This window comes from Micromonospora sp. NPDC049004, from assembly GCF_040649315.1.
GTDB lineage: Bacteria > Actinomycetota > Actinomycetes > Mycobacteriales > Micromonosporaceae > Micromonospora.
On sequence record NZ_JBEZFG010000010.1, the window covers coordinates 9,672 to 213,423 of the forward strand.

General features: G+C 72.3%; 197 protein-coding genes. 108 read left to right on the top strand and 89 right to left on the bottom strand.

Annotated elements, in window-relative coordinates; all coding sequences use genetic code 11:
* Positions 1–612 precede the first annotated feature (612 nt).
* Genes AB0B97_RS26450 through AB0B97_RS26460 form a run of 3 tightly spaced genes read right to left on the bottom strand, consistent with a single transcriptional unit; the run spans position 613 to position 3,996 of the window.
* Complete coding sequence (locus AB0B97_RS26450; RefSeq protein WP_357497376.1) at positions 613–1,377, bottom strand: succinate dehydrogenase/fumarate reductase iron-sulfur subunit; 765 nt, start codon at positions 1,375–1,377, stop codon at positions 613–615.
* Positions 1,374–3,311 carry a fumarate reductase/succinate dehydrogenase flavoprotein subunit gene (locus AB0B97_RS26455; protein ID WP_357497378.1) on the bottom strand — a complete coding sequence of 646 codons (1,938 nt, stop codon included), beginning with the start codon at positions 3,309–3,311 and terminating at the stop codon, positions 1,374–1,376. The genes AB0B97_RS26450 and AB0B97_RS26455 overlap by 4 nt, the downstream gene beginning before the upstream one ends.
* A gap of 1 nt (position 3,312) precedes the next feature.
* The gene (locus AB0B97_RS26460; RefSeq protein WP_357497380.1) at positions 3,313–3,996 is read right to left on the bottom strand and encodes a succinate dehydrogenase cytochrome b subunit; all 684 of its coding nucleotides are present in this window, start codon (positions 3,994–3,996) and stop codon (positions 3,313–3,315) included.
* Between the two features lie 83 nt (positions 3,997–4,079).
* On the opposite strand from AB0B97_RS26460, the gene AB0B97_RS26465 reads away from it, so the two are divergent.
* Positions 4,080–5,012: a LysR family transcriptional regulator gene (locus tag AB0B97_RS26465; RefSeq protein WP_234587864.1), complete on the top strand. Its 933-nt coding sequence runs from the start codon at positions 4,080–4,082 to the stop codon at positions 5,010–5,012.
* Positions 5,013–5,047: 35 nt separating this feature from the next.
* Here the strand turns inward: AB0B97_RS26465 and hrpA are convergent, their stop codons facing one another.
* Positions 5,048–9,118, bottom strand: coding sequence for an ATP-dependent RNA helicase HrpA (gene hrpA, locus AB0B97_RS26470; RefSeq protein ID WP_357497382.1), 4,071 nt, complete (start codon positions 9,116–9,118; stop codon positions 5,048–5,050).
* Between the two features lie 121 nt (positions 9,119–9,239).
* Here hrpA and AB0B97_RS26475 point away from each other — a divergent pair, with 121 nt between their 5' ends.
* Positions 9,240–9,608, top strand: a complete 369-nt coding sequence (locus AB0B97_RS26475) for a cytidine deaminase (protein ID WP_357497384.1) — start codon at positions 9,240–9,242, stop codon at positions 9,606–9,608.
* Positions 9,609–9,657: 49 nt separating this feature from the next.
* Here the strand turns inward: AB0B97_RS26475 and AB0B97_RS26480 are convergent, their stop codons facing one another.
* Positions 9,658–10,017, bottom strand: a complete 360-nt coding sequence (locus AB0B97_RS26480; protein WP_234587861.1) for a YciI family protein — start codon at positions 10,015–10,017, stop codon at positions 9,658–9,660.
* A 130-nt stretch (positions 10,018–10,147) separates the two neighbouring features.
* On the opposite strand from AB0B97_RS26480, the gene AB0B97_RS26485 reads away from it, so the two are divergent.
* Genes AB0B97_RS26485 through AB0B97_RS26505 form a run of 5 tightly spaced genes read left to right on the top strand, consistent with a single transcriptional unit; the run spans position 10,148 to position 16,234 of the window.
* Positions 10,148–12,079 (top strand): multicopper oxidase, encoded by a 1,932-nt coding sequence (locus AB0B97_RS26485; protein WP_357497387.1) that lies wholly within the window; start codon positions 10,148–10,150, stop codon positions 12,077–12,079.
* 60 nt (positions 12,080–12,139) lie between these two features.
* A complete protein-coding gene (locus tag AB0B97_RS26490) occupies positions 12,140–13,186 on the top strand; it encodes an iron ABC transporter permease (protein WP_357497389.1) in 1,047 nt (348 codons plus the stop codon).
* The gene (locus AB0B97_RS26495; RefSeq protein ID WP_357497391.1) at positions 13,183–14,280 is read left to right on the top strand and encodes an iron ABC transporter permease; all 1,098 of its coding nucleotides are present in this window, start codon (positions 13,183–13,185) and stop codon (positions 14,278–14,280) included. Before AB0B97_RS26490 ends, AB0B97_RS26495 begins: the two co-directional genes overlap by 4 nt.
* 20 nt (positions 14,281–14,300) lie before the next feature.
* Positions 14,301–15,287 carry an ABC transporter ATP-binding protein gene (locus tag AB0B97_RS26500; protein ID WP_357497393.1) on the top strand — a complete coding sequence of 329 codons (987 nt, stop codon included), beginning with the start codon at positions 14,301–14,303 and terminating at the stop codon, positions 15,285–15,287.
* Positions 15,287–16,234, top strand: coding sequence for an iron-siderophore ABC transporter substrate-binding protein (locus AB0B97_RS26505; RefSeq protein ID WP_234587856.1), 948 nt, complete (start codon positions 15,287–15,289; stop codon positions 16,232–16,234). Before AB0B97_RS26500 ends, AB0B97_RS26505 begins: the two co-directional genes overlap by 1 nt.
* A gap of 104 nt (positions 16,235–16,338) precedes the next feature.
* Here the strand turns inward: AB0B97_RS26505 and AB0B97_RS26510 are convergent, their stop codons facing one another.
* From AB0B97_RS26510 to trmB, 4 genes are all read right to left on the bottom strand, one after another.
* Positions 16,339–17,241, bottom strand: a complete 903-nt coding sequence (locus tag AB0B97_RS26510; protein ID WP_357497396.1) for a hypothetical protein — start codon at positions 17,239–17,241, stop codon at positions 16,339–16,341.
* 195 nt (positions 17,242–17,436) lie between these two features.
* Positions 17,437–18,081: a hypothetical protein gene (locus AB0B97_RS26515; RefSeq protein ID WP_357497398.1), complete on the bottom strand. Its 645-nt coding sequence runs from the start codon at positions 18,079–18,081 to the stop codon at positions 17,437–17,439.
* Positions 18,082–18,222: 141 nt separating this feature from the next.
* Positions 18,223–20,736 carry a DUF3516 domain-containing protein gene (locus AB0B97_RS26520; protein ID WP_357497400.1) on the bottom strand — a complete coding sequence of 838 codons (2,514 nt, stop codon included), beginning with the start codon at positions 20,734–20,736 and terminating at the stop codon, positions 18,223–18,225.
* A 76-nt stretch (positions 20,737–20,812) separates the two neighbouring features.
* Positions 20,813–21,514, bottom strand: coding sequence for a tRNA (guanosine(46)-N7)-methyltransferase TrmB (gene trmB / locus AB0B97_RS26525; protein ID WP_357497402.1), 702 nt, complete (start codon positions 21,512–21,514; stop codon positions 20,813–20,815).
* Positions 21,515–21,644: 130 nt separating this feature from the next.
* Between trmB and AB0B97_RS26530 the strand changes: the two genes are divergently transcribed.
* Positions 21,645–22,268, top strand: coding sequence for a hypothetical protein (locus AB0B97_RS26530; protein ID WP_357497798.1), 624 nt, complete (start codon positions 21,645–21,647; stop codon positions 22,266–22,268).
* A 283-nt stretch (positions 22,269–22,551) separates the two neighbouring features.
* A complete protein-coding gene (locus AB0B97_RS26535) occupies positions 22,552–23,148 on the top strand; it encodes a class F sortase (protein WP_357497404.1) in 597 nt (198 codons plus the stop codon).
* Positions 23,149–23,292: 144 nt separating this feature from the next.
* Here the strand turns inward: AB0B97_RS26535 and AB0B97_RS26540 are convergent, their stop codons facing one another.
* The 4 genes from AB0B97_RS26540 to AB0B97_RS26555 form a co-directional block, all read right to left on the bottom strand.
* Positions 23,293–24,168, bottom strand: a complete 876-nt coding sequence (locus tag AB0B97_RS26540; protein ID WP_357497406.1) for an alpha/beta hydrolase — start codon at positions 24,166–24,168, stop codon at positions 23,293–23,295.
* 71 nt (positions 24,169–24,239) lie between these two features.
* The gene (locus AB0B97_RS26545; RefSeq protein ID WP_234587840.1) at positions 24,240–24,557 is read right to left on the bottom strand and encodes an antibiotic biosynthesis monooxygenase; all 318 of its coding nucleotides are present in this window, start codon (positions 24,555–24,557) and stop codon (positions 24,240–24,242) included.
* Positions 24,558–24,605: 48 nt separating this feature from the next.
* On the bottom strand, positions 24,606–25,403 hold the full coding sequence (locus AB0B97_RS26550; protein ID WP_357497408.1) for an exodeoxyribonuclease III: 798 nt from the start codon (positions 25,401–25,403) through the stop codon (positions 24,606–24,608).
* A gap of 37 nt (positions 25,404–25,440) precedes the next feature.
* Positions 25,441–26,361, bottom strand: a complete 921-nt coding sequence (locus tag AB0B97_RS26555) for a PAC2 family protein (RefSeq protein WP_234587836.1) — start codon at positions 26,359–26,361, stop codon at positions 25,441–25,443.
* A 400-nt stretch (positions 26,362–26,761) separates the two neighbouring features.
* On the opposite strand from AB0B97_RS26555, the gene AB0B97_RS26560 reads away from it, so the two are divergent.
* From AB0B97_RS26560 to AB0B97_RS26570, 3 genes are all read left to right on the top strand, one after another.
* A complete protein-coding gene (locus AB0B97_RS26560) occupies positions 26,762–27,607 on the top strand; it encodes a peptidase M23 (protein WP_357497411.1) in 846 nt (281 codons plus the stop codon).
* Between the two features lie 106 nt (positions 27,608–27,713).
* Positions 27,714–27,860, top strand: a complete 147-nt coding sequence (locus tag AB0B97_RS26565; protein WP_007457988.1) for a hypothetical protein — start codon at positions 27,714–27,716, stop codon at positions 27,858–27,860.
* A gap of 46 nt (positions 27,861–27,906) precedes the next feature.
* A complete protein-coding gene (locus AB0B97_RS26570) occupies positions 27,907–28,662 on the top strand; it encodes an EcsC family protein (protein ID WP_357497413.1) in 756 nt (251 codons plus the stop codon).
* A gap of 16 nt (positions 28,663–28,678) precedes the next feature.
* Here AB0B97_RS26570 and AB0B97_RS26575 read toward each other — a convergent pair whose 3' ends face one another.
* Positions 28,679–29,530: a GDSL-type esterase/lipase family protein gene (locus AB0B97_RS26575; protein WP_357497415.1), complete on the bottom strand. Its 852-nt coding sequence runs from the start codon at positions 29,528–29,530 to the stop codon at positions 28,679–28,681.
* Between the two features lie 187 nt (positions 29,531–29,717).
* Between AB0B97_RS26575 and AB0B97_RS26580 the strand changes: the two genes are divergently transcribed.
* Genes AB0B97_RS26580 through AB0B97_RS26600 form a run of 5 tightly spaced genes read left to right on the top strand, consistent with a single transcriptional unit; the run spans position 29,718 to position 34,293 of the window.
* Complete coding sequence (locus AB0B97_RS26580; protein WP_354858297.1) at positions 29,718–29,981, top strand: DUF6343 family protein; 264 nt, start codon at positions 29,718–29,720, stop codon at positions 29,979–29,981.
* A gap of 12 nt (positions 29,982–29,993) precedes the next feature.
* On the top strand, positions 29,994–31,409 hold the full coding sequence (locus AB0B97_RS26585) for an NADP-dependent succinic semialdehyde dehydrogenase (RefSeq protein ID WP_357497417.1): 1,416 nt from the start codon (positions 29,994–29,996) through the stop codon (positions 31,407–31,409).
* Positions 31,410–31,461: 52 nt separating this feature from the next.
* Complete coding sequence (locus AB0B97_RS26590) at positions 31,462–32,427, top strand: TIGR03885 family FMN-dependent LLM class oxidoreductase (RefSeq protein ID WP_234587821.1); 966 nt, start codon at positions 31,462–31,464, stop codon at positions 32,425–32,427.
* Positions 32,428–32,464: 37 nt separating this feature from the next.
* The gene (locus AB0B97_RS26595) at positions 32,465–34,039 is read left to right on the top strand and encodes a Na+/H+ antiporter (RefSeq protein WP_357497419.1); all 1,575 of its coding nucleotides are present in this window, start codon (positions 32,465–32,467) and stop codon (positions 34,037–34,039) included.
* Positions 34,036–34,293 carry a UBP-type zinc finger domain-containing protein gene (locus tag AB0B97_RS26600; protein ID WP_234587817.1) on the top strand — a complete coding sequence of 86 codons (258 nt, stop codon included), beginning with the start codon at positions 34,036–34,038 and terminating at the stop codon, positions 34,291–34,293. Before AB0B97_RS26595 ends, AB0B97_RS26600 begins: the two co-directional genes overlap by 4 nt.
* 60 nt (positions 34,294–34,353) lie before the next feature.
* Here AB0B97_RS26600 and AB0B97_RS26605 read toward each other — a convergent pair whose 3' ends face one another.
* From AB0B97_RS26605 to AB0B97_RS26625, 5 genes are all read right to left on the bottom strand, one after another.
* On the bottom strand, positions 34,354–35,904 hold the full coding sequence (locus AB0B97_RS26605; protein ID WP_357497421.1) for an MFS transporter: 1,551 nt from the start codon (positions 35,902–35,904) through the stop codon (positions 34,354–34,356).
* Positions 35,904–36,044: a hypothetical protein gene (locus AB0B97_RS26610; protein WP_357497423.1), complete on the bottom strand. Its 141-nt coding sequence runs from the start codon at positions 36,042–36,044 to the stop codon at positions 35,904–35,906. The genes AB0B97_RS26605 and AB0B97_RS26610 overlap by 1 nt, the downstream gene beginning before the upstream one ends.
* Before the next feature lie 127 nt (positions 36,045–36,171).
* Positions 36,172–37,422, bottom strand: a complete 1,251-nt coding sequence (locus AB0B97_RS26615; protein WP_357497425.1) for a DUF222 domain-containing protein — start codon at positions 37,420–37,422, stop codon at positions 36,172–36,174.
* 286 nt (positions 37,423–37,708) lie between these two features.
* A complete protein-coding gene (locus AB0B97_RS26620) occupies positions 37,709–37,972 on the bottom strand; it encodes a hypothetical protein (protein ID WP_357497427.1) in 264 nt (87 codons plus the stop codon).
* Between the two features lie 76 nt (positions 37,973–38,048).
* On the bottom strand, positions 38,049–40,658 hold the full coding sequence (locus AB0B97_RS26625; protein ID WP_357497429.1) for a glycoside hydrolase family 9 protein: 2,610 nt from the start codon (positions 40,656–40,658) through the stop codon (positions 38,049–38,051).
* Between the two features lie 273 nt (positions 40,659–40,931).
* Between AB0B97_RS26625 and AB0B97_RS26630 the strand changes: the two genes are divergently transcribed.
* Complete coding sequence (locus AB0B97_RS26630; protein ID WP_234587811.1) at positions 40,932–41,657, top strand: protein phosphatase 2C domain-containing protein; 726 nt, start codon at positions 40,932–40,934, stop codon at positions 41,655–41,657.
* 6 nt (positions 41,658–41,663) lie between these two features.
* Here the strand turns inward: AB0B97_RS26630 and hrpB are convergent, their stop codons facing one another.
* The 3 genes from hrpB to AB0B97_RS26645 are packed head-to-tail and all read right to left on the bottom strand — an operon-like array spanning position 41,664 to position 45,278.
* A complete protein-coding gene (gene hrpB / locus AB0B97_RS26635; RefSeq protein WP_357497431.1) occupies positions 41,664–44,183 on the bottom strand; it encodes an ATP-dependent helicase HrpB in 2,520 nt (839 codons plus the stop codon).
* A 28-nt stretch (positions 44,184–44,211) separates the two neighbouring features.
* On the bottom strand, positions 44,212–44,412 hold the full coding sequence (locus AB0B97_RS26640; protein WP_357497433.1) for a DUF397 domain-containing protein: 201 nt from the start codon (positions 44,410–44,412) through the stop codon (positions 44,212–44,214).
* A gap of 41 nt (positions 44,413–44,453) precedes the next feature.
* A complete protein-coding gene (locus AB0B97_RS26645; protein WP_357497799.1) occupies positions 44,454–45,278 on the bottom strand; it encodes a helix-turn-helix transcriptional regulator in 825 nt (274 codons plus the stop codon).
* Positions 45,279–45,462: 184 nt separating this feature from the next.
* On the opposite strand from AB0B97_RS26645, the gene AB0B97_RS26650 reads away from it, so the two are divergent.
* Genes AB0B97_RS26650 through AB0B97_RS26660 form a run of 3 tightly spaced genes read left to right on the top strand, consistent with a single transcriptional unit; the run spans position 45,463 to position 48,250 of the window.
* Positions 45,463–46,089: a GPP34 family phosphoprotein gene (locus AB0B97_RS26650; RefSeq protein WP_234588405.1), complete on the top strand. Its 627-nt coding sequence runs from the start codon at positions 45,463–45,465 to the stop codon at positions 46,087–46,089.
* Positions 46,090–46,136: 47 nt separating this feature from the next.
* A complete protein-coding gene (locus AB0B97_RS26655; protein ID WP_357497435.1) occupies positions 46,137–47,663 on the top strand; it encodes an APC family permease in 1,527 nt (508 codons plus the stop codon).
* Positions 47,660–48,250, top strand: a complete 591-nt coding sequence (locus AB0B97_RS26660; RefSeq protein ID WP_357497438.1) for a GNAT family N-acetyltransferase — start codon at positions 47,660–47,662, stop codon at positions 48,248–48,250. Before AB0B97_RS26655 ends, AB0B97_RS26660 begins: the two co-directional genes overlap by 4 nt.
* Positions 48,251–48,362: 112 nt before the next feature.
* Here the strand turns inward: AB0B97_RS26660 and AB0B97_RS26665 are convergent, their stop codons facing one another.
* Positions 48,363–49,196, bottom strand: a complete 834-nt coding sequence (locus tag AB0B97_RS26665) for a SigB/SigF/SigG family RNA polymerase sigma factor (protein WP_007458025.1) — start codon at positions 49,194–49,196, stop codon at positions 48,363–48,365.
* Positions 49,197–49,574: 378 nt separating this feature from the next.
* Between AB0B97_RS26665 and AB0B97_RS26670 the strand changes: the two genes are divergently transcribed.
* Entirely contained in the window at positions 49,575–50,330 is a 756-nt protein-coding gene (locus AB0B97_RS26670; protein WP_234588390.1) for a hypothetical protein, read from the top strand.
* On the opposite strand, the gene AB0B97_RS26675 is transcribed toward AB0B97_RS26670, so the two are convergent.
* Positions 50,279–51,868, bottom strand: a complete 1,590-nt coding sequence (locus tag AB0B97_RS26675; protein WP_357497440.1) for a phospholipase D-like domain-containing protein — start codon at positions 51,866–51,868, stop codon at positions 50,279–50,281. The genes AB0B97_RS26670 and AB0B97_RS26675 overlap by 52 nt on opposite strands.
* Positions 51,869–52,001: 133 nt before the next feature.
* Between AB0B97_RS26675 and AB0B97_RS26680 the strand changes: the two genes are divergently transcribed.
* Positions 52,002–52,130 (top strand): hypothetical protein, encoded by a 129-nt coding sequence (locus AB0B97_RS26680; protein ID WP_255787601.1) that lies wholly within the window; start codon positions 52,002–52,004, stop codon positions 52,128–52,130.
* Between the two features lie 60 nt (positions 52,131–52,190).
* Here the strand turns inward: AB0B97_RS26680 and AB0B97_RS26685 are convergent, their stop codons facing one another.
* The gene (locus AB0B97_RS26685; protein ID WP_357497442.1) at positions 52,191–53,177 is read right to left on the bottom strand and encodes a pirin family protein; all 987 of its coding nucleotides are present in this window, start codon (positions 53,175–53,177) and stop codon (positions 52,191–52,193) included.
* Between the two features lie 11 nt (positions 53,178–53,188).
* Entirely contained in the window at positions 53,189–53,671 is a 483-nt protein-coding gene (locus AB0B97_RS26690; protein ID WP_357497444.1) for a MarR family transcriptional regulator, read from the bottom strand.
* A gap of 157 nt (positions 53,672–53,828) precedes the next feature.
* On the opposite strand from AB0B97_RS26690, the gene AB0B97_RS26695 reads away from it, so the two are divergent.
* A complete protein-coding gene (locus AB0B97_RS26695) occupies positions 53,829–54,362 on the top strand; it encodes a GNAT family protein (RefSeq protein ID WP_357497446.1) in 534 nt (177 codons plus the stop codon).
* Positions 54,363–54,648: 286 nt separating this feature from the next.
* On the opposite strand, the gene AB0B97_RS26700 is transcribed toward AB0B97_RS26695, so the two are convergent.
* Positions 54,649–55,140 carry an FBP domain-containing protein gene (locus AB0B97_RS26700; protein WP_234588386.1) on the bottom strand — a complete coding sequence of 164 codons (492 nt, stop codon included), beginning with the start codon at positions 55,138–55,140 and terminating at the stop codon, positions 54,649–54,651.
* Positions 55,141–55,200: 60 nt separating this feature from the next.
* Here AB0B97_RS26700 and AB0B97_RS26705 point away from each other — a divergent pair, with 60 nt between their 5' ends.
* Positions 55,201–55,770: a TetR-like C-terminal domain-containing protein gene (locus AB0B97_RS26705; protein WP_234588385.1), complete on the top strand. Its 570-nt coding sequence runs from the start codon at positions 55,201–55,203 to the stop codon at positions 55,768–55,770.
* 49 nt (positions 55,771–55,819) lie between these two features.
* On the opposite strand, the gene AB0B97_RS26710 is transcribed toward AB0B97_RS26705, so the two are convergent.
* Positions 55,820–56,839: a hypothetical protein gene (locus tag AB0B97_RS26710; protein WP_357497449.1), complete on the bottom strand. Its 1,020-nt coding sequence runs from the start codon at positions 56,837–56,839 to the stop codon at positions 55,820–55,822.
* Positions 56,840–56,867: 28 nt separating this feature from the next.
* Here AB0B97_RS26710 and AB0B97_RS26715 point away from each other — a divergent pair, with 28 nt between their 5' ends.
* Positions 56,868–57,338, top strand: a complete 471-nt coding sequence (locus AB0B97_RS26715; protein ID WP_234588383.1) for a helix-turn-helix domain-containing protein — start codon at positions 56,868–56,870, stop codon at positions 57,336–57,338.
* On the top strand, positions 57,335–57,922 hold the full coding sequence (locus AB0B97_RS26720; RefSeq protein ID WP_357497801.1) for a DUF1684 domain-containing protein: 588 nt from the start codon (positions 57,335–57,337) through the stop codon (positions 57,920–57,922). The genes AB0B97_RS26715 and AB0B97_RS26720 overlap by 4 nt, the downstream gene beginning before the upstream one ends.
* A 47-nt stretch (positions 57,923–57,969) precedes the next feature.
* Here the strand turns inward: AB0B97_RS26720 and AB0B97_RS26725 are convergent, their stop codons facing one another.
* The gene (locus AB0B97_RS26725) at positions 57,970–58,560 is read right to left on the bottom strand and encodes a general stress protein (RefSeq protein ID WP_234588382.1); all 591 of its coding nucleotides are present in this window, start codon (positions 58,558–58,560) and stop codon (positions 57,970–57,972) included.
* Positions 58,561–58,681: 121 nt separating this feature from the next.
* Here AB0B97_RS26725 and AB0B97_RS26730 point away from each other — a divergent pair, with 121 nt between their 5' ends.
* Both AB0B97_RS26730 and AB0B97_RS26735 read left to right on the top strand, forming a co-directional pair.
* Positions 58,682–60,511, top strand: a complete 1,830-nt coding sequence (locus AB0B97_RS26730) for a glycoside hydrolase family 15 protein (protein ID WP_357497452.1) — start codon at positions 58,682–58,684, stop codon at positions 60,509–60,511.
* A gap of 70 nt (positions 60,512–60,581) precedes the next feature.
* The gene (locus AB0B97_RS26735) at positions 60,582–61,082 is read left to right on the top strand and encodes a metallophosphoesterase (RefSeq protein ID WP_357497454.1); all 501 of its coding nucleotides are present in this window, start codon (positions 60,582–60,584) and stop codon (positions 61,080–61,082) included.
* A gap of 8 nt (positions 61,083–61,090) precedes the next feature.
* On the opposite strand, the gene AB0B97_RS26740 is transcribed toward AB0B97_RS26735, so the two are convergent.
* Positions 61,091–61,309, bottom strand: coding sequence for a DUF3072 domain-containing protein (locus AB0B97_RS26740; RefSeq protein ID WP_234588402.1), 219 nt, complete (start codon positions 61,307–61,309; stop codon positions 61,091–61,093).
* 112 nt (positions 61,310–61,421) lie between these two features.
* Here AB0B97_RS26740 and AB0B97_RS26745 point away from each other — a divergent pair, with 112 nt between their 5' ends.
* Positions 61,422–62,360, top strand: coding sequence for an FAD-dependent oxidoreductase (locus AB0B97_RS26745; protein WP_357497803.1), 939 nt, complete (start codon positions 61,422–61,424; stop codon positions 62,358–62,360).
* A gap of 17 nt (positions 62,361–62,377) precedes the next feature.
* Here AB0B97_RS26745 and AB0B97_RS26750 read toward each other — a convergent pair whose 3' ends face one another.
* From AB0B97_RS26750 to AB0B97_RS26760, 3 genes are all read right to left on the bottom strand, one after another.
* Positions 62,378–63,667, bottom strand: coding sequence for a cation:proton antiporter (locus AB0B97_RS26750; RefSeq protein WP_357497456.1), 1,290 nt, complete (start codon positions 63,665–63,667; stop codon positions 62,378–62,380).
* 107 nt (positions 63,668–63,774) lie between these two features.
* Positions 63,775–64,452, bottom strand: coding sequence for an HAD family hydrolase (locus tag AB0B97_RS26755; protein ID WP_234588377.1), 678 nt, complete (start codon positions 64,450–64,452; stop codon positions 63,775–63,777).
* Positions 64,453–64,515: 63 nt separating this feature from the next.
* Complete coding sequence (locus AB0B97_RS26760; RefSeq protein ID WP_357497458.1) at positions 64,516–66,651, bottom strand: SpoIIE family protein phosphatase; 2,136 nt, start codon at positions 66,649–66,651, stop codon at positions 64,516–64,518.
* 198 nt (positions 66,652–66,849) lie between these two features.
* Here AB0B97_RS26760 and AB0B97_RS26765 point away from each other — a divergent pair, with 198 nt between their 5' ends.
* On the top strand, positions 66,850–67,713 hold the full coding sequence (locus AB0B97_RS26765; protein WP_357497460.1) for a hypothetical protein: 864 nt from the start codon (positions 66,850–66,852) through the stop codon (positions 67,711–67,713).
* Between the two features lie 82 nt (positions 67,714–67,795).
* Here AB0B97_RS26765 and AB0B97_RS26770 read toward each other — a convergent pair whose 3' ends face one another.
* Entirely contained in the window at positions 67,796–68,149 is a 354-nt protein-coding gene (locus AB0B97_RS26770; protein ID WP_234588374.1) for a DUF6401 family natural product biosynthesis protein, read from the bottom strand.
* A gap of 193 nt (positions 68,150–68,342) precedes the next feature.
* Between AB0B97_RS26770 and AB0B97_RS26775 the strand changes: the two genes are divergently transcribed.
* Complete coding sequence (locus AB0B97_RS26775; protein WP_234588373.1) at positions 68,343–68,792, top strand: hypothetical protein; 450 nt, start codon at positions 68,343–68,345, stop codon at positions 68,790–68,792.
* Here AB0B97_RS26775 and AB0B97_RS26780 read toward each other — a convergent pair.
* Positions 68,789–68,995 (bottom strand): hypothetical protein, encoded by a 207-nt coding sequence (locus AB0B97_RS26780; protein ID WP_234588372.1) that lies wholly within the window; start codon positions 68,993–68,995, stop codon positions 68,789–68,791. The genes AB0B97_RS26775 and AB0B97_RS26780 overlap by 4 nt on opposite strands.
* A gap of 157 nt (positions 68,996–69,152) precedes the next feature.
* Between AB0B97_RS26780 and AB0B97_RS26785 the strand changes: the two genes are divergently transcribed.
* The gene (locus tag AB0B97_RS26785; protein WP_357497463.1) at positions 69,153–70,523 is read left to right on the top strand and encodes an MFS transporter; all 1,371 of its coding nucleotides are present in this window, start codon (positions 69,153–69,155) and stop codon (positions 70,521–70,523) included.
* On the opposite strand, the gene AB0B97_RS26790 is transcribed toward AB0B97_RS26785, so the two are convergent.
* The 4 genes from AB0B97_RS26790 to AB0B97_RS26805 all read right to left on the bottom strand — a co-directional run bounded on the left by AB0B97_RS26790 (position 70,478) and on the right by AB0B97_RS26805 (position 72,851).
* Positions 70,478–70,735 (bottom strand): hypothetical protein, encoded by a 258-nt coding sequence (locus AB0B97_RS26790; protein WP_357497465.1) that lies wholly within the window; start codon positions 70,733–70,735, stop codon positions 70,478–70,480. The two genes, AB0B97_RS26785 and AB0B97_RS26790, sit on opposite strands and share 46 nt — an antisense overlap.
* 108 nt (positions 70,736–70,843) lie before the next feature.
* A complete protein-coding gene (locus AB0B97_RS26795) occupies positions 70,844–71,305 on the bottom strand; it encodes an SRPBCC family protein (RefSeq protein ID WP_357119737.1) in 462 nt (153 codons plus the stop codon).
* Between the two features lie 52 nt (positions 71,306–71,357).
* Positions 71,358–71,774 (bottom strand): DUF2795 domain-containing protein, encoded by a 417-nt coding sequence (locus tag AB0B97_RS26800; RefSeq protein ID WP_234588369.1) that lies wholly within the window; start codon positions 71,772–71,774, stop codon positions 71,358–71,360.
* A gap of 90 nt (positions 71,775–71,864) precedes the next feature.
* Complete coding sequence (locus tag AB0B97_RS26805) at positions 71,865–72,851, bottom strand: YihY/virulence factor BrkB family protein (protein WP_357497467.1); 987 nt, start codon at positions 72,849–72,851, stop codon at positions 71,865–71,867.
* A gap of 167 nt (positions 72,852–73,018) precedes the next feature.
* Between AB0B97_RS26805 and AB0B97_RS26810 the strand changes: the two genes are divergently transcribed.
* Positions 73,019–73,420: a ChaB family protein gene (locus AB0B97_RS26810; protein ID WP_234588399.1), complete on the top strand. Its 402-nt coding sequence runs from the start codon at positions 73,019–73,021 to the stop codon at positions 73,418–73,420.
* Positions 73,421–73,475: 55 nt separating this feature from the next.
* Here the strand turns inward: AB0B97_RS26810 and AB0B97_RS26815 are convergent, their stop codons facing one another.
* Complete coding sequence (locus tag AB0B97_RS26815; protein ID WP_357497469.1) at positions 73,476–74,909, bottom strand: aldehyde dehydrogenase family protein; 1,434 nt, start codon at positions 74,907–74,909, stop codon at positions 73,476–73,478.
* A gap of 72 nt (positions 74,910–74,981) precedes the next feature.
* On the opposite strand from AB0B97_RS26815, the gene AB0B97_RS26820 reads away from it, so the two are divergent.
* A complete protein-coding gene (locus tag AB0B97_RS26820) occupies positions 74,982–76,592 on the top strand; it encodes an NAD(P)/FAD-dependent oxidoreductase (RefSeq protein WP_234588367.1) in 1,611 nt (536 codons plus the stop codon).
* A gap of 50 nt (positions 76,593–76,642) precedes the next feature.
* Here AB0B97_RS26820 and AB0B97_RS26825 read toward each other — a convergent pair whose 3' ends face one another.
* From AB0B97_RS26825 to AB0B97_RS26835, 3 genes are all read right to left on the bottom strand, one after another.
* Positions 76,643–77,410 carry a polyprenol monophosphomannose synthase gene (locus tag AB0B97_RS26825; protein WP_234588366.1) on the bottom strand — a complete coding sequence of 256 codons (768 nt, stop codon included), beginning with the start codon at positions 77,408–77,410 and terminating at the stop codon, positions 76,643–76,645.
* Between the two features lie 108 nt (positions 77,411–77,518).
* On the bottom strand, positions 77,519–78,520 hold the full coding sequence (locus tag AB0B97_RS26830) for an SDR family oxidoreductase (RefSeq protein ID WP_357497472.1): 1,002 nt from the start codon (positions 78,518–78,520) through the stop codon (positions 77,519–77,521).
* Positions 78,517–78,963, bottom strand: coding sequence for an SRPBCC family protein (locus tag AB0B97_RS26835; protein ID WP_357497474.1), 447 nt, complete (start codon positions 78,961–78,963; stop codon positions 78,517–78,519). The genes AB0B97_RS26830 and AB0B97_RS26835 overlap by 4 nt, the downstream gene beginning before the upstream one ends.
* A gap of 258 nt (positions 78,964–79,221) precedes the next feature.
* Between AB0B97_RS26835 and AB0B97_RS26840 the strand changes: the two genes are divergently transcribed.
* From AB0B97_RS26840 to AB0B97_RS26875, 8 genes are read left to right on the top strand one after another with little or no spacing between them, the layout of a single operon-like run.
* Entirely contained in the window at positions 79,222–80,793 is a 1,572-nt protein-coding gene (locus AB0B97_RS26840) for an HAD-IIIA family hydrolase (protein ID WP_357497805.1), read from the top strand.
* Complete coding sequence (locus tag AB0B97_RS26845; protein WP_234588362.1) at positions 80,790–81,764, top strand: glycosyltransferase; 975 nt, start codon at positions 80,790–80,792, stop codon at positions 81,762–81,764. The genes AB0B97_RS26840 and AB0B97_RS26845 overlap by 4 nt, the downstream gene beginning before the upstream one ends.
* Complete coding sequence (locus AB0B97_RS26850; RefSeq protein ID WP_357497476.1) at positions 81,749–82,966, top strand: glycosyltransferase; 1,218 nt, start codon at positions 81,749–81,751, stop codon at positions 82,964–82,966. Before AB0B97_RS26845 ends, AB0B97_RS26850 begins: the two co-directional genes overlap by 16 nt.
* Positions 82,963–83,670: an SIS domain-containing protein gene (locus AB0B97_RS26855; protein ID WP_357497807.1), complete on the top strand. Its 708-nt coding sequence runs from the start codon at positions 82,963–82,965 to the stop codon at positions 83,668–83,670. Before AB0B97_RS26850 ends, AB0B97_RS26855 begins: the two co-directional genes overlap by 4 nt.
* Positions 83,671–83,686: 16 nt before the next feature.
* Positions 83,687–85,198, top strand: a complete 1,512-nt coding sequence (locus AB0B97_RS26860) for a PfkB family carbohydrate kinase (protein WP_357497478.1) — start codon at positions 83,687–83,689, stop codon at positions 85,196–85,198.
* The gene (locus AB0B97_RS26865) at positions 85,195–85,896 is read left to right on the top strand and encodes an SDR family oxidoreductase (protein ID WP_234589389.1); all 702 of its coding nucleotides are present in this window, start codon (positions 85,195–85,197) and stop codon (positions 85,894–85,896) included. Before AB0B97_RS26860 ends, AB0B97_RS26865 begins: the two co-directional genes overlap by 4 nt.
* Positions 85,893–86,846: a glycosyltransferase family 9 protein gene (locus AB0B97_RS26870; protein WP_357497480.1), complete on the top strand. Its 954-nt coding sequence runs from the start codon at positions 85,893–85,895 to the stop codon at positions 86,844–86,846. The genes AB0B97_RS26865 and AB0B97_RS26870 overlap by 4 nt, the downstream gene beginning before the upstream one ends.
* Positions 86,830–87,813, top strand: a complete 984-nt coding sequence (locus AB0B97_RS26875; protein WP_357497482.1) for a DNA topoisomerase IB — start codon at positions 86,830–86,832, stop codon at positions 87,811–87,813. The genes AB0B97_RS26870 and AB0B97_RS26875 overlap by 17 nt, the downstream gene beginning before the upstream one ends.
* 169 nt (positions 87,814–87,982) lie before the next feature.
* Here AB0B97_RS26875 and AB0B97_RS26880 read toward each other — a convergent pair whose 3' ends face one another.
* Both AB0B97_RS26880 and AB0B97_RS26885 read right to left on the bottom strand, forming a co-directional pair.
* A complete protein-coding gene (locus AB0B97_RS26880) occupies positions 87,983–89,017 on the bottom strand; it encodes a helix-turn-helix domain-containing protein (RefSeq protein WP_357497484.1) in 1,035 nt (344 codons plus the stop codon).
* A 10-nt stretch (positions 89,018–89,027) separates the two neighbouring features.
* Positions 89,028–89,789, bottom strand: coding sequence for a TetR/AcrR family transcriptional regulator (locus AB0B97_RS26885; protein ID WP_357497486.1), 762 nt, complete (start codon positions 89,787–89,789; stop codon positions 89,028–89,030).
* A gap of 81 nt (positions 89,790–89,870) precedes the next feature.
* On the opposite strand from AB0B97_RS26885, the gene AB0B97_RS26890 reads away from it, so the two are divergent.
* Positions 89,871–91,469: an MFS transporter gene (locus AB0B97_RS26890; RefSeq protein ID WP_357497488.1), complete on the top strand. Its 1,599-nt coding sequence runs from the start codon at positions 89,871–89,873 to the stop codon at positions 91,467–91,469.
* Here AB0B97_RS26890 and AB0B97_RS26895 read toward each other — a convergent pair.
* From AB0B97_RS26895 to AB0B97_RS26910, 4 genes are all read right to left on the bottom strand, one after another.
* A complete protein-coding gene (locus AB0B97_RS26895) occupies positions 91,459–91,962 on the bottom strand; it encodes a hypothetical protein (protein WP_234589383.1) in 504 nt (167 codons plus the stop codon). The genes AB0B97_RS26890 and AB0B97_RS26895 overlap by 11 nt on opposite strands.
* Before the next feature lie 67 nt (positions 91,963–92,029).
* Positions 92,030–93,661, bottom strand: coding sequence for an ATP-dependent DNA helicase RecQ (locus AB0B97_RS26900; protein ID WP_357497491.1), 1,632 nt, complete (start codon positions 93,659–93,661; stop codon positions 92,030–92,032).
* Between the two features lie 73 nt (positions 93,662–93,734).
* Complete coding sequence (locus AB0B97_RS26905) at positions 93,735–94,685, bottom strand: TIGR03557 family F420-dependent LLM class oxidoreductase (RefSeq protein ID WP_357497493.1); 951 nt, start codon at positions 94,683–94,685, stop codon at positions 93,735–93,737.
* A 92-nt stretch (positions 94,686–94,777) separates the two neighbouring features.
* The gene (locus AB0B97_RS26910; RefSeq protein WP_255421242.1) at positions 94,778–94,903 is read right to left on the bottom strand and encodes a hypothetical protein; all 126 of its coding nucleotides are present in this window, start codon (positions 94,901–94,903) and stop codon (positions 94,778–94,780) included.
* Between the two features lie 211 nt (positions 94,904–95,114).
* Here AB0B97_RS26910 and AB0B97_RS26915 point away from each other — a divergent pair, with 211 nt between their 5' ends.
* Entirely contained in the window at positions 95,115–96,608 is a 1,494-nt protein-coding gene (locus AB0B97_RS26915; protein ID WP_357497495.1) for a glycoside hydrolase family 3 N-terminal domain-containing protein, read from the top strand.
* Positions 96,609–96,627: 19 nt separating this feature from the next.
* On the opposite strand, the gene AB0B97_RS26920 is transcribed toward AB0B97_RS26915, so the two are convergent.
* Together AB0B97_RS26920 and AB0B97_RS26925 are read right to left on the bottom strand one after the other, a co-directional pair.
* Positions 96,628–96,915 (bottom strand): GNAT family N-acetyltransferase, encoded by a 288-nt coding sequence (locus tag AB0B97_RS26920; RefSeq protein ID WP_357497497.1) that lies wholly within the window; start codon positions 96,913–96,915, stop codon positions 96,628–96,630.
* Positions 96,912–98,138, bottom strand: coding sequence for a cysteine desulfurase-like protein (locus AB0B97_RS26925; protein WP_357497499.1), 1,227 nt, complete (start codon positions 98,136–98,138; stop codon positions 96,912–96,914). The genes AB0B97_RS26920 and AB0B97_RS26925 overlap by 4 nt, the downstream gene beginning before the upstream one ends.
* Positions 98,139–98,213: 75 nt before the next feature.
* Here AB0B97_RS26925 and AB0B97_RS26930 point away from each other — a divergent pair, with 75 nt between their 5' ends.
* The 7 genes from AB0B97_RS26930 (at position 98,214) to AB0B97_RS26960 (ending at position 102,591) form a co-directional block, all read left to right on the top strand.
* A complete protein-coding gene (locus AB0B97_RS26930) occupies positions 98,214–98,579 on the top strand; it encodes a hypothetical protein (RefSeq protein ID WP_234589362.1) in 366 nt (121 codons plus the stop codon).
* Positions 98,580–98,637: 58 nt separating this feature from the next.
* Positions 98,638–99,459, top strand: a complete 822-nt coding sequence (locus tag AB0B97_RS26935) for a DUF1206 domain-containing protein (RefSeq protein ID WP_234589361.1) — start codon at positions 98,638–98,640, stop codon at positions 99,457–99,459.
* Between the two features lie 83 nt (positions 99,460–99,542).
* The gene (locus AB0B97_RS26940; RefSeq protein WP_357497501.1) at positions 99,543–100,760 is read left to right on the top strand and encodes a mechanosensitive ion channel domain-containing protein; all 1,218 of its coding nucleotides are present in this window, start codon (positions 99,543–99,545) and stop codon (positions 100,758–100,760) included.
* Positions 100,761–101,038: 278 nt separating this feature from the next.
* Positions 101,039–101,473: a phage holin family protein gene (locus AB0B97_RS26945; RefSeq protein WP_234589353.1), complete on the top strand. Its 435-nt coding sequence runs from the start codon at positions 101,039–101,041 to the stop codon at positions 101,471–101,473.
* Positions 101,470–101,832 carry a DUF3618 domain-containing protein gene (locus AB0B97_RS26950; protein WP_357497504.1) on the top strand — a complete coding sequence of 121 codons (363 nt, stop codon included), beginning with the start codon at positions 101,470–101,472 and terminating at the stop codon, positions 101,830–101,832. Before AB0B97_RS26945 ends, AB0B97_RS26950 begins: the two co-directional genes overlap by 4 nt.
* A complete protein-coding gene (locus AB0B97_RS26955; RefSeq protein WP_234589348.1) occupies positions 101,829–102,101 on the top strand; it encodes a DUF4235 domain-containing protein in 273 nt (90 codons plus the stop codon). Before AB0B97_RS26950 ends, AB0B97_RS26955 begins: the two co-directional genes overlap by 4 nt.
* A gap of 286 nt (positions 102,102–102,387) precedes the next feature.
* Complete coding sequence (locus AB0B97_RS26960) at positions 102,388–102,591, top strand: cold-shock protein (protein WP_013732668.1); 204 nt, start codon at positions 102,388–102,390, stop codon at positions 102,589–102,591.
* A 103-nt stretch (positions 102,592–102,694) separates the two neighbouring features.
* Here the strand turns inward: AB0B97_RS26960 and AB0B97_RS26965 are convergent, their stop codons facing one another.
* Positions 102,695–102,889, bottom strand: a complete 195-nt coding sequence (locus AB0B97_RS26965; RefSeq protein WP_234589346.1) for a hypothetical protein — start codon at positions 102,887–102,889, stop codon at positions 102,695–102,697.
* 94 nt (positions 102,890–102,983) lie between these two features.
* Complete coding sequence (locus tag AB0B97_RS26970) at positions 102,984–103,967, bottom strand: aldo/keto reductase (RefSeq protein ID WP_357497507.1); 984 nt, start codon at positions 103,965–103,967, stop codon at positions 102,984–102,986.
* Positions 103,968–104,050: 83 nt separating this feature from the next.
* On the opposite strand from AB0B97_RS26970, the gene AB0B97_RS26975 reads away from it, so the two are divergent.
* Entirely contained in the window at positions 104,051–104,845 is a 795-nt protein-coding gene (locus AB0B97_RS26975; RefSeq protein ID WP_357497509.1) for a trans-aconitate 2-methyltransferase, read from the top strand.
* Positions 104,842–105,864: an adenosine deaminase gene (locus AB0B97_RS26980; RefSeq protein WP_357497511.1), complete on the top strand. Its 1,023-nt coding sequence runs from the start codon at positions 104,842–104,844 to the stop codon at positions 105,862–105,864. The genes AB0B97_RS26975 and AB0B97_RS26980 overlap by 4 nt, the downstream gene beginning before the upstream one ends.
* A 300-nt stretch (positions 105,865–106,164) precedes the next feature.
* Here AB0B97_RS26980 and AB0B97_RS26985 read toward each other — a convergent pair whose 3' ends face one another.
* Positions 106,165–107,568 carry a HAMP domain-containing sensor histidine kinase gene (locus tag AB0B97_RS26985; RefSeq protein ID WP_357497513.1) on the bottom strand — a complete coding sequence of 468 codons (1,404 nt, stop codon included), beginning with the start codon at positions 107,566–107,568 and terminating at the stop codon, positions 106,165–106,167.
* A 29-nt stretch (positions 107,569–107,597) separates the two neighbouring features.
* Positions 107,598–108,287: a response regulator transcription factor gene (locus AB0B97_RS26990; protein ID WP_007458139.1), complete on the bottom strand. Its 690-nt coding sequence runs from the start codon at positions 108,285–108,287 to the stop codon at positions 107,598–107,600.
* A 73-nt stretch (positions 108,288–108,360) separates the two neighbouring features.
* On the opposite strand from AB0B97_RS26990, the gene AB0B97_RS26995 reads away from it, so the two are divergent.
* Complete coding sequence (locus AB0B97_RS26995) at positions 108,361–109,278, top strand: ADP-ribosylglycohydrolase family protein (protein ID WP_357497516.1); 918 nt, start codon at positions 108,361–108,363, stop codon at positions 109,276–109,278.
* A gap of 449 nt (positions 109,279–109,727) precedes the next feature.
* On the opposite strand, the gene AB0B97_RS27000 is transcribed toward AB0B97_RS26995, so the two are convergent.
* Entirely contained in the window at positions 109,728–110,618 is an 891-nt protein-coding gene (locus AB0B97_RS27000; RefSeq protein ID WP_357497518.1) for a DUF1775 domain-containing protein, read from the bottom strand.
* 234 nt (positions 110,619–110,852) lie between these two features.
* On the opposite strand from AB0B97_RS27000, the gene thrS reads away from it, so the two are divergent.
* The gene (gene thrS / locus AB0B97_RS27005; RefSeq protein ID WP_357497520.1) at positions 110,853–112,862 is read left to right on the top strand and encodes a threonine--tRNA ligase; all 2,010 of its coding nucleotides are present in this window, start codon (positions 110,853–110,855) and stop codon (positions 112,860–112,862) included.
* Between the two features lie 181 nt (positions 112,863–113,043).
* Here the strand turns inward: thrS and AB0B97_RS27010 are convergent, their stop codons facing one another.
* On the bottom strand, positions 113,044–113,772 hold the full coding sequence (locus tag AB0B97_RS27010) for a D-Ala-D-Ala carboxypeptidase family metallohydrolase (protein WP_357497522.1): 729 nt from the start codon (positions 113,770–113,772) through the stop codon (positions 113,044–113,046).
* A 176-nt stretch (positions 113,773–113,948) separates the two neighbouring features.
* Between AB0B97_RS27010 and AB0B97_RS27015 the strand changes: the two genes are divergently transcribed.
* A complete protein-coding gene (locus AB0B97_RS27015) occupies positions 113,949–114,461 on the top strand; it encodes an HIT domain-containing protein (protein WP_357497809.1) in 513 nt (170 codons plus the stop codon).
* Positions 114,462–114,495: 34 nt separating this feature from the next.
* Here the strand turns inward: AB0B97_RS27015 and AB0B97_RS27020 are convergent, their stop codons facing one another.
* A complete protein-coding gene (locus tag AB0B97_RS27020; protein ID WP_357497524.1) occupies positions 114,496–114,978 on the bottom strand; it encodes a hypothetical protein in 483 nt (160 codons plus the stop codon).
* Positions 114,979–115,075: 97 nt separating this feature from the next.
* Here AB0B97_RS27020 and AB0B97_RS27025 point away from each other — a divergent pair, with 97 nt between their 5' ends.
* Positions 115,076–116,134 carry an aldo/keto reductase gene (locus AB0B97_RS27025; protein WP_357497526.1) on the top strand — a complete coding sequence of 353 codons (1,059 nt, stop codon included), beginning with the start codon at positions 115,076–115,078 and terminating at the stop codon, positions 116,132–116,134.
* 433 nt (positions 116,135–116,567) lie between these two features.
* Here AB0B97_RS27025 and AB0B97_RS27030 read toward each other — a convergent pair whose 3' ends face one another.
* Positions 116,568–118,724, bottom strand: coding sequence for an elongation factor G-like protein EF-G2 (locus tag AB0B97_RS27030; protein WP_357497528.1), 2,157 nt, complete (start codon positions 118,722–118,724; stop codon positions 116,568–116,570).
* A 250-nt stretch (positions 118,725–118,974) separates the two neighbouring features.
* On the opposite strand from AB0B97_RS27030, the gene pgsA reads away from it, so the two are divergent.
* From pgsA to AB0B97_RS27070, 8 genes are all read left to right on the top strand, one after another.
* On the top strand, positions 118,975–119,604 hold the full coding sequence (gene pgsA / locus AB0B97_RS27035) for a phosphatidylinositol phosphate synthase (protein ID WP_234583580.1): 630 nt from the start codon (positions 118,975–118,977) through the stop codon (positions 119,602–119,604).
* A 52-nt stretch (positions 119,605–119,656) separates the two neighbouring features.
* Positions 119,657–120,589 carry a phosphatidylinositol mannoside acyltransferase gene (locus AB0B97_RS27040; protein ID WP_357497530.1) on the top strand — a complete coding sequence of 311 codons (933 nt, stop codon included), beginning with the start codon at positions 119,657–119,659 and terminating at the stop codon, positions 120,587–120,589.
* A 16-nt stretch (positions 120,590–120,605) separates the two neighbouring features.
* A complete protein-coding gene (locus AB0B97_RS27045) occupies positions 120,606–121,766 on the top strand; it encodes a glycosyltransferase family 4 protein (RefSeq protein WP_357497532.1) in 1,161 nt (386 codons plus the stop codon).
* An 82-nt stretch (positions 121,767–121,848) separates the two neighbouring features.
* A complete protein-coding gene (locus AB0B97_RS27050; RefSeq protein WP_357497534.1) occupies positions 121,849–122,352 on the top strand; it encodes a hypothetical protein in 504 nt (167 codons plus the stop codon).
* A gap of 159 nt (positions 122,353–122,511) precedes the next feature.
* A complete protein-coding gene (pdxS, locus tag AB0B97_RS27055; protein WP_308195357.1) occupies positions 122,512–123,429 on the top strand; it encodes a pyridoxal 5'-phosphate synthase lyase subunit PdxS in 918 nt (305 codons plus the stop codon).
* Positions 123,430–123,473: 44 nt separating this feature from the next.
* Positions 123,474–124,076, top strand: coding sequence for a pyridoxal 5'-phosphate synthase glutaminase subunit PdxT (pdxT, locus tag AB0B97_RS27060; RefSeq protein WP_357497537.1), 603 nt, complete (start codon positions 123,474–123,476; stop codon positions 124,074–124,076).
* A 263-nt stretch (positions 124,077–124,339) separates the two neighbouring features.
* Positions 124,340–125,092 carry a YebC/PmpR family DNA-binding transcriptional regulator gene (locus tag AB0B97_RS27065; protein ID WP_139587604.1) on the top strand — a complete coding sequence of 251 codons (753 nt, stop codon included), beginning with the start codon at positions 124,340–124,342 and terminating at the stop codon, positions 125,090–125,092.
* Between the two features lie 143 nt (positions 125,093–125,235).
* Complete coding sequence (locus AB0B97_RS27070) at positions 125,236–125,889, top strand: DUF402 domain-containing protein (protein ID WP_357497539.1); 654 nt, start codon at positions 125,236–125,238, stop codon at positions 125,887–125,889.
* Positions 125,890–125,932: 43 nt separating this feature from the next.
* Here AB0B97_RS27070 and AB0B97_RS27075 read toward each other — a convergent pair whose 3' ends face one another.
* On the bottom strand, positions 125,933–126,943 hold the full coding sequence (locus tag AB0B97_RS27075) for a helix-turn-helix domain-containing protein (RefSeq protein ID WP_357497541.1): 1,011 nt from the start codon (positions 126,941–126,943) through the stop codon (positions 125,933–125,935).
* A 252-nt stretch (positions 126,944–127,195) separates the two neighbouring features.
* Here AB0B97_RS27075 and AB0B97_RS27080 point away from each other — a divergent pair, with 252 nt between their 5' ends.
* Positions 127,196–128,203 carry a peptidoglycan-binding protein gene (locus AB0B97_RS27080; protein WP_357497543.1) on the top strand — a complete coding sequence of 336 codons (1,008 nt, stop codon included), beginning with the start codon at positions 127,196–127,198 and terminating at the stop codon, positions 128,201–128,203.
* Between the two features lie 66 nt (positions 128,204–128,269).
* Here the strand turns inward: AB0B97_RS27080 and AB0B97_RS27085 are convergent, their stop codons facing one another.
* The 8 genes from AB0B97_RS27085 to AB0B97_RS27120 all read right to left on the bottom strand — a co-directional run bounded on the left by AB0B97_RS27085 (position 128,270) and on the right by AB0B97_RS27120 (position 136,653).
* Positions 128,270–130,066, bottom strand: coding sequence for a carbohydrate binding domain-containing protein (locus AB0B97_RS27085; RefSeq protein ID WP_357497545.1), 1,797 nt, complete (start codon positions 130,064–130,066; stop codon positions 128,270–128,272).
* Positions 130,067–130,253: 187 nt separating this feature from the next.
* Positions 130,254–131,315 carry an ABC transporter permease gene (locus tag AB0B97_RS27090; protein WP_234583569.1) on the bottom strand — a complete coding sequence of 354 codons (1,062 nt, stop codon included), beginning with the start codon at positions 131,313–131,315 and terminating at the stop codon, positions 130,254–130,256.
* Entirely contained in the window at positions 131,312–132,205 is an 894-nt protein-coding gene (locus tag AB0B97_RS27095) for an ATP-binding cassette domain-containing protein (RefSeq protein WP_357497547.1), read from the bottom strand. The genes AB0B97_RS27090 and AB0B97_RS27095 overlap by 4 nt, the downstream gene beginning before the upstream one ends.
* Before the next feature lie 81 nt (positions 132,206–132,286).
* Positions 132,287–132,976: a response regulator transcription factor gene (locus tag AB0B97_RS27100; protein ID WP_357497549.1), complete on the bottom strand. Its 690-nt coding sequence runs from the start codon at positions 132,974–132,976 to the stop codon at positions 132,287–132,289.
* Positions 132,973–134,301 carry a sensor histidine kinase gene (locus tag AB0B97_RS27105; protein WP_357497551.1) on the bottom strand — a complete coding sequence of 443 codons (1,329 nt, stop codon included), beginning with the start codon at positions 134,299–134,301 and terminating at the stop codon, positions 132,973–132,975. Before AB0B97_RS27105 ends, AB0B97_RS27100 begins: the two co-directional genes overlap by 4 nt.
* A 117-nt stretch (positions 134,302–134,418) precedes the next feature.
* Entirely contained in the window at positions 134,419–135,366 is a 948-nt protein-coding gene (locus tag AB0B97_RS27110) for a permease prefix domain 1-containing protein (protein ID WP_357497553.1), read from the bottom strand.
* Positions 135,363–135,704 carry a PadR family transcriptional regulator gene (locus AB0B97_RS27115; RefSeq protein WP_357497555.1) on the bottom strand — a complete coding sequence of 114 codons (342 nt, stop codon included), beginning with the start codon at positions 135,702–135,704 and terminating at the stop codon, positions 135,363–135,365. Before AB0B97_RS27115 ends, AB0B97_RS27110 begins: the two co-directional genes overlap by 4 nt.
* Before the next feature lie 349 nt (positions 135,705–136,053).
* Positions 136,054–136,653, bottom strand: a complete 600-nt coding sequence (locus AB0B97_RS27120; protein WP_234583561.1) for a hypothetical protein — start codon at positions 136,651–136,653, stop codon at positions 136,054–136,056.
* Between the two features lie 122 nt (positions 136,654–136,775).
* Here AB0B97_RS27120 and AB0B97_RS27125 point away from each other — a divergent pair, with 122 nt between their 5' ends.
* On the top strand, positions 136,776–138,194 hold the full coding sequence (locus AB0B97_RS27125) for a serine/threonine-protein kinase (RefSeq protein ID WP_357497557.1): 1,419 nt from the start codon (positions 136,776–136,778) through the stop codon (positions 138,192–138,194).
* 50 nt (positions 138,195–138,244) lie between these two features.
* Entirely contained in the window at positions 138,245–139,426 is a 1,182-nt protein-coding gene (locus tag AB0B97_RS27130) for a low temperature requirement protein A (RefSeq protein ID WP_357497559.1), read from the top strand.
* Here AB0B97_RS27130 and AB0B97_RS27135 read toward each other — a convergent pair.
* The 3 genes from AB0B97_RS27135 to AB0B97_RS27145 all read right to left on the bottom strand — a co-directional run bounded on the left by AB0B97_RS27135 (position 139,423) and on the right by AB0B97_RS27145 (position 141,209).
* A complete protein-coding gene (locus tag AB0B97_RS27135) occupies positions 139,423–139,962 on the bottom strand; it encodes a hypothetical protein (RefSeq protein WP_357497561.1) in 540 nt (179 codons plus the stop codon). The two genes, AB0B97_RS27130 and AB0B97_RS27135, sit on opposite strands and share 4 nt — an antisense overlap.
* Entirely contained in the window at positions 139,959–140,498 is a 540-nt protein-coding gene (locus AB0B97_RS27140; RefSeq protein ID WP_357497563.1) for an RNA polymerase sigma factor, read from the bottom strand. Before AB0B97_RS27140 ends, AB0B97_RS27135 begins: the two co-directional genes overlap by 4 nt.
* A 90-nt stretch (positions 140,499–140,588) precedes the next feature.
* Complete coding sequence (locus tag AB0B97_RS27145; protein WP_357497565.1) at positions 140,589–141,209, bottom strand: L-threonylcarbamoyladenylate synthase; 621 nt, start codon at positions 141,207–141,209, stop codon at positions 140,589–140,591.
* A gap of 165 nt (positions 141,210–141,374) precedes the next feature.
* Between AB0B97_RS27145 and dnaE the strand changes: the two genes are divergently transcribed.
* Positions 141,375–144,905 (top strand): DNA polymerase III subunit alpha, encoded by a 3,531-nt coding sequence (gene dnaE / locus AB0B97_RS27150; protein ID WP_357497567.1) that lies wholly within the window; start codon positions 141,375–141,377, stop codon positions 144,903–144,905.
* A gap of 44 nt (positions 144,906–144,949) precedes the next feature.
* Here dnaE and abc-f read toward each other — a convergent pair whose 3' ends face one another.
* Positions 144,950–146,587, bottom strand: a complete 1,638-nt coding sequence (abc-f, locus tag AB0B97_RS27155; protein WP_357497569.1) for a ribosomal protection-like ABC-F family protein — start codon at positions 146,585–146,587, stop codon at positions 144,950–144,952.
* A 299-nt stretch (positions 146,588–146,886) separates the two neighbouring features.
* Between abc-f and AB0B97_RS27160 the strand changes: the two genes are divergently transcribed.
* Positions 146,887–147,255, top strand: a complete 369-nt coding sequence (locus tag AB0B97_RS27160) for a type II toxin-antitoxin system RelE/ParE family toxin (RefSeq protein ID WP_357497811.1) — start codon at positions 146,887–146,889, stop codon at positions 147,253–147,255.
* A complete protein-coding gene (locus AB0B97_RS27165; protein ID WP_357497571.1) occupies positions 147,255–147,569 on the top strand; it encodes a helix-turn-helix transcriptional regulator in 315 nt (104 codons plus the stop codon). Before AB0B97_RS27160 ends, AB0B97_RS27165 begins: the two co-directional genes overlap by 1 nt.
* A 152-nt stretch (positions 147,570–147,721) precedes the next feature.
* Here AB0B97_RS27165 and AB0B97_RS27170 read toward each other — a convergent pair whose 3' ends face one another.
* Both AB0B97_RS27170 and AB0B97_RS27175 read right to left on the bottom strand, forming a co-directional pair.
* On the bottom strand, positions 147,722–148,417 hold the full coding sequence (locus tag AB0B97_RS27170; protein WP_357497573.1) for a response regulator: 696 nt from the start codon (positions 148,415–148,417) through the stop codon (positions 147,722–147,724).
* On the bottom strand, positions 148,414–149,997 hold the full coding sequence (locus AB0B97_RS27175) for a sensor histidine kinase (protein ID WP_357497575.1): 1,584 nt from the start codon (positions 149,995–149,997) through the stop codon (positions 148,414–148,416). Before AB0B97_RS27175 ends, AB0B97_RS27170 begins: the two co-directional genes overlap by 4 nt.
* An 83-nt stretch (positions 149,998–150,080) precedes the next feature.
* On the opposite strand from AB0B97_RS27175, the gene AB0B97_RS27180 reads away from it, so the two are divergent.
* The gene (locus AB0B97_RS27180) at positions 150,081–151,463 is read left to right on the top strand and encodes a cation:dicarboxylase symporter family transporter (protein WP_234583548.1); all 1,383 of its coding nucleotides are present in this window, start codon (positions 150,081–150,083) and stop codon (positions 151,461–151,463) included.
* Between the two features lie 147 nt (positions 151,464–151,610).
* Here the strand turns inward: AB0B97_RS27180 and AB0B97_RS27185 are convergent, their stop codons facing one another.
* From AB0B97_RS27185 to AB0B97_RS27195, 3 genes are all read right to left on the bottom strand, one after another.
* Entirely contained in the window at positions 151,611–151,943 is a 333-nt protein-coding gene (locus tag AB0B97_RS27185; RefSeq protein ID WP_357497577.1) for a hypothetical protein, read from the bottom strand.
* 170 nt (positions 151,944–152,113) lie between these two features.
* On the bottom strand, positions 152,114–152,698 hold the full coding sequence (locus tag AB0B97_RS27190; protein ID WP_357497579.1) for an HD domain-containing protein: 585 nt from the start codon (positions 152,696–152,698) through the stop codon (positions 152,114–152,116).
* The gene (locus AB0B97_RS27195) at positions 152,695–153,825 is read right to left on the bottom strand and encodes a helix-turn-helix transcriptional regulator (protein WP_357497581.1); all 1,131 of its coding nucleotides are present in this window, start codon (positions 153,823–153,825) and stop codon (positions 152,695–152,697) included. The genes AB0B97_RS27190 and AB0B97_RS27195 overlap by 4 nt, the downstream gene beginning before the upstream one ends.
* A gap of 689 nt (positions 153,826–154,514) precedes the next feature.
* Between AB0B97_RS27195 and AB0B97_RS27200 the strand changes: the two genes are divergently transcribed.
* Positions 154,515–154,688, top strand: coding sequence for a hypothetical protein (locus tag AB0B97_RS27200; protein ID WP_357497583.1), 174 nt, complete (start codon positions 154,515–154,517; stop codon positions 154,686–154,688).
* Between the two features lie 12 nt (positions 154,689–154,700).
* Here the strand turns inward: AB0B97_RS27200 and AB0B97_RS27205 are convergent, their stop codons facing one another.
* Positions 154,701–155,123: a hypothetical protein gene (locus AB0B97_RS27205; RefSeq protein ID WP_357497585.1), complete on the bottom strand. Its 423-nt coding sequence runs from the start codon at positions 155,121–155,123 to the stop codon at positions 154,701–154,703.
* 344 nt (positions 155,124–155,467) lie between these two features.
* Here AB0B97_RS27205 and AB0B97_RS27210 point away from each other — a divergent pair, with 344 nt between their 5' ends.
* The 3 genes from AB0B97_RS27210 (at position 155,468) to AB0B97_RS27220 (ending at position 160,746) form a co-directional block, all read left to right on the top strand.
* A complete protein-coding gene (locus AB0B97_RS27210) occupies positions 155,468–157,294 on the top strand; it encodes an alpha-galactosidase (protein ID WP_357497587.1) in 1,827 nt (608 codons plus the stop codon).
* Between the two features lie 118 nt (positions 157,295–157,412).
* Entirely contained in the window at positions 157,413–159,584 is a 2,172-nt protein-coding gene (locus AB0B97_RS27215; protein ID WP_357497589.1) for an FUSC family protein, read from the top strand.
* Positions 159,585–159,708: 124 nt separating this feature from the next.
* Complete coding sequence (locus tag AB0B97_RS27220) at positions 159,709–160,746, top strand: aminotransferase class V-fold PLP-dependent enzyme (RefSeq protein ID WP_357497591.1); 1,038 nt, start codon at positions 159,709–159,711, stop codon at positions 160,744–160,746.
* Positions 160,747–160,752: 6 nt separating this feature from the next.
* Here AB0B97_RS27220 and AB0B97_RS27225 read toward each other — a convergent pair whose 3' ends face one another.
* Positions 160,753–161,925: an acyl-CoA dehydrogenase family protein gene (locus AB0B97_RS27225; RefSeq protein ID WP_357497593.1), complete on the bottom strand. Its 1,173-nt coding sequence runs from the start codon at positions 161,923–161,925 to the stop codon at positions 160,753–160,755.
* A 99-nt stretch (positions 161,926–162,024) separates the two neighbouring features.
* Here AB0B97_RS27225 and AB0B97_RS27230 point away from each other — a divergent pair, with 99 nt between their 5' ends.
* The 3 genes from AB0B97_RS27230 (at position 162,025) to AB0B97_RS27240 (ending at position 165,383) form a co-directional block, all read left to right on the top strand.
* On the top strand, positions 162,025–162,681 hold the full coding sequence (locus tag AB0B97_RS27230) for a TetR/AcrR family transcriptional regulator C-terminal domain-containing protein (protein ID WP_357497595.1): 657 nt from the start codon (positions 162,025–162,027) through the stop codon (positions 162,679–162,681).
* Between the two features lie 81 nt (positions 162,682–162,762).
* Entirely contained in the window at positions 162,763–164,217 is a 1,455-nt protein-coding gene (locus tag AB0B97_RS27235; protein WP_357497597.1) for an aldehyde dehydrogenase family protein, read from the top strand.
* Entirely contained in the window at positions 164,214–165,383 is a 1,170-nt protein-coding gene (locus AB0B97_RS27240) for a zinc-binding dehydrogenase (RefSeq protein ID WP_357497598.1), read from the top strand. Before AB0B97_RS27235 ends, AB0B97_RS27240 begins: the two co-directional genes overlap by 4 nt.
* Before the next feature lie 60 nt (positions 165,384–165,443).
* On the opposite strand, the gene AB0B97_RS27245 is transcribed toward AB0B97_RS27240, so the two are convergent.
* The 3 genes from AB0B97_RS27245 to AB0B97_RS27255 form a co-directional block, all read right to left on the bottom strand.
* Positions 165,444–165,731, bottom strand: a complete 288-nt coding sequence (locus AB0B97_RS27245) for a hypothetical protein (protein ID WP_234583533.1) — start codon at positions 165,729–165,731, stop codon at positions 165,444–165,446.
* Between the two features lie 106 nt (positions 165,732–165,837).
* Positions 165,838–166,830: an aldo/keto reductase gene (locus AB0B97_RS27250; protein WP_357497600.1), complete on the bottom strand. Its 993-nt coding sequence runs from the start codon at positions 166,828–166,830 to the stop codon at positions 165,838–165,840.
* Entirely contained in the window at positions 166,827–166,955 is a 129-nt protein-coding gene (locus tag AB0B97_RS27255; RefSeq protein WP_357497602.1) for a hypothetical protein, read from the bottom strand. Before AB0B97_RS27255 ends, AB0B97_RS27250 begins: the two co-directional genes overlap by 4 nt.
* A gap of 66 nt (positions 166,956–167,021) precedes the next feature.
* Between AB0B97_RS27255 and AB0B97_RS27260 the strand changes: the two genes are divergently transcribed.
* Together AB0B97_RS27260 and AB0B97_RS27265 are read left to right on the top strand one after the other, a co-directional pair.
* The gene (locus tag AB0B97_RS27260; protein ID WP_357497813.1) at positions 167,022–167,636 is read left to right on the top strand and encodes a TetR/AcrR family transcriptional regulator; all 615 of its coding nucleotides are present in this window, start codon (positions 167,022–167,024) and stop codon (positions 167,634–167,636) included.
* 81 nt (positions 167,637–167,717) lie between these two features.
* Positions 167,718–168,254 carry an alpha/beta hydrolase gene (locus tag AB0B97_RS27265; protein ID WP_357497604.1) on the top strand — a complete coding sequence of 179 codons (537 nt, stop codon included), beginning with the start codon at positions 167,718–167,720 and terminating at the stop codon, positions 168,252–168,254.
* A 6-nt stretch (positions 168,255–168,260) separates the two neighbouring features.
* Here the strand turns inward: AB0B97_RS27265 and AB0B97_RS27270 are convergent, their stop codons facing one another.
* On the bottom strand, positions 168,261–168,998 hold the full coding sequence (locus tag AB0B97_RS27270; protein ID WP_357497606.1) for an aminoglycoside phosphotransferase family protein: 738 nt from the start codon (positions 168,996–168,998) through the stop codon (positions 168,261–168,263).
* Positions 168,999–169,135: 137 nt separating this feature from the next.
* Here AB0B97_RS27270 and AB0B97_RS27275 point away from each other — a divergent pair, with 137 nt between their 5' ends.
* Together AB0B97_RS27275 and AB0B97_RS27280 are read left to right on the top strand one after the other, a co-directional pair.
* Entirely contained in the window at positions 169,136–169,501 is a 366-nt protein-coding gene (locus tag AB0B97_RS27275) for a PadR family transcriptional regulator (protein WP_357497608.1), read from the top strand.
* On the top strand, positions 169,498–170,874 hold the full coding sequence (locus tag AB0B97_RS27280) for a permease prefix domain 1-containing protein (RefSeq protein ID WP_357497610.1): 1,377 nt from the start codon (positions 169,498–169,500) through the stop codon (positions 170,872–170,874). The genes AB0B97_RS27275 and AB0B97_RS27280 overlap by 4 nt, the downstream gene beginning before the upstream one ends.
* A 141-nt stretch (positions 170,875–171,015) precedes the next feature.
* On the opposite strand, the gene AB0B97_RS27285 is transcribed toward AB0B97_RS27280, so the two are convergent.
* Complete coding sequence (locus tag AB0B97_RS27285) at positions 171,016–171,507, bottom strand: DUF402 domain-containing protein (protein ID WP_357497612.1); 492 nt, start codon at positions 171,505–171,507, stop codon at positions 171,016–171,018.
* Positions 171,508–171,742: 235 nt separating this feature from the next.
* Here AB0B97_RS27285 and AB0B97_RS27290 point away from each other — a divergent pair, with 235 nt between their 5' ends.
* From AB0B97_RS27290 to AB0B97_RS27300, 3 genes are all read left to right on the top strand, one after another.
* Complete coding sequence (locus tag AB0B97_RS27290) at positions 171,743–172,306, top strand: TetR/AcrR family transcriptional regulator (protein ID WP_357497613.1); 564 nt, start codon at positions 171,743–171,745, stop codon at positions 172,304–172,306.
* Entirely contained in the window at positions 172,299–173,582 is a 1,284-nt protein-coding gene (locus AB0B97_RS27295) for an FAD-dependent monooxygenase (protein ID WP_357497615.1), read from the top strand. Before AB0B97_RS27290 ends, AB0B97_RS27295 begins: the two co-directional genes overlap by 8 nt.
* An 80-nt stretch (positions 173,583–173,662) precedes the next feature.
* Positions 173,663–173,968: a hypothetical protein gene (locus AB0B97_RS27300; RefSeq protein ID WP_357497617.1), complete on the top strand. Its 306-nt coding sequence runs from the start codon at positions 173,663–173,665 to the stop codon at positions 173,966–173,968.
* A gap of 57 nt (positions 173,969–174,025) precedes the next feature.
* Here the strand turns inward: AB0B97_RS27300 and AB0B97_RS27305 are convergent, their stop codons facing one another.
* Positions 174,026–174,883: an SPFH domain-containing protein gene (locus AB0B97_RS27305; RefSeq protein ID WP_234583518.1), complete on the bottom strand. Its 858-nt coding sequence runs from the start codon at positions 174,881–174,883 to the stop codon at positions 174,026–174,028.
* 224 nt (positions 174,884–175,107) lie between these two features.
* On the opposite strand from AB0B97_RS27305, the gene AB0B97_RS27310 reads away from it, so the two are divergent.
* From AB0B97_RS27310 to AB0B97_RS27355, 10 genes are all read left to right on the top strand, one after another.
* Positions 175,108–175,869, top strand: coding sequence for an ABC transporter ATP-binding protein (locus AB0B97_RS27310; RefSeq protein ID WP_234583517.1), 762 nt, complete (start codon positions 175,108–175,110; stop codon positions 175,867–175,869).
* On the top strand, positions 175,856–176,548 hold the full coding sequence (locus tag AB0B97_RS27315) for an ABC transporter ATP-binding protein (RefSeq protein ID WP_357497620.1): 693 nt from the start codon (positions 175,856–175,858) through the stop codon (positions 176,546–176,548). The genes AB0B97_RS27310 and AB0B97_RS27315 overlap by 14 nt, the downstream gene beginning before the upstream one ends.
* Positions 176,549–176,599: 51 nt before the next feature.
* Complete coding sequence (locus AB0B97_RS27320; RefSeq protein WP_357497622.1) at positions 176,600–177,850, top strand: ABC transporter substrate-binding protein; 1,251 nt, start codon at positions 176,600–176,602, stop codon at positions 177,848–177,850.
* A 10-nt stretch (positions 177,851–177,860) separates the two neighbouring features.
* Positions 177,861–178,742: a branched-chain amino acid ABC transporter permease gene (locus AB0B97_RS27325; protein ID WP_357497624.1), complete on the top strand. Its 882-nt coding sequence runs from the start codon at positions 177,861–177,863 to the stop codon at positions 178,740–178,742.
* Positions 178,739–179,755, top strand: coding sequence for a branched-chain amino acid ABC transporter permease (locus AB0B97_RS27330; RefSeq protein WP_357497626.1), 1,017 nt, complete (start codon positions 178,739–178,741; stop codon positions 179,753–179,755). Before AB0B97_RS27325 ends, AB0B97_RS27330 begins: the two co-directional genes overlap by 4 nt.
* A 209-nt stretch (positions 179,756–179,964) precedes the next feature.
* Positions 179,965–181,275, top strand: coding sequence for a glycosyltransferase 87 family protein (locus AB0B97_RS27335; RefSeq protein WP_357497628.1), 1,311 nt, complete (start codon positions 179,965–179,967; stop codon positions 181,273–181,275).
* A gap of 55 nt (positions 181,276–181,330) precedes the next feature.
* A complete protein-coding gene (locus tag AB0B97_RS27340) occupies positions 181,331–182,494 on the top strand; it encodes an acyltransferase (protein WP_234583511.1) in 1,164 nt (387 codons plus the stop codon).
* A gap of 204 nt (positions 182,495–182,698) precedes the next feature.
* Complete coding sequence (locus tag AB0B97_RS27345; RefSeq protein WP_357497630.1) at positions 182,699–183,331, top strand: transcriptional regulator; 633 nt, start codon at positions 182,699–182,701, stop codon at positions 183,329–183,331.
* 184 nt (positions 183,332–183,515) lie between these two features.
* Positions 183,516–185,084, top strand: coding sequence for an MFS transporter (locus tag AB0B97_RS27350; protein ID WP_357497632.1), 1,569 nt, complete (start codon positions 183,516–183,518; stop codon positions 185,082–185,084).
* A gap of 11 nt (positions 185,085–185,095) precedes the next feature.
* On the top strand, positions 185,096–185,704 hold the full coding sequence (locus AB0B97_RS27355) for a TetR/AcrR family transcriptional regulator (protein ID WP_357497634.1): 609 nt from the start codon (positions 185,096–185,098) through the stop codon (positions 185,702–185,704).
* Between the two features lie 24 nt (positions 185,705–185,728).
* Here the strand turns inward: AB0B97_RS27355 and AB0B97_RS27360 are convergent, their stop codons facing one another.
* Both AB0B97_RS27360 and AB0B97_RS27365 read right to left on the bottom strand, forming a co-directional pair.
* Positions 185,729–187,648, bottom strand: a complete 1,920-nt coding sequence (locus tag AB0B97_RS27360; protein WP_357497636.1) for a helix-turn-helix domain-containing protein — start codon at positions 187,646–187,648, stop codon at positions 185,729–185,731.
* 14 nt (positions 187,649–187,662) lie between these two features.
* Positions 187,663–188,445 (bottom strand): 3-hydroxybutyrate dehydrogenase, encoded by a 783-nt coding sequence (locus AB0B97_RS27365; protein WP_357497638.1) that lies wholly within the window; start codon positions 188,443–188,445, stop codon positions 187,663–187,665.
* Between the two features lie 468 nt (positions 188,446–188,913).
* Here AB0B97_RS27365 and ruvC point away from each other — a divergent pair, with 468 nt between their 5' ends.
* The 8 genes from ruvC (at position 188,914) to AB0B97_RS27405 (ending at position 198,366) form a co-directional block, all read left to right on the top strand.
* The gene (gene ruvC / locus AB0B97_RS27370; RefSeq protein WP_234583505.1) at positions 188,914–189,441 is read left to right on the top strand and encodes a crossover junction endodeoxyribonuclease RuvC; all 528 of its coding nucleotides are present in this window, start codon (positions 188,914–188,916) and stop codon (positions 189,439–189,441) included.
* Positions 189,438–190,040: a Holliday junction branch migration protein RuvA gene (gene ruvA, locus AB0B97_RS27375; protein WP_234583504.1), complete on the top strand. Its 603-nt coding sequence runs from the start codon at positions 189,438–189,440 to the stop codon at positions 190,038–190,040. The genes ruvC and ruvA overlap by 4 nt, the downstream gene beginning before the upstream one ends.
* 28 nt (positions 190,041–190,068) lie before the next feature.
* A complete protein-coding gene (gene ruvB, locus AB0B97_RS27380) occupies positions 190,069–191,136 on the top strand; it encodes a Holliday junction branch migration DNA helicase RuvB (RefSeq protein ID WP_234583503.1) in 1,068 nt (355 codons plus the stop codon).
* 139 nt (positions 191,137–191,275) lie between these two features.
* Positions 191,276–191,614 carry a preprotein translocase subunit YajC gene (gene yajC / locus AB0B97_RS27385; RefSeq protein WP_308195356.1) on the top strand — a complete coding sequence of 113 codons (339 nt, stop codon included), beginning with the start codon at positions 191,276–191,278 and terminating at the stop codon, positions 191,612–191,614.
* 278 nt (positions 191,615–191,892) lie between these two features.
* Complete coding sequence (gene secD / locus AB0B97_RS27390; protein ID WP_234583502.1) at positions 191,893–193,803, top strand: protein translocase subunit SecD; 1,911 nt, start codon at positions 191,893–191,895, stop codon at positions 193,801–193,803.
* A 1-nt stretch (position 193,804) separates the two neighbouring features.
* Positions 193,805–194,998: a protein translocase subunit SecF gene (gene secF, locus AB0B97_RS27395; protein ID WP_357497642.1), complete on the top strand. Its 1,194-nt coding sequence runs from the start codon at positions 193,805–193,807 to the stop codon at positions 194,996–194,998.
* 103 nt (positions 194,999–195,101) lie between these two features.
* Positions 195,102–195,668, top strand: a complete 567-nt coding sequence (locus AB0B97_RS27400; RefSeq protein WP_234583500.1) for an adenine phosphoribosyltransferase — start codon at positions 195,102–195,104, stop codon at positions 195,666–195,668.
* 169 nt (positions 195,669–195,837) lie between these two features.
* A complete protein-coding gene (locus AB0B97_RS27405) occupies positions 195,838–198,366 on the top strand; it encodes a RelA/SpoT family protein (protein WP_234583499.1) in 2,529 nt (842 codons plus the stop codon).
* A gap of 69 nt (positions 198,367–198,435) precedes the next feature.
* Here AB0B97_RS27405 and AB0B97_RS27410 read toward each other — a convergent pair whose 3' ends face one another.
* Positions 198,436–199,275 (bottom strand): peptidylprolyl isomerase, encoded by an 840-nt coding sequence (locus AB0B97_RS27410; RefSeq protein WP_357497645.1) that lies wholly within the window; start codon positions 199,273–199,275, stop codon positions 198,436–198,438.
* Positions 199,276–199,335: 60 nt separating this feature from the next.
* Positions 199,336–200,214, bottom strand: coding sequence for a peptidylprolyl isomerase (locus AB0B97_RS27415; RefSeq protein ID WP_234583497.1), 879 nt, complete (start codon positions 200,212–200,214; stop codon positions 199,336–199,338).
* Between the two features lie 267 nt (positions 200,215–200,481).
* On the opposite strand from AB0B97_RS27415, the gene AB0B97_RS27420 reads away from it, so the two are divergent.
* From AB0B97_RS27420 to AB0B97_RS27430, 3 genes are all read left to right on the top strand, one after another.
* Positions 200,482–201,192 (top strand): MBL fold metallo-hydrolase, encoded by a 711-nt coding sequence (locus AB0B97_RS27420; protein ID WP_234583496.1) that lies wholly within the window; start codon positions 200,482–200,484, stop codon positions 201,190–201,192.
* 72 nt (positions 201,193–201,264) lie between these two features.
* Positions 201,265–202,593 (top strand): histidine--tRNA ligase, encoded by a 1,329-nt coding sequence (hisS, locus tag AB0B97_RS27425; protein WP_234583495.1) that lies wholly within the window; start codon positions 201,265–201,267, stop codon positions 202,591–202,593.
* 71 nt (positions 202,594–202,664) lie between these two features.
* The gene (locus AB0B97_RS27430; protein WP_357497648.1) at positions 202,665–203,606 is read left to right on the top strand and encodes an acyl-ACP desaturase; all 942 of its coding nucleotides are present in this window, start codon (positions 202,665–202,667) and stop codon (positions 203,604–203,606) included.
* Positions 203,607–203,752 lie beyond the last annotated feature (146 nt).

The window sequence follows — 203,752 nt, forward strand, 5'->3', positions numbered from 1 at the left end:
GTTGGGGGGTGGGGGCGACGGGGCTGGGGTTGGCGGGGGGTTGGGGGTGGGGCGGGGGGCGCCGGTGCCCGGCTCCGGGCGGTCAGGCTTGATCCCTGCGCCGGGCACGGTCGCCCCCAGCCCGCGATGGTCGCCGTCCGTGCCTTCGGGGGCTGGCGCGGCCGGTTCGTGGCCTGTGCTGGGCGACGGTGGCCCTCCTTGATCGACTCGGGTTTCCGGAAGTCGGGGTGTCATGGGTGCCGGCACAGGCCGACTTCCTGGATGCCGAGTTGATCAGGTCGTGCTTCCCGGTCAAGGCATCCGGAAGCGGCGAGAGTCGCGAGCATTCACCCTTTTTGTCCGCCGTGTTGGGTGAAGCGGCACGTACACCGGGGGTGCACCGGCATGATCGACTCCATTTCGCCGATGCGGCGGTATTCGAGCGCCTCGGACACCGCCACATCGGCGATATCGAGTGGATCATGCGCTCGGGCCAGGCCAAGGTCCCGGCCGGGGGCGGGGCCCGGGCTGGATCGGTCGCTGCGTCGGCGGGCGTCGACCGTACGCCGGACCGCCGTGCCCGAGGTTCGGGGCACGGCGGTCCGGGGTGGCCAGGAGTGGCCGGGGCCGTGGTCAGGAGCCGGGGGTGTTGCCGGCGCCCTTCGTGGTGGCCGCGAGGTAGTCGCGGTTGAGCCGGCCGATCGTGTTCAGCGGGATGCCCTTCGGGCAGGCCACCGTGCACTCGCCGGCGTTCGTGCAGCCACCGAAGCCTGCCTCGTCGTGCGCGTCGACCATGCCGATCACCCGGGTGTAGCGCTCCGGCTGGCCCTGCGGCAGCAGCGAGAGCTGGGTGAGCTTGGCGGCGGTGAAGAGCATGCCCGAGCCGTTCGGGCAGGCCGCCACGCACGCGCCGCAGCCGATGCAGGCCGCCGACTCGAAGGCGGCGTCCGCGTTGGCCTTGGCGACCGGGGTGGAGTGCGCCTCGGGCGCGCTGCCGGTCGGCGCGGTGATGTAGCCGCCGGCGGCGATGATCTTGTCGAAGGCGCCCCGGTTGACCACCAGGTCCTTGATGACCGGGAAGGCGCTGGCCCGCCACGGTTCGATGTCGATCGTCTCGCCGTCGGTGAACTGCCGCATGTGCAGCTGGCAGGCCGTGGTGCCGCGCTGCGGCCCGTGCGCGTCACCGTTGATCATCAGGCCGCACATGCCGCAGATGCCTTCGCGGCAGTCGTGGTCGAACGCCACCGGGTCCTCGCCGTCGAGGATCAGCCGCTCGTTGAGTACGTCGAGCATCTCCAGGAACGACATGTCCGGGGACACGTCGTTGACCGGGTAGGTCACCATCCGACCCTTGTCCTCAGGGCCCTTCTGGCGCCAGATGCGCAGGGTCAGGTTCACTTGTAGCTCCGCTGCGTGGGGTGGACGTATTCGAACTTCAGGTCTTCCTTGTGCAGCACCGAGGGCTCACCGGTGGCGGTGAACTCCCAGGCCGCCACGTACGCGAACCGGTCGTCGTCGCGCTGCGCCTCGCCGTCGGGGGTCTGGTGCTCGGCCCGGAAGTGCCCTCCGCAGGACTCCTCGCGGTGCAGGGCGTCGATGCACATCAGCTCGGCCAGCTCGAAGAAGTCGGCCACCCGGCCGGCCTTCTCCAGCGACTGGTTCAGCTCCTCGCCCGTGCCGGACACCTTGACCCGCTGCCAGAACGCGTCGCGCAGGTCGCGGATCTCGCCGATCGCCTTGCGCAACCCGGCCTCACTGCGCTCCATGCCGCAGTGCTCCCACATGATCTGGCCCAGCTCGCGGTGGAACGAGTCGACGGTCCGGTCGCCGTTGACCGCCAGCAGCCGCTGGATGCGGTCCTCGACGTCGGTACGCGCCTCGACCGCCGCCGGGTGGCTGGCGTCGACCTTGTCGAGGGGGCCCGAGGCCAGGTAGTTGGCGATCGTGGTCGGCAGCACGAAGTAGCCGTCGGCGAGGCCCTGCATCAGCGCCGAGGCGCCGAGGCGGTTCGCGCCGTGGTCGGAGAAGTTCGCCTCGCCGATCACGAACAGGCCCGGGATGCTCGACTGGAGGTCGTAGTCGACCCACAGGCCGCCCATCGTGTAGTGCACGGCGGGGTAGATCCGCATCGGCACCTCGTACGGGTCCTCGCCGGTGATCCGCTCGTACATCTCGAAGAGGTTGCCGTACTTGGCCTCGATGGCCTTGCGGCCCAGCCGGTCGATCGCGTCGGCGAAGTCGAGGTAGACACCGAGCTTGGTGGGCCCGACGCCCCGGCCCTCGTCGCACACGTTCTTCGCGGCGCGGGAGGCGATGTCGCGGGGGACCAGGTTGCCGAAGGAGGGGTAGATCCGCTCCAGGTAGTAGTCCCGCTCGTCCTCGGGAATGTCGCGCGGGTTGCGGTCGTCGCCCTTGTTCTTCGGCACCCAGACCCGGCCGTCGTTGCGCAGCGACTCGCTCATCAGGGTCAGCTTCGACTGGTGGTCGCCGGAGACGGGGATGCAGGTCGGGTGGATCTGCGTGTAGCAGGGGTTGGCGAAGTACGCGCCCTTGCGGTGCGCCCGCCAGGTGGCGGTGACGTTGCAGCCCTTGGCGTTGGTGGAGAGGTAGAAGACGTTGCCGTAGCCGCCGGAGGCGAGCACCACCGCGTCGGCCATCTCCGTGCTGATCTCGCCGGTGACCAGGTCGCGGACGACGATGCCGCGGGCCTTGCCGTCGACGAGGACCAGCTCCAGCATCTCGTGCCGGGCGTTCATCTCGACGTTGCCCAGGCCGATCTGCCGCTCCAGGGCCTGGTACGCGCCGAGCAGCAGCTGCTGGCCCGTCTGCCCCCGGGCGTAGAAGGTGCGCTGCACCTGGGCGCCGCCGAAGGAGCGGGTGTCCAGCAGGCCGCCGTACTCGCGGGCGAACGGCACGCCCTGGGCGACGCACTGGTCGATGATGTTGACCGACACCTCGGCCAGGCGGTGCACGTTCGACTCCCGGGAGCGGAAGTCGCCGCCCTTGACGGTGTCGTAGAACAGCCGGTGCACCGAGTCGCCGTCGTTGCGGTAGTTCTTCGCGGCGTTGATGCCGCCCTGCGCGGCGATCGAGTGCGCCCGGCGCGGGCTGTCCTGGTAGCAGTAGGACTTGACGTGGTAGCCCTGCTCGGCCAGCGTCGCCGCGGCCGAACCGCCGGCCAGGCCGGTGCCGACCACGATCACCGTCATCTTGCGGCGGTTGGCCGGGTTGACCAGCTTGGCCTCGAAGCGCCGGGTCTCCCAGCGCTTCTCGATCGGGCCGGCGGGAGCCTTCGTGTCGGCGATCGGGTCGCCCTCGGTGAAGAGTTCCATGTCAGGACACCAATCCGGTGAGAACGGCGAACGGGACCACCAGGTATCCGGCGCAGAGCACCACGGCGAAGACGAGCGCGGCGTTGCGCGCCCGGCGCTCGCCCCGGGGTGTCTGCTGGCCGAGGCTGCGGAACGCGCTGAACGCGCCGTGGCGCAGGTGGAAGCCGAGCGTGACGATCGCCAGGGTGTAGAAGAGCGTGACGTACCAGCGCTCCGGCGCGAAGTCGGCGACGACGTTGCCGTACGGCTTGCCCTCGGTCCCGACCGGGTTGAGCGTGCCGGTGGTCAGGTCCAGGAGGTGGTAGATCACGAACAGCAGGATGATCACGCCGCCCCAGCGCATGGTGCGGGCCGCGTAGCTGCCCCGAACCTTCTTGCGGTGGGCGTACTTGACCGGGCGGGCGGCGCGGGCGCGCATCGCCAGCACGGTGGCGGCCCAGATGTGGGCGACGACGGCCACCACGAGGACGGTGCGCAGGATCCACAGAAACCAGACACCGGGCAGCAGCGGCTTACCGATGTCGCGCAGCCAGTGCGCGTAGTGGTCGAACGAGGTCTCCCCCGTGAACACCTTCAGGTTCCCGAGCATGTGGGCGATCAGGAACAGCACCAGCAGGATGCCCGTCACCGCCATGACGGCCTTGAGGCCGACGTTCGAGCGGATGGGCGACCGAGTTTTCGTCATTACCACGGGACCGACGCTAGGAGCACTTCGATCAGTCGTCCAATGCATCAAACTCGTAGTGTTAATAGCCTTAGGCTATGTAGATGCAGCTCCATCAGCTCCGGTACTTCGTTGCGGTGGCCGAAGTACGACATTTCACCCAAGCCGCCGACATCGTCGGCATCACTCAGCCTTCTCTCAGTAAGCAAATTCACGCTCTGGAGACCGACCTCGGGGCACCGCTGTTCGAGCGGGTAAGGGGCAACATCGCCCTCACCGCGGCGGGTGAGGTGCTCCTGCCGCTGGCCACCCGGATCCTCGCCGACGTGGAGACCGCGACCCGGGAGGTGCAGGAGCTGGTCGGGCTCCGGCGGGGTCGCGTCCGGCTCGGTGCGACCCCGAGCCTTGCCACCTCGCTCGCACCGCCGGTGCTGCGTCGGTTCCGCGACGCGCATCCCACCGTCGACCTGCGCGTCGAGGAGGGCGGCTCCCAGGATCTCGTGCGGGACCTGCTGCGCGGCGACCTCGACCTGGCCCTGATCATCATGCCGGCCCAGGGCGCGGACCCGGGTCTGCGGGTCGACCCGATCCTGCGGGAGAGCCTGGTGGTGGCCTCGGTGGGGGAGGTGCCCACCGCGTCGACGACCGGCGAGCTGCGCATCACCGACCTGCGCGACCAGCCGATGGTGATGTTCCGGGAGGGCTACGACCTGCGCGACGCCACCATCCAGGCGTGCCGCGAGGCGGGCTTCGAACCGAGCTTCGCGGTGGACGGCGGCGAGATGGACGCGGTGCTCAGCTTCGTCGAGGCAGGACTGGGCATCGCGCTGGTGCCGGGCATCGTGCTGGCCCGCCGCCCCGGGGTGCGGATCACCCCCCTCGCCCCGCCCGGGGTGCGGCGGACCATCGCGGTGGCCCGCCGCCGCGACATCGTGCCGACCCACGCCGGTCGGGAACTGCGGCGGATCCTGCTCGACTACATCCAGTCGGCGATCGACCGTGGCGAGCTGCCGCCCGGCGTGGAACCGCTGACCTGACGGGCCCGGCCAGGGCCAGAGCCGCGCCGGCCGGGTCAGCGGCCCTCGGCCTCGTCCATGGCCCGGTAGATCCGCTGCTCGGAGACGGGATACGGGGTGCCCAGCGCCTGCGCGAACACGTTCACCCGCAACTCCTCGATCATCCAGCGGATCTGCCGGACGGCCGTCTCCTGGCGGCGGGCCGGGGGCAGGTTGGTGAGCAGGTCGTCGTACTCCTTCTGCACCACAGCGATCCGGTCCTGCTGCTGGCGGTCCCGCTGGGGGTTGCCGCCCAGGCGGTCCAGCCGGCGCTCGATGGCGGTCAGGTAGCGCAGCAGGTCGGGCAGGCGGGCGTACCCGGTCTCGGTGATGAAACCGGCGTGCACCAGCCCGGCGAGCTGCTTGCGGATGTCGGCCAGCGCCGCCACCACGGCGAGGTTGCGGGTGGCGCCGAGCCGCTGCTCGACCGCGTAGGCTGCGGCGAGCACCTTGCGCACCCGGTCCATCACCTCGACCACCGTGTCGACCAGGTCGGCGCGGACCTTCTCCCGCAGCGCGGCGAAGCCCTCGGCGTCCCACGCCGGCCCACCGGCTTCGCCGATCAGCCGGTCGATGGCCGCGCCCGCCGCGTCCTCGATCAGTTGCTGCACACCGCCGTGCGGGTTGCGACTCAGCGCCAGCTTCGCCTCGTTGCTCAGCCGGCCCTGCAGGAACCGGGCCGGGGACGGCACGGTGAGCCGCAGCAGTCGACGGGTGCCCGCCCAGTGCGCCGCCTCCGCCTCGGCGGGGGAGTCGAACACCTTCACCCCGACCGTCGCGCCCTCGTCGACGAGCGCCGGGTACGCGGTCACCGCGTAGCCGGCGCGCACCTGCTCGATCGTCCGGGGCAGGGTGCCGACGCTCCACTCGCGCAGCCCCGTCCGGGCGACCTCCGGTGCGGCGGCCGCCACCACCTGGCGGACCTCCTGACGGAGCTGACGTTGCAGGGCCGGCAGGTCCTTGCCCTCGGCGACCGGCTTCTCGTCGGCGTCGAGCACCCGGAAGGTGACCCGCAGGTGGGCCGGCAGCTTGCCCGGCTCCCAGGCGTCGCGGGGCACTGTGACGCCTGTCATCCGCCGCAGTTGGCGGGTGAGCGCGTCCAGCAACGGTTCCTCGCCGGGCCTGATCGCGGCGAGCGCGGCCCGCGCGTAGTCCGGCACCGGGACGAAGTTGCGGCGGATCGCCTTGGGCAGCGTCCGGATCAGCGCGATCACCGTCTCCTCGCGCAGCCCCGGCACCTGCCAGTCGAAGCTCTCGGCCGGCACCTGGTTGAGCAGCGGCAGCGGGATGTCCACGGTGACGCCGTCGGTCGGCGTGCCCGGCTCGAAGCGGTACGTCAGCGGCAGGCTCACCCCCTGGGTCAGCCACTCGTCCGGGTAGTCGTCCTCGTCCACCCCCGCGCGGCCGTCGTTGACCAGCACGTCGCGGGTGAAGGTGAGCAGGTCGGGCTGCTCGCGGCGGGTCTTCTTCCACCAGGTGTCGAAGTGCCGGCCGGAGACCACGTCGGCGGGGATCCGCTGGTCGTAGAAACCGAAGATGGTCTCGTCGTCGACCAGGATGTCGCGGCGTCGGGCGCGGCTCTCCAGCTCCTCGATCTCGGCGAGCAGGCGCTTGTTGTCCGCCCAGAACCGGTGGTGGGTCTGCCAGTCGCCCTCGACGAGGGCGTGCCGGATGAACAGCTCCCGGCTCAGCGCCGGGTCGATCCGCCCGAAGTTGACCTTGCGGGAGGTGACCAGGGGAACGCCGTACAGGGTGACCTTCTCGTAGGCCATCACCGCGGCCTGCTTCTTCTCCCAGTGCGGCTCGCTGTAGCTGCGCTTGACCAGGTGCTGCGCGAGCGGCTCGACCCACTCCGGCTCGACCCGGCCGGCGATGCGGCCCCACAGCCGGGAGGTCTCCACCAGCTCGGCGGCCATCACCCAGCGCGGCGGCTTCTTGAACAACGCCGAGCCGGGAAAGAGCGCGAACTTCGCGCCCCGCGCGCCCAGGTACTCGTGCTTCTGGGCGTCCTTCAGGCCGATGTGCGACAGCAGGCCCGGCAGCAGCGACTGGTGCACCTTCGGGGTGTCGATCTCCTCCGGCAGGTCCGCGCCGCCGCGCCGGCCCGCACCCCGGCCGGCGTCCGCGTCGTCCGAGGTGTCGCGCGCCGGTCGCCCACCCCGCCGGTCGCCTTCGGAAGGGGTACGCAGGACCTGGCGCAACTGGCTGACGATGTCCTGCCACTCGCGGATCCGCAGGTAGTTCAGGTACTCCGCCTTGCACATCCGCCGGAACGCGCTGGAGGACAGTTCACGCTGCTGCTCGCGCAGGTAGCGCCACAGGTTGAGGTACGCGACGAAGTCCGACTCCTTGTCGGCGAACCGCGCGTGCGCCTGGTCGGCCTGGGCCTGCTTCTCCGCCGGCCGCTCGCGCGGGTCCTGGATGGACAGCGCGGCGGCGATCACCAGCACCTCGGTGGCGCAACCGTTTCGTTCGCCCTCGACCACCATCCGGGCCAGCCGCGGGTCGACCGGCAACTGGGCCAGCCGCCGGCCCAGCGCGGTGAGCCGCTTGCCCGGGTCGGCCTCGGTCGGGTCCAGCGCGCCCAGCTCGTGCAGCAGGTTGACGCCGTCGGTGATGTTGCGCCTGTCCGGCGGGTCGATGAACGGGAACGCGGCCAGGTCGCCGAGCCCGATCGCGGTCATCTGGAGGATGACCGACGCCAGGTTGGTGCGCAGGATCTCCGGGTCGGTGAACTCGGGGCGGGACAGGAAGTCCTGCTCGTCGTAGAGGCGGATGCAGATGCCGTCGGACGTACGCCCGCAGCGGCCCTTGCGCTGGTTTGCCGACGCCTGGGAGACCGGCTCGATGGGCAGCCGCTGCACCTTGAGCCGGCTGGAGTAGCGGGAGATCCGGGCGGTGCCCGGGTCCACCACGTACTTGATGCCGGGCACGGTCAGCGAGGTCTCCGCCACGTTGGTGGCGAGCACCACCCGGCGCGAGCTGTGCGCGGCGAAGACCCGGTGCTGCTCGGCGCTGGACAGCCGGGCGTACAGCGGCAGGATCTCGGTGCCGAGCAGGGACCGCTTGGACTGCACCAGCTTGCCCAGCGCGTCGGCGGTGTCCCGGATCTCTCGCTCGCCGCTGAGGAAGACCAGGATGTCGCCGGGCCCCTCGGCGGCCAACTCCTCGACGGCGTCGCCGATCGCCTGGATCTGGTCGCGGACGTTGTCCTCGTCGCCGTCACCGTCCTCGTCGCCCTCGGCCACCTCGACCAGCGGCCGGTAGCGCACCTCCACCGGGTAGGTGCGCCCGGAGACCTCGACCACCGGCGCGGGTACGCCCTGCGGCTCGTCGGCGGTGGGCGGGCCGGCGAAGTGCCGGGCGAAGCGGTCGGTCTCGATGGTCGCCGAGGTGATGATCACCTTGAGGTCGGGTCGGCGGGGCAGCAGCTCCCGCAGATACCCGAGGATGAAGTCGATGTTGAGGCTGCGCTCGTGCGCCTCGTCGATGATCAACGTGTCGTACTGGCGCAGCATCCGGTCGGTCTGCAACTCGGCCAGCAGGATGCCGTCGGTCATCAGCTTGACCAGGCTGCGGTCGCTGACCTGGTCGGTGAAGCGCACCTTGTAGCCGACCACGTCGCCCAGCTCAGTGCCCAGCTCGTCGGCGATCCGGTCGGCCACCGTGCGGGCGGCCAGCCGCCGGGGCTGGGTGTGCCCGATCAGGCCGTTGACGCCGCGCCCCAGCTCCAGGCAGATCTTGGGGATCTGGGTGGTCTTGCCGGAGCCGGTCTCGCCGGCCACGATCACCACCTGATGATCACGGATGGCGGCCGCGATGTCGTCCTTGCGGTCACTGACCGGCAACCCGGCCGGGTACGTGATCACCGGCACCGCCGCCCGCCGGGCGGCCAGCCGTTGCTCGGCCCGGGTCAGCTCGGCGGTGATCTCGGTAAGCGCCGCCTCCCGGCGCTGCGGGTCGCGCAGCTTGCGGGCACCGTCGAGGCGCCGCTGGAGCCGGCGTTGGTCGCGGAACATCAGGGGAGTGAGGCGGCGGTGCAGCTCGCGGACGGGATCGGTCGCGGCGGAGGCGGCTGGATTCTGCATGTCGTGCCCAAGGATAGGCAGCGCGGCGGCGGATCGCCCCTGGGTTACCGCCTCAAGCGGTGCGGCAGCGCGTCCACGGCCGTCTAGAGTTGCGGCCGACGTCGAGCGCTGGGGGGCCGGGATGGAGCTGCGGGACACCGACCGGGCGTTGGTGCAGGCCGCCACGGCGGTCGCCAAGCTGCGGTGCCGCAGCCAGCGCCACACCGGTGCGTCGGCCGCCCGGACCGCCGACGGGCGGGTGTTCTCCGGCGTGAACATCCAGCACGACAGCGGCGACACCTGCGCGGAACTGGTCGTGATCGGCACCGCCGCCACGCAGGGCGTGACCGAGCTGGAGACGATCGTCACGGTCACCGACCGGGGCCGCGCCGTCATCGAGCCGTGCGACAGGTGCGCTCAGGTGCTCGGTGCCTACTTTCCGTCGCTGCGGGTGATCGTCGGCGAGGTGGACGACCTGCGGGTGGTCCCGATCGAGGGCCTGCCCGGCTGACCGTCAAGAGCCCGCTCGGCCGACCGTCGAGGGTTCCGATTCGCCGGCCTCAGTCGCCGGAGGCCGCCTCCAGCATCGACCGGGGCATCGGCACGCTCTCGAACCGCACGTTGCCCTCGGGCACCATCCAACTCGTCACCCGTGCGACGAGCAGGCCGGCGCGGACGGCCGGATCGTCGGCGTAGAGCGCGCGTACCTCCTCCGGCGAGATCGAGAACACGACGAAGCCCCGCAGTTGCCCGTCGTCGGCGTCCAGGAACGGCCCGGCCGCCAGCACCAGCCCCTGCTCCACGAACCCCGCCTGATGGGCGAGGTGGGCGCTCTGCACCCGGTCGATCGCCTCCAGTGGCAGGTCCGGCGGATCCGACGGCCGGATCAGGAGGACGACCGTGTGCCTGTCGAATCGCATGCTCACACCCTATGGCGCGATCGGGGCCGGATGTCCCTCTTACGGGTGGCATCGGTGTTCTGTCGCACTTGTCCCCTTCCGCGAAACTCATTCTCTTATCGGGGAATGGGATGCGAATGGGAGGTGTGGCATGGTCACCAGACGAGGGCTGCTTGCCGCCGGTGCCGCCGGTGGCGCGGCGGTACTGGTCCCGGCGGGCTCCACGGCCGCGGGCCGCGCGCTCGCCGGAGTGGCGTCGTTGGACGCCGCCGACATCCCGAAGTACGTCGCGCCGTTGCGGATCCCACCGGCGATGCCGGCCGTGGCGACCGGTCCGGAGCGGGACACGTACGTCATCGGCGTACGACAGTTCCGCCAGCAGATCCTGCCGCCTTCGTGGCCGCGTACGACGGTGTGGGGTTACGGCTCGACGGCCCACCCCGGCAGCTTCGGCTCTCCGGCGCCCAGCATCGTGGCGCGGGTGAACCACCCGGTGCGCGTGACCTGGGTCAATCAACTCGTCGACGGGCGGGGCGACTTTCTGCCGCACCTGCTGCCGGTCGATCCCACCCTGCACTGGGCCAACCCCGCCGGCGGAAACGCCAACCGGGACCAGCACGGCCGTCGCGACGGCGACCCGCGCGGATACCGCGGGCCGGTGCCCCAGGTGGTGCATCTGCACGGTGCACACAGCCCGCAGGAGAGCGACGGGCACGCCGAGGCGTGGTACCTGCCGGTGGCGCGCGATCTGCCGTCCGACTTCGCCGTCTGCGGAAGCGTGTACGACGAGTTCCGGTCCCGCTTCGCCGAGCGTTCCGGTCTGCGCTGGGCGCCGGGCTCGGCCACCTTCGAGTACGCCAACGACCAGGCGCCGGGCACCCTCTGGTACCACGACCACACGTTGGGGGTGACCGCCCAGAACGTCTACGCCGGACCGGCCGGCTTCTACCTGCTCGGCGGCGACGACCTGCCGGACGGGGTCCTACCCGGCCCGGGGCCGGCCCACGACGACCCTCCGGACGTCCGCTACCGCGATATTCCGCTGATGATCCAGGATCGGAGCTTCACCGCCGACGGCGAGTTGCTCTACCCGGGGGAGCGCTCGTGGCACGGCGCCGGCTCCACAATCGTGGTCAACGGTCGCACCTGGCCCAGCCTCACGGTGCAGCGGCGGCGCTACCGGTTCCGCCTGCTCAACGCCTCGAACAATCGTTTTCTGCTGCTGAGCGTGGCTGCCCACGCCACGGCGCGGCCGGCCCGCCCGGTGCTGCCGATCTGGCAGATCGGCAGCGACGGCGGGTTCCTGCCCGAGCCGGTGTCGCACGAACGCGTGGGCCTCGGCCCCGCCCAGCGGGTCGACGCCATCGTCGACTTCACCGACGTGCCCGCCGGTACCGAGCTGTACCTCGTCAACGAGGGACCCGACTGGGCGTACCGCGGTGGCCGGCCCGGGGTCGACTTCCCGCCGGCCGATCCGCGAACCACCGGGCAGGTGCTGCGCTTCGTGGTCACCGAGGCGACCGGCCCGGACCCGAGCGTGCCGCCGGAGCAGCTGCGGCTGCCGGCACATCCTGGGCTGCCGGCGGCCCAGCGGGTTCGGCGGTTGTCGCTCAACGAGCGCATGTCCGGCTCGTCGGGGTCGATGACGATGCTGCTCGGCACCCTCGACGAGCGGGGCCGTCCTCGGCCCATGCGCTGGAGTGATCCGGCGACCGAGCAGCCGACCCTCGGCGCCACCGAGGTGTGGGAACTGCGCAACTTCACCCGACTGGTCCATCCGATCCACCTGCACCAGGCCCAGTTCGAGGTGCTCGGCCGCGGGCATTCGGGCCGGGTGCCGCCGGCTCCGGGGGAACGGGGGCGGATGGACACGGTGCTCGCGTACCCGTGGGAGGTGACCCGGATCAAGGCGCGCTTCGACCTGCCCGGCCGCTACGCCTGGCACTGTCACCTCCTGGAGCACGAGGACAACGAGATGATGCGGCCACTGGACGTGCTGCCGGGCGGCGGTGCGGCGACCGGGGACGGCAGCACGGCACGCGACCCGGACACGTCCGGGTCGGCATCGACCGACGCCGGTTAGGTCACTTTCTGCAGGTCGGCTAAGGTTAGGCGAACCTAAGCTCGAACGTGCAGGAGACTCGTGACCACCCTCGTCGACCGGCCGACGCCGGCCCGCAACCGGTCCGGTACCCGTACCGGCCGGCGGGTGGCCGTCACCGTCGGGGCGGCACTGGTGCTGCTGCTCGCCGTGCTGGCGAGCTTCGCGCTGGGCAGCCGGCCACTCGGTGTCGGTGCCGTGTGGCACGCCCTCGTCGCGCCGGACGGCAGCGACGCGAGCACGATCGTCCGGGAACTGCGCATTCCGCGTACCGCCCTGGGCCTCGCTGTCGGGCTCGCCCTCGCCGTGGCCGGGGTGCTGTTCCAGGCGCTCACCCGCAACCCCCTCGCCGAGCCCCGCATCCTCGGCATCAGCGCCGGCGCGTCGTTCGGCGTGGTGCTCGCCATCTCCGTCTTCGGCGTCGGCACGCTCGCCGGCTACGTCTGGTTCGGCATCGCCGGGGCGCTGGTCGCCGGGCTGCTGGTCTTCGCCATCGCCAGCCGGGCCCGCGAGGGCGCGAGTCCGGTCACCCTCGCGCTGGTCGGCGCGGCGCTCGACGCCAGCCTCGCCTCCGGGGTGTACGCGCTGCTCAGCATCGACGCCCGCACCTTCGAGGAGTACCGGTTCTGGGTCGTCGGCGGGTTGGCCGGCCGGGACCTCGGCGTCACCGCCCAGGTGCTGCCCTTCGTTCTCGTCGGGTTGCTGCTGGCGGTCCTGGTGGCCCGCGGCCTGGACGCGCTGGCCCTCGGCGACGACGTGGCCCGCGGCCTGGGCCACCGCATCGGGCTGGTCCGCCTCACCGGTGGCCTCGCCGCGGTGCTGCTGACCGGCGCCGCGGTGGCCGCCGCCGGGCCGGTCGCCTTCGTCGGACTGGCCGTGCCGCACCTGGCCCGTGCCCTGGTCGGCGCGGACCACCGCTGGACCCTCGCCGTCTCCGCCCTGCTCGGGCCCGCACTGCTGCTCGGCGCCGACGTCGTCGGCCGGCTCGTCGCCCCGCCCGGCGAGATACCGGCCGGGATCATCACCGCCCTGATCGGTGCGCCGCTGCTGGCCGTGCTGGTCCGCCGCGCCCGGGTGGTGACCGCGTGACGACCGCCCAGCGCCCGGTCCCCGGCCCGGCAGGCCCCGCCGCCTCGCCCGGTGGCGGCTCTGCCCGACTGCCGGGACGGTCGCTGCTGCGGCTCGGCCCGGTCAGCCTGCAGATCCGCCGCCGGGCGGTGCTGGTCGCCGCCGTGCTGACCGTGCTGCTCCTGCTCGCGATGCTGCTCAGCCTGTCCCTCGGCACCCCGTACGTCGCCCCGGCCGACGTGCTGCGGGCGCTCTCCGGCGCGGGCACCCCGTACGACCTCGTCGTCTTTGATCTGCGGTTGCCCCGGATCGTGCTGGCCGCGGTGGCCGGGGCGGCCTTCGGCGTGGCCGGCACGCTGATCCAGAGCGTGGCGCGCAACCCCCTCGCCAGCCCGGACGTCATCGGCATCACCCAGGGCGCCGGCCTCGCCGCGACAGTGGCGCTGACCAGCGGTGCGGCGGCGGTGCTGGTGGCGCCGAGCGCGCTGGTCGGCGGCCTGCTGGCGGCGGTGCTGCTGTTCGCCCTCGGCGCCCGGCACGGACTGGCCGCGCAGCGGTTCGTCCTCGCCGGCGTGGCTGTCGCGTTCGCCTTCCGGGCGCTCACCGAGGTGGTCATGCTCACCGCCGACCCGATCGACGGGCTGCGGGCGCAGATCTGGCTGATCGGCACCCTCGCCGGCAAGGGCTGGACCGAGGCCGCCTGGATCGCCGGCACAATGCTGGTGCTGCTGCCGGTGCTGGCCTGGGCCGGCTGGGCGCTGAACAGCACCGCCCTGGACGACGACACCGCGCGGGGCGTCGGGCTGCGTCCCGTGGCCCGCCGGATCGGGCTCGCCGGCACCGGCGTGCTCGTCGCCGCGATGGTCACCGCCCAGGTCGGCGCCGTCGACTTCGTGGCGCTCGTCGCACCCCAACTGGCCCGCCGGCTGGTCCGCGCCGAACGGCCCCCGCTGGTCTGCGCCGCGCTGCTCGGCGCGCTGCTGCTGGTGCTGGCCGACCTGGCCGGCCGGCGGCTGTTCGCACCCACCCAACTGCCGGCCGGTGTGCTGACCGCCGCGATCGGCGGCCCGTACCTGATCTTCCTGTTGCTTCGTGGACGGCGGCGGTCGTCGTGACGCCCTCAAGGAGTCGTGTGATGCTCTCCACCCGCGACCTGGTCGTCGGCTACGACGAGAGGACCGTGCTCGACGGGCTCACCCTGGACCTGCCGACCGACGCGTTCACCGTCATCGTCGGCCCCAACGCCTGCGGCAAGTCCACCCTGCTGCGCACGATGGCCCGCCTGCTCACCCCGCGACGCGGCACGGTCCTGCTGGACGGCACCGCCATCCGTGACCTGCCCACCCGCGACGTGGCCCGCCGGCTCGGCGTCCTGCCGCAGAGCCCGCTCGTACCCGAGGGCGTCACGGTGGCCGACCTGGTCGGGCGCGGCCGGCAGCCGTACCAGCGGTGGTGGCGGCAGTGGTCGTCCACCGACGCCGCGGCGGTAGACGAGGCGATGAGCCTGGCCGACGTGGCCGACCTGGCCGACCGGCCCGTGGATAGCCTCTCCGGCGGCCAGCGGCAACGCGTGTGGATCGCCATGACCCTCGCCCAGGACACCGACGCCCTGCTGCTGGACGAACCGACCACCTTCCTCGACCTGGCCCACCAGGTGGAGGTGCTGGATCTGCTGCACCGGTTGCGCGTCGAGCGGGGCCGCACCGTGGTCGCCGTGCTGCACGACCTCAACCAGGCTGCCCGCTACGCCGACCACCTGATCGCGATGCGCGCCGGCGCGGTGGTGGCCGCCGGGCCGCCCCGGGAGATCCTCACCGCGGACCTGGTCCGGGATGTCTTCGGGCTGGCCTGCGTCGTCGTCCCCTGCCCGGTGACCGGAGCCCCGCTGGTGGTGCCCGCCCACACCGGCGGCCACGCCGCCCCGGCCGCTGCTCCCGCCGCCGATCCGGCCACGCCTGCTGCCGGCGCGGATTCTCCGGCCGGCGGCTCCGCTAGCCCGGCCACCGGGTCAGCTGCGGTGGGCGACCCCGAATCGTTGACGGCGTCCGTACCGGACGCCCGACCCGCCACCGGCGACGCGGCGACCCCGCTCGCCGGCACCTACCCCTCGAAAGGACTCTGATGCGTCGTCTCGTCGCCGCTCTCGCCGCGGCCGTCGCCCTCGGGGCCGGCCTCACCGCCTGCGGTGAGAGCGACCCGGTCGCCGGCTCCGCCACCGGGGAGACCCGGGAGATCACCCACGCCATGGGCACCACCAAGGTCCCGGCCGACCCCAAGCGCGTCGTCGTGCTCGACACCGACAAGATCGACACGGCGCTCTCGCTGGGCATCACACCCGTCGGCGCGGCCACCGCAGGTGAGGCGAAGAGCTGGCCGACGTACTTCGGTGCGGACAAGCTCACCGGCATCAAGGAGGTCGGGGTGCTCACCGAGCCCGACCTGGAGGCGATCAACGCGCTCAAGCCGGACCTCATCCTCGGCAGCAAGTTCCGCCAGGAGAAGTTCTACGACGAGCTGGCCGCCATCGCGCCCACCGTGTTCACCGACAAGGTGGGCATCACCTGGAAGGACAACTTCCTGCTCGACGGCAAGGCGCTCGGCCGCGAACAGCAGGCCAAGGACCTGCTCGGCGCGTACGAGAAGCGGGCCAAGGACTTCGGCGCCACCCTCGGTGACCCCGCCGCCCGCAAGGTGTCGATCGTGCGCTTCATCCCGGGCAACATCCGGGTGTACGGCCCGGACTCCTTCTCCGGCATCGTCGTCGGCGACACCGGCCTCGGCCGCCCCGAGCGGCAGATGCTGGCCAACAAGGAGGACAAGCGCTTCGACCTGGTCAGCCCCGAGCGGATCAACGAGGTCGACGGCGACGTCATCTTCGTGACCGCGTACGGCGACAAGGCCGCCGCCGAGCAGGCCAAGGTGGCGGGCGGCACCCTCTGGAAGGGCCTCGGCGCGGTCAAGGCCGGCAAGGCGTACCCGGTCTCCGACGAGGTCTGGATGACCGGCATCGGCGTCGGCGCCGCCAACAAGATCCTCGACGACCTGGCCAAGTACCTCCCGGCCGCCTGACCAGCCGCGCACCCCGCGCGCCGGCCATGATCGTGCTCGATCCATGAAGTAGTGGCCTCCCTCGACGGGGAGGCCACTACTTCCATGTTCGAGCGCGATCACCGTCACCGAGGAAAGCGCGAGCGGGTTCGCAACGCGGCTCGGACCTCGGCGAGGAACCCGTCGAAGTCGTCCCGGAGGCGTTTGGCGGTCAGGTGGAGCACGATCCAGTCGCTGCCGAGCAGTCGGTTGAGGCGTCGGCGGTCCCGGTGAAACTGCTCGGGATCGTCGTGCCAGAGTCCGTCGTACTCCACGGCGACCTTGAACTGCGGCCAGGCCAGGTCCAGTCGGGCCACGAACCGGTCCTGCTCGGCCACGACCCACTGCGTCTCCGGTCGCGGCAGGCCGGCGAGCACCAGCCGTACCCGGGTGCGCGACTCCTGAGGGGACTCCGCGCCCGCGTCGGCCAGGTCGACGGCGCGTAGCAGCGACCGCCAGCCGCGTCGTCCGGCCCGGCTCAGCGCGTACTCGCGCAGGGTTGGCGTGGTCGTCAGCCGGCTCGCCAGCATGGCGTCGATGACGACCACCGCCTCGATCACGTCGAGCCAACGGGCCAGGTCCCAGCAGGTACGCGCCGGGCTGGTCACCGTGATCCCGGCCCGGTCCACGGTGTCGCCGGAGTCGATCTCCGCGTGGTGGACCCGGATGCCGGCGCTCGGGCCGATTCGGGTGGCGGCGGGAACGAGGACGTCGACCGGCTCGTTCGCGATCGGCTGTGTGCAGCCGTAGAGGGCGGCGGCAGCACGCCCCGCGATGGCGGCGCCGGGCGGGACCAACCAGCGTCCGACAGCGGCGCATCTGATGGTGTGGGTGACGGTGACCTGGGCATCGGCGTAGACGTCCCGAAAGAGCGGTCGCCACGCCGAGCTGCGGAGGTCGTTGCGGGTCAGCAGGCCTCGCGAGACGGCGGTCGAGCCACGGAAGACCCGACCCCGCAACTGCGGCGGCCGACGAGGAGCTTTCGGCATGGCTTCAGGCTGGTCGAATCCGCGCGCACCACGCTGCCCCTGTGGATAACCACCGTCGCCGGGCCGGCGTCGGTGCGCATCGTTGTCCCCATGATCGCGCTCGAACATGGATGTAGTGGCCTCCCCGTCGGAGGAGGCCACTACATCCTGGATCGAGCGCGATCTTGCGAGGCGGACGCGGGCGTGGGGTGGTGGTTAGGCGGCGGTGGACCAGATGGCGCGGAAGGCGGCGGCTTCGCCGGAGAGCCATCGCTCGATCTGGTCGGGCTTGGCGTCGGCGGGTGTGCGGTGGGCCTGGCCCCGGCGGACGTCGACCAGGACCGGCTCGGCGTGCGGGAGGACCGCGTCCATGTGACGGGCCATCAGGTGCAGGGTGGCGAGCACCGACTCCTCGCTCGGTGGGGCCTCGTCGAAGTGCAGGCGGACCGCTTCGGCGCGGCCGTCGGCGTGGCGTACCCCGAAATGGGGGTTGATCTTGACGGGCAGGTCACCCAGCATGGCCAGGGCGTCGCGGGTCTGGGCGAGGTCGATGGCGGCCGGATCGCCGAGGGAGTGCAGCCAGGCCGTGGCACCGGGCACCAGGGCCTGGTAGAGCGGGCGCCACCGTGGCTTGACGATGTCGGCCACCCCGGCCAGGTGGGTGCCGCCGGTGTGGAAGGCGATGTCGGCCTTGAGCGCCTTGACGAACTGGCCGTGCGGGTTGAAGCCGGACCGGCTGGCGCGCTGCTTGCGCAGCCCGCCCACGAAGGTCGCCTTGGTGGGGCCGGTGCGGTCGACGTAGCGGGTGAAACCGAGCAACGTGGCGTACGGCGTGAGGGGCGTGGAGGCGGGCGCGGTCACGGGCGTCCTCCCAGTTCAGGAGCGGTATTAGTACATACATTCTAATCGACACCCCTGACATCGCCCAGTGAAAACGGAGGTGCGGAAGACGCGACAAAGGGGGCCGCCCGGCGTGCGGACGACCCCCTGTCGAAACGGTGGCTAGAGCTGGCCGACGTCCGTGATCCGGACGACCGCCGCCCCGACCTCGTCCGAGGCGACGAGGTCGATCTCCGCGCTGATACCCCAGTCGTGGTCGCCGTCCGGGTCGTCGAAGATCTGCCGGACGGTCCACCGCTCCCGGCCCTGCTCGATCATCAGCAGCGCCGGGCCGCGGGCGTCCGGCCCGACGCCTATCGAGTCGTACGCCTCGAAGTACGGCGCGAGGGCGTCGGCCCACGCGTCGTAGTCCCAGCCGTCCTCGGCGTCCAGCTCGGCGAGCAGGTCCCAGCGGCGCAGCGCGGCCAGCTCGACGCGGCGGAACAGCGCGTTGCGCACCAGCACCCGGAACGCCCGCGCGTTGCGGGTCACCGCGGGTGGCCGGTCGCTCAGCGAGGCGTGCGCCTGGGCCACCTCGGCCACGTCGGACGGGTTGCGCAGCCGCTCCCACTCGTCGATGAGGCTGGAGTCGACCTGGCGGACCAGCTCGCCCAACCACTCGATGAGGTCGATCAGCTCCTCGGTCTTGGCGTCCTCGGGCACGGTCTGGCGCAGCGTCTTGTACGCGTCGGCCAGATAGCGCAGGACCAGCCCCTCGGAACGGGTCAGCCCGTAGAACTGCACGTACTCGGTGAAGGTCATGGCCCGCTCGTACATGTCGCGGACCACGGCCTTGGGGGAGAGCTGGTGGTCGGCGACCCACGGGTGGCCCTGCCGGTACATCTCGTACGCGGCCTCCAGCAGCTCGGCCAGGGGCTTCGGGTGGGTCACCTCGTCGAGCAGTTCGAGGCGTGCCTCGTACTCGATTCCCTCGGCCTTCATCGCGGCGACGGCCTCGCCGCGGGCCTTGAACTGCTGTGCGGAGAGGATCTGCCGGGGGTCGTCGAGGATCGACTCGATCACGCTGAGCACGTCGAGCGCGTACGACGGGGACTCGGCGTCGAGCAGCTCGATGGTGGCCAGGGCGAGGGGGGAGAGCGGCTGGTTGAGGGCGAAGTCGAGCTGGAGGTCGACGGTGAGGCGGATCCGCCGGCCCGTCTCGTCCGGCTCGGGCAGCTCCTCGACCACCCCGCCGGCGCGCAGCGCCCGGTAGATGGCGATGGCCCGGCGGATGTGCCGGCGCTGGGCGGCCGGCTCCTCGTGGTTGTCGGTGAGCAGGTGCCGCATCGCCGTGAACGCGTCCCCGGGGCGGCCGATGACGTTGAGCAGCATCGAGTGGCTGACCTGGAAACTGGAGGTCAGCGGCTCCGGCTCGGCGTCGACGAGGCGGTCGAAGGTGGGCTGACCCCAGCCGATCGAGCCCTCCGGCGGCTTCTTGCGGACCACCTTGCGGCGCTTCTTGGGGTCGTCGCCGGCCTTGGCGAGGGCCTTCTCGTTGTCGATGACGTGCTCGGGGGCCTGCACCACGACCCGGCCGATGGTGTCGTAGCCGGCCCGGCCGGCCCGCCCGGCGATCTGGTGGAACTCGCGGTTCTTGAGCAGCCGGGTGCGCACCCCGTCGTACTTGGACAGGCCGGTGAAGAGCACGGTGCGGATCGGCACGTTGATGCCGACGCCGAGGGTGTCGGTGCCGCAGATGACCTTGAGCAGGCCGGCCTGGGCGAGGGTCTCCACGAGCCTGCGGTACTTGGGCAGCATGCCGGCGTGGTGCACGCCGATGCCGTGCCGGACCAACCGGGACAGCGTCTTGCCGAAGCCGGAGGTGAACCGGAAGCCGCCGATCGCCTGGGCGATCATGTCCTTCTCGGCGCGGGTGCAGACGTTCACGCTCATCAGCGCCTGGGCGCGTTCCAGCGCGGCGGCCTGGGTGAAGTGCACGACGTACACCGGGGCCTGCTTGGTCTCCAGCAGCTCTTCGAGCGTCTCGTGCAGCGGCGTCATCGCGTACGAGAAGATCAGCGGGACCGGCCGCTCCGCCGAGCGCACGACGGCTGTCGGCCGCCCGGTGCGTCGGGTCAGGTCGTCGACGAACCGGGTGGTGTCCCCGAGGGTGGCGGACATCAGGACGAACTGGGCCTGCGGCAGCTCGATGATCGGTACCTGCCAGGCCCAGCCCCGGTCGGGCTCGGCGTAGAAGTGGAACTCATCCATGATCACCTGGCCGACGTCGGCCTTGGCGCCCTCGCGTAGCGCCAGGTTGGCCAGGATCTCCGCGGTGCAGCAGATGATCGGGGCGTCGGCGTTGACGCTGGCGTCGCCGGTGAGCATGCCGACGTTCTCGGCGCCGAAGACCTCGCAGAGCGCGAAGAACTTCTCCGACACCAGGGCCTTGATCGGCGCGGTGTAGAAGGTCGTCCGGCTGTCCGCGAGCGCCGCGAAGTGCGCCGCGATCGCCACCAGGCTCTTGCCCGAGCCGGTGGGCGTGTTCATGATCAGGTTGGCGCCGGAGACGATCTCGATGACCGCCTCCTCCTGATGGGGGTAGAGGTCGAGGCCGCGCTCCTTCGCCCAACTGGCGAACGCGTCGAAGAGGGTGTCGGGGTCGGCGCTTGTCGGCAGCGCGGCGGTGAGCGTCATATCCCGTCCATGGTGCCTGGATCATGCCCCCGCGCGCCAACCCGACCTCCGGCGGGCACCCGTCCGGGCCGGCTCGTCACCGTCGGCGGTAGATCAGGTCGGCGACCGGCCGCCCCGCGGTGATCGCCCGCCGCTCGAACTTCGTCACCGGGCGGTGCGCCGGACGCGGCGCGAAGCCGCCGTACGCGTCGACCAGCTCCGGGTCGGCGTCCAGGGTCTCCCGCATCGCCTGGGCGTACTCGGCCCAGTCGGTCGCGCAGTGCAGCGTCCCGCCGGGAACCAGCCGGGAGCGCAGCAGCGCCACGTGCGTCGGCTGGATGATCCGCCGCTTGCGGTGGCGGGCCTTGGGCCAGGGGTCGGGAAAGAAGATGTGTACGGCGTCCAGGACACCCTCGGGCAGGCCGCTGACCAGCTCCAACGCGTCGCCCTCGGCCACCCGTACGTTGCCGAGGCCACCGCGGTCCACCAGGTCGAGCAGGTTCGCGATTCCCGGCGTGTGCACCTCGACCGCCAGATAATCTCGATCCGGGTCGGCGGCGGCCATCGCGGCGGTGCTGTCGCCCATCCCCGAGCCGATCTCCAGCACCACCGGGGCCCGGCGGCCGAACAGGGCGGTCAGGTCGACGGGCTCGCCCGACACGTCCCGGCCGTAGGTCGACCAGAGCCGCTCCAGCGCGTCGGTCTGGCGGCCGCTCATCCGGCCCCGTCGGGGGTGGAAGGTGCGGATCGTCCGGCCCGCGGGCGGGGCGGCGGCGGGGTCAGGGTCGGTGGTGGTCACAGCGACCCGAGCGTACGCGACGTCGTCCGCGGATCGGATGTGATGTGCGACAGGTAATGAGAGGATCGATCTGGTACGGCAGGCCGGGCGGTCCGCTGCCCGGCGCGGTCCTACGGCGTCGAGAGGGGGCATCGTGGCAGTGACCGGCGGCGGCGTGACCCTGTCGGTGGTGACCGTGCTCGCCGGCCCCCTGCTGGCCGCCGCCCCCGCACACGCCGCACCCGCTGCCGGCGGTCCCGTGGCCGCCGCGTCGGTGCTCGCCGCGCCGGCGCCCGGGGGTCAGCCCGAGAGTCAACCCGGAGGCGCACCGCAGCCCGGCCCGGTGGACGTCTTCGTCGAGGTGAGCCCCAGCACGGTGCAGCCCGGTTACCTGGTCGGCATCCGGGCCAGCTGTCGGGACAACTCGGTGGGCGCCACAGTCGTCTCCGACGCGTTCGGCGCCGTCGGCGTGCAACCGCAGCGCGGCGTGCTCACCGCCGCGCCGATGGTGCGCGAGCGGACCCGTCCCGGCAACTACCGGGTCAAGTTGGAGTGCCGCGACGGCGAGACCGCGTCGACGATGCTCCAGGTGGTCAAGAAGGTGCCGTCCCCCCAGCCCAGCCGGGGCCCGGCCACCGGCTTCGGCGGCACCTCCGGGGGGATGACCGGCAAGCTGCTGTTGCCCGGCGGTGCGGCGCTCACCATCACCGGGCTGATCCTCGCCGTGGTGGCCCTGCGTCGGCCGCGCACCGTCCGTGGCGTCGCGCGCCACTGAGCCCGCCATGGAGATCTTCCGCCCCACGCCACCCCCCGCCGGCTCCCGCCCGCCCACGGGCTCGGGCCCGCCCGCCGGTTCGTGGGCACCCGACGGCGCGGCGCCGACCGCTGGCTCGCGTCCGCCCGCTGGCTCGCGTCCGGCGCGCGATTCGCGAGTCGCTGCCGAGCGGCCGCCGGTCGCCGAAAGACCACCGGCCTCCGAAAGACCACCGGTCGCGAGCCGGCCGCCGACCGCCGTCGCTCCTCGGCGCAGCCGTCCGTCGGGCCGTAGCCCCTGGTCGGTGCCGCTGGCTGTGGTGCTGGTGCTGGCGGGGGTCTTCGCCACCGGGGCGGGGCTGGGCCGCTCGGTCGGCCCGCTCGACTGGACCCCGGCGGGCGGTGACCGCCCACCGCGCAGCGAGACGGTCGGGTTGTCGGCCAGTCGCCCGGTGCGGCTCACCGTCCCGGCGATCAAGGTGGAGGCGCCGGTGGCGCCCGTCGGGCAGGCGCGAGACGGCACGATCGCCGTACCGCCGTTGGAACGGCACAACGAGACCGGCTGGTACGACCGTGGGCCGACGCCCGGCGAGCCCGGTCCGGCGGTCATCGTCGGGCACGTGGACACCAAGAGCGGCCCGTCGGTCTTCTACGACCTGGGCAAGCTCAAGCCCGGTGACCTGATCGAGGTGGTCCGGGCGGACCGGTCGACTGTGGTGTTCAAGGTCGACACCGTCGAGCACTTCCCGAAGGACCGGCTGCCCGCCGAGCGGATCTACGGCCACGACGGCCCCGCCGGTCTGCGGCTGATCACCTGCGGCGGCCAGTTCATCGGCGGTCGCACCGGCTACGCCGACAACGTGATCGCGTTCGCCACCCTCCAGTCGTCGCGCAAGCCGTGAGACGGACCCGGCCCGCCCGCCCGCCTGCTCGGACGAACCCTGGCGCTTGATCGACTCGGAATCCTTGAAGTCGCGGTGTCCGGCCGACCCGGACAGACCGGTTTCGCCGAACCCGAGTGGATCAAGCAGTACGGCCGGGCCGCGTCAGCGCAGGAAGTCCAGGAGCTGGCGAACCGTCTCGTCGGGGGCCTCCTCCGGGATGAAGTGCCCGACCGGCACCGGCCCGCCGCGTACGTCGTCGGCCCACTCCCGCCAGATCGCGATCGGGTCGTCGTAGAGCTTCGCGACCTGACCCTCCTGGCTCCAGAGAAACAGCAGCGGGCAGAGGATCTTCCGGTTGCCGCGGTCCGCCTCGTCCTGCTGGTAGTCCAGGGTCGCGGCCGCGCGAAACTCCTCGCAGATCGCGTGGACGGTGTCAGGGTCGCTGAACTGCCTGACGTACGCCGCCCGCACCTCGGCCGGGAAGGCGTCCTTCACCTTGGGCCAGGTGCCGAGCATGTAGTCGACGAGCACGGCGGGCGCCGCGCCGATGAACTGCTCGGGCACCGGCGCCGGCGCCGCCAGGAAGGACCAGACCCAGTAGGAGAGGCTGAACGCCTTGTCGGCGCGGTTGTAGACGTCCCCGACCGGCACGACGTCCATGACCGCCAGCCGGGTGACGGCGTCCGGTTCGTCCAGCGCGAGACGGTACGCGCACCGGGCCCCGCGATCATGGCCGACCAGGTGGAACCGGTCATGACCCAGGTGCCGCATCACCTCGATCTGGTCACGGGCGATGGCGCGCATGCTGTACGGCTCGTGATCGGCGGTGCTCGGCGGTGTGCCGCTGTCTCCCCAGCCGCGCAGGTCGGTGGCGACGACCGTGAAGTGCTCGGCGAGCCGGGGCGCCACCGTGTGCCACATGAGGTGCGTCTCCGGGATGCCGTGCAGGAGCAGCACGGGTGGCCCGCTGCCGCCCCGGCGTCCGTGGATCGTCGCGCCGGACGTGGGGATGTCGAACTCTTCGAACCCGTCGAACATGGCCGGACGCTATCAGCGCAGGTCACCGCCCGGGCGGGGTTCCGACGAGCCCAGGATCGTCGGCAGGTGGGTCAGGGCGCAGGGACGTGCAGGGCGACCTCGAATTCCAGGAGGCTGGCGCCGCTGGACACCGGCGGGCGGGGCTTGTCGCCGGGGGCGGCGGCGTGGGCCTCGCGGGAGGGGCCGGAGGCCCAGGCCTGGTACGCCTCCTCGCTCTCCCACCTCGTGTAGACGAAGTAGCGGGTCTCCCCAGCCACCGGGCGGAGCAGTTCGAAGCCGAGGAAGCCGGGGGAGTTCTCCACCGCGCCCGCCCGAGCCGCGAACCGCTTCTCCAACTCGGCGCCCGCGCCCGGCGGAACCTCGATTGCGTTGATCTTCACGACTGCCATCTGCCCACCCTAGCCAGCGCCGGCGCCCTCCCGCGGGAGCGCCGGCGCTCAGAACGCCTCGACGGCGGGGACCAGATCGGCGTCGACCACGATCGGGGCGTGATCGGAGGGGCCCTTACCCTTGCGGGCCTCCCGGTCCACGTACGCCGAGCGGACCGCCCGCGTGAACGGGGCCGAGGCGTACACCAGGTCGATCCGCATGCCCTTGTTCTGGTGGAACATACCGGCGCGGTAGTCCCAGTAGGTGAACGGGTGTGGCCCCTTCATCGGGGTCGGCACCACGTCGCTGAGCCCGAGGTCGCGCAGCGCGGCCAGGGCGGCCCGCTCGGCCGGGGTGACATGCGTGGAGTGGGTGAACACTGCCGGGTCCCAGACGTCGGCGTCGGTCGGTGCGACGTTGAAGTCGCCGCAGACGGCCAGCGGCGGGCCGCCGGCCAGCTCCGCCTCCAACGCGTCGCGCAGCGCCGCGAACCAGGCCAACTTGTACGCGTAGTGCGGGTCGTCCGGCGTGCGGCCGTTGGGCACGTACACCGACCAGACCCGCAGCCCGTCGCAGGTGGCGGAGATCGCGCGGGCCTCCGGTGCGGGAAAGCCCGGCTCACCCGCGAAGCCGACGCGGACGTCGTCCAGGCCGACCCGGGACAGGATCGCCACCCCGTTCCAGCGGCCGTCGCTGTGGCTGGCCACGGTATAGCCCAGCTCGCCCACCTCGGCCACCGGGAAGGCGCCGTCCGGGCACTTCGTCTCCTGCAGGCAGACGACATCGGGCCCGGTGCCGGCCAGCCACTCCAACAGCCGGGGCAGCCGGGCCTTCACCGAGTTCACGTTCCAGGTCGCCAGGCGCATGTCTCCACCCTGCCGCATCCGCTGCCGTGTCGCCGGGTCAGCTGCCCGGGGTGTCGCCGGGACGGGTCTGTTCGGCCAGGAACCGTTCCAGCTCCGCGCCGAGCTCGTCGGCGGTGGGCAGCGGACCGGCGTCGGGGGCGAGCAGGTTCCGCTCGCCGCGACCGCGGGCGAACGCGTCGTACTGCTCCTCCAGGGCCTGGACGAGGGCTGCGGCGTCCTCGGTCTGGGCGACCTGCCGGTCGATCTCCACCCGGACCACCTCGGCGGCCGAGCGCAGCCCGTCGCCGGGCAGCAGCAGCCCCGTGCTGCGCGACACCGCGCTCAGGAGCACCTCGGCAGCGGCCGGGTACTCGGTCTGCGCCACGTAGTGCGGCACGTGCGCGGCGAACCCGAGCGCGTCGCGGCCCTGCTGGCCGAGGCGGAACTCCAGCAGGTGACCGACGCTGCCGGGCACCTGGACCCGTTGCAGCCAGGGCTCGTACCCGCTGATCAACTCCGGACGGGTGGCGTGGGCGGTCACGCCGGTCGGCCGGGTGTGCGGCACCGCCATCGGGATCGAGTTGAGCCCGACGGTGAGGCGTACGTCCAAGCGGGCGGCGAGCCCCGCGACGGCGGCGGTGAACCGCTCCCACTGCAGGTCCGGCTCGGGGCCGGTGAGCAGCAGAAAGGGTGTCTCGTCGTCGTCGTTCAGCAGGTGCAGCTCCAGCTTGGGGGCGTCGAAGCTCTCCCAGTGGTCCTCGACGAAGGTCATCACCGGTCGCCGGGAGCGGTAGTCGAAGAGCTGGTCCACGTCGAAGGTGGCGATCGGCCGGCCCTCGAGCGACGTGAGCAGCTGCTCGCGGGCCAGCCGGCTGGCGTTGCCGGCGTCCACGAACCCGGTCAGGGCCTGGACCAGGACCGGTTGCCCGAGGTCGGGCAGATCGTCGGTGAGCTGATAGAGCTCGTGTGGGTCGAGCACCGGTGCGGACCTCCCTGAAATGTGCCTACGCGGATGCCGACACGGTGGACGGCACCCGATTCGGGCAACGTACCCGCCATCCTGGCGCATTCCTGCGTCGGGCGATCCGTCGACCGTCGGCTGGCGTGATCGGACGAACCACCCGATTACGTCGTTCGGCCGATGGGCGGTTCGGCCCAAAGGCCGAGTTTGTCGATCATGTCGGTCCTCGCGGCCCGATGTCCGTCCCTGTCGCCGTCCGTGCCGGCCCACGTGCCGCGCCGGTTTTCTCCGGTACGCGAGGTCCGTTCCCCGGGCGGGTCGAGCCGCCCCGCTCGTCCACCCGGAGACCCTGATTCTGTGGCGAGGGCCACGTGATCACTGTGCGTGATCGGGGTTTCCGCCTGCCTAGCCTCGGTTGATGCGTGACGACGGCACCCTCGACGACCCGTACGCCCCGAGCAGCCCCACTACCGAAACGGAGGAAGGCACCTCAGCCGAACGGACAACCGCCGCGAGTCGGCTTCGGGCGTACGCCCGCGACCTGACCGGTCGGCGCCGCGCCCAGGTGGCCCTCGCCGCCGGCGTGGTCTGCTGCCTCGGTCTGGCCGCTGTCGCACAGGTCCGCGACGAGACCGCCGGCGCGGCGACGCGTGCCGACAGCAGCACCGAGCTGGCGCAGCGCGCCGAGCAGCAGAGCGCTTCCCGCTCTCTCGACCGTGCCGCCACCCCCTCTGCCACCCCGTCCGCCTCGGCTACCTCCGCCGACCCGGACACCACCGCGCGTGCCCGCAAGGTCGCCTCGGCTCAGCCGACCGACCCGGCGCCGGTCGTCGGCCTGAGCGACGACCAGATGGAGAACGCCGAGGCGATCGTCCGCACCGGACGCAAGATGGGCGTCCCGCGCCGTGGCCTGGTCATCGCGGTGGCGACAGCCATGCAGGAGAGCAACCTCTACAACGTCGCCAGCGGCGTGCTGCCGGAGTCGCAGAACTACCCGCACCAGGGCGTCGGCTGGGACCACGACTCGGTCGGTCTGTTCCAGCAGCGCTCCAGCAGCGGCTGGGGCCCGGTCGGCCGGCTGATGGACCCCGAGTTCGCCACTCGGCAGTTCCTCAGCGCGCTGGAGCAGGTGCCCGGCTGGCAGCAGATGCGGCTCACCGACGCCGCGCAGGCGGTGCAGGTCTCCGCGTACCCCGAGCACTACCAGCAGCACGAGTGGCGGGCCACCCGGGTCGTCGACGCCATCGTGCCGGCCGGGCGGTAGCCTACCGACCACTGTGGACGGTGAGGGTTGAGCCTGTCGCGTCCCGGGTACATCCGTTGCGGGTTCGGGGTACACATGACTGAGGGATCACCGACAGGAGGACGTTATGTCTTTGATGCAGCGGATCAGCACCTTCCTGAGATCGCCCAAGGGTCAGCAGCTGGTGGACCGGGGTCGGCGCGAGCTGGCCAAGCCCGACAACCAGCAGAAGCTCAAGGGGTTGGCGGCGCGACTGTCCAACCGCCGCCGCTGACCGCGCCACCGGCCATCCTGCCCGTACCCACCCCTGGGGAGACCCGGTGACCGACACCCCGCCCGCCGGCGGTCAGCCCGCCGCGTCCACGCCCGAGCCATCGGCCGGCCTGCCGGCCGTGCCGGTGGCCGCGCCCGAGGGGCCGCCGGCCCGACTCTGGGACCGGATGCGCGACGATCCGCAGTACGCCCCGGAGCACCTCGCCCTGGAGGCGGTGCGCCGGCTCGGGCCGGAGGCCGCGCAGTGGGCCGCCCGCGCCCGCAGCGAGCACCCCGGTGTCTCGTCCGACGTCCTTGCCGACCAGGCGGCCCGCAAGTTCGTCAACCTGGCTCGCCTGTCCGGGGCGGTCTCCGGAGCGGCCGGGCTGCCCGGAGCCGTCCTCGACGTCGGCGTGCTGGCCTGGACCCAGGCGCGCATGGTCCTGCACATCGCCGCCGCGTACGACGTCGACCCGCTGCACAGCGACCGGGCCACCGACCTGCTCGTGCTCCAGCGGGTGCACAAGGTCGCCGAGAGCGCCCGCCTGGCGCTCGGGGTGGCCGCCGGCCGCGAACGCGCCGACGCGCTCTTCGGCCTGGGCGGCCAGCGCCCGCTCGGGCGGGTCATGTTGCAGCTCGGCGTCCGGCTGGCCCAGATGGCCGGCGTCCGGGCGGCCAAGCGACTCGTCGCCAAGATCGTCCCGGGTGCGGCGATAGTGCTCGGCACGTGGGCCAACTCGTCCGCCACCAAGGACCTCGCCGAGCGCTCCCGGGCGCTCTACGGCCGGCGCGGCACCGCCGTCCCGGAGCCTCGCCGCTCCTGAACCACCCTCGGGTGGTTCAGTCGGCCAGGCCGGACGAGCGCCACGTCACCTCGGCCAGCCGACCCTGACCGGTGGCGTTGGGGTGGAACCAGTCCAGCGGGTTGAGCAGGTCCAGGGTGAAGCGGACCTTGTGCGCCGCGCCCCCGTCGTGCCGGCAGCGCGAGCCGTACGCCCGGCAGGCCGCCACCAACTGCGCGTTGTACGCGTCGATCCGGGCCCGCACGGCGGCCCGGCGGGCCTTGTCGGCGGGCGCCGTCGACGTCGCGTTGGCCAGCAGCGCCGGGCAGATGCCCCGCCGCCACGCGCGTGCCGCCCGCGCGTCGCCGTGCCCCACCTCCCAGAGCCGGTAGAGGTCGGGGATGCTCACCACCAGCACCCGGGCCTTCGGCCGGCCGGTCCGCAGCACCCGCAGACCCCTGTCGACGTCGGCCCGGAACTGCGTCACCGGGGTCATCGCGTCCACCCCGCCCCGGCAGATGTCGTTGGCGCCGATCAGCACGGTGATGTAGTCGGCCCGGTCGCGTACGGCCGCCTGGGCCTGGCCTTCGAGGGCGTCGGCGCGCGCGCCGGGCCGGGCGTGGTTGTACGCCTTGCCGCGGATCGCGGAATTCTGGTCGAGCAGCCGCCGGTAGTGGCTCTGCACCCGCAGGCCGTCCCCGGTCGACCAGGAGTTGCGCTCGCAGGAGGTGAGCACCAGGCAGGAGGCGAAGCCGGTGCTGATCGAGTCGCCGAGCGCGGCGATGCCGCCAGGCCCGCCGGACGACGGTGCGCTCTTCGTCGGACGGGGGGAGGCCGACGTGCCTCCCTCGCAGGCCAGCGCCACAAGCGCGGCGAGACAGGCCAGGGCGGCAACCCAGCGTCGAGGCATGACATCCCCCGTCTAGCAGCACAGAGCGACAGCGCGGTAACTGTATGCGCTGGACGTGGTCGGGCGGGAAGTTGCTGTCGGGTATGTGGCCGAGTGCCGTCGAACGAGCTGCGGGAGTGCTATAAGCGCCACCAGCGCGGGCGATGGCTGCCGGTTAACGGCGCCGATCGGGGGTAGGTCAGGAGGTATGACGAGATCGCAGCCCCGGCGTGCCCGTGGCACGGTCGGCCACGCGTACAGCGCGCTGAACCTCCGGCTCACCCTCGCCGGCTTCGGGTTGGTGATCATGGTGCTGTTCGCGGTGCTGGCGTTCTGGGCGGGGCTCGCCTGGCTCGGCGTGCTCTGCGCGATCTTCGCAGTCGTCGCCGTGGTCGACCTGGTCGTGATCCAGCGCCGCCGCGCCGCTCGCCGCCGCGAGGAGCCAGGCGTACGACACTCGCTGTTCGAGTGACAGGAGGACGAGATGCCCCACATCGCCACCACCAACCCCGCCACCGGACAGGTGCTCAAGACCTACGAGGCGATGTCCACCGAACAGCTCGACGCCGCCATCGAGCGCACCGACCTCGCGTACCAGCAGCTGCGCGGCACAGGCGTCGACCAGCGCGCCCGGTGGATGAACGCCGCCGCCGACCTGCTGGACGCCGAGCGCGACGAGATCGCCCGGATCATGACCACGGAGATGGGCAAGACGTACGTCGCGGCGCAGGCCGAGGTGACCAAGTGCGCCACCGCCGCCCGCTTCTACGCCGACAAGGCGCCCGCGTTCCTCGCCGACCAGCCGGCCGACGCCGCCGCCGTGAAGGCGACCCGGGCGTTCATCCGTTACCAGCCGATCGGCGTGGTGCTCGCGGTGATGCCGTGGAACTTCCCGCTGTGGCAGGTGATGCGCTTCGCCGCGCCGGCGCTGATGGCCGGCAACACCGGCCTGCTCAAGCACGCCTCGAACGTGCCGCAGACGGCGCTGCTGCTGGAGGACGTGTTCCGTCGCGCCGGCTTTCCCGAGGGGGCGTTCACCACAGTGCTGGTGGGCTCGGACGCCGTCGAGCGGATCCTCGCCGACCCCCGGGTCCGCGCCGCCACCCTCACCGGCAGCGAGGCGGCCGGGCGTTCCATCGCCCAGATCGCCGGCCGGGAGCTGAAGAAGACAGTGCTGGAGCTGGGCGGCAGCGACCCGTTCGTGGTGATGCCCTCGGCCGACATCGACGCTGCCGCCGAGGTGGCCACCACGGCCCGCTGCCAGAACAACGGCCAGTCCTGCATCGCCGCCAAGCGGTTCATCGTGCACACCGACGTCTTCGACGCGTTCGCCGAGAAGTTCGCCGCCAACATGGCCGCGCTGCGCGTCGGCGACCCCATGGAGCCGGGCACCGACGTGGGTCCGCTGGCCAGCGAACGCGGTCGCGACGAGGTGCACGCACAGGTGCGCGACGCGGCGGACAACGGCGCCACGGTGCTCTGCGGCGGCGAGCTGCCCGCCGGCGACGGGTGGTTCTACCCGCCGACGGTGGTCACCGACCTCACCCCGCAGATGCGGATGTGGTCCGAGGAGGTCTTCGGGCCGGTCGCCGGCCTGTACCGGGTGTCCTCGTACGCCGAGGCGATCGAGGTGGCCAACGGCACCAGCTTCGGCCTCGGGTCGAACGCCTGGACGCGGGACGCGGCCGAGCAGGAGCGCTTCGCCACCGACCTGGACGCCGGCAACGTCTTCATCAACGGGATGACCACCTCCTACCCGGAGCTGCCGTTCGGCGGCGTGAAGAACTCCGGCTACGGCCGGGAGCTGTCCGAGCTGGGCATGCGGGAGTTCTGCAACATCAAGACGGTCTGGGTGGGTGAGGGAGCCGCGTCGGCCGGTGCCGGCGCGCACGCCGAGTAGCTTCCCGCGCGGTACGCATCACCTGACGGCGTCATGGGTAGGAAGTGCGCCCATGACGTCGTTCGGATTCCACGCCTCCCACGAGCAGATCCCACCCCGCGCCCTGCTGGAGGCGGTGATGCACGCCGAGCGGGCCGGCTTCGACGCCGCCATGTGCTCCGACCACTTCTCCCCGTGGAGCACCCGGCAGGGTGAGTCCGGCTTCGCCTGGTCCTGGCTGGGCGCCGCGTTGCAGGCCACCGGCATGTCGTTCGGCGTGGTCAACGCCCCCGGTCAGCGCTACCACCCGGCGATCATCGCGCAGGCGATCGGCACCCTCGGCGCGATGTACCCGGGCCGGTTCTGGGCGGCCCTCGGCACCGGCGAGGCCAGCAACGAGCACATCACCGGCGACCCGTGGCCGCGCAAGGATGTCCGCGCCGCCCGGCTGCGCGAGTGCGTGGACGTGATCCGGGCACTGCTGGCCGGCGAGGAGGTCAGCCACGACGGTCTGGTCCGGGTGGACCGGGCCCGCCTGTGGACCCGCCCCGAAGAGCCGCCCGCGCTGGTCGGCGCGGCCGTCAGCGTGGCCACCGCCCGCTGGTGCGCCGAGTGGGCCGACGGACTGATCACCGTGAACGCGCCGGTGGAGCACCTGCGCGAGATGATCGACGCGTACCGGGACGCCGGCGGGCGCGGTCCACTGCACCTGCAGGTGCATGTTTCCTGGGCGCCGGAGCAGGCGCAGGCCGAGGCGCTCGCGTACGACCAGTGGCGCAGCAACGTCTTCACTCCTCCGGTCTGCTGGGACCTGGAGACCGTCGAACACTTCGACGTGGTCTCGGCCGACGTGCCGCCCGAGCGGATCGCCCAGGTGGTGAACATCTCCGCCGACCTGGGCCGGCACGTGGGCTGGCTCCAGGAGTACGCGGCGCTCGGCTTCGACCAGATCGCCCTGCACCACGTGGGGCAGGAGCAGCGCGGGTTCATCGACGCGTTCGGCGCGGAGGTGCTGCCCAAGCTGCGCTCGGCGGGCTGATCGGGCGTCGCTCGCCCGACCCCTAGGCTCGTACCCCATGGAAAGCCTGTTTCCGGTCGTCGTCTTTCTGGCGATCGCCACCCTCGGCGCGGCGCTGGCCCGCCGGCTCGGCCTGCTCGCGCCGATCGTGCTGGTCGTGCTCGGCCTGGCGCTCTCGTTCGTGCCGGGCTTCCCGCACATCGAGCTCGAACCGGAGCTGGTGCTGATCGGCATCCTGCCGCCGCTGCTGTACGTCGCCGCGCTGGACACGTCGGTGCCGGCGTTCAAGAACAACATCCGGCCGATCCTGCTGCTCGCCGTGGGCCTGGTGCTGTTCACCGCGTTCGCGGTGGGCGTCGTGCTGCACCTGCTGCTGCCGCAGGTCCCGTTCGCGATCTGCCTGGCCCTCGGCGCGGTGGTCGCACCGCCGGACGCCGTGGCCGCCACGGCCGTCGCCCGCCGCGTCGGCCTGCCCCGCCGGGTGGTCACGATCCTGGAGGGGGAGAGCCTGGTCAACGACGCCACCGCACTGGTGCTGCTGCGGGTCGCGACAATGGCCTCCATCGGCACGGCCGTCGGCACCGACCGGATCGCCCTCGAAGTGCTGCGGTCCACCGGCGGCGGCATCCTGATCGGGGCGCTCGGGGCGCTGGTGTTCGGCTTCCTGCACCGGCGGATCAGCGACCCGCTGCTGGACAACGCCCTGTCGTTGATCATCCCGTTCGCTGTGGTGTTCACCGCCGAGCACCTGCACGCCTCCGGCGTGGTCGCGGTGGTCGTCACCGGTCTGGTGCTCGGGCACAAACTGCCGCAACTGCTGTCGGCGGCGTCCCGGTTGCAGGTCGGCGCGTTCTGGCGGCTGGTCCGGTTCCTGCTGGAAGGACTGGTCTTCCTCCTGGTCGGGCTGCAACTGCGGGAGGTGCTGCGCGAGCTCGACGAGCCCACCGGCTCACTCGTCCTGATCACCTTCGGGGTGCTCGCCACCGTCTTCCTGACCCGCTTCGTCTGGCTCTTCCCCGCCACCTACCTGGCCCGGTTGGTCCCCCGGATCCGCCGCCGGGACGCGGCCCCGTCACCGAAGGTCCCGATCATCATCGGCTGGGCCGGAATGCGGGGCGTGGTGACGCTCGCCGCCGCCCTGGCCCTCCCGCTGACCCTGGCCGACGACGAGGCGTACCCCCGGGCCCTGTTCATCTGGTTGGCCTTCGCGGTGATCGTGGTCACCCTGGTCGGTCAGGGCGCGACGCTGCCGCTGGTCGCCCGACGGTTGAAGCTCCCCCAGGACGACCCGGTGCAGGACGCGTTGTCGGCAGCCGGAGTGCAGCAGCAGGCCAGCCGGGCCGCACGGGACCGGTTGGAGGAGCTGGCCGAGAGCGCGCCGGGATCCGTGGTGGATCGGCTGCGCCGGGTGCAGGAGGACCGCACCAACATGGCCTGGGAACGGCTCGGCGGCGACGAGCGGGAAACCCCGTCGCAGGCGTACGGTCGGCTGCGACAAGAGATGATCGACGCCGAGCGGGACGTGTTCCGGGCCGCCCGGGACGCCGGTCGAATTCCTGAGGAGGTGCTGGTGCGGGCCTATCGTGACCTGGACCTGGAAGAGTCGTTGCTGCGGCAGGAGGTCGAGCAGTGAGTTGTCAGCACCTGACCGAGGCCGGCACTGCCGAACCGCGCACCCCCGACGAGTGCGCCGACTGCGTCGCCAGCGGCGACACCTACTGGGTGCACCTGCGTACCTGCCTGAGCTGCGGCCAGGTCGGCTGCTGCGACTCGTCGCCGAACCAGCACGCGAGCAAGCACTTCGCGTCCACCGGCCACCCGGTGATCCGCTCGGCGCAGCCGGGCGAGGCCTGGCGCTGGTGCTTCGTCGACGAGGAGATCGGCTGACCGGTCCCGAACGCCGCTGACCGGCCGGTCCTGCCCATCGCAGGATCGGCCGGTCACCGTTCACCGGCCGGTCCGGGGCGGCGTCGCGAGGCGGCCGGCATCGTTCACCGGCTGGTCCGGCACGGCGTCGCGGCGGCCGGGAGGCTGGCCACCGCTTACCCGGCCAGCGCCGCCCGGCGTTGCCGGGGGCGGCGTCGCGAGGCGGCCGGCGAGGGCCCAGCGGGTGAGCGCGGGGCTGGCCAGACCCACCGCGGCGAAGAGCGCACCGACGGCCACCCAGCCGGGCATCCCGCCGTCGAGCACCACGAGCGTCAACAGGGCCGGGCCGACGGCACGGGCCAGACCGGCCAGCATGCCGTCCGCTCCCTGGTAGGCGCCCACCGCGTCCGGCGGAGCGAGATCGTAGGCGAGTCCCGCTCCGCCAGCGGAGTGCCACAGGTCACCGGCGGTGTAGACGACGGTGGCGACCAGCAGCAGTGCGACGGCCGCAGTGGTGGGCAGGCGGGCCGTGGCCGCGTACAGCAGCATCGCGGCGGCCAGCACCAGGCCGGCCCGGCGCATCGTCCGCGCCGCGGGAGCGGCGGTGTCCGCGCCCCGGCTCAACCGCACCGCCAGCAGGACGGTGAGCACCGTGTTCGTCAGCAGTACCGCCGACACGACCGGCGGGGACGCTCCGACCACTGTCACCGCCCAGAGCGGCACCACCAGTGTGAGCATCGTCTGATGCAGGGCGAGCACCGCCGACGCGCCGCTCACCGCGAGGAAGCGGCCGTCACGCAGCGGCCGCCCACGGTGGGCAGCGGCCGTCGGGGCCAGCGCGGTCGGGGCTGGCATGGTCGGGGCCGGCGCGGTCGGGGCTGGCATGGTCGGGGCCGGCGCGGTCGGGGCTGGCATGGTCGGAGCCGGCGCGGTCGATGCCGGCATGGTCGGGGCCGGCACCGAGGGCCGCGCGGACGAGGGTTGCGCGGTGGGGGCCGGCGCGGTCGATGGCTGCTTGGTGGGGGCCGGCGCGGCCCGGCGCTGCGCGGTTGGGGGACAGGCCGGCAGCCGCAACAGCAGCGCCGCCGACACCAGATAGGTGGCCGCGTTGCCGGCCACCAGGATCTGGTACGCCAGGTGCGTGTCGGCGGCCAGCGCGAACCCGGCCAGACCCGCCCCGACCCCGATGCCCAGGTTCGCCACCGCCCGTAGCGTGGCGAAGGCGTGCACCCGGCCCTGCGGGCCGGCGACGGCGGCGACCAGCGCGGCGCGGACCGCGAGGTTGCCCGAGGCCAGCAGCAGGTCGAGCACCGCGACGACCAGGAACACCGCAAACGAGCCGACCAGCAGGTACGTTGCCGCGACGATCGCCTGCAGCACCTGGAGGACGGCCCGCAGCGTACGCGGGTCACGTCGGTCGGCCAGACCGCCGAGTGGCACGCTCGCGGTCAGACCGACCAGCCCCGCGACGCTGAGCCCGACGCCCACCTGCGCGGCCGAGAGCCCCACGTCCCGGGTGAGATAGATGGCGGCGCCGGTCAGCCACAGTCCCGAGCCGACGGTGTTCGCCAACGTCGCGAGGGAGAGCGTGCGCAGCCGCCCGGACGGCGGCAGCGGCGAGACGCCCCGCATCAGCGGGCGATGACCACGGCCGAGGCGAAGTCGATGACCCGGTCGCCGGGGGTGGCGAGATCGCCGTCGGTGACCTGGGCGCGGTGCGTGGCCCGGTTGCTCCCGGTGGCCCGTTCGAACGTGTCGCTGTTGACAGTCACGGTGGCGACGCTAGGCAGGCCGGGCGGAGTTGGCGGTCCCGAACGACGCGACGCCCGTTACACCGCACGCCGCGGTGGCAGGAGCTCCGGGGTCGGGCTCTTCGTGCCTGGTCGGGGTGGGCTCTGGTCACGTCCGCTGGTGGTAGACGTTGCGGCGGGGGATCTGTTCGGGGTCGAGCCAGGCGGGTGGGATGAAGTCGGGGTGGCCGTCGTTGCCGGGGCGGATGGTCCAGTCGCCGTGGTGGATGTGTCGGTGGTGGTGGCCGCAGAGGAGCACGGCGTTGGTCAGGCTGGTGTTGCCGCCGTCGGCCCAGTGGTGGATGTGGTGGGCGTCGCACCAGCGGGGTGGGCGGTCGCAGCCGGGGAAGGCGCAGCCGCGGTCGCGCAGGACGAGTGCTCGGCGGAGTGGGCCGGTGATGAGGCGGCGTTGCCGGCCGACGTCGAGGGTCTGGCTGGTGCTGCTGAGGACGGCGGGCAGGATGGCGGCGTCGCAGGCGAGGCGGCGGACCGTCTCCGGGGTGAGACGGGGGCAGGTGTCGAGGGTGCCGGCGTCGAGCTGCCGGGCCAGCGTGTCGAAGCTGGTGGTGACGACGATCTGTGCGGGCTCGCCGCCGTGTTCGGGTAGCTCGCCGGTGCGCAGGGTGAGGCGGCAGAGGTCGGCGAGCGCGTCGTGGCGGCGTTGCCCGGGAGTGCGCGCGTCGTCCGGGCCGGATGGCGCGGTCAGCGGGTCGATCGCGGCGCGGAGCAGGCCGCCGGCCTCGGCGTCCAGGGTGCCGCTGAGCCGCAGTCGGCCGTCCGACAACTCGGACAGTGTGACGTGCCGGTCCCGGTCGCAGCGGCGGGCCTCGGCCTCCAACGCGGCCCGGGCGGCGGCGTCGGCGACTTCCGGGGCGACGTGGTCGAGGATCCGGGTGCCCAGCTTGCGCAGGACGGTCGGCTCGAACTGCCCGGCCCACCCGACCAGCACGCCGACGGCCTTGTCGGCGGCCTCGGCGCCTGCGGCGTTGTGCACGGTGCGGACCGTGTCGCCGATGACGCGGGCCTGCTCCACGCTGATGTCGCCGCTGGCCAGAGCGGCGCGCACCCCCGGCGCTCCGGCGTCCAGCGCGCCGGCGAGGTCGACCAGCCGGCGGGCGGCGGAGACGGTGAGTCGTAGCCGGTCACGCAACCAGACGGCCGTCGAGGACGCGCCCTGGGCCTGGGCCGTGCCGCGACCGTCCAGCTCACGCACCAGGGCCAGCTGCACGGCCGCCAGGCGCTGCTCGAGCCGGTGGGCGGTGTCGAGTGCCGCGACGAGGTCGGGCTCGGTGAGTGCCCAGGCCGGGGCGTCGACGCACGCGGCGACCGCCGCCTCGGCCTGCGTCAACTCCTCCACCATGGATCGAGAATAGAACAGGTGTACGACAACCTTCGTGCCACGATCCGCAGCGCGTCCGGCAGCTCGACCTGCGCGATCCGCAGCGCCTGGCTGCAGCGCCCCGGTTGTGCCGTGGGTCAGCGCGCCCGTGCCGCGCAGTCGTCTGCGGCCGGGTGGCCGTGAGCACCGACCGCACCGGGCGCGAGACGCAGACCCTGAGGCACGCTGAAACGGCCCGCACCTGCCGGGTGCGGGCCGTTCTGCCGTCCGATGCCGCTGCCCGTCACATCGACTGTGGAAGCGGGTGTCAGGGGGTGCCGCCGGAGTCGCTGGCGACGCCGCTGTTGTAGGCCTGGTTGTCGTCGCCGCCGTACCCCTTGCCGCGCAGACTGCCACGGCGCTGGCGGCGCTGCTCGTACCCGCTGGCCCGGATCGCCTGGCGCGCTCGGCGCATCGTCTCCTCGGGTCCGTCGGTCCGGGCCCGGCGACTGCGCCGCAGTGCGAAGAGCGCCAGGACGGCCAGCACCACGGCTGCCGCCGCCCCGGTCAGGAGCCACGTTCGTCCATCCATGTTCGTGATGGTAGGTACGCGGGGCCAGCCGAGCTGGTGGCCGCCCGGGGGGAGGGCGGCCACCAGCCGTGCCTGCTCAGGACAGCGAGCAGGGGTTTCCGTTGACGGTGACCAGACCCGGCTTGGGGTTGGCGCCGCCGTTGGTCGTGGCGTTGAAGCCGAACGTCACAGTGCCGCCGGGCGCGATCTTGGCGTTGTACGACTCGTTGCGTGCCGTCACCGTCGCCCCGGCCTGGGTGACCTTCGCCAGCCATGCCTCCCGGACGCGCTGGTCACCGGTGAACGCGAACCGTACGGTCCAGCCGTTGACGGCGGTGGCGCCGGTGTTGCGCACGGTCAGCTGCCCCGTGAAGCCGGTGCCACCCTCCCAGGCGCCGTAGTTGGCGTAGCTCACCGAGCAGGTGGAGGCCGGCACCGCGCCGGCCTCGTCCTGGTCGGCCAGGAACGAGGAGATCCAGGCCAACGCCGAGTTCCAGTTGATCGCGACCTCGTTGGTCGAGTACGAGTTGATGTCGTCGACGTAGCAGAACATCGGCTTGCAGCCGGCGAGCAGCTGCGCCGCGAACGGATCCTGCAGGGCCGCGTTCGCGCCACCGGCGAGGGAGCCGTCGGGCGGGCGGGGCAGGTCGGGGTTGAGCTGGTGGCCGAAGATCCGGCTGTGCTGGTTCTGGGCGTTGTGCTCGCCCCAGCCGGTGACGTACGAGATGTTCAGGGCGTTGCGGCCGAGGATGTAGTCCATCGCCTGGACGGCGCCGTCGCGGTAGGTGGCGTTGCGGGTCAGGTCGAAGGCGGTGGCCAGCACGATGGCGTTGTTGATGATGCTGCTGTTGCCGCCCCAGAAGTAGCTGGCGGCGTCACCGGGCATCGGCAGTCCGTACGCCTGCCGGCGCAGCTCGGCCAGGTACGCGTCGGCGGCACCGGTGACCGAGGCGCGGACCCGGGTCAGTTCGGCGGCCGGCAGGCCGTTCGGCACGGTGGCCAGGTCGAGGCGGCCGAGCGCCGCGACGCTCTGCCAACCGAAGCCCCGAGGGTCGAACACGTCGCCGGTGTGGTGCGAGGAGGCGCTCAGGTCGGTCAGGTAGGACTGCTCCCCGGTGCTCAGGTACAGCTCGACGGCTGCCCAGTAGAACTCGTCGGTGACGTTGCCGTCGTCGTACGCGCCGCCGCCGGTGCCGTCGTTGGGGCTGGCGTACACCGCGGGATGGGCCTTGGCAGCGGCGTAGGCCGTCTTCGCGGCAGTGGCGCACCGGCCGGCGAACGCCGCGTCGTAGCTGGCGAACAGCCGCGCGCACTGGGCGGCGGTGGCGGCCAGGTTGAGGGTGGCCGCGGTCGACGGCGGGTGCAGCTCACGTGGCTGCGGGTCGTCCTGCGGGGCGAGCGGCAGGCCGGTCCAGTTCTGGTCGTGGATCTTGTGATGGACCATGCCGGCGAGGGGCTTGCCGGCCGGCACCTGCATGCGCAGCAGGAACTCCAGCTCCCAGCGGGCCTCGTCGAGGATGTCCGGCACGCCGTTGCCGCGCTCGGGCACCCGCAGCGAGCCGTCGGCCAGCCCCGCGCCGCCGTCGGCGGTGGCCGCCGTCTTGGTCCGCTCGAACGTGTTGAGCAGCTGGTAGGTGGCGATGCCGCCGTTGACCACGTACTTGCCGTGGTCGCCGGCGTCGTACCAGCCGCCGCGCACGTCGAGCGAGTAGTCGCAGACGCCGGGCTGGCAGGGCACGTTGGTGTCGCCCTTGTTGGGGGCCACGCCGAGGTGACCGGCGGGGCGGGCGTACTCGTCGCCGATCAGGTCACCGTCGATGGCGATGCCGCTGCGCTGGGCGTAGAAGAACTGCAGCGAGTCGGCGCGCAGCCGGTCGTAGAGGGTGCCGGAGATGTCGAACGGGTGGCTGGTCTCGCCGTCGACGGTCAGGGTCAGCCCGCTGCCGGGCGTGCGGTAGCTGGAGAAGTCGACGGTCTGCACGTTCTGCCCGGAGGCGGCGTCGACGCCGCGCGTGGTGGTCGTGCCGCTGGCCAGGACAGCGCCGGCGGCCGAGCGCAGCTGCCAGGGCAGCGCCGCGGTGGACTCGGTGACCACTGTGGCGTTCTTCGGGCCGCCGGGCAGGTAGCCGACCTGGTTGACCCGCACCCGCGGCCCGGTGTCCGGCTCGTACGGCGCGGGCGGCTCGCCGCCGCGCAGCGAGACGTCGTCCAGGCAGATGGTCTGCGCCTGCGCGCTGCCGCCGACCTGGAAGATCAGCTGGGCGTTCGGGTTGTCGTCCGGGACGGTGAAGGTCTGCTCGACCCGCTGGGCAGTGCCGGTCGCGGTGGCGTCCACGGCGGCGTACGTCGTGTACGGGGCGCTGCCGAGCTGCAGCACGGCCTTGACCGCCGCGCCGGGGGTGGCGGAGACGGCGAAGCCGAGGGTGTATTCGGCGCCCGCGATCAGCGGCACCCCGTCCTGGCCGATGCCGGCGTCCCAGGGGTTGGCCAGCCCGCCGGGGACTGTGGTGCAGAGCCGGCCGTCGGTGACCGCGAGGGCGCCGGTGCCGAAGGAGAACCAGGGGCTCACACCGGCGCTGAAGTCGCCGTTGTCGATCTGCTCGGGGGCGTCCGGTGGAGGGTCGGCGTGGGCCGCGCCGGCGCCCGCGCCGGTGAGGGCCAGGGTGGTCGCCGCGGCCAGGAGGAGGCGGCGTCGGGATGGCGTCACGGGGAGTCCTTCCGGGACGGGAAGAGGAACGGTGATGGTGTGCGGTGGTGCGGCAAAACCTGGGAGCGCTCCCAAGTATCGGCTCGATGTTTCCAGTGGCGGATCGCCGTGTCAATTGATCTGACTGGATGGGTTCTGGCGCGCGACGAGGGCGGCCGGTCCGGTCGCGCACCGTCGTCGCGTCGGCCGGGCAACGTGAGATTGACCGCGCCACGCCCCGTCGTCCTGATCTCCTAGAGACAACTGCGCCCTTCGCCTGGCAGGCTGCCTCCCATGACCCTGAAGCTGCGTTCCGTGGGAACGAGCGACCGTGGGCTGATCCGCAGCGGAAACCAGGACGCCCTGCACGCCGGCACCTGGCTCGTCGCCGTCGCCGACGGCATGGGCGGAATGGCCGCCGGTGACCTGGCCAGCTCGCTCACCATCGACGCGGTCGCTCCGCTGGACGTGGAGACACCCGAGGACGCTCTGGTGGCGGCCCTGCAGGACGGCATCGCGCTGGCCACCGCCCGCATCCGGCAGGCGGTCGCCGACGACCCCGAGCGCCAGGGCATGGGCACCACGCTGACCGCCCTGCTCTTCGCGCGTACCGGCAGCTGCCTGGCCCTCGCCCACGTCGGTGACTCGCGGGCCTACCTGTTCCGCGAGGGTGTGCTCAAGCAGGTCACCCGCGACGACACCTTCGTCCAGATGCTCGTCGACCAGGGCGTCATCACCGCGGACCAGGCGAGCAGCCACCCGCGCCGGGCTGTCGTCACCCAGGCGTTGCAGGGCGAGGACGTCTCACCGTCGTACGCGACGATGGTGCCCCGGGCCGGCGACCGCTGGCTGCTGTGCAGCGACGGCCTCTCCAACGTCGTCCGCCCGGACACCCTGGCGGAGGTGCTCACCGGCTACCCGGACCGGTCCGCCTGCGCCGGCAAGCTGATCGACCTGGCGCTGCACGCCGGCGGGCCGGACAACGTCACAGTGGTGGTGGCCGACGTCGTCGAGGAGTAGCCCTCCTCAGCGCCGACGCGGCGCGGCACGCCGGGTGGGCGTCGCCGTGCCCGGGTCCTCCGGCCACGGATGGCGGGGATAGCGACCGCGCAGCTCCGAGCGGACCTGCGCATAGCCGGTACGCCAGAACGAGGCGAGATCCGCGGTGACCGCCACCGGTCGGCCGGCGGGGGAGAGCAGGTGCAGCAGCACCGGCACCCGGCCGCCTCCGATGCGCGGGGCGGCCGGCCAGCCGAACGTCTCCTGGAGCTTGACCGCCAGCACCGGTGCCGCCGGGTCGGCGTAGTCCACCCGGATCCGCGAGCCGCTGGGCACCTCGATGCGTTCCGGCGCGAGCTCGTCGAGGCGCGCGGCCTGCGCCCATGGCAGCAGCCGGCGTAGCGCCGACGTCACGTCCACCCGGCTCAGGTCGGCGCGTCGGCGGGCGGCGGCCAGTTCCGGCCCCAGCCACGTCGGCGCGGCCGCGAGCAGCGCCTCGTCGCCGACGTCGGGCCACTCGTCGCCGAGGTGGTGCCGGCAGAACGCCATCCGCTCGCGCAGCCCCCGTGCCGCAGGCGTCCACGGCAGCAGCCCCAGCCCCTCCTGGCGCAGGCCGGTCAGCAGCGCCGCCGCCACCTCCGCCCGGTCCGGGCGGTCCAGCCGCCGCGCCACCAGCTCGATCGCGCCCAGCCGGGTCACCTCACGGGCGACCACGTCCCCGTCGGACCAGCCCACCTCGCGGCGCGTGGACAGCAGCGGGCCGGCGGCCTCCCGGGCGGTCGCCTCGTCCAGGGGGGTGGCCCGGCGGATCCGCGCCGACGGCGTGCCGGGGCGGCGGTCCGCGACGGCCACCGCGAGCCAGTCGGACCCGGCCAGCCCCGACCCGACCGCCAGCTCCGCGGCGGTCCCGCCCGTCATGAGGTACGCGGACCCGCCCGCGCTGCGCACCCGGGCCAGCCGCTCCGGGTACGCGAGGCCGACCAGCAGCCCCGCGGCGAGATCGTCGGTGAGTCCGCCCGAGGCGGCCCGCCCACCGGCGGGCAGCGCGGCGCGTAACCGGCGTACCTCGGTGCGCCAGCGGGCTGTGGCGCCCGCGTCGGTCCCGGCGCGTAGCCGACGCCAGCCGGCCACCAGGTCGTCGCCCGGGCCGGCCGCGCTCTCCTCGGCGAGCAGGGCCACCACCTCGGCGGCGCGGTCCGCGCCGACCCGACCGGCGCCGTCGAGCAGCGCACGGGCCAGTCGCGGGTGCGCCCCGGCCGAGGCGATCACCCGGCCCCGCCCGGTGATCCGGCCCGTCGGATCGACCGCGCCCAGCGTCTCGAGGGTGTCCCGGGCCACCGCCATCGCCGCGGCCGGCGGCGGATCGGGCAGCGCCAGCCCGACGCCGTCCGGGCGTCCCCAGGCGGCCAGCTCCAACGCGAACCCGGTCAGGTCCGCCGTCGCGATCTCCGGCTCCGGCCGGGCGGGCAGCCGCTCGTGGGTCGCCTCGGACCAGCAGCGGTAGACGTACCCCGGGGCCTCCCGGCCGGCCCGGCCGGCCCGCTGGGTGGCGGCGGCCCGCGAGACCGGCACGGTGATCAGCGCGCCCAGCCCACGGGCCAGATCGATGCGGGGCACCCGGGAGAGTCCGGCGTCCACCACCACCCGTACGCCCGGCATGGTGAGGCTCGTCTCGGCCAGCGCGGTGGACAGCACCACGCGCCGCCGGCCGTCCGGGCCGCGGGGTCGCAGGGCCGCGTCCTGCTCGGCGGCGCGCTGGCGACCGTGCAACGGCAGGAGGTCGACGGTGTCCCGCAGGTCGCCGAGCCGGCCGGCGACCGCGGCGATCTCACCGGCCCCGGGGAGGAACACCAGCACGTCGCCGTCGTGCTCGCGCAGCGCCCGCCGGACCGTGGCGGCCACGTGGTCGAGCAGGGCACGGTCCACCGGCCCGGCCCCCGACGGCGCGACCGGCCGCGCCGGCGGCGCCCAGATCCGCCGTACCGGGTGCAGCGCCGACTCGGCCCGGACCACCGGTGCGGCGGTGGTCCCGCCCAGCAGCGCGGCGAACCGGTCGGTGTCCGGCGTGGCGGACATCGCGAGCAGCCACAGGTCCGGCCGGAGGGTGGCTCGGGCCTCCACCGTGAACGCCAGTGCGAGATCGGCGTCGAGCTGCCGCTCGTGACACTCGTCGAGCAGCACCGCACCCGTGCCGGGCAGCTCCGGGTCGTGGTGCAGCCGGCGGACCAGCAGGCCGGTGGTGACCACCTCGATCCGGGTGGCCGGACCGACCCGACGCTCGCCGCGTACCGCGTAGCCGACCCGGTCGCCGACGCGCTCGCCGAGCAGTTCGGCCATCCGCCGGGCCGCGGCACGCGCCGCCACCCGTCGGGGTTGGGCGATCACCACCCGGCCGTCGACCCGGTCGGCCACCGCCAACGGCGCGAGAGTGGTCTTGCCGGTGCCCGGCGGGGCCACCAGGACCGCGGCGCCGGCCGCGTCGAGCGCGGTCAGCAGCGCCGGCAACGCCGGACGGACCGGCAGGTCCACTGTTACGTCGGAGAGCACGGCCCAGTCTCGCACCGGTGCCGGAGACTCAGCCCCGGCGGACCTCGCCGAGACCGTGCAGGAACGACCGCCAGGCGGCCGAGCCGAACGCGAGCACCGGGCCGGAGCGGTCCTTGCTGTCCCGGACGGCGATCCGACCGTCGACTGTCGCGACCTCCACGCAGTTGCCGTTGCCACTGCTGCGCGTGCTGGTGCGCCAGTCCGCCCGGGTCAGGTCGAGCGCCGTCATCCGTGGTACCTCTCGTCTGCGTCGGCGTGCCGCAGACGCGGTCACGCAAAGTTACGAGAAGCCTCCTTGAGGTGGGTCAGCGACGCCCCCGGATCGAGTGCCATCCGGCACAGCTCCTCGTGCAGAAGGCTATACCCGAGCACATGATCGGCATCCTCCAGAGCCAGGCCCATCGTCAGGTTATCCAGGTAAACCACTGACGCGTCGGCGGCGTCGGCGAAGTTGAGGATCACGTACGGGGTGGTCATCGCCGGATGCTCGCCGGCCGCGAACGGCAGTACCTGAATTGTCACATTGGGTAACTGTGCGATGTGGCTCATGTGGGCCAGTTGCTCGGCCATCACGGCGGGGCCACCGACCGGGCGCAACAGCACGGCCTCGTTGAGGACCACCGACAATTCGACCGGGTCGTCGCAGTGCAGCACCTCCTGGCGGCGCAGCCGGGCCGCGACCTTGCGCTCCAGGCCGTCCTCGCCGGCGGTGCGGCGAAAGATCGCCCGGGCATACGCCTCGGTCTGCAGCAGCCCGGGCACCGACTCGGCCTCGTACGTGCGCAGCGTCGCCGCCTCGGCCTCCAGTCCGACGTAGAACTCGAACCACTCCGGCAGCACGTCGCTGTAGTTCTGCCACCAGCCGCGTTGCTGCGCGCCCCGGGCGATCTCGATCAGTGCCTCGGCGTCCGCGCCGGTGACCTGGTACAGGGCGAGCGCCGCCCGCACGTCGCGGGGCTTGATGCCGATCTGCGCGTTCTCGATCCGGGACAGGTTGCTCTTGGACATGTCGAGTTGACGGGCCGCCACGTCGAGGGTCATGCCCGCCCGTTCCCGGAGCTGGCGGAGCTCGCGAGCGATGCGCCGACGGCGCACGGTGGGGCTGGCGGTGGGCCGGATGGTGGAAGCGGCGGTCACCGTCCGAGTCTGTCACGACAAGATCCGCAGGTCGCGCCAGCACGGAGTGCAACTTTCAAATCTGGGAGTTGCGTTGCAGTAGCTGTCGGTGCATCCTTTTCCGGGCGCAGACACTGTGGACACAGCTGAGCGGGAGGACCGTTTGCTCATCGCCGACGAGTTCTTCCTCATCGCCCACAACGACACCCGCGGCAAGGCCAAGCTCCACCCCGCGGCGACCGGCCTCGGCCTCGCCGCCGGCCTCCTCGGTGAGCTGACCCTCTACGGGCACATCACCGTCTCCGGTGGACAGGTCACCGTCATCGACCGGCGCCCACCCGCCGACGCGCTGGCGCACACCGTGCTCGACCAGTTGATCGGTGAGTCGCAGCACCGGGAGGTCAACGTCTGGCTCAGCTTTCTGGCGCAGAGCGCGACGACCTCGGTGGGCGAGCGACTCGCCCGCGCCGGGGTGCTGCGCCGCCAGGAGAGCCGGCGGCTGCTGCGCACCTCGGTCAGCTACCTGCCGATCGACCTCAACGCCGTGGCCTGGCCGGCCACCCGGCTGCGGGCCCTGCTGGAACGCCCCGACCCGCCGAGCGTGCCGGACGCGCTGCTGCTCGGCCTGGTCGTGGCCGCCGGACTGACCCGCGAGGTGCTGTGGAGCGCCGGCCCCCGCGCCCACCACCGGCTCAGCGTTCTCATCCCCGCGCTGCCGGCGCCCCTGAAGGAGCTTGTCGGGCACACCGAGGCCGCCGTCGGCGCAGCCGTGCTGCGCGGCATCCCCTGATCCCCCCGGTAACCCCAACCCCTCCCCTCGACAACCGGAGTAGTCGTATGCCATCGACATCGACAGTCGACCGACCCAGCAACGTCTCCGAAGCCCTCGCGAGGGGACGCCTCGGCGTCCCCTCGGTCATCTTCTTCGTCCTGTCCGCAGCCGCGCCGCTGACCGTGGTGGCCGGCGTCGTCACCACCGGCTACGGCGTCATCGGCGTGACCGGCATCCCGCTGGCCTTCCTCGTGGTCGCCGCGGTGCTCGCCCTGTTCTCGGTCGGCTACGTGGCGATGTCCCGCCGGGTCGAGAACGCCGGCGCCTTCTACGCCTACATCTCCCGGGGCCTCGGCCGACCGGCAGGTGTCGGCGCCGCCTGGGTGGCGCTGATCGCGTACAACGCGCTCCAGGTCGGGCTCTACGGCACCATCGGCGTCGCGGCCGAGCCGGTGCTCGACCGGATCTTCGGCGGGCACCCGCACTGGTCGATCGTCGCCCTGGTGGCTTGGGCGCTGGTCGGCCTGCTCGGCCTGCTCCGCGTGGACATCAACGGCCTGGTGCTGGCGGCGCTGCTGGTCGCCGAGATCGTCGTGGTCCTGATCTTCGACCTGGGCCAGCTCGGCAACCCGGCCGGCGGCGAGGTCAGCTTCGCCGGGTTCTCGCCGGACAACCTCTTCGTGCCCGGGGTGGGCGCGGTGCTGGTGCTGGCCATCCTCGGCTTCGTCGGCTTCGAGTCCGCCGTCGTGTTCAGCGAGGAGAGCAAGGACCCGAAGCGGACGGTGCCACTCGCCACCTACCTCTCGGTGGCGATCGTCGCCGCGCTGTACGCGCTCTCCTCCTGGACCATGACCGTCGCGGTCGGCCCGGACAAGATCGTCGCCGAGGCCGGTGAGCAGAGCGTCGGGCTGATCTTCAACCTGGCCGGCGCCCAGCTCGGGGACACCGCCGTCACCATCGGCCAGGTGCTCTTCCTGACCTCGCTGCTGGCCGCGATGATCTCCTTCCACAACACCACGGCCCGCTACACGTTCGCGTTGGGCCGGGAGCGGGTGCTGCCGGCGGTGTTCGGGCAGACCTCGCCGCGGACCGGCTCGCCGCGGGCCGCGTCGCTGGCACAGAGCGCCCTCGGCCTGCTGGTCATCCTGCTCTACACCGTCAACGGCTGGGACCCGGTGGTCAAGCTGTTCTTCTGGGTCGGCACCAGCGGCGGCTTCGGCGTGTTGCTGTTGATCGCCACCACCTCGGTGGCGGTGATCGCCTACTTCGCCCGCTTCGGCGGTGACGAGACGCTCTGGCGGCGGGCCATCGCGCCCGGCCTGGCCACCATCGCGCTCGTCGTGATCATCTGGTTGGCCGTGTCGAACTTCGCCAACCTGCTCGGCGTCGCACCCGACTCCAACCTGCGCTGGGCACTGCCCGCCGTCTACCCGGTGGCGGCCGCGCTGGGCGTCGCCTGGGCGTTGCTGCTGCGTAACAACCGCCCGGACACGTACGCCCGGATCGGTCTCGGCGCGGCGAGCGCCGCGGCGGCCGTGCGGTCGGGGGAGCAGCAGGCGACGACGCCGACCGCCGCGGAGGTGTCCCGATGAGCCTGCCCATCGAACGGCTCGGGCCGCAGGACACGGAGCTGGTCGCCAACCGGATCGCCGAGGCGTTCATCGCCCTGGAGGTGACCTCCTGGCTGGTCCCCGACGCGAGCAAGCGCGAGGCCGTGCTGGCCGGGGACTTCGAGATCCTGGTCGACCACGCGATGCGGCACGGGTTCGTGCACGCCACCGCGGACCGGGCCGGTGTCGCGGTCTGGTTGCCGTCGGTCGGTGAGCCGGCCCCGCCGCCGCCGGACTACGACGCCCGGCTCGCCGCGGCCTGCGGCGAGTGGACCGACCGGTTCCAGCATCTCGACGAGTTGTTCGCGGCGAACCACCCGCACCCGGACCATCACCACATGGCCTTCCTGGCCGTGCAGTTGGGACGGCAGGGACAGGGGTTGGGCACCGCGCTGATGAGGCACCACCACGCCTGGCTGGACGCCAACGCCATGCCGGCCTACCTGGAGGCGAGCAGCCCGCGCAGCCGGGACCTGTACGCGCGGCACGGTTACCGGGCCGGCGAGCCCTTCCGGGTGCCCGACGGCACGCCGTTCTGGCCGATGTGGCGGGAGCCCGCAGGCCGCTGACGGGGCCGGCCGGGCCGCTGCCCCTCGGGGGGAGCGGCCCGGCCGGTGCGCCGGTCCCGACGCACGACGAAGGGCCGGGTCCACGCTGACCCGGCCCTTCGTCGTGTGGTGCCTAGTACGTGCCGTCGAGCTGGCCGCGCAGCTTGGTCAGCGCCCGGGCCAGCAGCCGGGAGACGTGCATCTGCGAAACGCCGATCTGGTCGGCGATCTGCGACTGGGTCAGGTTGCCGTAGAACCGCAGGGTGAGGATCTTCTGCTCACGCTCGTCGAGCGTGGCCAGCGCGGGGCCGAGGGCGACCCGCAGCTCGGCCAGCTCGAACTCGTTGTCCTCGCCGCCGAGCATGTCACCCAGCTCGGTGGCCCGGTCGCCGTCGCCGGTCGGGGTGGACAGCGACACCGCGTTGTACGCGCGGGCGCCCTCCAGGCCTTCCAGGACCTCTTCCTCGGTGAGCTTGAGGTGGGCGGCGATGTCGGCGACCGTCGGCGAGCGGCCGAGGGTCTGCAGCAGCGAGCTGTTGGCGTCGGAGATGGCCAGTCGCAGCTCCTGGAGGCGACGCGGCACCCGGATGTCCCAGGTGCGGTCGCGGAAGTGCCGCTTGAGCTCGCCGATGATGGTGGGGATCGCGTAGCCGGCGAAGTCGACACCGCGGGACGGGTCGAACTTGTCGATGGCCTTGATGAGGCCGACGGCGGCGGTCTGCGCCAGGTCGTCGGTCGGCTCGCCCCGCCCGCTGTAGCGGTGGGCGAGGTGGTTGGCCAGCGGCAGCCAGGCCTCGATCGCGCGGTCCCGCAGAGCGGCGCGCGACGGGTGGTTGGCGGGCAGTGCGGCCATGGCGTTGAGCAGGTCGGCGGCGCTGTCGGTGAGCGCCCGCGGGTCCAGCTTGGTGGTGCTCGTCTGCTCGGCAGCGGTGGTGCTCGCCTGCTCGGTGATCGTTGGCGCGGTCATGGGTGGTCCTCCCTGCACCTCGTCCGCGGACAAAAAGACGTGACGCTTTGGTTTAGCTTCGAATGGGCCGTTCGGGACTCACCTTAGCCTGATCGGCTCCCGGAAATCTAGCCGAAAGGTTGATGTACTTAAGGCGCGTCGGACCACAAAACGCCCAAAAGTGGCGGCTGGCGAAGAGTTTGTGAGGTCTCTTACCCGTTTAACGGGCGATCCTGCGGCACCCGGTCATCCCATCCGGCCCGACCGGTCGGTGTCGCATCCCCCGCCGACCGGTCAACATGAAATCCGACAACTGGGCAGCACTGTCGACTATCCGTCGTTGTCCCGTCGGCGGGACCGGCCGTAGCGTCGCTGGTAGACACCCGGTTCGGAGGCACCATGCTCGATCCAGCCGCTCCCCAGCTCGTCGTGAACAGTCGCACCCTGTACTTCAGCTGGTTGCCGGCGGATCCCGACGCGGTCGCCGCCCTCGTCCCCGCCGGGCTGCGCCCCCGCGCGGATCGGCAGGTGTTCCTCAACCAGTACGTCGTCGAGGACGAGACGCAGACCTCCGGCTTCGGCGCCTACTCGTTGACGTACCTCGGCGTCTCACTCGCGGGCGTGGACGCGCCCGGCGGGCTCAACCCGGGCGGCTGGTGGACCCACTACGTGGCCTCCAGCCGACTGGTCCGCGAGTACGCCGCGGCGCGGGGCGCCCCGGTGCTCGCCGGCCGGACCAGGATCGAGGTGAGCGGCGAGGCGCTGCTCTCCGAGACCGAGGCGGAGGGTGCGCCGCTGATCCGCGCCCGGTGTCGGGTGGGGGAGACCGGCCACGTGATCAGCAGCGGCCACCACCGCTACTTCACGTGCCGCGACGGCCAACTGCTCAGCTCGGTCTACCCGTTCGTGGCCGAGCCGGTCGCGCCGTTCGAGATCGAGTCGGTGGAGTTCCTGCAACCCCGACACCCGATGTACGCGCTGCGCCCCGCCAACCCGCTGACCATCGGCTTCGGCTACTTCTCGCCGCGCTCCTCGTTCGCCTACCCCGGCGGACTGACCGTGCACCCCGGCGCGGCCGGCCCTCCCGAGCCGGCCCGGCAGACTCACCAGGTGCCGGCCAGCCTGGCTCGCAGCGGCCTGCCGTCGGGGTCGTAGACCAGCCGGTACACCGGCAGCGCCCACGTGCGGGTGTACCAGGGCAGCCGCTCGGGGCGGTGCGGGCGCAGCCGGCCGGGTGGACGATCGCCGACCTGGCCGCCGTCGTACCACAGTTGCAGTTCGTCGGCCGCGGCCGTGATGGCCGCCACGGCGTCGGCCGGGTCGAGCAGGTCGGCGTCGTCCGCGCCGTCCGGGTCCCGGTCCAGGTGCTCGCGCCAGAGCCGCAGCCGCAGGTCCCGGGCGTAGACGCGGGCTCCGTCGCCGAGACCCGCCGGGTCGGTGGGGGTCCGCTCGTCGCGCGTGTCGTCGAGCACCGCGCAGGACAACTCGCTGTCGTGCGTCCAGGAACGGCGGTTGAAGTTGTCGCTGCCGACGCTGGCCCAGACGTCGTCGACCACGCAGACCTTCGCGTGCACGTACACCGGGGTGCCGGCGTGGTTCTCCACGTCGAACACGTGCACCCGGTCCGGCGCGGCGCGCTCGCACAGCGACAGCGCCTGCTCCCGGCCGACCATGTTGGGTGGCAGGGCCAGCCGGCCGTCCACGTCCGGGTGCCGGGGCACCACGGCGACCAGGTGCAGCTCGGGATTCTCCCGCAGCGCCTGGGCGAACAGGTTGGCCACCTCGGTCGACCAGAGGTACTGGTCCTCCAGGTAGATGAGCCGTCGCGCGCGGTGGACCGCCTTGGTGTAGCCCCGGGCCACAGTCCGCTCGCCGTCGGGCGCGAAGGAGTAGCGCGGCCGGACGGCGGGGTAGGTGCGCAGCACCTGGATCTGGTGCGGCCCGCACTCGGGCGGGTCGGCGGGCTGCTCCGGCAGCGGGTCCGGTCGCAGGTCCGCGCCGCGCAGCCGGTCCCGCGCGTACGCCATCGGATTCTCCGAGTCCAGCGGCATCGGGTCGGTCCAGCGCTCCCGGAACAGGGTGTCCAGCGCGCCGACCACCGGGCCGCGCACCGCGAGCTGCACGTCGTGCCAGGGCGGGTTCGACCCGTACCGGGAGGACATCTGCACCGCCTGCGGGTCGCCGCCGTGCGCGGCGTCGTCGCGCCGGCTGTGGCACAGGTCGATCCCGCCGGCGAACGCGATGTCCCGCTCCGGGGCGTTCGGGTGCCGCAACACCACCAGCTTCTGGTGGTGCGAGCCGCCGCGGCGGACCCGCTGGTCGAGCAGCACCTCGCCGCCGGCCGCGGAGACCGTCTCACTGAGGTTGCGGTTCTCCGCCTCGCTGTAGGCCATCGCGTCGAGGTGTGAGCGCCAGATCAGCCCCTTGACCACCACGCCGCGCTGCGCGGCCTGGGCGAAGAGCTGGGCCACGGTGGGGCCGTCGGGGCGCAACCGCTGGTCCGGGTCGCCCCGCCAGTCGGTGAAGAAGAGGTGGTCACCGGCGGTCAGCGCCTCCACCTCCTCGACCAGCCGGTCGAAGTACGCCGCGCCGTGAATCAACGGCTCGGCGAGGTTTCCCCTGGTCCAGACGGGTAACCCAGAGACCGGGTTGGCGCGTTCCTGTGCGGTGAGGAACCAGTCCTGTAACGGCAACGTCCAGCCCCCCGGAGGTCGACAACGTCCTCACGGTAGGACCCCCGACGCGGGTCCGCATGCCAGGCCGACCGACCGGTGACCTGGATGACGCCCAACGCGAGCACGTGACAACAGCCGAGGAGGCCACACCATGCCCCGCGAGACGACGAACCCCGTGACCGAGTACCGCGAGCCGGCGGTGGAGAGCGAACGGGGTGCGCTGGTAGCGGTGTTGCTGATGGTGATTCTGGGCGTCGCGGGGATTTTCGCGGTCTCGTGAGGCGGCGCCGGCGCCCCGGGGACCGGGGGCGCCGGCGCCGGGTTCAGCGGTCGGTCCGGGTCAGGGACGCGGGCCCTGGCCGTCGGTGTGCGGCACCCGCTCGGTGGGGATGACGCCGAGCCGGCCGGCCTTGAAGTCCTCGAACGCCTGGAGCAGCTCGTCGCGGGTGTTCATGACGAACGGGCCGTACTGGGCCACCGGCTCCCGGATGGGCTGACCGCCCATGATGTAGAGGTCCAGCGCCGGCGTGTTGCTGTCCTGCGTGGGGTCCGCGCTGATGCGCAGCGCGTCGCCCGGACCGTGCACCGCGAGCTGACCGGTGCGGACCGGCCGGCGCTCGGCGCCGACGGTGCCGCGCCCGCCGAGCACGTACACCAGCGCGTTGAAGTCGGGGTTCCAGGGCAGGTCGACCTGCGCGCCCGGCTGCACGGTGACGTGGGTGATGGTGATCGGCGTGAACGTCGACCCCGGGCCCCGGTGCCCGGCCACCTCACCGGCGATGACCCGGATCAGCGCGCCGCCGTCGGGCGTGGTGAGCAGGGCCGACTCCCGGCCCCGGATGTCCTGGTAGCGGGGCGGGTTCATCTTCGCCGCGCGGGGCAGGTTGACCCAGAGCTGCGTGCCGTGGAAGAGCCCGCCGCTGAGCACCAGGTGCTCCGGCGGCGCCTCGATGTGCAGCAGGCCGCTGCCGGCCGTCATCCACTGGGTGTCGCCGTCGGTGATGGTGCCGCCGCCGCCCTGCGAGTCCTGGTGGTCGAAGACGCCGTCGATGATGTAGGTGACGGTCTCGAAGCCGCGGTGCGGGTGCCACGGGGTGCCCTTGGGCTCGCCCGGCGCGTAGTCCACCTCGCCCATCTGGTCGAGGTGGATGAACGGGTCAAGGTCGGTCGTCGACACCCCGGCGAAGGCCCGGCGGACCGGGAAGCCCTCGCCCTCGAAGCCGCTGGGCGCGGTGGTCACCGTGCGGACCTTGCGGAAGCTGGTGGACTCGTCGAGCTGGGGCAGGCGGGGCAGGACGAGGACGTTGTCAACGGTGATCGCGGGCATCGGGGGGCTCCTTAACGTGTGGCGTGGGTGCTCGACGTGGTCCGGGTCGCCCGCAGGCGGCGGCCGAGCCGGTCGAAGACCCGGGTGAGGCAGGCGACCTCGGCGTCGTCGAGGTCATCCATCAGGTGGGTGCGCACCGACGCCAGGTGGTGGGGTGCGGCTTCGGACAGGGTGAGCAGCCCGGCGGCGGTGAGGACGGCTTCGCTGCCGCGCCGGTCGTCCGGGCAGGCCTCCTTGCTGACCAGGCCGCGCCGCTGCATGGAGGAGATCTGGTACGTCAGTCGGCTGGGGGAGAAGACCAGCCGGCCGGCCAGCTCGCCCATCCGCAGTCGTTGCCCCGGTGCCTCGGAGAGCAGGACCAGCACGTGGTAGTCGGCGAAGGTGAGGTCGCTGTCGGTGCGCAGGTCGTCTTCCAACTGGGTGAACAGGCGCTGGCTGGCCTCGATGTAGGCACGCCAGGCGGCCGCTCGGGTGCTGTCCAGGCTCTCTGTCACGTCCACTACGGTAGCACTAGTTCAAAATTTAACTAGTGGAGTTGAGCGTTGCCTGCGTCACGTCTGTCCGGTTGGTGGCGCCCTTGGTGCAGTTTTGAAGAAAGCGCGGGTCAATCGGGCGGCGGTGCCGGGGCGTTCTGTGCCAGACTCCGGCATCGTGGAACACGTGGAACTCACCGCCGCCGACCTGTTGCTGCGCCCGTGGCGGGAGACGGACGCCCCGGCGGTGCGCGACGCCCTGCGCGACCCCGACATTGCCCAGTGGAACCCGCAGGGCGGCGGCCCGGTCGACGACCACGCCGCCCTGCTCTGGGTGCGTCGCCGGGCCGACTGGTCCGGCGGCGACCACGCCTCCATGGCGGTGACCGACGCCGCCGACGGCCAGCTGCTCGGCTCGGTGTCGCTGCACCACATCCACCACGGCGACGCCTCCGTCGGCTACTGGACGATGCCGGCGGCGCGCGGGCGTCAGGTGGCGACGCGAGCCGTCGTCCGGCTCACCGAGTGGGCGTTCGACGACCTTCGGCTGCACCGGGTCGAGCTGTGCCACGCGGTGGCCAACGCGGCGTCCTGCCGGGTCGCCGAGCGGGCCGGCTATCTCGCCGAGGGGACGCTGCGCGAGTCGTACCAGTACGGCGACGGCCGCCGCTACGACGAGCACCTGCACGCCCGCCTGGCCACCGACCGCTAGCCGGCCGACGCCCGTCGGAAAGCGGCCCAGGTCGGGCGGCGGCCGGGGTCAGGGGGTTGGCACCTTCACCTCGCTGCCTGTCGAGCTGCCCCAGACATGGGGCGGGCATCTCCGGGCGGGGCTGTGCGGCGGCGTCTTCGACGGCCGGCCCAGATATGGGGCAGCTCGACAGGAGCGCACCCACCCGGGCGGCCCCGGCTCGGGACCGGCCGGCCGAGCCAACCCGCTCAGGCAGGCCGGCCGAGCCAACCGGCTCAGGCAGGCAGGCAGGCGGGCCGGCCGGCCGTCACTCGGTGACCCGGCGCAGGAACGCCGTGAGGTGACCGGTGGTGCGGTCGATCTTCTCGGCCAGGGTGATGGTCTCTTCGATCCGCCGCCCGGCGTCCCTCTTCTTGCCGCGCAGGTAGAGCGAGCAGGCCAGGTCGGAGCAGACGTACGCGCCCACGGAGTTGCCCTGCCGGCCGTCCCGGCCGGCCTTGCGGGCCGTCATCAACGACACGCCGTCGCCGGTGTGGGTGGTCAGGCAGAAGGAACACATGCTGCGCCGGACCCGCCCGGCCTGCTGGGGCGCCACCCGCAGCGCGACCCCGACGAGGCCCTCGTCGGCCTCGGCGATCAGGTAGGCCCGCTGCGGCGCGGCGACGTCCCGCCAGCCGAGGAAGTCCAGGTCGTCCCAGGGGCGCATTTCAAGATCGTTCGGTATGGCCAGCCGCTTCGCCTCGCCCTGAGTGCAGTTGACGAAGGAGGCGCGGATGGCGGATTCGGTGAGGGCTAACATAGGTAGTAGCCTAGCTCTCCTAGGCAAGCGATTAACGAGACTAGTTTTGGGGTGTGGTGCGTGGCACGTGCCGGAGTGACCGCCGAGCGGCTGGCCCTGGCGGCGGCCGACCTGGCCGACGAGGTGGGCGTCGAGAACGTGACAGTGGCCGCGCTCGCGCGGCACTTCGGCGTGAAGGACGCGAGCCTGTACTTCCACATCAGGAGCGCACACGACCTGCGGGTCAGGATCGCGCTGCTGGCGCTCGCCGAGCTGGCCGACCGGGTCGCCGACGCGCTCGCCGGCCGGGCCGGCAAGGACGCGCTGGTCGCCTTCGCCAACGCGTACCGGGACTACGCGACGCGGCACCCGGGTCGCTACGCCGCGATGCAGATCGACCTCGACCCCGAGACGGCCGCCGCGAGCGCGGGCGTCCGGCACGCCGAGATGACCCGGGCGATCCTGCGCGGCTACCGGCTCTCCGAGCCGGACCAGACCGACGCCGTCCGGATGATGCACAGCACGTTCCACGGCTTCGTGAGCCTGGAGCGGACCGGCGGGTTCCGCCACACCCCGCGCTCGACGGACGAGTCCTGGGCTCGCGCCCTCGACGCCCTCGACGCCGTCCTGAGCAACTGGCCGCGGGGATGACGATCGGGTGGGCGCACGTCGTCCGCCCACCCGATCGTCTTCAGCCGGATCAGGGTGTCGCGGGCGCGTCCGCACGGGACGCCAGCGGGCGTCGCTGCGCGGTCCGCTGTCGGAGCAGGACGAAGCCCAGGCCGGCCAGGAACCAGGTGGCGAGGACGGCCAGGGGCACCAGCGTGTGCGAGCCGTTGAAGTAACCGAAGTTGTTGACCGCCCGCACTGCCGCGCCCGGGGGGAGCTTCGCCGAGATTGACTGCGCCCATCCCGGCAGCAGGTCGATCCCGATCGTCGCTCCGCTCGTCGCGTTGCCGATGGTGGTCAGGGTGAGCACCGCAAGCGCGATCCCGATCGGGCCGAGCCAGGCCCCGAGAGCCTTGGTCGTGAAGGCGCTGGCGGCCGACAACAGGATGAGCGACAGGGCGAGCAGCGGGAACGGCGCCGTCAGCGACCCGTAGACCGGGCCCGCGACCGTCGCCGCGATCACGCCGATCGCTACGGCGAATCCGCCCATGGCGTAGAGCCGGTGACGCAGGCGCACCTTCGCGGTGGCCGCGGTGAGCCCCTGCGCGAGGACGAACGACGACAGGGTGACCCCGAACACCACGTAGAAGGCGGACAGCCCCCGGCTGTCGTAGCTCGCCAGCGGCACGATGTCGTTCTCCTGGACTGTCGCGCCGGCCTGCCGGGCGAGACCCGCGACGAGTTGCCGGGCCGCGCCGCTCTCACTGAATCCGCTCGCGCCGGCGTAGTCGAGCGTCAGCCTGCCGGGGGCGGTCGCGCCGAGCACCGCGACGGCGTCGCCGTCGCGGACCAGGGCCGTTCCGTCCTCGACGGTGCTCACCGGGGTGACGGCGACGGCGTCGCCGAACCCGGCGTGCGCGGTGGTGGCCAGCTGCTCGCCGACCACCGCGATCGGCAGGTGGCGCGGCTCGGGACCGCGTTGCAGCCCGACGTAGACGGCGATGAAGGCCGTACCGATGATCAGCCCGGTGAGCACGAGGGAGAGCCAGGCTCGGCGGTGGGTGACGACTGGCGTTTCCCGCTCGGTACGTGGTTCGGGTGGCGACGTCATGGGTGCTTCCTCGGGTAGTGTGGTTTGAATGTCCAACCAGACGAACCGTAGCACCACCGGTTTGAATTCCAAACCGGCTCGGGACACGCTCGCTGTGGCGCTCGACGCGGTCAACGACAGGTGGTCGCTGCACATCGTGCGGGCGCTCGCCTTCGGGGCCTCCCGGTACACGGAGATCCTCCGGGCGGTCGGCGCACCCCGGGACGTGCTCGCCGCCCGGCTGCGAAAGCTCGCCGAAACCGGCATCCTGCAGGCGCGATCGACCGAGGACGGCAAGGTCGCGGGGTACGAGCTCACCCAGAAGGGCAAGGACCTCGGGCAGGTCATCCTCGTGCTCAAGCGCTGGGGCGACACCTACAGCGACGCCGAGGTGCCCAAGGTCGACTTCATCCACGACGTGTGCGGTGAGGTGTTCGTCGCCGAGGTCCGCTGCCAGGCGTGCGGCAGGCCCCTGCGGTCCGGCGAGTTGTCCCTCGATCAGGAGTCCGCCGCATGCTGACCGATCTGGAACTGGCCGACTGGCGGGAGCGGGTGGCCCGGCTGTACCTGTCCGACGTCGACCTCGCCGGCTTCCGCGCCGGCCGCGACGAGCTCTTCGCCACCCACCCGCAGAGCCCGATCCCGCCTGCCGAGCGGCAGGGCTTCACCGGTGTGCGCTACTTCGCACCGAACCCGGAGGCCGTGGTGGAAGCGCCCCTTCGGCCGGCCAGCGGCGAGCTGCGGGTGGACACCGGCGGCCCGGACGGGGTCGTCGCGTACCGGCGGGTGGCGGTTGCCGTGACGCCGTGGGGGCCGCTCACGCTGTGGTGGATCGAGGCGTACGGGGGTGGGCTCTTCGTGCCGCTGCGCGACGGCACCTGCGGCCAGGAGACCTACGGCGGAGGGCGGTACCTCACCGACACGGTGAAGGGCACCTTCGGCCGGGGCGTCGAGCTGCTGCCCGGCGACCGGGTCCGGCTGGACGCCAACTACCTCTACAACCCCAGCTGCGCGTACGACGACCGCTGGGCCTGCCCGCTCGCCCCGCCGGAGAACCGCGTCGACGTGCCACTGCGGGCCGGCGAGCTGGCGTACCACGACTGACCGGCCGCCCCGGCGAACTGCCGGGAACGGCCGGTCGTGCCGATGCGTCAGCGGGTGTTCGCCGGCGTCGAGCCGGGCACCTGCATCCGGCCCAGCAGTTGCCGGGCCTGATCGGCGAGCTGTGCGTCGACGGTCACCGCGTACTGGCCGGCGCGCAGTGAGCTGGCCGAGGTGAAGTCGCGCTGCCCGCCGGTCATCGCGTGCGCCACGGCGCCGAACACGGCGCCCCAGATCGCGCCGATGACCAGGCCGACCAGGATCACCGCCAGCCAGTTGCCGACGGTGAAGATGCCGAACAGCAGGCCGATGAAGAGTCCGAACCAGGCGCCGGTGCCGGCGCCGAGCAGCGCCGCGCGACCGGTGGTCATCCGCCCGAGCACCGTCTCCACCAGCGTGAGGTTCGTGCCGACGATGGCGCTGTGCTCCACCGGGAAGCGGTTGTCGGCCAGGTAGTCGACCACCTTCTGGGCGGACGGATAGTCCGGATACGAACCGATCGTCACGGTGGGCGGGCCGCCCTGCGGCCCGTGCCCGTCCCCGGCCGGTGCCGACAGGCGGCCTGCCGGGCCGGACGGAAGCACGTCACCACTGTGTGCGCCGGGCCGCCACGCGGCGGCCGGCCCCGAAGCTGAGGTCATGAGCATCCTCCCTCGTCAGCCGACCGCGTTCCCGCCAGCGCCGGGCGGTAACACCCGCCGCCGGAGTGGGGCCCGTGTCGCCGGTGAGGCATGTGCGGGAACGGTCCGGGTAGGCAGGCGGGTGCAGAGCGGACAGATCAGCGACCACGGGTTCCTCGCCGACGGCCGCACGGCCGCGTTGGTGGACCGCTCGGGCTCGGTGAACTGGTGGTGCCCGGGCCGGTTCGACGCGCCGTCGGTGTTCGCGCGGCTGATCGGCGAGCACGCCGGACACTGGTCGATCCGTCCGGAGGCCGACTTCACCGTCGAACGCTGCTACCTCGACGGCACCCTCGTGCTGCGGACCGTCTTTCGTACCGCGCAGGGCGAGGTGGAGCTGAGCGACGCGCTCGCCCTGGAGCCCGGGGCGCGCGAGCACGACATCGGTCTGCGCTCGCCGCAGGTGCTGGTCCGCAGTGTGCGGGGCCTCTCCGGCGAGGTGCCGATGCGGGTGCACTACCGACCCCGATTCGAGTACGGCCGGACCACGCCGTTCCTCGTCGAGCGCGACGGCGCCCTGGAGGCCGTCGGCGGGGCGAGCCGGCTCGTCCTGGTCACCGATCTGCGGCTGACCTGCGGGGACGGTGAGGCCTCCGGGACGTTCACCGTCCGCCCCGGCACGATCCACAACTTCACCCTCGGGTACGCCCCGACCTACGACGCGCCGCAGCCGCAGGTGCCCGCGGCCGACCGGACCATCGCCGACACGGCCGAAGGATGGCGCTCCTGGGTCCGGCAGCACGAGTACAACGGGATCTACGCCGAGCACGTGCGGCGCAGCGCGTTGGTGGTGCAGGGCATGACGTACCGGCCCAGCGGCGCAGTGGTGGCGTCGGTGACCACGTCGCTGCCGGAGAAGCTCGGCGGGGACCGGAACTACGACTACCGCTACGTGTGGGTGCGCGACTTCAGCCTGACACTGCGGGCGCTGTGGCGGACGGCGTGTTACGACGAGGTGCAGCGGCAGTTCGCCTGGTTGGGCCGCGCCATGGGCCGGATCGACGAGGAGCCGGTGCCCATCATGTACGGGGTGCTGGGGGAGCGGGACCTCACCGAGCACCGCCTCGACCAGCTCGCCGGCTACCGGGACAGCCCGCCGGTGATGATCGGCAACGACGCGTGGCGGCAGCGGCAGACCGACATCTTCGGTGAGGCGTTGGACGCGGCCTGGCTGATGCGCGACCGGCTGGAGCCGTTGGAACCCGACGTCTACCACCTGCTCCGGTCGCTCGCCGACAAGGCGGAGCGGGACTGGAAGCTGCCGGACGCGGGGATGTGGGAGGAGCGCGGAATCGAACGCCACCACGTGTCCTCGAAGGTGCAGTGCTGGTCGGCCCTGGACCGGGCGGTCCGCTTCGGCGCACGGCTCGGTGAGCCGCCGGACGTGGCCCGCTGGGCGGCCGCCCGCGACGAGGTGCGCGCGGAGGTGCTGCACCGGGGGTGGAACGACCGGCTCGGGGCGTACACCGGGAGTTTCGAATCCGACGACCTGGACGCGTCGGTGCTGGTGATGCCGCTGGTGGGTTTCCTCCCGGCCGACGATGAGCGGATGCGCTCGACGATCCGCGCGGTGGAGGAGCAGTTGTCGCACGACGGCCTGCTGCGGCGCTGGAACGGCGACCCGGCGGGGTTCCTCATCTGCTCGTTCTGGCTGGTGTGCTGCCTGGCGCTGGCCGGTGAGCGGGACCGGGCGCACGAGTTGTTCGACGCGCTGGCCGGGCGGCTCAACGACCTGGGACTGTTCGCCGAGCAGATCGACCCGTCGACCGGGGAACAGTTGGGCAACTTTCCCCAGGCGTTCTCGCACATCGGCCTGATCAACGCCGCAGGTGTGCTCAGTGACGTCGAGCAGAACCCGGCGCTGCGCCGGCGTGGCATGCCGGCCGGGTACTTCACACCCACGTCGCGCTGAACGGCCGGGAGCTGACCGCCCCCGTGAGCGTCCCCGGGTGGACGGCGCCCGCACCGGGGATGATGCCGGCATGAGGCTGGTGCTCACGGCGGACACGCATCTCCCCAAGCGGGCCCGGGACCTCCCGGGGCCGCTGTGGACGGCGATCGAGGCGGCGGACGTGGTGCTGCACGCCGGCGACTGGGTCGACGAGTCGCTGCTGGACGCCATGACCGCCCGGGCGCGGCGACTCGTCGGCGTGTACGGCAACAACGACGGCCCCGCGCTGCGCGCCCGGCTGCCGGAGGTGGCCCGCGTCGACCTCGACGGGCTACGGGTCGCCGTGGTGCACGAGACAGGCCCCCGCACCGGCCGGGAACAGCGGTGCGCGGCCCGCTTTCCCGACGTCGACCTGCTGGTCTTCGGGCACTCGCACATCCCCTGGGACACCGTGGCGCCCAACGGGTTGCGCCTGCTCAACCCCGGGTCGCCCACCGACCGCCGATCCCAGCCGCACGCCACCTACCTGGAGGCCGAGACAACCGGAGCCCGCCTGACGCGGGTCCGGCTGCACACCCTGCCCCGACCCTGAGTGTCGAGCTACTGGCCGCGACCCGTCTCGGCCTGCAGCTCGTCGATCCGCTTGGACGCCTCGGCCTTGGTCAGGTCGTCCGGCAGCGTCGCGTCCGCCTCCCGGGCCAGCGTGGCCAGGTACGACTCCTGGGCCGCCGTGGGTGGCTCGTCGCCGGTGACCCACTCGTCCGGGTCCTTGATCGCGCCGCGCGGGTCGGCCTGGTCGTTGCTGCGGTCCGTCATCATCATCACCCTTTCTTCGAACAGGTGTGCCAGTACCCCGATCACCGCCGGTTCATGCCCGTCCACCGCGACAGTCGGCGCCTAGGATCACCGGATGAGCGTGAACTCCTCGGGCGTGGTGGTGGTCGGGGCGGGCATCGCCGGAGTGGCCTGCGCGGTGGAGCTGACCCGGGCCGGGGTGCCGGTGCAGGTCCGGGAACGGGGACACGTCCGCGGCGGCCGGATGGCCAGCAAACGCTTCGACGGCCGCCCCGCCGACATCGGCGCCGCGTACTTCACCGTCAGCGACCCGGACTTCGCCGCCGTGGTCGACGAGTGGCGTGCCGCCGGTCTGGTCCGGGAGTGGACCGACACCTTCTGGTCGTACGACACGAACGGCCGCCACGACGCGCCCGGTCCGCTGCGCTACGCCGCGCCACGCGGGCTGCGGTCGCTCGTCGAACACCTGGCCGGCGCGGTGCCGGTGACCGTCGACCGGCTGGTGCTGGCCGTGGAGCCCGGTCCGACCGTCGACGGCGAGCCGTACGCGGCGGTCGCCCTGGCCATGCCCGGACCGCAGGCCGCCCTGCTGCTCGATCCCGCCCTGGCCGACGCCACCCGGGTCGTGCAGGCGCAGACCTGGTCGCCGACCCTGGCCGCGGTGCTGCGTTTCCCGTCCCGACGCTGGCCGCACTTTCACGGCGCGTTCGTCAACGACCACCCGGTGCTCTCGCTCATCTGCGACGACGGGGACCGGCGCGGTGACGACGCGCCGGTGCTGGTGGCGCACACCGTGCCGGAGTTCGCCGCCGGCCACCTGGCCCAACCCTCCGGCGCCGGACCGGCTATCGAACAGGCCGTCCGGGACGTGCTGGGGCTGGCCGCAGAGGCCACCGACGTGCACGTGCACCGCTGGACGTACGCCAAGCCCGCCGGCGACGGCACCGGGAACACCCACCACCTGGACGCCGACGGGATCGGCCTGGCCGGCGACGCGTTCGGCAAGCCCCGCGTGCAGAGCGCCTGGCGCTCCGGCCGCGACCTCGGCCGCGCGCTGGCCGACCGCCTCGGCTGAGCGCCGCTGCCCGGCGCTCAGCCGTGCCCGGCGGCGGCGACCGGCTGGGCCTCGCGTTCGGACGGGTCCTTCGTCCGCTCGCCCTCGCGGTCCAGCAACTGCATGACCGGGGTCGCCGCGACGCCGTGCACCACCACCGAGACGAGCACCACCAGCCCGACCGTCGCCCACAACAGCTCCGCCTGCGGAAAGTCCGCCTTCGTGGTGGCGTACGCCAGGTAGTAGAACGAGCCCACCCCGCGGATGCCGAACAGCGAGATCACCCAGTGCTCCGCTGGCCGGCCCGGTGCGCCGCGCAGCGACAACCAGCCGACAGCCGGCCGGATCAGGAAGACCAGCGCCAGCCCCACGGCCGCCGCCGGCCAGGTCAGCGGGGCGAGCAGACCGCCCACGATCGCGCCGCCGAGCAGCAGCAGCAACACCAGGGTGAGCAACCGCTCGACCTGCTCGGCGAAGTCGTGCAGCACCGAGTGGAACTCGTGGGTCCGCTCGGCGGCCCGGATGGCCCGCGCGGCCACGAACACCGCCAGGAAGCCGTACCCGCCGGCAACCTCCACCAGCCCGTACGCCAGGAAGGTGGCGGCCAGCGCCAGGAACCCCTCCGCGTGCCGGGCCAGCCGCAGCTCGCTGGGGGCCCGGAAGAACAGCTTGCCGAGCAGCCAGCCGATGAGCAGGCCGCCGCCCACGCCGACGCCCACCTTCCAGAGCACGTCGACGGTGAACCACTCGGCCATCCACTCCCGCGGGGCGAGGCTGGTCGAGGCGATCGCGATGGCCGCGTAGACGAACGGGAACGCCAGCCCGTCGTTGAGGCCCGCCTCCGAGGTCAGAGCGAAACGGACCTCGTCCTCGGAGTCCTCCACATCGGTCGGCTCGCCGACCTGCACGTCGGCGGCGAGCACCGGATCGGTAGGCGCCAGCGCGGCGCCCAGCAGCAGCGCCGCCGCCGGCACCAGGCCGGCCCACCACCACCCGAGCAGCGCCACCGCCGCGATGCACAACGGCATCGCGATGACCAGCAGACGCCACGTGGAGGACCACCGGGACCAGCTCAACGGCCGGTCGATCTTCAACCCGGCGCCCATCAGGGCGACGATCACCCCGATCTCGGTCAGGTGGGTGGTCAGCTCGGGGTGGGCCAGTGGATCCGGTGTCGGCAGCCCGACCGGCAAAAGGAAGACCAGCATGCCGAGGGCGAGGAACGCGATCGGCATGGACAGTGGACGGTGCTCCAACACCCGGGGCAGGATGCCCGCGAGCAGCGCGCCCAGGCCCACCAGCGCGAACGCGACATCTACCGGTTCCACGGACACCACCCTTTCGCCGCACCCGCGCGGTGCGGGCAGGTGGCCACAGACCATGCCCCGCACGATGTGCGGCTATGCGCGTGCGCAGCGGTGAACCGGAGTGAGTCTCACCTCGGCCGGGTGAGCGGGGAATCCGCCAGCTCGGCCAACAGCGCGGCCGGGTCGTCGTACACCGCCACCGCGCCGGCGCCGGCGAGTTCCCCACGGCTGGTGCCGCCGCAGGTCAACCCGACGCAGGGAATGTTGAGCTTGCCGGCCGCGGCGACGTCCCAGACCGAGTCGCCGACGAAGACGACGCGCTCGGCGGTCAGCCCGGACTGCTCCAGCGCCGCCTCGAGAATGTCCGGTGCCGGCTTGCTCTCCTGCGCGTCCGCCGAGGAGGTGACGGTGTCCACCACGTCGTCGGCGTTCAGGGCCCGACGCAGCGCACCCACCTCGTGCTCCGCGGCGGAGGTGGCGAGCACCACCCGCAGCCCCCGCTCGGCGCACGCCCGCAGCAGGTCCGCCGCACCGGGCAGCGGCGTCAGCCGCTCCCAGTACTCGGTATACAGGGTGTTGTGCGCCTCGCGCAGCTTGGGGTCGTCGTCGCGGTCGCGTTCGGGGCCGAGCAGGTGGTCCAGCAGCTTGTCCGAGCCCATGCCGATCGAGCGGTGCACGGTCGCCATCGGGACCGGGTGGTCGGCCTGGCGCAGCGCCTCCCACCAGCTCACGGTGTGCAGGTAAGTGGTGTCGACGAGCGTCCCGTCGATGTCGAAGAGCACCCCGTGGGGTTGTTCGGTGGCCATGGGCGCACTCCTACCCGTTCGGCGGTCGGCTGATTCGTCCGGGAGCGCCGACGCCGGCCGGACTCAGCGCGGCTCGGCCGGCGGGACGAGGATCTCGAACCAGACAGTGGACCCGCGCACCGACGGGTCGGTGCCCCAGGCGTCACTCAGCTCCTCGATCAGGCCCAACCCGCGACCGCGACTGCTCAACGTGTCGGTGCGGGCCCGGGTCACGGTGCCGCGGGTGCCGGAATCGGCGACCGAGACCAACAGCCGCTCCGGACTGAGGTCGATCTCCACGCGGGCGGCCGTGCCGGCGTGCAGCAGCGCGTTGGTGGTCAGTTCGCTGGTGCACAGCACCGCCGCGCCGATCACCGACTCGGGCACCTGCCACTCGGTGAGCTGGCCGGTCATCCAGTGCCGGACCCGGCTGGGCGCGGTCGGCTCGGCCGGCACCTCCATCGCCGCCGACCGGCTCGGCTTGAGCGCGTGCTCGACCGCCAGCACGGCCACGTCGTCCTCCGTGCCGCCGGACACGGCGGCGGTGGCCACCGCGCAGAGGGCGCGAGGGTCACTGGTGCCGGCCTTGGCCACGGCGTCGCCGAGGGTGTCCAGCCCGGCCGTGAGGCTCTGCCGGCGGCGCTCCACCACGCCGTCGCTGAACAACAGCAGGGTGTCGCCGGGAGGGAACGCGACGGTGACGGTGCCCGGGCGCCCACCCAACCCCAGCGGGGGACCGGCCGGCAGGTCCACGTACTCGGCGTGCGACCGGCCGTCCGGGTCGCAGCGGCGGATCAGCGGAGCGGGATGACCGGCGCTGGCCAGGGTCAGCTCCCGGCGCTCGGCGTCGATGACCCCGAACGCCACAGTCACGAACAGCTCATGGGTGCCGGCCTCCACACCGAGGCTGGTCACCAGCCGGTCCAGCCCGGCCAGCACCGCGTCCGGCGCGGGATCGGCCAGGGCTAACGCCCGCAACGCCGCCCGCACCTGACCCATCCGCGCCGCGGCCTGCACGTCGTGCCCGGCGACGTCGCCCAGCACCACACCGAGCGCGCCGGTGGGCAGCAGGAACGCGTCGTAGAAATCACCGCCGGCCGCGTTGCCGTCCACCCCCGGGTCGTAGCGGGCCGCGATCCGCAGCCGGGGCAGGTCGGGAAGGTGCTCCGGCAGCATGCTGCGCTGCAGCAACTGGGCGGTGCCGTGCTGGGTCTCGAACCGCCGGGCCCGCTCCGCCGCCTGCCCGATCAGCTCCGCCGAGGCCGCCAGCAGCGCCCTCTCGGCCGCCGACCACGAATGCGGCACCTGGTAGCCGACCGTCAACCCACCCCGGATCACCGACGTGCCCAGCGGCAGCACGGCCATCGAGCGGATCTTCTGATCGTGGCGGTCCACCGCGGTGTCACGCAGCGGCTGCCCGTCGTGCGTGAACGACGACTCGCCCGAGCGGGCCGCGGTTGCGACCGGGCCCAGCCAGTCCGCAGGCGTCCGCCGCCACAGCGGCGGCAGACGCTCGTCGGCCTCGTCCATCAGCTCACCGCGGACCCGGCGCACCATCCGCCAGCCACCGCCACCCTCGTCCACCACGAAGGCGACCCGGTCGGCGTCGAACGTGGTGATGGTGTGGCGCAGCGCGACCCGGGCCACGTCGTCGAGGGTGAGGGTGCCGGCGAGCGCGGCGGCGACCTCGCTGAGACTCTGCAACTGCTCGGTCACGTGGGTGGTTTCGGCGGCCACCGTCAGGGTTCCCACGATCTGCCCGGCGCTGTCGCGTACGGCCGAGTGACCTCTGGTGAAGACCACCTGCTCGACCACCCCGGAGGTGTCCCGGATCAGGGGGAGCGTGGACTCCTTCTCCAGAAAGGGCACACCCTGCCGGTAGGCGCGCTCGATCACGTCACCGAAGCCGGGCAGCGTCCAGACCTCCGCGTACACCTCGGCGGCCGGTCGACCGAGGGCGGCGGGGTGTTTGCTCCCCAACAACTCGGCGTAGCCGTCGTTGTAGAGCAGGACGAGGTCGTCGCCGTACGCCAGTGCCATCGGCATCGGCGAGGCGAGGACCAGCTCGACCACGGCCCGGACCGCCGGATCCCAGCTCTCGCGCGGGCCGAGGGCGGTGGCGGACCAGTCATGGGCGAGCACGGCGGCCGCACCGGGCCCGGTGGATGCGCCGGGGACCGGAATTGCTGGCGTGGGGACTCGCCCGACCGTTCCTGGCATGTTCGCAGCCTAGCCGGCCGTCGGTCAGCCGCATCCGATCATGTGCGCGGGTCGCGGCTGACCCTGGCGGAGTGACTGTTAGGGCAGGTCAGGGCCCCTGTCTGGCGACTTGTCGGAAAAATGGCAGCGAGCCGCGCGGACTGCCGCACCGGTGGCCGGGTATGCGCCCGGCGCAGTCCATGCGACAGGAGGGACATCATGCTGAAAACCCTCGCGGTTCGGCAGGCCGACATCGGCGATGCCATCGCCGACACCTGGAGGTCGGTGCTGCTCTTCATCCCGAAGGCAGTGGCCTTCATCGTCATCCTCGTGGTCGGCTGGCTCATCGCCAGAGCGGTCCTCAAGATCGTGGATGCGGTGCTGGAACGGGTGCGCTTCGACGAGGCCGTCGAACGCGGAGGCATCAAACGGGCACTGGAGAGAACGAAGTACGACGCCAGCGACATCCTGGCCAGGTTGGCGTACTACGCCGTCCTGCTGTTCACCCTGCAGTTCGCCTTCGGAGTCTGGGGGCCCAACGCGATCAGTGACCTGATCAGCGGTGTGGTGGCCTGGCTGCCGCGCGCGTTCATCGCGATCGTCATCGTCGTGATCGCGGCCGCGATCGCCAACGCCGCCCGTGATCTGGTCACCGGGGCGCTGGGCGGGCTCTCGTACGGCAAGGTTCTGGCCGACCTGACGGCGATCTTCATCATCGCGCTCGGCGTGATCGCCGCGCTGAACCAGGTGGGTATCGCCACCACGGTCACCACTCCGGTGCTGATCGCGGTGCTCGCCACTGTCGCCGGCATCCTGATCGTCGGCGTCGGCGGTGGTCTGGTGAAGCCGATGCAGAACCGCTGGGACGGCTGGCTCGACCGGGCCGCCCAGGAAGCCCGGGCGGTGCAGGAGCACCGGCGGGCCAACACGGCCGGGCGCGGCGACATGGAGCGGCAGATGGCCGACCGTGGCGGCGACCGGACCCAGGCCATGCCCCGGGTCGACGAGCAGTCGACGATGTCCGGTGGGCGCGGCACGTACCAGTCCGGTGCGGCCGACGAGACCCAGCAGTACCGCCCGTAGCGGGGCGATCGTGAGGGGGAGGGCGTCCGCGTCACGCGGGCGCCCTTCCCGCGTCCCGGTGTCGTACGGGTGACCGGGCCGGTCAGGAACGGTCGAGCGAACGGGCCAGCGCGCAGACGGCGACGAGCCGGGTGAGCGGCCACTCCGGCTCGCTCCAGTCCACCGGACCCCGCGGCGGCGTCCACCCGTGCTCCAGGGCGGCCTCGCGTACCCCCTCGGCGTAGCCGGCGAGCGTCGCGGCGGTCAACGGCCGCCGGTCGCCGTCCAGGCTGTCCCGCACGGCGGCGGCGTGCTGGTCGACAAGCGCCAGCAGTCCGGGACGCGCGGCGGCGGCGGCGAGACCGGCGGTGCCCACGGAGACGGTGAGGGCGGCCAGGGAGGACCGCGCCGAATCGACGGCGGTCCGGGAGGCGACCCGGTTGAACGACACACGCATGGTGACCGAGGCTAACCGACCGGTCACCGGGTCGGCCTCGGCCGCTCGGCGGGTGTCGGCTGTGCCACCGGACGAGTCGGTGCTGGCCGCGGGGGTCGATCCGGCACAGACGGGGCAGCAGGAGAGGGACGGCGCAGCGCGGCACAGAGCGCGGGCGGCGCCGGGTCAGGTGGCGGACAGCGTGGAGGCACCAATGGGGAACCCGACGGACGGGCCGGACGAGCGGCACCGGCGGCCGGCAGGGGTGAGCGACGAGACGGTTGCGGCGCTGGGCAAGCTCAGCGAGGCGCTGGAGTGCGTGGAACGGGCCCGTGGCCACCTGTACTCGCTGCACCAGCTGATCGGGCACGCCGACCTGATGCTCGACGACGCGGTGGAGCAGTTCCGCGCCGCCGGACATCCCCACATCGCCGAACGGATCGACGCTGAACTGCTCGGCCGCAACGTGATCGCCGGCCGGTGGACGTTCCAGATCGTCGAGGACTTCGACGACGGCTACCACGCGCTGTTCCGCGAGCTGGACCGGCAGGCCCGTGACGAGTTGGTGGGCGGGCGGCGTCATCTGTACGAGGCGGAGATGAAGGAACGCCGCCGCACCCGGGGTCGACCGGGACACGAGGCCCGGCCGGCCGGCGAGGGCTAGTCGGTCGCGTTGGCCGGCCGACGGCGAGCGGCGTCGTCGGCGATGATCACGGTCGCCACCATGAGCGCGACGCAGAGGCTGAACAGCCAGGACTCGTCCGAGACGAGCCAGGCCGACACGGGCGCCTGCAGCGCGGCGAGCAGGAAGCCGAGCCAGGCGAGGCGGCGCTGACGCGTGGAGAGGATTCCGGAGCCTTGATGCATCCCGAAATTCTTACGCGAACTGACCCGTTTGCCGTCCTCCGATCGGTCGATTCTGACTGAGCTGTCCGCTTTCTCGACCGTCCGGACACGAGTTCTTGTCGCGACGGACGGGCGGCTCCCGCCGCCGGTAAGGTGCGCTGCGGCAGGATGGTGTCCCGTGTCCACCTCGCCCGCGCCGCCCCGCGCCACGCTGCTCCTGCTGGCCTATCTCGCGTTCGTCAGCCTCGGCCTGCCCGACGGCCTGCTCGGCGTGGGCTGGCCGTCGATCCGCGCGGACTTCGGCGTACCCACCGAGGCGGTCGGACTGCTGCTCACCGCCGGCACGGTCGGTTATCTCACCTCCAGCGTGCTGGCCGGGTTCACGCTGGCCCGCCTCGGGGTGGGCGCGCTGCTCGCCGGCAGCACCCTGCTGGCCAGCCTGGCGCTCACCGGCTACGCCGTGAGCCCCGGGCTGGCCGTGCTCGTGGGTTGCGCGCTGGTGCTCGGGCTGGGCTCCGGTGCGATCGACTCCGGGCTCAACGCGTACGCCGCCGGGGCCTTCGGCCCGCGACACATGAACTGGATGCACGCCTTCTTCGGCCTCGGGGTGGCGATCGGTCCACTGATCATGACGGCGGCGCTCAGCGCCGGGCTGGCCTGGCGGTGGGGGTACGGCATCGTGGCCGGCGCCCAACTCGTCCTCGCCACCGCGTTCGCGCTCACCGTCCGCGCGTGGCGGCGCCGCGCTCCCGAGCCGGGCGTGGGGACCACCGACGCCGCGCCGGCGGTCCGGGTGCCGATCCTGACCACACTGCGGCTGCCGGCGGTCTGGTCGGGAACGCTGGCGTTCGCGCTGTACGTGGCCATCGAGGTGTCCGCCGGACTCTGGGCGTTCCTGCTGCTCACCCAGGGGCGCGGCCTGAGCGCCGCCGTGGCGGGCGGCTGCGTCTCCGCGTACTGGGGCAGTCTCTTCGTCGGTCGGGTGGTGCAGGGCGTGGTGGCCGAACGGCTCGGGCCCCGGTTGGTGTTGCGGGCCAGCCTCGCCGGCATGGCCGTCGGTGCGGGACTGATCGCGGTGCCCGGGTCGGCAGCGCTGGCAGTGCTCGGCCTGGTCGTACTCGGGTTCGCCGCCGCGCCGGTGTTTCCGCTGCTCACCCTCACCACCGCCGACCGGGTCGGCGCTGCGCACGCGGACCGGGCCATCGGGTTGCAGATCGGTGCCGCCGGTCTGGGCGCGGCGCTCGTCCCGACGGGCCTCGGCGTGCTGATCAGCACCGTGTCCGTGCAGGTGCTCGGCTCGGCCCTGCTGGGGCTCGCGCTGGCGCTGATCGTGCTCCACGAGCTGGGCACCCGCCGGCCCGCCGCCGGAAGTGGACCGGAGCAGGCCGGGCCCGGCTCCGACGCGTCCGGGCCCGGTCTTGACGCGTCCGGGCCTTCAGTGGCCGGGTCGGTCGCGTCCGGGACGCCGTCCCGGTCCCGGACCGCTCGGCCCGATGACGCGGACTATCCGTTGTCCGGTCCGGTCCGGCCGGTCGTCGACGGGCGGTAGGCGCGCTCCGGGTCGGTCGGCTCCCGCCCCGCGCCCTCGGCCTGTCCGCCCCGGTCGGCCGCCGCGGGCCCGTGCCCGAAGGCGGCCTCCTCACCGGCGTCGTTGCCGGTCACGTCGTCGGCCTGCCCGTCGATGCTGGAGCCCGCCACGGCGCGCTCCAACTCCTCCAGCGGAAGCCGTTCCTCGTCGCGCCACACCCTGTCGTCCGTCATGACCTCAGCCGTACCCGGGCGCGATGATCGCAAACGGGTACCGGCCGGCCCGAGAGACGGCGATGGCCGCCGGGAACTCCGGCGGCCATCCTCGGTCGGTACGCGGGATCACGGCTGGGGGCGGTCCACCGAGCCACGCCAGGCGCCGGTCTCCTGACCGCGCCGCTCGATGAACGTCTTGAAGCGCTCCAGATCGCCCTTGGCCCGACGGTCGACGATGCCGAGCTTGTCGCCGGCCTGCTCGACCACCCCGTGCGGCTCGAACTCGAGCTGGAGGGTGACCCGGGTCTTGCTCTCGTCCAGGCGGTGGAAGGTCACCACGCCGGCCTGCTGGGTGCCGCCGGTGGAGCGCCAGGCGACCCGCTCGTCGGGCAGCTGCTCGGTGATCTCGGCGTCGAACTCGCGCTTCACGCCGGCGATGTCGACGGTCCAGTGGGTCATCGTCTCGGAGAGCTGCCGCACCTCCTGCACGCCCTCCATGAACTGGGGGAACTCCTCGAACTGCGTCCACTGGTCGTACGCGGTGCGAACGGGTACGGAAACCTCGACGTGTTCGGTAACGCCACTCATCAGGAACCCTCCTCTGGTCGCTGGTGATGGCCGGATCGGGGGACGATCCTGCTCACCAGCGCGTTGTCTCGTTCTTGTGGCCGAGCGCGGCCCACACCTCGGAGACCGTCTGGTATTCGGTGCCCTCGGGCAGCCGCTCCAGCGCCGCCACGATGTCGTCGGGCGCCTCGTTCTCCCGGGCGCTGGCGATGAGCACCAGTCGGTCGCCGGGCAGCGCGCTCATGGAGATGAACCGGCCGAGCCGGCTGCGCTGCTCGACGTCGGTGGAACTCATCCCCTGCGGCGTGCCGGTGCGCAGGTCGCCCGCCGGGGCCGTGGTGGTTTCCGGCTGGTCCTCGCCGGCCGGTTCCGGCACCCGGGATTCCTCGACCCGGGAGCCACCGGTCCCCGGCCCCTGCACGAGGCCGCTGACCTCCTGGCTCATCTGGTCGTCGATCCTCGGTCCGTGCTTGCTGTTGCCACGCTCCATGCCTTCTGCGCTACCCGGCACCCCGCCCGGTAAACCGGCACCGCGTCACGAACCGGCTCCCGGGCCGGACATCCGGGCGGACAACAGACCTTAGGAGTCGGCGGCCTTTCGTGGTGGCAGCACGGGATCCTCCGGGTCCTTCTCGCCCGCCTGCAACTGCCGGCCGCGCTGCACCTCGGCGTTGATCTGCACCCCGAGCATGAGGGCGGAGTTGGACAGGTAGAGCCAGACCAGGAACGCGATGGCCGCGCCCAGGCTGCCGTAGGTCGACTTGTACGAGGCGAAGGTCGCCACGTAGAAGCCGAAGCCGAAGGAGACCGCCGCCCAGGAGACCAGGGCCACCGCGCCGCCGGGGGTGAGCCAGCGGAACCGGGGCTGGCGGACGTTCGGGGCGATCCAGAACAGCAGCGACAGCAACGCCATCATGATCATGGCAAGCACCGGCCACTTCGCCACGCTCCACAGCGTGCGGGCGAGGCCACCGGCGTTGATCAGGTCGCCGACCGCGTCGGTGACCGGCCCGCTGACGATCAACCCGAGGGCGACCACCGCGAGCAGCACCAGGGTGATCGCGGCCAGGCCGATCTGCAACGGCCGCAGCTTCCAGACCGGCCGGCCCTCGGTCACCCCGTAGATCGCGTTGGAGGCCCGGGTGAACGCCCCGATGAAGCCCGACGCGGACCACAGCGCGCCGAGCAGACCGAAGCTCAGCAGCAGCTTGGGGTTGCTCTGCTGGAGCACCACGGCCCGGATCACCCCGATCACGCCGTTCTCGTCGTCGGTCAGCACCGCGCCGGCGCCCACCTGCTTGGCGAGGTCGACGACCGTGTCGACGGTCCGCTCGCCGGTCGAGACCAGACCGACCAGAGCCACCACCACGATGGCGGACGGAAAGAGCGCCAGCACCCCGTAGTAGGTCAGCGCGGCGGCCCAGTCCGAGCAGTTGTCGTTGACGAAGTTCCGCACGCTGCGCACCAGCACTCCACGCCACGTCCGCCAGCTCAGCTGCCGCACCCGGCGCGGAACACCTGTGTCGTCCGCGCCGTCGCGCGTCGTACCGGGCTCCGTGGTCGTCATGCCCGCTCCCTGCGCCCCGGCCACCGGATGACCGGTCGTCCGGTCGGGCCTGGCGGGCCGATACCCGGAGTGGGAAATCGACAAACCCGTGCCGACATCGCCGTGTTTGCCGTGCCGCCCGCGGGGAACGGTCATCGATGACCCTGTCGAGGATCCAGGAGGACGAGATGCCCGGGCGCGAGGACATGCCCAGCACGCTGCGACGCTCCCCGGACAAGGCGCAGCGCACCTGGGAGAAGACACACGACTCGGCGGTGGAGACCTACGGCGAGGGCGAGCGGTCGCACCGCACCGCCTTCGCCGCGGTGAAGCACCAGTTCGAGAAGGTGGGCGACCACTGGGAGCCGAAGGGCCGCAAGGGCCCGAGCGACCGCCAGGCCGCCGGCGGCGGCCCGGAGCGGCGCGCACCCACCGCCGGTGGGGTGGACGCCAACGCCAGCAAGGACCACCTCATGTCGGTGGCCCGCAAGCTGGACGTACCCGGCCGGTCGAGCATGACCAAGCCGGAGCTGGTCACGGCCATCGAGAAGGCCAACGACCGGGCCACCCGCAAGGCTCGCGGCGACTGACCCACACACAGCACGGTACGGGCGGACGCGCCACCCCTGCGTCCGCCCGTACCGTTCACCAGTGCCCGCCGCCGGGCGCCTCGATGTGCACCGCCTTCGTGGCGCTGAACTCGTCCAGCAGCTCCGGGCCGTACCCGAAGCCCTGCCCGCTGGCCCGGCGGGGATGCGCGGCACCGCCGGGCGCCCCGCCGAACACCGAATTGATCTTCACGGTGCCCACCGGCAGCTCCCGCCAGGCCCGCTGCGCATTGCTCATCGACGCGGTCAGCACCGTCGCGGCCAACCCGTACTCCGAGTCCGCGGCGCAGGTCAGCGCCTCGTCGAAGGAGTCGACCACCACCACCGGGGCGACCGGCCCGAACGTCTCCTCCCGCACCAGCACCATGTCGTGCCGGCAGTCGGTCACGACCGTCGCCGGGTAGTACGCCCCGGGCCCGTCCGGCACCTCCCCGCCGGTACGCGCCCGCGCGCCGGCCGCCAGCGCCGCGCTCACCTGCCCGTGCACGTGGTCGCGGTGCCGCCGGTCGACGAGCGGGCCCAGCTCGGTGTCCGGGTCCCGACCCGGCCCGACCCGCAGCGCGCCGGCCCGCCGCACCAGCGCCGCCACGAAGTCGTCGGCCACCTCCCGGTGCACGTAGATCCGTTCCACCGCGACGCAGATCTGCCCGGCGTTCGCGAACGCTCCGAGCGCGGCCTGCTCCGCAGCCCATTCGGGGTCGACACCCGCGTCGACGACCAACGGGTCGCTGCCGCCGTTCTCCAGCAGCACCTTCGCGCCCGTGCGGGCCGCGGCGGCGGCGATCTGACGCCCGGTGGCTGTGGAACCGACGTGCGCGACCACGTCCACGTCCTGTGCGGCCAGTGCCGCGCCGACCTCCGGACCACCGGTGAGCAGCGACAGCACCCCGGCGGGCAGCGCCTCGTCCAGGGCCCGCGCCAGCAGCCAGCCGGTGGCCGGCGTCCGCTCGCTGGGTTTGTAGAGCACCACGTTGCCGGTGACCACTGCCGCGCCGAGCAGTCCGCAGGAGACCGCCACCGGGTCGTTCCAGGGGGTGATCGCGGCGACCACGCCCCGCGGCTGGGGCGTCATGAAATCCACCGCGTCCGCCGCGCCGTTCAACGTCCGCCCGCCGCGCAGCGGGGCCAGCTCCGCGTACTGTCGCAGGGTGCCGATGCCCGCCTCGACGCCGCCGCGGGCGTCCGCGAGCGGCTTGCCCATCTCCGCGGTGACCGCCGCCGCCAGCTCGTCGGTGACGGCCGCGACCGCGTCCGCCGCCCGGTGCAGCGCCGCCGCCCGCTCCGCCGGCGCGGTAGCCGCCCACGACGCCGCCGCCTCCCGCGCCGCCTGGGCCGCCTTGCCGACCTCGTCGGCGGTGGCCACCGGCACGGAGCTGACCGGTTCGCCGTCCGCCGGATCGTGGACGACCAGCTCGCCGCCGGCCCCGCCCGCGCCCCACACCCCGCCCACCAGCTGCGCAACCGTGTACATGCGGCGCTGGATGCCCCGGCCCCGGCGAGACAAACGCGTTTCGCCCGGTTGCGCGCCGGGTAGGCGGATCGGGTGACTACCACCGGCGCGCAGAGCGCGGACGCCGTCGTCGTCGGAGCCGGGCACAACGGCCTGGTCGCGGCGAACCTGCTGGCCGACGCCGGGTGGGACGTGGTGGTGCTGGAGGCGACCGCCGTACCGGGCGGCGCGGTCCAGTCCGCCGAGGTGACCGCCCCGGGCTACCTGAGCGACCTCTACAGCTCGTTCTACCCCCTGGGGTACGCCTCGCCCGTGCTCGACGGTCTCGACCTGGGCCGGTACGGGCTGTCCTGGCGGCACGCCCCGGACGTGCTGGCGCACCTGCTGCCCGACGGCCGAGCGGCGGTGATCAACCGGGATCCCGACGTCACGGCCGCCTCGCTGGAGCAGTTCGCCCCCGGCGACGGCAAGCGCTGGCTGAACGCGTACACCGACTGGCTCGACGTGGCCGAGCCGATGCTGACCACCATCACCACGCCGTTCCCGCCGGTGCGCGGTGGCCTGGGCCTGCTGCGCCGGCTACGGGTCGCGGGCGCCCTGCGACTGGCCCGCCGACTCGTGGTGCCCGTGCGCAAGCTCGGCGACGAGCTGTTCGACGGTCCGGGCGGGCCGGCGCTGCTCGCCGGCTGCGCCCTGCACACCGACCTGTCCCCGGAAGAGGCCGGCTCCGGCGTGTACGGCTGGCTGCTGGCCATGCTCGGCCAGCAGGTCGGCTGGCCGGTGCCCGACGGCGGCGCGCGGCAGATCACCAACGCGCTGGTGGCCCGCCTGTCCGAGCGCGGTGGCCGCATCCTCTACGGCGCGCGGGTCGACCGGGTGCTCACCGCGCGCGGCCGGGCGATGGGCGTGCGCACCTCAGGTGGCGCGCTGTGGCGGGCCCGCCGGGCCGTCCTCGCCGACGTGCCGGCCCCGGCCCTCTACCTCGACCTCGTCGGGCCGGCGGCGCTGCCGTCGCGGCTGGTCGAGGACCTGGCGCACTTCCGGTGGGACGGCTCGACGCTGAAGGTGGACTGGGCGCTCTCCGCCCCGGTGCCGTGGACCAACCGGGAGGTCGCCGGCGCCGGCACCGTGCACCTCGGCGCGGACCTGAACGGACTGACCCGCTATGCCGGCGAGCTCGCCCGCGGCGAACTGCCCCGCGACCCGTTCCTGCTGGTCGGGCAGATGTCCGTGGCCGACCCGAGCCACTCGCCGCCGGGCACCGAGTCGCTCTGGTCGTACACCCACCTGCCGTTCCGGCAGGACTGGCGGGCCGAGGAGATCGCCGGGCACGTGCAGCGCATGGAGGACGTGCTGGAGGCGGCGGCCCCGGGCTTCCGGCAGCTCATCGTGGGACGGCACGTGGCCGGGCCCGCCGAGCTGGAAAAGGGCGACCCGAGCCTGGTCGGGGGCGCGCTCGGCGGGGGCACCGCCGCCGCGTACCAGCAGCTGTTCCTACGCCCGATCCCCGGCCTGGGAAGGGCGGACACCCCGGTCGACCGGCTCTTTCTGGCCAGCTCGTCGGCGCACCCGGGCGGCGGGGTGCACGGCGCACCGGGCGCGAACGCGGCCCGCGCGGCCCTGGCCCGCGACCGCGCGCTGACCGGCACCGCCTACGCGGCGGCGATCGCCACCGCGCACCGAGCCGTCTACCCCCCGACCTGATCCGTCGACCGGGAGGTCCGCGACGCGAACCTCCCGGTCGACGAGGTGCGTCAGTTGGTGATGTTGCGGTGCTTGCTGCGGAGGCGGAACGGCATCAGGGCGCTCTCGACCTTGGTCGCAGTGGTCATCTTGGAGACGCCGTCGCGCCGCTCCTCGAAGCGGATCGGCACCTCCAGGATCGTGTGGCCCAGCTTGGTCGCCAGGTAGTGCATCTCGACCTGGAAGCTGTAGCCGTTGGACTGCACGCGGTGCAGACCGATGTCCTTCAGCGCGTCGGCCTGCCAGATCTTGAAGCCGGCGGTCAGGTCACGGATGCGCACCCGCAGCAGCGTGTGCACGTAGAGGTTCGCCCATCCGCTGAGCGCGCGCCGGTACAGCGGCCAGTTCTCGTCCAGCTCGCCACCGGGCACGTACCGGGAGCCGATCACCACGCCGGCCTGGGTGGAGAGCAGCGCGCCCAGCATCCCCGGCAGCGCCTCCGGCGGGTGCGACAGGTCGGCGTCCATCTGTGCCACGAACTCGGCGCCGCCCTCGAGAGCCCGGCTCATCCCGTCCACGTACGCCCGACCCAGGCCCTCCTTGCCGGCCCGGTGCATCACCTCGATCCGCTCCGGATACTCGATGGCCAGCTTGTCGGCCACCTCTCCGGTGCCGTCGGGGGAGTTGTCGTCGGCGACGAGGATGCGCAGGCCCGGCAGCGGCAGCGCGAGCAGCCGCTCGACCAGCGCCGGGAGGTTGCCCGCCTCGTTGTAGGTGGGCACGACGACGGTCAGCTGTGCGTCTCGCCACGGCGACGGCAGTTGGACGGGCTCGATCATGTCGGACATCCTCGGTTTGCGGACTGGGCTACCTCAGAGGGTAGCCAGTTGCCCGACCCGGATTGAAAAGGCTCCCCGTCGATCGGGCGGCCGCAGGTGGCGGCCCGCTCAGCGCAGGCGACGGGCCATCGCCGTGAGGGCCATCGCGACGCCGGCGAGGGCGAGGCCGGACAACGCCGGTTTGTGGGTGCCCACCCAGAGCGCCGCCGAGCGCCGCCGAGCCTGCTCGCCGAAGATGCCCGCCGCGCCCCGGTCCCGGTCGTCGTCGCCGGGGTGGTCCAGGTTGTCCCGCCAGGTCGCCGGGTCGATCTCGTCGCCGGTCTGCTGGCTGTCGTACCCGTCGCGGGCCAGCTTGCGATCCAGCAGGCCGGGGATCAGGATGTCGCCGAGGCGGGCCTGCCACGTCGGGCCGCCCACGTTCAACTCCCGGGTGCCCCGGTCGGCGGCCCAGACGATGGCCCGCGCCGCGACCTCGGGCGCGAAGATCGGCGGCACCGGCTGTGGGTGCCGGGGCAGCCGGGTACGCACCCAGGAGAACTGCGGCGTGTTCACGGCGGGCAGTTGCACCATCGACAGCTTCACGCCCGGGCAGTCGTGCAGCAGCTCGGCCCGCAGCGAGTCGTTGAACCCCTGCACGGCGTGCTTGCTCGCGCAGTACGCCGACTGCAGCGGAATCCCCCGGTAGGCCAGCGCGGAGCCCACCTGCACGATCGCGCCCCGACCACGGGCGCGCATGTGCCGCAGCGCCGCCAGGGTGCCGTGCACCGTGCCCAGGTACGTCACCTCGGTGACCCGGCGGAACTCGCGGGCCGGGATCTCCCAGGCCGGCGCGAACACCGACACCATGGCGTTGTTGATCCACACGTCGATGGCGTCCCAGTGGTGCACCACGTCGTCGGCGGCCTGCTGCACGGCGCCCGCGTCAGCGACGTCCACCTGGTACACCCGTACGTCCGCGGCGCCCAGCGAACGGCACTCCCGCTCGGCGGCGGCCAGCCCGGCCGCGCCCCGGGCCAGCAGCGCCAGCCGGGCGCCCCGGGCCGCGTACGCGCAGGCCACCGCGCGGCCCACGCCGGCGCTCGCGCCGGTCACCACCACCGTCTGCGTCACCGGGCGCCCTTCTGTCGGGTGGCGATGTCCGAGAGCCGGTCCAGCGTCTCCCGGTTACGCAGGTGCAGGACCAGGTCGTTGGCCTTGTTGCGCACCCAGCGCAGCGGACCGGCCGCGAAGTCCTCGCCGAGGCGGACGCGGGTGGCGCCGCCGTCGACCGGTTCCAGGGTGAACGCCACGATCGCCTCGCCGGCCGGCCACAGGCCGGCGCGCAGCACCAGCCGGTGCGGCGGCTCGCAGGCCAGCACCGTCGAGGCGTCCTGCAACGAGAACGGCCACGGCCCGGCCCGGTGGTGCAGTTGGCTGCCCACCCGCGGCCAGGCGTCGTCCACGTCGCGCACGTGCGCGGTCCCGACCACCCAGTCGCTGTACGTCCACCCGTCGGCCAGCACGTCGAACACCTGCTGCGGGGCAGCGTCGATCACTTTCTCCACTATCGCCACTGGGCTCCCATACCCGCCTCCCGGCGGAGGCTAACGGACCTGCGGGTTAGCTTCTCGGAAGTGGCGGGTAAGGCCGACCCGGGGCACCGCCGGCGGCGTTGGCCCACGGCGCCGACGACGACGTTTACTCCTCGGGGCGCCGGGAACCCGCCGGCTGTGCGACAGGACCAGGAGGATCCGTATCAGTGCAGGTCAGCCCGGGTTTACGCCGGTGTTGGCCGGGCTGGTCGCGGGCCTGTCGCACCCACCGGGGGAGTCCTGTACGACGCGGTCCTGCTCGACCGCGACGGCACCCTGATCGAGGATGTGCCGTACAACGGTGACCCGGAGAAGGTCCGTCCGGTCCCCGGGGCGCGGGCCGCGTTGGACCGGCTGCGGGCCGCCGGGTTGCGCCTGGCGGTGGTGACCAACCAGTCGGGCCTGGCCCGGGGCTACTTCAGCGAAGAGCAGATGCGGGCGGTGCACGCCCGCGTGGAGGAGCTGCTGGGCGGCTTCGACGCCTGGCTGGTCTGCCCGCACGACGACTCCGACCGGTGCGACTGCCGTAAGCCCGCGCCCGGTCTGGTGCACGCCGCCGCCCGCGAGCTCGGCACGAGCGCGTCGCGCTGTGTCCTGGTGGGCGACATCGGCCGCGACGTGGGCGCCGCACTGGCCGCCGGGGCGACCGGGGTGCTGGTGCCGACCCCGGTGACCCGACCGGAGGAGATCGCCGCCGCCGGCTGGGTGGCCGCGGACCTGCCCTGCGCGGTCGACGAGATCCTGCGCCGCCAGCGGGCCGTGCAACCCGCCGAGGTCGGCGAACGGGTGGGCACGGCGTTGGTGGTGCGGTCGGACTCGGCCGGGGACGTGCTGGTCACCGGGCCGGCGATCCGCGCCGTCGCGGCCGGCGCGCGGCGGGTGGTGCTGCTGTGCGGCCCCCGGGGACGCGCCGCCGCCGAGCTGCTGCCCGGCATCGACGAGATCATCGAGCACCCGCTGCCGTGGATCGACCCCGCGCCGGCGCCTGTCGACCCGGACGCCATGCGGGACCTGACCGCCCGTCTCGCCGCTGTCGGCGCGGACGAGGCGGTGGTGTTCACGTCGTTCCACCAGTCCGCCCTGCCGCTCGCGTTGCTGTTGCGGATGGCCGGGATCACCCGGATCGCCGCGATCAGCGACGACTACCCGGGCTCCCTGGTGGACATCCGCCACCGGGTGCCGGTGGGCGTCCCCGAACCCGAGCGGGCGCTCTCCCTCGCCGCGGCGGCCGGCTACCGGCTGCCGGTCGGCGACGAACCAGTGCTCCGGCTCCGGGCCGACGCCGTGGCGCCGCGCCCGGCCGCTGCCGGTGACCCCGGTTACGTGGTGCTGCACCCCGGGTCGGCCGCGTCGAGCCGGGCCTGCCCGACCGAGCTGGCGGCGCGGATCGCCGCCGCGTTGACCGCCGCCGGGCACCGGGTGCTGGTCACCGGCGGGCCCGACGAGCGTACGGTCACCGCCCGGGTCGCGGCGGCCGGCGGCACCGACCTGGGCGGCCGGACCGACCTGGCCGCTCTGGCCGCGCTCGTCGCGGACGCCGCCGCCGTGGTGGTCGGCAACACCGGACCCGCGCACCTGGCCGCCGCGGCCGGGGTGCCGGTCGTGAGCCTGTTCGCGCCGACAGTCCCGTTCGGGCAGTGGGGGCCGTACCGGGTGCCCACCGTCCGGCTCGGCGACGCGAGCGCGCCCTGCCGGGACACCCGGGCGGCCACCTGCCCGGTCCCGGGGCACCCGTGCCTGAGCGGCGTCGACCCGGCCGAGGTGGTCGAGGCGGTACGCACGCTCGTGCCCAGCGGTGGTGGCAACCGATGAACATCCTGCTCTGGCACGTGCACGGCTCCTGGACCACGTCCTTCGTGCACGGCAGCCACCGCTACCTGATCCCCACCACACCCGACCGTGGCCCGTACGGCCTCGGCCGGGCCCGCACCTACCCGTGGCCGGACAGCGCCGTCGAGGTCGCCCCCGACGACCTGCCCGGCAGCGACGTCGACCTGGTCATCCTGCAACGTCCGGAGGAGATCGACCTGGCCGAGCAGTGGCTCGGGCGACGCCCCGGGCGCGACGTGCCCGCCATCTACGTCGAGCACAACACCCCCAAGGGCGACGTGCCGAACACCCGCCACCCGATGGCCGACCGCGCCGACCTGCTCGTCGCCCACGTCACCGGGTTCAACCAGATCTTCTGGGACACCGGCGCGACCCGCACCACGGTGGTCGACCACGGCATCGTCGCGCCGGCCGTGTCGTACACGGGTGAACTGGACCGGCTCGCCGTGGTGATCAACGAGCCGGTGCGGCGGGGCCGGGTCACCGGCACGGACCTGCTGCCCGAGTTCGCCGCGATCGCGCCGCTGGACGTGTTCGGCATGGGCGTCGCGGGACTCGCCGACCATCTCGGGCTGCCCGCCGACCGGCTCACCAGCCACGACGACGTGCCCCAGGACCGGATGCACGCCGAGTTGGCCCGTCGGCGGGCGTACCTGCACCTGTGCCGCTGGACCTCCCTCGGGCTCAGCCTCATCGAGGCGATGGCGATCGGCATGCCTGTCGTCGCGCTCGCCACCACCGAGGCCGTGACCGCGGTGCCACCGGAGGCGGGGGCGCTCGCCACCCGGATGGACACCCTGCTCGACGCCGCCCGCCGGTTCATCGCCGAGCCGGCGGCCGCACGTCAGGCCGGCGTGGCGGCACGGGCCGCCGCGCGGGACAGGTACGGCCTCGACCGTTTCCTCGCTGACTGGGACCGGCTGCTGGAGGAGGAAGTATGCGGATCGCGATGATCTCGGAGCACGCCAGCCCGCTCGCCATCCTCGGAGGCGAGGACGCCGGCGGCCAGAACACGCACGTCGCCGAGCTGTCCGCCGCGCTCGTCGCCGCCGGGCACGAGGTGCGGGTCTACACCCGCCGCGACGCCCTCGACCTGCCGGTGACCGTGCGCGCCCCGGACGGGTACGACGTGGTGCACGTGCCGGCCGGTCCGGCCGAGCCGGTAGCGAAGGACGCGCTGCTGCCGCACATGCGGGAGTTCAGCCGCTGGCTGGTCGAGCGGTGGCGCGGCGGGGACTGGACGCCCGAGGTGATCCACGCGCACTTCTGGATGAGTGGCCTGGCCGCGTTGAACGCCGGTCGGCAGACCGGGGTGCCGGTGGTGCAGACGTACCACGCGCTGGGCACGGTCAAGCGCCGCTACCAGGGCGTTCAGGACACCAGCCCGGCCCGGCGCATCTCCTACGAGCGGGAGCTGGGCCGCTCGGTGGACCGGGTGGTCGCCCAGTGCCGCGACGAGGTCGGAGAGCTGGTCCGGATGGGCGTGCCCCGGTCCCGGATGACGGTCGTGCCCTCCGGGGTGAACCTCGCCTCGTTCTCCCCGCTCGGGCCGGTCGCCGACCGTGCGCCGGGCCGGGCCCGGATCCTGACCGTCGGCCGGCTGGTCGAGCGCAAGGGTTTCCAGACGGTGGTCCGTGCGATGGCGCTGGTGCCCGACGCCGAGTGTGTGGTGGTCGGCGGCCCGCCCGAGGGGCTGCTGGAGACCGACCCGTACGCCCGCAGGCTGCGCGCCCTGGCCGAGTCGTGCGGGGTCGCCGACCGGGTGCACCTCGTCGGCGCGGTGCCCCGGGAGGAGATGGGCCGCTGGTACCGCTCGGCGGACCTGCTGGTCGCCGCGCCCTGGTACGAGCCGTTCGGGCTGACCCCGCTGGAGGCGATGGCGTGCGGCGTACCGGTGGTCGGCACCGCCGTGGGCGGCATCCGCGACACAGTCGTCGACGGCACGACCGGCGACCTCGTACCGGCCCGGGACCCCAACGCCCTCGCCGCCGCGATCCAGCGGCTGCTCGACGACCGGATCCGCCGCTTCCGGTACGCCACGGCGGCGCGCGAGCGGGTCCGGTCGCGCTACTCCTGGGCGGTCACCGCGGAACGCCTGGCCGAGGTGTACGGCGAGGTCGTCGCCGTGCGGCGGCCGAGCCGGGTGGTGGCCTGATGCCGGCGGGCAGCCCGCTCGACGTGCACCTGACCAACCTCGCCGCGGCACTGGCGCCGTACCGCAGGTGTGAACCGCAGCTGGCGCGCTGGGGCGCGGCCCTGGCGCACCGGCTGGCCGGCGGCGGACGGCTGCTCGTCGCCGGCAACGGTGGCAGCGCCGCCGAGGCCCAGCACCTCACCGCGGAGCTGGTGGGCAAGCTGCGCGACGACCGCCAGCCCCTGTCGGCCATCGCCCTGCACGCCGAGACCAGCGCGGTCACCGCCATCGCCAACGACTACGGCTACGCCGATGTCTACGCCCGCCAGGTCCGCGCCCACGGCCGGCCCGGCGACGTGCTGTTGCTGCTCAGCACCAGCGGCACCAGCGGCAACCTGCTCGCCGCCGTGCAAGCGGCGCGCGACGCCGGCCTCACCACCTGGGCGCTCACCGGGCCCGCCCCCAACCCGCTCGCCGACGCCTGCGACGAGGTGCTGGCGGTGCCGTCGGCCGACAGTCAGGTCGTCCAGGAGCTGCATCTCGTGACCAGCCATCTGCTCTGCGAGTACCTCGAACAGGAACTGCCCGCAGCGCTTGCCGTGACAGGTGCCGCCGCGGGCGTGCCCGCCGAGCCGGCGCCGGCCGGTCGGCTCGCGTCCGGGCCGGTGCGGACCGGGGTCGAGGTGGTGCTCGACGGCGGGGCCGGACAGCAGGTCGACGCGTGAGGATGAGGAGGAAAGCGTGAGGGGACCCGTGGTGGTGGTCGGGGACACCCTGCTCGATCGGGACGTGGAAGGGGTGGTGAACCGCCTCTGCCCGGACTCCCCGGTCCCGGTGCTCGACGAGACGTCGGCCGTCGACCGGCCCGGCGGCGCCGGCCTCGCGGCGGTCTTCGCGGCCGCGCAGGGCGCCGAGGTGGTGCTGGTCACCGCGCTCGCCGACGACGCCGGTGGCGCGCGGCTCAGCGCGCTGCTCGCCGCGGCCGGCGTGCAGGTGTACCCGCTGAGCCTGGCCGGGGCGACGCCCGAGAAGATCCGGTTGCGGGCCCGGGGCCGGGTGCTGCTGCGTCACGACCGGGGCGGCGCCTCCGGTGAGCCGGGCCAGCCGTCCGACGAGGTGCTGCGGGTGCTCGCTGCCGCGTCGGCGGTGCTGGTCAGCGACTACGGCCGGGGAGTGGCCCGCCAGCCCGCGCTGCGTGCCGCGCTGGCCGCCACCCGCGCGCCGGTGGTGTGGGACCCGCACCCGCGCGGTCCGGCGGCGGTGCCCGGGGTGCACCTGGCCACCCCGAACGAGTCGGAGGTACGCGAGCTGGTCCCCGCGCTGCCCGGCGCGTCCCGGCTGGCCGCCGCGTCCCGGGGCGCGCAGGGGCTGCGGCGGCGGTGGCGGGCCGGCGCGGTCGCGGTGACGTTGGGCGGGGACGGCGCGTTGCTCTGCCACGCCGGATCGACGCCGCTGGTGGTGCCCACCCCGGGCAGCGCCGAGGGCGACACCTGCGGGGCCGGCGACCGGTTCGCCGCCGCCGCCAGTCTCGCCCTGGCCGAGGGCGCGCTGGTCTCCGAGGCGGTGCAGGCGGCGGTCGCCGAGGCGTCCGCGTACGTGGCGGGCGGGGGAGTGGCCACGGCCCTGCCGCCACCGGAACAGCCGCTTTCGCGCATCCTGCGAGCGGGCCGCGCACCGGCGAGCGGGCACGCGATCGCCGGCCCGGGTGGCGAGCGGGTGGGCATCGCTGCGGTCGCCACGCTGCTCGCCGAGGTGCGGGGTGCCGGCGGCACCGTGGTGGCCACCGGAGGCTGCTTCGACCTGCTGCACGCCGGGCACGTGGCCACCCTGCAGGCCGCCCGCCAGCTCGGCGACTGCCTGATCGTCTGCGTGAACTCCGACACCAGCGTGGCCGGCTTGAAGGGGCCGGACCGGCCGGTCATGTCCGAGGGTGACCGTGCCCGGCTGCTGGCCGCGCTGAGCTGCGTCGACGCGGTCCTCGTCTTCGACGAGCCGACGCCCGAGGCGGTGCTGTCCTGGCTGCGCCCCGATGTCTGGGTCAAGGGCGGCGACTACGCCACCGGCGGCGGCGACGAGGCCGGGCTCCCCGAGGCCGAGGTCCTGCGCCGCTGGGGCGGGAACACCGTGGTGGTGCCGTACCTCGACGGTCGTTCCACAAGTGACCTGATCGCCCGTTCGGCCGGCGATCCGGCGCCCGGCCTGGGCGGACGACCGCAGCAGCCGGTGTCGACGACGCGGGAGCGCGCCCGATGACCGCCACGAGGCCCGGCGCCGGGCCCACCGTCCTGGTCACCGGCGGCTCCAGCGGGCTCGGCGCGGCGGTGGTCGCGGCGGTGGCCGCCTCCGGTGGCCGCCCGCTCGTGCTGGACCGGCAGGCGCCGGCCGACGGCGTGTCGTGGACCGAGTGCGACCTCGCCGACACCCGCGCCGCCGAGGTGGCCACCGTGCACCTCGCCGAGCAGGCCGGTGGCCTGGACGCGGTGGTCACGGCGGCCGGCATGGACGTGCCGGGTCGGCTCGCCGACGTGCCGGGGGAGACCTGGGACCGGATCGTCGCCGTGGACCTGCTGGCCACCGCCGCGGTGATCCGGGCCGCGCTGCCGTTCCTGCAGACCTCCCGCGGTCGCATCGTCACCGTCGCCTCGACCCTGGGGGTCAAGGCGGTCAGCGACGCCACCGCGTACTGCGCGGCGAAGTTCGGCGTGGTCGGGTTCACCCGCGCCCTGGCCGCCGAGCTCGCCGGCGAGGTCGGGGTCACCCTGCTCATTCCGGGCGGGATGCGGACCGCGTTCTTCGACGAGCGCGACCCGCAGTACAAGCCGGGGCCGGACGCCATCCTCAACGACCCCGTGGACACCGCCGCGGCGGTCATGTTCGCGCTCAACCAGCCGCCCGGCTGCGCGGTGCGCGAGCTGGTGGTCTGCGCCGAGCAGGAGACGTCGTACCCGTGATCCTCGTGCTGCGCGCCCTCGGCGTCGGCGACCTGGTCACCGCGGTGCCGGCGCTGCGGGCGTTGCGGGCCGCGTACCCCGACCGGGAGCTGGTGCTCGCCGCGCCCGGCGGCCTGGCCCCGCTTGTCGACCTGGTCGGGGGCGTCGACCGGCTGGTGGACACCGCCGGGCTGGACGGGCCGTCCTGGCCCGGCCCCGCCCCGGAGGTCGCGGTGAATCTGCACGGGCGCGGACCACAGTCGCATCGACTGCTGGCCGCCGCCCGTCCGGGGCGGCTGCTCGCCTTCGCGAACGCCGACGCCGGGTTCGGCGACGGGCCGCGGTGGGTCGCCGACGAGCACGAGGTGGACCGCTGGTGCCGGCTGCTGTCCTGGTACGACATTCCGACCGACCGCCGGAATCTCGGCCTGCGCCGGCCCGCGACGGCTGGCCGGCCGACCGGCGCCACAGTCCTGCATCCGGGCAGCAAGGTCCCCGCCAAGCGGTGGCCCGCCGAACGGTTCGCGGCCCTGGCCCGGGCTCTCGACGAACGGGGGCACCGGGTGCTGGTCACCGGTTCGGCCGACGAACGCGCGCTGGCCGCCCGGGTGGCCGACGAGGCCGGCCTGGCGCCGGACGCTGTGCTGGCCGGCCGGACCGATCTCGGCGCGCTGGCCGCGCTGGTCGCCGACGCCCGCCTGGTGGTCAGCGGGGACACCGGCGTGGCCCACCTGGCCACCGCGTACGGGACCGCGTCGGTGGTGCTCTTCGGGCCGGTGCCCCCGGCGGCGTGGGGGCCGCCGCCGGACCGGCCCCGACACCGGGCGCTGTGGGTCGGCGACGGGGATTTGCACCTGTGGGACGGGGTAGGAAGCCACCCGACACTGACGGCCCTGCGCCTCGACGAGGTGCTGGCCGCCGTGGACGAGGTGGAGAGGGCGGTGCGGGTCTCCGGTGCGGTTGCGGCGTAGCGACCCGGGTCGGCCCGGTTACGGGCGACGCCGGCGCGGCAAGGGCTGGAGCTTCGTCGATCCGGGCGGCGCGGTCGTGCGGGATCCCGCCGTCCTGGCGCGGCTGCGGGACCTGGTGATCCCGCCGGCCTGGGAGAACGTGTGGATCGCGCCGCACGCGAACGGGCACATCCAGGCGACCGGCGTCGACGCGGCCGGACGCAAGCAGTACGTCTACCACCCGGTGTGGCGGGAGAAGCAGGACGCGGCGAAGTTCGACCACATGCTGGAGGTGGCCCGGCGGCTGCCGGAGCTGCGGGATCGGGTGGGTCAGGACCTCAGCGGGCGAGGGTTGGGCCGGGACCGGGTGCTGGCGACCGTGGCCCGCCTGCTCGACATGGGGATGTTCCGGGTCGGCAGCGACCAGTACGCGGCCGGCGACGACCCGACGTTCGGGGTGTCCACCCTGCGTCCGGAGCACGCCCGTAGGCGCGGCGACTGCGTGGTCTTCGAGTTTCCCGCCAAGGGCGGCATCGAGCAGGTGCGCCGGATCGAGGACCCGGAGCTGTGCGAGGTGCTGGTCAACCTGCGCCGGCGTCGTCGACGGGCGGAGCGGCTGTTCGGCTACTGGGACGGTCGGGAGTGGCGCGACGTGCGCAGCGACGAGGTCAACGGCTACCTGCGCGATGCCAGCGGCGGCGAGATGACCGCCAAGGACTTCCGCACCTGGCATGCCACGGTGCTCGCCGCCGCGGAGTTGGCCGCGGCCGACCCGGCCCGCTCGACCACCGCCCGGCGCAGGGCGGTGGCGGCGGTGATGCGTGCGGTGGCCGAGCTGCTGGGCAACACCCCGACGGTGGCGCGGACGTCCTACGTGGACCCCCGGGTCGTCGACCTCTACCACGACGGAGTGGTGGCACCTGTGGATCCGGGTGCGCCTCGTGCGGAGATCGAGCGGATCGTGTTGGAGTTGTTGGAGAAGGCCTGACCGGCCCCGCCGACGATCCTGGGGGGGAAGCGACGGGGCCGGAGCCTCGGCCCGGGGGCGGCACCGGGCGGCCGCCCGCCGCATCCCGCGGCGGGCGCCTCGCCACGGCCCCCGTTCGTGGCCGCTGTCGAGCCCGGGTGCGCGGGCATTGCCTCGGCCACGTCGGTCGTCAGTCTGCCCGGGACGAGTTGACTCTGGACGCCAGGCGGTTGACGGGCCGCGCCGGAAGCGCCATGCCGTCGCGACACTCCTGCGGGCTCATCCCGTACTCCGCCCGGAACACGCGACTGAAGTGGGCCTTGTCGCCGAAGCCCCAGTGCGCGGCGATGACCTGCACGGGCTGGGTCCGCAGCGTCGGGTCGGTCAGGTCACGCCGGCACCGGGCCAGCCGAAGGTCCCGGATGTACGACGCGACGGTGGCGTTCTCGGCCTCGAAGAGGCGGTGCAGGGTGCGCAGCGAGATGTGCTGGGCGTCCGCGACGACCTGCGGGCTGAGCGTCGCGTCGCCCAGGTGGCGGTGGATGTACGCCTGCACCTGGGCGACCAGCGCCCGGCGGCGGACCTCCGTCGGCACCGCGTCCTCGGCGACGAGATGCCGGCCGAGCATTGTGGTGACCAGGTCCAGCCCCACCGCGCCGAGCCGGTCGGCGTCGGCGGCGTGGTACTGCTCCCGATGGCCGGTCACCTGGAGCAGGAACTGCGCCAGCAGCGCCCCGAGCCCCTCGCTGCCGGACATCCGGCCGCCGTAGAGGGCGACCATCCGCTGGCGTGGCAGCGGCAGTGCGTCGTGCGGGATCAGCGTGATGATCGAGGTGGCCGGGGTCCGTTGCGGATCGGTCGAGTGGTGACAGACGTCGTGTTCGCGGGAGGCGTCGTAGAAGGTGAACTCGCCGGCCAGGATCTCGCTGCGACGACCGTCCTGACTGGACGTGCCGACGCCTCCGGTGGTGAGGGCGAGCACGTAGAGTTCCGGGTCCGACCGGCGGACCAGCTTGCGGGTGCGGGTGGCGTCCAGCGACGGGTACTGGTACTCGACCAGTTGGATCGCGCCGAGGTCGACGAAGTCGGCCCGGGCGGCGAAGTCGGCCGTGTGTTCGGATCGGATCCGCAGCGGCGCGGAGGTGCGCGCCACCAGGTCCAGCCACATGCCGAACCGTTCACCGGGTGGCAGGACCGTGGTGTCGACGGTCTCGACGGGCAGCATCGGGGCCGCCTCAGGCCGCTCGGCGGGCGATCAGCGCCTCGATGCCGTCGAGGATCCGGTCCAGGCCGAACGTGAACTCGTCGTCCGGGTCGTCGTCCTGGTCGAGGACGCCGGCGTTGAGCACCCGCAGCAGCGCCGGGAAACGGGCCGGGTCGATCAGGCGGCCCACCATCCGGCCGTACGCCGGCATCAGCTCGCCCGGCTCGATGCCGGCGGCCCGGCTGCCCTCGGCGATCTGGTTGGTGAGTGTCGCCTCGTTGCGGACGTACCCGGTGATCAGCAGGATCACCGACATCTTCTCGGCCTCGGCCAGGACGGTGGCGTCCATGCAGCGCAGCCCGTCCTCCATCCAGTCGAGCTGCTGGGGCGTGACAGGTGGGCCGGTGATCGGCACGTGCAGCAGCCAGGGGCGCTGTCGCAGCACGTCGTGTTCGGCCCAGGCCCAGCGGGTCAGGCGGGCACGCCAGTCGTCGTCCGGCGCGGCCGGGCCGGGCGACGGGCCGTAACCGGCGTCCACCATGAGCATCAGCAGCTCGTCCTTGGAGCCGACGTGCCGGTAGAGGGCCATGGTGGCCGCGCCCAACTCCTTGGCCACCCGGCTCATCGAGACGGCCGTCAGCCCGTCGGCGTCGGCGACCCGCACGGCGGCGTCGACGATGGCGGGCACGCTGAGGCCGGGTCGGGGGCCCCGCGGCGGCCGCTCGCGCAGGCCCCAGGCGCTCTCGATGGCCGGCGGGAGCGCCGGGCCGGTGTCGTCTTGCGTCTCCGCCACATTTCCTCCTTGCCCCGCCATCCTAGTTCTGCGTATGGTCTACGCATAACAGCGTACGTCATACGCAGAAGGAGTCCTCCCATGACAGCGACGACCTCACCGGCACCCCGCGCGGGCCGGCGGGAGTGGATCGGGTTCGCGGTGCTGATGCTGCCGCTGCTCCTGGTCTCGATGGACGTGTCGGTGCTCTACTTCGCCGTCCCGTTCATCAGCGAGGAGCTGCGGCCCACCGCCACCCAGCAGCTCTGGATCTTCGACATCTACGGTTTCGTGCTCGCCGGACTGCTGATCACCATGGGCGCGCTCGGCGACCGGATCGGCAGGCGTCGGCTCCTGCTGCTGGGCGCCACCGCGTTCGGCGCCGCGTCCCTGCTGGCCGCGTACGCCGACAGCGCCGCGACGCTGATCGCCGCGCGCGCCGTGCTCGGCGTCGGCGGGGCCACCCTGATGCCGTCCACGCTCGCCCTGGTGCGCAACATGTTCCACGACGCCAAGCAGCGGGGCACCGCGATCGGCATCTGGACCGCCACGCTCACCGGCGGCATCGCCGTCGGTCCGGTGCTCAGCGGCGTCCTGCTGGAGCACTTCTGGTGGGGCTCCATCTTCCTGATCAACATTCCGGCGATGGTGCTGCTGCTCCTGCTCGCCCCGGTCCTGGTGCCCGAGTTCCGCAACCCGGTGCGCGGGCGGTTCGACCTGCTCAGCGCGGCGCTGTCGCTCGGCGCGCTGCTGCCGGTGATCTACGGCATCAAGGAGATGGCCCGCGACGGCGTCAGCGCGGTCCGGGTGCTGGCGGTCGTCGCCGGTCTGCTCGTCGGGGCGCTCTTCCTGCACCGGCAGCGGACCCGGGCTCACCCGATGGTCGACCTGGCGCTGTTTCGCCGCCACGGCTTCGCCGGGTCGCTCGCGGTCAACCTGCTGGCGATGTTCGCCCTCGTCGGGTTCGCCATCTTCACCACCCAGCACCTGCAACTGGTGCTCGGCCTGAGCCCGCTGCGGGCGGCGCTGTGGAGCCTGGTGCCGTCCCTCGCCGTGGGCGGCGTCGCCCCGGCCGCCGCCGCGCTCGCCCAGCGTGTCGAGCGGGCGTACCTGATCGGCGCCGGCTTCGCGATCGCCGTGCTCGGCTTCGCGGTGCTGACCCGGGTCACCCCCGAGACGCCGCTCTGGCTGCTGCTGGTCGGCGCCAGCGTGTACGCGGGCGGCCTGGTGATGGTGATGTCGCTGGTCACCGAGCTGGTCCTCGGTGCGGCGCCGCCGGAGCAGGCAGGTGTCGCCTCCGCGCTGACCGAGTCCAGCAGCGAGCTGGGCGGCGCGCTGGGGATGGCCATCCTGGGCAGCGTGGGCGCCGCGATCTACCGCCGCGAGGTCCTGGACGAGCTGCCGGCCGGGCTGCCGGCCGACGCCCGCGACGCGGCCGGGGAGACGCTGGGCGGCGCTCTCGCCGTGACCCGGGGACTGCCGGCGGAGGTGGGAGACGCGGTGCTGCACGCGGCCCGGTTCGCCTTCACCGACGGGCTGCACCTCGCCGCGATCGCCGCCATGGTGGCGATGGTTCTGGGCGCGGTGGTCGCGCTGGTGACGCTGCGTGGCGTCCGGCCGGCCGACCCGGCGGCACTGGCCGCCGAGCCGACCGAACCGGGCGGTACGCCGCTGTCGGAAACGTCGTCGGTCAGTCGTTGAGCACGTGGGCGAGCCGGTCGCGGAACCGCCGCTCGGAGTCGCTCACCGACTCGCCGCCGAGGCCGAGCAGCCCGCCGCTGGACGCGGCGCCGACCACCTGGTCCGCGATCTTCACGAGCCAGTGCTTGTACGCCCCGGCCTCGCCCTCGTCGACGCGGGCGGCCAGCAACGCGGACGCCTCACCGGCCCGCACCAGCACGTCGTCGATGTACCCCTGCGGGTCGGCGGGCGCGATGACCGGCAGCTCCTCGCCGGCCTCGGGGTCGCCGACCTGGGTCACGATCTCGCCGGCCACGGCGGCGACCAGCGGGCTGGCCGACTCCCGGCCCGCGCCGATGGTCTCCAACCCGGCCGCGTTCTCCGCCATGGTCCGGCGGGTGCCGTCGGACTCGGCGGCGCTCGCCGCGGTCAGCACCGACTGCGGAAGACCGACCAGCAGCCCCCACTCCCCGTCGGAGAAACCGAAACCGGTGTACGCCGGCTGCTCGATCACGGCAATGCCCCTTCCGCCCTGCTCAGTGTGGTCAATCCACGGGCCCCGCACCGGTGCCCGGGTCAGGCTAGTCCAGGGTCAGCAGACCCTGCTCGGACACCACGCGCACCGACAGGGTCTTGTACCCGACCTCATCGAAGAGAACCGTCATCTTGTCGTCCTCGTGGGAGAGCACCAGGCCGTGCCCCCACTCCGCGTGGCGCACCTGGCTGTGCACCGGAAACGGCCCGACCGCGCCCTGGTCGGCCACGCTGGTGCCCCGGTGGCAGTTGTCGCAGTGCGCGCAGACCTCGGTCATCTGCTCGCCGAAGTAGGCCAGGAGGGTCTGCCCGCGACAGGCCGTGGTCTCGGCGAAGGCCCGCATCATGTCGGTGCGGGAGCGGGTCACGGTCTGCTGGCGTTCCGCCTCGGCCAGCGCCGCCGCCGCCGCGTCGGTCGGGGTGGGCGAGTAGCGGGGAGCCCCGATGCGCTGGCGGGCGCGCGGCTCGGCGGCGCCGACCTGCTCCAGCAGCGACAGGTACTGGCCCAGTTTGCGCGGGCCGAGACCGGTGGTCTCGCGCAGCTCGGTCTTGGTGGCCGCCTTGCGGCGCAGCAGCGCGGCCAGGTCCCGCAGCTCCTCGGAGTCCGGCAGGCCGCCGCTGAAGAATCGTTGCAGGCCGACGTCCTCGGCCTGCCAGAGCAGCAGCACCCGGGCCGGCTGCCCGTCGCGCCCGGCGCGGCCGATCTCCTGGAAGTAGCTGTCCGGCGAGTCGGGCAGCGCCATGTGCACCACCCAGGCGATGTTCGGCTTGTCGATACCCATGCCGAACGCCGAGGTGGCCACCATGATCGGCACCTCATCGGCGAGGAACGCCTCGTGCAGCTCGTTGCGCGCGCCGGTCGCCATCCCACCGTGGTAGAACTGCGCCGGGAAGCCAGCCCCGGTCAACCGCTCGGCCAGCTCCTCGGCCGACCGGCGGGTCGGCACGTAGATGATCCCCGGTCGCTCGTCGTCGCGCAGCAGCGCGATCAGCCGCCGCCACCGGTAGTCCTCGGTGGGGCAGTGCGCCACCTCCAGGAACAGGTTGGGCCGGTCCAGCCCGGACACCACCACCTCCGGCTCGCGCAGCCGCAGGCGGGCGATGATGTCGTCGCGTACGGGCGGCGAGGCGGTGGCGGTCAGCGCGACCACCGGCGGCCGGCCGATGCCCTCGATGAGGTGGCCCAGCGCCAGGTAGTCGGGCCGGAAGTCGTGCCCCCAGGCGGAGATGCAGTGCGCCTCGTCGATCGCCACCAGCGCCGGCTTCAGCGCGGCGACCTCGGCCATCCGGTCCGGGTTGCTCAACTGCTCCGGCGTGATGAACAGGAACTCCGCGCGGCCCGACTCGATCTCGGCGATCGCCTCGGCCTGCTGCGCGGCCGACTCGTTCGAACTGATCCGCACCGCCCGCAGCTCCGGACGCTGCCGCTCGTTGAGCGCCGCGATCTGGTCCTGCTGGAGCGCCAGCAGCGGAGAGATCACCACGGTGGGGCCGGGGATCAGGCTGGCCGGGATCTGGTAGATCGCCGACTTGCCGGCGCCGGTGGGCAGCACCACCAGGGCGTCACGGCGCTTCATCACCGCACGCATGGCGGCGAGCTGGTTGGGCCGCAGCGCGTTCCAGCCGAAGAGGCTCCGCGCCGCGCGGCGCAACGTCATCGAGTGCGTGGACAGTTTCATCGAGGGCCGGAGGTACCCGAGCCCATGACCGCCGAAACGCGTTCGGCGATCATGGGCTCGGCGGATCCGTGGCTCAGCGCAGGCGGGGGAGCACCTCGCGCTGATAGAGGTCGAACAGCCCCTGGTAGTGCGGGCCCGTGTTGGCCACGTACACCTCGTCGAAGCCGGCCTTGGCGTACTTGTCGATCATCTCCAGGTGTGCCTCGGCGCTGTTGCCGCAGACGAACGCGTCGCGCACCATCTCCGGCGTGACCAGCTCGGCGGCCTGCTCGAAATGCCGCGGCGAGGGCAGCACCTGGGACAGCTCGCCCGGCACCCCGGCGTTGGGCCAGCGCTCGTACGCGATCCGCGCGCCCTCGGATTCGCTGGCCGCGTACGCCGCCTTGAAGCCGGCCTGGCACGGCTTGTCACCGCCGCCGTTCTCGCGGAAGCGCCGGACCATGTCGCCGTCGGGCATGGTGCTCACGTAGCCGTCGCCGATGCGGGCGGCCAGGTCGATGGCCTTCGGCCCGAACCCGGAGATGTAGATCGGCGGCGGCGTGTCGGGCAGGGTGTAGATCCGGGCGTGCTCGACCGTGTAGTGCTTGCCGTGGTGGTTGACGAAGCCGCCCTCCCACAGCTCGCGCAGCACCTCGACGGCCTCCTCCAACATCTCCAGTCGGACGTCGGCCTGCGGCCAGGCGTCGCCGAAGATGTGCTCGTTGAGCGCCTCGCCGGTGCCGACGCCGAGCATGAACCGCCCGCCGTGCAGCACCGCGCTGGTCGCCGCCGCCTGGGCGATCACGGCCGGGTGGATCCGTACGGTCGGGCACGTCACCGCAGTGGTCACCGGCAGCGAGCAGACCTGGCTGAGCGCGCCGATCATCGACCAGACGAACGGGCTCTGACCCTGCGCGTCCACCCAGGGGTGATAGTGGTCGGAGATCCACAGCGCCTCGAAGCCGGCCCGTTCGGCGCCGCGTGCCTGCTCCACCAGCTCGGCCGGCGTGAACTCCTCACTGGACAGAAAATAACCGATCTTCATCGTGCCCCCTCGGCGCGCGTGTCCTGCTCGATGCCGAAGCCGTACCCCGGCGGCGGCGGGTCACACACCGGTTCGGGCGCGGCGACGCCAGGTCACCGTCGGCCGAACATCGCCCGGATCGCCGCGAGCAGGAGCAGGGCGCCGACCACCAGGCCGAGCAGGCGTACGCCGGGGATGTCGGCCGGGCTCGTGGCGTCGGCCAGCAGGGCGGGATCCATCCCCGCACTCTCCCCGGGAACGGTGCCGCCGGGCAACTGTAAGGTTTATTGACTATTGAATCGCTCGGTGTGACCATGGCAGCACCGCCTGCCGGTGGCGGTGCGCCGAGGGCGCGCGAGAGATGGGGTACGGGGGCCGCATGAGCGAGCGCAACCAGCGGGTCGGCGCCACGGCGTCCGCGACCGACGTCGAGCGTTTCGGGACCACGGCGTGACCGCGCCCGCCGGGCACCTTCCGGCACTGGCCGCCGCCGTCCTGCAACCCGGGTTCGTCGGCACCACGCCGCCACCCTGGGTGTGCCGCTGGCTCGGCGAGGGGCTCGGCTCGGTGGTGCTCTTCGCCCGCAACGTCGTCGACACCGCCCAGGTGGCGGCGCTGACCGCCACGCTGCGCGCCGAGCGGCCGGACGTCATCGTGGCGATCGACGAGGAGGCCGGCGACGTCACCCGCATCGAGTCCGGCCGGGGCAGCTCCCGACCGGGCAACTTCGCCCTCGGCGCGGTCGACGACCCGGCGCTGACCGAGGCGGTCGCCCTCGACCTCGGCATCGAGCTGGCGGCGGCCGGGGTGACCCTCGACTACGCGCCCGACGCCGACGTCAACTCCAACCCGGCCAACCCGGTGATCGGCGTCCGGTCGTTCGGGGCCGACCCGGCGCTCGTCGCCCGGCACACCGCCGCCTGGATCAGCGGGTTGCAGCGCGGTGGCGTGGCCGCCTGCGCCAAGCACTTCCCCGGGCACGGTGACACCCGCGTCGACTCCCACCACGACCTGCCCCGGATCACCGCCGACCGGGCCCGTCTGGACGCCTGCGAGCTGGCGCCGTTCCGCGCCGCCGTGGCGGCCGGCGTGCAGGCGGTGATGACCGGTCACCTGCTGGTGCCCGCGCTCGACGAGCGGCTGCCGGCCACGCTGAGCCAGCGCATCCTGGGCGGGCTGCTCCGCGACGAGATGGGCTTCTCCGGCGTGGTGGTGACCGACGCGGTGGAGATGCGCGCGGTCGCCGACCGGTACGGCTTCGCCGGCGCGGCGGTGCGGGCGCTCGCCGCCGGGGCCGACGCGATCTGCGTCGGTGGTGAGCGGGCCGACGAAGGGGCGGCCCGGGAGCTGCGCGACGCCATCGTGGCCGCCGTCGTCGCCGGTGAACTGCCCGAGGAACGCCTCGCCGAGGCCGCCAAACGGGTCGGTCAGCTCGCCGCCTGGACGGTGGCCGCCCGCGCCGCCCGCTCGGGCGCCGTCCACGGGGCCTCGGATGTCGGGCTGGTCGCGGCCCGTCGTGCCGTGCGGATCACCACCGGCCCGGCCGCGCCGAGCGCGCTGCCGCTGACCCGCGCCGCGTACGTGGTCGAGTTCGAGCCGCCACGCAACATCGCCATCGGCGCGGAGACCCCGTGGGGCATCGGGGAACCGCTGGGCGAGCTGCTGCCCGGCACGACGACGGTCCGCCACGCCGAGCCCGACGTGCCCGCCGACCCGGGCGCCGCAGCCGGGGACCGCCCCCTCGTCCTGGTGGTGCGTGACCTGCACCGGCACGAGTGGATGCGCGCGGCGGTGCGGCGTGCGCTCAGCGCCCGGCCCGACGCGGTGGTGGTCGAGCTGGGCGTGCCCGAGCTGGTCACCGGGGCGGTGCACCTGGCCACCCACGGCGCCACCCGGGCCAGCGGGCAGGCCGCCGCCGAGGCGCTGACCGGCCGGGCCCGCTGACCCCGGGTGACCGGTCGGGTTACGGCTGCTCGGCGACCAGGTCGGCGTACTCGGGGTGCTTGTCGATGAACGCCGCCACGAACGGGCACTGCGGCACCACCCGGCCGCCGCGGGTACGCACCTGATCCAGGGTGCCCCGGATCAACGCGCCGCCGACGCCCTTGCCCTGGAAGGCGCGGTCCACCTCGGTGTGGGTGAAGACCAGCACCTCCCCGCGGGGCACGTACGCGGTGAAGCCGGCCAGCGCGTCGTCGACCAGGATCTCGAAGCGGTTCTTGGCGGGGTTGTCCTCGACGAGGGTGCTCACCGGGCCATTGTCCCCGTCCGGTCGGCCACCGCGTCGAGTTCGGCCAGCAACCGGTCCACCTCGTCCGCCGTGTTGTAGTGGTAGATGCTGGCCCGCACCGCGCCGCCGCTGTCGCGCAGACCCAGCGTCTGGAAGTACTCGTAGGCGTAGTAGTCACCGGACGACAGGCAGAACCCGGCCTCGCCCAGCGCCTGCTGGGTCGCCACCGGCGACATCCCGGCGACCCGGAAGGAGACCGTCGGGCAGCGCCGCGCCGGCGAGCCGTAGACGGTGATCGCGGGCCGCGCGGCGAGACCGGCGAGCAGCCGGTCCAGCAGCGCCTCCTCGTGCGCCTGCGCGGCGGCCAGTCCGGCCCGCAGCCGCGCCCGGCGGTCACCTACCGCGTCCGGGTCCAGCCCGGCGAGGTGGTCCACCGCGGCGGTCACGCCGGCCAGCAGCGCGAAGCTCGGCGTGCCGTACTCGAAGCGGTCCGGCACCGCGTCCGAGGACGGCACCAGCTTCGCCGGGCGCAGCGCCGCCCACCGGGCCGGGTCGGCCACCATCGCGGCCAGGTGCGGCCCGGACCACTTGTACGCGCTGGTGACCAGCACGTCCGCGCCGAGCGACGCCAGGTCGGTCGGCCCGTGCGGCACCGAGTGGACTCCGTCGACGCAGACCAGTGCCCCCACGGAGTGCGCGATCTTGGCGATCGCCGGCACGTCCGGCACGGTGCCGATGGCGTTGCTGCCGGCGGTCACCGCGACCAGCCGGGTCCGCTCGCCGACCAGGTCGGTGTACTGACCGGTGGGCAGCTCGCCGGTGTGCCTGTCGAACTCGGCCCAGCGCACCGTCGCGCCGGCCGCCTCGGCGGCCTGCACCCACGGGCGCACGTTGGCGTCGTGGTCGAGCCGGGACACCACCACCTCGTCGCCGGGCCGCCAACCAGCGCCGAGCGTGCGGGCCAGGGTGTACGTCAGCGCGGTCGCGCTCGGGCCCAGCACCACTCCGTCCGGCTCGGCGCCGAGCAGGTCGGCGACCGCCTGACGGGCCGCCGCCACCACCTCCAGCGAGCGGCGGCCCGGCTCGAACGCGGCGCTGCGGTTGCCGACGGCCGTACGCATCACGTCGGTGACCGCGTCGATCACACCGGCCGCGGTCTGGGTGCCCCCGGCGCCGTCGAAGTGGGTGAAGCCCTCGGTCAGGGCGGGATAGGCGGCCCGGGTACGGGCGATGTCGAAGGCCATGTCGGGACCCTAGCCGGGGTGCGTTGCGCGCTCGCTCCCGGCTGGGCGTCGCAGACGTCTCGTACCCTTGGCGAGGTGACGAACCGACCCACCACCATCGGCCTGCCCCCCGTCCGCCGCGCCGCCGGCCTGTTCGCCGGTCTCGCGCTCGGCCTCGCCGTGCTCGCCGGTTGCAGCTCCCAGGGCGCCTCCACCGACTGTGGGCTGGACGCCTGCACCGTCACCTTCGAGCGGGGTGTCGACGCGAGCGCCACGATCCTGGGCGTCGAGGCCAAGCTCGTCGGGGCCGAGGGCGACCAGGTGACCGTCGAGGTCGCCGGCGAGCAGCTCACCCTCACCACCGGCCAGCAGGCCACCGAGGCCGGCGGCTTCGCGGTCACCGTCGACAGCGTCACCGACCAGCAGGTCAAGATCCGCGTTTCCCGCAACCCGGGCAACTGACCTGGCGGGCGGCGGTGGCCGACGTTTGGGAATCGTCGAAATCGGAGATTGTGGCGGCATGTCACTCACCCGTAGCGCCGAAGCCACCGCCTCCCGCACGGCGGACAGCCGGTGGCTGGAACTCCTCGCCCGGGCCGGCTTCATCGGCTACGGCATCGTTCACCTGCTCTTCGCCTGGTTGGCCCTGCAGATCGCGTTCGGCACGTCGTCCGACGACGGCGACCAGTCCGGCGCGCTGCGGACGCTCGCCGCGCAGCCACTGGGCAAGTTCCTGGTCATCGCCACCGCGGTCGGCCTGCTCGCCATGGCGATCTGGCAGGGGCTGGAGGCGGCGGTCGGGCACCGCGCCGAGCGGGGCCGGGAGCGGGTCACCGAACGGCTCGCCTCGGCCGGCCGGACCATCGTCTACCTCTACTTCGCCTGGACCGCGTTCAAGGTCTTCTCCGACGCCGGCTCCAACAGCGCCGACAGCCAGGAGGCGCTGACCGGCAAGCTGATGACCTCCACCGGGGGCCGCTGGCTGGTCGGCCTGGCCGGACTGGTGGTCGCCGCGATCGGTGTCGGCCTGGTGATCTACGGGCTGAAGAAGACGTTCGAGAAGCACCTGAAGACCGGTGAGATGAGCCCGCAGACCCGCAAGCTGGCCCGTCGCCTCGGGATCGCCGGCTACGTCGCCAAGGGCGTCGCGTACGGTATCGCCGGCCTGCTGGTCATCGTGGCCGCGGTCAACTACGACCCGGAGAAGGCCCGCGGCCTGGACGCTGCCCTGCGCACGCTGCGCGAGCAGTCGTACGGCACGGCCCTGCTGACCCTGGTCGCCCTGGGCATCGCCTGCTTCGGCGTCTACTGCTTCCTCCAGTCCCGGTACCGCAAGGTCTGAGCTGGTCGATACCGGGGACGTGCGGCACTATTGGGCTTTTGCCCGAAGTACCGCCCCCCGGGTCGAAGGGAAGCGCCCCACTCGTGCAGAGCTATCTCGAAACGGCCGTCGCCGCGCTCGCCGCGGCGGCGGTCGCCCTTTTCCTGGTCGAGGTCATCCACCGGCTCACCCGACGGTTCGGTCGGCGCTCGCTGTTGATGACCGAGTTGACCGACCACGCGCACCGCCCGTTCCAGGTCGCCGCCACGGTGCTCGCGGTGCAGTTCGCCGTCCGCTTCAGCACCGGGTACGCCGTCGGTGAGAGCTGGCGGCGGCTGCTGCTGCACCTGCTGGTGCTCTGCGTGATCGCCAGCGCGGCCTGGCTGGTGGCGGCGTTGCTCGTCGTCGTGGAGGACACCGCGCTCGCCCGGTTCCGCGTCGACGTGCCGAACAACCGGCACGCCCGACGGGTGCGGACCCAGGTGGTGATGCTGCGGCGGCTGACCATCGCGGTGATCGTCATCCTGACCGTCGGCGTGATGCTGATGACGTTCCCGAGCGTGCGCGGCATCGGCGCCGGCGTGCTGACCTCCGCCGGTGTGGTCGGTGTGGTGGCCGCGCTGGCCGCCCAGAGCCTGCTCGGCAACGTCTTCGCCGGGCTGCAACTCGCCTTCAGCGACGCGGTCCGCCTCGACGACGTGGTGGTCGTCGAGGGGGAGTGGGGCCGGATCGAGGAGCTGACCCTGAGCTACGTGGTGGTCCAGATCTGGGACGACCGGCGGCTGATCCTGCCCACCTCGTACTTCACCAGCAAGCCCTTCCAGAACTGGACCCGGACCGAGGCGGCAGTGCTCGGCACCGCCGAGTTCGACGTCGACTGGGCCGTGCCGGTGCAGACCATGCGGGAGGAGCTGCGCCGGCTGGTCGAGGGCACCGAGCTGTGGGACGGCCGGGTCTGCGTCCTGCAGGTCACCGACGCCACCGGCGGGACGGTAAGGGTGCGCGCGCTGGTCAGCGCCGCCGACGCGGGCAGCCTGTGGGACCTGCGCTGCCTCGTCCGCGAGCACCTGGTTGCCTGGATCCGGGACAACCGGCCCACCGCGATGCCGCGGATGCGTACCGAGCTGGGCGACGCCAGCAGCAACCTGCCGTGGCAGTGGGTGCAGCCCCGGCGGCCGACCCGACGTCCGGGCGGCACCGAGGCCCCCGACGACGCGCGCGTCTTCGGCGGAAGCGACGACGGCGACGCCCGCAGCGAAGCCTTCGTCGGCCCCGACGAGACCCCCACCCCCAGTCCCACTCCCGCCACCCCGTCCCGCTGACCCCCCACCCGCTGCCCGCCCACCGCTGACCCCTTCCGGTGATCAAGAGGTTTGCGTCAGTAAAGGTGCCACTCCTGACGCAAACCTCTTGATCACCGTCAAAGGGGGGTGGGTGGGGAGGTTTGGGTTGGCGTTGGCGGGGGACCTGCTGCCGGGCATCTCTGTCGGCGATCGGCGCGGCAACCGGACAACAGGAACTGTCGCCGACCCGGGGCGCTCTAGGATTGACGGGCGGCAACTCCGGGCATACAGCGCGGTGATGAGGAAAGGAGGACAGCATGGCTGACGTGGCAAATGCCCGCACATCCCGCAATGGGAGCGAGCCCTCCACCGCCGAGCTGGTGCAGCGGGCCACCGAACAGGTCTCCCGTCTGGTACGGGACGAACTGGCGCTGGCCCGGGCGGAGTTGACCCAGAAGGGCAAGCACGCCGGCATCGGGATCGGCCTGTTCGGCGGCGGCGGCGCGCTGGCGTTCTACGGCCTGGGCGCGCTGGTCGTCACGGCGATCCTGCTGCTCGACCTGGTGCTGCCCGCCTGGGCCGCCGCCCTGATCGTCGCGGTGGCTCTCTTCCTGGTTGCCGGCATTCTCGCGCTGGTGGGAAAGAATCAGGTCAGTCGTGCGGTCCCGCCGATGCCGGCGGCAGCGGTCCGCAGCCTCCGGGCTGATGTGGACACCGTCGCCGCCGCGGTGAAGGACAGGGGTCGGGCATGACGGGCAACGGGACGGGCGACACCGAGGCCCTGCGCGAGGAGATCCGCCGCACCCGGGTCGAGCTGGGCGAGACGATGGAGGCGCTGGCCGCCAAGGCGGACGTCAAGGCCCGCCTGAAGGAGTCCGCCGACCAGGCGCGGGAGCGGATGCGCGAGCAGGCGGCGCAGACCATGGCCCGGGTCCGCGGGCAGGCCGCCCGCGGCGCGGGGATGGCACGCGCCCAGGCGTACGACAAGGGCGGCCTGGTCCGCGAGAAGAGCGAGCTGGTACGACGCAACCCGGTGCCGTGGGCGGCGATCGCCGCCGGCGCGGTGGCCACCGTGGTGGTTCTGATGATCGTGCGGGGGAGGCGTAGGTGAGCAAGAGCATCGGCAGGGTCGCGTACCGGCCGGTCGGCGTGTTGTTGGGTATCGCCGCGGGTACGGTGGCCGGCGCGATCTTCCGGCAGGTCTGGAAGGTCACGGCGGGCGACGGCGAGGCGCCCAACGCCACCGACGAGGACCGCCGTTGGGGCGAGATCCTGGCCGCCGCGGCGTTGCAGGGGGCCATCTTCGCGGTGGTCCGGGCCGCAGTGGACCGGGGTGGAGCGGTTGGCGTCCGCCGGATGACCGGCCACTGGCCGGACTGACCGACATCGACGTCGGGCCCCCTTCCCCATCGACGGGAAGGGGGCCTTTCGCATGGCTCCGCACGCCGCCCAGCGATCTCGGGCATCCGTCAGGTCACATGTCGGAGAAATTCGTCGGACAGGTCGTGCAGACTTTTTGCGTACGTGATTTGCTGTTCCACGCTGTTGCGAGATGGCGTGGGTTGAGAGAAGTTCCCTTCGTGGGGGCCGCCTCAGACGCCGCTGCTCGAAAACGGCCAATCGGCCGCACGGCGTGCACGGCCGCCAGTTTTAGAAGGAGATACACATGGCGCAGGGAACCGTGAAGTGGTTCAACGCTGACAAGGGCTTCGGCTTCATCACCGTCGACGGCGGGGGTGCTGACGTGTTCGTCCACTTCTCGGCCATCCAGTCCAGCGGCTACCGCACGCTGGAGGAGAACCAGCGAGTGGAGTTCGAGATCGCCCAGGGTCAGAAGGGCCCGCAGGCCGAGCAGGTCCGTCCCCTCTGACGAGGGTGGCCGGCCCCCGCCGGTCAGTGGACGACCCGGCCAGGGGTCGTTGCGATGAAGCCCCGTATCCCTTCCGGGATGCGGGGCTTCCCACATTCAGTCGTCAGAGTCGACGGCGCGAGCGCAGGCCCAGCCAGAGCACGACCAACCCGGCCAGGGCCACGATCGGGCCGATCACCGCCCAGAGCCGCTCGTCGGTCATCGCGCTGCCGCCGACGTAGCCGAGGCCCTGCACCGTCCACACCGCACCGATCACCACGGCCAGCAGGCCGAGGGTGAGCGTCAGCCAACCCCTCATCGCGCGCCCTCCTTCGGAGATCGGGCGGCACACCGCCCGAGGCCCCCAGCATCGCCGTCGCGGCGGTGCGACGCGAGCACCAGGGGTGGGCGGTTCACCACCGGTCGTGCACCTGCGGGCGGATCAGCTCGTCGTAGACCTCGCGTACCCCGGCGAGCTGCGCGGCCGTGAGGGGCGGCAGGTCGGCCGCCGCGGCGTTGCGCCGGGCCTGCTCGGCGTCGCGGGCGCCGGGGATGACGACTGTGACACCGGCCTGGTCCAGCACCCACCGCAGCGCGAACTGCGCCATCGTGCGGTCGGCGTCGACGAGCGGCGCGAGCCGGCGCACGGCCGCGAGCCCCTGCGCGTAGTCGACGCCGGAGAACGTCTCGCCGACGTCGAACGCCGCGCCCTGGCGGTTGAAGTTGCGGTGGTCGTCGGCCGGGAACTGGGTGTTCTCGTCGTAGCGGCCGGAGAGCAGACCGCTGGCCAGCGGCACCCGGGCGATGATGCCGACCCCGGCCTGCGCGGCCGCCGGCAGCACCTGCTCCAACGGCTTGTGCCGGACGGCGTTGAGGATGATCTGGACGCTGGCCACGCCGGGCCGGGCGATGGCAGTGAGCGCCTGGTCGCAGGTCTCCACGCTGACCCCGTACCCCGCGATGGCCTTCTCGGCGACGAGGGTGTCCAGGGCGTCGAAGACGGTGTCGTCGGCGAAGACGGCGGTCGGCGGGCAGTGCAGCTGGACCAGGTCCAGGGTGTCCAGGCCGAGGTTGGCCCGGGACCTGTCGGTCCACTGCCGGAAGTTGGCCAGGGTGTACGCCTCCGGCCGCTGCTCGACGCGCCGCCCCATCTTGGTGGCGACGGTCAGGCCGGCGTCGGGCCGGGAGCGCAGGAAGCGGCCGATCAACTGCTCGCTGCGGCCGTCGCCGTACACGTCGGCGGTGTCCAGAAGGGTGACTCCGGCGTCCACGGCGGCGTCGAGCACGCCCATGGCGTCGGCCTCGCTGACCGTGCCCCAGTCGGCGCCGAGCTGCCAGGCGCCCAGGCCAACCACTCCGACGGTCCGGCCGAGCCGGTTGAAGCTGCGCTGTTCCATACCCCCGAGCCTAGTGATCGGGTTGCCGGCCTGCCACGCGAGCCGTACCGTAAACAAGACGGACGTACGGTTTGGAGGCGGAGATGTGGGATCCGACGACGTACCTGCGCTACGGCGACGAGCGCTCCCGGCCGTTCTACGACCTGCTGGCCCGGGTCCCGGCCGTCCGGCCCCGCACGGTGGTCGACCTCGGCTGCGGCCCCGGCCAACTCACCGCGACCCTCGCCGAGCGCTGGCCGGACGCCCGGGTCGTCGGCCTCGACTCCGCGCCGGAGATGATCGACCGGGCGCGGGCCCTGCCGACACCTGTCGAGTTCGCCGTCGCCGACCTGCGGAACTGGCGCCCGGCCGGCGACGAGGACGTGGTGGTCACCAACGCGGCCCTGCAGTGGGTGCCCGGCCACCAGGAGCTGCTGCGCCACTGGGCCGCCGACCTACCCGCCGGCGCCTGGCTCGCCATGCAGGTCCCCGGCAACTTCGACGCCCCGTCGCACCGGGCGCTGCGCGAGGTCGCCGGCCGCCCCGCCTGGCGTGCCGAGCTGGCGTCGCTACTGCGCGCCCACCCGGTCGACGACCCGGCCGACTACGCTGAGCTGCTGACCGCCGCCGGCTGCGCGGTGGACGCCTGGGAGACTACGTACGTGCATCTGCTGCCGGCCGAACCCGCCGCCGACCACCCGGTGCTGGCCTGGATGGAGGGCACCGCGCTGCGCCCCGTCCGGGCCGCCCTGGACGCGGCCGGCTGGTCGGCCTTCCGGGCCGAGCTGGGCGTACGGCTCGCCGCCGCGTACCCGGTGCGGCACGGCCAGGTGTCCTTCCCGTTCCGCCGCGTCTTCGTCGTCGCCCGCACCGGCGCTCATGCCCAGGAGAACTCGTGACCGACCTGACCACCTTCATCGCCGGCCTGCCCAAGGTGGAGCTGCACGTGCACCACGTCGGCTCCGCCTCCCCCCACATCGTCGCCGAGCTGGCCGCCCGGCACGAGGGTCGCTCGCCCGTCCCGGCCGACCCGGCGGCCCTCGCCAGCTACTTCGAGTTCCGCGACTTCGCCCACTTCGTCGAGGTCTACCTGAGCGTCGTCGACCTCATCCGCGACCCGGAGGACGTCTGGCTCCTCACCCACGAGGTGGCCCGGGAGCTGGCCCGCCAGCAGGTCCGCTACGCGGAGCTGACCATCACCCCGTACTCGCACGTACGCCGGGGCATCCCCGCGCCGGCGTTCTGCGAGGCGATCGAGGACGCCCGCAAGCGCGCCGCCGCCGACTTCGGCCTCGAACTGCGCTGGTGTTTCGACATCCCCGGCGAGGCCGGCCTGCCGGCGGCCGAGGAGACGCTGCGCATCGCGCTCGACGAGCGCCCCGACGGGCTCATCAGCTTCGGTCTGGGCGGCCCCGAGATCGGCGTGCCCCGGCCGCAGTTCCGGCCCTTCTTCGACCAGGCCCGCGCCGCCGGGCTCCACTCGGTGCCGCACGCGGGCGAGACCACCGGCCCGCAGACCGTCTGGGACGCGCTGAACGAGCTGGGCGCCGAGCGGATCGGCCACGGCATCTCCGCAGCCCAGGACCCGGAGCTGCTCGCGCACCTGGCCGAGCGGCAGATCGGCATGGAGATCTGCCCGACGTCCAACGTACGGACCCGGGCCGTGGCCAACCTCGACGAGCACCCGCTGCCCCGGCTGGTCGAGGCCGGGCTGCTCGTCACCATCAACTCCGACGACCCGCCGATGTTCGGCACCACACTCAACGACGAGTACGCGGTGGCCGCCCGGCTGCTCGGGGCGGACCCGGGGGAGCTTGCCGCACTGGCCCGCAACGCGGTGACCGCGTCCTTCCTGGACCCGGCCGGCAAGCAGCGGATCACCGCCGAGATCGACGCGTACCTCGCCAGCGCCGGCTGACGCCGATCGGGCCGGGCCGCTCGGGTGAGCGGGGCGCGCGGCGGGAGCGTGGGTGTGGGGGGACCTGAGACTCCCGCCGCGCGCGCGGCTCCACCGGCCGGTGTGGGTGCGCGGTGCGCTGGCCGGTGGAACTGGTGGGTTCGTGCTCTGATCCTGTCAGCCCGCAAGCCTCTGACCGCAGTCGTTAACCGCGATCTAAGGAAGACTTGCGCCACCGCACAGCCCCGGTCCGCTCAGCCGATCGGAGCGCCCCCGTCGGCCGATCGGTCGACGATGGACAGTCGCCCGGCACGGGGGCGCTCAGTCGTCGGTGGGGCGCTGCCGGGGCCAGCGACGGCCGGTCGTCTTCTGGTCCCGGGCGTCCCGCGCCATCCGACCCACGAGGCCGAACCGGTTGACCTGCCGGGGCGTCGCCTCCGGATCGGCGAGCAGCATCACCACGCTGGCGCCGCCCAGCCGGGCCCGGTCGATGCTGACCGAACCGTTGGCCTGCAACGCCACCCGCTTGGCGATGTCCAGGCCGAGCCCGGTGGAGCCCTGGTCGCTGGTGCCCCTCCGCAGCGCCCGGTCCGGGTTGGCAATGCCCGGGCCGGCGTCGTCGATCCGGATCGCGACATACCCGTCGCGGCGGGACACCGCCACCTCGAACGCCGTTCCCTGCGGGGTGTAGCGGAAGACGTTGCCGATCACCGCGTCCAGCGCGGCGGCCAGCTCGGCGCGCGGCACGGGCGCGGGGATGCGCAGCTGGGCGCCGTTGACCCGGTGGGGCCGGTTCTGGTCACCGGCGAGCGCCGCCCAGAACACCATCCGGTCCCGGACGACCTCGCTGACGTCGCACATGGCCGGGCCGGCCTCGTGGGCCACCGCCTTGCGGGTGGTCTTGATCAGCACGTCGATCTCACCTTCGAGGGTGACGATCGCCTGCCGGATCCGCCGGATGCCCCGCAGCCGGTCCAGCTCCGCCGGGCTGAACGAGCCCACGCTGGTGTCGTCGGACTCCAGCGCCTCCGCGTCCAGCCGGAGCACTGTCAACGGCGTCCGCAGCCGGTGTGACAGGTCGGCCACCAGCTCCCGCTCATCGGTGCGCGCCGCGTCCAGCCGGTCCGCCATCCGGTTGAAGGCGTACCCGGCCTCCGCCAGCTCACGGGGGCCGGTCGGCTCCACGCGTACGCCCAAGTCGCCGTCGCCGATCGACAGGGCGGCCTTGACCAGACCTCGGGTGGCGTCCACCGCGCGGGCGGCCACCCGGTCGACCACCAGCACCGCCGCGCCGGCCATCGCCGCGCCCACCCCGAACAGCAACAGCCAGGTGCCGCCGGCGCCCTCGCCCAACGTCGAGTCCGGCACGAACACCTCGACCACTGCCGTCCGGTCGCCGAGGAGCACCGGGTCGAGCCGGACCACCCCGCCGTCGACGTCGGTGACCAGCGAGCGCCGCTCGGCGCGGGCCCGGTCCAGGTCGCTGCCACTCGCGCGGCCGGCGGACTCGTCCAACCCCAGCCCGTGCACCACCGGCCGGGTCGACGCGCCCTCACCGCTGGCCACGACGGCGCGTTCCACCACCGCCGGGTCCGTGCTCACCGCCAGCGCCCCGGTGACCAGCGCGCTGCGTCGAGCCGCGTCGGCGATCGCCTCCTCGCGCGTCTGCCCGCGCAGGCTCAACCCGAGAGGGATCAGGAACGCGAGCGCGACGAGGCTGCACATGCCGGCCGTGAGCAGGGCCAGCGCCGTCCTCAGTCCGGTGCCACCAGCCGGAACCCGACCCCCCGCACGGTGCGCAGGTAGCGCGGCTTCGCCGCGGACTCGCCCATCTTTCGGCGGAGCCAGTACAGGTGTACGTCGATGGTCTGATCCTCGCCGACCGATGGCTGCCGCCATACCTCCTCCAAGAGTTCCCGGCGGGACACTACCCGCCCGGGTCGTGCGGCGAGATACGCCAGCAGGTCGAATTCCTTACGGGTCAGCGCCAGCGGCTCGCCGTCGAGCTGGGCGCTGCGCTCACCGACGTCGACCCGCAGGCCGCCGACTGTGTGCACCGCGGGCTGCACCGTCCGGCTGGCCCGCCCGGCACGCCGCAGCACCGTGGTGATGCGGGCGTCCAGGTGCGCGCCCGTGAACGGCTTGACCATGTAGTCGTCCGCCCCGGCGCGCAGCAGCTTGACCACCGACTGCTCGTCGTCGCGGGCCGTGGCGATGATGATCGGGACGTCGGTGATGCCGCGCAGCATCCGCAGGGCGTCGGAACCGTCCAGATCGGGCAGGCCGAGGTCCAGCACCACCAGATCGGGTGTCTCCGCGGCGACTCGGCGCAACGCGTCCAGGGCGGTGCCCACGGCGTGCACGGCATGCCCCCGGTCAGCGAGGGACCGCAGCATCGCGCCGCGTACGACGTGATCGTCTTCGACCAGGAGCACGGAGGCCACGACAAGACCGTACTTGGCCTGGCAAGTTGATCGCGTTGCGACGTGCCTGGGAACCGGGCAAGCTGGTACGACGATGTCCTTCACCCTGTTCGCCGACGCCCGCCTGGCGCTCGCCCGGGACAGCCTCGCCGGCCTCTCCACCGGCGACGCGCTCGGGGCGCGGTTCTTCCTGCCGGGGCCGCCGGAGGACCTTGCCGACGGCACGCTGCCGCCCGCGCCCTGGGAGTGGACCGACGACACCGAGATGGCCTGTTCGGTGGTCGCGGAGCTGGTCGCGACGGGCGGCATCGACCGCGACCGGCTGGCACTGGCGTTCGCGCAGCGCTGCGACGCCCGGCGCGGGTACGGTCCCGGCGCGATGCTGATCCTGCGGCTGATCCGCACCGGCACCCCGTGGCCGGTGGCCGCCGCCTCCGCATTCGACGGGCAGGGCTCCTGCGGCAACGGCGCGGCGATGCGGGTGGGTCCGCTGGGCGCGTACTTCGCCGACTCCACCGCCCGCGCCGCCGCGCAGGCCCGCGCCTCGGCCGAGGTGACCCACGCGCATCCCGAGGGAATCGCCGGGGCGGTCGCGGTGGCGGTCGCCGCCGGGCTCGCCGCCCGGGCCCGCCTCGACGGACACCGACCGGCGCCGGCCCGACTGCTGGCCGGGATCGCCGCCGCGGTCGACCCGGGCACCGAGGTGCACCGCGGCGTGCACCGCGCCGTCGGGCTGCTCGGCCGGCCACTGTCGCGGGTGGTGGCGGCGCTCGGCAACGGCACCCGCGTCACGGCCCAGGACACCGTCGCGTTCACGCTCTGGGTGGCCGCCACCCACCTCGACGACTACCCGGAGGCCATCCGCGTCTGCGTGCGGGCCGGCGGTGACGTGGACACCACGGCCGCCATCACCGGGGCGGTGGTGGCCGCGTACACGGGCGTCGGCACGCCGGGTGGGGTGCCCGAGGCGTGGCTGGCCGCCCGCGAACCGCTACCCGCCTGGCTGCCCTGACCGCTGCCCGGTCCTGGCCGGGTGTCCTGGCTGCGTGGTGTCCCTGACTGCCCGGGGTCCGGTGTCCTGAGGCTCGGCTGTACTGCCTCACGGGCTGTCCTGCCACGGGCTGTCCTGCCTCACGGGCTGTCCTGCCTCACGGGCTGTCCTGCCTCACGGGCTGTCCTGCCTCACGGGCTGTCCTGCCTCACGGGCTGTCCTGCCTCACGGGCTGCGCTCAGAGCCCGCCGGGAGGGGGTGTCACGTCACCTTTGCTCTGCTTCAACCCACGCAACAGTTCGGGGGCGTGGGTGTTGCGTGGGTTGAAGCAGAGCAAAGGACGCATGGAGGGCCCTGGGCGCGGGCTGGGGCATGGCCCGCCTGCGGGGCAGTGCTGCCGCCCGTGCCCCTGCGATGATCTTGACGTTGGCGAGGACTGACCGCAGCCGGCTGCGGGAGGTGTGGCTGCCTCAGCCGGTGCGGGCCGGAGTCGCTGCCGAGGCCAGTTCCGCGGCGGGTGTCGTCGCCGTGGACGCGTCCGTGCCGTCCGGCGGCGACGCTGGCGTCACCGTCTCGGTCCCCGTCGCGCCGGTCACCTCGGCCAGCGCTGCATCCTCGGCCGGGTCGCGCCGACGTAACCGGCTCACCAGCCAGCCGATCGCCGCGCCGCCGCCCAGCCCCGCCAACAGGCCGGCAGCCAACATGGCGTCGGCGCTGCCGGACTTCTCGCCCGCCCCGTCCGCTCCGGCCACCGCGGCGCCGTCACGACCAGCACCGCCGACGCCGTCCGCACCGGCTCCGGGGTCGGTCGCCGCGCCGGCTGCCGGGGCGCCGTGGCCGCCGTGCCCCGCCGGTCCAGCCGCGCCCGCCGCCGCCGGCAGCAGGTTGAGCACCGGGGCCGGGTGTGCACCGTCGGCGCCCGCCCAGCGGACCACCGTGCCGTCGGCGTAGGTCTGGACGACCTCGAAGGTGAGCCGCTCGGCCTGCGGCAGCGGGCCCATCGACAGGGCCAGTTGTGCCGGGCCGGACGTGCCCGCGCCGACGCGGACCCAGGTCACCGCAGTCGTCACGGTGCTCACTCCGGAGGAGTGGATGCCGGTCACCGGCTTGTCGAGCGTACGGGAGCTGATCTTGGGCGCCCAGCCGTCGACAGACATCGGGTAGACCTCGGCCACCGGCGCGTCGGCCGGCAACCGGACCTCGATCCGGGTGGTCTTCGTGCCGGCGCGCTCCTCGGGCACGCTGAACTCCAGCCGTACGGCGTCGCCCTGCCGTGCCTCGGTCGGGGTGGTCGTCACATCCGCGGCGTGCGCCGCCGTACCGGGCCAGAGCAGCAGCCCCGCGGCGGTCAGCGCGGTCACCGCCGCGATTCGCCGCGGGCGGCCTCCGCCGTGCGTGCTCGCCATCTCGTGCCCCCATCCGTCTCGACGCGACCGGCTCCGGTTTCCGGCCACACCTTCTAGTTCGGCTGGCAGGCGCGAAAGGTTCAACGCTTTACGCGAGGAAGGTGCCCTTCCCGAGCCGGAGGGGGTGGACCGATAGCATCGGCAGGAGCCGAGGACCGGCACCGTTTCGTACTGCTTGGAGGAGTCACCGTGTCCGCACCCCGTACCCCCGCCGTGGCCGACCCTGTCGTCGTCGCCGCCGGGACGACGGCGGCCGACGCGGTGGCCGCGGCCGGACTGCCCGCGAACGGCCCCAAGGCGATCGTCGTGGTCCGCGACCCGCAGGGTCAGCTGCGCGACCTGGACTGGGCGCCAACCGAGGAGACGACGGTCGAGCCGGTCAGCCTGGATTCGCCCGACGGGCTCAACGTGCTGCGCCACTCCACCGCGCACGTGCTCGCCCAGGCCGTGCAGGACGTCTTCCCCGAGGCGAAGCTGGGCATCGGCCCGCCCATCGAGAACGGCTTCTACTACGACTTCGACGTCGCCAAGCCGTTCCAGCCCGATGACCTCAGCAAGCTCGAGAAGCGCATGCAGGAGATCATCAAGTCCGGGCAGCGGTTCCGTCGCCGCCGCTTCGGCAGCCTCGACGAGGCGCGCGCCGAACTGGCCGACGAGCCGTTCAAGCTGGAGTTGATCGAGGTCAAGGGCGAGGGCCTGGACACCGACGAGGTGATGGAGGTCGGCGGCGGCGAGCTGACGATCTACGACAACCTCGACGCCAAGGAGGACAAGGTCTGCTGGTCGGACCTGTGCCGCGGCCCGCACCTGCCGACCACCCGACTGATCGGCGCGTTCAAGCTGATGCGCTCCGCCGCCGCGTACTGGCGCGGGTCGGAGAAGAACCCCCAACTGCAGCGGGTGTACGGCACCGCGTGGCCGACCCGCGACGAGCTCAAGGCGTACCTGAAGCTGTTGGAGGAGGCCGCCCGGCGCGACCACCGCAAGCTCGGTGCGGACCTGGACCTGTTCAGCTTCCCCGACGAGATCGGCTCGGGCCTGGCGGTCTTCCACCCCAAGGGCGGGATCATCCGCCGAGAGATGGAGCAGTACTCGCGGCGGCGGCACGAGGAGGCGGGGTACGAGTTCGTCAACACCCCGCACATCACCAAGGCGCAGCTGTTCCAGACCTCCGGTCACCTGCCGTACTACGCGGACACCATGTTCCCGCCCATGCAGTTGGAGGGCGCGGACTACTACCTCAAGGCGATGAACTGCCCGATGCACAACCTGATCTTCAGGGCGCGCGGGCGGTCGTACCGTGAGCTGCCGCTGCGGATGTTCGAGTTCGGCACCGTCTACCGGTACGAGAAGTCCGGCGTCGTGCACGGCCTGACCCGGGTCCGCGGCCTGACCCAGGACGACTCGCACATCTACTGCACCCGTGAGCAGATGGCCGGCGAGCTGACCACGCTGCTCAGCTTCGTGCTGGACCTGCTGCGCGACTACGGCCTGGACGACTTCTACCTGGAGCTGTCGACCCGGGACGACTCGCCCAAGTTCATCGGAGCCGAGGAGGACTGGGCCGAGGCCACCGAGGCGCTGCGGACCGCCGCCGAGACCTCCGGCCTCGACCTGGTGCCCGACCCGGGTGGCGCGGCGTTCTACGGGCCGAAGATCTCGGTGCAGGCGCGGGACGCGATCGGCCGGACCTGGCAGTTGTCCACCCTCCAGGTCGACTTCAACCAGCCGGAGCGGTTCGGGTTGGAGTACCAGGCCGCCGACGGCACCCGCCAGCGGCCCGTGATGATCCACCGGGCGCTGTTCGGGTCGATCGAGCGGTTCTTCGGGGTGCTCACCGAGCACTACGCGGGCGCGTTCCCGGCCTGGCTGGCGCCGGTGCAGGTGATCGGCATCCCGATCCGTGAGGATCACACCGACTACCTGCACGGCTTCGTCGCCGCGCTGCGGGCCGAGGGCATCCGGGCCCAGGTGGACGCGGGTGACGACCGGATGCAGAAGAAAATCCGGACGGCGCAGCAGCAGAAGATCCCGTTCATGGTGATCGCCGGCGACGACGACGTGGCCGCCGGCACGGTGTCCTTCCGCTACCGCGACGGCTCCCAGCGCAACGGCGTGCCGATCGCCGAGGCGGTCACCCACGTCCTGGACGTGGTGACCTCCCGGACGAACATCGGCCCGTCGGCAGCGGCGGAGTAGCCGCCGCCTGCGCCTGGCGCAGCATGATCGCGCTCGATCCAGGATGTAGTGGCCTCCCCGCAGCAGGGAGGCCACTACATCCATGTTCGAGCACGATCATGAGCGGCGCGGACGCTCGATGCCTCGCCCGCAGGGCGACCTGCGGCACTGGCCGTCAGGCAGAACCGTGGCGCGGTGGCTGTCAGATGCCGCAGGTGGGTGCCGACCAGCCGCCTACCGCCGCGACGTGGGTGTGGTCGTTGTGGTCGGGGTAGCCGGGGCCGAGGATCTGGCCGAAGCCGTGGTTGCGGGCCTGCTGGGCCAGCCGGCAGAACGACGGTGAGCCGACCAGGTCCACCGCGTCGCCGTACAGGTGGCGGCTGTTCGACGCCCCGCCGACCGCGCTGTTGCAGGTGTAGCTGCGAAAGCTGCTGCTGATCGCGATGGGCACATCACCGAGGGCGTGCCGCAGGGCCTGGAGCTTCCACATCGAGACGAGGGCGTTGGCGCGGGCGGTGCTCGCCGCGACCGCACCGCCGGACCAGGTGCTGTTGCAGTTGTTCAGTTCGGCGTAGCTGAAGTTGACGGGTGTGCAGTCGTCGTCCTGGAGGGCGTACAGACGGTTGAAGGTCTGCGGGCCGGCGACCCCGTCCGCGCCCAGCCCGTACGCCTGCTGGAAGCGGATCACCGCGGACCGGGTGGCGGGGCCGTAGGCGCCGTCGATGGTGAGCACGGCGCCGTAGCCGGGGTAGCCGGCGACGCGGATCTGGAGTTGGCGGACGTCCTCGCCGGACATCCCCTGGGACAGGGTGCGACCCCAGGTGTAGCAGCCGTCCGCGTGCGCCGCGCTGGCGGTGAGGGTGACCCCGGTCACCGTGGTGGCGGCGGCCAGCGCGAGCGCAGCGATGATCCTGCCGAGTCGTCGGATCATGAAGCTCTCCATCCATTGATTCAAGTGCCTGAATGCATGGAAGTTTCAGGTCTGGGCGGCAATCCGTCAACAACTTGCAGCAAGGAGTTTCCCGGTGACGGGTGTCGCGGCCCGCCCACGCGGCTCCGTAGGATCGGCTCGTGACAGGGGCGGAGCGGCACACGGACAGCGACGGCATGGCGGACGGCCTGGATCGGCTCTGGACGCCGCACCGGATGACCTACATTTCCGGCGAGGACCGCCCCGCTGAGGGCTACGAGAAGCCGACCGGCTGCCCGTTCTGTCTGGCTCCCGGGCTGCCCACCGAGGAGAGCCTGGTGGTCGCCCGCGGCGAGCGCGTCTTCGTCGTGCTCAACCTCTACCCGTACAACCCGGGGCACCTGCTGGTCTGCCCCTACCGGCACGTCGCCGACTACACCGACCTCGACGAGCCGGAGACTGTCGAGCTGGCCTCGTACACCCAGACCGCGATGCGGGTGATCCGCAAGGTCAGCAACGCGCACGGCTTCAACCTCGGCATGAACCAGGGCGGCGTGGCCGGCGCCGGCATCGCCGCCCACCTGCACCAGCACGTGGTGCCCCGCTGGGGCGGCGACGCGAACTTCATGCCGGTGATCGGCCGCACCAAGGTGCTGCCCCAGCTGCTCGGCGACACCCGCGACCTGCTCGCCCGGGCCTGGCCGTCCTGACCGCGCCGTCCGCGCGGGGTCCGCGCCGGTCCGGCTAGTCGGCGCGCAGCAGCGGGACGAGCTCCGGCCAGCTCTCCACCCGGTGTACGAGCGGCAGCAACGCGGCGTGCGCGGCGACCTCCGCCCGGCGGGGCCGGAACAGGTAGCGGTGCGGCACCGAGTCGAGGTAGCCGAGCACCTCCAGCCTGTCGTCCACGAAGTGGGTCAGTTCGAGCTGCCGGGCGATCGGCGCCTTGTCGGGCCGGGTCCGGCAGAAGTGCACCCGCTCGACGGGGATCCCGGTGCGCGCCGTGAAGTCGTGGTGGGCCAGCCACTCCCAGGTCCGCCGCTCGGTGGACTCGCCGCACTTGGAGACGAGACGCACCTCGTCGAACGCCGGCCCGAGAGCCGCGAGCGCGTCGAACGCCCCGTCGACCATGGGTGTGCGCAGGTAGTGCGCGCCGAAGAAGGAGGTGTCGGCGTCGTCGTCGGCCGGCTCGATGAGCACACCGCCGATGTCCACGCCCAGCCGTCGCATGGCGTCGATCATGCCGTACGGCCCCGACGCGCGCGTAACGCGTTTCCGCGTGCGGAGTTGCTACGCCCCGGCCCGGTGAAGGTGGCACGATCGGCCGATGGCAGTGACGACACGGATGTTGGGGCGCAGCGGCATCGAGGTCAGCGCCCTCGGCATGGGGTGCTGGGCGATCGCCGGTCCCTGGGCGGAGGGCACCCAGCCGCTGGGCTGGGGCGCGGTCGACGACGACGAGTCCGTGCGGGCGGTACGCCGCGCGCTCGACGAGGGCATCACCCTCTTCGACACCGCCGACACGTACGGCGCGGGGCACGGCGAGCGGGTGCTGGGGCGGGCCCTCGCCGGCCGTCGGGACGAGGCCGTGATCGCCACCAAGTGGGGCTACACGTTCGACGAGGCGACCCGGCAGGCGACCGGGGAGGACGCGTCACCGGCATACCTGCGGCGGGCCGTGACCGCGTCGCTGCGCCGGTTGGGCACCGACCGGATCGACCTCTACCAGCTGCACCTGGCCGACCTGTCGGTGCCTCGCGCGCAGGCGCTGATCGGCGTCTGCGAGGACCTGGTCGCCGAGGGCCTGATCCGCGCGTACGGGTGGAGCACCGACCGCCCGGACCGGGCCGCCGCGTTCGGACAGGCGGCCTCCGGCGCCACCGCCGTGCAGCACGCCCTGTCGGTGCTGCGCGACGCACCCGAGCTGCTCGCCGTCTGCGACAAGTACGACCTGGCCAGCGTCAACCAGGGGCCGCTGGGGATGGGCCTGCTCACCGGCAAGTACACGGCCGCGTCGACGTTGCCCCGCGACGACGTGCGCGGGTTGGCGCCGGGCTGGCTGGAGTGGTTCCGGGGCGGCCGTCCCGCCCCCGAGTGGCTGCGCCGGGTCGGGGCGGTCCGCGCCGCGCTGACCGCCGACGGGCGCACCCTCGCCCAGGGCGCGCTGGGCTGGATCTGGGCGCGCAGCGGTCGCACCATCCCGATTCCCGGCTGCCGTACGGTCGCCCAGGTCGAGGAGAACGCCGCCGCGCTGCGCCGGGGGCCGCTGGCGCCGGACCAGTTCGTCGAGGTGGAACGCCAACTCGCCGCCCTGCGCACCGCCGCTCTGCGCGACGCCGACCGCCCGCACTGGCCCCGCCCCGCCCACCCCACGACCCACCCCTGACCCGCGCTCGGCCCGCAGAGGGCACACCGTCCCCGGAGCTGGAGCTGGAGCTGGAGCTGGAGCTGGAGCTGGAGCTGGAGCTGGAGCTGGAGCTGGAGCCGGAGCTGGAGCTGGAGCCGGAGCCGTTCCGAGCGGGGGTCCGTGGCGTTGGTGGGGTGGCCGTGTCGTGGCGTCCCGCGCGGTGTCGTGCGGGGCGGCGGTGCCGCCTCCCGTGCTGCTGTCGCGTCCTGTCGAGCTGCCCCAGATCTGGGGCAGCGTCGGCGCGGATGCGGGATCAAGGCGTATTCGACCCGGGTCCTGCGAGTGGCTGGAGCCGGCCGGCTGGGAACGGTCCGCTCCGGCAGCGGTGCCCCGAATGTGGGGCAGCTCGACAGGACACGACGGGGAGGAACCGCATCGGCGGTTCCTCCCCGTCCCTGCGTAGCAGGCGGGGTTACGGGGTGTGTTCCTTGCGTGCCTGGTCGGCCAGGTGGGTGGGCATCGGGTCGTGGCGGACGAAGTGACGGCGGAAGGTGCCCGTGCCGGCGGTCATCGAGCGCAGCTCGACGGCGTAGCGGAGCAGTTCGGTGGCCGGGACCTCGGCGCGCACGAGGGTACGGCCCTCGGCGTCCTCGTCGGGTTCGGTGCCGAGCACCCGGCCGCGCCGGCTGGACAGGTCGCCCATAACCGCGCCCACCGAGCCGTCGGGCACCCGGATGGTGACCTCGTCGATCGGTTCCAGCAGCGTCGGCTGGGCCCGCTCGGCGGCGTCGCGCAGCGCGAGCGCGCCGGCGGTCTGGAAGGCCGCGTCGGAGGAGTCGACGCTGTGCGCCTTGCCGTCGACGAGGGTGACCCGCAGGTCCACCACCGGGTGACCGGCGACCAGTCCGCGTTCCAGTTGGGCGCGGACGCCCTTCTCGACGGACGGGATGTAGTTGTGCGGCACCGCGCCGCCGACGATCCGGTCGACGAACTCGAAGCCGGCGCCGCGGGGCAGCGGCTCCACCTCGATGTCGCAGACGGCGTACTGGCCGTGGCCGCCGGACTGCTTGACGTGCCGGCCGTGCCCCCGTGCCGGCGCGGTCAGCGTCTCGCGCAGCGACACCTTGACGGGTTCGGTGTCCAGCTCGACGCCTCCGGCGCGCAGCCGGTCCAACACGACGTCGGCGTGCGCCTCGCCCATGCACCAGAGCACCAGCTGGTGGGTCTCCGGGTTGCGCTCCAGCCGCAGGGTGGGGTCGCCGGCGACCAGCCGGGCGAGGTTGCGGGCCAGCGCGTCCTCGTCGGCGCGGCTGCGGGCGACGATCGCCACCGGCAGCAGCGGCTCCGGCATCTCCCACGGCGCGATCAGCAGCGGGTCGTCCTTTGCCGAGACGGTGTCGCCGGTCTCCGCGCTGCCCGACTTGGTGATCGCGCAGATGTCGCCGGCCACGCAGTGCGGCACCTCGCGCAGGGTCGCGCCCAGCGGGGTGTAGATGTGCCCGACCCGCTCGTCGGCGTCGTGGTCGGGGTGCCCGCGCTCGGCCATGCCGTGCCCGCAGATGTGCACGGTCTGCTCGGGGCGCAGCGTGCCGGAGAAGACCCGGACCAGCGAGACCCGACCGACGTGGCGGTCGACTGTGGTCTTGACGACCTCGGCGACCAGCGGGCCGTCCGGGTCGCAGGTCAGCGGCGGGCGGGGCGAGCCGTCCACGCCGGTGACCGCCGGCAGCTCATGCTCCAGCGGCGACGGGAACGCCGCGGTCAGCACCTCCAGCAGGGTGTCCAGACCGACGCCGGTCTCGGCGCAGACCGGCACCACCGGGTAGAAGTGGCCCCGGGCGACGGCCTTCTCCAGGTCCTCGATGAGCACCTCGGTGCTGATCTCCTCGCCGTCGAGGTAGCGGTCCATGAGGGTTTCGTCCTCGCTCTCGGCGATGATCCCCTCGATCAGCTCGTTGCGGGACTCGTCGATGGCCCGCTGGTGCTCCGGGTCCGGGTCGCGTACGTCGGCGGGCAGCCCGGCGGAGTAGTCGAAGACCCGTCGGGTGATCAGCCCGAGCAGGCCCTCGGTGGAGACACCGTCGTCGCCGAGCATCGGCAGGTACAGGGGCATCACGTTGTCGCCGAAGACCCGCTGGCAGAGCGCCACCGCCTCGTCGAAGTCGGCGCGGGGCTGGTCCAGTCGGGCCACCGCGACGGCGCGCGGCATGTCGACCGCCGCGCACTCCTCCCACAGCGCCACGGTTGCGGCGTCCATCCCACCGGCCGCGGAGACGACGAACAGCGCGGCGTCGGCGGCCCGCAGGCCGGCCCGCAGCTCGCCGACGAAGTCGGCGTACCCGGGCGTGTCCAGCAGATTGACCTTGATGCCGTCGTGCAGCAGCGGTGCGCAGGACAGGCTCACCGAGCGCTGCTGGCGTACGGCGGCGGGGTCGTGGTCGCCCACGGTCGTGCCGTCGACGACGCTGCCGGCCCGACCGATGGTGCCGGTAGCGGCGAGCAGCGCCTCGACGAGCGTGGTCTTGCCCGATCCGGAGTGCCCGACGAGCACCACGTTGCGAACCCGCGCGGGGTCGGTCACCACCGGCGTGCCGCCGGTGGCCCCCTTTTCCTGATTTTTCTGCGCCATGGGGCGCACCTCCCTCAGCCGGTGGTGGGTGGCGACCGCCGCGCGACGGGTAGCGGCCCGGGGCGAGTGCGCGGCGATATCCTCCGGTGGTCTGCTGCACAGCGGGAACTCAACGGGCGGGCGGGTGAGCTGGCTCACCCTTTGGCTCGATCTCACACCCGTTGCCGGACAGGCACAAGCCTGCCCCGGGCGGGTCGGAGGGACCGGCCGTATCGCCGGACCTGGGCGGACCGTTATCGTGGGGACCGCCATGGCGAAGATCTTCCAAGTGTCGGCCCGCGCGGGGATGACCCGCGTCGTCGAGCCGATCGCACGTGCCCTCCTGCGCGCGGGCGTCACTCCCAATGCCGTCACCGTCGCGGGCACCGTTGGTGTGCTCATCGGCGCGCTCGGCTTCGGTGCCCGCGGCCACCTGGTCGCGGGCGCGTTGATCGTGACCGTGTTCGCGCTCACCGACCTGCTCGACGGGACGATGGCCCGGATGAGCGGCGGCTCCACCCGCTTCGGCGCGTTCCTCGACTCAAGCATGGACCGGGTCGCCGACAGTGCCGTCTTCGGCGCGGTCGCGTACTGGCTGGCCACCCGGGGCGACCACTCCGGGGTGGCCGCCGCCCTGCTGTGCCTGGCCGCCGGTGGGCTCGTCTCCTACGTGAAGGCGCGCGCCGAAGGGCTGGGCATGACCTGCAACGTGGGCATCGCCGAGCGCACCGAGCGGCTGCTGATCGTCGGGGTCGGCGGCATCCTCACCGGCGTCGGCGTGAAGCCGGCGCTGGAGATAGCGCTCTGGCTGCTCGCCGCCATCTCGATCTTCACGGTGGGGCAGCGGATGGCGCACGTCTACCGCCAGGCCCAGCAGCTCCAGCCGGACGGCCAGGCGTGAGCGCGGCCGGCACGTCGGCGACCCGGCGTCGGACGACCGGCGGCCGAGCCGCGTGAACCTCACCGAGCTGGGCTACGTCGCCGGCTGGCGGCTGGTCCGCGCGCTTCCCCGGCCGGTGGTGGCGGCGGCGTTCCAGGCGGGCGCGGACCGCGCCCATCGCAGCGGCGGCGGGGGTACGGCCCGACTGCGCGCGAACCTGCGCCGGGTGGTCGGCCCGGAGCTGCCCGAGGCCGAGCTGGACGATCTCGTCAAGCGCGGGCTGCGCTCGTACGCCCGCTACTGGATGGAGGCGTTCCGGCTGCCCGCGTTGAGCAGGGCGCAGATCCTGTCCGGGTTCCGCCTCGACGGCGCCGAGCTGTTGGCGGCCGACGTGGCCGCCGGCCGGGGCGCAGTGGTGGCGCTGCCGCACGCCGGCAACTGGGACGCGGCGGGCGCCTGGGTCGCGGCCACCGGCTGGCCGATCAGCACCGTCATGGAGCGGCTCAAACCGGAGAGCGTGTACCGGCGTTTCATGGCCTTCCGGGCTGAGCTGGGCATGGAGATCCTGCCCACCCACGGTGGGCCGCGTCCGGCGTTCGACGTGCTGCTGGACCGCCTCCGCGCCGGCGCGGTGGTGCCGCTGCTGGCCGACCGGGACCTCTCCGCCCGGGGGGTCGAGGTGGACTTCTTCGGTGGGAAGACCCGCATGCCCGCCGGGCCGGCGCTGCTCGCGCTGCACACCGGAGCGCCGCTGTACGTGGCCTCGATGTGGTACGAGCAGGACGCGGCGTGCGCCTCGCTCGCCGGCCCGCTGCCGGTGCCCGGCCCCGAGGCGGGGCCACTGGACCAGCGGGTCCGGTCGCTGACCCAGCTGATCGCCGACGGTCTGGCGGCGGGCATCGCCCGCCATCCGCAAGACTGGCACATGTTGCAGCGGATGTGGCTGGACCAGACGAGGGCGGGGGAGGGCACGGCGCTGCCCTCCTCGGCCCCCGGCCAGGGCTGAGAGGGTGGGCTGACGCATGCGGATCGGCATCGTGTGCCCGTACTCGTTCGACGTCCCCGGCGGGGTGCAGAACCACGTCATGGATCTCGCCGAGGCGCTGATCGTGCTCGGTCACGAGGTGAGCGTGCTCGCTCCGGCGGATGAGGATTCGCCGCTGCCGGCGTACGTGGTGTCCGCCGGCCGGGCGGTGCCGCTGCCGTACAACGGGTCGGTGGCGCGGATCGCGTTCGGTCCGGTCTCCACGGCCCGGGTCCGGCGCTGGCTCACCAACGGTGACTTCGACGTGCTGCACGTGCACGAGCCGCTGACGTTGAGCCTGTCGCTGCTGGCGGTGCTCTCCGCGCGCGGCCCGGTGGTGGCCACGTTCCACACGGCGATGACCCGTTCGCGGGTGCTGGCCGCCGCGCAGGGCGTGCTGCAGATCGTGTTGGAGCGGATCACCGCCCGGATCGCGGTGAGCGCGCTGGCCCGCAAGGTGCAGGTCGAGCACATGGACGGCGGCGCGGTGGAGATCCCCAACGGGGTGGCGGTGGCGAAGTTCGCCGACGCCGAGCCGCTGCCGGGCTGGCCGGGGGAGTGCGGGCCGGGCACCGGCGGCACGGTGGGTTTCCTGGGGCGGTTCACGGAGGCGCGCAAGGGCTTCCCGGTGCTGCGCGACGCTTTCGTGGCGCTGGCGGCGACCCGCCCGGGGTTGCGGCTGCTGGTCGCCGGCCCGGGTGACCCCGACGACCTGTACGACCAGTTCCCGGCCGCGCTGCGGGAGCAGGTGACGTTCCTCGGGCTGGTCTCCGAGGCGGACAAGGCCCGGATGCTGCGCAGCGTGCACCTGTACGTGGCGCCGAACACCGGCGGCGAGTCGTTCGGGATGATCCTCACCGAGGCGCTGGCCGCCGGCACCACTGTGGTGGCGAGTGACCTGGACGCGTTCCGCCGGGTGCTCGACGGTGGGCGGGCGGGACGGCTGTTTCCGACCGGAGACGCGGTGGGGTTGCGCGAGGCCCTGTCCGAGCTGCTCGACGAGCCGGCCGGGCGGGCCACGCTGAGCGCCTGCGGCGATCAGGTAGTGGCGAATTTCGACTGGCCGGTGGTTGCCCGGCGTGTTCTTGAGGTATACGCAGCGGCGATCGAGGCGACGGACGGACGGGTCATCGACCAGGAATGGGTGGGGCTGGGCTGAGCCGTGTGACGGATGGTGCGGCTGGTGACGCCGGTGACCGGCGCGGGCGCGCGCAACGGAGGAGAAACGGAGCAGCACTACGATGCCGCACATGTGGTGGGTGGTGGCCGCGAGCGTGCTCGTGGGGGTGCTTGCGGCGTACCTCATCTGGACCGCCGGCCGGGTCGAGCGGCTGCAGGGCCGCGCGGAGCTGGCGGCGCGGGCCCTCGACGCCCACCTGCTGCGCCGGGCGGCGGCCGCCGCGGTGTTGGCGGAGCGGCGTTTCGGCGTCGAGTTGTACGCGGCGGCCCGGGTCGCGCTGGACGCTCCGCCGCAGGAGCGGGAGGCGGCCGAGAACGACCTGACCCGGCAGTTGCGCGCGGTGCGGCTGGATCCGGCCGATCCGGACTGCACGGCGGTCATCGCGGCGAGCCGCCGTTTGGCGTTGTCCCGGCAGGTGCACACCGACCTGGTTCGCGACGCCCGCTCGGCGCGCAGTCGTCCGCTGGTGCGGTTGTTGCGGATGGGGCGGGGCCACCAGTGGCCGCGCTACTTCGACATCGACGACCCGACGCTCGTGGTGCCGGCGGACGTTCCCGCCGGCTGATCCGGGCGGGCGCGGGCTGATCGGGGCGGCGGCCCGGCGCGGCGGTGAGCAGGGCCACAGTGCAGGCCACCGGGGGTCTGATTGGCTGTCGGCGCGGCGTTGACCAGTGCGTAGCATTTTCGCTGCCACCCCCACCGCACGTCCAAGGAGCGTTGACCCGTGCCCGAAAACACCGCCTCGACCACCGGCACCGCCCCCGTCGTCGGCACGGCCCGCGTGAAGCGGGGCATGGCCGAGATGCTCAAGGGCGGCGTGATCATGGACGTCGTCAACGCCGAGCAGGCCAAGATCGCCGAGGACGCCGGCGCGGTCGCCGTGATGGCCCTGGAGCGGGTCCCCGCCGACATCCGCGCACAGGGCGGGGTCTCCCGGATGAGCGACCCCGACATGATCGACGGGATCATCGAGGCGGTGTCCATCCCGGTGATGGCCAAGGCCCGCATCGGTCACTTCGTCGAGGCGCGGATCCTCCAGTCGCTCGGCGTCGACTACGTCGACGAGTCCGAGGTGCTGACCCCGGCCGACTACGCGAACCACATCGACAAGTGGGCCTTCACGGTTCCGTTCGTGTGCGGGGCGACCAACCTGGGCGAGGCGCTGCGGCGGATCACCGAGGGCGCGGCCATGATCCGCTCCAAGGGTGAGGCCGGCACCGGTGACGTCTCCAACGCCACCACCCACATGCGGAAGATCCGCCAGGAGATCGCCCGGCTGTCCTCGCTGCCGGCCGACGAGCTGTATGTCGCGGCCAAGGAGCTGCAGGCCCCGTACGAGCTGGTCAAGGAGGTCGCCGAGAGCGGCAAGCTGCCGGTGGTGCTGTTCACCGCCGGCGGGATCGCCACGCCGGCCGACGCGGCGATGATGATGCAGCTCGGCGCGGAGGGCGTGTTCGTCGGCTCCGGCATCTTCAAGGCCGGCAACCCGGCCCAGCGGGCCGCCGCGATCGTCAAGGCCACCACCTTCCACGACGACCCGGACGTGCTGGCGAAGGTCTCCCGCGGTCTGGGCGAGGCGATGGTCGGCATCAACGTCGACGAGATCCCGCAGCCGCACCGCCTGGCCGAGCGCGGCTGGTGACGGTCGGCGTCCCATCCGGGCGGCGTGATGCGGGGAGGAACGGTATGACGGCACCCGTGATCGGCGTGCTCGCGCTGCAGGGTGACGTCCGTGAGCACGTCGCGGCGCTGGCCGCGGCGGGCGCGGACGCCCGCCCGGTCCGGCGTCCGGGCGAGTTGGACGCGGTCGACGGGCTGGTGATCCCCGGCGGTGAGTCCACCACCATCAGCAAGCTCGCCGACATCTTCGAGATGCGCGAGCCGATCGACAAGCGGATCGCCGGGGGCATGCCCGTCTACGGCTCCTGCGCCGGCATGATCATGCTGGCCGCCGAGGTGCTGGACGGCCGCGCCGACCAGCGCGGTTTCGCGGGCATCGACATGACGGTACGGCGTAACGCGTTCGGCAGGCAGGTCGACTCGTTCGAGGCGCCGGTGGAGGTCGACGGTGTGCCGGGGGAGCCGTTCCACGCGGTGTTCATCCGCGCGCCGTGGGTCGAGCGGGTCGGCGCGGCCGTCCAGGTGATCGGCAAGGTCACCGGCGGCCCGGCCGCCGAGCGGATCGTGGCGGTGCGGCAGGGCAACCTGCTGGCCACCTCGTTCCACCCTGAGCTGACGGGTGACCTGCGCATACACGCGTACTTCGTCGAGCTGGTGCGGGCCGCCTGAGCGGCCGGCCGGCGCGGGCGCACGGGCATGGATCCCGGCCCCCGGTCGTTGGTCCTGGACGGGCTCGACGCCGTGCCGGCACTCCGGGCAGGTCCCGGGTGTGACATGGCGGGGTGTGACCTCGGTAAGATTGCCGCGGTTCGGCAGGGCCGTCGCCCGGCGCGGCACTTCCCGCGGGGCCGACCGGCCGCCGGATCGCCGAATGCGGCGCGGAGTCGGTGCGGCAGTCGACGCAGGCGTGCAATGACAGACGGAGGTAGAAGATGTCCGGCCACTCAAAGTGGGCGACGACCAAGCACAAGAAGGCCGTCATCGACGCCAAGCGCGGCAAGATGTTCGCCAAGCTGATCAAGAACGTCGAGGTGGCCGCGCGCACCGGCGGTGGCGACCCCTCCGGTAACCCGACGCTCTTCGACGCGATCCAGAAGGCGAAGAAGAGCTCGGTGCCGAACGACAACATCGACCGCGCCGTCAAGCGCGGCTCCGGCCTGGAAGCCGGCGGCGCCGACTGGCAGACGATCATGTACGAGGGGTACGGCCCGAACGGCGTGGCCATGCTCATCGAGTGCCTCACCGACAACCGCAACCGGGCGGCCACCGAGGTGCGCACCGCGCTGACCCGCAACGGCGGCTCGCTCGCCGACGCCGGCTCGGTGTCGTACATGTTCTCCCGCAAGGGCGTGGTGATCGTGCCCAAGGAGGGCACCAGCGAGGACGACGTGATGATGGCCGTCCTCGACGCCGGCGCCGAGGAGGTCAACGACCTCGGTGAGGCGTTCGAGGTGGTCTCCGAGCCGACCGATCTGATCCCGGTACGGACGGCGTTGCAGGACGCCGGCATCGAGTACGAGTCGGCGGAGTCCTCCCTGATCCCCAGCATGAACGTCCCGCTGGACGAAGAGGGCGCTCGCAAGATCTTCAAGCTGATCGACGTCCTGGAGGACTGCGACGACGTGCAGAACGTCTACGCGAACTTCGACGTCAGCGACGACGTGATGGCGGCCGTCGACGCCTGAGGTCCGGCTCGTCCGGCCCGTCCGGCGTTCCCGGCGTGATCCACACCAGGTCGCCGAGGTGGGGGTGTCCGCGCGAGCGGTTGCCCCCACGTCGGCGACCTGACGTGTCTCAGCGCCCCCGCACGTGCGATCGACTCGATGTCGTGGACGTCGGGGCGAACGAGGAGGTTCGCAAGGTGATGGTGGAACGCCGATTCGCGCCGGGTGACGTGGTCGTCCGGCGGGAGATCCTGCGGGGCGAGGTCTGGTTCGGCTGCCCGACGATCTGCGTCGAGGACTCGCCCGACCTGCTCGCCCTCTACCTGCCGTCGGGGGCGGAGTTCGGCTTCCCGACCGACGGCGTCTTCCCCTGCGGCCGGCACCCGTGGGAGACGGCCGGGCACCGCTCCTGGTCGGGGCACGGCAAGCTGATGCTGCACCGGCCGGGCGAGGCGCACTCGGTCGACGTGTTCTGGACGGGCCCGCAGCGCGACTTCGCCGGCTGGTACTTCAACCTGCAGGATCCGCTGCGGCGTACCCCGATCGGGGTGGACACTCTCGACCACGAGCTGGACCTGTGGTGGGGCGCGGACGACGACCGGTACGTCTGGAAGGACGTCGAGATCTTCGCGCAGCGTCTCGTCGAGGGGCGCTACCCGGGCATGGCGGACGCGATCCGCGGCGAGGGCGACCGGATCGCCGCCCTGCTCGACGCGGGTGAGCGTTGGTGGGATCCGGCGTGGGCACGATGGCAACCCGATCCGGCCTGGTTGGTGCCCCGGTTGCCGGCCGGCTGGGCCACGGTGCCCACTCACTGACGACGAACGGCCACCGTGCGGGCGGCGTGGGCCGTGCGGGGCGTCAGCCTTCCGGCACCCGATCGACGAGGAACACCTGGTCGGGTTGGCCGGTGCACGGCTCGGCCACCGCCTCGGCCGGCACCTCGCTGGCGTCGTCCCGGATGCCCACGCACAGGTCGCTGTCCGATGGGCGGAGACGGTACGCGTCCGGTGCCGTCCCGGTCGGTTCGAAGCGGAACAGCTGCGCACCGTTGTCGGAGCTGCACTTGTCATAGGGCTCGATGAGGTTGCGGCCGGGATCGTCGCGCCGGACGGTGAGGCAGCCCAACCCGTTCACCGGATGGTCCCACTTGACGTAGTAGAGGTCGTCGGCGACCGGCACCAGGTAGGTCTCCGGCGGGGTGGCCCCGGCGCAGGGGCGCTGGACCGCGACCGCGTGGTCGTAGGCGCCGCTGCGGTCGCGCCCCTCGCTGATGCAGAGCTGCGGGGCGGAGGCGGGACGGATCCGGCTCCGGCCGCTGGCCGGCGGCGTGCCGTTACCGGCGACCGAGGCGCTGCCGCCCGGCGTGGCCGACGAGGTGGCGGCCGGCTTCTCCGCCGTCCGTTGTTCGTCGTCGTCGGGCCACAGCAACCAGGCGCCGAACGCGGCAAGCACGGCGACGGCGGCGAGCGCCGCCAGCGGCGCGGGTCGCGTGAACCACGACCGCGCCCCGTCGGGGCCGCCGGTCAACACGTCGCCCGGGTCTTCGAGCGACGGCGTCGCCCCGGTAGCCAGCGCAGCGGGCGACGTGAACGCGCCGGCCGCCAGGCGGTCCCGTGCCCGCAGCCACTCGTCCACCTGGTCGCCAGCGCCGCACGCACGCACGAACGCCGCCAGCACCTCGGGTCGCGGCAGCGTGGACCGGCGCAGGACGTCGGCGGCGGTGCTGCGGGCCAGCACGTCGCCGGCCGTGGCCGCGTGCTGTTCCAGTTGCCGGAACGTCAGCCGGGACCGGTCCTTGAGGCGGCGCAGCAGATCGACGAACTCGGCCGGGTCGGCCGCCTCGTCCGGTCGGAGGTCCCCCATGGTCATCGCCTGATTCTCCTGACCCCACGCGCCCCGGGGCAAGGCGCCGTGCGGCGTCTGTCCGAGATGGTCGGACAAGACCCGGACAGAAGGCCCTGAGCTGGTCGGACACCGCCGCGCCCCGACCAGGGCATTGTCTCGGACGACCCGGCTGTCTAGCGTTTTCCCCGACGGCCGCGCCGCTGACCGGCGTACGGACCGACGGCCCCGACCGGCACCGGTCCGGGTCCGACCACATCAACGACGCGGGGAGATCCGATGATTGACGCTGCCCGGGATCCGGTGCCGCAGGTGGCCACGGCGGGGGAGTACGTGGTGGCGCTTCGGGACGTGCGGCGACGCTCCGGCCTGACGTACCGGGAGATCTCGCGCCGGGCCTCGGCGGCCGGGCACTGGCTTCCTCCGAGCACCCTCGCCACGATGCTCGGGCGGAACACTCTGCCCCGCGAGCGGACCGTCGTGGCGTTGCTCGCTGCCTGCGGCACTCCGGCGGCGGACGTCGAGCGGTGGGTCGGCCTGCGCCGCGACATCGAGGCCCGGCTCAGCGAGCCCATGCGCCGGGAGGAGGAGTCGACGCCACCCGACCCGACGTCTCCCGACGCTGACAGCCCTCAGCGGACACCTGGTGACCCGCGTCGGGCCACCGGACCGGCACGTCGGCGGCTGCGGATGGGAGCGCTGGCCCTGGTGGGCGCGCTGACCGTCGGGGCGCTGCTGCCGCGCGGCGAGGGCACCACCACCCCGTCGGCCGCCGTCTGTCCGATCGTCCTCCGCCAGGGCATGTACGGCCCCTGCGTGCTGGATCTACAGGAACGCCTGGTCGCCGTCGGGCTGCGCGTACCCGTGGACGGCTGGTTCGGCCCGGACACCACCAGCCGGGTGATCGCCTTCCAGGCGTTGGCCGGTCTGTCGGTCAGCGGCACTGTGGACCAGCCGCTCCTGGACGCCCTGTCGGGTGATCCGGTGCTGCCGGTCCCCTGGCCGGAGAACCGCGTCAGCACCCACCTGCGGAAGACCTTCGCCCCGGACGCGGCCGAGGCGGTGCGGCTGGCGCGGTGCCTGTCCGGGTTGGACCCGCTGCGGGTGGAGGTGACCGCCGACGGGTCGCGGCGCTGGGGTCTGTTCCAGTTCAGCGACATGGAGCTGTCGCGGCGCGGCGTCGACCGTCGGACGGCCCTGGATCCGGGCTGGAACATCGCCGCCGCGTGGGACGTCTGGTCGCGTACCGGCGATTTCAGCCACTGGCGCTGCCTCCCGACACCCTGATCGACCGCCGCTCCCCGCCCGGTCGACAGACCGGGCGGGGAGCCCCCCGTCACACCGGCGGACGACTCACGGTCGCAGCCGGTTCGCGTAGACGTACGCGCCCACGGAGGTGCCGGTGGCGATCCCCGCGTCCGCGTCGAAGGGGTAGTGCACGCCCAGGTAGATCCGACTGAGCGCGTTCTCCCGGGCGGCCTCGTCGAAGCCGCTCATCCGGCGGACGACTCCGGTGGCGTGCGGGTCGTCGGTGGTGGCGTCGAAGGCGATGGCGTTGGTGCCGAAGAAGCCCTTCAGCACCGCCGCCCACGCCCCGGCGAAGGTGGCGTGACCGGAGATGTACGCCGGGAAGGACGGCGAGAACGAGACACCGTCGCGGTCCTGCGACAGCGGTTGCCAGCCGTTGCCGATGGCGCTCTCCGGTCGCCACAGGTCGATGTCGGTCAGGTACTTGGCGTCCCAGGCGGCGATGGCGGCGTCGGCGAGGGCCAGGGCGACGAGCCCGAACAGGCGGGCGTTGGCCAGGATGCCGAGTTTCCGCTGTTCCGCGACGATCCGGGTGTGGGCGAAGAGCTGGCCCGGCGGCTTGTAGGTGCCCGCCAGGTCGTTGGCCCAGAAGAACGCGATCTGCGTCTGGTCGGCGGTGCGCAGTGCCGACGTCCGGCCACCGAGGTCGCGGACCTCCTGGACCTGGTCGCGGTACTCCTGCCTGCCCAGCAGGTCCGCGTAGTCGGTCGCGCCGGCCGGCGGGCCGGGCCGGAACTGGTCGCCGGAGGTCAGCGCGAACGGGGTGACGTGCCCCCAGTTCGGGCTGACGGCCGGCTTACCGTCGGTCGGTCGCCACGACCCGTCCACCCCGTCCAACCGGTACGCGGTGGTGACGTCGGCGCCGTCGTTGGCGCGGGCCTGGAGGTTGGCGGCGGCGGCCGCGGCGCCGACGGTGTCGCCCCGCGCGGCCTCGGCGGCGTTCACACCGGACGGTCGCCGGGTGACGGCGATGCCGTGGGCGGTCTCGAAGGACGTGCGTCGCGTCGGGTACAGCGCGGTCAGCACGTCCACCGCAGCCCTGTCGATGGCCGCGTGCAGGGACGGCGCCACGACGTTGTCCATGGTGCCCGGATAGCTGACCGGCACCCGCACCCGGTAGGGGTTGCCGACGCCGGTGACCGAGACCGCGGCGTCGTGCATCGCCGCGTGCAGGATGGCCGCCTGCCGGGACGATGCGGTGGGTGGCAGGTCCAACGCCCGGTAGGTGTCCAGCAGGACACCGTTCCAGTACAGGATCGGATCGGTGCTCGGGTCGATGGCCAGCGGCGTGAGCGAGATGTTGTCCAGCCGCACGGTGGAGGCCGCCTGAGCGCCCAGGTGGAACAGGAGCACCGCCTTGGGATCACCGAACGGCGACGTGAAGTCGAACGTGAAGCGGCGCATCGTGGAGGTCAGCGCGACGGTCTGGTCGACGGCGGAGGTGAAGGGCGTGTCCACCCGGGAGACCGAGACGCGCAGGGTGCGGCCGACGTCGGCGTTGGCGTCGAACTGCAACCGGTACGGCTGCCCCGCCGTCACCCCGAACTCAAAGTGACCGACCAGGTCGTCCCAGGTGGGCTTGGTGGCCGGCCCGCTGGTGCGGATGCGCAGCTGGCCGGCGTTGACAGTGGTGCTGGTGGAGGCGAGGCGGGTCCACCAGGGGTCGGTGCTGCCGTTGTCGAAGCTGCCGTTGAGGATCAGGTTGCCCGCCGCGGCGGAGGCCGGCGCGGAACGGACGAGGGCGGGGAGTGTGCTGGCGAGCACGACCGCCAGGACCACGCTGAGCAGACGCCGCAGGCGTGGTGCTGCGCCGGAGCGTCGCGTGTCGATCGGTGGGGTCATGGAGAGCCTTTCCGGTCCGGGATCGGCGACGACCAGGTCGTTGCCGGGAGGATCGGCTCACCGTAGGAACGCCAGTGGCGTTCGCAGCCACCGAACGGGTGTGCGGACCGGTGCCGTACGGGCAGGGGAACGGCGACGGGCGCCGGTGTCCGCTCGGGACACCGACGCCCGTGTGGGCCGTCGCCGGTCAGCCGATGCTCTCGCGCTCCCGCCAGGCGGCGCGCAGCGAGGTCCGGCCGTTGGTCCGCAGCAGCGAACCCTCGTAGACGCGGGCACCGGCGACCAGGAAGGCGCCGGCGGCGACCAGCAGGATGGCCAGCGACACGATCGGCTCCCAGCCGGCAGCGTCGCCGGTGAACAGCCGCAGGGGCATCGCCGTGGGCGACGAGAACGGCAGGTACGACAGCACCCGCATCGCTGTCGCGTTGTCGTTCAGGAAGATCACCGCGAAGAACGGCAGCATGACGGCGAGCTGCACCGGCGTCGACACACCGGCGATGTCCTCCTGGCGGTTGACCAGGGCGCCGGCCGCCGCCCACATCGCGGCCAGCAGCACGAAGCCGAGCAGGAAGAACGGCACGAACCAGCCGATCGCCGGAGCGAGCAGGGTGAGCAGGTCCCCGCTGTCGCCGATCCGCATGCCGAGGACGGCCACGAGACCGATCAGCGCGATCTGCCCGAGCGCCAGGATGCCCCCGGCGATCACCTTGCCGGCCAGCAGCGCCCGTACCGGCACGGCCGCGACCAGGATCTCCACGATCCGGGTCTGCTTCTCCTCGGTGACGCTCTGCGCGATCTGCAGGCCGAAGGTCTGCGAGGTGATGAAGAAGACGAACGCGAAGACGAACGGCACCAGGAACGCCACCACCGGATCGACCGCGTCGGGGTCGAGGAGGCGCACCGGCGGCGCGGTGCTCAGCGCCCGGACCACCTCGTCGGGGGCCTCGTCCATGGCGAGCACCTCCGGACCGCTGACGACCGCGGCGTCCACGTCCCCGTCGCGGACGGCCTGCTCGGCGGCGCCGTCGTCGGCCACCACCCGGACGTCGAGCCCGGCGGCGCGCAGCGGGCCGGCCGCGTCCTGGGTGACGGCCACGCTCTTCGGGCCGCCGGAGAGCAACGGCGGCAGGATGGTGCCGGCGGCCGCGATCACGAGGAAGAAGAGCGTGCCGAACAGGAAGGTGCGGTCGCGCAGCTTGACCCGGATCTCGCGTTCGGCTACCAGCCGGGTGGCCTGGGTGACGTTCACTGGGTGACCTCTCGGAAGATCTCGGTGAGCGAGGGGCTGACCGGGCGGAAGGCGCGGACCGGGCCGCGGGCGAGGGCCGCGTGCAGGATGGGCTGCTCGTCGGCGCCGACCGGCAGGTCGAAGACCGCCCGCGCGCCGTCCAGCTCGACAAGGGTGACGCCGGGCTGGTCGCGGATCCAGCCGGCGTCGGTCGCCACCACCAGCTCGAAGCGGGGCGAGGTGTACGAGTCGCGCAGCTGCGTACGACTGCCGGCGGCCCGGATCACCCCGTCATTGATGATCACCAGGTCGTCGCAGAGGCGCTCGACCACGTCGAGTTGGTGACTGGAGAACAGCACCGGCGCCCCGGCCGCGGCGCGTTCGCGCAACACGGCGACGACCGTGTCGACGGCGAGGGGGTCGAGGCCGGAGAACGGCTCGTCGAGCACCAGCACCTCGGGGTCGTGCACCAGTGCGGCGGCGATCTGGGCCCGCTGCTGGTTGCCCAGCGACAGCGTCTCCAGCAGGTCGTCGCCGCGTTCGCCGAGCCCGACCCGCTCCAGCAGGGCATCCGTGGCGCGGCGGGCGGCGGGGGCGTCCAGACCGTGCAACCGGCCCAGGTAGGTCACCTGCTCCCGTGCGGTCATCTTGGGATACAGGCCCCGTTCCTCCGGCATGTAGCCGAAGCGGCGGCGGTCCTGCCGGGTGAGCTTCGCGCCACCCCAGCTCACCTCGCCGGCGTCGGGGGCGAGCACACCCAGGATGATCCGCATGGTGGTGGTCTTGCCGGCGCCGTTGGCGCCGACGAAGCCGGTCATCCGGCCGGCGGCCACCTCGAAGGACACGTTCTTGAGCACCTGCCGGTCGCCGAAGCTGCGGTCGACGCCGTCGAGTTGGAGCGTTCTCGTCACGCGTCCACGCTAGATCGAACGCGTCGGTCCGCCGTCCGTCCGAGGGCTGAGCCGCGAGGTCCGTCGTGCGACGGACACCGGTCACCCGCCGGGGCGGACCACCCCGTTCTCGTACGCGAACACCACCGCCTGGACCCGGTCGCGCAGCCCCAGTTTCGCCAGCACCCGACTCACGTGTGTCTTCACCGTCGCCTCGCCCAGGCACATGGTCGTGGCGATCTCGGCGTTGCTCGACCCGGCGGCGAGCAGCACCAGCACCTCCCGCTCCCGTGGGGTCAGCTCGCCCAGCGCGGCCTCGGCGTCGGCCCCCCGGTGCGCGGTGCCCGCCGGATCACCGGGACGGGCGAACGTGGAGATCACCCGGCGGGTGATCTCCGGGGCGAGCAGACCGTCGCCCCGGGCCAGCACCCGGATCGCCTCGATCAGCTCCTCGGGTGTGCCGTTCTTGAGCAGGAAACCGCTGGCCCCGGCCCGCAGCGCGGTGAAGAGGTAGTCGTCGCGGTCGAAGGTCGTGAGGATCAGCACCGCCGGAGCGCCGGGCCCGTCGTCGGTGATCCGCCGAGTGGCCTCCAGCCCGTCCATGCCGGGCATCTCCACGTCCATCAACACGACGTCGGGGCGCGTGGCGCGGGCCATGGTGACGGCCCGCGCGCCGTCGGCGGCCTCACCGACCACGGTGATGTCGTCCTCCACCTCCAGGATGATCCGGAAGCCGGTGCGCACGAGATGCTGGTCGTCGGCGAGCAGCACCCGGATCGGTGCGGCGCTCACGACGACCGCCCCGCCCCGGCCGTCAACGACCGCCCGTCTCCGGTCTCGCGCTGCCGGCCGATCGCCGGATCCGCGAGCGGGAATCGGGCGCGGACCCGCCAGCCTCCACCGACCCGGGGGCCAGCCTCCAGCTCGCCGTCGTGCGCGGTGACCCGCTCGCGCATCCCGATCAGGCCGAGCCCGGCGGCACCGGCCCGGCGGCCGGTCCGTCCGTCGTCGGTCACGTCGACCTCCACCTCCCGGGCCAGGTAGCGGACCCGCACATCCAGCAGATCCGCCCCGGCGTGCTTCAGGGTGTTGGTCACCGCCTCCTGCGTCACCCGGTAGGCCGCCTGCGACACCGACTCGGGCAGTGCGACGGGCTCGCCGTACACCCCGAGGGTTGCCGTCAGGCCCGCGGCCCGCGCCCGTTCGACCAGCTCGTCGATCCGCTCGACGTCGCCGGGCGCGGGCCGCTCGACGTCGCTGTCGCCGGAGGCGCGCAGCACGCCGAGCATCCGGCGCAGCTCGTCGACGGCGATGCGGGCGCTCTGCTCGATGGCGGCGAGCGCCGTGCGGGCCTTGCCCGGGTCACGGTCGAACACCCGGCGGCAGGCGGACGCCTGCACCCCCATCACCGACACGTGGTGGGCGACGACGTCGTGCAGCTCCCGGGCGATCCGGACCCGTTCGCCGAGCACGGCCCGTTCCCGGCCCTCGGCCTGGGACCGGCGCAGCTCCTCGGCCTGTTCGCACAGCTCGTGCTCACGTCGCGCGGCCACCCAGGCGGTCTCGCCGAAGAAGTACGCGAACCCGAAGACCAGCATGTTGACCAGGACGCCGCTGACCATCGCGGCGAGCACCGGCGGCACCGGACCTACCGCGCCGTCGAAGGCGCCGGGCGGGATGTGGTCGATCGTCACCGCGTAGTAGACGCCCAGCCAGGCGAACATCGTGGCGATCACGCCGATCCGCAGCCGGCGGGCCGTCTGGTGGTTCGGTCCCCAGGCGCCCATCGTGTAGAGGGCGCAGAACAGGGCCCACGCGGAGAACTGGGTCTCCGGCGCCGACCGGGCCTGCGCGGCGATGAACGCCACCGCGACGACCAGCAGGGTGGCGGCCGGCCAGCGCCGCCGCCCGACCAGCGGAAGCGTCACCGCGACGGTCCAGAACAGCTGCTCCGGCCCGGACGGCGGTGGCCCCAGCAGGAACGCCCCGGTGCTGCGGGCCAGGGTGAGGCTGACCAGCGCCAGCCCGGTCACCGCGAGCCCGATCCACAGGTCTATCCGCCGCTGCTCGGCCGTCGGGCCCGGACGGCGCCACTCGTCGCGCTGTGCCTCGGTCATCCGGGAACGATGCCACGTCGCCGGCCGCGTCCGCTATCCGGACGGAGCGGCGGTGACAGCGCCGACGTGCGGCGGCCCGGCGCGGTGTCCGCGTCGGGCCGCCGTGTCCGTTGTCGCTCAGATTGTCTGGCGGCGGGACTTGAGGGCCGTGTCGACCAGGTCCCACACCAGCACCAGGGCGGCGCCGAGCGCGATGAGAGCGTTGAGGAGGCTGCGGTTGTCCGCGTCCGCCAGCCAGCTCAGCCGCTCACCGAGGGCCGGGTTGAGCAGCGCGTCGGAGAGCGCCAGCCCGACCAGCGACGCCGTGAACGCCAGGTTGAGCAGCGCCTTCACCGCGAACAGCGTCCAGTTCCAGCGTCCGATCCGGTACTTGACGATTTCGAACACCGCGATGGCGACCAGCACGACGATCAGCGCCGGCAGCCAGAACGACCAGAGCGCCGGGTCGAGGACGGGGATGTTGTCGCCGTTGCCGGCGCGTACCCACGAGTGGTAGTGCTGCAGGGGCAGGTAGCCGATGGTCAGCCCCAGCATGGCCACCGACGCGATGGTGTCGACGAGCGAGACGTGGCGGTGCGCGGGGACGTCGGGCAGCTCGTCGACGGTCCAGTCGGGCAGGTCGACGGTGGGCTGGGACCTCTCGATGAGGACGAAGGTCAGGGTGAGCCAGAAGCTGATGTGCACGGCGACATGCAGGGCGACGACGATGCCAGGCCCGATGGCGCCGAAGCCGTTGCCCTCGACCACCTTGACGACCGCGACCACCGTGCCGGCGAGCGCCGGGATGAAGCTGAGCAGCAGCTTCAGCAGCCGCAGCCAGACCAGGTAGTAGGTGGGGCCGATGAGCTGGAGCCGGCGATCGGCGTAGCGGGCGGCCAACCGGTCGGGGTTGCCCAGTTCGGTGAGCACCTCCCGCTCGGCGGCTGCCGCCTCCTCGCCGCCCCCGGTCCGATCCTCGATCATGTCCTCGATCGAGGCGCGCAGCTCGGTCGCGATCTCGTCGCGACGCTGGGCGGGCACCGAGCGCAGGGTGGCGGCCAGATAGCGGTCGGTCAGGGTGTTCATCGGTCCACTCCTTGGATCAGCCCGGTGATGGAGGTCTGTACGGCGGCGAGGTCGTCGAGGAGGCGGCTCAGCATCGACTCGCCCTCGTCGCTGGTCCGGTAGAACTTGCGCGGCCGGCTCTCCTCGGTGTTCCACTCGCTGGTCAGCAGGCCCTGGTCCTCCAGGCGTCGCAGCAGCGGGTAGAGCGTGTTGGCGTCGACCGGAAAGCCGTGGTCGGTGAGCCGTTGCAGCAGTGCGTAGCCGTAGTCCGGCCGGCGGAGCGCGACCAGGCTGGCCACCACGACGGTGCCCCGACGCAACTCCTGTAGGTGCGTCTTCAGAACGTCCTCGCTAACCATGTGTCACACCATACTGTGTGGCACACAGTGTTGTCCATCCCGATATTGATGTGACTGCCGACAACGGTGTGACGGAGGCTGGCTGGGCGCGGCCTGACGCCCGGGCGCCGTCCGGGCTGGATCAGCGCTGCGGGCAGCAGCAGGGGGCGCCGACCGGGTGCTGTCGGCCCTTTGCTCTGCTTCAACCCAGGCAACACCTGCGGCCCTTCGCTGTTGCCTGGGTTGAAGCAGAGCAAAGGAGGCATGGCGATGCCGCCGGGCCGGCCTGGCTGCGGGGACGGCCACCGCCCGGTCAGGCAGCAGGGTGGGGCGCCCGGTACGGACCGGACGCCCCGAGATCTGACCCGGATCAGCAGGCCGAGCCCTGCCGGAAGTTCCGCTCGACGAAGCTGGCCGGGCCGACCTGGAAGTAGCCCACGCCCGGCCGGATCGGGTGCCCGGTGAACAGCTCCACCCGCGACCCGACCCGGACCAGGTACGCCTCGGCGTCCCCCGCGTCGTTGCGGATCAGCGACCCGCGCGGGCCGTAGATCGCCTCCAACTCCGCGAAGGACATGCCGACCCGGGCCCCGGCAGGCGACTGCGGCGGTGCGGTGGCCGTACCGATCTCCACCAGCCGACCGGCACGGAAGGCGAGCAGCAGGACACCCGCCCAGGAACCCGTCACGCCGGTGTGCACCACCCCGTCGCAGCCCGGCGCGGTCCAGTCGATGCGGCCGGCCGCGGTGAGCGCGGCCAGGCTGGCGCCGATCCGGTACACGCCGGCGCCGCCGACGCTGAGCACCTGCGGGTGGTCGTGTCCGACGGTGGCGGCGAGCGGACCGCGCGCCGAGCCGGGCGCGGCGCCACCGGCCGGCGGCGCCGCCGAGGCCGGGCCCGCGGCGATCACCGCGACGAGCGTGCTGAGCGCCAGCGCGGCGGTGGTGCGAAGGATCGAGGGACGGTTCATGGTGTGCTCCTTCGGTGATGGGTCTCCTGCCCTGTTAGTCACCGCGCCGGCGTCAGCGGTTCGTCGGGTTTCCGACCGGCCCGGTCTACTGTGAAGAGACCGTGCTGGCCGGGGGTGACACCGTGACGGCTCCGCAGCGGATCGGGCCGTACGCCGTCGAGCGACTGCTGGGCGTCGGCTCGTTCGCGACGGTCTGGTTGGGCTACGACGCGGTGCTCGACGCGCGTGTGGCGATCAAGGTGCTGGCCGAGAACTGGAGCCACGACCTGCGGGTCCGGGAACGCTTCCTCGACGAGGCCCGGCTGTTGCGCCGCCTGGAGCACGAGCGGCTGGTCCGGGTGCACACCGTCGGTGAGTTGCCCGACGGCCGGCCGTACGCGGTCCTGGCCTGGGCGGACCGGGGGAGCCTGCGGGACCGCCTCGCCACCGGCGAGATCCCCGCGCCGACCGCGCTGCGGCTGCTCGGCGAGGTCTGCGCCGGGGTCGCCGTGCTGCACCGGCACGGGGTCGTGCACCGGGACCTCACCCCGGGCAACGTCCTGTTCCGCTCCACCGGGCCGGACGCGCCCGAAGCGGTGCTGATCGCCGACCTCGGCCTGGCCAAGGCGCTCGCCACCGCCTCGGGACTGACCGCCCGGGCCGGCACCCCCGGTTACATGGCCCCCGAGCAGGACGACCCGGGCGCGGTGGTCGACACGCGCGCCGACGTGTACGGGCTCGGCCGGCTTGGCGTCCGGCTGCTGGCCGCCGACCCGTCCGGCACGCACCCGGCCCGACCCGACTCGCCACACGCCCCGCGGATCCGACTCCGCGACGGCCTGCCACCGGGCATCGCGGCGGTGCTCGCCCGGGCCACCGCGTACGACCCGGCCGACCGTTACTCCGACGCCGCGGCCCTGCACGCCGCGTTGGCCCGCGCGAGCGACCCGGTGCGGGAAGCGGCCGACCTGGTCGCCGCGAGCGCACGGCGGCGACCAGCACCGCGCCGTGCACGCCGGTCCCTGCTGACCGGGGTGGCCGTCGTGACCGCCGTCGCGGTGGGCCAGGTGGCCGCCGAACCGGGTGGCACCGGATCGGTTCGGTCGGTCGGTGGCACGTACACGACCGGGCCGCTGACCGTGGCGCTGCCACCCGGCTGGTCCGCCACGGGGACGACCTGGGCCGGCCAGTACAGCGCCGACGGCGAACCCGAACCGGGCCTGGTGATGTCGCCGCGACCCCGCCGCTGGGCCGCCGACGCCCGACTGCCCGGCGCGTTCGTCGGCCTCTCCGCCGCCACGGCGGCACGCACCACACCGGCCGGATTCCTGGCCGAGCGGACACACGGGGACTGCGCGCCCGCGCCGGCCCGCACCACCCGACAGGCGGGCTTCGAATGGACGGTGGTCCGCTACGTCTGCGACCAGGGCCGGCCGCAGATCGTCGAGTCGGCCGCCCTGCACCCCGGCGGTCCCGCCCTGGTGTACGTGCAGATCGCCCCACCGCCGGGCAGCGGTCCCGACTTCGTGGACACCCTGCTCGCCGGCGTACGCCTGCGGTAGGTGCGGCGGAACGCGCCCGGCGGCAGCCCGTCGGGTGTGAAGCTGTCACCGTGGCGGAGAAGCGCGAGCCGGTGGGCGCCGGCGCGCGTCGCGCGCCGATCCGAGCGCCGGACGGGTCGCAGCGTACGGATCTGCTGGAGCTGTTCTTCGATCTCGCCCTCGTCGCCGGTCTGACGATGACCTCGCGCAAGATGGCAGCCGACCAGAGCTGGACCGGCATCGTCCAGGCGCTGGTCCTGCTGTCGACGCTGTTCGCGGTGTGGGTGACCACCACGTTGATCACCGACAGCTACAGCCCGCGGAGGCGGCCGGTCCCGCTGCTGATCCTGGGCAGCATGTTCGGGCTGATGCTGATGTCCGCCGCGCTGCCCACGGCGTTCGGCGACCACGGGTTGGTCTTCGGCGGCACCTGGGTCGTGATCTTCCTGGTCCGGGGGCTGGCGCTCGTCTGGTCCCTGCGGGGGCGGCGGGAGCAGGAGCGTCCCGTACGCGCCCTGATCTGGGACGTCGGCTCGGGGAGCCTCTGGGTGGCGGGCGCTCTGGTGGCCGATCGCGACTGGCGGCTCGGACTGTGGCTGGCCGCGCTGACGGCGGACTACACCGCGTACGGGTTGCGCTTTCCGATTCCCGGTCGGCCGCCGCTGCCGCGCTACCAGGTGGTGCCGGAACACCTCGCCGAGCGCTACCAGCAGATCTACATCCTGTCGCTGGGTGAACTGGTCCTGGTCAGCGTCCTGAGCCTGGGCCACCAGCCGTTCACCGCGGATCGGGTGGCCGCCTTCGGCGCCGCGTTCCTCACGGCCGCGGTGCTCTGGTGGAGCTACGCCCGGGGTGCCGGCGCGACCCTGCGGGCCGCGATCGAGTCGTCGCCCCACCCGACCCGGCTGGTGCAGACCAACCCGTACGCCCACTGGCTCATGATCGCCGGTGTGGTCGGCACGGCCGCCGGTGTCGAACGGATCATCGAGCAGCCCGGTGAGCGACCGGGCGGCCCGATGACCGCGCTCATCCTGGGCGGCGCCGGACTGGTGCTGTGCGGTCGGGCGGTGCTCGAGTACGAGGTCTACGAGCGGCTGTCGATGTTCCACGTCGTCGGCGTCGTCGTGACGATCGCGCTGGCCCTGGTCGCGCCGCACCTGCCCGGTCTGGCGGTGGGCGTCGCCGCCGGTCTGGTGCTGGCGGGGGTCGCCGCCGCCGAGTTCCTCCGGGTCCGGCGCCGGTCCACCGGCTAGCGGACCACAACGGTGATGGTGTGGTCCCGGCCCTCCTTCGGGATCGTCACGGCGACGGTGCCGGTGCGGACGAAGCGGACGTCCACCACGCCCGCCTCGTACTGCTGGGAGACCAGCTCCGGGCGGTCCACGGTGACGAGCCCCGGCCCGATGCCCTGGATCCGCAGCACCGCGCCGGTGGCGAAGCAGAGCGACCGCAGCAGCTCGATCTCGGTCTCGGCGAGCGGCAGGTCGTAGCGGACCGCGCCCTGACAGGCCGGGGTCGCGGCGGCGGTCGGCGGGGGAGTCGTCCGGGGCGTACCCCTTGTCCTGCTGGGTGCGGGCGGTGCGGCGGGCGGGCGCCCGCTGGTCGGCGGCGGCCGGGACGGCGAAGCGGTGGGCGCGGCGATCGCGGAGGTCGCCGCGGGTGCCGGCGTCGAACGGGTCGGACCGGGCGGTTGGACGGGCAGCGGCGAGACGGCGTCGGCGCCGCAGGCCGCGACCCCGACGGTGGCGGCGAGGACGACGGCGAGCCGGCGGAACGACGCCCGGCTCATCCGGCGCCGAGCCGTTGCCGGACCTGCCGCCGGGCCAGGTGCAACCGGGACTTCACGGTGCCCACCGGCACGTCGAGCAGGGCGGCGATCTCGGGGTAGCTCAGCCCGAGGACGTCGCGCAGGGCCACCACCTCGGCGTGGTCGGGGTGGACCGAGTCGAACGCGTCGAGCAGGTCGAGGCGGGTGCCCGCGACCACGCTGGTCCGTCGGGGATCGGCCTGGTCGGGCACCGGAACGCCGCCGGCCTCCAGTCGACAGCGGCGGAGCAGCGTGCGGTACGTGGAGCGGGCCCGGTTGGCGGCCATCCGGTGCAGCCAGGTACGGAACGAGGAGCGACCCTCGAACCGGGTGATGCCGCCGGCCAGCGCCAGGAGCGTGTCCTGGCAGGCTTCCTCGGCGTCCTGGCGGTTGGGCAGGAACCGGGCGCACAGCCGCAGCACCTCCGGACGTGCCGCGACCAGCAGGGCGTCCAACGCCGCGGAGTCACCCTGCGCGGCGTCGCGTGCCAGGGCGTCGAGGTCGTCCGGAGCAGGCATGCCGGGTGTCCAATGCTCGCCGGTGCCGATCCTCAATCGTACGGCCGTCGACCCGCGGCTGCGCTCCTCCGGTCCGCCAACCGACCCGCGCTACTCGAACCGGGACACGTCCCCCGCGCCCCGGCGCAGGATCTCCGGCTCGGGCCCGGACAGGTCGATCACCGTCGTCGGTTCCTTGCCGCAGTCGCCGGCGTCGAGCACCGCGTCGAGCTGGTGGTCGAGCCGTTCCTTGATCTCCCAGCCCTGGGTCATCGGCTCGTCCTCACCGGGCAGCGCCAGCGTGCTCGACACCAGCGGCTCGCCCAACTCGGCCAGCAGCGCCTGGGTCACGGTGTGCCGGGGCACCCGCACGCCGACGGTGCGCTTGCGCGGGTGCAGCATCCGGCGCGGCACCTCCTTGGTGGCCGGCAGGATGAACGTGTAGCTGCCCGGCGTGGACGCCTTCACCAGCCGGAAGACCGCGTTGTTGATCTGCACGAACTGGCCGAGCTGCGCGAAGTCCCGGCAGACCAGGGTGAAGTGGTGCCGGTCGTCGAGGTGGCGGATCTGGCGGATCCGGTCCAGGCCGTCCTGGTTGCCCAACTGGATGCCGAGCGCGTAGCAGGAGTCCGTCGGGTACGCGACCAGCCCACCGCCGCGGATCAGGTCGGCAACCTGGCCGATGATCCGGGGCTGCGGGTTTTCCGGGTGTACGTCGTAGTACCTCGCCATGTGCACGAGCCTAGGCTCTCGCCCGTCGGCATGTCCCGTCGCTCAGCCGACGAGACGCGGGCCACGGCCGTCGGCGCGGACGGTGGAGCCACCGAGATCACCTCGGTAGGGTAGGTGCCGGTCGGCTCCGACCACCGAGATCCACACCGCCGGGGGGCGCCAGGCATGGCTGATTCGTTCGCGCATCTGCACGTGCACACCGAGTACTCGATGCTCGACGGAGCGGCCCGGTTGAAGGACCTGTTCGCCGAGGCCAACCGGCTGGGCATGCCGGCGGTGGCGATCACGGACCACGGCAACATGCACGGCGCGAACGACTTCTACAACCAGGCGATGGCCGCCGGGATCACCCCGATCCTGGGCGTCGAGGCGTACGTGGCGCCGGAGTCGCGCTATCACAAGGCGCGGGTCAAGTGGGGTCGGCCGGAGCAGAAGAGCGACGACATCTCCGGTAACGGCGCGATCACCCACAAGACGATGTGGGCGAAGAACGCGCAGGGCCTGAAGAACCTGTTCACCCTCAACTCGCGCGCGTCCATGGAGGGGCACTACGTCAAGTGGCCCCGGATGGACATGGAGCTGATCGCCGAGCACGCCGAGGGCATCATGGCGACCACCGGCTGCCCGTCCGGCGCGGTGCAGACCCGGCTGCGGCTGGGGCAGTTCGACGAGGCGCTCAAGGTCGCCGCGAGCTACCAGGACATCTTCGGCAAGGACAACTACTTCCTGGAGATCATGGATCACGGCCTCTCCATCGAGAGCCGGGTCCGCGAGGGGCTCACCGAGATCGCCCGCAAGCTGGATATCCCGCCGGTCGTCACCAACGACTCGCACTACACGCACGAGGCCCAGGCGACCGCCCACGACGTGCTGCTGTGCGTGCAGACCGGCAGCAACATCGACGACCCGAACCGGTTCCGCTTCGAGGGCGGCGGCTACTTCGTCAAGAGCGCCGACCAGATGCGGGCGGTCGACTCGTCCGAGCTGTGGCAGCAGGGCTGCCGCAACACCCTGCTGGTGGCCGAGAAGGTCGACCCGAAGGGCATGTTCGAGTTCCACAACCTGATGCCGCGCTTCCCGGTGCCCGAGGGCGAGACGGAGGAGTCCTGGTTCCGCAAGGAGACCTTCGCCGGGCTGGCCCGCCGCTACCCGAACGGCATCCCCGAGGGGCACGTCGTCCAGGCCGAGTACGAGCTGGGCGTCATCAACCAGATGGGCTTCCCGTCGTACTTCCTCGTGGTCGCCGACTTCATCCAGTGGGCGAAGAAGCAGGGCATCGCGGTGGGTCCGGGCCGTGGTTCGGCCGCCGGCTCCCTCGTGGCGTACGCGCTGGGCATCACCGACCTCGACCCGATCCAGCACGGCCTGATCTTCGAGCGGTTCCTCAACCCCGAGCGGGTCTCGATGCCGGATGTCGACATCGACTTCGACGAGCGTCGGCGCGGTGAGGTGATCAAGTACGTCACCGACAAGTGGGGTGAGGACAAGGTCGCCCAGATCGCCACGTTCGGCACGATCAAGGCGAAGGCCGCGATCAAGGACTCGGCGCGGGTGCTGGGTTTCCCGTACGCCGTCGGTGACCGGATCACCAAGGCGATGCCACCGGCAGTGATGGGCAAGGACATCCCGCTGACCGGCATCTTCGACCCGAAGCACCCGCGCTACGCCGAGGCCGGCGAGATCCGGGGCCTGTACGACTCCGACCCGGACGTCCGCAAGGTGATCGACACGGCCAAGGGCATCGAGGGGCTGATCCGGCAGACAGGTGTGCACGCCGCAGGCGTCATCATGTCCGCCGAGCCGATCATCGAGCACATCCCGTTGATGCGCCGCGACGCCGACGGGGCGATCATCACGCAGTTCGACTACCCGACCTGCGAGTCGCTCGGGCTGCTGAAGATGGACTTCCTCGGCCTGCGCAACCTGACGATCATCGACGACGCCGTCAAGAACATCGAGCTGAACCACGGCCTCAAGCTCGATCTGCTGGGTCTGCCGCTGGACGACAAGGCCGCGTACGAGCTGCTGGCCCGGGGTGACACCCTGGGCGTCTTCCAGCTCGACGGTGGGCCGATGCGGTCGCTGCTGCGGTTGATGAAGCCGGACAACTTCGAGGACATCTCCGCCGTCCTGGCGTTGTACCGGCCGGGCCCGATGGGCGTCGACTCGCACACCAACTACGCGCTGCGTAAGAACGGCCTCCAGGAGATCACGCCGATCCACCCGGAGCTGGAGGAGCCGCTGCGGGAGATCCTGGCGCCCACCCACGGCCTGATCGTGTACCAGGAGCAGGTGCAGCGCGCCGCGCAGATCCTCGCCGGCTACACCCTCGGTCAGGCGGACCTGCTGCGCCGGGCGATGGGTAAGAAGAAGAAGGAGATCCTCGACAAGGAGTTCATCCCGTTCCGGGACGGCTGCCGCGAGCGCGGCTACTCCGACGAGGCGATCCAGGCCGTGTGGGACGTGCTGGTGCCGTTCGCCGGGTACGCCTTCAACAAGGCGCACTCCGCCGCGTACGGCCTGGTGTCCTACTGGACCGCGTACCTGAAGGCGCACTACCCGGCCGAGTACATGGCCGGGCTGCTCACGTCCGTCGGTGACGACAAGGACAAGATGGCGCTGTACCTGTCCGAGTGCCGCCGGATGCGCATCCAGGTGCTGCCGCCGGACGTGAACACGTCGGCCGGGCCGTTCACGCCGGTCGGCAAGGACATCCGCTTCGGCCTGGCCGCGGTCCGCAACGTCGGCGCGAACGTCGTCGCCTCGATCATGCGGTGCCGCCAGGAGAAGGGCGACTACACCGACTTCTACGACTTCCTGTCCAAGGTGGACGCGGTGGTCTGCAACAAGAAGACAATCGAATCGCTGATCAAGGCGGGCGCGTTCGACTCGATGCAGCACCCCCGCAAGGGCCTGCTCGCGGTGCACGCCGACGCCATCGACGCGTACGCCGACGTCAAGCGCAAGGAGGCCGTCGGCCAGTACGACCTGTTCGGCGCCGGCTTCGGCGACGCCGACACCGGCAGCACGACGGTGATGCCGGTCATCGGCGACAGCGAGTGGGACAAGCGCGACAAGCTGGCCTTCGAGCGGGAGATGCTCGGCCTGTACGTCTCCGACCACCCCCTGTTCGGCCTGGAACACATCCTCGGCGCGGCGGCCGACACCACAATCGCGTCCCTCGCCGAGGACGGCGCGGTGCCCGACGGGGCGGTCGTCACCCTCGCCGGCATCCTCTCCGGCGTGCAGCGAAGGGTCACCAAGCAGGGCCGCGCCTGGGCGTCGGCCACCCTCGAAGACCTGGCCGGTGGGGTGGAGACGCTGTTCTTCCCCAACACGTACGAGGTGATCGGGCAGTACATCGCCGAGGACGCGATCGTGGTGGTCAAGGGCCGGGTGGACCGGCGCGACGACACCCCACGGATCATGGCGATGGACATGTCCATGCCGGACGTCAGCACCAGCGCCACCAACAAGCCCGTCACCCTCACCATCCCGGTGCACCGCTGCACGCCGCCGCTTGTGGAACGGCTCAAGGAGACCCTGGTCCTGCACCCCGGCGACACCGAGGTGCACGTCAAGCTGCTCAACGGCGGTCGCACCACCACCCTGCGGCTGGGCCCGTTCCGGGTGGCGGCGACGACCGCGCTGATGGGTGACCTGAAGAGCGTCCTCGGCCCGGCCAACGTGAGCTGAGCCGGCGTCGGTCCGGCCGGCAGGCGCCGGCCGGACCGTTGGGCTCAGCCGCGGTCGGGGGCCGCGATCTCACGCAGCTGGCCGTCGGCCAGCCGCAACCAGCGCTGCACGCCGATCTCGGCGAGGAACCGTTCGTCGTGGCTGACCACCACAAAGGCCCCCTGGTACGCGGTCAGCGCGCTCTCCAGTTGGGCGACGCTGACCAGGTCCAGGTTGTTGGTCGGCTCGTCGAGCAGCAGCAGCTGCGGTGCCGGTTCGGCGCAGAGCACACAGGCGAGGGTGGCGCGCAGCCGCTCGCCGCCCGAGAGCACCCCGACGGGTAGGTTCACCCGCGCGCCCCGGAACAGGAACCGGGCCAGCAGGTTCATCCGCCTGGCGTCCGGCAGGCTCGGCGCGTACGCGGCGAAGTTCTCCGCTACCGTGCGGTCGAGGTCCAGCAGGTCCAGGCGCTGCGACAGGTACGCGATCCGCCCGTCGGCCCGTTTGATCTCGCCGCCGGCCGGTTCGAGATCGCCGTCGACGAGGCGCAGCAGGGTCGACTTGCCGGCGCCGTTCGCCCCGGTGAGCGCGATCCGCTCCGGCCCCCGGATCACCAGGTCGGCGCCGTCGCCGCCGAACAGCTCCCGATCGTCGAAGCGCGCCCGCATCCCGTGGCCGGAGAAGACCGTCCGTCCGGACGGGACTGTGGTGTCCGGCAGGTCGACGGTGATGGTGTCCTCGTCGCGTACCGCCCGACCGGCCTCGTCGAGACGGGCCCTGGCCTCGCCGAGCCGGGCCGAGTGCGTCCCCTGCGCCTTGCCCGCCGACTCCTGCGCGCTGCGCTTGAGCCCACCGGCGACGATCCGGGCCAGACCGGCGTTCTTCAGATTCTTGGAGGCGTTGCTGGCCCGCCGGTCGGCCCGCTCCCGAGCCTGCTGCATCTCCCGCTTCTCCCGCTTGACCTCCTGCTCGGCGTTGCGCAGGTTGCTCTCGGCCACCTCCCGCGCCGCCTGCACCGCCTCGGTGTACGCGGTGAAGTTGCCCCCGTACCAGGTGATCTCGCCTCGTTCCAGCTCGGCGATGCGGTCCATCCGGTCCAGCAGCTCCCGGTCGTGGCTGACCAGCAGCAGGCACCCGGACCAGTCGGACAGCACGTCGTAGAGCTTGTGCCGAGCCGCCAGGTCCAGGTTGTTGGTCGGCTCGTCGAGCAGCAGGACGTCGGGCCGTCGCAGCAGTTGCGCGGCCAGGCCGAGGGAGATCACCTGACCGCCGCTGAGGGTGTGCAGCCGCCGGTCGAGCGCCAGGTCACCCAGGCCGAGGCGGTCGAGTTCGGCGCGGGTGCGCTCCTCGATGTCCCAGTCGTCACCGATGGTGGCGAAGTGCGCCTCGCTGGCGTCGCCGGCCTCGATGGCGTGCAGGGCCGCGATCCGCTCGGCGACGCCGAGCACCTGGGCCACGGTCAGGTCGCCGACCAGTGGCAGCGTCTGCGGGAGGTACCCGAGTACGCCGTCGACGGTGACGCTCCCGTCGCTGGGCGTCAGCTCCCCGGCGATCAGCCGCAGCAGCGTGCTCTTGCCGGCGCCGTTGGGCGCGACCAGCCCGGTGCGACCACCCGGGACGGTGAAGGACAGCTCCGAGAAGACCGGGGTGTCGTCCGGCCAGGAGAAGGACAGGTTCGAGCAGACGATGTACGCATCAGACATGCGAGTGACCTCAAAGGGTGGGGTGGGCGCGTCCAAGCCGCCCGACGACCAACGGGGACCGGTGAAACGACGTCATGGCCACGGCGGCTGCGTGATTACGCGCCGAGCCGTCGCCGAACATGTCCGGTCTCACCCGGAGATGTCGTCGTCACCCACCATGTCTGGTCTCCCCAGTCGTACCGCTGACCCAACTCCGCAGAGTCTAACAACGGATCTTTCGTCCGCCACCGTAATAGGACGCAGCGCTGGGTGTATAGGCCGGGCTATAGTTGGTCCATGTCTCATGAGCCGCCACGTCGCTGGGCGATCAGGACGACAAGGATGTCCGCGACTGGTTGCGATCTCTGCGGCAGACCGATCCGGCGACGTACCGGTCGGTCAACGTGGCGATCGACATGCTTGCGGAGGCGGGCCCTGGCCTGGGGCGTCCGCTGGTCGACACCCTCAGAGGTTCGACCGTCAGCAATCTCAAGGAACTCCGACCGCGGTCCGGAAGGGACGTTGCCGTACGGGTGCTGTTCGTCTTCGACCCCTGGTCCCAGGCCGTGCTGCTGGTGGCCGGCAACAAGGCGGGAGATTGGAATCGGTGGTACGAGAAAGCGATCCCGGTCGCTGAGATCGCGTACGAGGGTTGGTTGGCCTTCGAGAGGAAACGGAGGGAGGGCTGATGAGCGACTTCCAGGACTGGGACGACGTTCGGGCTGAGCTGCACGATGGAGACGATGAAGCGCTCGACGCCGAACGTGCCCGCACCGAGGCGTGGATCAGCGCGTTCCATCTCGCCGAAGAGCGGAAGCGGCTGGGCCTGACTCAGCGGCAGGTGGCCGAGCTGATGGGTGTCACGCCCGGTCGAGTCAGCCAGATCGAGAACGGCGACCTGGAGGCCAATGAGGTCGCGACGCTGAGCCGATACGCACGGGCGCTCGGGGCCCGCATGCGGATCATCTTCGACTACGGCGATGACCTCCGCCAGATCGCTTGATCCGGCGGTGGTCTCGCGGTGCCGACCTGCCGACCCGGGAAAATGACCTCAAGCAGGGAAACCACCCCGGGTAGGGCGCCAGCCCTCTGGCCGTGACGGCGAGGAAGGTCAGCGCATAGTTGCGCATCATCCAGTTCGTAGCCGGGGCCTGCTCAGCGGGGGCGGTATTCGACCTCGGGGCGGCCGGGGGTGCCGTAGCGGGGGCTGCGGACCGCGCGGTCGATCGTCACCAGGTATTCGAGGTAGCGCCGGGCGGTCACCCGGGAGATCCCGGTCGCCGCGCTCACCTCGGTCGCCGACAGTCCCGCCTGCGGGCCGGTCCCGTCGGCCAGCGCCCCGCGTACCCGATTGAGGGTCTGCGCGTCCAGGCCCTTGGGCAGGCTGTGCCCGGCGGTGCCGCGCAGGGTGGCGAACATCCGGTCCACGTCGTGCTGGGCGGTCACCTCACCGTCGGCGAGCGCCTGGGCGCGGTAGTCGGCGTAGCGCTCCAGCTTGTCGCGGAACGCCGCGAACGTGAACGGTTTGAGCAGGTAGTGGGTCACCCCGAGGGACACCGCGGTGCGCACCACCGCCAGGTCCCGCGCGGACGTCACCGCGAGCACGTCGACGCTGCTGCCGGCCGCGCGCAGCGCCCGGCAGACGTCCAGGCCGTGCAGGTCGGGCAGCCGAAAATCCAGGAGTACGAGGTCCACGTCACCGCCGCCACCCGCGCGCAGGGCCGCCATCGCGGCCCGCGCGGTGTGCGCCACCCCGACGACCACGAAACCCGGAACCCGTTCGGTGTACGCGGCGTGCGCCTCGGCCAGCAGCGGCTCGTCCTCGACGACAAGCACCCGGATGTCGCTCATCGCGGGCCGCCGATCGGCAGTCGGACCGTGAACAGGCTGCCGCCGTCGCGCGAGCGGCCCACCTCGTGACGGCCACCGTGGCGGCGGACCACCTGCCCGATCAGTGCCAGACCGAGGCCCCGGCCGCTGCTCTTGGTGGACCAGCCGCGCCGGAACGCGTCCGCCACCCGGTCCTCGGCCAGCCCCGGCCCGCTGTCGGCGACCCGGACCATCAGCTCGTCGTCGAGCGCGCCGACGAAGACCCGTACGGTGCGCGGCGCCGGCGTGCCGGCGACCGCCTCCAGGGCGTTGTCGATCAGGTTGCCGACGACGGTGAGCAGGTCGTTGGTCGGTAGCGGGCTGTCGTCGAGGCGGCAGTCCGGCTCGATGACGAGGTCCACGCCGCGCTCGCCAGCCTGGGCGGACTTGCCGAGCAGCAGCGCGGCCAGGGCCGGCTCGGTGACCGCGTCGACCACCCGGTCGGTGAGCTGTTGCGCGAGGGCCAGGTCCCGGGTGCCGAGCCGGACCGCCTCGTCGGCGCGGCCCAGCTCCACAAGGGTGAGGACGGTGTGCAGGCGGTTGGCCGACTCGTGGGTCTGCGCCTGCAACGCCTCGGTCAGCGCGCGGACCGAGTCCAGCTCGCTGGCGAGCGTGCGCAGCTCGGTCTGGTCGCGCAGGGTCAGTACGGTGCCGAGCGCCGCGCCCTCGAAGCGGGCGGTCCGCTGGTTGGCCACCAGCACCCGGTCGCCGGCCAGCATGGGCTCGTCGAGGGCGTCGCGCCCGGAGTCGAGCAGCTCGGCCACGGCGGGCGGCAGGTCGATCCCGACCACCGGCTGGTCGGTGACCGGTTCGTCGGCGTCGAGACCGAGCAACCGGCGGCCCTCGTCGTTGATCAGCGCCACCCGCCGATCGGTGGTCAGCACCACGAGGCCTTCGCGCACCGAGTGCAGGACCGCGTCGTAGTACTCGTACATCCGGGTCATCTGCGCCGGTCCCAGGCCGTGGGTCTGGCGGCGCAGCCGGCGGCTGAGCAGCCAGGACCCGGTCGCCGCGAGCGCGAGCGCCGGCGCGGCGACGCCGAGCAGCACGGGGAGCTGGCGCAGCAGTTTGCGGTTGATGGCCCGGGTGGTGATGCCCACCGAGACCAGGCCGACGATGCGCCGCTGCTCGTCGTACACCGGCACGACCGCGCGCACTGACTCGCCGAGCGTCCCGACGTTCGTGGTGGTGAACGGGTGACCCGCCAGGGCGGGCCCGATGTCGCCGACGAACGGCTCGCCGATGAGCTCCCGGGTCGGGTGCGAGAAACGGGTGCGGTCGGGGGCCATCACGACAACGAAGTCGGTGCCCGTGGCCTTGCGGGTCGATTCGGCGTACGGCTGCAGGATGCGGGCCGGGTCGGCGGTCGTGAGGGCCGCGCGGACGTCGGGGGAGCCGGCCACGGTCTGCGCCACGGCGAGCACCTCCTCCTGCGCGGCCTGGCGGGAGTCGACGCGGGCCAGCCAGACGGCGCCCGCCGCGCCGGCCAGCACGAGCAGCGTCACCACCACCGCCTGGAGGGCGAACAGCTGCCCCGCGATGCTCCACTGCCGTCGGGCCACCTCCATCACCTCCGTGTGGTTTTCGCGGTGAACAGAATGACCGCAAGGATGTCAACGGGTGAGACGCGCTTCACATTGTCGACATGGACACCACCGCATCCACCACCACGGCGGAGCCGTCGGCCCGCCGGGACCGTACCCGTTACCTGTACCTGGCCGTCATCGTGGCCGTGCTCGCCGGCATCGTGGTCGGCCTGGTCGCCCCCGATTTCGGCAAGGAACTCAAGCCGATCGGCACGGGCTTCGTCAACCTGATCAAGATGATGATCAGCCCGGTCATCTTCTGCACGATCGTGCTGGGCGTCGGCTCCGTCCGGCAGGCCGCGAAGGTCGGCAAGGTCGGCGGCCTGGCGCTGGGCTACTTCCTGACCATGTCGACCGTCGCGCTCGCCATCGGTCTGGTCGTCGGCAACCTCATCCACCCCGGCTCCGGCCTGGACCTCGGCCAGGACCTCGCAGGCGCGGGCAAGGCCGCCGCCGGAGACGAGGCCGGCGGTACGACGGAGTTCCTGCTCGGGATCATCCCGACCACGCTCTTCTCCGCGCTCACCGAGGGGGAGGTGCTCCAGACGCTGCTGGTGGCCCTGCTCGTCGGCTTCGCCGTGCAGGCGATGGGCCGGCGCGGTGAGCCCGTGCTCGGCGCGATCGCCGTCATCCAGCGGGTCGTCTTCAAGGTCCTTGCCATGATCATGTGGCTGGCGCCGGTCGGCGCGTTCGGCGCGATGGCCGCCGTCGTCGGCGCGACAGGCGTGGACGCCCTCAAGAGCCTCGCCCAGATCATGCTCGGCTTCTACGCGACCTGTCTGATCTTCGTGCTGGTCGTCCTGGGCGCGCTGCTGTGGTTCGTGGCCCGGATCTCGATCTTCTCGCTGCTGCGGTACCTGGGCCGGGAGTTCCTGCTGATCCTGTCGACGTCCTCGTCGGAGTCGGCGCTGCCGCGGCTGATCGCCAAGATGGAGCACTTCGGCGTGAGCAAGCCGGTCGTGGGCATCACGGTGCCGACCGGGTACTCGTTCAACCTCGACGGCACGGCGATCTACCTGACGATGGCGTCGCTGTTCATCGCCGACGCGCTCGGCAACCCGCTCTCCATCGGCGAGCAGATCTCGCTGCTGCTGTTCATGATCATCGCCTCGAAGGGCGCGGCGGGCGTTACCGGCGCGGGCATCGCGACCCTGGCCGGCGGGCTCCAGTCGCACCGCCCGGACCTGGTGGACGGCGTCGGCCTGATCGTGGGCATCGACCGGTTCATGTCGGAGGCCCGTGCGCTGACCAACTTCGCCGGCAACGCGGTGGCGACAGTCCTGGTGGGCACCTGGACCGGTGAGTTCGACCGGGACCGGGCGGCCGGAGTGCTGCGCGGCGACGACCCGTTCGACGAGGCCACGATGCTCGACGACCACGACGAGGACGAGTCGCCGGCACGCCCCGACGAGGCGTCCGCGCCTGCCGGCGTCCCCGCCTGACCCGGTCACGAGCGTGATCGACACGGGATCGGCGCCTTGATCGACACGAGTTCGGCGAAACCGGGGTATCCGAACGCGGCGGACCCCCCGATTTCGCTGAACTCGTGTCGATCACCGCCGAGAGGCGCCGGCAGCGCGCCGGCCCGATCACCCTCGATCACGTGCCGCCTGCAACGCCGCCGCGACCTGGATGACATCCAGATCGACGACGACTTCCTCGCCGTCAGGAACACCGCGAGAGTTGATCGCCAGGCCGATCAGAGCCAACTCTGCGGCATCGTTGCGCAGGTCGTGCTCTTCGCATGTCTCCTCACTGATCCCACCCAGTTCCTCGCGCTCCCAGGCGCTGACCGCGGAATCAGCCACAGGCTGGGGTAACCGCACGCTGATCCGACTGGTCTGAGTTTCGAGATGAGCTCCGATCGCCGCCAGCACGATTCGGTCCTCTTGGTACCGCACGTACTGCTCATGATCCTTCACGTCCGCAGAGAGTACTCAGGCTCGGTGCACGGTTATGGGTTGCCGGTGAAGCGCGAGAACTCGTGACGTGAGGCGAGATCGTTGGGGCCAAAACGGTGATTGCGGTGCTTCGGTTGATTGCCCGACAAGCACGCGGGAGTTGTGGGCGGGCGCCCAGGACCATGGTGCCTCTATGGCTGCGGTGGGGGAGGGGCGAGCCAGGCGAGCGGTTGCCCTGCGAGAGCGGCGTCGGCGAGGCGTTGAGCGGAGGTCGTCTTGAGGGCCCCACGCGAGCTGTCGATCCAGCGTTGGACGTTGTCGATGCCCTGATGGCGATACTCGACAGCTTGAACAAGGCATTCCAGCTTGTCGGCGTCGCGGGCGACGATGGCTTCCAGAGTTTCCTGGGCCTCGTACTCGGTGACCGCAGCCGTGATCGTGTCGGCGACGGCGGGCGGGCAGTCGGCGACCTGGTCGGCGGTGACAGCGGTGTTCGGCGCTGCGCTGAGGTAGCGCTTCGCGATGTGGGGTATGTCAGTGATTCGGGTTTCCTGGGTGTCGTGCAGGACGCACATCATCGACACCCGGGCTGGGTCGGCCCCTTCCATCGCAGCAAGCATCATGCCGATGAGGGCCGTGCGAAACGAATGCTCGGCAATGGACTCGGGGTGCCTGACGCCAGCGAACCACCAGCCGGTGCGAGCTGCACGCTTGAGGACGCCTGCCTCGAAGATGAAGTTCATGGCGCCGGTGGCGTCGTCGTGGTCGTCGCTCATCTGCCCGTCCCTGTGCCGGTAAGTCCGTCGGTGCGCAGGCTGTAGACGATAGACGTTAATTCTCTTCGGGACTGCTCTGAGATCGAGCGGCCGTCGAGGAGGGCAGCACTCCGTTCGATGAGTGATCGGCCGACTGCGGGGTGGTCGAGCGCGAGTTGGCGTCGGGCGGTCAGCAGTGCCCAGGTGTTGTGAATGTTGAGGTCCACGAAGGCGCGGCTGCCGTCCAGGCGTTCGACCAGGTGTCGCAGGAGTCGAAAGCCCCGCCAGTCGGAGAGCGCTGTCGGCATGAAGGAATCGTCGCGCTGGCGGTACGGGATCTCGCCGACCCAGTAGGCCGAGTAGTTCAGGGCGGCGCGTTCGCAGGCGTCGTCGGGGTGTGCGCGGGCGATGAAGTGTCGTAGCGGCTCGGGATCGCCCTGATTCGCAAGAGACGTCGCCAATGAGCGGGCATCGGGCCACAGCGGTGTCCACGTGTGAAACCTGGTGGGTGGACGGCTGTTCTTCGCGTTGTGCTGCGTCAGCCAGGCCGCAGACGTGCCCGTGGGGTCCGTGCCGGCCAGGAAGCACGCCTGCCGATGGAGTACGACGTTGGGGTCGCGACGGCTGACGGCGCGCTCAGCGAGGACGCGGAGGTGCGTGAAGAAGGCGGCGCGTTCTTCCACGGGTATCAGCGGGCCGGCGGCCACCGGTCCACGCCGACAGCCGCGGAGCGCGAGGTCTCGCAGAAACGGCGGTGGTTGCCCGATCACCGCCCAGAGGACGAGGTCGGTCAGGCGCTGGGTAAGTACTGACCAGCCCAGCGGCTGCTGGTTGACGTCGCTCCGTTCGGCGTGGGTATCGAGCACCGCAGCCAGGATGAAGTCGGCCTCGGCGGCATCGTCGAGAGCGTCCAACAGGACGGCGTTGGCACCGAGCGTGGTCAGTTTCTGGCGGATCGCGATTGCCTGGCCGAACGCGACTGAGGTGAAGGGCCGCCGTCCCGATTCCCAACTCTGGACTGTTGCCCTCTCCACACCCAACTCGACCGCAAGGTGCTCCTGAGTCGCGGGGATGGATTCGCGGATCAGCTTCAGCAGATATCCGGTTACGCCGCCGCGTCGGCAGTGCGCGTGCCCCTGGGTCGCCATCCCGACATCCCTACGTTGACCGTTGGTCGACGTTCCAGTCCCGGCGTCTGCGTGGACCGACATGGCCTGGCCTGCTCACTCGTACTGCTGGTGAGTCCAGCCGACGCCCTAGTGATCGTAGCGTCATAGGTACCGGACGTTCCGTAACCGGCCCCGCCTCAGTGGGTCGGTCATGTCGTGCTGCCCGACCCGGCCAACGGAGACATCGATGAAGAACACCTCACTACCAAGGCAACGAGTTTCCTACGACCAGTACCTGTCAGCGGTTGCGATGACCCTGGCCCGGCGGCACCGCCCGGTGTGGTCCTGGCGTAGATGGCGATGGACATGCCGGTGCGGCGCAAACCTCCCCTGCCGGAATCGGCACCGCATCCCGATCAGCCGAGGCCACTGGCCGAGGGAGCAACAGTGAACGGCGACCGGGAGCGCCGGAACACCAGCACGTCGCGGCAGGATCAGATGCGGAGGTCAACGCCGAGCATGCACGGGCCGGTGCTACCGATCTGGAGTTGCGGGGCGTGCGATGCGCCGTGGCCGTGTCCGCCCCGACGGCGTGAACTGAGCGCCGAGTTCGATGGGGCTTCGCTGTCGCTTGCCATCTACATGGGAGCGCAACTGGTCCGCGCCTCAGCCGACCTGACCTGGGCACCGGTAGAGGCACTGCACCGGCGCTTTCTGGGCTGGGTGCGGTGAGCATCCTTCGGCCCGGAGACGAGATGTACCACTACAGCGACGGGTCGCACAGGTGGATCCCGCCCGATCCCGGCTACGACCAGGCGGTCTGGGACGAGCAGGTCCGCCAGCACAAGCAGGGCCACCTGCGCAACGAGCGCCCGAAGGTCCGCATCCGACGGCTCGTGTGACGCGTCGATGCGTCAGCTCGTTGCTCCCAGCGCCGCCGTGCAGAACTCGGCTGGTGGCAGGTATTCGTGGGCGGCGACGTAGTGGAGCAGGAGCTGGGGTGCGGCGTACACGACGCCGTCGCCCCGGACCTCGAATTCGGCGCTCTCGCGGGCGATCACGCCCTGCCGGATGGCTTCCCTGGCGTCCCCGCCCAGGTCCCGGATGCAGATTTCGCAGTAGTGGTACCCGCGTGTCTGGCGGACCCGCGCCTTGGCCAGTGCCGTCAGAGCGGGCATCAACCAGTCCGGGGCAGCGCCGGTCGGGTACGGATGCGCGGCATCCAGCCAACCGACGTTGAGCCGCGGCAGGTCTGGCCACGGCTCGTCGGCTGCCCCTGGCTCGTCCTCGTGCCGCTCCAGGTACGTGTACGGCGTCAGGTCCGCGAAGTAGGTCACGCGCCATACGTACCATCGGCATGCCTGGATCGGGTCGGCGACCCTTGAGGATCGGTTGCGGTTGCGCCGGTCGTGTCGTGACAGTGACCTGCTCCCACTGGCTGGGGCGGTGGGCGCCGCCGGCGGTCACCGTCGGTCATCCCCGGTGGGGGGGATTCGGTAGTGAGCGGTATACCGCAGAGTCATATTCATACCTCTGCGGTATACCGCTCACCAGCACGTCGACATGGCGTGCAGCCGACGCGGTAGTCCCTTGATCAAGGCCGTCAGGTGTTCTCGGCGGACTTGACAGGTAATGTGTGAGCGTTAACATCGACAACCACCACTGTCTGTCGGGAGGTCCGATGACGCTCGTCCTCGCGCGTTCCACCACTTGGCGGATGGCCGGGCTCACGGTCCTGGTCGTGCTGGTCGCCGTCGGCCTCACCGTCATCTCCCCGAAGCCCGCCGTGGCGTGGGACAACGGCACGGCGAACACCCCGCCGATGGGCTGGAACAGCTACGACTCGTTCAACTGGAGCGTCACCGAGGCGGACGTGCGGGCCAACGCCGACTACATGCGCGACAACCTGCGCCAGCACGGCTGGCAGTACGTCGTCATCGACTGGGCCTGGTACTACCCGGGGCAGCACAACAACAGCCCCAACCAGGACGCCAACCTCAATCCCCGGCTGCGGATGGACGCCAACGGACGGCTGCTGCCGGACACCACCCGGTTTCCCTCGGCGGCGGGCGGCAACGGGTTCAAGCCTCTCGCCGACTACGTGCACGACCAGGGACTGAAGTTCGGCGTCCACTTGATGCGCGGCATCCCTCGGCAGGCGGTCGCGGACAACGTGCCCATCCTCGGCACCACCTGCCGCGCCAACCAGATCAACAACAGCACCACCGCGGCCTGGCTCAACCTGATGTGGGGTCTGAACATGTCCAACGCCTGCGCGCAGGCGTACCTCGACTCGGTCTTCCAGCTCCTGGCCAGCTGGGGTGTCGACTACGTGAAGGTGGACGACATCGCGGCCCCGACGTACCGGCAGGCCGAGGTCGAGGGCTACCGGACGGCGATCCAGCACAGCGGACGGCCGATGGTGCTGAGCCTCTCGCCCGGCGCGACACCGCTGGCCAGTGGCGGCCACGTCCGGGACAACGCGCACATGTGGCGCATCGTCAACGACCTGTGGGACAACTGGTCGTCGCTCGACGCGCTGTTCGACCAGCTGCGCAACTGGACACCGTACCGGACGACAGGCGCCTGGCCCGACCCGGACATGATCCCGATCGGGCGGCTGTCGAAGTACGGCCCGGTTGGCGCCCCCCGCTACTCCGGGCTCACCGCCGACGAGCAGCGCACGCTGATGACCCTGTGGGCGATCAACCGGGCGCCGCTGATGTGGGGCGGCAACCTGGTCGAGAACCGTGCCGCCGAGCTGGCGTTGATGACCAACGCGGCGGTGCTCGCCGTCGACCAGAACAGCGCCAACAACCGGCAGCTCGTCGGCGGCACCCGGCAGGTGTGGACCGCCGACGTTCCCGGCACCGACCACCGGTACGTGGCGCTGTTCAACCGCGAGAGCGCGACCGCCAACGTCTCGGTGAACCTGGCCGATCTGGGCATCGGCTCGGCCACCGTCACCGACCTGTGGACCGGCGCCGGTCTCGGCACCGTCACCGGCACCCTCACCCGCTCCATCCCCGCCCACGGCAGCGGCCTGTACCGCGTGGCACCGCTGACCACCGCCCCCACGCCGACCACCTACACGGTGGCCGCGCGGCACAGCGGCAAGCTCCTGGACGTCTTCAACGCGTCCACCGCCGACGGCGCGAACGTCGTCCAGTGGGGCGCGAACGGGCAGGCCAACCAGCGGTGGCGGTTCTCCGACGCCGGCGGCGGCTACGCGACGGTGACAAGCGTCAGCAGCGGCAAGTGTCTCGACGTGTACGGCGGCGCGGGTGCGACAGCCGACGGCGTCCGCGTGATCCAGTGGACCTGCAACGGCGGCACCAACCAGCAGTGGCGTGTCGAGGACCTCGGAACCGGCTACGTCAGGCTCGTGGCCCGCCACAGCGGGAAGTGCCTCGACGTGCTGAACGCCGCCACCGCGGATGGTGCCCAGGCCGTGCAGTGGACGTGCGGCACCGGCGCCAGCCAGCAATGGCGACGCACCGCCGTGTAGCGCTGTCGGCTGGCGGCCCTCGCAGCGGTGATGAAGTCGCGAAACGCGCCGCCCCCGGGCGGCCCGGAGAACAATGGTGGGTCGGGAAGGGGTGCCGCGACGAACCGGGGGAGCAGGCGTGCTCGCAACCAGCCTCCTTGGCCGGCTGCGCCGCCGTGACCCGGGCGACGCCGTCCTGCGGCGCGCGGTGCGCCTGACGCTCATCGCGTCAGTCGTCTTCTACGCCTGCCGGTACGGGGCGGGCAGCCCGGTGCTCGCCACGTACGGGCTGTTCGGCACGATCGCCGCCGGGTCGTTCGCGCAGTTGCCCGGTCCGGCGGCGCAGCGGGCGCGGATCCTCGTCATGTCGCTGCCGGCGGTCTGGGCGCTGATCGCGGCCGGCACGCTGTTGGCGTGGAGCACGTGGGCGGCGGCCGGCGGGATGCTTGTCATCGGGTTCGTCGTGGCGTTCGCGGGGGTCGGTAATCCGCGCCTGGTGGGTCTGGCCAGCGCGTTCCAGCTCTTCTACATCCTGGCGTCCTTTCCGCCGTACCAACCGGACACCCTGCCGCAGCGCCTGGGCGGGGTCACGCTCGCGGTCCTGCTGCTCGCCGCGGCCGAGGTGCTGCTCTGGCCCGATCCGGTGCCGGTCACCTTCCGGCAGATGCTCACCCGGGCGGCCGACGGTGTCGGGGCGTTCCTCGACGACGCCGCCGACGCGCTGACCGACCCGCACGCCGGTCCCGGTGGTCGGGACCGCCGGCGTGCACGGGCGTACGACCTGGTGGCCCCGCTCGGTCTGGGCCGCAACCCGCCGGAGCGGGCGCCGACGGCGGCGGGCGCCCAGGACCGGGCGCTGCGGATCTCGGCGACCGCGCTGCGGGAGGTGCTCGTCGAGGCGGACCGGCTCGCGGGGGACGCCCCGCCGGAGCCGATCGGGGATCTGGCGGCGGCGCGGCTGCTGCGCACCTGCGCCGACACGATCCGGGCCGCCGGCCGGAGCCTGTCGCCGGGTGCGCCGCCGGTCGACCTCACCGGTCTGGACGTCGCGATCCGCGCGGCCGAGGCCGCGTACCCGGTCGGACGAGGCGGTGGCGCCGACGCGCCGGACGTACCCCGGATGTGCCGGGACGCGACGGCGCTGGCCCTCGCCGACCACGTGCGGGTCTTCGCCGTCGGCGCCCGGGTCGCCGTCGGGGCCCGGCCCGCCGGGGGCGAGGCGTACCCCAAGCTCTTCGAGTACGCGCGACACAGCCCGTGGACGCTGTACTGGTGGCAGTTCCGCTCCCACCTGGCCCCCCGCTCGGCCCACCTGCACAGCGCACTGCGGCTGGCCGTGGCGCTGTCGGTCGCCCGGGTGGCCGCCGGGGTGTTGCAGCTCAACCACGGTTTCTGGGTGCTCCTGGCAACTCTCACGGTCCTGCGGACCTCGGCCGCCGACACCCGCACCGCCCTGCGGCCCGCCGTGTTCGGCACGATCGCGGGCGTCGTCGTCAGCGGCCTGCTGGTGCTGCTCATCGAGCAGCCCATCGTGTACGCCGTCGTGCTGCCGGTCACGCTGCTGCTGGCGTTCGGTGTCGGTCGCCTGTTGGGCCCGGTGTGGCAGCAGGCGCTGTTCACCCTGCTGCTGACGGTCGTGTTCAGCCAGCTCAGCCCCGAGGGCTGGCGGCTCGCCGAGGCGCGGCTTGTCGACGTCGGGCTCGGCGCGGTGATCGGTGTGCTCGCCGGCGTCGCCATGTGGCCGCGCGGCGCGAGCCACGACCTGCGCCACAACGCCGCGCGTTACCTGACGGCCAGCGGGGACGCGGTCGAGCGGACCGTGGAGGCGGTGCTCGGCAATGCGCCGCCGCCCGAGGACGACCTCGATCGGGTCCGCCAGCGGATGGTCCTGGTCGACTCGTCCTACTGCCAGTACCACTCGGAGCGCCACGACCCGCGGCGCGCACGCGTGGACTGGGACGCCGCCCTGGGCGCCGGGCAGCACGTGGTGCCCGGCGCCGAGTCGCTGCTGCGCCGCAACCCGCCCGGCTGCCTCGCCGGCTGGCCGGCGGCGGCGGTGCTGCTGCGGGACGCGGCCGGGCACCTGCGGTCGGCGTACGACGAACTGGCCGGCGAGGTGGCGCAGGGCCGCGCCGCGGGTCCGGTGCCGACCCCGGGCGACTGTGTCGACGAGGTGGACCGGGTCCGTCCGCTGCTCGGCACGGCCGACGCCTCGGCGGTGCGGCACCTGGTGGAGGTCGACCGATGGCTGGCCGGCCTCGCCGACAGCCTCATCCGGATCCACCCACCGGGCGCGGATCAGCGTCGGTGACGTCGCTCCGGGTGGCGAGCGCCGGGTGCCGGGCACAGCCCGCAGATCCCCGCCGGGCGCCCACAGGCCGCAGGACTCCGATTGGCCGTGCCCCTGCGTGACGAGCCCGTCTAACGTCGCCGGCATGGAGATCGCGCAGGCACAGCAGTTGTGGAAGCCGGAGCCCGGCTGGTTGAACACGGCCTCCTACGGGTTGCCGCCCGAGCCGGCCTGGACGGCGTTGCAGGACGCCCTGGCCGCCTGGCGGGTGGGCAGCACGTCGTGGGAGGGCTGGGGCGAGTCGGTGCAGCGCTCCCGCAGCGCGTTCGCCGGCCTGATCGGCGTGCCGGCCACCGACGTGGCGGTCGGCGCGACAGTCTCCCAGATGCTCGCGCCGGTGGCGGCGTCCCTGCCGGCCGGCGCCACAGTTGTCGTTCCGGAGGAAGAGTTCACCTCGAACCTGTTTCCCTGGCTGGTGCAGGAGGAGCGCGGTGTCACGGTCCGCACGGTGCCGGCGGACCGGCTGGTCGACGCGATCGACGCCGACACCTACCTCGTCGCGTTCAGCCTGGTGCAGTCGGCCGACGGCTCCGTCGCCGCGTACGACGAGATCGTGGCCGCGGCCCGCGCGCACGACGCGCTGGTGGTGGTGGACGCGACCCAGGCGTGCGGATGGCTGCCGTTCGACGGCAGCCGGGCCGACGTGGTGTCGGTCGGCGGCTACAAGTGGCTGATGAACCCGCGCGGCACCGCGTACACCTATCTCGCCCCCGCGCTGCGCGAGCGGCTGCGCCCGGACGCGGCCGGTTGGTACGCGGGCCGCGACCCGTACGCCTCCTACTACGGCCCGCCGCTGCGGCTGGCCGATGACGCCCGCCGGTTCGACATCTCTCCGGCCTGGTTCAGCTGGGTCGGCGCCGCGCCGGCGATGGAGCTGATCGCCGAGATCGGCGTGCCGGCGATCCAGGAGCACGACGTGGCGCTGGCCAACCGGTTCCTGACCGGCCTGGGCCGGCCACCGGGGGACAGCGCCATCGTCGCCGTCGACGTGGCCGGCGCGGAGCAGCGTCTCGCGGCGGCCGGCATCCGGGCGGCGGTGCGCGCCGGGCGGGTCCGCGCCTCGTTCCACCTCTACTCCACAGAGGCCGATGTGGACGCCGCCCTGGAGGCGCTGGCGGGGTGACGCGGCTCAGGCCAGGTGGCCGCCGATCTTCGTGTACCCGCGCAGCAGGTCACGGGAGATGATCAGCCGCTGCATCTCGTCGGTGCCCTCGAAGATGCGGTAGAGCCGGACCTGCCGGTACCAGCGTTCGATGGGCAGCTCCCGGGTGTAGCCCATGCCGCCGTGGATCTGGAGCACCCGGTCGACGACCCGGTTGACCATCCCGGCGCCGTAGAGCTTGCCCATCGACGAGGCGTGCCGGGGGTCCAGGCCCTGATCGACGGTCCACGCCGAGCGCAGCACCAGCCAGCGGGCCGCCTCCAGCTCGGTCTCCGAGTCGGCGATCATCCACTGGATGGCCTGGTTGGTGCCGATCTTCGCGCCGAACGTCTCGCGGGTGTTGGCGTGGTCGATCGCCATCTGCAGCACCCGCTCGGCGATGCCGATGGCGTGCGACGGGATGGTGTAGCGGCCCTTGCCGATCCACTCCATGCCGAGCGTGAAGCCCTGCCCGATCTCGCCGAGGATGTTGCGGTGCGGCACGCGTACGCCGTCGAAGATCAGCGACGCGGGCCCGCCCTCGCCCATGGTCTGGATGAACTCCGAGCGCCAGCCCATCGACCGGTCCACCAGGAACGCTGTCGCGCCGCCGTTGCGGGCGCCCTTCTCCCGGTCGGTCACCGCGACGACGATGGCGAAGTCGGCGTCGTGGCCGCCGGTGATGAAGGTCTTCTCGCCGTCGAGGATCCAGTCGTCGCCGTCGCGGCGCGCGGAGAGCCGGATGTTGGCGGCGTCCGAGCCGGCGCCCGGTTCGGTGATCGCGAAGCAGGACCGCCGCTCACCCTCGATCGTCGGGATGAGGAATTCCTGCTTCTGCTCCTCGGTGGCGTGGAACAGGATGTTGTCCGCCTCGCCGCCGAAGCGGAACGGCACGAACGTGTGGCCCAGCTCCGTCCAGATCAACGACTGCAGAACGGCCGGCAGGTTCATCCCGCCGTACTCCTCGGGGGTCGCCAGGCCCCAGAAGCCGAACTTGCGCGCCTTGAGTTGCAGCTCGCGCACCTCGGAGTGGTCCAGGCCCGGCTGGTGCGCCCGCTCGCGGCGCAGCACCTCCGCCTCCAGGGGCATCACCTCGCGGCGGATGAACGACCGGACGGTGTCCCGCACCGCCCGCTCCTCGTCGGTGAGCGAAAAGTCCACGGTGGTCCTCCTGGCGTCGGCGCGGCCGGTCACCCCTAAACTAGCGGTGTAAGTTTTGATGCGTCCAGACCCCTGTGCCGCCGACTCGCGAGGAGCGCAGTGCCCCGACCCCGCCAGCCCCGGCTCACCCGGCAGCTGATCGTCGACACCGCCACGGCGCTCATCGACGCCGAGGGTCTGCCCGCGCTCTCCACCCGTCGACTCGCCGCCGCGCTGGGCGTGCAGGGCCCGTCGCTGTACAACCACTTCGCCACCAAGGACGAGATCCTCGACGCGGTCGCCGACGCGGTCACCGGCGCCGTCGACACCAGCGGCTTCACCGGCCGGGACTGGGCCGGCGCGCTGCGCGACTGGGCCTGGTCGTACCGGCGGGCGCTCACCGCGCACCCGAACATCGTGCCGTACCTCGCGCAGGGTCCGGGCCGCCGGCCGGCCGCCCTCGCCATGGCCGACGCGGTCTACGGCGGCCTGGTCCGCGCCGGGTGGCCACCGGCCCGCGCCACCCACATCGGCGCGGCGCTGCGCTACTTCGTGGCCGGCTCGGCGCTCGGCTCGTTCGCCCGCGGCTTCGTCGAGGACCCCGAGCTGTACGCCGCGCACTACCCGCACCTGCGTCAGGCGCACCGGCTCGCCGAGCACCAGCAGAGCGTGGACGAGGGCGCCTTCGCCCTCGGCCTGGACGCGCTGCTGCACGGGCTGGCCGCCGAGTACGCCCGCACCGTCGGGGCGGTGGAGTCCGGGCGGCCCAGCGGGTAGCGTCCAAACTCCCAGCGCTAGTTTCACCGCCCGCCGCGACCCCTGTCGCCTCCGCCCGTCGCCCACCCCGGAAGGGACGCCATGGACCTCGCCGCCCCGCCGTCGCTGCTGCCCGACGCCCTGCGCCTCCGGCGCCACCTGCACATCGGCGGCGAGTGGACGTCTCCCGCCGGCACCGACGTGATCGACGTGGAGAACCCGAGCACCGGCAAGCTGATCGGTCAGGTGCCCGCCGGCACCGCGGCCGATGTGGACGCCGCCGTCGCCGCCGCCCGCGCCGCCTTTCCCGGTTGGGCGGCCACCGCGCCCGCCGAACGCTCCGCGTACCTCGACCGGCTGCACGCCGCGCTCGCGACGCGCGCCGACGACCTCGCCCGCACCATCGCCGTCGAGCTGGGCGCCCCGCTCAAGCTCGCCACCCGCGTGCAGGTCGCGCTGCCGCTGATCGTGCTGCGCGACCACGTGGCGCTCGCCGCCCGCCCGCCGGTCGAGGAGACCATCGGCAACTCCCTGGTCGTACGCGAGCCGATCGGCGTGGTCGGCGCGATCACCCCGTGGAACTACCCCCTGCACCAGGTGATGGCGAAGGTCGCGCCCGCGCTCGCCGCCGGCTGCACGGTAGTGCTCAAGCCCAGCGAGCTGACCCCGCTGACCGCGTACCTGCTCTTCGACGCGGTCACCGAGGCCGGTCTGCCGCCGGGGGTGCTCAACCTGGTCCCCGGCACCGGCGCGACGGTCGGCGAGGCGCTCGCCGGGCACCCCGACGTCGACCTGGTCTCGTTCACCGGCTCCACTGCCACCGGCACCCGGATCATGCGACTCGCCGCCGACCGCATCGCCCGGGTCGCGCTGGAGCTGGGCGGCAAGTCCGCGAACGTGATCCTCGACGACGCCGATCTGGCCACCGCGGTCAAGGTCGGCGTCGGCAACGCCCTGATGAACTCCGGCCAGACCTGCACGGCGTGGACCCGGATGCTGGTGCACCGCGACCGGTACGCCGAGGCGCTCGACCTGGTCGCGACGACTGTGGCCGGCTACCGCGTCGGCGATCCGTTCGACCCGGCCATCCGCCTCGGCCCCCTGGTCTCCGCCGCCCAGGCGACGCGGGTGCGCGGCCACGTCGAGCGGGCCCTCGCCGACGGCGCCCGCCTGGTCGCCGGTGGCCCGGACGCCCCGGTGCCGGCTCGGGGGCACTTCGTCGCCCCGACCGTCTTCGCCGACGTGCACCCGGACAGCGCGCTCGCCCAGGAGGAGGTCTTCGGCCCGGTGCTCGCCGTTCTCCCGTTCGACGACACCGACGAGGCCGTCGCCATCGCCAACAACTCGCGCTACGGGCTGGCCGGCGCGGTGTGGTCCGCCGACCCGGAGGCGGCGCTCGCGGTGGCGCGGCGGCTGCGCACCGGGGCGGTCGACATCAACGGCGCGGCGTTCAACCCACTCGCGCCCTTCGGCGGCTACAAGCAGTCCGGCCTGGGCCGGGAGCTGGGCGTGCACGGGCTCGCCGAGTTCTGCGAGCTGAAGGCGATCCAGCGATGAGCGGCACCGAGCCGGCGAGCGGGCCGGGAGTGGGTGCCGAGCTGGCGGGCGGGTCGGCGGTGGGTGCCGAGCAGGCCGGCGGGTCGGTCACCGTCCGCGCGCTTGTCGCGCGCGGGCGCGGGGCCGAACTGCGGGTCGAGCGGGTACGCCTGCCCGCGCCCGGCCCCGGCGAGGTGCGGGTGACGATCCGGGCGGCCGGCGTCTGCCACTCCGACCTGTCCATGGTCAACGGCACCCTGGCCGCGACGTTCCCGCTGGTGCTCGGGCACGAGGCGACCGGCGTGGTGGCCGAGGCAGGGCCGGGCACCCGGCTGCCCGTCGGCACGCCTGTGGTGCTCAACTGGGCGCCCGCCTGCCGGGCCTGCTGGTGGTGCCGGCACGACGAACCCTGGCTCTGCGCCGCCAACACCGCCCCGACCGTGGCGCGCGGCGAGACCGAGGACGGTGTCCCGCTGCACCTCACGCTGGGTCTCGGCGCGCTTGCCGAGGCGGTGGTGGTGCCCGAGAGCGCCGTCGTGCCGATCCCGGCCGGGTTGCCCGCCGAGCAGGCGGCGCTGCTCGGCTGCGCGGTGCTCACGGGCGTCGGCGCGGTCGGCAACACCGCTCGGGTCGCGCCCGGCGAGTCGGTCGCCGTCATCGGGCTCGGTGGGGTCGGGCTCGCCGTTCTCGCCGCCGCCCGCCGGGCCGGCGCGACGACGATCCTCGCCGTCGACGTGGCCGAGGCGAAGCGGGACCTGGCCCTCGCCGCCGGAGCCACCGACTTCCTGCTCTCCGACGACCGGCTCTCCAAGGAGGTGCGGGCGCGCACCGAGGGCCGCGGCGTCGACCACGCCTTCGAGTGCGTCGGGCGGGCCGCCACGATCCGGGCGGCGTGGCGTCTCACCCGGCGCGGGGGAGCGGTCACCGTGGTCGGCATGGGCGCGAAGGACGACATGGTCAGCCTCGGCGCGCTCGACATCTTCCACTCCGCCCGGACGCTGCGCTCCTCGGTGTACGGCTCGTCCGACCCGGACCGTGAGGTGCCGGTGCTGGCCACCGAGCTGGCCGAGGGCGCACTGGATCTGGGCGTGCTGGTCAGTGGCACGGTCGGGCTGGACGAGGCGCCCGCCGCGTTCGACCGGTTGGCGCGGGGCGAGGGCGCCCGCTGGGTGGTAACACTCGACTGAGCCGAGCAGGCTCACCCGGCGGCGATCTCCGACCGGCGGCCGGCCGGAGATCAGTTTCGCTCAGAAGGGTGGTGTGTCCTCGCCCATCAGCGCCAGTACGACGCCACCCCTTCCGCTCTTGAGGCTCTGGACCACGACCTTGCCGGTGCTGCCGTCGGGCAGCTCCAACGTGAAGGTCTTGCCGACCGCGTTCTTGGGGCCATTGCCGGCGCTGTTGGCGGGCCGGAAGTCGCCTGCCCACGGCCGGGTCCCACCTTTGCGGGCGGGCTCGGCGAAGAGGGCGGCGGTGCCAGGGGTCCTGGTGCCGTCCGAGGAGAGAAGCACTGAGGCGCTGCGATAGGTAGCCATATGCGCCAAGGCTATCCCGGAGTGCCGTTCGCGGCAGATGACGGCGCGTGCCCATGTCGATCGCCACCGGCCCGGACGCCTTTGTCGCTGGCCTGCGCCACAGGGGTCACGCGGCGGCGCCGAGCACCCACTGTCTGGTCTCGGCGATGAAGTCGGCCGGGAAGCCGAGACTGAACCCGGTCGCCGTCTCCAGCCGCAGGGCCAGTTCCGGTGGCAGCGTGACCGCGGTGCAGCCCAGGTTGTCCCGGAGTTGTTCCACGGTCCGCGCACCGATGATCGGCAGCACGCCGCTGCGTTGGCGGGTCCAGGCGAGGGCCACCTGCGCCGGGGTGACGCCCAGCTCACCGGCGACCTCCTGCACGACCCGCGCCACAGTGAGGTCGCGGTCGCCGATCGTGTCCCGGCTCAGCCGCGTCCTCTCCTGCGGTGCGCCGGCGTTGTACTTGCCAGAGAGCACGCCGCCGCCGAGCGGGCTCCAGGCCGTCACTGTCATGCCGTACGCCTCGGCCATCGGCAACAGTTCCCGCTCGGCGTCGCGGTTGATGAGGCTGTACGGCACCTGCAGGCCGGCGAACGGGGTCCAGCCGCGCCACTCGGCCAACGTGTTCGCGCGGGAGACCACCCAGGCAGGGGTGTCCGACACCCCGACATGAAGAACCTTGCCGGCGGTGACCGCGTCGTCGAGCGCCCGGATGGTCTCGTCGATGGGCGTGCGCTGGTCCCAGATGTGCACCCAGTAGACGTCGATGTGGTCGGTGCGCAGCCGGCGCAGGCTTGTCTCCAGCGACAGCCTGAGGTTCTTGCGGTGACTGCCGCCGCCGTTGGGGTCGGCCGGATCACGGGTCACCGTGTACTTCGTGGCCACGACGAACCTGTCGCGTCGCCCGGCGAGCAGCTCGCCCAGCATCTCCTCGCTGGCGCCACCGCGGTAGTTGATGGCGGTGTCCACGATGTTGCCGCCGGCCTCGGCGTAGATGTCGAGGATGCGTCGGCACTCCTCGACCGGCGCACCGACGCCACCCTGTTCACCGAACGTCATCGCGCCGAGTACCAACTCGGACACTCGCAGCCCGGTCCGCCCGAACGTCGTGTACTTCACGCGAACACCTCCGCCGGCTGCCCGGCCAGCTCGTCGCCGGAGACGTCGTGCAGGTGTCGGTGGGGTGCCCAGCGGTGCCCGGGCGGGTCAAGGAACTGCGCGGTGCGGTCCGCAACCTCGGTCATCGCCCGACCATACGCCGTGTCTGGTCAGCGTGTCCAGACGTACCACGCGGTACGCTGCGACACGTGATGGCCCGACGTGACGAACCTCAGCAGAGCCGCGCCGAGCTGCGGGAACGTGTCTTGACCGCCCTTCGCGAACTGCTCCGCGAGCGCACCTTCGACACGCTGAGCGTGGCCGACATCATCACCGCCGCAGGCGTCTCGCGGGCCAGCTTCTACTTCTACTTCGCCGGCAAGCAGGCGGTGCTGGCCGAGCTCGTACGTCGGGCGGTCGGTGCCGGCCACGAGGCCGCCCAACCGTGGGTGCAGGCGACGGCCGACCCGCGCGAGACGCTGCGAGCGGGTATCGACGCCGGTGCCGAACTCTGGCTCGCCAATGCCGCCGTGCTGCGCGCGATCGTGGAGACCTGGGCGTCCGACCCGCAGCTGCGCGAGCTGTGGCTGGGCCAGATGGAGACGTTCACCGACGCCACGATCGCGCGGATCGAGGCCGATCGGCGGGCAAACCCCGCCGTCGCGGCCCGGCTCGACGGTGTCGACGTGCAGGCGCTCGCCGCATCGCTGACCTGGACCGGCGAGCGGCTCTACTACCTGGCCGCGTGCGGGGTGCCGCCGTTCGACGACCGGGCGGTGCTGGTCGACACGCTCACCCACCTGTGGGTGTCGGCGCTGTACGACTGACGCGTACCGGCGACCGGGAACCCCTCTCGTGCATCTGCCGGTCGCGTGGTTTGATCACGACGTCGATGCGGAAGGGGCACGATGGGGCGCAGCGCGATCATCTTCCACGGGACCGGCGGCAACCCGGACGTGGTGTGGTACCGCTGGTTGGCGCAGCGGCTGGAGGCTCGGGGCTACTCCGTCGAGATCCCGCACCTTCCGGGCATCAACGTCGAGCCGATCGCGACGTTCCTGCCGACAGTGCTCGACGGGCACCGCTTCGACGAGGACACCGTCCTGGTGGGCCACTCCGGCGGCGCGGCCCTGCTGCTGGCGCTCCTGGAGCATGTCGAGGTGACCGTCGCCCAGGCGATCCTGGTCGCCGGCTACTGCACCCGGCCCAACACCAGCGAGGAACCGGTGCTCCAGGAGAGCTACGACTGGGCCGCGATCCGGTCGCACGTGCGGGACATCTTCTTCATCAACTCCCGCGAGGATCCGTACGGCTGCGACGACTGCCAGGGACGCGCCATGTTCGAACGGCTCGGCGGCACCCAGATCGTGCGCGACGACGGGCACTTCGGGGACTACAACCAGCCGTACGAGCGGTTCGAGCTGCTGGACCGACTCATCCCCTGACGCTCGTCACATCCGCGCCCGCAGCACGTCGACCTCGCAGCCGGGCGCCGACGGGTCGAAGCCGTGCTCGGCCAGCCAGCGGATCACCACCAGGCTGCGCCACGACCACCACGCCCGGATCACGTCGAGGTCGACGTCGGTGCCGTAGCCGGCCACGACGTCAACCAGGTGCTCCTCGTGGCCGAGAGTCAACGTGGCGAGGTCGAACAGGGCGTCGCCCCGGCCCGCCTCGGACCAGTCGAGCACGCCGGTGACCTCGTCACCGTCGACGAACACGTGGGCGACCTGCAGGTCGCCGTGCGTGAACACGGGTGTCCACTGCCGCAGCGCCGCCTCGGCGACGTGGCGGTTGCGGGTGACCAGGTCGGTGGGGAGAACTCCGTTCGCGACGAGCCACGCGCACTCGCGGTCGAGCCGCGTGGCCAGCTCGTCGAGGCTCCGACCGGGCCAGGGCGGCAGCGGCGCGTCGTGCAGCGCCCGTACGGTGGCGCCCGCCGCGGCCCACGCCGTCGACGGTGCGGTCGACGGCTCGCCGAGGCGGCCGAGCGCCCTGCCGCGCAGGGCGGCGAGCGCGAGCACTGGCGGGTTGTGCCACAGGACCTCCGGGGTCGGCACGGGCGCCATCGCCATCGCCGCCACCTCGACGTCGGCGTGATCCGGATCGGCGTCGATCTTGAGGAAGACGTCGCCGACGCGCACGGTCGCCCGCTCCTGGTGGGCGACGACGACCTCGATCTCCTGCACGCCGGCAATTGTCGCGGGTTCGACCACCGACGCCCCAGCGGTTTTCCGCCTGCCCCGGCGGGGCCGTGGAGTCGTTGCGTTCGCGAAATACCTAGCAGTACTATGCATCGTACTTCTAGGGTTGGGTGGGAGGTCTCGTGAAGGTCGCTAAGGATCTGGTGGCCGCTTCGGCGACACCGATGGTGCTCGGCATCCTGGCCGAGGGGGAGAGCTACGGCTACGCCATCCTCCGGCGGATCAACGAGCTGTCCGGCGGTCAGCTGGACTGGACCGAGGGGCTGTTGTACCCGCTGCTGCACCGGCTCGAGCGTCTGGCCTACGTGGAGGCGAGCTGGCAGTCGGTCGCCGGTGAGCGCAAACGCAAGTACTACCGGATCACCGACCGGGGCCTGGCCGAGCTGGCCGAGCAGCGCCGACAGTGGGACACCGTCGTGGGCGCGCTCAAGGAGATCTGGCACGACCGTACGCCGCTGACCGTGCGTCCGCTGGAGGGCCTGGCATGACGGCGCACGACGGGCCCGAGGAGCTGGAAGCGCAGTTCGCGCAGTGGCGTCGCTACGTGCTCCGGCGTCGGGAGCTGCAGTCGGTGGACGCCGACGAGTTGGAAGACCACCTCCGTGGCTCGGTCGACGAACTCGTCGCGGCGGGTCTGAGCTCGGACGAGGCGTTCCTGGTCGCGGTCAAGCGCATGGGCAGTCTCGACGAGCTGTCCCGCGAGTTCGCCCGCGAGCATTCGGAACGGCTCTGGAAGCAGCTCGTGCTGACCGGCGACTCCGGTGCTCCGGCCGCCGGGGCGCGTTCCCGGCGGGACCTGTGGGTGATGCTCGGCGCGGCGGCCGGCGCGGTGGCGTCGGTCAAGGTGCCGGAGCTGTTCGGGCTGACCTTCGACGATGACGGCTCGTTCTACACGCGCAACTTCACCCTGTTCGCGCTGCCCTGGCTGGCGGCGTTCCTCGCCTGGCGTCGCAGAGCCCGGCCGGCGGTGATCGTGGCGCTGGTGGCGCTGTTCGTGCTCGGCGCGGTGGCCGCCAACGTCTACCCGCTGGCGGGCGACTCGCAGTCCTTTGTCGTCACCAGCGTCCACCTGCCGATCGCGCTGTGGCTCGTGGTCGGTCTTGCCTACGTCGCCGACGACTGGCGCTCATCGCGTCGACGGATGGACTTCATCCGCTTCACCGGCGAGTGGTTCATCTACTTCGTGCTGATGGCCCTCGGCGGTGGCGTGCTCGCCGCGTTCCTGTTCAACACCTTCGCGGCCATCGGGATCGTCCCGGAGGCTTTCGTCTCGCAGTGGCTCCTGCCCTGCGGCGCGGCGGCCGCGGTCGTGGTGGCCGGGTGGCTCGTCGAGGCCAAGCAGAGCGTCGTCGAGAACATCGCGCCGGTCCTCACGCGACTGTTCACCCCGCTCTTCACCGCCGCCCTGCTCGCCTTCCTCGTCGCCGTCGTCTGGACCAGCCACGGCATCGACGTCGAGCGCGAGGCGCTGATCCTGTTCGACCTCCTGCTCGTCGTGGTGCTGGGGCTGCTGCTCTACTCGCTCTCGGCCCGCGATCCGCTGGCCCCGCCCGGCGCGTTCGACAAGCTCCAGCTCGCGCTCGTGGTCAGCGCGCTCGCCATCGACGTGCTGGTGCTGGTGGAGATCACCGGGCGCATCACCGACAACTACGGCGGCACCCCCAACCGGGCGGCGGCGCTCGGCGAGAACGTGATCCTGCTGGTCAACCTCGCGTGGTCGGCGTGGCTCCTGCTGAGCTTCCTCCGTCGGCGTACGCCCTTCGCTGCCCTGGAGCGGTGGCAGACCGGCTACCTGCCGGTGTACGCCGCGTGGGCCTGGATCGTGGTCCTCGTCTTCCCGCCGCTGTTCAGCTACGCCTAGGGGATCAGCCAGGTCGTCAACGGGATCTGGTGGAAGCTGTGGACGGGCGTGCCGTGGCGTGACCTGGCCGCCCGTCCCGGCGAACACCCAGCCCGATCCTCGTCGCCGCTGTCAGCCGGCTCAGCTGAGCGGGACCGGCCTTCATCCGGCGTCGATGAGGGACCAGTCTTGAGGAAATACGGCGTGCAGCAGGTCGGTGATACTGGCCGGTGGGAAGTCCGGCCAGGAGCGCTGCGGGTCGTGCCGTCGGTTGAGACGTCGATCAAGGAAACGCTGCGTACGGACGAGTCCCTCGGTCGCCTCACCGACGCTGAGCGAGCCGTCCTGCACTGCCGTGGCGTACTCGTCGAGATCCAGGACCCGGTAGGGGTGGTCGCCGGGTCCGACGATCACGTCGATCCACAGGTCGTCGACAGTGACCACGTCCCCATGATCGATGACTCGGACCAGGTCGCAGTACCACCAGCCCCGCTGCTCGGGTGGGAACAGGACCGGCTGATTGATCTGGAACCCATCATCGAGCAGTACGAAGCTGCGCTGCTCGTACGGTCGATTGTCGAGGTGAAATCCCCAGTCGTAGACGATGGCGTCGCCAAGACGCAGCCCCGCCGCGCGCAGCTTTCCGTCACGCACCACGGTCACCGGCGTCGCTGCACGCTCGGAAGCATCAGTCACACGCAGCAGCTTCGCTGGTCGACGACCCGACGCTCAACCGTTTTCGGGACCGACCAGCCCTGATCGCTGCGCCGGGCGATGTGCGGCTCGTCCGACCCGGACGGGAAGGGTCTCCATCAACCACGTGGTTGACAGCGTGACACACAGATGCTGGACTATCAACCAACCGCTTGGTTGGGGGGATGGTGGAAGGATGACCGAACGGCTCGATCGCCGGCAGGCGCTCATTCACGCGGCGTTCTCGGCGATCGCCGAGGAGGGCTTCGAGGGGTTCCGGTTGCGGCCGATCGCCGCCGCGGCCGGCATCGACCACTCCACCCTGCACCACTACTTCCGGACCAAGGCCGACCTGATCGCCGCAGTGCTCGAGCACGTGACCAGCCAATTCGAGGCGACGATGCACAACGACCTGGAACCCGCAGCCCGCTTACGGCAACACCTCAGCGAGATCGCCACCGCTGTCGCGCAACGGCCCGAGTTGTTCATCGTGCTGGACGAGCTCGATCTTCGGGCTCGACGTGACGAGTCCACCGGGGCCGACATCGAACGCGACGAACAGGGTTGGCGGGACGCGCTCGCGGCGATCTTCACCGAGGGCGTCGCGCGACACGTCTGGTCGGTGAACCTCGACGTCGCCGTCAGCGTCGAGCTGGTGATCGCCACCGTCAAAGGCATTCGTCTGCGGCCCGACAAGGCCGAGTCGGTAGTCAACCAACTCTGCGACCTCTTCGCACCAGAGAGCCGCACCCATGACTGACGTGCTGATCGTCGGCGGGGGCATTGGCGGCCTCGCCCTCGCCCAGGGTCTGCGTAGACACGGCATCAGCGTCGCCGTGTACGAGCGGGACCGACGCCGCGACGACCGGGTGGACCGCTACCGGCTCGCGATCAACCCGGCGGGCAGCCGGTCGCTGCGTGCCTGCCTGCCCGACCCGCACTGGCAGGCGTTCACCGACACCGCGGGCCGGCCCGGCGGCGGTTTCGGCTTCCTGGGCACGGACCTGCGCACGCTGGTGCTCGTGGAGGACTCGGTCATGTATCCCGACGATCCCGACCCCGCCGAACGGGCCTATCCGGTCGACCGTCACACGCTGCGTGGGGTTCTCCTCGACGGACTCGACGACGTCGTCCACTACGACAAGGCATTCGAGCGGTACGAGCTCGCCGCTGACGGTCGCCCCACCGCGCGCTTCGCCGACGGGACGGCCGCCACCTGCGACGTCCTGGTCGGTGCCGACGGGATCAACTCCCGGGTGCGGGCGCAGTACCTGCCGACCGCCACTGCGCGAGACGCCGGCGCGGTCGGCGTCGGGCTCAAGCTGCCGCTGAACGACGACACCCGGGCCTGGTTGCCCGCCCGGCTGGCCGAGGGCATGAACCTCATCGTGACCGGTGCGCCGTACTTTTTGTTCACGTCGGTGTTCGAACGCCAAAAGCCGGTGGGGGACGACTACCTGCTGTGCGCGTTCGTCGCCCGCAACGACCTGTTCCCGTCGCGTCCGGAGCGCCTCGATGGCCCCCAGTTGAAGGCGTACGTCGCCGGGCTCATCACCCACTGGCATCCAGCGCTCCGCCACCTGATCGACAGGTGCCCACCGGGCGATGTGAGCGCGTTCCCCTTCCAGGCGTCCGACCGTCCGGCGCCCTGGGCGCCCTCGCGGGTCACCGTGCTCGGCGACGCCGTGCACGGGATGCCGCCGGCCGGCGGAAACGGCGCCAACACCGCGCTGCGCGACGCCGCCCTGCTCACCCGCCAGTTGTCGCTGGCCGACGGCGGCCACCTGCCGCTGCTGGACGCGATCGGCGGATACGAGGCCGAGATGCGCGAGTACGGATTCCACAGCGTCGACCTGGCCATGAGGACCCTGCGCCAGGGCATGATGAGCAACCCGGTCGCCGTGGGTCTGACCCGTGGCTGGTTCAGCCTCTGCGGCGTCGCGTCACCGCTGCGCCGGATGACGTTCGGCGCGAGCTGGGCCACGATCAGCGCTCCCCGCCAGTGGGAGCGCGCCGGCGCCAGCCGGCCGGGCTGACCCGCTCGACCGGCCCGGGGCGAGGGCGGCCGTCCGATGGTCACCCCGCACAGGCGATCCTGTCGGTGCGGGTCGGCAGGATGGCGTCATGGGTTCACGTCTGGGCACTGTCGTCGTCACGGGTGCCGCCGGTCGCATTGGTTCGGCGGTCTGCCGTCACCTGCGCGACGAGGTGCGCCGCCTCGTCCTGGTCGATCGGGTGCCCGTTCTGGGACACCACGGCCGAGGCGCGGCTCGGCTATCTGCCGGTGGACGACGCGGAGGTTTTCGCCGACGGAGTGCCCGGTTCGCGCGACCCGGTCGACCCCGCCGCCCGGCAGGGCGGCGCCTTCACCGACGCCGCGTACTCGCTGCGGCACGTCCGGGCGGACGAGCCGTCCTGGTGAGCCGAGCATCCACCAGCGTGCCGCCGGCCCACCCGCCACGGGTGGGCCGGCTTCTTCTCACTTGCCGGTGACGATGCCCGGGTTGATGCACAGACCCGGGTTGGCGCCGTTCTTCTCGGCGATCTCCAGGCAGCGGGTGACCTTGTCGACCTTCGCGTTGGTCTCGGTGATCTGCTTGGAGATCTCGGCGTTCTTGCGGTCCTGCTCCAGGTTGCGGGTCTGGGCGAGCTTGTCCTGGAACGCCTTGATGTTGCCCTCGGTCTTGTCGTCGTGGTTCACCCGCGTGATGGTCACCGAGAGGATGTCCACGTCACTGGCGAGGCGGGTGTCCGCGCTGGTCTTGATGTTCGCCGCGAACGGCTTCAGGTCGACGTTGAGGTCACCGGTCCGCGCGTCGATCTTCTCCAGCGGGTTGTACGCGGCGAAGGCGTCGTTGACCGCGCTGTCGAGCTGCACACCCACCCGCTGGCCCCGGAAGCTGTCGAAGTCTCCCTTGTAGTCCATGAACTGCTTCGGCGCGTTCTCCGGCCTGACCTGCCACTCGATGAGCACCTCGACGCAGGCGTCGGCGAGCGTGCCGGTGCGGACGCGCACGCAGTTGTTGCCACCGATGTGGTCGTACTTCTGCCGGCCGGCGTCCCACTCGCCGACCTTCTGCCAGGGGGCGACCCACTTCAGGCCGGAGCCGGTCACCTTGCCGGTGGGCTTGCCGAAGCTGGTGACGATGCCGACCGAGCGGATGGGCACCGAGTGGGCGCTGGAGGTGACACCGACCAGCAGGGTGAGGGCGAGAAAGACGAGCGTCGCGAGGGCGGCCATCCGCTTCAGGGGCCGCGCGGGGGCGACGAGTGCCAGGACGGCGCTGACCGCCAGGGCGACGGCGAAGACGATCGCCATGGTGAAGCCGACGGGCATGGAGTGGGGACCTTCCGCTGGGCTGTGTGGATCATCAACCTAGGAGGTTGGGTCAAGTCGGCCGGACAGGGGAGTGGGGTTCGCGTACGTCCCCTGCTCGCCGAATGTGGAGTCCATCGACATGGTTCGACTCGCGGGGCCGGTCGTAGGTTTCCTCCACGCGACGGCCCTGTGACCACGGTCACCGAATCGACCGTCGCCGCGACCGTGCGGAGGATGAGGCGATGGCCGGGCAAGCGCTCCTGTCGGCCCGCGGGCTGACCCGGGACTTCCGGGGCTTCCGGGCGGTCGACGAGGTCGACCTGGACGTCGCCCCGGAGAGCGTGCACGCGCTCGTCGGCCCCAACGGCGCCGGCAAGACCACTCTGTTCAACCTGCTCACCGGGTTCCTCACGCCCAGCGGCGGGCGGATCGAGTTGGCCGGGCGGGACATCACGGGGCTGCCGCCGGAGCGGGTCGCCCGGCTCGGCATGGCCCGTTCGTTCCAGATCACCAGCCTCTTTCCGCAACTGTCCGCCCGCGAGCACGTCGCGCTGGCGTTGCAGTCCTCCAGCGGGCTGGGCTGGCGGTTCTGGCGTTCGGCGAAGCTGCTGGACCGCTACACCGAACGGGCCGACGAGCTGCTGGCCGAGGTGAGGTTGGCCGAGCTGGCGCAGGCGCCGTCGGCGGCGCTGGCGTACGGCCGAAAGCGGGCCCTGGAGCTGGCCATCGCTCTCGCGCTGGACCCGAAGGTGCTCCTGCTCGACGAGCCGACCGCGGGGATGGGCCTGGAGGACGTCGACCGCACCGTCGAGCTGATCAGCCGGATCCGCGCGGGCCGGACCGTGGTGCTGGTCGAGCACAACATGAGCGTGGTCGGCCGGCTCGCCGACACCGTCACCGTCCTACAGGCCGGCACGGTCCTCGTCGAGGGCCCGTACGAGCAGGTCCGCGCCGACGAGCGCGTGATCACCGCCTATCTGGGAGCCGCCGATGCTGCGCATTGACAACCTCTCCGCGTTCTACGGCGAGGCGCAGGTGCTGCGGGAGGTCGGCCTGGAGGTCGCCGCCGGCGAGGTGGTCACCCTGGTGGGCCGCAACGGCGCCGGCAAGTCCACCCTGCTGCGCTGTGTGATGGGGCTACACGCCGGCCAGCGCGGCACGGTGGAGCTGGACGGGCGGGACATCACCAGGCTGCCCGCGCACCGGCGGGCCCGCCTCGGGCTGGGCTGGGTGCCCGACGACCGGGGCAGCTACGCCACCCTGACCGTCACCGAGAACCTCACCCTGCCCCCGACCGTCGGCCCCGACCCGTGGCCGCTGGAACGGGTGTACGAGGCGTTCCCCGCCCTGTACACCCGGCGCGACTCGGCGGCCACCATGCTCTCCGGCGGCGAGCAGCAGATGCTCGCGCTGGCCCGGGTGCTGCGCATGGGCGCCCGGCTGCTGCTCTGCGACGAGCCCACCGAGGGGTTGTCACCGCTGCTGGTGCGGCAGGTCGGCGACCTGCTGCGCGAGGCCAAGCGGCACGGGGTGACCGTGCTGCTCGTCGAGCAGAACCTGCACTTCGCCACCGGCGTCGCCGACCGGCACTACCTGCTGGCCGAGGGACGTGTCGCCGAGGCGATGGACAACTCCGAGGTGCGCTCGCGCGAACGCGAGCTGCTCGCGTACCTCGGGATCTGATTCTTTCCAACGACGAGCCGCGCGACGGTGCGCGGCATGGATGGAGTGGGCATGCGCAGGACGGTGGGTGTGGCCGCGGCGTCGGCCGCGGTGCTGCTGGTCGCCGGTTGCGGCGGCGGTGGACCCCAGGCGGGCGGCGATCAGAAGCTGACCGGCGACAAGATCGTGCTGGGCGTGCTCAACGACCAGTCCGGGGCGTACTCGGAGTTGTCCGGCAAGAACTCGGTGACGGCTGTGGAGATGGCCATCGCCGACTTCACCGCGAAGTACGGCGACAAGGCGGTGACCAGGAACATCACCGTGGAGACCGCCGACCACCAGAACAAGCCGGACGTGGCCAACTCCAAGGCCCAGGAGATGTACGACCGCAAGGGCGTCGACCTCATCCTGGACGTGCCCACCTCGTCGGCCGCGCTGAAGGTCGCCGACGTGGCCAAGGAGAAGAAGAAGCTCTACTTCAACATCGGCGCGGCGACGACCGACCTGACCGGCAAGAGCTGCAACAGGTACACCTTCCACTACGCCTACGACACGTACATGCTGGCCAACGGCACCGGGAAGACCACCACCGAGCAGATCGGCAAGAACTGGTACATCCTCTACCCGAACTACGCCTTCGGTCAGGACATGGAGAAGAGCTTCTCCACCGCGATCACGGCGGCCGGTGGGACTGTCGTCGGCAGGGACGGCGCACCGTTCCCGAACACCAGCGGCGACTTCTCCACCTTCCTGCTCAAGGCGCCGACGCTGAACCCGAAGCCGGACGTGCTCGGCACCATGCAGGCCGGCGCTGAGCTGGTCAACGTGGTGAAGCAGTACAACGAGTTCAAGCTGCGCGACAAGGGCGTCGGCCTCGCGGTGGGGCTGATGTTCCTCACCGACATCCACTCGCTCACCCCGGCCGCGCTGGCCGGCACCACGTACACCGACGCCTGGTACTGGAACTTCGACGCGAAGAACCGGGAGTTCGCCGACCGGTTCCAGCAGAAGGCCGGCACGCGGCCCACCTTCGCGCACGCCGCCAACTACTCGGCGGCGTTGCAGTACCTGGAGGCGGTGCAGGCCGCCGGCACCGACGACGCGGACGCCGTGGTCAAGGGCCTGGAGGGTAAGACCATCGAGGACGTCTTCCTGCGCAACGGCAAGATCCGCGCCGAGGACCACCGGGTGGTGCACGACGCGTACCTGGCCCAGGTCAAGCCGCAGGCCGAGGTCACCGAGCCGTGGGACTACGTCAAGGTGCTCAAGACGATCCCCGCCGCGGAGGCGTTCCGCGCGCCCTCGGCGGACTGCAAGCTGTGAGCGGCTGGCTGTGAGCGGCTTCGCGCAGAACACGTTCAACGGGCTGGTGAGCGGGGCGTTCTACGCCCTGCTCGCCCTCGGGCTCGCCGTCATCTTCGGCATGCTGCGGGTGGTCAACTTCGCGCACGGCGCGTTCTACATGCTCGGCGCGTTCGGCGCGTACGTGCTGCTCACCGAGGTGGGAGTGCCGTTCTGGGCGGCCCTGGTGATCATGCCGGTGGGGCTGGGTCTGCTCGGCATGGCGTTGGAGCGCGCCGTTATCCACCGGCTGACGAAGCTCGACCCGCTCTACAACTTCCTGCTCACCTTCGGCCTGACGCTGATCCTGCAGGATCTGGTGAAGTTGCGCTACGGCGTGCAGTCCAGCCCGTACGAGACCCCGTCGCTGTTGAGCGGGTCGGTCAACTTCGGGCTCTTCGACTTCCCGACCTACCGGGTGTTCATCCTCGGCTTCGCGGTGCTGCTCTGCGTCGCGGTGTGGTGGGTGCTCACCCGCACCCGGATCGGGATGGTGGTCCGGGCGTCCACCGAGCGGCCCGACCTGACCCGCGCCTTCGGCATCGACGTCGGGCGGTGGGTGACACCGGTCTTCGGCTTCGGGATCGGGCTGGCCGGTCTCGCCGGCGTGCTGGCCGCTCCGATGCGCGCGGTCAACCCGCTGATGGGGGCCGACCTGATCATCGTGGTCTTCGCGGTGGTCGTGATCGGCGGGCTGGGCTCGATCTTCGGTTCGGTCGCCGCCGGTTTCGGTATCGGCCTCGTGCAGGCGTGGGGTGAGGCGTACCTGTCCGCCTTCCCGATCGTCTCGCAGACCATCGTCTTCGTCGTGATGGCCGGCGTGCTGCTCTGGCGCCCGGCCGGCCTGTTCGGTCGTGAGGAGGCTCCCGCATGACCAGCACCGTGGACACTGCCGCCGACGCGTCCCGTACGACGCCGCCGTCCGGGTTGATCGCCGTGGCCCGGGCTCCCGGCTGGGTGCGGTACGCGCTGCTCGCCGTCGGACTGGCCGTCGCGGCGTGGCTGCCCAACGGCCTCTATCCGGCGGTCGCGGTGGACATCCTCTGCTGGGCGCTGTTCGCCGTCGCGGTGGACCTGCTGCTGGGCTTCACCGGGCTGATGTCCTTCGGGCACGCCGCGTTCTGGGGCACCTCGGCGTACGTCACGGGGTTGGTGGCCATCCACGCCGGCCTGCCGTTCCCCCTCGCCGTGCTGGCCGGTGCGCTCGCCGCGGCTCTGCTGGCCGTGCCGATCGGCTACCTGGCGGTCAAGCGCACCGGCATCTACTTCGCGATGGTGACCTTGGCCTTCGCGCAGATGGTCTACTACGTGGCCAACGAGTGGCGCTCGGTGACCCAGGGGGAGAACGGCCTGCAGGGCGTGCCCCGTTCGTTCTTCGGGCTGGACCTGACCGACGACTACTACTTCTACTACGCGATCCTGCCGATCGTGCTGCTCGGCCTGGCCGCCGCCTGGCGGATCGTGCACTCGCCGTTCGGCCGGGTGCTCGTCGGCATCCGGGACAACCCGGCCCGCGCCCGTGCGCTGGGCTACCCCGTGCACCGCTACAAGCTCACCGCGTTCGTGCTCTCCGGGTTCATCGCCGGGCTGGGCGGCGGGCTGTTCGCGGTCGGCCACCGGTTCGTCTCGCTGGACGTGCTGCACTGGACCACCTCCGGCAAGGCGGTCATCGTGGTGGTGCTCGGCGGGATCGGCACGCTCTGGGGCGGGGTGCTCGGCGCCGGCATCGTGGTCCGGCTGGAGGACTGGTTGTCGTTCTCCGGGTTCGAGGCGATCGGCCTGGTGACCGGCGGGATCTTCGTCCTTGTCGTGGTGCTGTTCCGGCGCGGCATCTGGGGGACCGTGGCCGACCTGGCCCGGCGCCTGGCCGTCACCCGCCGCGGATAGCTCTGGCGTGCGTCGGTGGCCTGGGCGACGAGCCCGGGTCGCCGGCTCGGCCTCTTCGCCGCCAGGCCGGTCATGCGCTCCTGCCAGGGAGTTTGCAGCCCTCTCGGCCAGCGGTGCAACCGATCGTAACTTTTTGGACACGGTGGTCGTCGAAGGCGCGAGGGGTCGTTACCCACGGGGGCGGCGACCCGACTACCATCCAGCCCACTATGACCATAGAGCGCATCCGTCGGCTCGCCACCGACGTACCGGCCGATCACGCCGCGCCCCCGCGGACCCCCCTGCCGAACTGGCTCCTCCTCCCGGGCCTGGCCCTGCTGGCCATCTCGCTCGCGGCGTACGGCGCTTTCGTGCGCGACCGCCCGTTCCGGGGGACGGACTTCAACATGTACCTCGGGGCCGCCCACGCGTTCCTCGATGGGCAGCCCGTCTACCAGCTCGGGTACACGACGCTCGCCCTTCCGTACACCTATCCGCCGATCACCCTGCCGTTCCTGACGCCGCTGACGCTGCTCGATCCGCGGACCGCGCTCACCGTCATGAACATCGTGGGTATCGCAGCGATGTTCCTCGCCCTGTGGTTCACCACCAGGATGCTCGGCTACGAGGGCACCCGGGGCCGGCTCGGTCTCGTCGCCGCCGTCGGCGCGGTGCTGCTCTGGACCGAGCCGCTGCAGCGCAACCTGGACCTCGGCCAGATCAACATCTTCGTGCTGCTGCTGGTCGTGGCGGACCTCGCCCTGCCCGGCCGGAGCCGGTTCAAGGGCGTCGGCATCGGCGTCGCAACCGCGACCAAGCTGCTGCCCGGACTCTTCGTGGTCTACCTGCTGCTCACCCGGCGAATCCGGGCCGCCATCGTCGCGACCGGCACCTTCGCCGGGCTCACGCTGCTGGGCGCGATCATCCAGCCGGGCGGCTCGTACGACTACTGGCTGACCGGGCGGGCGTTCGACTCGCACCGGGTGCTGATGTCCTCCGGCCCGCGGTACGGCGGCAACCAGTCCCTGCAGGGGTTCACCGCCCGACTGCTCGAAACCGACCAGCAGAACACCGTCTGGTGGATGCTCTCCGTCGCGGTCGTGCTGGTCGGTGGCCTCGCCCTTGCCACCGCGCTTCAGCGGCACGGCGAGGAAGCGATGGCCATGGTCGTCGTCGGCTTCACCATGCTGCTCATCTCGCCCATCAGTTGGTCGCACTACTGGCTCTGGATCGGCCCGATGGCGGTGGTGTTGATCGACGTAGCGCGCCGCTCACACGGCGCGGCACGTCTGGTCGCCGGCATCGTCGCGATAGCCGCGATCGCGCCGTTTCTCATGTGGCCGGGCCCCTATTACGGCGGACTCTCCCCGCGCGGCCTGATCTGGCAGGCTAACCGGTTTGACGGGCTGGCCCAGCGGTTCGCGGTTGATCCCTACGTGTCGACGACGCTGGTGCTCTTCACGCTCGCCGCGTTGTGGCTGTACTGGCGGTCGCGTGCGGAACGGACGGTCCTGCCGGCCGTCGGCACCGCAAACCCATGATCAATTCCCTACGGCGACAGCGGCACGGAACCGCCGCGAACACCAGGAGACGTCGATGACGCAGGCGATGGACGAGCACGCGGTCGCAGCGCAGACCACCGAGCCGATGCGGGCTGGTCAACGAGCGGACCTGCCCCAGCAGGCCGGCGTGGTGGCGCCGGCCGTCGAGCGGGCGGCGGGCGGGCGGCGGCCGCGCCTGCTGGTCCTCGACGGACTGCGCCTCGGCGCTGCGCTCATGGTCGTCGCGTACCACCTCATCGGTGACAAGGTCGGTGCGTGGCAGCCCTCCGCCGCGTCCCACTTCGGGCTGCTGCACTCCGTCTCCAAGTACGGCTTCCTCGGCGTGCAGCTCTTCTTCATCATCAGCGGCTTCGTCATCTGCATGAGCGCCTGGGGACGCTCCGTCGGTGACTTCTTCGTCTCCCGCGTCGTCCGGCTCTACCCCGCTTACTGGTTCGCTGTCCTGGTGGCCGCCGCCGTGCTCGTGGCCGTGCCGAGGGGTGTCGACCTCAAGCTCCGCGACGTGGTGGGCAACCTGACGATGATGCAGGAGTTCCTCGGCATCCGGCACCTCGACCTGTCGTACTGGACGCTCACCGTCGAGATGATCTTCTACCTCCTTTTCGCCATCCTCGTGGCGCGCGGCCTGACCTACCGCGGTGTGGTCGCCTTCTGCGCCATCTGGACCGTCGCCTCGCTGGTCGTGCCCAAGTTCGGCAGCGCGTGGTTCAGCGCCGTCGTGGCGGCTGGCTACTCCAGCTACTTCATCGCGGGCATCGCCCTCTACCTCATCTACCGGTTCGGCCCGAACCTGCTGCTGTGGTCGATCGTCGGCCTCTCCTTGCTGATCGCGCTGACCCGGCTGCCCAGCCTGGCCCAGGCCCGCGACGTCGCCTTCGCGCCGACGGCCGTCATCGTGACAGCCTTCGTCGTGGTGATGGCAGCGGTCGCTCTCAACTTCTTCTCCTGGGTGAAGTGGGGCTGGGTCGCGACGGCCGGTGCCATGACCTACCCGCTGTACCTCATTCACCAGACGGTCGGGCTCGCCGTCATCGACCGGCTCCAGGACCACCTGTCGCCGTGGTTGCTGATCACCACGCTGATCGCCGCTCTGCTGATCGCCGCCTGGCTGATCCACCGGTTCATCGAACGGCCCGCCGCTCGCTGGATGAAGCGGCAGCTCAACGACTCGATGCGCCAATTGCGGACCACGCGCTGACATCGGGGCCCACGCGCTGACTGTGCCGGCGGCGCTGAAGGACGCACAAACGCTCGGCCGGCGCCTCGACGGGGGCGCCGGCCGGCGTCGTCGGTGGGCTGCGGGTGCGTCACGCAGTTGCCGGCAAATCCCGCGACGGCGCATCCACCGTGCGTCGTTTCAACGAACCCCCGGGTAGAGAACGCCTACCCGGGGGTACGTCTGGTGCTGACCCATCCGATTCCGGCCGACGCCGTACAGACCGCGCACAAGGGTGTCTTCTTGGCGGCCGAGGACCTGGACGGTAACCGTGTCGCCACGTTGATGCTGGAGTTGGCCGACGAGTGGGGCGTGCCGGCGCTGTGGGAGCAGGTGTGCCGGCCGCTGCTGGCGAGGCTCTCGGGGCGTACGGCCGCCGAGATCGCCGTCGAGCATGCCCTCTCCGAGGGCGTCCGGGTGGGGCTGGACGTGCACCGGCGCGAGCCGGGCCGGTCACTGCCCACCGGCGGTGTGCTGCTGGCCGGCGCCGAGCAGGAGGCGCACAGCCTCGGCCTGCACGCGCTCGCCGCCGCCCTGCGGGAACAGGGGCGCGGCTGCCTTCACCTCGGCCCCGCGCTGCCCTGGACCGCGTTGACAAATGCGGTTTACCAGGCCCGCCCGCACACCGTCGTGCTCTGGTCGCAGACGCCGGTCACCGGCCGCGCGTACCGTCTGGTGCGCTTCGCCCGGGACTTCCCGCGCCTGCGGGTGTACGGCGCGGGGCCGGGTTGGATCGAGCCGCTCGCCGCGCCGGCGATCCACCTGGACGCGCTGCCGGACGCCGTCGCCGCCTGCCTGGACACCACGCGACCCCGCTGAACCTCGGCGGGTGCGTCTCGGGCCGACGTCGTGTCCCCCGATCGGGGTGCGGACCAGACGTGATGCGCACCACATACGATACGGATCGGTTCCGTATCGTTAATGCCCGCCCGTAGGCTGTTCGCGTTACGAGTCTGGCCCGTATCGTATTGCGTGACGGGTGCAACCGGGGGGAGAACCGGGCATGGAACTGCACGAGAACACGGGACACCCGAGGAGGTGGGCGATCCTGGGGGTGCTGGTGATCAGCCTCCTCGTCGTCGTCCTCGACAACACGATCCTCAACGTCGCCCTGCGCACCCTGGCCGACCCGGTCCACGGCCTCGGAGCCAGCCAGGGCGAGCTCGAGTGGTCCATCAACTCCTACACGCTTGTCTTCGCCGGGCTGCTGTTCACCTTCGGGGTGCTCGGCGACCGCGCCGGCCGCAAGCGCTTTCTGATGATCGGGCTGGCGCTGTTCGGCCTGGCGTCGCTGCTCTCCGCGTACGCTGACAGCCCCGCGCAGCTCATCGCGGCCCGCGCCCTGATGGGGGTCGGCGGCGCGGCCATCATGCCGGTGACGCTCTCGATCATCTCCAACGTGTTCGACCCGCGTGAGCGCGGCCGGGCCATCGGCGTCTGGGCCGGCGCGGTCGGCCTCGCCGTGGCGATCGGCCCGATCCTCGGCGGCACGCTGCTGGAGCACTTCTGGTGGGGCTCGGTCTTCCTGATCAACGTCCCGGTGGTCGTCGCCGGCGTGATCCTGGTGGCGCTGCTCGTCCCCGAGTCGCGTGACCCGCGCCCCGGCCGCGTCGACCTGCTCGGCGTCCTGCTCTCCGTTGTCGGCCTGGTCGCCCTCTCCTACGGCATCATCGACGGTGGCGAGCACGGCTTCGACCGTCCGGTGGCCTGGGGCTCGATCCTGGTGGGCCTCGCCGTGCTGGCCTGGTTCGTGCGGCACGAGCTCCGTTCCGACCACCCGTCGCTGGACGTCCGGCTGTTCAAGGTGCCGCGCTTCGCCGCGCCGGTCGCGATCGTCGGCCTGGTGTTCTTCGCCGCGATGGGCGTGATGTTCTTCAGCTCGTTCTACCTGCAGTTGGTCCGCGACTACAGCCCGCTGCAGACCGGTCTGCTCTTCCTGCCCTTCGCCGGCGCCCAGCTGATCTTCGCGCCGCGCAGCGCCGCGATGGTCCGCCGCTACGGCGGCCGGGCGGTCGCCGCCGTGGGGCTGGGGCTGACCGTGGTGGCGCTTGCCGCGTTCGCCTTCATCGGGGCGTCCACCCCGATCTGGATCGTGCTTGTCGTCTTCTTCATCCAGGGCGTCGGGATGGCCAACATCATGCCGCCGGCAACCGAGTCCATCATGTCGGCGCTGCCCCGCGAGAAGGCCGGCGTGGGCTCCGCGGTGAGCAACACCGTCCGCCAGGTGGCCGGCGCGCTCGGCGTGGCGGTCCTCGGGTCGGTGCTCTCCGCGGTCTACCGCAGTGACGTGGGCGACGCGCTGACCGGCCTGCCCGCGCAGGCACAGGACGCGGCCAACGAGTCGATCTCCGGGGCGTACGCGGCTGCCGGCCAGCTCGGTCCGGCGGCGCCGACGCTGATCTCGGCGGCCAACGACGCCTTCGTCACCGCCATGCACTGGGCGGCGGCGCTGTCCGCGATCGTCGCGGCCCTGGGCATGCTCGTGGTGCTGCGGTGGATGCCGGGTCGCGAGGCCCTGGCTCCGGCGTCGGCGGCCCCCGCCGCCGAGCCCGAGTTGGCCGGCACGGCCTAGGTTCGGCGACAATGTCGGACATGACGTCCACCGCCGATGCTCCGCGGTCGCCCGGGCGACCGCGGAGCATCCGCGCCGACGAGGCGATCATCGAGGCGACCCTCGACCTGCTCGCCGAGGGCAGCACCATCGAGGCGCTCTCGATCGAGGCGATCGCCACCCGCGCCGGCGTCGGCAAGGCCACCATCTACCGCCGCTGGGCCGGCAAGGACGCGTTGCTGCTGGACGCGCTGCGCCGGCTCAAGGGCGTCATGCCGCAGCCGGCCGGCGACTCCGTCCGCGACGACCTGCTCCTGCTGGTCGGCGCGATCGGGCAGAACGCCGACCCCCGCGCGTCGAAGATCATGCCGTGTCTGGTGCCGGCGGTGAACCGCAGCCCGGACCAGTTCCAGCTCTACCAGAACATCATCGCGCCCCGGCGGCAGCTCATGCGCGAGGTGCTGCGGCGCGGCATCGAGGAAGGGCTGCTACGGCCCGACATCGACGTCGAGGTGACCATGGCGCTGCTCACCGGGCCGATGCTGATCCAACGCGTCCTTCAGTGGAACCCGGACCTGGACGGCCGGAAGCTTCCGGCGCAGGTCGTCGACACCGTCCTCGACGGCATCCGCGCTCGCTGACCCGACCGCGTGCCCCCGGCGGGTTCAGCCCGCCGGGGCGCGCAGGCGGTGCAGGCGCAGCGCCAACTGCACCTCCAACGCCCGCTCGGGGCGCTGCCAGTCCGCGCCGAGCAGCTGCCCCACCCGCTCCAACCGCTGGGTCACCGTGTTGACGTGCACGTGCAACTGCTCGGCCGCCCGGGCCAGGCTGCCGCCCACCCCGAAGTACGCCTCCAGCGTCTTCACCAGCGCCGTCCCGCGCCGGGCGTCGTAGTCGACCACCGGCCCGACCGTGGCGGTGAGGAACTGGGCCACGTCCCGCTCACCCCGGTCACCGACAGTGCCCAGCAGCAGACCGACGAAGCCCAGCTCCGCAGTGCTGGCGCCCTGACCGGCGCGGCCCAGCGCGCCCAGCGCCGTGAGACAACGGTCCGCCTCGTGGAACGTCCCCGCCAACGTCCCCGGCCCGGTCGACGGGCCGCTCGCCCCGGCCGTCACCGGCCGGCCCGTCACCCGCGACAGGTCCCGGGCCACCGCGCGGGCGCTGCCACCGGCATCCTGGCCCGGCAGCATCAGGACCACCCGACCGTCGCGCGCCGCGGCCAGCCCACCGCGCGCCGAGGCGTACGTGGTGGCCCAGGAGAGCACCCGCTGCCGCGCCGAGCCGGTCGCCGCGATCGCGTCGTCGCCCACCGCCACCAGCACGTGCGGCGCGTCCAGGTCCACACCGAGCCGGCGGGCACGGCTGCGCAGCGCGTCGGTGTCGCGCAGCGGCCGGGCGATCAGATCGTCCAGCAATTCGCCACGGACGCGCCCCTCCGCCTCGGCCACCGTCCGGCGGAACAGCAGCAGCAGCGCGGTCACCAGCGCGGCCCGCTCCAGGATCCGCTGGTCGGCGTCGACCAACTCGTCATCGGGCCGCAGCACCAGCGCGCCCAGGTTCTCCGCACCGGCCACCACCGCCGCGTACCAGAGCGGGCCGCGGCGCACGCTGCGTCCCTCCGTACGCGAGGCGGCCACCGCCTCGACGATGTTCGCCCGGTCCGGCTCGTCGATCTCGCCGACCCGGGCCAGCAACCGGCCCTCGGCGTCCAACGCCAGCAACGCCCCGCCCAGCACCTCGGTCACCGCCGCGGCCACGTCCTCCACCCCGCCGCCGCGCAGCACCAGCGCCGTCATCCGGTCATGCGCTGCCGCGGCCCGCTCCACCGAGCTGCTGTGCGCCCGGATGGTGGTGTTCGCCGCCGACAACTCGGCCAACGCCGAGCGGGTCTCGGCCAGCAGCCGGGCCGTGTCGATCGCCACCGCCGCGTGCGCGGCCAGGGAGACCAGCAGCGCCACTTCCTCGCGGGCGAACGGCCGGGCCGAGCGGTTGGCCGAGTAGAGCACCCCGATCGAGGTGGAGCCGAGCCGCAGCGGCACCCCGAGGATCGCCACCAGGCCCTCCTCGCCCACGCCCGCGTCGATCTCCCCGGTGTGGTGAAAGCGCGCGTCCTCGCCGTAGTTGGCCGTCACGTACGGGGCGCCGGACTGGGCGACCAGGCCACCGAGGCCGGCGCCCATCGGCAGCCGCAGCCGCTGGAAGCGGGCCGAAACCGACCCGTCGGTCACCCGCATGTACGTGTCGCCGCGCTCGTCGTCGTTGAGCGTCATGTACGCCACGTCCGCGCCGAGCAGGTTACGGGCCCGGTGCACGATCGCCCGCAGCACGTCGTCCAGGTCGCGTAGCCCCGCCAGGTCGCTGACCGTGTCGTACAGGCCGGACAGCTCGGTCTCCCGACGGCGGCGGCGCTCCAGCAGCGCGCGGACCCGCAGCGCCACCGTCTTGGCCTGCTCCAGCTCGGCCAGCCGGTCGGCGGGCATCCCGGCGGCGCGCGCGGCCACCAACGGGCCCTCGAACTCCACCGCGGCGGCCTCGCGAGCGAGCAGTTCGAGGAACTCCACCGGCGACGACATGGTCGACATTGTGCTCAGGCCCACTAGTTGGCCGTCCAGCCCCCGTCGAGCGCGATCGACGCGCCCGTGATGAAGGCCGCCGGCGGCGAACAGAGGTACGCCAACAGTTCGGCGACCTCCTCCGGCTCGATCAGCCGCTTGATGGCGGCCCGCGCCAGCATGACCTTCTCGATCACCTCGGCCTCGCCGATGCCGTGGCTGGCCGCCTGATCGGCGATCTGGCTCTCCACCAGGGCTGTTCGTACGTACGCCGGGTTGATGCAGTTCGCGGTCACCCCGTTCGCGGCACCCTCCAGCGCCACCACCTTCGACAGCCCTTCGAGGGCGTGCTTCGCCGAGACGTAGGCCGCCTTGTACGGCGAGGCGCGCAGGCCGTGCACCGACGAGATGTTGACGATCCGGCCCCAGCCGCGGGCGTACATGTGCGGCAACGCGCGACGGATCAGCAGGAACGGCGCCTCCACCATCACCCGCTGGATGTACTCGAAACGTTCGACGGGAAAGTCCTGCAGCGGCGCCACGTGCTGGAGGCCGGCGTTGTTCACCACGATGTCCACGTCCACGTCGAGCGCGTCCACGGCCGCCGCGTCGGCCAGGTCCACTCCCTCGGCGCGTCCGCCGGCCTCGGCGGCCACCGCCTTGGCCGCCTCCAGGTTGCGGTCCACCACGAGCACCGTGGCGCCGGCCGCGCCCAACCGCAGGGCACAGGCCCGCCCGATGCCGCTGCCGCCCCCGGTGACCAGGGCGGTCCGACCGGAGAGGTCGAGCTGTACGACGTGGGGGACCGCCACGGGTTCTGCCGTCATGGCGCAAGAAGTTACGAGCTGTGTGCCCTGCGGCACATGGGGCAGCGACACATACTCGGTGCCAATGCTGTGTGGCCATGTCCCGCCGCCGCGCCCCACCCCGCGCTGCCGCGCCGCGCCGGAAGATCGCGCAACAACCAGGATGTAGTGGTCTCCCGGCGTCTCGTGACCACTACATCCTGGATCGAGCACGACCTTGACGGCTGCGGTGCCGCAACCCCCTCCCGGCCGGTCGGGCGGGTGATCGTCGTCAAGATCCGCGCAGTATCAGGGATGTTGCTGTCTCCCGAGCGTCGGAGGCAGCAACTTCCGGGAAGTTGCGTAGATCTTGGCGCAGGGCGCAGGGCGCGGGGCGCGGGTCGTCAGGGGGCGTGGGGTGGGGGAGGGCGTGTCCCGTGGGGCTGGTGGGAAGGGGGCCGGTTAGGGTGTCGAACACACGTACTGCTGACGGCTGGGGGAGGGGGCGGCGTGCGGGTGCTGGGGGTAGACCCGGGGTTGACGCGGTGCGGGGTGGGCGTCGTCGAGGGCGTGCCCGGCCGGCCGTGCACGCTCATCGCGTACTACGTGGTCTACACCGACCCGGCCGACGACCTGCCGCTGCGCCTGCTGCACCTGGACCGGTCGCTGACCAAACTGGTCGCCGAGCACCAGCCGGAGAGCGTCGCCGTCGAGCGGGTGTTCAGCCAGCACAACGTCCGGACGGTGATGGGCACCGCCCAGGCCAGCGGCATCGCCGTGCTGGCCGGGGCGCGGGCGGGGCTGCCGGTGCAGACGTACACCCCCAGCGAGGTGAAGGCGGCGGTGACCGGTTCCGGTCAGGCCGACAAGGCGCAGGTGACCGCCATGGTGACCCGGCTGCTGCGGCTGGACGAGCCACCGAAACCGGCCGACGCCGCCGACGCTCTCGCCCTGGCCATCTGCCACGTGTGGCGCGGCGGCACCCGTTCCAAGCTGGCCGCCGCGGCCGATCGGGCACGACGAGGAGGAGCACGATGATCGCCAGCGTGCGCGGCACGGTGACCGCGACAGGCCCGGATCTGGCCGTGATCGAGGTCGGCGGTGTCGGCCTGGCCGTGCACTGCGCCCCGGGGACCCTCGCCGACCTGCGGGTGGGGCAGCCGGCGCGGCTGGCCACCAGCCTGGTGGTCCGGGAGGATTCGCTGACCCTCTACGGTTTCGCCGACGACGACGCCAAGGCGCTGTTCGAGCTGCTGCAAACCGCCAGCGGGGTCGGCCCACGGCTGGCCCAGGCGGTGCTGGCCGTGCACACGCCGGACGCGGTGCGAAAGGCCATCGCCAACGCCGACACCGCCGCGCTGACCCGGGTGCCCGGGATCGGCAAGAAGGGCGCCGAGCGCCTGGTGCTGGAGTTGCGGGACCGGATCGGCCCGGTGTCGATCGGCGCCGACGGGGTGGGCGGCGTGACCGCCGGCGCGTGGCCCGATCAGGTGCGGCAGGCGCTGATCGGTCTGGGTTGGACGGCCGGGCAGGCCGACCAGGCGGTGGCCGCCGTGGCGGAGACCATCGACGGCGCCACGCCGCCCGTGCCGGTCCTGCTCAAGCAGGCCATCCGCCTGCTGGGTCGTACCCGATGACCGCCCAGGGGCGACGGGGGGCGGCACGGTGAGCGACACCGACGGGCTCGTCTCGGCGTACGTCAGCGATGCCGACCGGGACGTGGAGGCCACCGTGCGGCCCCGGCGGCTGGCCGAGTTCATCGCCCAGGACCGGGTGCGCGATCAGCTCGACCTGCTGTTGCAGGGCGCCATGCGGCGGGGGTCGCCGCCGGATCACATCCTGCTCTCCGGGCCTCCCGGGCTGGGCAAGACGAGCCTGGCCAACATCGTCGCCGCGGAGCTGGGCGCCGGCATCCGCGTGACCAGCGGCCCGGCGATCGAGCGTTCCGGCGACCTCGCAGCGATCCTGACCAGCCTCGCCGAGGGCGACGTGCTCTTCATCGACGAGATCCATCGGATCGCGCGGCCCGCGGAGGAACTGCTCTACAGCGCGATGGAGGACTTCCGGGTCGACGTGGTGGTCGGCAAGGGGCCGGGCGCCACCGCGATCCCGCTGGACGTCGAGCCGTTCACCCTGGTCGGCGCGACCACCCGCTCGGGTCTGTTGACCGGGCCCATGCGGGACCGGTTCGGCTTCGTCGCGCACCTCGACTTCTACGCCCCGGCGGACCTGGAGACGCTGCTGCACCGTTCGGCGCGCATCCTCGGGGTGCCGATCACCGCCGACGGCGCGGCGGAGATCGCCGGCCGGTCCCGGGGCACCCCCCGGATCGCCAACCGGCTGCTACGCCGGGTCCGCGACTACGCGGAGGTCCGGGCCGACGGTGTGGTCACCCTGGGCACCGCCCGCAAGGCCCTGACGGTATACGACGTCGACGCGCTGGGCCTGGACCGGCTGGACCGGGCGGTGCTGACCGCGCTGGTGGACTCGTTCCGGGGCGGCCCGGTCGGGTTGTCCACGCTCGCCGTGGCGGTGGGGGAGCAGCCGGACACGGTCGAGGAGGTCTGTGAGCCGTTCCTGGTGCGCGCCGGTCTGCTGGCTCGTACCCCGCGGGGCCGGGTGGCAACGGAGGCTGCCTGGCGGCACCTGGGGCGTACTCCGCCGAATGGTACATTTGGGATGGATGTCCCGTCTGCGCCCGATCTGTTCTCCCTGGACACCGATCAGCCGTGATGTGAACGTGATCTGTGCCGCATTCGGTGTTCTCAGGTGCAGGGATTAGACTTCGCCGCGGTCTGTACAGGATGTGAGAATCCGCCTCCGCTCCGGCACTCCCGTGCCGTGGCTGGTGGCCAATGGGAAGGCAGTAACCGTGCAATACCTTGCAGCGGGTGGTGGGGCCGGCGGCTTCACGCCGATCCTGATGATCGTCCTGCTCTTCGGCGTCATGTACTTCATGATGATCCGTCCGCAGCAGAAGCGTCGCCGCGATGCGGAGGCCATGCAGTCCGCGCTGGGCCCGGGCGACGAGGTTGTCACCATCGGCGGGCTCTATGGCACGGTCACCGGCGTCGAGGACGACGCCGTGCTGCTCGAGATCGCTCCGGGCGTCCAGACCCGCTACGCCCGGCCGGCCATCGCCCGGGTGGTCACCCGCGCGGAGCTGCCGAGCGAGCCGGTCACCGAGGACGCGGACACCGTCAAGGACTGACTCCGCCCGCCGGGCGACGGTTCTGGCGTACGGCCAGGCGACCGGAGACCGGGGGCCGCCCCGCCCGACGGGGCAGCGGACGCGACGTGAAAACTGGATAGTTGGGTCGACGCCGGGCGTCGGCACGTTCCCGTGACCGTCGGCGTCCCACGCCGGCGTGTCCGGCCAGCGCGCCGGCACCCCCGTCGGCCAGGTCAGACCCGTTGGCCGGGACCCCCGGCCCGACACTCGCCGCCGCCGCGCGCAGCGGCGCGACCGTACAGGGAGACAGGACAACCGTGGCACCACCTCAGGGACAGATGCGACCCGGCCGGCAGCTCGCCGTGCTCGGGTTCATCTTCGTCGTCCTCTATCTTTTGGTGTTCTTCTCGGGCGGCGCCAGCGGCAGCTTCAAGGACCGGCTGGAGCCCAAGCTCGGCCTGGACCTGATCGGCGGCACCCGGATGACGCTGGAGGCGACAAACAACGTCGACGGCAAGCCCCCGACTGCCGAGAACCTTGAGGAGGCCCGGCAGATCATCGAGAACCGGGTCAACGGCCTCGGCGTGGCCGAGGCCGAGGTGGTCACCGAGGGCAACCGGAACATCGTCATCTCCCTGCCCGGTGAGAACCGGAACCTCGACGAGGTGGGCAGCGCCGCCGAGCTGCGCTTCCGCAAGGTGCTCAAGGCCGCCGACGGCAGCGGGACGGCCGCCGCGCCGCCGGCCGCCACGGCGGCTCCGCCGGGCAGCGTCACCCCGTCCGGCGCCCCCTCGGCGACCCCGTCCGGCAGCGCCGCGCCGAAGGTGAGCCCGTCGGCCAGTGGTGGACAGGGCGGGATGGCGCCCGCGCCGTCCGCCAGTGCCACGCCTGCCACGCCGACCCCCTCGGCCTCGGCGAGTGCCCCCGCGCCGTCGGCGAGCGCCAGCGCCGAGCCGGTGCCGGCGAGCGTCGAGGAGCAGCGCAAGGCCGTCGAGCAGAAGGTCGGCGCCGCCGCCTGGCAGGCCGCCAGCGGTCTGCAGGCCCCCGCCGACCTGAGCGCCGACCCGTCGCTGGGCGACAAGCTCAAGCCGTTCAGCGCGCTGTCGCCGCAAGAGGTCGCCGTGTTGCCGGCGCAGATGCAGTTCAACGTGCCGACGATCGGGTGCGCCCAGCTCGACAAGCGTCCCCCGGCGTCGATCTCCGACCCGAAGCAGCAGGTCGTGTCCTGCGAGGGCGGCGCCTCGAAGTACCTGCTCGACCAGGCCAAGGTCCTCGGCACCGACGTGGACGACGCCGACGCGGTGCTCGACCAGACCAACGCCTGGGTGGTCAGCCTCGACTTCACCGGTGACGGCCAGAGCAAGTGGACCGCGTTGACCCGTGAGGCGTTCAACAACGAGGGCCAGGCCTGCGACGCCAGCGCGCTCGGTCAGGACGGCAAGTGCCGGGTGGCAGTCGTCCTGGACAACGAGATCGTCTCCTCCCCGGAGATCCAGGGCGTGCTGACCGGCAACTCCCAGATCACCGGCAACTTCAACCAGAAGGACGCCAGCGCACTCGCCGGCCAGCTCCGCTACGGCGCGCTGCCGGTGACCTTCAAGGCGCAGGAGTCGCAGAACGTCACCGCGACCCTGGGGGCCAGCCACCTGCGGGCCGGTCTGCTCGCGGCCGGCATCGGCATGCTGCTGGTCATCATCTACGCGTTCTTCTACTACCGGCTGCTCGGCTCGGTGATCTTCCTGAGCCTGATCCTCTCCGCGCTGCTCGTCTTCGGCGCGCTTGTGGTGCTCGGCCGGCAGATCGGCTTCACGCTCACCCTCGCCGGCATCGCCGGCATGATCGTCTCGCTCGGTGTGGCGGCGGACTCGTTCGTCATCTACTTCGAGCGACTCAAGGACGAGATCCGGGAGGGGCGCAGCCCGCGCAGCGCGGTGCCCCGCGCCTGGGTCCGCGCCCGCCGGACGATCATCTCGGCCAACGCGATCACCCTGCTCTCCGCTGTGGTGCTCTACGTGGTCTCGGTCGGCACGGTCAAGGGCTTCGCGTTCGCCCTCGGCCTGGCCACGGTGCTGGACCTGGTCGTGGTCTTCCTCTTCCGGCACCCGATCATGACGATGTTCGCCCGGACCCGGGCGTTCCTGTCCCCGCGGGTCAGCGGCCTGGGCCGGGCGCTTCCGGCCCGCAACCAGCAGACTCAGCCCCGCAACCCGCGCGCCAAGGAGGCCTGAGATGGCTCAGAACGGTCTGGCGAGCCGCCTCTACAACGGCGAGGCCGGTCTCAACGTCGTCGGCCGGCGCAAGCTCTGGTTCGGCGTCGCCGGGATCCTGATCCTGATCGCGATCCTGAGCGTCTCGATCCGCGGGTTCAGCCTCGGCATCGAGTTCGCCGGCGGCAACTCGTTCCAGGTGCCAGCCAGCGTCGGCACCCTGAACCAGGCCGAGGAGCAGGTGGACGCCGCGCTCGCGGCCGAGGGCGGCGGCGCCGAGGTGGTGACGGCGCAGAAGGTCGGTGGCACGGGCGGCGACACCTACGAGCTGCGTACCGGTCAGCTCAGCGCGGAGCAGGCCACCGCCGTCAAGGCCGACATCGCCAAGCGGTTCGGCATCAGCGCCGACCAGATCAGCGGCAACCAGGTCAGCGAGGCGTGGGGCAGCCAGGTCACCTCGCGGGCCGTGCTCGGTCTGGTCATCTTCATCGCGCTGGTGATGGTCTACCTGATCCTGCGCTTCGAGTGGCGGATGGCGGTCGCCGCGGTGGCGTCGCTGTTCACCAACCTGATCCTCACCGCCGGCATCTACTCGCTTGTCGGCTTCGAGGTCACCCCGTCGACGATCATCGGTTTCCTCACGATTCTGGGCTTCGCGCTCTACGACGTGGTGGTGGTCTTCGACAAGGTGCAGGAGAACACCCGCGGCATCACCGCCAACAACAACATGACGTACGGCGAGGCGGCCAACCTGGCCGTCAACCAGAGCCTCATGCGGTCGCTGAACACCTCGGTGGTGGCCCTGCTGCCCGTCGGTGGTCTGCTCTTCATCGGTGCGGGCCTGCTCGGCGCCGGAACGCTGAAGGACCTCGGCCTGGTGCTGTTCGTGGGTATGGCGGTGGCGTTCCTGACCTCCATCCTGGTGGCGACGCCGCTGCTGGCGCTGCTGAAGAACTACGACCCCCGCATCCAGGCGCACAACAAGCGGGTGCAGGCCCGTCGGGGCACGCCGGGCCGTGGCGAGGTCCCCGGCAAGGGTGCTGCGGCCCCGGTCGAGGGCGAGGTGGCCGACGCGCCGCTCGACCCCGACTCCGCCGCGCTGGCCGGCGCCGCCCCGAAGGTGGGCGCGCGGCCGGCGGGCAAGCGGCCGACCGGCGCCCGGGGCGGTCGCCCCGGCGGCGGCGGTAACCGGCCCGGCGGCGCCAAGCGGCGCTGACCGGCCCCGGGGTCGACCCGGGAGGAAACGCCCGAACGGCGTCCGGCCTGCGGTGCGAGCAGCATGCCGGACGCCGTCGTCGTGGGAAGGGAAACGAACAACCGTGACGGAGACCCACAGCACCGCGGCGCGCGGGGACAGCGGCCCGGAGGCCGCCCGGTTGGTGGCCAGCCGGGTGCTGGACGTGCCGGACTTCCCCAAGCCCGGTGTCCTGTTCAAGGACCTGATGCCGCTGTTCGCCGACGGCAAGGCGTTCCGCGAGGTCGTCGACGGGATCGTCGCGTACCACGGGCGGGACGGCTTCGACGTGGTGGTGGGCATCGAGGCGCGCGGCTTCGTCGTCGCGGCGGCTGTCGCGTACGCGGCCGGGGTGGGCGTGGTGCCGGTGCGCAAGGCCGGCAAGCTGCCCCGCCCGGCGCACTCGGTGTCGTACGCGCTCGAGTACGGCGAGGCCACCCTGGAGGTGCACGAGGACGCCTTCACCGCCGGCCACCGGGTGCTGGTCGTCGACGACGTGCTGGCTACCGGCGGCACCGCCGAGGCGACGCTGGACCTCGTCGAGCGGGCCGGCGGGACGGTCACGGGCTTCACCGTTCTGCTGGAGATCGGCTTCCTGGGCGCGCGGGAGCGGCTGGCGCCGCGCCCGGTCCATGCCCTGCTGACCGTTTGAGCCCGGCCCGTCGGGCGGAGCTCGCGCCGACCGTCCGGCGGAGCGGCAGGGGACCGTCCGTGCGGGTAGCATTGCCCTTTGCTGACGCCGGCGGTACACCGTCCGGCGACGCGAGACCAGGCCGGCCGACGTTCGGCCGGCGTGTTTCCGGCGAGCGGTGAGGAGGCCGGTGTCCCACGATGTCGTCCCTCCGGCGGAGGGCACGGTGCACCCGACAGGCGACGCTGACGGCTCGGTGACCGACCGGAACGGCGACGCGCCGGCCCGGGTGACGGGCACCGACAACGGCTCCGGCAGGGCTCCTGCCGACGGCGCGACGGCTCCGACCGGGGTCCCGGTGAGCGCCACCACCGAGGCGTCCGCGGGCGCCGACGGGGTCGTGGTCCCGTTCCCGACCGACGCCGGCGTCGACCCGTCACCGAGCGGTGGCTTCGGGCTGTCCAACGCGCCCACCGGTCGGCGGGTGCGCGCCCGGCTGGCCCGGTTCAACGCGCCCTGGCAGACCTCGCAGGTCAGCGAGGTGCTGGAGCCGCTCATCGCGAGTCACCGGGAGAACCACCCGAAGGCCGACGCGCGGCTGCTCCAGCGCGCCTTCGACACGGCCGCGCGGTGGCACTCCGGGCAGTACCGCAAGTCCGGCGACCCGTACATCACCCACCCGCTCGCCGTCGCCACCATCCTCGGCAACCTGGGCATGGACACCACCACGCTCGTCGCCGCGCTGCTGCACGACACCATCGAGGACACCGAGTACACCCTCGACGCGATGCGCGCCGACTTCGGCGGCGAGGTTGCCCTGCTGGTCGACGGCGTCACCAAGCTGGACAAGGTCAAGCTGGGCGACGCCGCCAAGGCCGAGACGATCCGCAAGATGGTCGTGGCGATGGCCAAGGACCCGCGGGTGCTGGTGATCAAGCTGGCCGACCGGCTGCACAACATGCGCACCCTGACCTTCCTGCCCCGCCCCAAGCAGGAGCAGAAGGCCAAGGAGACGCTGGAGATCCTGGCGCCCCTCGCCCACCGGCTCGGTATGAACACGATCAAGTGGGAGCTGGAGGACCTGGCCTTCGGCACCCTGTTCCCCAAGCGCTACGAGGAGATCAACCGGCTGATCGGGGAGCACCAGCCGCAGCGGGAGTCGCTGCTGCGGCAGGTCACCCAGAAGGTCGGCACCGACCTGAAGGCCGCCAAGATCAAGGCGGAGACGACCGGGCGGCCGAAGCACCTCTACTCGATCTACCAGAAGATGATCGTGCGGGGTCGCGACTTCAACGACATCTACGACCTGGTCGGCGTCCGGATCCTGGTCGACACCGTGCGGGACTGCTACGCGGCGCTCGGCGTGATCCACGCCAACTGGCAGCCGGTGCCGGGGCGGTTCAAGGACTACATCGCCATGCCCAAGTTCAACATGTACCAGTCGTTGCACACGACTGTCATCGGGCCCACCGGCAAGCCGGTGGAGATGCAGATCCGCACGTACGCGATGCACCGCACCGCGGAGTTCGGCATCGCCGCACACTGGAAGTACAAGGAGCACAAGGGCACCCAGATCGTCGGCCCGCCGGCGCACATCGACGAGATGACCTGGCTGCGGCAGCTGCTGGACTGGCAGCGGGAGGCGGCCGACCCGAGCGAGTTCCTGGACGCGCTGCGCTTCGACCTGTCCAGCCAGGAGGTGTACGTCTTCACCCCCAAGGGTGACGTCATCCCGCTGCCGACCGGGTCGACGCCTGTGGACTTCGCGTACGCGGTGCACACCGAGGTGGGGCACAAGTGCATCGGCGCGCGGGTCAACGGCAAGCTGGTGCCGTTGGAGTCGACGCTGTCCAACGGCGACGTGATCGAGATCTTCACGTCGAAGTCCGAGACGGCCGGCCCCACGCAGGACTGGCTGGGCTTCGTCAAGAGCCCGCGCGCCCGCACGAAGATCCGCCAGTACTTCAACAAGGAGCGGCGCGAGGAGGCGATCGAGGCCGGCAAGGACGCGATCGTCAAGGCGATGCGCAAGCAGGGCATGCCGTTGCAGCGGATGCTCACCTCCGACGCGCTGATGTCGATCGCCCGGGACCTGCACCTCGCCGACGTGGCGTCGCTGTACGCGGCGGTCGGCGACAGTCAGGTCTCCGCGCAGTCGGTGGTGCAGAAGCTGATGGCCGCGTACGGCGGCGAGGAGGGCGCGGCGGAGGACATCGCCGAGACCGCCGTCGCCACCCGGCCACCGCGCAGCCGCCAGAGCAGCAGCGACCCCGGTGTGGTGGTCCGTGGCGTCAGCGACGTCTGGATCAAACTGGCCCGCTGCTGCACGCCGGTCCCACCGGACTCGGTGTTCGGCTTCGTCACCCGCTCCGGCGGGGTGAGCGTGCACCGCGACGACTGCGCCAACGCCGAGGACCTGCGGGCCCAGGCCGAGCGGGTGGTCGAGGTGAGCTGGAAGCTCACGTCCGCCTCCACGTTCCTGGTGGCGATCCAGGTCGAGGCACTGGACCGGCACAAGCTGCTCGCCGACGTCACCCGGGTGCTCTCCGACGAGCGGGTCAACATCCTGTCCGCGACGGTCACCACCACCCGCGACCGGGTGGCGGTGAGCCGGTTCAGCTTCGAGATGGCCGACCCGAAGCACCTGGGCCACCTGCTGGCCACCGTCCGCAAGGTCGACGGGGTCTTCGACGCGTACCGGGTCACCTCGGGCGCCTGAGCCCCGTACCCCACACACGAGAGCGCCCGCCGGCTCAGCCGGCGGGCGCTTCGTCGTCTCGTGCGGGTGTCAGCCCTGCGGCGCGCTCATCGTGAGGTCGGTGATGACGACCTCCTTCTTCGGGTGGCCGCCACCGGCCTGCTGGGCGAATGCCCCGTCGTCGCCGGCCTTGGCCACGTCCTTGACGATGTCCATGCCGCCGGTGACGGTGCCCAGCACCGTGTACGCCGGGTCCAGCGGCGAGTCGCCGTAGACGATGAAGAACTGGCTGCCGGTCGTGCCCGGATCCTGCGACTTGGCCATCGCGATGACGCCCTCCGGGTACGGCGGGCGCTTGTCGGTGGGCAGGTTCTCCTCCGCCATCCGGAAGCTCGGGCCACCCGTGCCGTCGGTGTCCCGCCAGCCCTTACCGGTGGCGCTCGGGTCACCGCACTGCAGCACCTTGATGCCCTCGGTCACCAGGCGGTGGCACTTGGTGTTGTCGAAGAAGTTCTTCTCCGCGAGGAGCGAGAAGGCTCCGGCCGTGCAGGGCACCTTCGACCGGTCGACATTCGCCGTGATCGGGCCCAGGTTGGTGGTGATCGTCATGGTCTGCACGCCCGTGGCCGACTGCTGGTTGCTTGGCACCCCGACGTCCTTGATCTGCGGGGGCCGCTGCTCCGTGGGCAGCGTGGTGTAAGCGCACTCGGACGCGCCGGGCGCCGACGCGGCGTTGCCGGCCTTGTCGTCGTCGCCGCCGAGGGTCGAGGCCAGCCAGACGGTGCCGGCGACCACGAGCACCAGCACGGCGGCCGCGCCGACGATCGCCTGCGTCTGGCGGCGCTTGCGGGCCTTGGCCGAGCGCTCGGCCATCTCCTTCTCGAGTCGGGCGCGTGCCGCCGCGCGCTGCCGCTCTCTGGTGGACGTCACGCCTGGATCCTCCTGGCTGTTTGCTGCGGGGTGCCGCTTAAGGTGGGGTGGGGCGACCGGTCAGCCGGCGCTCGGGCTGCTGGCCGGAGCACCGGACGGCGCCGGTGCCGCGCCGGTGACCGGCTCGCCGACCGTGAGGCTCTGGATCACCACGTCGGTCTTGGGCTTGACCTTTGCCCCGGTCCCATTGTCCACGGTCGGCAGGGCACCGATCTTCTCGACCACGTCGAGCCCACCGGTCACCTTGCCGATCACCGGGTACTTCGGGTCAGTGGTCGTGAAGTCCTTGAAGAAGATCAGGAACTGGCTGCCGTTGGCGCCGGGCGGGTTGGAGATCATCGCCACGGTCCCCTTGGGGTACGTCGGCGGCTGCCCGGGCGCCGGGCTGGCCGACGGCGACGCCGACGGCACGGTCGGCACGTCCTCGTCGTAGAACGAGTAGGTAGGCCCGCCGAGGCCGGTGCCGCTGGGGTCGCCGCAGCGCAGCGCGCCGTCGGCGGTGATCTCGTGGCACTTGGTGTTGTCGTAGAACGACCGGCTCGCCAGGTGGGCGATGCTCGCCGCCGCGCAGGGGGAGTTGGCCAGGTTCAGCTCGGCGGTGATCGGCGCACCCTGGTTGGTGGTGACCGTCATCGCCCGGGTGCCGTCGGTCGGCAGGTCCTTGGTCGCCGGCGTGCCGACGTCCTTGAGGTTGGTGTTGGCGCTCGCGTCCTGCGGCGTCCAGAGGCAGGTGTCCTCCGCGGCGGTGTTCTTCTTCGGATCGGAGTCGAACGCACCGAGCGCCCAGGCCGAGCCGGCCACGATCACCGCGAGGACCAGGAAGGCGCCGACCCCGGCCTGGATCTGCCGGCGACGCCGCGTGGCGGCGGCCCGGCGAGCCAACTGCCGGTCGAGCTTGGCCCGCGCCAGTTTGCGCTGCCGGTCCCTGCTGGAAGCCACAGGTGCTCCCCTTTCCTCTGCCTGGTCGTCACCGGCGGCCGGGTACCCCGGCCCGTCCGGGCGTCGCGTGTGCCACGCCACACGCCCGCCAGAGTGTACGGCTAGTGACTGGGAATGTGGTGTACGAGGTCCACCCCGCCGCCAGCAGCTCATATCGTGCGATGTCACTGTGTCGGATGGGGCCTCGGGGGCGGACGCGGCAAACGCGCTCGCCGCGCCGGTTAGGCTGCTGGGCAGGACGACAGCTCGACGGAGAGGACAGCGCCCGTGCTCGTGGCCGGCTTTCCCGCGGACGCCTTCGGCACCAACTGCTATGTGGTGGCCACCGCGCCGGGGGAGCAGTGCGTGGTGGTCGATCCCGGCATCGGGGTGCTCGACCAGCTCGACGCGCTGCTCGCCGAGCACCGCCTGCATCCGGCCGCCGTGCTGCTCACCCACGGCCACCTCGACCACACGTTCTCGGTGGCGCCGGTCTGCGGCGCGCGCGGGATCACCGCGTACGTGCACCCCGGCGACCGGGAGATGCTCGCCGACCCGGCCAAGGGTCTGTCGGCCGACCTGACCTCGCTCTTCGGCGGCAAGCTTAGTTACACCGAGCCGGAGGACGTGGCCGAGCTGACCGACGGCGCGACCCTCACGCTCGCCGGCCTGGAGATCGCCGTCGACCATGCCCCGGGCCATACCGGCGGGTCGGTGCTGTTCCGGCTGCCCGGCGCGGGGTCCGGCTGGGAGGCCGACGAGATCTGCCTCTCCGGCGACGTCCTCTTCGCCGGCTCGATCGGCCGCACCGACCTACCCGGCGGCAGCATGCCGGCGATGCTCACCAGCCTGCGCGACAAGATCCTCCCGCTGGCCGACGACACAGTCGTGCTGCCCGGCCACGGCCCCAGCACCACCATCGGCCGCGAGCGCGCCAGCAACCCGTACCTCATCGAGGTGGCCGGCACGACGCCGGCCGCTCCCACCCGGGGCCTCTGATTCTTCGTCCGCGCCGCGCGCGGACCCACGACACCACCGCGCCGCGGGCGCGGCACCGCAAGGAGTACGCCGATGAGCAAGCCCACGCCCATCTCCGGTTTCCCGGAGTGGACCCCCGGCCAGCGGATGATCGAGCAGTTCGTGCTCGGCAAGATCCGGGACACCTTCGAGCTGTACGGGTTCGCGCCGCTGGAGACCCGCGCCGTGGAGCCGCTGGACCAGCTGCTGCGCAAGGGCGAGACCTCCAAGGAGGTCTACGTGATCCGGCGGCTGCACGCCGACGCCGAGGGATCCGGTGGTGACGACCAGCTCGGCCTGCACTTCGACCTGACCGTGCCGTTCGCCAGGTACGTGTTGGAGAACGCCGGCAAGCTGAGCTTCCCGTTCCGCCGCTACCAGATCCAGAAGGTGTGGCGGGGTGAGCGGCCGCAGGAGGGGCGCTACCGGGAGTTCGTCCAGGCCGACATCGACATCGTCGACCGGGACACCCTGGCCGCGCACCACGAGGCGGAGATGCCGCTGGTCATCGGCGACGCGCTGGGCGCCCTGCCCATCCCACCGGTGACCATCCAGGTCAACAACCGCAAGATCTGGGAGGGCTTCTTCCGGGGCATCGGGGTGACCGACCCGGAGGCGGCGCTGCGTACCGTCGACAAGCTCGACAAGATCGGCCCGGCGAAGGTGACCGAGCTGCTGGCCGAGACCGCCGGGGCGAGCGAGGCGCAGGCCAAGGCGTGCCTGGCGCTGGCCGAGATCTCCGCCCCGGACGCCTCCTTCGCCGACGCCGTCCGGGCGCTCGGGGTGAGCGACCCGCTGCTCGACGAGGGCATCGAGGAGCTGGTCCGGGTGGTGGACACCGCCGCCGAACACTCGCCCGGCCTCTGCGTGGCGGACCTGCGCATCGCCCGTGGGCTGGACTACTACACGGGCACCGTCTACGAGACCCAGCTGCGTGGCTACGAGCGCTTCGGCTCGATCTGCTCCGGCGGCCGGTACGACAACCTGGCCAGCGCCGGCGCTGTCTCGTACCCCGGGGTGGGCATCTCGATCGGCGTGACCCGGCTGCTCGGGCTGCTCTTCGGCGCGGGGGAGCTGTCGGTCTCCCGTTCGGTGCCCACCTGTGTCCTGGTGGCCCTGGCCGACGAGGAGCACCGCTCGGCCAGTGGCCGGATCGCGTCGGCGCTGCGCGGGCGGGGCATCGCCACCGAGGTGTCGCCGAGCGCGGCGAAGTTCGGCAAGCAGATCCGCTACGCCGAGCGGCGTGGCATCCCGTACGTCTGGTTCCCGGGGGCCGACGGCGCTCCGGACGAGGTGAAGGACATCCGCTCGGGTGAGCAGGTCACTGCCGACGCCGGGGAGTGGGCGCCGCCCCGGGAGGACCTGAAGCCGAAGGTCGGTTGAGTGTCACGACTGGCGCGCACGGCCGCGGGGACCTACGGTAGCGTAAGTTACGCCACCGTAGGGAGTTACTCGTGACCGTGAGCACCACACTGAGCCAGACCGCCCTGCTCGTCGAGCTGGAGCCGGTCGTCGCGCGCAACCTGGACCGCCACCTCTCGCTGGCGAAGGAGTGGTTCCCGCACGAGTACGTGCCGTGGAGCGAGGGGCGCACGTTCGACGGGCCGCTCAATGGTGAGGCGTGGTCGCCGACCGACTCGACGATCCCGGACGTCGCCCGGACCGCGCTGATCGTCAACCTGCTGACCGAGGACAACCTGCCCTCGTACCACCACGAGATCGCCACCCTGTTCGGCCGCGACGGCGCGTGGGGCACGTGGGTGCACAGGTGGACCGCCGAGGAGGGCCGGCACGGCACGGCCATCCGGGACTACCTGACCGTCACCCGGGCGGTCGACCCGGTGGCGCTGGAGCGCGCCCGGATGACCCACATGTCCGCGGGCTATGTCAACGTGCACGACGACGAGGTGCTGCACTCGCTGGCGTACGTCTCGTTCCAGGAGCTGGCCACCCGGATCTCGCACCGCAACACCGGCAAGGCCACCGGCGACCCCGCCTGCGAGGCGCTGCTGGCCCGTGTCGCCGCCGACGAGAACCTGCACATGGTCTTCTACCGCAACCTGCTCGCCGCCGCGTTCGAGCTGGCCCCGAGCCAGGCCATGCGGGCGGTCGCCGACGTGGTGGCCAACTTCCAGATGCCCGGCAACGGCATCGACGGTTTCGCTCGCAAGTCGGTGGCGATCGCCCTCGCCGGCATCTACGACCTGCGCCAGCACCGCGACGAGGTGTTGCAGCCGGTGCTGCGCCAGTGGGACGTCTTCAACGTGACAGGCCTCGACGCCGACGGCGAGGCCGCCCGCGAGCAGCTCGCGGCCCAGCTGGAGACCCTGGAGAACGCGGCGGCCCGCTTCGAGGAGAAGCGCGACGCCCGAGCAGCCCGCCTAGCCCTCCGCTAACCCACCCCACCCTCCACACCCCGTTGATCATGAAGTTATTGCCGCGACACGCCGGCGAGGCGGGCCCAAACATAAAGGTGAACCCCCCGGAGGGCGCCCGCGAACCCGGGGGGGTTTAGGGGGGTGGGGGGGGGGGGTTGTTGTTG

What these genes read in the sequence shown, in the direction of transcription:
- AB0B97_RS26455 (WP_357497378.1), bottom strand. Translation starts at nt 3,311, where the DNA reads ATGGAACTCTTCACCGAGGGCGACCCGATCGCCGACACGAAGGCTCCC.
- AB0B97_RS26460 (WP_357497380.1), bottom strand. Translation starts at nt 3,996, where the DNA reads ATGACGAAAACTCGGTCGCCCATCCGCTCGAACGTCGGCCTCAAGGCC.
- AB0B97_RS26465 (WP_234587864.1), top strand. Translation starts at nt 4,080, where the DNA reads ATGCAGCTCCATCAGCTCCGGTACTTCGTTGCGGTGGCCGAAGTACGA.
- hrpA (WP_357497382.1), bottom strand. Translation starts at nt 9,118, where the DNA reads ATGCAGAATCCAGCCGCCTCCGCCGCGACCGATCCCGTCCGCGAGCTG.
- AB0B97_RS26475 (WP_357497384.1), top strand. Translation starts at nt 9,240, where the DNA reads ATGGAGCTGCGGGACACCGACCGGGCGTTGGTGCAGGCCGCCACGGCG.
- AB0B97_RS26480 (WP_234587861.1), bottom strand. Translation starts at nt 10,017, where the DNA reads ATGCGATTCGACAGGCACACGGTCGTCCTCCTGATCCGGCCGTCGGAT.
- AB0B97_RS26485 (WP_357497387.1), top strand. Translation starts at nt 10,148, where the DNA reads ATGGTCACCAGACGAGGGCTGCTTGCCGCCGGTGCCGCCGGTGGCGCG.
- AB0B97_RS26500 (WP_357497393.1), top strand. Translation starts at nt 14,301, where the DNA reads ATGCTCTCCACCCGCGACCTGGTCGTCGGCTACGACGAGAGGACCGTG.
- AB0B97_RS26505 (WP_234587856.1), top strand. Translation starts at nt 15,287, where the DNA reads ATGCGTCGTCTCGTCGCCGCTCTCGCCGCGGCCGTCGCCCTCGGGGCC.
- AB0B97_RS26510 (WP_357497396.1), bottom strand. Translation starts at nt 17,241, where the DNA reads ATGCCGAAAGCTCCTCGTCGGCCGCCGCAGTTGCGGGGTCGGGTCTTC.
- AB0B97_RS26520 (WP_357497400.1), bottom strand. Translation starts at nt 20,736, where the DNA reads ATGACGCTCACCGCCGCGCTGCCGACAAGCGCCGACCCCGACACCCTC.
- AB0B97_RS26540 (WP_357497406.1), bottom strand. Translation starts at nt 24,168, where the DNA reads ATGTTCGACGGGTTCGAAGAGTTCGACATCCCCACGTCCGGCGCGACG.
- AB0B97_RS26545 (WP_234587840.1), bottom strand. Translation starts at nt 24,557, where the DNA reads ATGGCAGTCGTGAAGATCAACGCAATCGAGGTTCCGCCGGGCGCGGGC.
- AB0B97_RS26550 (WP_357497408.1), bottom strand. Translation starts at nt 25,403, where the DNA reads ATGCGCCTGGCGACCTGGAACGTGAACTCGGTGAAGGCCCGGCTGCCC.
- AB0B97_RS26560 (WP_357497411.1), top strand. Translation starts at nt 26,762, where the DNA reads ATGCGTGACGACGGCACCCTCGACGACCCGTACGCCCCGAGCAGCCCC.
- AB0B97_RS26565 (WP_007457988.1), top strand. Translation starts at nt 27,714, where the DNA reads ATGTCTTTGATGCAGCGGATCAGCACCTTCCTGAGATCGCCCAAGGGT.
- AB0B97_RS26575 (WP_357497415.1), bottom strand. Translation starts at nt 29,530, where the DNA reads ATGCCTCGACGCTGGGTTGCCGCCCTGGCCTGTCTCGCCGCGCTTGTG.
- AB0B97_RS26580 (WP_354858297.1), top strand. Translation starts at nt 29,718, where the DNA reads ATGACGAGATCGCAGCCCCGGCGTGCCCGTGGCACGGTCGGCCACGCG.
- AB0B97_RS26585 (WP_357497417.1), top strand. Translation starts at nt 29,994, where the DNA reads ATGCCCCACATCGCCACCACCAACCCCGCCACCGGACAGGTGCTCAAG.
- AB0B97_RS26590 (WP_234587821.1), top strand. Translation starts at nt 31,462, where the DNA reads ATGACGTCGTTCGGATTCCACGCCTCCCACGAGCAGATCCCACCCCGC.
- AB0B97_RS26595 (WP_357497419.1), top strand. Translation starts at nt 32,465, where the DNA reads ATGGAAAGCCTGTTTCCGGTCGTCGTCTTTCTGGCGATCGCCACCCTC.
- AB0B97_RS26605 (WP_357497421.1), bottom strand. Translation starts at nt 35,904, where the DNA reads ATGCGGGGCGTCTCGCCGCTGCCGCCGTCCGGGCGGCTGCGCACGCTC.
- AB0B97_RS26615 (WP_357497425.1), bottom strand. Translation starts at nt 37,422, where the DNA reads ATGGTGGAGGAGTTGACGCAGGCCGAGGCGGCGGTCGCCGCGTGCGTC.
- AB0B97_RS26620 (WP_357497427.1), bottom strand. Translation starts at nt 37,972, where the DNA reads ATGGATGGACGAACGTGGCTCCTGACCGGGGCGGCGGCAGCCGTGGTG.
- AB0B97_RS26630 (WP_234587811.1), top strand. Translation starts at nt 40,932, where the DNA reads ATGACCCTGAAGCTGCGTTCCGTGGGAACGAGCGACCGTGGGCTGATC.
- AB0B97_RS26640 (WP_357497433.1), bottom strand. Translation starts at nt 44,412, where the DNA reads ATGACGGCGCTCGACCTGACCCGGGCGGACTGGCGCACCAGCACGCGC.
- AB0B97_RS26655 (WP_357497435.1), top strand. Translation starts at nt 46,137, where the DNA reads ATGCCATCGACATCGACAGTCGACCGACCCAGCAACGTCTCCGAAGCC.
- AB0B97_RS26660 (WP_357497438.1), top strand. Translation starts at nt 47,660, where the DNA reads ATGAGCCTGCCCATCGAACGGCTCGGGCCGCAGGACACGGAGCTGGTC.
- AB0B97_RS26665 (WP_007458025.1), bottom strand. Translation starts at nt 49,196, where the DNA reads ATGACCGCGCCAACGATCACCGAGCAGGCGAGCACCACCGCTGCCGAG.
- AB0B97_RS26670 (WP_234588390.1), top strand. Translation starts at nt 49,575, where the DNA reads ATGCTCGATCCAGCCGCTCCCCAGCTCGTCGTGAACAGTCGCACCCTG.
- AB0B97_RS26680 (WP_255787601.1), top strand. Translation starts at nt 52,002, where the DNA reads ATGCCCCGCGAGACGACGAACCCCGTGACCGAGTACCGCGAGCCGGCG.
- AB0B97_RS26685 (WP_357497442.1), bottom strand. Translation starts at nt 53,177, where the DNA reads ATGCCCGCGATCACCGTTGACAACGTCCTCGTCCTGCCCCGCCTGCCC.
- AB0B97_RS26700 (WP_234588386.1), bottom strand. Translation starts at nt 55,140, where the DNA reads ATGTTAGCCCTCACCGAATCCGCCATCCGCGCCTCCTTCGTCAACTGC.
- AB0B97_RS26710 (WP_357497449.1), bottom strand. Translation starts at nt 56,839, where the DNA reads ATGACGTCGCCACCCGAACCACGTACCGAGCGGGAAACGCCAGTCGTC.
- AB0B97_RS26715 (WP_234588383.1), top strand. Translation starts at nt 56,868, where the DNA reads ATGTCCAACCAGACGAACCGTAGCACCACCGGTTTGAATTCCAAACCG.
- AB0B97_RS26725 (WP_234588382.1), bottom strand. Translation starts at nt 58,560, where the DNA reads ATGACCTCAGCTTCGGGGCCGGCCGCCGCGTGGCGGCCCGGCGCACAC.
- AB0B97_RS26735 (WP_357497454.1), top strand. Translation starts at nt 60,582, where the DNA reads ATGAGGCTGGTGCTCACGGCGGACACGCATCTCCCCAAGCGGGCCCGG.
- AB0B97_RS26740 (WP_234588402.1), bottom strand. Translation starts at nt 61,309, where the DNA reads ATGATGACGGACCGCAGCAACGACCAGGCCGACCCGCGCGGCGCGATC.
- AB0B97_RS26755 (WP_234588377.1), bottom strand. Translation starts at nt 64,452, where the DNA reads ATGGCCACCGAACAACCCCACGGGGTGCTCTTCGACATCGACGGGACG.
- AB0B97_RS26760 (WP_357497458.1), bottom strand. Translation starts at nt 66,651, where the DNA reads ATGCCAGGAACGGTCGGGCGAGTCCCCACGCCAGCAATTCCGGTCCCC.
- AB0B97_RS26765 (WP_357497460.1), top strand. Translation starts at nt 66,850, where the DNA reads ATGCTGAAAACCCTCGCGGTTCGGCAGGCCGACATCGGCGATGCCATC.
- AB0B97_RS26770 (WP_234588374.1), bottom strand. Translation starts at nt 68,149, where the DNA reads ATGCGTGTGTCGTTCAACCGGGTCGCCTCCCGGACCGCCGTCGATTCG.
- AB0B97_RS26775 (WP_234588373.1), top strand. Translation starts at nt 68,343, where the DNA reads ATGGGGAACCCGACGGACGGGCCGGACGAGCGGCACCGGCGGCCGGCA.
- AB0B97_RS26780 (WP_234588372.1), bottom strand. Translation starts at nt 68,995, where the DNA reads ATGCATCAAGGCTCCGGAATCCTCTCCACGCGTCAGCGCCGCCTCGCC.
- AB0B97_RS26790 (WP_357497465.1), bottom strand. Translation starts at nt 70,735, where the DNA reads ATGACGGACGACAGGGTGTGGCGCGACGAGGAACGGCTTCCGCTGGAG.
- AB0B97_RS26795 (WP_357119737.1), bottom strand. Translation starts at nt 71,305, where the DNA reads ATGAGTGGCGTTACCGAACACGTCGAGGTTTCCGTACCCGTTCGCACC.
- AB0B97_RS26800 (WP_234588369.1), bottom strand. Translation starts at nt 71,774, where the DNA reads ATGGAGCGTGGCAACAGCAAGCACGGACCGAGGATCGACGACCAGATG.
- AB0B97_RS26805 (WP_357497467.1), bottom strand. Translation starts at nt 72,851, where the DNA reads ATGACGACCACGGAGCCCGGTACGACGCGCGACGGCGCGGACGACACA.
- AB0B97_RS26810 (WP_234588399.1), top strand. Translation starts at nt 73,019, where the DNA reads ATGCCCGGGCGCGAGGACATGCCCAGCACGCTGCGACGCTCCCCGGAC.
- AB0B97_RS26815 (WP_357497469.1), bottom strand. Translation starts at nt 74,909, where the DNA reads ATGTACACGGTTGCGCAGCTGGTGGGCGGGGTGTGGGGCGCGGGCGGG.
- AB0B97_RS26825 (WP_234588366.1), bottom strand. Translation starts at nt 77,410, where the DNA reads ATGATCGAGCCCGTCCAACTGCCGTCGCCGTGGCGAGACGCACAGCTG.
- AB0B97_RS26845 (WP_234588362.1), top strand. Translation starts at nt 80,790, where the DNA reads ATGAACATCCTGCTCTGGCACGTGCACGGCTCCTGGACCACGTCCTTC.
- AB0B97_RS26850 (WP_357497476.1), top strand. Translation starts at nt 81,749, where the DNA reads ATGCGGATCGCGATGATCTCGGAGCACGCCAGCCCGCTCGCCATCCTC.
- AB0B97_RS26865 (WP_234589389.1), top strand. Translation starts at nt 85,195, where the DNA reads ATGACCGCCACGAGGCCCGGCGCCGGGCCCACCGTCCTGGTCACCGGC.
- AB0B97_RS26880 (WP_357497484.1), bottom strand. Translation starts at nt 89,017, where the DNA reads ATGCTGCCCGTCGAGACCGTCGACACCACGGTCCTGCCACCCGGTGAA.
- AB0B97_RS26890 (WP_357497488.1), top strand. Translation starts at nt 89,871, where the DNA reads ATGACAGCGACGACCTCACCGGCACCCCGCGCGGGCCGGCGGGAGTGG.
- AB0B97_RS26900 (WP_357497491.1), bottom strand. Translation starts at nt 93,661, where the DNA reads ATGAAACTGTCCACGCACTCGATGACGTTGCGCCGCGCGGCGCGGAGC.
- AB0B97_RS26905 (WP_357497493.1), bottom strand. Translation starts at nt 94,685, where the DNA reads ATGAAGATCGGTTATTTTCTGTCCAGTGAGGAGTTCACGCCGGCCGAG.
- AB0B97_RS26910 (WP_255421242.1), bottom strand. Translation starts at nt 94,903, where the DNA reads ATGGATCCCGCCCTGCTGGCCGACGCCACGAGCCCGGCCGACATCCCC.
- AB0B97_RS26925 (WP_357497499.1), bottom strand. Translation starts at nt 98,138, where the DNA reads ATGGCCTTCGACATCGCCCGTACCCGGGCCGCCTATCCCGCCCTGACC.
- AB0B97_RS26935 (WP_234589361.1), top strand. Translation starts at nt 98,638, where the DNA reads ATGTCACTCACCCGTAGCGCCGAAGCCACCGCCTCCCGCACGGCGGAC.
- AB0B97_RS26945 (WP_234589353.1), top strand. Translation starts at nt 101,039, where the DNA reads ATGGCTGACGTGGCAAATGCCCGCACATCCCGCAATGGGAGCGAGCCC.
- AB0B97_RS26950 (WP_357497504.1), top strand. Translation starts at nt 101,470, where the DNA reads ATGACGGGCAACGGGACGGGCGACACCGAGGCCCTGCGCGAGGAGATC.
- AB0B97_RS26960 (WP_013732668.1), top strand. Translation starts at nt 102,388, where the DNA reads ATGGCGCAGGGAACCGTGAAGTGGTTCAACGCTGACAAGGGCTTCGGC.
- AB0B97_RS26965 (WP_234589346.1), bottom strand. Translation starts at nt 102,889, where the DNA reads ATGAGGGGTTGGCTGACGCTCACCCTCGGCCTGCTGGCCGTGGTGATC.
- AB0B97_RS26970 (WP_357497507.1), bottom strand. Translation starts at nt 103,967, where the DNA reads ATGGAACAGCGCAGCTTCAACCGGCTCGGCCGGACCGTCGGAGTGGTT.
- AB0B97_RS26975 (WP_357497509.1), top strand. Translation starts at nt 104,051, where the DNA reads ATGTGGGATCCGACGACGTACCTGCGCTACGGCGACGAGCGCTCCCGG.
- AB0B97_RS26985 (WP_357497513.1), bottom strand. Translation starts at nt 107,568, where the DNA reads ATGTGCAGCCTCGTCGCGCTCGCGTTCCTGATCCCTCTCGGGTTGAGC.
- AB0B97_RS26995 (WP_357497516.1), top strand. Translation starts at nt 108,361, where the DNA reads ATGTCCTTCACCCTGTTCGCCGACGCCCGCCTGGCGCTCGCCCGGGAC.
- AB0B97_RS27010 (WP_357497522.1), bottom strand. Translation starts at nt 113,772, where the DNA reads ATGATCCGACGACTCGGCAGGATCATCGCTGCGCTCGCGCTGGCCGCC.
- AB0B97_RS27015 (WP_357497809.1), top strand. Translation starts at nt 113,949, where the DNA reads ATGGCGGACGGCCTGGATCGGCTCTGGACGCCGCACCGGATGACCTAC.
- AB0B97_RS27020 (WP_357497524.1), bottom strand. Translation starts at nt 114,978, where the DNA reads ATGCGACGGCTGGGCGTGGACATCGGCGGTGTGCTCATCGAGCCGGCC.
- AB0B97_RS27025 (WP_357497526.1), top strand. Translation starts at nt 115,076, where the DNA reads ATGGCAGTGACGACACGGATGTTGGGGCGCAGCGGCATCGAGGTCAGC.
- AB0B97_RS27030 (WP_357497528.1), bottom strand. Translation starts at nt 118,724, where the DNA reads ATGGCGCAGAAAAATCAGGAAAAGGGGGCCACCGGCGGCACGCCGGTG.
- pgsA (WP_234583580.1), top strand. Translation starts at nt 118,975, where the DNA reads ATGGCGAAGATCTTCCAAGTGTCGGCCCGCGCGGGGATGACCCGCGTC.
- AB0B97_RS27045 (WP_357497532.1), top strand. Translation starts at nt 120,606, where the DNA reads ATGCGGATCGGCATCGTGTGCCCGTACTCGTTCGACGTCCCCGGCGGG.
- AB0B97_RS27050 (WP_357497534.1), top strand. Translation starts at nt 121,849, where the DNA reads ATGCCGCACATGTGGTGGGTGGTGGCCGCGAGCGTGCTCGTGGGGGTG.
- pdxT (WP_357497537.1), top strand. Translation starts at nt 123,474, where the DNA reads ATGACGGCACCCGTGATCGGCGTGCTCGCGCTGCAGGGTGACGTCCGT.
- AB0B97_RS27065 (WP_139587604.1), top strand. Translation starts at nt 124,340, where the DNA reads ATGTCCGGCCACTCAAAGTGGGCGACGACCAAGCACAAGAAGGCCGTC.
- AB0B97_RS27075 (WP_357497541.1), bottom strand. Translation starts at nt 126,943, where the DNA reads ATGACCATGGGGGACCTCCGACCGGACGAGGCGGCCGACCCGGCCGAG.
- AB0B97_RS27080 (WP_357497543.1), top strand. Translation starts at nt 127,196, where the DNA reads ATGATTGACGCTGCCCGGGATCCGGTGCCGCAGGTGGCCACGGCGGGG.
- AB0B97_RS27085 (WP_357497545.1), bottom strand. Translation starts at nt 130,066, where the DNA reads ATGACCCCACCGATCGACACGCGACGCTCCGGCGCAGCACCACGCCTG.
- AB0B97_RS27105 (WP_357497551.1), bottom strand. Translation starts at nt 134,301, where the DNA reads ATGACCGAGGCACAGCGCGACGAGTGGCGCCGTCCGGGCCCGACGGCC.
- AB0B97_RS27110 (WP_357497553.1), bottom strand. Translation starts at nt 135,366, where the DNA reads ATGAACACCCTGACCGACCGCTATCTGGCCGCCACCCTGCGCTCGGTG.
- AB0B97_RS27115 (WP_357497555.1), bottom strand. Translation starts at nt 135,704, where the DNA reads ATGGTTAGCGAGGACGTTCTGAAGACGCACCTACAGGAGTTGCGTCGG.
- AB0B97_RS27120 (WP_234583561.1), bottom strand. Translation starts at nt 136,653, where the DNA reads ATGAACCGTCCCTCGATCCTTCGCACCACCGCCGCGCTGGCGCTCAGC.
- AB0B97_RS27135 (WP_357497561.1), bottom strand. Translation starts at nt 139,962, where the DNA reads ATGAGCCGGGCGTCGTTCCGCCGGCTCGCCGTCGTCCTCGCCGCCACC.
- AB0B97_RS27140 (WP_357497563.1), bottom strand. Translation starts at nt 140,498, where the DNA reads ATGCCTGCTCCGGACGACCTCGACGCCCTGGCACGCGACGCCGCGCAG.
- AB0B97_RS27145 (WP_357497565.1), bottom strand. Translation starts at nt 141,209, where the DNA reads ATGGCGAGGTACTACGACGTACACCCGGAAAACCCGCAGCCCCGGATC.
- dnaE (WP_357497567.1), top strand. Translation starts at nt 141,375, where the DNA reads ATGGCTGATTCGTTCGCGCATCTGCACGTGCACACCGAGTACTCGATG.
- abc-f (WP_357497569.1), bottom strand. Translation starts at nt 146,587, where the DNA reads ATGTCTGATGCGTACATCGTCTGCTCGAACCTGTCCTTCTCCTGGCCG.
- AB0B97_RS27165 (WP_357497571.1), top strand. Translation starts at nt 147,255, where the DNA reads ATGAGCGACTTCCAGGACTGGGACGACGTTCGGGCTGAGCTGCACGAT.
- AB0B97_RS27170 (WP_357497573.1), bottom strand. Translation starts at nt 148,417, where the DNA reads ATGAGCGACATCCGGGTGCTTGTCGTCGAGGACGAGCCGCTGCTGGCC.
- AB0B97_RS27180 (WP_234583548.1), top strand. Translation starts at nt 150,081, where the DNA reads ATGGACACCACCGCATCCACCACCACGGCGGAGCCGTCGGCCCGCCGG.
- AB0B97_RS27190 (WP_357497579.1), bottom strand. Translation starts at nt 152,698, where the DNA reads ATGAGCGACGACCACGACGACGCCACCGGCGCCATGAACTTCATCTTC.
- AB0B97_RS27195 (WP_357497581.1), bottom strand. Translation starts at nt 153,825, where the DNA reads ATGGCGACCCAGGGGCACGCGCACTGCCGACGCGGCGGCGTAACCGGA.
- AB0B97_RS27210 (WP_357497587.1), top strand. Translation starts at nt 155,468, where the DNA reads ATGACGCTCGTCCTCGCGCGTTCCACCACTTGGCGGATGGCCGGGCTC.
- AB0B97_RS27220 (WP_357497591.1), top strand. Translation starts at nt 159,709, where the DNA reads ATGGAGATCGCGCAGGCACAGCAGTTGTGGAAGCCGGAGCCCGGCTGG.
- AB0B97_RS27235 (WP_357497597.1), top strand. Translation starts at nt 162,763, where the DNA reads ATGGACCTCGCCGCCCCGCCGTCGCTGCTGCCCGACGCCCTGCGCCTC.
- AB0B97_RS27240 (WP_357497598.1), top strand. Translation starts at nt 164,214, where the DNA reads ATGAGCGGCACCGAGCCGGCGAGCGGGCCGGGAGTGGGTGCCGAGCTG.
- AB0B97_RS27245 (WP_234583533.1), bottom strand. Translation starts at nt 165,731, where the DNA reads ATGGCTACCTATCGCAGCGCCTCAGTGCTTCTCTCCTCGGACGGCACC.
- AB0B97_RS27255 (WP_357497602.1), bottom strand. Translation starts at nt 166,955, where the DNA reads ATGACCGAGGTTGCGGACCGCACCGCGCAGTTCCTTGACCCGCCCGGG.
- AB0B97_RS27260 (WP_357497813.1), top strand. Translation starts at nt 167,022, where the DNA reads ATGGCCCGACGTGACGAACCTCAGCAGAGCCGCGCCGAGCTGCGGGAA.
- AB0B97_RS27265 (WP_357497604.1), top strand. Translation starts at nt 167,718, where the DNA reads ATGGGGCGCAGCGCGATCATCTTCCACGGGACCGGCGGCAACCCGGAC.
- AB0B97_RS27280 (WP_357497610.1), top strand. Translation starts at nt 169,498, where the DNA reads ATGACGGCGCACGACGGGCCCGAGGAGCTGGAAGCGCAGTTCGCGCAG.
- AB0B97_RS27290 (WP_357497613.1), top strand. Translation starts at nt 171,743, where the DNA reads ATGACCGAACGGCTCGATCGCCGGCAGGCGCTCATTCACGCGGCGTTC.
- AB0B97_RS27295 (WP_357497615.1), top strand. Translation starts at nt 172,299, where the DNA reads ATGACTGACGTGCTGATCGTCGGCGGGGGCATTGGCGGCCTCGCCCTC.
- AB0B97_RS27300 (WP_357497617.1), top strand. Translation starts at nt 173,663, where the DNA reads ATGGCGTCATGGGTTCACGTCTGGGCACTGTCGTCGTCACGGGTGCCG.
- AB0B97_RS27305 (WP_234583518.1), bottom strand. Translation starts at nt 174,883, where the DNA reads ATGCCCGTCGGCTTCACCATGGCGATCGTCTTCGCCGTCGCCCTGGCG.
- AB0B97_RS27310 (WP_234583517.1), top strand. Translation starts at nt 175,108, where the DNA reads ATGGCCGGGCAAGCGCTCCTGTCGGCCCGCGGGCTGACCCGGGACTTC.
- AB0B97_RS27315 (WP_357497620.1), top strand. Translation starts at nt 175,856, where the DNA reads ATGCTGCGCATTGACAACCTCTCCGCGTTCTACGGCGAGGCGCAGGTG.
- AB0B97_RS27320 (WP_357497622.1), top strand. Translation starts at nt 176,600, where the DNA reads ATGCGCAGGACGGTGGGTGTGGCCGCGGCGTCGGCCGCGGTGCTGCTG.
- AB0B97_RS27330 (WP_357497626.1), top strand. Translation starts at nt 178,739, where the DNA reads ATGACCAGCACCGTGGACACTGCCGCCGACGCGTCCCGTACGACGCCG.
- AB0B97_RS27335 (WP_357497628.1), top strand. Translation starts at nt 179,965, where the DNA reads ATGACCATAGAGCGCATCCGTCGGCTCGCCACCGACGTACCGGCCGAT.
- AB0B97_RS27340 (WP_234583511.1), top strand. Translation starts at nt 181,331, where the DNA reads ATGACGCAGGCGATGGACGAGCACGCGGTCGCAGCGCAGACCACCGAG.
- AB0B97_RS27350 (WP_357497632.1), top strand. Translation starts at nt 183,516, where the DNA reads ATGGAACTGCACGAGAACACGGGACACCCGAGGAGGTGGGCGATCCTG.
- AB0B97_RS27355 (WP_357497634.1), top strand. Translation starts at nt 185,096, where the DNA reads ATGTCGGACATGACGTCCACCGCCGATGCTCCGCGGTCGCCCGGGCGA.
- AB0B97_RS27360 (WP_357497636.1), bottom strand. Translation starts at nt 187,648, where the DNA reads ATGTCGACCATGTCGTCGCCGGTGGAGTTCCTCGAACTGCTCGCTCGC.
- AB0B97_RS27365 (WP_357497638.1), bottom strand. Translation starts at nt 188,445, where the DNA reads ATGACGGCAGAACCCGTGGCGGTCCCCCACGTCGTACAGCTCGACCTC.
- ruvA (WP_234583504.1), top strand. Translation starts at nt 189,438, where the DNA reads ATGATCGCCAGCGTGCGCGGCACGGTGACCGCGACAGGCCCGGATCTG.
- secF (WP_357497642.1), top strand. Translation starts at nt 193,805, where the DNA reads ATGGCTCAGAACGGTCTGGCGAGCCGCCTCTACAACGGCGAGGCCGGT.
- hisS (WP_234583495.1), top strand. Translation starts at nt 201,265, where the DNA reads ATGAGCAAGCCCACGCCCATCTCCGGTTTCCCGGAGTGGACCCCCGGC.